This is a genomic window from Cobetia sp. cqz5-12 (genome assembly GCF_016495405.1).
Lineage (GTDB): Bacteria > Pseudomonadota > Gammaproteobacteria > Pseudomonadales > Halomonadaceae > Cobetia.
The window spans coordinates 572,769-803,454 of the sequence record NZ_CP044522.1 but is presented as its reverse complement, the minus strand read 5'-3'; the positions used below and the strand labels follow the sequence as shown (position 1 = coordinate 803,454).

Genomic DNA, 230,686 nt, shown 5'->3' with positions numbered 1-230,686 from the left:
CAGGCGCTGGAAGATATTGGCTACTATGCCATCGACAATCTGCCCGGCATGCTGCTGGCACCACTGGTCGATCAGCTCGAAAAGGACAGCCCGGCGCGCCGGCGCATCGCGGTCTCCATCGATGCCCGCAACCTGCCGGAAGCCTTGACCCGCTTCCCCGAATTGCTCGACAGCGTCCGCCAGAGCGGCATGGACGTCCAGGTCGTCTACCTGACCACCGATTCACGAGTGCTGCTGGAACGCTACTCGGCGACCCGTCGTCGTCACCCTCTGACGCGCGACAACGACCACACCCTGGCCGAGGCCATCGAGATCGAGCAGAAGACGCTCGCTCCCATTCGCCAGAAGGCCGATCTGGTCATTGACTCGACCAACCTGAGCGTGCACGACCTGCGCTCGCGTATCACCGAACAGGTCGCCCAGCACAGCTCCCGCCACCTGACGCTGACCTTTGAATCCTTCGGCTTCAAGCATGGCGTACCGACCGACGCCGACATGGTGTTCGATGCCCGCTGCCTGCCCAACCCGTACTGGGACATCAACCTGCGCGGCGATACCGGTCGCGATGACAGCGTGGCGGAATTCCTGCAGCGCTACCCCACCGTCCAGGCGATGCATGACGATATCGCCGGCTGGCTGGAACGCTGGTTGCCCGCCTATCAGGACAGCAATCGCAGCTACCTGACGGTATCCGTGGGTTGTACCGGCGGCCAGCATCGCAGCGTCTACCTGTGCGAACAGCTGGCGAGCTATTTTGCCGAGCGCCTGCCTGAGGTGCGTCTGCGTCACCGCGAGCTGGGCATTCATACCGCGCTGAGCAACGCGGGTGAGGCAAGTGACGGCGAGACGGCCGAGCCAAGCCATGTATCTGCCAGCGCACAGGACAGTCAGAAGAGCGATCAACAAAAGCGTCAGCAGGAGCACCGCGATGGCCTCTCGTGAGCTGATATTGACCAACCGTCGCGGTCTGCATGCCCGCGCAGCCACCAAGCTGGTCAATTGCTGTGCGCCCTATTCCGCGACGGTGATGGTCAGCCATGGCGAGCGACGCGCCAATGCGGCCAATGTGATGGCATTGCTGATGCTGGCCGCGCCCTGCGGCACCACGCTGCTGATCGATATCGAGGGCGAACAGGCCGATGAGGCGATGCTGGCCATCGAAGCGCTGTTCGAGGCGCGCTTCGAGGAAGACGAGTAACCGCCACTGACAGGGCTGTGCATTGTGATCAGCTCCTCGGGCTCTCGCCTCTTTCGCTCTTTGCACTCCACCTTCCTTTCGGTCAGCCCCCCCCCTTTGGCATCCCCCTGGGCGACAGCCATCACTGCTTGCACGGGCTTCTCGCGACTATTCTTGTATCCGTCCTCACACCTATCCCTGCACCGATCCTTGCGCCTGACAGCCAGACAACGCTGCTTTTGCGCCAGTGACGGGACGTGAATTGTCCTTTTGATAAGAAACACTGTTTTCTTTTGTCGACGCGCCCCCCTGGGCCAATGGTAGAATCAGTGCTGACCTTCATGTCGACAGGGGAAGCCGACAGATGAGCAAGACGTCTCGTAAACTCAAGCCAAGACTTGATCGCCTGTCACAGGCGCTGGAAAGCGGCGAGCTGGAACAGGCAAGACGCATGCTCAATCGCGGCCTCGCGCCAGTGGACGTGGCGCACTTGCTGGAATCCTCGCCCCCCAAGGAACGTAATCTGCTCTGGGAGCTGGTCGATGCCGAGCTGCAGGGCGATGTCCTTCAATACCTTGGCGAAGACATCCAGACCGACTTCCTCAAGGACATGGACGCCGTTGACGTTCTCGCCGCCACCGAGAATCTGGAACCGGATGATGTCGCCGACATTCTGCAGCGCCTGCCGAATGCAGTGATCCTCGAAGTCCTCGACTCCATGGAGACGCAGGAACGCCTGCGCGTCGAAACGGTACTGTCCTTCCCGGAGGACACCGCCGGCGGCCTGATGAACACGGACACCATCACCATTCGTCCGGACATCACCCTGGATGTGGTGCTGCGCTACATTCGCCGTCACGAGCGCCTGCCCGACTCCACCGATACCCTGCTGGTCGTCTCACGTCGCGACGAATTCATCGGTGCCCTGCCCATCAATCGCCTGCTGGTCTCGGACCCCGGCGTCACGGTGCGCGAAGTGATGGACACTGACAGCGTGGTGATTCCGGCGCTGATGCCGGAAACCGAAGTCGCCTCGCTGTTCGAGAAGCACGATCTGATCTCGGCGCCCGTGGTCGGCGGCGATGGCAACCTGCTGGGCCGTATCACCATCGATGACGTGGTTGACGTCATCCGTGGCGACGCCGAGCACCAGGTGATGTCGATGGCGGGGATGGATGAGGACGAAGACACCTTCTCTCCCGTGATGCGAACCTCATGGCGCCGCGCCGTCTGGCTCGGAATCAACCTGCTGACCGCCTTCATGGCCTCCGCCGTGATCGGCATGTTCGAAGGCACCATCCAGAAGATCACCGCACTGGCCGTGCTGATGCCTATCGTCGCCAGCATGGGCGGCATCGCAGGCTCTCAGGCACTCACTGTCCTGATTCGTGGTATCGCGCTGGGGCACGTCAAGAGTGGCAACGTGCGCTGGCTACTCAAGCGCGAAGTCATCGTCGCGGGACTCAACGGCCTGTTATGGGCCGTGGTGGTGGCAGGCATCGCCATCGTGTGGTTCGGGGATGTCCAGCTGGGGGCCATCATCGGCGCCGCGATCATGATCAACCTGTTGATCGCGGCCGTGACAGGCACGCTGCTGCCGGTGCTGCTCAAGAAACTCAATATCGACCCTGCCCTCTCCGGCAGCGTGATATTGACCACCGTGACCGACGTGATCGGCTTCATGGCCTTCCTGGGGCTGGCGACCTGGCTCTATCTGTAATACGCCCGACGGGTTCCAATGAATGCTCCAGACACAACACGGCCGCCCCCAAGGGAGCGGCCGTGTCGTTTCTCGCCTGTTGCGTGATCAGAGAAGCGTCAGCGATCAGCCTTCCAGCTCATCATCTTCGCCTTCGGACATGCCGGCGACGGTCATGCCATCGATCAGCCAGCTACCGCTGTGGATGCTGCCACGCGTATCGACATCATCACCGACCGCCAGCAGATTGGCCGCCATGTCGCGCAGATTGCCGGCAATGGTGAACTCCTCGACCGCATGCTGGATCTCGCCGTTCTCGACCCAGAAACCGGAGGCGCCGCGTGAGTAGTCACCGGTGACGCCGTTGACGCCCTGGCCCATCAGCTCGGTCACCAGTACGCCGGTGCCCATCTGCTTGAGCATTTCATCGAGGGAGGTCAGCGGCGCGGTGATCCGCACGTTGCGCGCGCCGCCGGCGTTGCCGGTAGTCTGCATGTTCAGGCGCCGGGCACTGTAGGCGCTCAGCATATAGCTCTGCACCTTGCCGTCGGCAAAGTAGACATTGTCACGCGTCGCGACACCATCATTGTCGAAGGCGGCGCTGGACATGCCACCGACTTCCCGCGGCTTCTCGCCCAGCGTGAACCAGTCAGGGAACAGCGGCTGACCCAGGCTATCGCACAGGAAGCTGGACTCACGGTAGAGCGAGCCACCGGCGATGGCAGACAGATAATGGCCGACCAGCCCCGCCGACATCTGCGGATCGAACAGCACCGGCATGCGACCCGTCGCCACCTTGCGCGCATTCAAACGCGCCAACGTGCGGCGCGCGGCTTCACGACCCACCGACTCGGGGGAGCGCAGGTCTGCCGGATTGCGCACACTGGTGTAGTCATAGTCACGCTGCATGCCCTGTGCATCCTTGGCGATCAGCATGCACGACATCGAGTGGCGGCTGCCGCACTGGCTGGCCAGGAACCCATGGCTGTTGCCATAGACCTGTACGCCTTCACCACTGGAGAAGCTGGCACCTTCGGACTGCGCGATACCTTCCACTTCCAGCCCGGCACGCTCACAGGCCAGCGCCAGATCAGTCGCTTCATCGACGCTGATCGCCCAGGGGTGGTGCGCCTTGAGGTCAGGGAAGTCAGTGGCCATCAGCTCGGCAGGCGCCAGACCGGCAAAGCTGTCTTCGCCGGTGTAGTGCGCAATGGAGACCGCCTTCTCGACCGCGGCACGAATCGAATCGCTGCCGGCATCGGAAGAGGTCGCGCTGCCCTTGCGGTTGCCGAGGTAGACAGTCACGCCGATACCCTGATCACGCGACAGCTCGACCGTCTCGACTTCGCCGTCACGTACCGAGATGCTGACGCCCTGATCGACGCTGGCACCGACCTCACAGGCGTCGGCCCCCAGGCTGCGGGCAAGCTCGAGAGCTTCGCTGACGCGACGCTCGAGCAGTTGTTGCTGAGCAACGGCATCAAAGGCCTGGCTCATGTTGTTCTCCTTCTGAGGAGACGGGGGCCCGGCAGTGCTATACTGCCGCAAATTTCCCCGACTCATTGGAATTGGCATGCGTAAAGAAAGACCCGAGGAGCTCGTCGAGCGCCCCAGCAAGTCCCAGTTGAAGCGCGAGATGATCGAGCTGCAGGCGCTGGGCAAGAAGATCATCGATCTGCCGGAAGGCCAGCGCGCCAAGTTCCCGCTCTCTGACGACATGCTGGCCGCCATCGAGGAGACCCATCGCATTCGTAGTCACGAAGGCCTGCGTCGCCACATGCAGTACGTCGGCAAGCTGATGCGCAAGGAAGACCTGGACGCCGTGCGTGCCGTCTTCGAAGCCATGGAGCAGCAGAACGTGCGTCGCGATGCGTCCTTCCAGCGTCTCGAACGCTGGCGCGATCGCCTGCTGGACGACGATAACGCCTTCGTGATCTTCGTCGAGGATTATCCTCACGTGGACCGTCAGGCCCTGCGTCAGCTGATCCGCAATGCGCGTGCCGAACGTGACGCCGGCAAACAGCCCAACAGCGCCAAGAAGCTCTTCAAGCTGCTGCGTGCCGAGCTCGATCTGTAATCCTGTTACTTCCCGCTTCACCGACGCCGCCGCGGCCCAGCCACGGCGGCGTCGTCATGTCTGTTCTCTGCTGATCAGTCCCACCGGCTCACGACTGGGTGCCGCCGACCGTCAGCTCATCGAGCTTCAACGTCGGCTGACCGACACCGACGGGCACGGACTGGCCGTCCTTGCCACACACGCCGACACCTGTGTCGAGCTCCAGGTCATTGCCGATCATCGAGACGCGGCCCATGGCTTCCGGCCCGTTGCCGATCAGGGTCGCGCCCTTGACTGGCGTGGTCACCTTGCCGTCTTCGATCAGATAGGCCTCGCTTGCGGAGAACACGAAGCGCCCGGAGGTGATGTCGACCTGGCCACCGCCGAAGCTGACCGCGTAGAGGCCACGCTTGACGCTCTTGATGATCTCCTGCGGATCGCGATCGCCACCCAGCATGTAGGTATTGGTCATGCGCGGCATCGGCAGGTGTGCGAAGGACTCACGACGCGCATTGCCCGTCGGCGCCATGCCCATCAGGCGGGCATTGAGCTTGTCCTGCATGTAGCCGGTGAGGATGCCGTCCTCGATCAACGGCGTGTACTGCCCCGGGGTGCCTTCGTCATCGACGGACAGCGAGCCACGGCGATCGGCCAGGGTCGCATCATCGACCACGGTGACGCCGCGCGCCGCGACCTGCTCACCCATGCGGCCCGAGAAGGCAGAACTGCCCTTGCGGTTGAAGTCACCTTCCAGACCATGACCGACTGCCTCGTGCAGCAGCACACCCGGCCAGCCATTGCCCAGCACCACCGGCATCTGACCGGCCGGCGCATCGATGGCCTCGAGATTGACCAGCGCCTGACGCACGGCTTCACGCGCGTAACGCTCGGCGACATTCTCATCGCGCAGACGGGTCAGCGGGAAACGACCACCGCCACCGGCACTGCCACGCTCGCGTCGGCCATTGCGCACCGCGATGACGCTGATGTTGAAACGCACCAGCGGACGCAGGTCTGCAGCGAGGGTGCCGTCACTGGCACGCACCATCACCACCTCGTAGAGCGCCGACAGCGAGGCCGATACCTGACTGATGGACGGGTCAAGGCTGCGCGCGATGCGATCCGCTTCCTTGAGCATCGCGACCTTGTCCTCAGCGCTCAGGCCATTCAGCGGGTCGATGCCCGCGTAGAAGGACGGGGCCTCGGTGATGATCGAGCGCGCGACCGTACCGCTACTGCCGCTGCGCGAGATACCCGCCGCAGTACGGCCGGTGTCGGCAAGCGCGGCGGCATCGATCTGATTGGAGTACGCGAAGCCGGTCTTCTCGCCCGCCAGTGAGCGTACGCCCACGCCACCGTCGATGTTGTAGCTGGCGTCCTTGACTACGCCGTCTTCCAGCACCCAGCTCTCCTGCCAGATACGCTGGAAGTAGAGATCGGCATAGTCGGTGCCCGGGCCCATGGCATGTGCCAGGCCAGCATCCAGATCATCCAGGCTGAGCCCGCCCGGGGTCAGCAACAGGGCCGCGGCATCGTCGAGCACGCGACCGGAACTCGCATTTTGCGTCATTCGGCACTTTCCAGAGTAATGTTCGGGTCGCCCCAGGGGCCTGACACCCGATAGTGAATTTGCGTCACCTTGTCGATGAAGCGGCCGAAGATCTTGTCGGCCACGAACAGCGCCCCGCCCACGGCGGGCGCGCCTGCCAGCACGGCGGCCAGCGGAAGGTTCTGGCTGACCGGCACCGTGATGGCCATGCGTTGATCAAGGGTACCGCGAAGCAGATCGACCTGCCCGTTGAGTGTCACGGTGGTGGACGGCGCCTCGATACGCAAGGGGCCATCGCTTTCCAGCCGTCCATCGAAGAGGGTCGCTGCACCGCGCACCTTGTCGAAGGCCGTCCCCTTGTCGGTGACGTCAGAGAAGTCCAGCGACAGGCGGCGCAGCAGATTATCCACATTGACCAGCCCCAGCAGACGGGCAGAGGTCGAGCCCAGATTCAGGAAGCGTCCGTCGTCCAGCTTGACCTCGACACGACCATTGGAGCGCGACAGGGCAAAGTCCTGCGGCGCGCCGGGCCAGGCCAGCTTGACCTCGGCCCGGGCGCGGTCCGCCTCGATGCCGCGCGGCTGGGAGAGACGCTCGAGCAACCCGCCCAGGTCACTGCCATCGGCGGACAGACGAGCGCGCGTCAGACTGTTGGCGCCGGCGTCCTCCCAGGTGATGCTGCCTACCGCGGTGATCTTGCCCAGCGTGATGGAGAGCGGCAATACCACCAGCTGCTGACTATCGGCGGTCCAGTCCGCACTGATCGGCCCCAGCTGCTGATCGCGCCAGATGAGATGTGCCAGACGCAGACTGCCCGCGGGCAAGTCGGCCAGCTCGGCGGGATACGGCGTCGGCTCGATACCGACATCGATAGCCTCGGTAAAGTTGCTTGGCGCACTGGCGGTCTGCGTCTCCTGCTCGGCATCCGCGGGCCACAGGGCATCGAGATTCAGGGTATCCAGGTCCAGAATCAGCGGCCGCGCGGCACCTGACTGCCACACCAGCTCGCCACTGGCGAGCTGACCATCCAGCGTCGCGGCCAGACCCAGCCCTTGCTGCTGCGAGCTCTGCCGCGGCGCGGCCTCGAGCGTCATCGGCCCCGTACACCGGGACTGGATCATCAGGCAATCGGTAGCAACGCGCAGGCGTGACAAGGCACGCAGGGGATCGCTCTGCTCAGCATCGCCGCCCTCATCACTCGCGCCACCTTCACCGGAGAGCGCTCCCGCCCACGGCTTCCAGAGTTCGGGGGCGAGGGTCGGCGTGCGCCAGGCGATGTCCCAGCCCGTCTGGGTGGGCCACTGCGGGTCGCTCGGCCAACGCTCCAGCCACAACTGCCCCGTCATCGGCACCGTGCTGCCATCGTCGCGCGTATTGCCGCCTTTCCAGCGGGCGCGGGCGCGATTGTCGAGGCGAACATCACCACCCCCCTGCGCGAGCCCGATATCCACCGCCAGTGGAGCCGCCTGATCGCGCGTCTTGCCAAAGGGCGCCGGCAGATTGATGGCGACGCCCTTGAGGTCACTCGAGAGCGCCAGGCTGGCGCCGTCATCCGGCAGCATCAGGCGCGCCTGGTAGTTGAACTCGCCGCCCAGCGCGCGCGGGGTCTCGCCGTCCTGCAAGGCGGCGCGGGTGTTCTCGGCGGCATCGCCGATCAGGTGTTCGGGCGCACCCAGCCAGCCCAGCACCGGCGCCAATGGCGCCTTGCCGTCGAAGGTGATCGCGCCCTTGCTGTTTGAGTCTGCCTGCCCGATGTTGAGCGCCGCCTTGACCGCACCGCCGAACAGCTTGCCGGAGAGATTGCCGGTCAGCTGCTCACGGCGCCCCTCGGGACGAGAGGGGTCATGCACGAATTCGAGCGGCCCGCGAATGTCATCAACGTCGATGCCCGGCCCCGGGAAGGCCAGCGTCGCCGCCTGGCGCTCGCCGACCTTGCCCGCCGCCGTGATGCGTGTCTGCTCGGCGTCCTCCAGGGGCACGTGGATGTCCATTGTCGCATCCACCGAGCCCTTGCCCTGCCATTCGGCGATCAGCGCTGCGGTGTCCTCGAGCGGCGCATGCGAGAGCAGATCGAACAACGCCTCGACGCTACCGGTCACGTCACCTTGAATCTTCAAGGTATTGTCCTGCATGTCGACATCGGCCTGACGCACCGACAGAGGTGCTGCATTGCCCAGCGCCGTGGCCGGCTGAGAGTGCGCTGCCGCGACCGTGGCACTCAGCGTATTGTCGTGCAGCGCGAGGTTGCCCTTCACGCCCTCCAGCGCAGGCCAGCCCTCAGCGTAACCGAGTCGCCCATCCTCGATGGTCAGCTCAAGGTCCATCGAATCGCCGGGGCCATAGCCATCCTCGCCATTGTCGTCATCCCACACCTGGGTGAGGTGCAGGCTGCCCTCGGGGACCTGCCCCGCGACATCACGCGTCAACCACTCGCTCAGCGCCGGGTCCAGCACCTTCATCGGCAACCAGGAGGCCAGCGGAATGCTGCGAGCATTCACGTCGCGCATCTCGAGATCCAGCTGGAAGCGATCATGATCCTGAGCGGGAATCTGCAGGCCGAAGCCGCCCGTCACATCGGCACCAGCGCGCTGGATATGCAGGTCATGCCCCGAGACACTGCTGCCACTGTCATCGACCTTGACCTCGACCACTCCGTCGGCGGCCTCGAGCTGCCAGCCGTCGCCGAAGACGTCGGGGAAGTGAAAGCGCATGCCCGGGTCACCACGAAACGCGATCCGGCTCGTGATACCGCCCTCATCAAGACTCTGCGCGGTGACCCAGGCGGCCAGGGGGCCGAGACCCGGAGCGCCCTGCCAGGGTTCCACCTCGGCGCCGGTCAGGCCGAGCGCCAGTTTCATGCTCAGCGGGGCCTCGAGTCCGATACCGGCCAGCGACAGGGAAAGTCCGGTGGCCGTGCCACGCGGATCGAGAGACTCGAGCACATCCCCAAGCTCGCCGAGCGCCAGCACATTGCGCCAGCGCGCCACCTTCTCCAGATCGAAACTACTGGTGACCAGCGACACGCTGCCATCGGCGAGGTCCCCCGACAGCGAAATACGCTCGGGCAGGCTGGCGAGCGCCGCGGAGACTTCTGACGATGGCGCCGCTTGTGGCGCCTGGACGTCACTATCTGCCACCGAAGCGTCGGTCGCCGGGGTGCCGGCCACCGGAGTGCCGGCCACCGGATCGCCGGCCGCCGGGGCGTCATCGAGTTGCGAGGCGCCAACCGATATCTGATTGAGCCAGGCCTGCCAGCGATCACTGCCCGCCAGGTCGCGCAGCCACTGGCCACGCGCATGAATGTCCTTGAGCGCCAGCTGGGCGCCATGGTGATCCAGCGTCAGGCGATTGAGGTCGAGACGCAGACGAGCATCTTCCAGTCGCGCTTCACGCCAACGCGCCCACAAGGTCGCGTTGCCATCGGCGTCGCGCAGCATCAGGCTGTCGCGCTCGCCCATCAGACGCCCGACACTCGCCAACGCACCGGCGTCCAGCTCCACCTGCAGCTGGGCCGAGTAGTCGGCGAGGCCGTCGTCTCCCGGCAGCACCTCCAGCACGGCGCTGACACCGGCCTGGGGCGATTCTCCGACACGCAACTGGCCCTCCAGATGCGCGCGGTCTCCTTCTCCCGACAGCAACAGCTCGGCGGCATTCAGGTTGAGGGTATCGTTGCGACCATGCAGCACCAGACGCACGTCCTCGAGTCGCACACGCTGGCGCGCCAGCAGCGCCAGCCCTTGCTCCATCTGCGCAAGACTCATCTGCCCTTCGGGTTCGAGCGCTTCGGGAGGACGCGGCGGCCCCGGCCAGCCCCAGCTGCCATCCTCGCGCTGGTACAGGTGCACGATGACGCCGGTGGCGGTGGCGCGATCGAAGACAGGCGCCAGATGGCGCAGGGAGGAAAGCACATCGAGACGGGTTTCCAGATGGGACACGCTCAATAGCGGAGCCGCCTGCATCTCGTTGGGACGAAAGAGGTTCAGACCGGACAGCTTGATGGCCGGATCAAGGTGATCCATGCGGCCCTCAAGCGATGTCATTCCCACGTTGGAATGGGTCTGGGTGGCAATGAAGTCACTGATGGACTCACTGCGCGACTCCAGCGTGGTCAACCACCAGCGCAGGCCCCCGATCAGGATGGCCAGCAACGCCAGCAGCACCGCGAGCACCATCAGCAGCCCGCGCCCCCACCGCCGTCCACGCGAGGGTGGCGGTGGGGACGAAGCTGACGAAGACGGGGCGTCATCGACGCCCTCCTGCACCACCTCTTGCGAGGTAGAACGTGCCGCCTCTTGTGAGGTAGAACGGGTCACTGATGGTTCTCCGAACAGGACAGTCTCACGATGTGGATAACGCGACTCCCGGCATCATCGCAGGCGCGGCAGCTGACAGATCACATGAGCACAATATCGTATTGCTCCTGGGTGTAATGCGCCTCGACCTGGAAGCGGATGGTCTTGCCGATGAAGCTCTCGAGGTCCGCCACGGCCGCGGATTCCTCGTCCAGCAGGCGATCGACCACGTTCTGTGAGGCCAGCACCATGTAGGTGTCCGGGCTGTAGGCGCGCTCTTCGCGCATGATCTCGCGGAAGATCTCGTAGCAGACCGTCTCCGGCGTCTTGAGGGTGCCGCGCCCCTGACAGGTCGGGCAGGCCTCGCACAGTACCTGCTCCAGACTTTCGCGCGTGCGCTTGCGCGTCAGCTGCACCAGGCCCAGCTCGGTCACGCCGGTCATCTTGTTCTTGGCGTGATCACGCTCCAGCGACTTCTCGAGCACCCTGAGCACCTGGCGCTGGTGCTCGGTCTCTTCCATGTCGATGAAGTCGATGATGATGATGCCGCCGAGATTGCGCAGCCGCAGCTGGCGCGCGATGGCGGTCGCCGCCTCGAGATTGGTCTTGAAGATGGTCTCTTCGAGGTTGCGATGACCGACGAACCCCCCGGTGTTGACGTCGATGGTGGTCATCGCCTCGGTCTGGTCGATCACCAGATAGCCGCCACTCTTGAGCTGCACCTTGCGGCCCATCGCCTTGTGCAGCTCATCCTCGACACTGAACAGATCGAAGATCGGTCGCTCGCCGGGGTAATACTCGATGCGCCCTTCCATGTCGGGCATGAACTCGCTGGCGAATTCCTTGAGCCGGATGAAGTTCTCGCGCGAGTCGATGCGCACGCGCTCGATCTCGTCACGCATCACGTCGCGCAGCGTGCGCATGAACAGTGGCAGATCATCATAGATCACGCTGGGCACGGCGGCGGTCAGGCGACGCTCGCTGACCTTGCGCCACAGCCGCAGCAGGAAGTGCATGTCCTGCTTGAGCTCGGCCTCGCTGATGCCTTCGGCCGCCGTGCGCAGAATGAAGCCACCGGGCGCTTGTGGATCCAGCGCCGTCAGGCACTGCTCGGTGAGCTCCTTGAGGCGGTCACGCTCGGCATCGCTCTCGATGCGCTGCGACACGCCGGTATGCGGCGAGTCCGGCATGTAGACCAGATAGCGTGACGGCACCGACAGATGCGTGGTCAGCCGGGCGCCCTTGGTGCCGATGGGATCCTTGGTGACCTGCACCACCAGTGGCTGGCCTTCGCTGAGCAGCTCGCGGATGGAGAGCTGCTCATCATGCGGCGTGTGCGCCGGCATGACTTCCTGGGCATGGATGAAGGCCGCCCGTTCGAGACCGATATCGATGAAGGCCGCCTGCATGCCGGGCAACACTCTCACCACCTTGCCACGGTAGATGTTGCCGACGATGCCGCGTCGCCCGCTGCGTTCGATGAAGGCTTCCTGCAGGACACCGTTCTCGACCACCGCCACGCGGGTCTCCATCGGTGTCAGGTTGATCAATACCTCGCCGCTCATAGCGCAAGTCCTTGTAAAGTCGTTGCTTGCGATTATGACATAGCAAGGGAGCCCCCGGCTGTGATCTATCGACTAAGGATTTCCTGCAACGGGTATTTTGTGCCACGCACATGAGCGATCGTCTTTCGCGAGGACGCTGGAGCGCTGATTCGATACCCGACTGACGCAGTGAAGATCATCTCCATCAGAGCGATTGCCACGGCTGAACGCCCGCCTTGCTCAAGAGCTGTGCGGTCTCATGCAGCGGCAGCCCGACGACGGCGCTGTAACTGCCTTCGAGATGGCTGACGAAGACGGCGCCGAGCCCCTGGATGGCGTAGCCACCCGCCTTGTCGGCAGGCTCACCGGTCGCCCAGTAGCGTGCGGCCTCCTCCGGGGTGATGGTGCAAAAGGTCACGCGGCTCTCGACCAGCTCGCTCTCGCAGCGCATGTCGCGCCCGGCCTCACCATGGCACAGCGCCACGCCACTGAGCACCTGATGGCTACGCCCCGAGAGGCTGAGCAGCATCTCGCGCGCGTCCAACTCGTCACGCGGCTTGCCGAGAATGCGTCCATCCAGTGCCAGCGCGGTATCCGCGCCGAGCACTCGCCGCCCCGTTGTCTGGACTGCCGTCCGCTGCGCCAGAGCCGCGAACCCGGCCTGCGCCTTCTCCCGCGCCAGACGCAGCACGTAATGCTCCGGCGACTCATTGGCCTGCGGCGTCTCATCGATATCCACCGGTGCCACCTCACAGTGGATGCCGATACTGGCCAGCAGGTCGCGTCGACGCGGCGACCCCGAGGCCAGAATCAATTCCGCATGAGCTACGTCCTGTTGATCTGAGCCCTGTTCATCAAAGCCTTGGGATATCACTTTGCGCTGCGTCGCGGCGTCAGAGTGCGCAAAGAGTGAGGAAGTGGTGCTTTCGGTGTCAGGTGTGGATGGCCTGGAAGCGGATGACCTTGAACTGGATGACATGGAAGACCTCACGGAGAAACATGGCTGACAGATATTGATGGCTGACAAGTACCAGAAAGCCGCCCGTAGGCGGCTTTTGGAAGCTCACAAGAAGTGCTAGCGATGTGCGAGTGGCACTCAGGCTGCGACCCGCCGACGCAGCATCTGCAGCAGGGTATAGAGCCACGGCCACAGCGCGCCGCCGATGACCGCCGAGAGCAGGAACGACAGGCTGACAGGGCCGGCACCGAACAGACTGCGCAGCCATTGATCCAGCAACTGTGCGATGCCCAGCACCACGATCACCAGCAATGCCTGCTGCAGCAGTGAATAGGCGCGAATGCGCTGATAGAGCAGCACGCCCATGAAGGCCGTCAACGACAGCACCAGGGCGTTATGCCCCAGCGGTGCGCCCTGCAGGACATCCAGCGCCAGCCCGAACAAGAAGCCGTGGAAGACACCGACACTCTGTGGCGAGACGATGCACCAGTAGACCAGCATCAGGCCCAGCCACTGGGGCCGCCAGATCAGCCACACATCCGGCAATGGCATGACCTGCAGGCACAGCGCCAGCAGCAGCGAGAACCAGCACAGCAAGGTGGTCTGGGGACGAAAGGCCATCAGTTGTTCTCCCCGGCAGCATCGGTGGGTGCCTGGGCATCAGACGCACCCTCGGCGGAGCCTTGTGCGGCGTCGTCACCCTCGGGCCTGGGCGCCGCCAGGTTGTCACGCGGCAACTCATCGAGGCTGTCATCGACATACAGGTTGTCGGTGTCCACCGGCGGCGGCATCTGGATCAGGAAGTTGCGCGAGCGCTCCAGCTGCGCGATGGGCTCGGCACTGACACGGGCAAACGGCTTGCCGGGATCATGATAGACCTCGGTGACACGTGCCACCGGCAGGCCGCGCGGAAAGCGCAGCGCCAGTCCGGAAGTCACCAGCAGATCACCCACGCGAATGTCGGCAGTGTCCGGCACATGCAGCACATCGACCTGATCGATCTTGCCACTGCCCTGGGCGATGAAACGCAGGCCATTGCGATTGATCTCCACCGGCACGGCGTGGCTGGCATCACTGATCATCAGCACGCGACTGTTGTAGGCCGAGGTGGAGATGACCTGCCCGACGAGGCCATAGGCATCGAGCACCGGCAAGCCGATGCGCACGCCATCCTGCTCGCCGCGGTCCACCACCATGCGGTGGGAGAACGGGTCAGCATCGAGGGTCAGCAACTGGGAGGTGATATAGGGGATGTCGCTACGCTGCCCGGCATTGAGCAATTCGCGCAGACGCGTATTCTCGGAAGTCAGGCTCGCCATGCGTTGCACACGGCTGGACAGATTGAGCAGCTGTTCGCGCAGCGCGCGATTCTCGTCGGCCAGCTCCTGCTGGTCGGCAAACACCAGTGCCCCCCAGCTGATGCCTTCCGTCGGCAAGCTGACGACCCACTGCACGGGCGATACCAGCGTCGCCATGCTGGCGCGCACATCGACCATCCAGCTGAAGCGATCTTCGGCAAACATCAGCGCGAGTGACAGCACCGCGCACAACAGCATGCGGTAACCGGGCACGGGGCCACGCGTGAACAGGGGTTTGATAGCACTTCCTCCGACAGGCCGGGACCAGCCGTACAGCACACAGCATGCCCGGCCCCGGACGAGGTCAATCGCTCGACAGCAGCTCGAAGGTGTGCTGATCGATCATTTCCAGCGCCTTGCCACCACCACGCGCCACGCAGGTCAGCGGGTCTTCGGCGATGATCACCGGCAGGCCCGTCTCTTCCGCGATCAGCTTGTCGATGTCACGCAGCAGCGCACCACCACCGGTCAGCACCAGGCCGCGCTCGGCGATGTCGGAGGCCAGCTCCGGCGGAGACTGCTCGAGCGCGCTCTTGACCACCGAGACGATGGCCGCCAGCGGCTCCTGCAGCGCATCGAGGATCTCGTGGGAGTTGAGCGTGAAGGAACGCGGAATGCCTTCTGCCAGGTTGCGGCCGCGCACGTCGATCTCGCGCAGCTCGCCGCCCGGATAGGCACAACCAATCTCTTCCTTGATGCGCTCGGCCGTCGCCTCACCGATCAGGCTGCCGTAGTGGCGACGCACATAGGAGGTGATGGCTTCGTCGAAGCGGTCACCGCCGATACGCACGGATTCGGAATAGACCACGCCATTGAGCGAGATGATGGCGATTTCAGTGGTACCACCACCGATATCGACCACCATGGAGCCCATCGCTTCTTCCACCGGCAGGCCCGCACCGATCGCGGCAGCCATCGGCTCCTCGATCAGGTAGACCTCACGCGCGCCGGCCCCTTCGGCCGATTCCTTGATGGCGCGACGCTCGACCTGGGTCGACATGCACGGCACACACACCAGCACACGGGGGCTGGGTGTCAGGAAGGTGCTCTGATGCACCTTGCGGATGAAATGCTGGAGCATCTGTTCGGTAACGGTGAAGTCGGCGATGACGCCGTCCTTCATCGGACGGATGGCCGTGATATTGCCGGGGGTACGCCCCAGCATGCGCTTGGCATCGGCACCGACGGCCGCCACACTGCGGGCATTCCCGGACTGGCGAATGGCCACGACTGAGGGCTCGTCGAGCACGATACCGCGACCGCGCACATAAATAAGCGTGTTGGCAGTACCCAGATCGATCGACAGATCGCTCGAGAACAGCCCACGTAAACGTTTAAACATGGAAGTTGATCACCTAGTCCAGACCGGAACCCTGTGCAGACGCGAACGGTACCATTGCCACCCCATGGCGGCAAGCTGACACGCCTGCCAGAGCGACGCAGATGTGGTACATTTCACGCCGAATCACACTGTAACGGCGCATTCGGCGACAGATTGCTCCATCGCTGCAAAGCGCGCTGTTTTACAGGGTAACGGGCATCGGGTTTGCCGGGACACCACAATTTTCGAATTCGGCTTTTCGCGCACGTCGCGCCAGCCCAGTTCCGCGTGGCCGTCTCCGACTCCTGCCGTCACCTCAAGCCTCTCGAAGCCAAGACAGGGAAACTTCAATGGCCCTTGAACATTCAGATGTGCTGCGTGCCGCTCACCTCGCACGCCTGGGTCTTGCCTCGCAGGATGCCGAAGCCTACGTCGAGGATCTCAACCGGATTCTCGCCATGGTCGACCAGCTGCAACAGGTCGATACCGACGGCGTCGCACCGCTGGCGCACCCGCTGGAAGCCACGCAACGCCTGCGCGCGGACGAAGTCACCGAATCGAATCAGCGCGAGCGTTTTCAGCAGGTGGCCCCGGCCACAGAGCAGGGTCTGTATCTGGTTCCGCGCGTCGTCGAGTGATCTCGCCTGGCGGGTCGCTCACGCATCGTGATCGGCTGCCATCGGATACCACGTCACGCGGCACGCCCCGTCCGCCCCGGAATTTCTGCGGACGATGCCCGGCGCATCGTCTGCACTGATGGAATCGAACATGTCATCGTCCATTGCACTACATGACAAGACGCTCAGTGAGCTGGCGCAAGGCCTGGAGGCCGGCGAATACACCAGCCGCGAGCTGACGGAAGCCTTCCTGGCCCGTATCGAACGCCTCGACGGCGAGCTCAACAGCTACATCACCCTGTGCCGCGAAGACGCGCTGCGTGATGCGGATGCCGCCGATGCACGCCGTGCCGCTGGCAATGCCGCCACGCTGACCGGCGTGCCGATGGCCATCAAGGACATCTTCTGCACCGAAGGTGTGCGCACCAGCTGCGGCTCGAAGATGCTCGACAACTTCGTCTCGCCCTACGACGCCACCGTGATCGAGAAGCTCAAGGCCGAAGGCGTGGTGATACTCGGCAAGACCAACCTCGATGAGTTCGCGATGGGCTCCTCGAACGAGAACAGCCACTACGGTGCCGTCAAGAACCCGTGGGACCTGTCCGCCGTCCCGGGCGGCAGCTCCGGCGGCAGTGCCGCCGCCGTCGCGGCAGGCCTTGCGCCGGCCGCACTCGGCACCGACACCGGCGGTTCCATCCGCCAGCCGGCCGCCTTCTGTGGCATCACCGGCCTCAAGCCGACCTATGGTCGCGTCTCGCGCTACGGCATGATCGCCTATGCCTCCAGTCTCGATCAGGGCGGCCCGATGGCTCGCTCCGCCGAGGACTGCGCGCGCCTGATGAACGTGATCGCCGGCGCCGATCCGCGCGACTCCACCAGCGTGGTGCGCGGCGTGCCGGATTACGTCGAAGGACTGGACTACAACCTCAAGGGCCTGAAGATCGGCCTGCCGAAGGAATACTTCGGCGAAGGCCTGTCCGAGGAAGTCGAAGCTTCCGTACGTGCCGCGATCAAGGTCTTCGAGGATGCCGGTGCCAGCGTGCAGGAAATCTCGCTGCCGCATACCCACCTGGCCATCCCGACCTACTACGTGATCGCGCCGGCCGAGGCCTCCTCCAACCTGTCACGTTACGACGGCGTGCGCTTCGGCCATCGCTGCAAGGACCCGCAGGACCTGGAAGACCTCTACAAGCGCACGCGGGAAGAAGGCTTCGGCGATGAGGTGAAGCGTCGCATCATCATCGGCACGCACACCCTGTCCGAAGGCTTCTTCGATGCCTACTACATCAAGGCCCAGAAGGTGCGTCGCCTGATCCGCCAGGACTTCCTCGATGCCTTCGACCAGGTCGATGTGTTGATGGGCCCGGCGGCACCGACTCCGGCGTTCGATCTCGGCGCGCACAAGGACCCGCTGTCCATGTACCTGCAGGATCTCTACACCATCGCCATCAACCTGGCGGGCATTCCGGGCATCAGCGTGCCGGCCGGCCTGGCAGGCAAGCGCCCGGTGGGTCTGCAGATCCTCGGCCCGCACTTCGGTGAGCAGACCCTGCTGGGCGTCGCGCACCAGTTCCAGCAACTCACCGACTGGCACCGCCAGCGCCCGGAATTCGGACAGGAGCAAGCCTGATGCAATGGGAAGTCGTAATCGGGCTTGAGGTTCACGCTCAGCTCGCCACCCAGTCAAAGATCTTCTCCGGCTCGTCCACCACCTACGGTGCCGAGCCCAACACCCAGGCCAGCGCGGTCGATCTCGGCCTGCCGGGCACCCTGCCGGTGCTCAACGAGCAGGCCGTGGCCATGGCCGTGCGCTTCGGTCTCGCCGTCAATGCCGCCGTGGCCGGCCGTTCGGTGTTCGAGCGCAAGAACTACTTCTATCCGGACCTGCCCAAGGGCTACCAGACCAGCCAGATGGACCAGCCCATCGTCGGCCCGGGGGAACTCGAGATCCTGCTCGAGGATGGCACGCGCAAGTCGATCCGCATCCACCATGCCCACCTCGAGGAAGACGCCGGCAAGTCGCTGCACGAAGACTTCCAGGGCATGACCGGTATCGACCTCAACCGCGCCGGCACGCCGCTGCTGGAAATCGTCTCCGAGCCGGACATGCGCTCCGCCAAGGAAGCGGTGGCCTACGTCAAGGCGATCCACGCCATCGTGACGTATCTCGGCATCTCCGACGGCAACATGGCCGAAGGCTCGCTGCGTTGCGACGTCAACGTCTCGGTACGCCCCAAGGGCCAGGAAGCCTTCGGCACCCGCGCCGAGATCAAGAACGTCAACTCCTTCCGCTTCATCGAGCGCGCCATCCACTTCGAGGTGGAGCGTCAGATCGAGCTGATCGAGGACGGCGGCAAGGTGGTACAGGAAACCCGCCTGTACGACCCGGACGCCGACGAGACGCGCAGCATGCGCACCAAGGAAGAAGCCAACGACTACCGCTACTTCCCGTGCCCGGACCTGCTGCCGGTGGAAGTCGACGAGGCTTACATCGAACACCTGCGCCAGACCCTGCCGGAACTGCCGGCCGAGAAGCGCGCCCGTTTCGAGAGCGAACTGGGCCTGTCCGCCTATGATGCCAGCGTGCTGTCCGCCAGCCGCGAGATGGCCGACTTCTTCGAGGAAGTGAAGGATGTCTGCGGCGATGCCAAGCAGGCTGCCAACTGGGTGCAGGGCGAGCTGACCGGCCGTCTCAACAAGGAAAACCTCGACATCAACGTCAGCCCGGTTTCCGCGGCCCAGCTGGGTGGCCTGATCAAGCGCATCGTCGATGAGACCATCAACGGCAAGGCCGCCAAGCAGGTGTTCGCCGCACTGTGGGATGGCGAAGGCGAGAGCGCCGACGAGATCATCGAATCACGCGGCCTCAAGCAGGTCACTGACAGCGGCGCCATCGAAGCCGTGGTCGATCAGGTGATCGCCGACAACCCGGCTCAGGTGACCCAGTATCAGGAAGCCGAGCCGGACAAGCGCGGCAAGATGATCGGCTTCTTCGTCGGTCAGGTGATGAAGGCCTCACGCGGCACCGCCAACCCGCAACAGGTCAACAAGGTGCTGAAGGACAAGCTGGACAGCCTCAGCTGAGCCAGTCGTTCCCGAGCCATCCTGTCGCTGCATGCAACGGCCAGTCACGGAGACCCCGGGACTGGCCGTTGTCGGTCAACGACGGCAGCCAACTCCAGTCAATCGTCGCTTCGCAAAGGAAGTTCTGATGGCAGATGATGTCGGTGCACGCCTGCGGGCGCTGCGAACCCTGCGTGGTATCTCGCAACGCGAGCTGGCCAAGCGCTGTGGTGTGACCCACTCCAGCCTGTCGCTGATCGAACAGGGCAAGGTCAGCCCGTCGGTGAGCTCACTGTCGAAGATTCTCGCCGCCATTCCCATGAGCGTCGGCGACTTCTTCACCATGGAGCTCGAGAACACCGGCAAGGTCTTCTACGACGCGGATGAACTCACCAATGTCGGTAGCGGTGAGGTGATCTTCAAGCTGGTGGGCGCCAAGCGTCGTGACCGCGCCCTGTCCTTCATGATCGAGACCTACCCGCCGATCAGTGATACCGGCCGCGAGATGATCACTCACCAGGGTGAAGAGGCCGGAGTGATCATCGAGGGCGAGATCGAGATCACCATCGGCGGCGACACGCGAGTATTGAAGGCAGGCGAAGCCTACTACTTCGATACCAACGTGCCGCATCGCTTCCGCAACATCGGTGATGTCGAGTGTCGTCTGGTCAGCTGCGCGACGCCTGCCCGCATGTTCTAGTTCATGCGACAGACAGAAACAAAGAGGCCACGCGATCGCGTGGCCTCTTTGTCTTTCAGGAGCTTCATCACGAGTGATGAATCAGCTCAGCTCGATCCAGACACTCTTGAGCTGGGTATATTCCGCCAGCGAGTGATGCGACTTGTCGCGCCCGTTGCCGGACTGCTTCACTCCGCCGAAGGGCATGGTCTGGTCGCCCCCCGCCCAGTTGTTGACGAAGACCTGACCGGATTCGAGTCGACGCGTCACGCGCATGATGCGGTCGATGTCCCGACTCCACACCCCTGCCGCCAGTCCGAAATCACTGTCATTGGCCAACTCAAGCGCCTCGTCTTCGGTCTCGAAGCCGAACACGGACAGCACCGGCCCGAAGATTTCCTCACAGCCGATCGCCATCTCGGGCGTGACGCCATCGAAGACCACCGGACGGATGAAGAGCCCGGGGCCGTCGACTTCCTCACCGCCGACGCGCAATGCCGCGCCCTCCTCGACGCCCTGACGGATATAGCCCATCACGCGCTCGTACTGGATTCTGTCGACCATTGCGCCCATGAAGCTTGCCGGGTCCAGCGGGTCGCCGGGCTGCATGCGTTCGGCGGCGGCCACCACCCTGGCCACGAAGGCATCGCGGATCGAGTTCTCCACCAGCAGACGGGAGCCCGCGATACAGACCTCGCCCTGGTTGTAGAAGATGGCGGCCGCGGCGCTCTCGGCGACGCGATCCAGATTGGCGCAATCGGCGAAGACGATGTTGGGACTCTTGCCGCCACACTCCAGAAAGACCCGCTTCAGATTCGACTGCCCGGCATACTGCATCAGCTGCTTGCCGACGGCGGTGGAGCCGGTGAAGGCCAGGCATTCGACGTCCATCGACAGCGCTAGCGCACGTCCGACGGTATGCCCGAAGCCCGGCAGCACCTGGAAGACTCCCTTCGGAATGCCGGCCTCGCGAGCCAGCGCCGCCAGACGCAGCGCCGACAGCGGTGATTTCTCCGACGGTTTGAGGATGACGCTGTTGCCCGCTGCCAGCGCCGGGGCGATCTTCCACGCCGTCATCATCAGCGGAAAGTTCCATGGCACGATGGAGGCCACCACGCCCAGCGGTTCGCGCAGCACCATGCCCAGCGCCTGCTCGCCTGTCGGGGCCACTTCACCGTACAGCTTGTCGATGGATTCGGCCTGATGGCGGATCGAGCCGATCGCCCCGGCCATGTCATTCAGCGCGCTGGTGACCGGCTTGCCCATGTCGAGGCTATCCAGCAATGCCAGCTCATCCTGATGGGCTTCCATCAGCGCGGCCAGCCTGAGCATCACGCCCTTGCGCTCGACAGGTGCCATGCGCGACCAGACTCCGCGCTTGAAGGCGGCACGCGCATGGCGAATGGCGATCTCGGCATCGGCGCTGTCACAGCTGGCGACCATCGCCAGCCGCTCTCCGGTGGCAGGATTGAGGCTCTCGAAGGTCTCACCACTGACCGCCGGCACGAATTCGTCATTGATGAAGGCATTGCCTTCCAGCTGTGCGGTCACACGGGCGGCTAGTGCCTGCCAATCGGACAATGTCTGGGGACGGCTCATTTTCAGGATTCCGAAGTCAGGGAAGAAGAGTGCTGCGACAGAAGAGAGGAGGAGGTTGCTGAAGGAGCAGCACCATGACCGCCAGTCGCCAGCTGACGCGCCGTTTCATCCAGTGCCGCGCGTGCCAGACTGACCAGTGCATCAATCTGTTCATGCGTGATCACCAGCGGTGGCGAGATGATCATGGTGTCGCCCACCGAACGCATCACCAGGCCGGTCTCGAAGCAGATATCGCGACACAGGTTGCCGACCGCCAGGGATGCCTCGAAACGCTCGCCACTGACCTTGTCCGCCACCAGCTCCAGCGCCCCCATCAGGCCCAGAGAACGCGCCTCGCCGACCAGCGGGTGGTCCGCAAGCGTTGCCCAGCGGCTGGCCAGATACGGCCCCAGGTCATCACGCACGCGGGTGACAATATCCTCGCGCTGCATGATCTCGAGGGTCTTGAGCGCCACGGCGGCACACACGGGATGACCGGAGTAGGTGAAGCCGTGGAAGAATTCGCCGCCCTCCTCGATCAAGGTCTCGGCGACGCGGTCCCCCACCAGTACGCCACCGATCGGCAGGTAGCCGGACGACAGGCCCTTGGCGATGGGCATCAGATCAGGCTTCAGGTCGTAATGCTGACTGCCGAACCATTCCCCGAGACGACCGAAGCCACAGATGACCTCATCCACCACCAGCAGGATGTCATATTTCGCCAGCACCGCCTTGATCGCTGGCCAGTAGCTGTCCGGCGGCATGATGGCACCACCGGCGCCCTGCACGGGCTCCGCCAGGAAGGCGGCCACGTTGTCTGGGCCCAGTTCCTGAATACGTGTATCCAGCGCTTCGGCACACAGTCGCCCGAAATCGTCTCGGCTGCGTGTTTCAAGTTCCGGGGTTTCACGGCCTTCCGCGAACCAGTAAGGCTGGCGGATATGCGTGATGCCGGGCACGCAGGGGCCACCCTGGGCATGCATCGGCGCCATGCCACCCAGGCTCATGCCCGCGACGGTCGAGCCGTGATAGCCATTCTCGCGTGCGATGATCCACTGCTTTTCCGGCTGGCCCTTGAGCGCCCAGAACCGCCTGACCATGCGCAGCATGCTGTCATTGGCCTCAGAGCCGGAACCGGTGAAGAAGACGTGGTTGATGTGCTCCGGCGCGAGACGACACAGCTCGGCTGCCAATTCGATCGCCGGCGGATGAGCGGTCTTGAAGAAGGTGTTGTAGTACGGCAGTTGCGTCATCTGCTGGCTGGCCGCTGCGACCAGCTCTGGTTGATCATAACCGAGGTTCACGCACCACAGTCCTGCCATGCCATCCAGAATCCGCTGACCATCGGCGTCCTCGATATAGACACCGCTGCCACCGGTGATGATACGACTGCCCTGTTCACCCAGCTGCTTGAAGTCGGTGAAGGGATGCAGATGGTGTCGCGTATCCAGCGCCTGGAGGCGTGCGCCATTCTCATTGGCCGACATCTTCACGCCTCCTCGCGACAGGTGGGGCGAACCCTCGACACGCTGCTTTCAGCCTTCTCGCGACAGGCCGAGGCAAAGCCCTCCAGCAGCGCCTCATAGAGCGGATGCTCACGGGGCTTCCACTCGGGGTGCCACTGCACGGCCAGCGTGAAGGCCCGAGCTTCGCTGCTCGAGATCGCCTCGACCAGGCCATCCGGTGCAACGGCTTCGACCCGCAGGCCATCGCCGAGACGTGCGATACCCTGCTGATGCAGCGAATTGACCTGCGCCCCGGAGTCGGGATACAGCGCTGCCAGCACGCCATCCGGTGCAATGCTGATCGGATGGCAAGGAGCATACTGTGTGTCCTGGTCGCCACTGGGCTCGCGATGGTCCATCAGGCTCGGCACCGTCTGGACGGCCTGATGCAGACTGCCGCCGAAGACCACGTTCAACTCCTGGAAACCGCGACAGATCCCCAGCAACGGCAGCTGCAACTCGAGAGCCAATGGCACCCAGGACATCACCGCCGCATCACGCGCCAGATCCTCGTAGGTATTCTCCGGCGCGACGGCCTCACCGTAGCGAGAGGGATGCATGTTGGAGTAGCTGCCGGTCAGCAGCAGTCCATCCATCCGTGCCAGCAAGGCTCGGGCCGACGCCTCCTCGATATCCTCCCACACCGGGATGATCACCGGTTCGAGACCGAATTCACGCAGGGCACTGACGTACTTGTCCGTCACCATGTGCGCCGGATGACCTTCAATCGTGCGACGACAGGCGATGACGCCAACCAGAGGGCGGGGTGTCATGGAGTCTCCTTTCCGACAGGTGGCATGAGCAAAAGAAGTGGCAAGGTTTTCTCAACATAGACTGAACGTCATTTCTTGCCAACCGGACAAAAAGCGACAACACCCACCATTCAATCAACCTACTGTTTTTCATGGCATTAAAAACACATTTCACGAGAAGCCTGCTCACGCCATCTGGACAATATTGTAAATTATTTGACAACACGTGTAGCCGTGACGATATATGAAGGACAACAACCCAGTTTCACAGGTGACCTCCATGTACACCCACCCCGTCGATGAGGCCAGAGAGTTTCTGGATCGCCATCCGGAAATCGAGAACATCGACCTGCTGATCAGCGATATCAGTGGCATCCAGCGCGGCAAGCGCATCCCGCGCGAGAATCTGGAAAAGGCCTACGAGAATGGCATCAACCTGCCGGGCTCCGTGTTCGCCATCGATATCGCCGGCAATACCATTGAAGAGACGGGGCTGGGGCTGGAGTCGGGCGATGGGGATCAGGTCTGCCGCCCCATCCCCGGCACCTTGATGCCGGCTCCCTGGCTGCGCAACGGCAAGCAGGGCCAGCTGTTGATGAATATGCGCGATGACAAGGACGGCCCCTTCTTCGCCGACCCGCGCAACCAGCTGCAGAAACAGGTCGACCTGCTGGCCGACATGGGACTCAAGGCGGTGGTGGCACTGGAACTTGAATTCTATCTCGTGGATCGTGAACGCGATGATCTGGGCATGGTCCAGCCGCCGTGCTCTCCGACGACCGGTGAACGCGCCACGGAGAGCCAGCTCTACTCCATCGGCGAGCTGGACGAATACGCCGATTTCCTCGAGGAGATCCAGGACGCGGCGCGCGTGCAGCAGTTGCCGCTGGATACCGCGCTCAAGGAGTGTGCGCCGGGTCAGTTCGAGATCAACCTGATCCATCTCGATGACGCCATGAAGGCCTGCGACAGTGCCGTGCTGCTCAAGCGCCTCATCAAGGGGGTCGCCCTGCGGCATGGCTTCGATGCCACCTTCATGGCCAAGCCGTATGGCGACGAGGCCGGCAATGGCATGCATGTCCACATGAGCCTGGTGGACCCGCATGGCCACAATGTCTTCGCGGCCCCGGACGAGGACCCGCTGGGCACCGAGACGCTGCGTCACGCCATCGGTGGACTGCTGGAACTGATGCCCGCTTCCATGGCGCTGTTCGCACCCAACCTGAATTCCTATCGTCGCTTCCAGCAGGGTCTGTACGTGCCGATGGCGCCGACCTGGGGCTTCGACAACCGCTCGGTGGCCATCCGCATCCCCTCCGGCCCCAATGACGCCCGCCGGATCGAGCATCGTGTCGCCGGCGCTGACGTCAATCCCTACCTGCTGGTCGCTACCCTGCTGGCGTCCGTCATTCACGGCATCCAGCACCGGATCTCGCCGGGCGAGCCCGTCATCGGCAATGCCTATGACCAGTTCGAGCCCAGCCTGACCAACAGCTGGCCCGAAGCCCTGACCCTGCTCGAGGAAAGCGCGCCCCTGACGGAAGCCTTCAGCGAACGCTTCCTGAACGTGTTCATCGCCGGGCGTCGCGCGGAGCGTGAAGCGGCCATGCAGATCATCAGCCGTCTGGAATACGACTGGTATCTGCGCAACATCTAGTCATCTCCATTGCCACGAGACCAGGGCTCAGGACATGACAATCATGAAAACCGTCGCTGTCCGCGCCATTCTTGATCAGCGCCTGCACGGCCACCTCGGTAAGGTGCGGACAGAAATCAGATCGCCCCTGCCCAGCGACACCCGCCTGCGCCCCGCCTTCTGGTCGGGGCGCAGTGCGTTGCGTACCGGGCCAGCGTCACGGCTCTGCCTCATGTAAAAGCCGCCGTCCCACAAGGAAGGCGGCTTCGGGCGTTCTGGAGAACAGACTGATCAGATACCGAGCTTGTCGCGGGTCTGGTAGTACCAGGCACCCACGGCAGACAGCGGCACCCGCAGCATGCGCCCCCCGGGGAATGGCAGGTGCGGCAGGCCGGCGAAGGCATCGAAGCGCCCATCACGGCCGGTCATCACCTCACTGATCAAGCGGCCTGCCAGATGGCTGCAGGTCACGCCGTGGCCGGAATAGCCCTGGGCGTAATAGACATTGTCATTGAGCACGCCGAACTGCGGCAGACGGTTGAGCGTCATCAGGAAGGTGCCGCTCCAGGCGTAGTCGATCCTGACGCTGGCCAGTTGCGGGAAGACCTTGAGCATCTTGGGACGAATCAGGGCTTCGATGTTGCGGGGGTCTTCTCCGCCATAATTGACGCCACCCCCGAAGATGAGTCGGTTGTCACGCGTCAGGCGGTAGTAATCGAGCAGGTAATTGCAGTCTTCCACCGCCATGTCGTTGGGCAGCAGACCTCGCGCCACGTCATCCGCCAGCGGCTCGGTAGTGATGATCTGGGTGCCGCAGGGCATCGACTTGCTCTCGAGCTCCGGCAGCACGCCATTGAGGTAGGCGTTGCCCGCCATCACCACACGGTCGGCCCGCAGGGTGCCGCCAGCCGTCTTGAGCACGACGGGGCTGCCATGCTCGAGACTCACCAGCGGGCTGTGCTCGAAGATCACACCGCCCAGTGATTCGAAGGCTGCGGCTTCGCCCAACACCAGATTGAGCGGATGGATATGGCCACCGGAGTGATCGACCAGCGCACCCGTATAGCCTTCGGCACTCACTTCGCGCTTGTAGGCATCCCCCTCGAGCAACTCTAGGCTGGTGTTGCCATAGCGCTCCCACAGCGCCTTGTGCTCCTTGAGCCCCTTGAGCTGACGGGCATTGCAGGCCGCGAACAGATTGCCGTCCCGCAGATCACAATCGATGCCATGACCGGCGATACGCTCTCGAATGATGCGGTTGCCCTCGAAGGCCATGTCGCCCAACGCGCGTGCCGTCTGGGCACCAAAACGCGCCTCGATCACATCCATGTCGCGACTGTAGCTGTTGACGATCTGCCCGCCATTGCGACCGGAGGCGCCGTATCCCACACGGGCGGCTTCCAGCACCATCACCTTGAGGCCCTGCTCGGCCAGATGCAGCGCTGCCGAGATGCCGGTGAAGCCGGCACCGACGACGCAGACATCACAGCTGACATCCCCCGCAAGCGGAGGACGTTCGGGCACGGCATTGGCGGAGGCTGCATACCAGGAGGCAGCATGCTCCAGAGGCGAAGTGGCACTCATGACCCTTTCCTTGTGGTTATTTTAATCAACATCAATGCACGATATCACGGATAAAAGCCGGAAAAACACCACTATTGACATGCAATAATCGCCAAAAAACAACCACTCCAGGGCAGATTGCAGCCCACTGCAACCCCCGGAACGCCGAGAGGCCGTGACAGGGGTCACGGCCTCTCGGCATCACGCCTCGTCCCTCTGAAGGGTCAGATTGCCGCTACCAGTGACATCGCGTCAGACACGCAACAGCAGGTGTTCGCGCTCCCAGGAGCTGATGACCTGGAAGTACTCGCGATGCTCGGCACGCTTGACGGCCAGGTAGCTCTTCACGAAGCGCTCGCCGAGAATGTCCGCCAATGGCTTGCAGGAGTGCAGCGCATTCAGGGCAGGCCCGATATCGTCCGGCAGGCTGTTGCCGCCCTCCCAGGCAGACCCCACGGCCGGCGGACGCGGTTCGATCTGCGCCATCATGCCCAGATAGCCGCAGGCCAGCGAGGCAGCCATCACCAGGTAGGGATTGGCATCAGCACCGGCCAGGCGGTTCTCGACTCGCGTCCCCTCGGCATCTGACACCGGCACTCGCAATCCGACGGTGCGGTTGTCAAAGCCCCACTCGACGTTGATCGGCGCGGAGCCACTGGTCTCGCTGCGCATCAGGCGGCGATAGGAATTGACGTTGGGCGCGAAGAACGGCATCGCGGACGGCATGTAGGTCTGCAAGCCGCCGATGAAGTGGCGAAACAGGGGGCTGGCACGCCCCTCATCATCCGCGAACAGGTTCCTGCCGGTCGCGACATCCACCAGGCTCTGATGGATATGCATCGAGCTGCCCGGCTGATAGGCCATCGGCTTGGCCATGAAGGTGCCGTACATGCCATGGCGCAATGCCGTCTCGCGCAGCGTACGCTTGAACATCACGACCTGGTCGGCCAGCGCCAGCGGGTCGCCATGCTCGAAATTGACCTCCATCTGCCCGGCCCCCTCTTCATGGATCAGGGTGTCGAGATCCAGCCCCATGGCCTCGCAGTAGTCATACATCTCCTCGAAGAGCGGATCGAATTCATTGACCGCATCGATGGAATAGGACTGACGACTGCTCTCCTGACGACCGCTGCGCCCGATGGGCGGCTCCAGCGGGTAGTCGGAATCCTTGTTGGTCTTGACCAGATAGAACTCGGCTTCAGGAGCCACCACCGGCTTCCAGCCACGTGCGGCATACAGCGCCAGCACTCGCTTGAGCACATAGCGCGGCGACAGCTCCACCGGATCGCCATTGAGGTAATAGCAGTCATGGATGATCTGCGCGGTGGGGTCTTCCGCCCAGGGCACCAGATAGACGGCACTGGTATCCGGGATCAGCTGCATGTCCTGCTCGGCCGGATTCCAGAAGCGACTGTCTTCATCATCCGGATACCCGCCGGTGACGGTCTGGATGAAGATGGAGTCCGGCAGACGCGGCCGACCGCCATTGAGGTACTTGCGCGCCGGCATGATCTTGCCCTTGAGAATGCCGGTCAGGTCGGTGACCAGACATTCCACCTCGGTGATGCCATGTGCCGTAAACCATTCCTGCAGCACGGCTTCGTCGCCTTCGCGACCAGTGGATTCGTACTTCATGACACCTTCCTTGAACGCTACAGGGCAGGCCATGCACTCGACAGCCTGCTTCGATAGACCCTAATGCCAGCGCTCAGCGTGCCTGCACCTCGGACCACAACTGCTGGAAGATCTGCAGCTGCTCGCCGGAGAGACTCGGAGAGAAACGCAGTCGCGCCATGTCCTCTTCGGAGGGCTGAATCGGTGGACGAGTCAGTACCTCATCCAGATACGGTACCGCGGCGGCATTGGGGCTGGCGTAGTAGTTGTAGTTGGAGAGCTGTGCGCCGACCCTGGCATCGAGAATGAAATTGATGAAGGCATTCGCCAGCTCCGGGTGTGGCGCCCTGGCCGGAATCATCATCGAATCCACCCACTTCTCGGTGCCCTCCTCGGGGATGACGAACTTGATGTCAGCGAAGGACTCCGGGTTTTCCTCACGATAGAACAGATAATCGCCATTGAAGGAGAGCCCGGCATGCGTGACCTTGCGCGCCAGCTGCTGCAATGCGGGAGTGCCATCGGAGAAGCCACTGAAGTTGCCACGATGCTTGGTCTCGATCAGCAGCCTGGCCGCCTCGCGCCAGTCATCGAGATCGGTACAGTCATAGCCGTGGCCAAGATAGGCACAGGCGATGCCCATGCTGACTTGTCCGCCGGTCATCATGCCGAAGGGGTAAGCATCATTGACGGCAGAATCAAACAATATGGACCAACTCTTCGGGGCCTCCTTGAAGGTACTGGCGTTGTAGACCAGCCCCGTGACACCCCATTGATAGGGCGCGGCATAATCCAGTCCTTCGCCCAGCACCGGATCACGGAACTGCTCGGCGAGATTGGCCAGATTCGGCACCTTGTCCTTGTCGATCTTCTGCACCAGCCCCATCTCGATCAGCCGCGGTACGTAGTAACTGGAGGGCACGATGATGTCGTACTGGGAGACGCCCCCGGCGTTCAGCTTGGCGACCATTTCCGGCTGCGAGTTGTAGTAGTTCTCGACCACCTCAACGCCGAACTTCTCCTCGAAGGCGGTGATGATGTCCGGGTCCATGTACTGGGTCCAGTTGAAGAGATACAGCTTCCTGTCTTCGGCCTGGACGACGCCAGCCATCAGCAGACCACTGATGACCACGGCGAAGCGCAGTGTGTTGTCTGTCATCACGATGCTCCATGCGTGGATGCACATCTGGCGAAATCACGTCAGGTACCCGGTCCGGCAAGCCCTCTGCAGCGCTTCGCACGGATCTCGAGATCACGCCTGTCATGCCACTGACAGGCGTGACGCGTCACCTCAGCGGGACTGCACTTCCGACCACAGCTGCTGGAAGACCTGCAACTGCTGACCGGAGAGACTCGGCGAGAAGCGCAGTCGCTTCATGTCCTCTTCGGAGGGCTGGATCGGTGGCTGGGTCAGCACCTCATCCAGATACGGGGACGCCGCGGCATTGGGGCTGGCGTAATAGTTGTAGTTGGAAAGCTGTGCACCGACCTTGGCATCGAGAATGAAGTTGATGAAGGCATTCGCCAGCTCAGGATGCGGTGCCTTGGCCGGGATCATCATCGAATCGACCCACTTCTCGGCCCCTTCGTCGGGGATGACGAACTTGATGTCAGCGAAGGATTCCGGGTTCTCATCCAGATAGAAGAGGTAATCGCCGTTGTAGGACAGCGCGCCGTGCGTGACCTTGCGCGCCAGCTGCTGAAGTGCCGGCGTGCCATCGGAGAAGCCGCTGAAGTTGTCGCGATGCTTGGTCTCGATCAGCAGCTTGGCCGCCTCGCGCCAGTCGTCGAGATCCGTACAGTCATAGCCGTGTCCCAGATAGGCACAGGCGGTGCCCATGCTGACCTGACCATCTCCCATCAAGCTGAACGGCCAGGCACCATTGACCTCAGGATCGAACAGTACCGACCAGCTCTTGGGCGCATCCTTGAAGGTACTGGCGTTGTAGACCAGCCCTGTCACGCCCCACTGGTAGGGAGCGGTATATTCGGCTCCGGGATCGAAGCTCGGGTCACTGAACTGTTCGGCAACATTGGCCAGATTCGGCACCTTGGCCTTGTCGATCTTCTGCACCAGGCCAGTCTCGATGAGACGTGGCACATAGTAATTTGACGGCACGATGATGTCGTACTGGGAGACGCCGCCCGCGTTGAGCTTGGCCAGCATTTCCGGCAGCGAGTTATAGTAATTCTCGACCACCTCCACCCCGTACTTCTCCTCGAAGGCGGTGATGATGTCCGGGTCCATGTACTGGGTCCAGTTGAAGAGATACAGCTTCTTGTCTTCGGCCTGGACGGCACCTGCCAACAGCAGACTGCCGATGGCAACAGCGAAACGCAGCGTGTTGTTTGTCATTTTGATGCTCCGCTCAACGTGCTTGAGAAATGATGGGTGATGGGTGCGCCGACCCGACGCCGGCAAGGACAGCAGTGTCAGACCGCCTGTGGATATTGCGTATGCTCACGACGCCGCGCGCCGTCGCGTCAGTACCAGACTCATGAGCGCCGCCAGGGCGACCGCCGCCATCATCAGTGTGGCGATGGCATTGATTTCCGGTGTCACGCCCTTGCGTATCGCGCTCCAGATGTAGATGGGCAAGGTGGCGCTCTCCGGTCCGGCGGTAAAGAAACTGATCACGAAATCGTCCAGCGACAGCGTGAAGGACAGCAGGAAGCCCGAGATCAATGCTGGCTTGAGTGTCGGCAACATGAAGAACTGCACGCGCTGCCGCGGTGTCGCGTAGAGGTCCTTGGCCGCCTCGAACAGCGTCGGGTCCAGCCCGACGAAGCGCGAGTAGACGATCAACGCCACGAACGGCACCTGGAAGGTGACGTGTGCGATGGTCATGGTGGTCAGCCCCGGCGACAGCAGGCCGGTCAACTCATTGATCTTGACGAAGAAGGTCATTTCCGAGATCCCGAACACGATATCCGGCAGCACGATGGGCAGATAGATCAGCACGATCAGCCAGCCCAGCTTGCGGTGACGGTGGCGATACATGCCATACCCGATCAGCGTGCCGATCATCAGCGCCAGCAATGACGACACCACTGCAAGCAGCAGCGAATTGCCCAGCGCCGACAGAATCGCGTCATTGCCCAGCAGACGCCGATACCAGCGCAGCGACACGCCCGTGAAGCTGGCAGCACTGTTGGAGGCATTGAAGGAGAACAGCATCACCACGATCAGCGGCAGATACAGAAAACCGAGCGTCAGCCACCAGAAGCCCCGCAATCCCTTGTGAAAGCGCCCGCGCTTCATATCACCACCTCTTCACCGCCGCCCAGCCGCTTGCCGATGCGGCGCATGGCGTAGAGGCCGATGAAGGTCGCGATCAGCATCAGGATCGCTCCCGCCGCTCCCAGTGGCCAATTGGCGCTGCCAGCGAACTGATTGGCGACCAAGTTGCCCAGCATCATGCCCTTGCCGCCGCCCAGCAGCTCCGGAATCACGTACATGCCGAAGGCTGGAATCGCCACCAGCACGACACCCGCCAACAGCCCCGGCAGCGTCTGGGGAAAGACGGCGTGCCAGAAGGCCTTGAGCGGCGAGGCGTAGAGGTCCTGCGCCGCCTCCACCAGCGAGAGGTTCAACTTCTCGAAGGCGGCGTACAGCGGCAGCACCATGAACGGCAGGAAGTTGTAGACCAGCCCCAGGGTGACCGCGAAATTGGACGGATAGAGCCCCATGTTGGGCGCGATCATGCCCATGGCTTCCGCCAGCTCCGCCAGTGGCGTGCCCGGTGCCAGCAGATTCATCCAGCCGAAGGTGCGAATGACCTGATTGGTCCAGGACGGCACGACTACCGCGAGCAGCATGATCGGCCGCCAGCGCTGGTCTGACTGCGAGATGTAATAGGCGATCGGGTAGGCCACCAGCACCACCAGCAGGGTGGAAAGCACGGTCTGCCACAGCGAGCGCCCCAGCGTCATCAGGTTGCCCGGACTCCAGCCGAGAAAGCCCTGCCCGGCCAGCTGCGTGAACGAGGTCAATGACAACGGCATTTCCGGCAGTCCATAGGGGCCGTTGGTCATGAAGGCCACGCTCATCAGATAGAGACTGGGCAGCACCAGAAAGACGATGATCCACAGTGCACCGGGCGCGACCGTCAGCAACAGGTGGCGTGACTCGGCGACCACCGCGCGGCTACGCGCAGTGGCCAGGGTTGCGTGATAGGCCATTGTCATTCTCCCAGCGTGATCAGATCTTGCGCGGCGACCACCACATCGACCTGGTCACCGACGTCCGGCAGCTGCCCCCCCCGGTTGTTGACCACCACCTGCACGCTGACACCCGCCACCTCGACGCGATATTCGGCGTGGCTGCCGCGGTAGAGTCGCTCCTGCACTCGGCCCGGCAAGTGATTCTCCAGTACGTCGTGACGCTCGAACTCGCTGGCGGGACGCCGGCGCAGGTCCAGCGTCTCGGGGCGCAGCAGCAGCAGACTGCCAGTGCCCGGTGCCTGTGCGGTCAGTACGCCCAGCGGCGTGGTCAGTCGGATGGCATCACTGCGGCTGTCATCGCGAGCCGTGACGTCGAACAGATTGGCATGCCCCATGAAACGCGCCACGAAGGCATTGGCCGGACGCTCGTAGATCTCACGCGGCGAGCCCACCTGCTGGAGGCTGCCGCTGTCGAGCACCGCAATGCGGTCCGACATCACCATCGCTTCCTGCTGATCATGGGTGACGAAGACGAAGGTCATGCCGAGGCGCTTCTGCAGACGCAGCAGCTCGATCTGGATCTGGCTGCGCAGGCCGGCATCCAGTGCCGACAGCGGCTCATCCAGCAGCAGCACATCCGGCTCGCAGACCAGCGCCCGCGCCAGCGCGATACGCTGACGCTGACCACCGGAGAGCTGGTCGACACGACGATCGATCAGGCTGCCCAGCTTGATGAACTCCGCCATCTCGGCAACCCTGGCCTCGCGCTCCCCGGCAGCGACGCCACGCATCTTCAGGCCGAACGCCAGGTTGTCGCGCACCGAGAGATGCGGGAACAGCGCATAGGACTGGAAGACAGTGTTGACGCTACGCTGATGCGGCGGTACCTCGGTGACGTCCCGTCCGCCGATCACCACCTGACCTTCATCCAGCGCCTCGAGACCGGCCAGAATCCGCAACAGTGTCGTCTTGCCACAGCCCGAAGGGCCCAGCAGCGTAAAGAACTCGCCGGGTTGGATGCTCAGATCCACGCCGTCCAGAGCCGCCACCTCATTGCCGAAGCGTTTGTGCAGCCCCTTGAGCTGAATGGAGGACGCCGCGCGTCGCGTCAGCGCGGGATGATCCGCATTCGCGCCGTGGCTCTCACCGCCATGCTCACTGACGTTCTCGCTGGCGTGCGTACCGCCAGGCGCCCGCACAGCGACAGGCTTTGCCGCCGCAAGCTGCTCAGGTGTACCAGCGTCCTTGCCATCCACCGCGCTCATCGCGCCTCCCTTGCGATTATTCACCAGTCGTTTCCAGCACTTGGGCTGTCGGGGGGTTCAACAGTGTCAAATGTGCAGCACCTTCATCATGGCCTCGGCCTAGAGCCGATCACGTAACGTGTAAAAGCTGGTCGCCAGGACCAGCAGAGGGGTTCGCAGCCAGCGCCCACCCACGAAGGGGCGATGCGGCATGGCGGCAAAGATATCGAAACGTTCCGCCTGGCCGGCGATCGTCTCGGCGACCAGCTTGCCCGCCAGTCCTGCAAGCGACATGCCATGTCCCGAGTAGCCCTGGGCGTAATAGACATTCGGCGCGAGACGCCCGAAGTCGGGTGCGCGATTCATGGTGATGGCCACGTCACCGCCCCAGCGGTAATCGATCGCCACGCCATCGAGCACCGGAAACAGGCGACGAATCTTGCTGTCCATGCGCGCCTTGAGGCCATGCGGCTCCTGACCGGTATAGCTCACCTCACCGCCATACAGCAGACGTCTGTCGGCAGAGAGACTGTAGTAGTCGAGCACGAAGTTGGCATCGGAAAGCGCGTCATCCTGGGGCAGGACCTGCGCAACCTGAGCCTCGCTGAGCGGTTCGGTGGCGACGATGTAATTGGCGACGCGCATGATGCGCTCTTCCAGCGAGGCGACGAGGCCATTGAGGTAGGCATTGGTGGCCACGACTACGAATTCGGCGCTCACGCAGCCATGCTCGGTATGGATACGGGCACGCCGTGACGTATCACCGACGGTATCGCCGCTCTGGCCGTGGTCGAGCTGACGCACCCGACTCTGCTCGCAGAGCGTGACGCCGGCCTGCTGGGCAGCTCGTGCCAGTCCGAGGGTGTAGTTGAGCGGATGTAGATGACCGCCCTCGCCATCATGCAGCGCGCCCGGATAGGCATCGGTGACGACCCGCTCGCGCAGCGCATCGCCCTGCAGCCACTGCAGCGCGTGATAGTCGTAATCGCGTGCCATGCGCGACTGGAATTCCTGCAGTTCGCGTACATGACGCGGCTTGACCGCGGCATGCAGGTAGCCCTGGGTGAAATCGCAGGGAATCCGATGCCTGGCGACCAGCTCGGCGGTCAGACGCACGGACTCGCGGCTCATCTCCCAGATGGCGCGTGCCTGCTCGCGTCCCAGCGCCTTCTCGACGGTCGCGATATCGGTGCCGAGCCCCGGCAGGATCTGCCCGCCACTGCGCCCGGAGGCTCCGAAACCGATGGACTGCGCTTCCAGCAGAATGACCGAGTAGCCACGCTCGGCCAGATGCAGCGCAGCGGAGCAGCCCGTGACACCGCCGCCGATCACGCAGACATCGGCACGCTGCTCACCTGCAAGAGGCGGGCATGGGGCAAGCGTCACACGCTGGCTGGCCTGGTAGTAGGAATACGAGCCAGTACTCTCGCTCTGCGTGCCTGATCTGAAGCCGCCCATGCACCCCCTCATCCGCTATTGTTGAGTTTATTCACCATCCACTGGAATATTTGCGATATTTACCACACGTTTCGCCGGAATGCTGCATATTGATTGCGCTGAATGGGAGAAATCTTCAACACCCCATGGTAATGGCGCACCCAGGTGGTGCGCACGCGCGGCATGCGCAGCGCCGACCGTCCCACCACGACATGCGACAAAAAAGCCCCGCCAGCCAGAAAGGCTGCGGGGCTTTTTAGAGACATGCTGTCCTGGAGACATACAGACTCGGGGACAGACTGACCTGGAGAGATACCGACGATTTGCCCGGCTACCTCATGGCGTCTGACTACACACCTGACAGCCGGGATCACGCTTGAGGCCCATGCGTCGCCATTCACCGCTCAGACCATCGAAGGTCGCCAGTCCGCGATGCACGCTGCCGGCCCCGCTGATCAGCTTGAGGGCCTCTAATGCCTGGAAGGCGCCGATGATGCCGACCAGCGGCGCGATGACACCGCTCTCGGCGCAGGTCAGCTCTTCATCGCCCAGCTCATCCGGCGGATACAGACAGCCATAACACGGCGCCTTTGGCTCACGGCGATCAAACACCGCCAGCTGGCCGGAAAAACGAATGGCAGCACCGGACACCAGCGGGGTGCCCGCTGCCACACAGGCGGCGTTGATCGGGAAGCGCGAGCTGAAGCGATCGGTGCAATCAAGCACCACATCTGCTGCCGCGACCTGCTCGGCCAGTGCCTCACCCTCGAGACGCTCCGACAACGCGATCACCTCGGTATCGGGGTTGATCGCCAACAGCGAGGAAGCAAGTGATTTCGCCTTGGGCTGATCGATGTCGGCGTCACCATGGGCGATCTGGCGCTGCAGATTGGACAGCTCTACGTGGTCATCATCGGCCACCACCAGGGTGCCGATGCCCGCGGCTGCCAGATAGAGCGCTGCCGGGCAGCCCAGACCACCTGCCCCGATCACCAGAACCCGCGCCGCCAACAGGCGCTGCTGCCCGGCGATGTCGACCTGAGGGAGCAGGATCTGGCGCGAGTAGCGCAGCAATTGCGAATCTTGCATGGGAGAGAAGCCGCCTATCGGTAAATGAAGTGAGAAGCCACGAGCCCTGTCTGGCAACAACAGGGCTTGCCACTACTTGGCATCCAGCTCCTCGATATCGGGCACATGCAGCGAGAACTGCTCCTTGACCTCTTCCATCACCACATAACTCTTGGATTCCTTGACACCGGGAAGCGTCAGCACCACATCGCCAAGCAGCTGACGATAGGCGGACATTTCCGGAATTCGGCACTTGAGGATGTAGTCGAACTGACCGGAGACCAGATGACATTCCTGGATCTGCGGCAGCTTGGAGACGGCGCGGCGGAATTCATCGAACACCGACGGCGACTGCGTCTCGAGACTGATCTCGACGAAGACCAGCAGATTGGCCTTGAGCGCCTTGGGGTCGAGCACCGCCTTGTAACCGCGGATGACGCCGGCACGCTCGAGGCGTTTGACGCGCTCCAGGCACGGCGTGGTGGAAAGGCCGACTTCCGAGGCGAGGTCGACATAGGAGATGCGGGCATTCTCTTGCAGGCAACGCAGAATCTTGAGGTCGATGCGGTCCAGAGAGCGTGATTTTGCTTTCATTGTAATAGTTTTCCCAGCAGGGTGACTTGCAGCAGGATCATCCGTGCTCCTGGCTTCCGTGCAGTCAGGCCGTCGGATAACAAGGGGGTTATCAGATGACCATGCCAATCATGCAGGTTCATTACTATCATACCCGGCCAACAGGGGATACGCCTTCACTGGCGGTACTGTGACGAGGATTCCACGCAGACTTCACTGAAAACGGTGGAATGCACTACGGGAGTGCCAAGCGCAGGTTATCAGCGTGGATCATGCACGGGCACCGCTAGATGAGCAGCGCTACACGGTGCCCGGCGAGCATCAGGCCAGCTTGCCCAGCGTGATGCGTTCGCGCCCGCCCAGGTCTTCCAGGGTCTCGACGTCGACGAAGCCGCCGGCACGCAGTGCCTCGCGGACTTCACTGCCCTGGGTAAGACCATGTTCAAGCATCAGATGACCGCCTGCGGCCAGATGCTGCGGTGCCGTCGCGATCAGGTGCAGGAAATCTGCCAGTCCAGACTTGTCCGCGACCAGCGCCGAGCGTGGTTCGAAGCGCACATCGCCAAGCGCGAGATGCGGGTCATCATCGGCCAGATAGGGAGGATTGGAAGTGATCAGCGCGAAGTCGGTCTCGGTGACGGCACTGAACCAGTCACTTTGGCGGAATTCGGCATTGGCGATCGCCAGGCGCTCGGCATTGCCACGCGCAAGCTGCACGGCTTCCTCGATGAGATCGACCCCCAGCACCTGCCACTGCGGGCGATGACGTGCAAAGGCCAGCGCGATGGCACCGGTGCCGGTGCCGAGATCCAGCAACTTGCCGCTGGTGGCCTCGGCCAGTTCCAGCGCGCACTCCACCATGACCTCGGTATCCGGGCGCGGAATCAACGTGGCCGGTGAACAGGCCAGCGTCAGGCCATAGAACTCACGCCGCCCGAGCAGGTGCGCCACGGGATGGCCCTCGGCCCGACGCGCCAGCAGCGCCTCGAAACGTGCCACGCCCTCGGCGCCGGCCTCGCTCTCGAGATCACGATCGCCCCAGGTGTAGAACCAGGTGCGCTCACGCCCCATTACCTCGCCCAGCAGCAACTCGGCATCCAGACGCGGGGAATCACTGCCCGCCTCGCTCAGGCGGGCAGTCGCGGCTGCCAGGGTGACATCGATTCTCACCTTATTGCTCCTGCAATGCGGTCAGCTGATCGGCCTGGTATTCCACCACCAGCGGCTCGATCACCTCGTCCAGCTGGCCGGCGATCACTTCATTGAGCTTGTAGAGCGTCAGGTTGATGCGGTGATCGGTCAGACGCCCCTGCGGGAAGTTGTAGGTCCGGATGCGCTCGGAGCGATCGCCCGAGCCGACCAGCTTGCGACGCGCATCGGAGGTGGCCTGTGCCTGGCTGTCCACCGCGGCCTGCTTGAGACGCGCCGCCAGCAGTGACATGGCGCGCGCGCGGTTCTTGTGCTGACTGCGCTCGTCCTGACACTCCACCACCACGCCGGTGGGCAGGTGGGTGATGCGAATCGCGGAATCCGTGGTGTTGACGTGCTGACCACCGGCGCCGGAGCTGCGATAGGTATCCACGCGCAGGTCGGCCGGATTGATGTCGACGTCACCGACTTCATCGGCCTCGGGCATCACCGCCACGGTGCAGGCCGAGGTATGGATACGCCCCTGGGATTCGGTAGCAGGCACGCGCTGCACACGGTGCGCGCCGGACTCGAACTTGAGGCGCGAGTAGACGCCTTCGCCCTTGACGCGGGCGATGACTTCCTTGAAGCCGCCGTGCTCGCCGTGACTGGCGCTGACGGTCTCGACCTTCCAGCCCTTGAGCTCGGCGTAGCGCGAGTACATCTTGAACAGGTCACCGGCGAACAGCGCCGCCTCGTCACCGCCCGTGCCGGCGCGCACCTCGAGGAAGACGTTGGCGCCATCATCCGGGTCACGCGGAATCAGCAGCTGGGTGATCTCGGCTTCCAGCACCTCAAGCGCGGCATCGGTATCGCGGACTTCCTCACGCGCCATGTCGCGCATCTCGGGGTCACTGTCCTCCGCCATCGCCAGCGCGGCGTCACGGTCTTCGTTCAGGCCGCGATGGCGGCGCCATGCCTCGATCAATGGCTCAAGCTCGGCATACTCCCGCGACAGGTCGCGGAACCTGGCCTGGTTCCCGATCACTTCGGGCTCCGACAACAGTGCGGAGATCTCCTCGAAGCGGTCATGGAAGGTGTCGAGCTTGGAGATGAGGCTGTCTTTCATGAAGGGTCCTGTGATGAATCAGCCGGCGCGAGCAGAAGCGTCTGGGCCGTCTGAAGAATATCCTGGCGATCGTCTCCCGAGGCCTGGCGCAGTGCCAGCGTCGGGTGATGCATGAAGCGATTGGCCAGCTGGCGAGCCAGCTGCGCGACCACTTCCTGGGGGTCGCGTCCCTGATCGAGCTCCGCCAGCGCCTGCGCCTCGCATTCGGCGCGCAGTTGCTCGCCATGGCTGCGGTAGCGCTTGATGACTTCGCCACCACTGCGCACCCGCTTGAGGTGCTGCCAGGCGTTGACACCCTGGCGAATCAGCTCTTCTGCCTGGGCAGCAGCCAGCTCGCGGTGGCGACGATTCTCGTCGATCACTTCCTGCAGGTCATCGACGGTATAGAGGAAGACGTCGTCGAGGTCACCGACCTGCGGCTCGATATCGCGCGGCACGGCGATGTCGACCATGAACACCGGCTTGTAGCGACGCTTCTTGAGCGCGCGCTCCACCATGCCCTTGCCGAGAATCGGCAGCTGGGAAGCGGTGGAGGCTATCACGATATCGGCATTCTCGAGGGCATGCGGGATGCCTTCCAGGCCGATGGCGCTCCCGCCCAGCTCATCAGCCAGACGCTCGGCGCGCGACACGGTGCGGTTGGCGATGCACAGGTTGGCGATGCCCGCTTCCTTGAGATGACGCGCGACGAGTTCGATGGTCTCGCCGGCACCGATCAACAAGGCATTGGCCCGCGAGAAGTCATCGAAGATGTGGCTGGCCATGCTGACGGCGGCGTAGGCTACCGAGACGGGGTTCTCGCCGATACCGGTCTCGGTGCGTACCTGCTTGGCGACCTGGAAGATATGCTGGAAGAGCTGCTCGAGCTCACCGCCCAGACCCACCGAGTTGCGCGCGAACTGATAGGCGTCCTTGAGCTGGCCCAGAATCTGCGGCTCGCCCAGCACCATCGAGTCCAGCCCCACCGCGACGCGGATCAGGTGGCGTACCGCCTCTTCTCCCAGGTGCTGATAGCTGCAGCGCGTCAGCTCCTCCACCGGCAGGCGGTGAAAGCGCCCCAGCCACTCGAGCACCGACTTGGCGCCATCGCTGGTCACGCAGTAGAGCTCGGTACGATTGCAGGTCGACAGCACCGCCGCTTCGGAGACCGCCGGCAGGCGCTTCAATTCGCCCAGCGCGGCATCGAGCTGCGCAGGCGTGAAAGCAACGCGCTCGCGCACGTCAACGGCGGCGGTGCGGTGATTGATGCCAAGGGCAAGAAGGGTCATGGAGTCAGTCGTCAGGGTCTGGCCGGCAGGAATCGGCGTCAATGTCAGGCGGCTCTCGGTGCTGGCCTGCCGCGAGGCAAGGGCCAGGACAGCAGGCAATCCGCGCAGGCTCGGCACCTTTGCACATGTCGACTCAATGGGGACAAAGGCGGCTGTCATAAAGGCACACGAGGCTGCCGAAGCGGCTGAGATCGTAATATTAGCGCGCTCATTCTACCACAGCGTCTGTACCGCGCGACCCCGCAGCACGTCGCAGCCGATGAGGATTTTCCATGATGCTGGCAGGCTATCGCTATCAGCCCGCGCGACGGATCTTTCGGCGTACGAGGCATCTGGTGGGGCATGCCACTTCCTCACGTCGGCAACGCTATCCCCGCTCGCCGCCAGCCGTTATGCTGCGAGACACGACGCCTTCGTCAGCGCCATGCTGCGCGCATGACCTGGTCTACGGCTCGACCGCCCCGTTCTCTCATCCTGCTCCCACTGACAAACGCGAGGTTGCATGCACGCTTCGACTGCCGCAGAACATAGCCCCCCGCACGCTCTCGCCTCTCTTGATGCCCCCCGTCGCCCGCGCGGCGGGTGGAAGTCCTGCATCGTAGGCGGGCTACTGCTGGGCATGACCGGCTGTCAGTCGATGAGCGACTCCGCGCCCCTGTCGGCACAGCCCGACCCTCTGGCCACGGCGCCGCCCATCCAGCAGGGCCTGGATGCCGACAGCCTCAACCAGCTGCTGGGCGCCGAACTCGCCGGACAGCGCGGTGACTATCCCCGCGCTGCCAATGGCTATCTGGCCGCCAGCCGTCACTTCGATGACCCGGAACTGGCGCGACGCGCCGTGCTAGCGGCCCGTTTCGCCGATAACCCGGCCCTGCTGGAGCGCGCCGCCGAACGCTGGCAGCAACTCGATGAGTCTGCCAGCGAGCCCGGCATCATCCGCGCCCGCCTGGCGGTCGAACGAGGCGACTGGCAGGCCGCGCTCGAGCAGCGCCTGATGCTCACCACCAGTGGCGGCAATGGCAATCTGGCGACCCTGGCCGAGCAGGCGATCGATGCCGGCGCCGAACTCGAACCCCTGCTGGCGATGCTGGAGACGCATATCGCCCAGCATCCCGAGCAGCCGATGCCCGGGATTGCCGCGGCACTGTTCGAGGCAGCGCTGGGCAATGAGACCCAGGCGCGTGCACGCCTGGTGCGTCTGGAGAGTGCTCACGCCACGTTGGCAGAGCTCTGGCTGGCGCGCAGCGAGATCGAACGCAGCGCGGGGCGTCTCGAGGCGGCGCGGCGCGCGGTGGCCCAGGGCCTGGAGATCGCTCCCGATGACAGCCGCCTGATCCTGAGCGCCGCGCAGACCGAACTGGCCAGCGGCGATCTGGACGCGGCACGCGAGCGCATCGACAGTCTCATCTCCCGCCATCCCAACGCGCCACGTCTGCGCCTGGCGCTGGCCAGTCTCTATCTTGATGCCGATTCGCCCGAGGACGCCCATCGCCTGCTGCTGCCACTGCTCGATGAAGACCCGGTGCCGGACGCCGCCTACGCCCTGCTGGGGCTGGCCGCCGAGTCCAGCGGCGATGTCGACAACGCCATCCTTTACTACCGTCAGGTGCCGGACGGCGAACGCTACATCTCCAGCCGCGCCCGCGCCGCCCAGCTGCTGGTCGAACATGAGCGCACGGACGAGGCCCGCCAGTTCCTGGCCGTGGAACGCCTGCGTCATCCGCGTCATGCCATGACGCTGCTCAGCTTCGAGATCGACCTGCTCGACTCCCAGGAGGCGCATGCCGAGGCCGATGCACTGCTGAGCAGCAGCATCACCACGCGTCGCAAGGCGCTTGCGCAGGCCAGCGCCGCCCAGCAGGCCGACACGCGCAACACCCTGGAGAGCGAGCTGGGCAGCCTGCTGTTCCTGCGCGGCATCCGCCGACTGGAAGATGATCAGCTGGGCGGCATGGAAGAGGACCTGCGGGAAGTCATCGCACTGGAACCCGACAACGCCAGCGCCTACAACGCGCTCGGCTACACCCTGCTGGTGGAGACGGACCGCCTCGAGGAAGCGCTGGCCTTGATCGAGCGCGCCCACGCGCTGTCGCCCGACGACGCGGCCATTCTGGACAGCCTCGGCTGGGGGCGCTATCTGACCGACGACCTCGACAATGCGCTGGCACCGCTGGAAGCCGCCTGGGCCCAGCAGCAGGATGCCGAGATCGGCGCTCATCTCATCGAGGTGCTATGGGCGCTGGGCCGCGAGGATGAAGCCCGCGGCCTGGCGATAGAGCTGAGCGAGCGCTTCGAAGAAGCCAGCGAGCTCGAAGCCCTGTTCCAGCACATCCCCGAACTGCGCCCGGTCGTCGACGCCCCCTGAAGGGCACTGCCAGGACATCCGGCACTTTCTGCCCACTGGCGAGTCCATTATCCTGACCCGTCAGTGAGTGGAGTCTCACTCACCGCCACTCATCTTCTCGCCATCCGGAAGGCTTTCGCGTCATGATCACTTCTCCCCTGCCACTCTCCCTGCCGAGCCAGGCACGCCGCCTGCTCGGGCCAGCCCTGCTGGCCATGACCCTGGTACTCAGCGGCTGCGCCAGCCAGATGGCCAGCGACAATGCCGGGGACCTGACGCGCAGCGATGGCGACTGGCAGCAACAGGACGCACAACTCGCCGCCCTGACCCACTGGCAGCTGGCGGGCAAGGTCGGCATTCGCACCCCCGAGGAAGGCCACAGCGCCAACCTCGACTGGCAGCAGGACGGCGATGACTACCACATGCTGATCACCGGCCCGCTGGGCGCGGGGCGCACGACCCTGATCCGCGACACCGATGGCGTGCGCCTCTCCTCCTCCGAGGGGGACTTCGAGGCCCCGGATGCCGAGAGCCTGATGCTGGCGCAACTGGGCTGGTCATTGCCTCTGGGCGCCCTAGACAACTGGGTACGCGGCGTACCGGCCGCTGGTGAGCATGACCTCGAGACAGATGAACTGGGCTTCCCGACCACCCTCTACCAGAACGGCTGGGAAGTGGACTATCAGGACTGGACCCGCGCCGAAGGCCTGTGGCTGCCGCGCAAGATGAAGCTCTACTACGGCGACCTCACCGCCACTCTGATCGTCAACCAGTGGCAGGCGCTGTGATCGTGACACCTTCTCCTTCTTCCATGACGACAGCTGCATCCGCATTCGCATCGACCATGACTCTCACCCTGCCGGCACCGGCCAAGCTCAACCGCATGCTGCATATCACGGGCCAGCGCGCCGATGGCTATCACGAGCTGCAGACGCTGTTCCAGTTTCTCGAGCACGGCGACAACCTCAGCTTCACGCTGCGCGACGATGAGGCCATCCGCCTCTCGCCGCCTATTGAAGGTGTGCCCGAAGAGGCCAACCTGATCGTGCGCGCCGCGCGCCTGTTGAGAGAAGCGGCAGTCGCCCGTGGCAAGGTGGCGAGTACAGGCGCCCTGCCGGGGGTCGATATCCGACTCGAGAAGGTGCTGCCGATGGGCGGCGGTCTGGGGGGCGGCAGCAGCGACGCCGCCACGACCCTGCTGGCACTGGACAGACTCTGGGGGCTCGAGCTTGGCGAAGATGCCCTTGCCGAGCTCGGCCTGTCGCTTGGCGCGGATGTGCCGGTCTTCGTGCGCGGCTTCGCCGCCTGGGCCGAAGGCATCGGTGAACGCCTGGTGCCGGCCCCGCTGGACACCCCATGGTTCGTGGTGATCCACCCCGGAATCGAGGTCGCGACACCCGCCGTGTTCGGCCACCCGCAATTGACACGTTCCAGCCTCGCGATTAGTATGGCGCGCGCACTGCAGGGGGGCCGCAACGACTGTGAAGTCGTAGTGCGCACTTTGTACCCGGCAGTCGCCGACGCCCTGGACTGGCTGGACCAGTTCGGCACCGCCAGACTGACGGGCACCGGCGCCTGTGTGTTCTGTGCGTTTGACGACGCACGACAGGCCAGCGAGGTGCTGGGTCGACTCGAACTCGAGCGCCCGATGTGGCACGCCTTCTCGGCACGCGGTTGCAATATCTCCCCTCTACATGCCGCTCTGGCTTCGGCCTGAGCACAGCAACTGGTTGAAGTGAACGTTGCTGGGGTATCGCCAAGTGGTAAGGCACCGGTTTCTGGTACCGACATTCCCAGGTTCGAATCCTGGTACCCCAGCCAATCCTGGCCGTTCCCGGTCAACCCGGAATTCTCCACTCCCGAGATCCCACAAGACTCCAAAGGTGGCTGCGCGTGTCAAAACTGATGGTATTCGCGGGGAATGCCAATCCCGCTCTCGCCCGCAAGGTAGCTGAAGCCCTCGATACCCGCCTGGGCCATGCAACCGTCGGTCAGTTCAGCGATGGCGAGATTGCGGTAGAAATCAACGAAAACGTCCGCGGCAAGGACGTCTTCATCATGCAGTCCACCTGCGCACCGACCAACGACAACCTGATGGAGCTGATCCTGATGGTGGACGCGTTGCGTCGTGCGTCTGCGGCGCGTATCACTGCGGTCGTTCCCTACTTCGGTTACGCCCGTCAGGACCGCCGCGTGCGCTCTGCTCGCGTGCCGATCTCGGCGAAGGTGGTCGCGGACATGATGGTCAAGGCTGGCGTCAATCGCGTCATGACCATGGACCTGCATGCCGATCAGATCCAGGGCTTCTTCGATGTGCCGGTGGACAACGTCTACGGCTCACCGATCCTGCTCGACGACATCGAACGTCAGAACTATGACAATCTGATCGTCGTCTCCCCGGATGTGGGCGGCGTGGTACGTGCCCGTGCCATCGCCAAGCAGCTCAACTGCGAGCTGGCCATCATCGACAAGCGTCGTCCCCAGGCCAACCAGGCCCAGGTGATGAACATCATCGGTGATATCAAGGACCGCACCTGTGTGCTGGTCGATGACATGATCGATACCGCCGGCACCCTGTGCAAGGCGGGCGAGGCACTCAAGGATCATGGCGCCAACCGCGTCGTGGCCTATGCGTCCCACGCGATCCTGTCCGGCCCGGCGGTCGACAACATCACCAACTCCGTCCTCGACGAAGTGGTGGTTGCCGACACCATCCCGCTGTCCGACGCCGCGCGTCGTTCCGGCAAGATCCGCCAGCTGACAGTCGCTGGCCTGATCGCCGAGGCGATCCGTCGCGTCAGCAATGAAGAATCCGTCAGCGCCATGTTCCACTGAGTCCTGTCGGCGGGCCCTGCTCGCCGCTGCTCGTGGAACAGGCACTGACAACGGCAGATGATCCGTCATCTGCCGACAAGCGGCCGGCCCGGAAATCTCCGGGCCGGCCTCATGGATCCGGTAGCGCTCTGGTCGCGGGGGCTGCCGGATTCTCATTAGACCCTTGAGGTATCTGCAAAATGAAACTGTTCAAACTGAATGCTGAAGTTCGTGAAGACCTGGGGAAAGGTGCGAGCCGCCGCCTGCGTCGTACGAACGACTTCGTGCCGGCCATCATCTACGGTGCCGACCAGGCCCCGACTCCGGTCATGATCGACAAGCCGAGCCTGTACAAGGCGGTTGACGATGAGGCGTTCTACTCCTCCATCATCACCCTGAATGTTGCGGGCAAGACCGAGAAAGTCGTCATCCGTGACCTGCAGCGTCACCCGTTCAAGCCGCTGCTGACTCACGTCGACTTCCTGCGCATCGATCCGACCCACAAACTGACCATGAACGTGCCGCTGCACATCACTGGTCAGGAAGCCTGTGTCGGTGTCAAGGACCAGGACGGCGTCCTGCACGTCCTGGCGACTGACGTCGAAATCAGCTGCCTGCCGGCCGCCCTGCCGGAATACCTGGAGCTGGACGTGTCCAAGCTGGAAGTTGGCCACACCCTGCACCTGTCCGACATCGCTCTGCCGGAAGGCGCCGAGTCCGTTGCCCTGTCCCACGGTGCCGATCACGACACCGCTGTGGTCAACGTCACTCGTCCGAACATCTCTGCTGACGCAGAAGATGCTGCTGAAGGCGAAGAAGCACCTGCTGCAGAATAACGCAGCCTGATCAAGGAGCCAGACAGCGCATGTCACGAGTGAAAGCGATCATCGGCCTCGGTAACCCGGGGAGCGAATACGAAGACACCCGTCACAATGCCGGCGTCTGGCTCCTTGACGCTCTTGCGCGCCACGGTCACACCACGTTGCGTCCGGAACGCAAGTTCCATGGCCAATACGCGAAGGTCCACTTCGCCGGTCAGGATCTGCATTTGCTGTTCCCATCGACGTTCATGAATCGCAGCGGTCAGGCCGTGGCCGCATTGTGCAACTTCTACAAGCTCGCCCCGGATGAACTGCTCGTCGCCCACGATGAGCTGGACATCGACCCCGGCACCGCCCGCTACAAGCAGGGTGGCGGCCATGGTGGTCACAACGGATTGCGCGACATCATCAGCGCACTGGGCAACGACAAATCGTTCCATCGTGCCCGCATCGGCATCGGCCACCCCGGCAATGCCAAGCTGGTGACCAACTTCGTGCTCGGACGTCCCGGCAAGGCTGAACGCCAGTCCATCGACGACGCCATCGACGAAGTGGTGATGACCCTCCCCGACGCCATCAGTGGCGAATGGGCGCGGGCCATGAATCGCCTGCATTCCTTCAAGAGCTGAACCTCTGCAACACCCGGCATCACCCCTCTCCGAATTTCGGTGATTCGCTCAGCGCATCACCTCGCTTGCGTGCGCGCGTCTCGCCACGCGATCAGCAGCAAAAGGCATCATTTGTCGCGCGACATGCGCCCAATGGATGACCTCGGCGGCATGAGGCCTTACACTTCCCGCCTGTCTTCATTCCGTGCCTGCCCACTCGTTTCCCCGCATGCCCAGTGCCCGTGCACTCAGAGCCTGCTGGTCGAGACGACTGCCAGCGCCACGCCCCATTCGATACGTCACACCAGGATCTAGCGCCATGGGTTTCAATTGCGGCATCGTCGGCCTGCCGAACGTCGGCAAGTCCACTCTCTTCAATGCACTGACCAAGTCTGGCATTGACGCCGAGAACTTCCCCTTCTGCACCATCGAGCCGAACACCGGCATCGTGCCGATGCCTGACCCTCGCCTGAACGCGCTGGCCGAGATCGTCAAGCCGGAGAAGGTGATCCCGACCACCATGGAATTCGTCGACATCGCGGGTCTGGTCGCGGGCGCTTCCAAGGGCGAAGGTCTGGGCAACAAGTTCCTGGCCAACATCCGCGAGACCGATGCCATCGCACACGTGGTGCGCTGCTTTGAGGATGACAATGTCATCCACGTCGCCAACCACGTCGATCCGGCCGCCGACATTGAAACCATCAACATCGAGCTGGCCCTGGCCGACCTCGACAGCGTCGAGCGCAGCATCCAGCGCCTGGCACGTGTCGCCAAGGGTGGCGACAAGGAAGCCATCGCCACCAAGGCCGTACTGGAGCGTATCCAGCCGCACCTGGCCGAAGGCCAGCCGCTGCGCAGCTTCGGCCTCAGCGATGACGACCTCAAGATCGTGCGTGGCTTCGGCTTCCTGACCCTCAAGCCGACCATGTACATCGCCAACGTCAGCGAGGAGGGCTTCGAGAACAATCCCTACCTCGATATCGTGCGTGGCATCGCTGCCAATGAAGGCGCCAGCGTCGTGCCGGTGTGCAACAAGATCGAAGCCGAGATCGCCGAGCTGGACGAGGAAGAGCGCGAGATGTTCCTCGACGAGCTGGGCATGGAAGAGCCGGGCCTGGATCGCGTCATCCGTGCCGGTTACGAGCTGCTGGGCCTGCAGACCTACTTCACCGCTGGCGTGAAGGAAGTGCGTGCCTGGACCGTCAAGATCGGCGCTACCGCACCGGAAGGCGCCGGCGTCATCCACACCGACTTCCAGAAAGGCTTCATTCGCGCCGAAGTCATCTCCTATGACGACTTCATCGCCTACAAGGGCGAGCAAGGTGCCAAGGATGCCGGGAAGTGGCGCCTGGAAGGCAAGGACTACATCCTCAAGGATGGCGACGTGGTGCACTATCGCTTCAATGTCTGAGGCCTCGGGCGCAGTCAGTGCCTGGTGAGCCAGCCTGAAAGCGTCTGATGCTGCATAAAACGCCCCTGATCTCCCACGAGGTCAGGGGCGTTCTGCGTTCTCATCATGCGAACACCATTCACCAGCCTTGTTCATGCTTCGAACACTGGCACTTCCAGCCATTGCGCGGCCTGTCTGGCGAGCTGGTCTGCCAGCGACTGCGCCAGCCGCGAGCGACCCGCCTCGCGTCGCCACACGGCGCTCAACTCCAGCTCACCCGCCTGGGGCAACTGACGCGCGCTCAAGCCACGCTCCCTGATGGCGGCATGCGCCGTGAGCGCATCGACCACCGCCAGCCCCTCCCCCGCCTGAACCAGCGCCGCCGCCAGTGGATAGGTCTGCACTCGTGTCACGATGCGCGGTGAAGATGGCAAAGCGCTTGAAGCTTCCTGCGCCACGCGCGCCAGCAAACCATCGAGTCGCCGCGCCAGCGGGTCGTGCGCCCCCAGCGCGATCAGGCGCTGACCGGCGAGTTCCGCCACCGTCATCGGCGCTTGCTGACAGTCCTGTGCCCAATACCCCTCAGGCGCGAGCACCAGGAGCGGCATGCGCACCAGCGGGCGCGTCATCAGCGCAGGATGCGTCGGCGCACTCAGCGTGAAGGCGATATCGACCTCATGCAGCAGCAGAGCATCGACGATCTCGCGGGTATGCTGGGTCGCCAGCTCACAGCTGACTCGCGGCTGACGCCGGCGCCACTGCCCCAGCGCCTGCGGCAGCAATTGCTGGGCGATGGCAGGCGTTGCCACCACCTTGAGCGTGCGTGCCTCGCCCTCACGCAAGCCATCGACCAGCCGCCTCACATCGTCCAGCTGCCCCAGCATTCCCTGGCTGGCCGCCTCCAGCTTGCGCGCCTCCTCGGTAGGATGAAGCTGCCCTGCACTGCGCGTGAACAGTGTAATGCCCCACTGCCGCTCGACCTGCTGCAACGCCTTGCTCGCCGCCGGCTGGGAGATATGCAGCAACCGCGCCGCACCGGTCACGCTGCCGGCCTGCAGGACGGCGTGAAAGATCTCCAGATCCCTGAGCCGCATGCGCTATCTCCCTGTCCGATTGTCTAGAAGGCTAACTTGAGAGCTTGCTTGAGGGTTCACTTGAGGGCGCACTTCAGCGCCCGCGCATCAGGTTACCCCATAACCTCGGGTTATGGGGCGGCACATCCTTTTCATTCGCCACTCACGCCAGCGACCGGCAAGCTCGAGCACAACGAAACACGACCTTCGCGACCCGGGAGCCCAGCATGCAACACCACGTGACCGTCATCGGAGGCGGCGTGATCGGCCTCGCCAGTGCCCATGCCCTGGTGCGCGCCGGCCACTGCGTGACTCTGATCGATGCCCATGCCGAGGTCGCCAGCGAGACCAGCCACGCCAATGGCGGCCAGCTGAGCTATCGCTATGTGGCGCCACTGGCCGATGACGGCGTGCCCCGTCAGGCCATCAAGTGGTTGCTGGCAGGCAATGAAGCACCACTGAAACTGCGCCCGCGGCTTTCCTCCGCACAATGGCGCTGGATGGCCCGCTTTCTGGCCGCCTGCAATCACCGTACCCATCAGGCCAGCGCAGCGCAGATGCTCTCACTGGCGCTGCACAGCCAGCAGGTGATGGCAGAGTGGCGCACACGGGATGTCCTCGATGACTTCGCCTGGCAGCAGCGCGGCAAGCTGGTGATCCATCGTGAACAGGCGACGCTCGACAAGGCAGCCGCGGCGCGCGTCGCCCCACAGGACCAACAGGTACTTGATGCACGTCAATGCATCGCGCTGGAGCCCTCACTGGCCCACCAGCAAGCCCATCTGTCCGGTGGCATCTTCAGCGCCTCGGATGAGACGGCGGATTGCCATGCCTTCTGCCAGGCGCTGGAGCGCAAGCTGCAGGCCTCCGGGCGCTACACGCGCCTCGCCAACACGCGCGTTGCCCCGCTGAGCGCACACAATGGACGCATCGCGCAGCTCGAGCTCAGACACCTTGATGGCCGCCGAGAATGCCTTGCCGTCGAAGAGGTCGTCATCGCGGCCGGCAATCACTCAAGTGAGCTGGTGAAGCCATTGGGCATCCGCCTCCCCCTGCAACCCCTCAAGGGCTATAGCCTCACCTTGGCGCTGGCAGCGGACATTCCACAAGCAGCCTCCCCGCGTATCAGCGTCACCGACTCGGCACGCAAGGTGGTCTATGCCGATCTGGAGTCGTCGGCATCGCGCCGGCTGCGCGTCGCGGCGATGGTGGATATCGGTCAGCGGGAACGCGACAGCTTCCACCCCGAACTGGATGCGCAACGCATTGCCGCCCTGCGCAAGCTGGCCAGCGACACCTTCCCCGAAGCCGGCGATTTCGCGCAGGCTACCCCCTGGGCCGGGCTGCGCCCCAGCACGCCCAAGGGGCCGCCTATCCTTGGCCGCCCTCGGCAAGCGGGCAGCCCGGACAATCTGTGGCTCAACGTCGGCCATGGCAGTCTTGGCTTCACGCTGGCCTGCGCCAGTGGCGACCTCATCGCACGCGCCATCTCGCGAGAGGCTCTGCCTGGCACTCTCACTGGCGAACTCACCGAGACCCTCGGCGATGCTCTCTGAGACGCTCTCCGCGATGGTCTCTGCAAAAACCTCTCTTATGCCCTCGCTGCGTGGCCTGAGCGCTAGCCTGATGAATTCTCTGCCACTTTTTCGCACTGATACATTGACAACATCACGGACAATCCGTAATATTCGCCTCCGTTGGACGGCTACATAGCTCAGCTGGTTAGAGCACATCACTCATAATGATGGGGTCCCCTGTTCAAATCAGGGTGTAGCCACCAACCGAGATTCGAAAGGCCTGACTGCTTGCAGTCAGGCCTTTTTCGTTGCGCGCGTTCTGCGCCGAAACCTTGATCGGACTCCACTCACACCTCGCGTATCCGACACCCTGCTCCGCAGCCCTCGAACCAGAACCCGAGCATCAAAAAGGGCGGCCCACAGGCCGCCCTTTTTGATGCTCGTCTTTATACGATATTACGATACGCGCCCGCTATCTCAGCACAATCCGGCTCGACTCAGTCCAGCTGCTCACGATTGCAGAATGCCACCAGCACCTTGATCAGCATGGCAACATCGGCACTGCCGGACGTCTCACGAATCGAGTGCATGCCCCATTGCGGCAGCCCGACATCCAGAGTCGGCACCCCCACCTCGCTGGCGGTGATCGGCCCGATGGTGCTGCCACAGCCCATGTCGGCGCGACTGACGAAAGTCTGCACCGGCACATCCTGCTCACGACACAGCTCACGGAACAGTCCGGCCGTGGTGCTGTTGGTGGCGTAACGCTGATTGGCATTGACCTTGATGACCGGGCCGGCATTCAACTTCGGCCCATGCCCCGCATCATGCTTGTCCGCAAAATTGGGGTGCACGGCGTGGGCATTATCGCAAGAAATCATCAAGGAGCGCTGTACGAGGCACTGATAGCCTTCTTCGCTGTCCAAGCCGACGTAGTGATTGATGCGCTTGAGCACATCGGCCAGGAAGGGGCCCTGGGCACCGCAGGCACTGGCACTGCCGACTTCCTCGTGATCAGTGGCAACGAACAGCGAGCCCTGGCTGCCATCGGCCTCCAGCAGCGCCTCGAGACCGACGAAGCAGGACAGCAGATTGTCGAGGCGCGCACTGGTGATCAACTCACCTTTCAGCCCCGACTGCGCCGCCGGCTGCAGATCATGCAACCCCAGCTCGAAGTCGACGATATCCGCGACCCGCACGCCGTGCTGCTCCTCGATCAGATCGGTCAACAGCGCATTGAAGACCTTTGCGGGCGTACCGGCCTCGTCCCCCAGCTGCATGACCACGGCAGACATCTGGGTCTGGGCATTGATGGCACGCCCGTTGTTGACGTCACGATCCAGATGGATCGCCAGGCTCGGCACACAGGCAAATGGGCGCATGACCGTCAGCAGCAGCGCCTCGCGACGACCGTCCGCATGCCGCACCTGGACACGGCCCGCAAGCCCCAGATCGCGATCGAACCAGGTGCTCAGCAGCACGCCGCCATAGGTCTCGACGCCCAGCGTCAACCAGCCCTGACTGGCCTGTGCCGGATTGGGCTTCAGGCGCAGACAGGGCGAATCGGTGTGCGCCCCGATCATCCGAAGCGAGCTCAGCGACGTATCACCTTTCGGGAGCTGAAAGGCGATCAATGAGGAATCATTGCGCGTGACATAGGCGCGCTCACCGGGCGCCAACTGCCAGGAAGACGTCTCGCTGAGGCGGCGATAGCCCGCCTGTTCAAGACGCTGCGCCATGGAAGCCGTCGCATGCCACGGCGTGGGAGAAGAAGACAGGAAGTCGAGCAGTGCAGGAACGCGGGAATCCGCAATCGCATGAGTCATGATGGCGTCTGGTCCTCGAAGATATATGCAAGGCACTGTATAAGAAGAAACATGATGGGGAAAACCTGTGACGCCCCTCCGACGGCACGATTGCCATCCAGTCACCGCTCAGCGGGGCGTCCAAAAGCGCGACATGCCAGCCAAAGCCCTGCGCTGACAGAGTTTTCACAACCCCAACGCATCAACGCCAGACAACTGTGTATGGTGCGTGAGACTGCTACAATGCCCGCTCGACCCCCTGCGGGGAGGTCGTTCAGGGAGCAGAGTGTACATGAATCGGGAGTGCTTCATTGATGAGCCTGTTCGCAAACGTCCGGCGCACGGCATTCGTTGCCCTGTGTCTTGCCATGGCCGGCCCTGCCAGTGCCGCGGTCACCCCTACTGACGCCGATGCACAGGCTGCTCGCGAAGTTGCCGAGTCTTTGCGCTATGGGCATTACGAAGATGTGACCCTGGATGACCACTGGGCCAACCGCGCCTTTACGCAATACCTCAAGACTCTCGACCCCCAGAAAGCCTATCTGCTGGATGCGGACATCAGCGAGTTCAGCGACCTGCGTCACGATTTCGACGACGCCATGGTCGATGGTGATCTCGAACGCATCTATGGCCTCTACGAGCGCTATCAGCAGCGCCTTACCGCACGCCTCACCTGGCTGGTGAAGACGCTGGACGCCAAGCCGAGCTTCGATTTCGACAAGGATGATCGCCTGGCGCTGGACCGCAAGGACAGCCCGTGGGCCGACAGCGAGCAGGAGCTCGACGAGCTGTGGCGCAAGCGCCTCAAGAACGCCTGGCTGTCGATGTCGCTGTCCGACAAGAGCGATGACGAGATCGCCAAGACGCTCAGCGAGCGCTATTCCAACCAGCTCAAGCGCATCAAGCAGACCAACGATGAGGATATCCTGACGCTGGTGATGCATGCCGTGACCGGCAGCATCGACCCGCACAGCGAATACTTCTCGCCGCGCCAGGGCGAATCCTTCGATATCCAGATGAAGCTGTCACTGGACGGCATCGGCGCCCTGCTGCAATCCGAAGGCGAATACGTCAAGGTCTCGAGCCTCGTACCCGGCGGCCCTGCCGAGAAGGATGGCGAGCTCAAGCCGGCCGATCGCATCGTGGCCGTCGGCCAGGGTCAGGGCGACAGCGAGTGGACCAACGTGGTCGGCATGCGCCTGGATGACGTCGTGGACCTGATCCGCGGCCCGAAGGGCTCCGTCGTGCGCCTGGAAGTGATTCCGGCCCAGTCGCTGGATGTCACCAAGACGCGTGAACTGGATATCACCCGCGACACCGTCAAGCTTGAGGACCAGGCCGCCAATGCCAAGGTCATCGACGTCAAGCGCGATGACGGCGTCCACAGGATCGGTGTCATTCACGTGCCCGCCTTCTATGTCGACTTCGATGCCTGGCAGGCCGGTGAAGACGACTATCGCAGCACCACCCGCGACGTGGCGCGCCTGATCGACGAACTGAAGGCCAAGCAGGTGGAAGGCATCATTCTCGATCTGCGCAACAACGGTGGCGGTGCCCTGCAGGAAGCCAACTCGATGATCGGCCTGTTCATCGATCGCGGCCCCACCGTGCAGGTGCGCGACGCACGCGGCCGTATCAGCCTCTACGGCGATACCGATGCCGGCACCCACTATGACGGCCCGCTGACCGTGCTGGTCAACCGCCTCTCGGCCTCGGCATCCGAAATCTTCGCCGGCGCGATCCAGGACTACGGCCGCGGCCCGATTCTCGGCAGCCAGACCTTCGGCAAGGGGACGGTGCAGACCATCTCCTCGCTGAGCGAAGGCGAGATCAAGCTGACCCGCGCCAAGTTCTATCGCATCTCCGGCGACTCGACCCAGAACAAGGGCGTCAAGCCGGACATCGCCTTCCCAAGCGTCATCGACCCGCAGGAGATCGGCGAATCCAGCCTCGACTACGCACTGCCCTGGGATCAGGTACGCCCGGTGAAGTATCGCCGCTACGGTGATCCGGCACGCTATCTAGCCGCATTGCGCGCCCGCCATCAGAGCCGCGTCGAGCAAGAGCCCAACTTCAGCTATCTGAAGAGCGAAGTCGCGCTGTCAAAGGCACTGCGCGCGCAGCAGACCAGCATCAGCCTCAATCGTGAGCAGCGCAAACGCGAGATGGATGCCCAGGAAGCCGAGCAGCTGGCACTGGAAAACAAGCGCCGTCGCGCACTCAATCTCGAGCCACTGGCAAGCTTTGCCGAACTCGATGCTGCCAGCGACCATATCTCTTCTCCAGAGAGCGACCTGGAGCAGGAAGCCGATCTCGAAGAAGGCAGCAGCGACAAGGAAGCCAAGGACCCGATCGATCAGGCCCAGCTTCAGGAAAGTGCCGAGATCCTGCTCGACTACGCCCACCTCACCGGGGATCGCTAGACTCTCGTGACTCACACCACGACCGCCGCCTGATGGATACGGTCGACCGCCAAGGCCCCTGCTCTCACGCAACACCGAGCGCAGGGGCTTTTTCATGCCACCAAGAGAGCCTGTAGCACGCAGCATCACGGCCGCGCGAGGCAGCAACGCGTGCATAACAACACACAGGCAGCAACGCATACGCAGCAACGACAAGACAGAAAACGTAGCAGCAGAAACGAAATGGCATGTATCGCAGCGCCAGGCAGCTGCCGCGCAGAGGATGACAGCAGAATGCTGGCGACGCGGGAACACGCTCTCGAGACAGAACGCACGAAATGCCGAAGCAGGATACGTAGCAGGAGCAGACTGGCGAGCAGGGCTGGCGAACGGAACCAACAGGCAATGCTCAGACAGCGGTGGTGCGACCAACGGAGAACACGAGGGGAAGCAGGGAAGTGATATTGGCTCCTCGAACAGGACTCGAACCTGTGACCCAATGATTAACAGTCATTTGCTCTACCAACTGAGCTATCGAGGAACAACAAAAATATCGATCGATATCAGGGCGATATCGAAGCTGACGACGAGAAATTCATCTATCAGCGTCATTTCCGGCATTGGCAGGAAGCCTTGGATTGGCTCCTCGAACAGGACTCGAACCTGTGACCCAATGATTAACAGTCATTTGCTCTACCAACTGAGCTATCGAGGAACGACCGGAAATCCATCTGTCAGTGACATCATCATGGATGCTATCAGGCCGACATTTCAAGCATGCTGCATGTGCTATTGGCTCCTCGAACAGGACTCGAACCTGTGACCCAATGATTAACAGTCATTTGCTCTACCAACTGAGCTATCGAGGAACAACCTTGAACACGCGACGAATTATACGGAAATACTCAATGGCGTCAACCACCTTCGGCCATTCAGACCACCGCAGAACTCGCTCGATTCCTCCTGCCGGATCCACCTCCGAAAGCGCACGAAGCGACATCCAGATGTGACAAGGCCCGCACGGATGCAGGCCTTGGAATCACTGGTGGCTACACCCTGATTTGAACAGGGGACCCCATCATTATGAGTGATGTGCTCTAACCAGCTGAGCTATGTAGCCACACGACGAGGCGTATATTGCAGGTCAGGCTGCTGAATTGCAAGCACTTTTTATCAAAAGCCCAACAGGCGAGCCCGACGGGCCGATCAGATACCCAGCGAGGTCTTCACCGCGGCAAGGCCAGGCTCGCCCTCCACGGTCTCGACTCCCTTGAGCCAGGCCTCCAGCACCTGCGGGTTCTGCTTGAGCCAACTGGCCGCCGCGTCATCCGGATCTTCGCCGCCATCCATGATGTCGCCCATCAGCTGGTTTTCCATCTCCAGGGTGAACTCGAGATTGGAAAGCAGGGCCCCGACGTTGGTGCATGCCTCGCTGTAGCCCGCGCGGGTATTGGTATATACCGTCGCCCCCCCCAGATTCGGCCCGAAGTAATCATCGGCCCCTTCCAGATAGCCCATCTCGAAGCGGGTATTCATCGGGTGCGGTTCCCAGCCGAGAAACACGACCCACTCCTTGGCGGCAATCTTCGACTTCACTTCCGCCAGCATGCCGGCTTCCGAGGAGTCGATCATCTCGAACTCGCCCATGCCGAAGGCATCGTCATCAATCATGTCGGCAATGATCATGTTGCCGTCGTTGCCCGCCTCTATTCCGTAGATGCGACCATCGAACTTCTCGAGGTTGTCGGCAAGGTCCGCCACCGAGGTCACGCCGGCATCCAGTACATACTGCGGCACCGCCAGGGTGTATTTCGCGCCCTGGAGATTGGCGCGCGGGCGATCGACCTGCCCCTTGTCGATGTAAGGGTCACTGATGGAGGCCATCGACGGCATCCAGTTGCCCAGGAAGACATCGAAATCATCATTCTTCATGCCGGCATAGGCGATCGGCACCGAGATGGTGTCAGAGGTCGTTTCATAGCCCAGCCCCTCCAGCACGGCACGCGTCAGGGCGGTGGTGGCCGTGATGTCCGTCCAGCCGACTTCGGCGAAACGTACCGTGCGACATTCCTCCGACACGGCGGCCTGGGCCTGATTCACCATGACCGGCACGGCGATGACGCCCAGTGCCAACAGCACCTTACCAGGTGATCGTTTCATGCTAACCCCTTGTTTTATTGTTCGTTGTCATTCAACTCTCGAGCGTCGGTGCAACGTTCAACCTACGTTGAGATCGACATGCTGCCCCTCCTTGTTCTACCGCACTGTAACGCTTTTACCAACCGGCCCCGTCAACCCACTGACTTTCACGCCCGCCTGTCGCTACCCGCTACCTGCCCTCGATGACTCGCCCGTCTGTCCTTTTGATTCTCCTGTGACTGCCTCCTGCCTGCCCCGCCTTGCCTCAACTTGACGCATCGAGAATCAGCCTCTACACTTTTTGTTAATTGAACGTTCAATAAAAACTTTTCACACGACAGCATGGTGCAGCGCTCGCGGCAAACCGGTGATGATCCAGTACCATGGCCACACCCAGTGTCACACCGACCCGATAAACGAAAAGGACTCCGTTGATGCCCAAAGTGGGAATGGAACCTATCCGCCGCCGCCAGTTGATCCAGGCCACCATGCAAGCCATCGATGAGGCAGGACTCGCCGACGCGACCGTGGCCCGCATTGCCCGTCACGCAGGCGTGTCCACCGGTATCATCAGCCACTATTTCGGCGGCAAGGATGGCTTGATGGAAGCCACCATGCGCCAGATTCTCACTGACCTGCGCAGCGCCGTCAGTGAGCGTCGCGCCGCACTGGCCGACGACGACGTCCGCAGCCATCTGCGCGCGGTGATCGACGGCAACTTTGACCGCAGCCAGGTCAGTCAGAGCGTGTCCAAGACCTGGCTGGCCTTCTGGGCCTCCAGCATGCACCGCATTCCGCTGGAACGCCTGCAGCGGGTCAACGACAGGCGCCTGATCTCCAATCTGTGTGCGCTCTTCCGCCGCTGCATGCCGCTGAACGAGGCACGTGATGCCGCGGCAGGACTGGCCGCATTGATCGACGGCCTGTGGTTGCGCGGTACGCTGGACCCGACCGGCCTCGATGTCGAGCGCGCACGCCGCCTCGCCTACGAATACGCTGACTACCAGCTGACACGTCACATGGCAGTATCCCTGAACGCGACAGACTCCCCCACTTCCCCTGAACCCAGTAAGGAGCGCACGCATGGCTAACGGCAACGCAAGCTTCCCGACCCAGACCCTCTACATCGGTGGCCGTCGGGTCGAGGCTACCTCCGGCGAGACCTTCGAGACCGTCAACCCGGCCACCGGCGAAGTCATCGCCGAGATCCAGCAGGCCAGCGGTGCCGACGTCGATACCGCCGTCGAAAGCGCCCTGCAGGGGCAGAAGGTGTGGGCCGCGATGACCGGCATGGAGCGTTCACGCATCCTGCGTCGCGCCGTGGACCTGCTGCGCGAGCGCAACGACGAACTGGCGCTGCTCGAGACTCTCGACACCGGCAAGCCGCTGTCCGAGACCGAAGCGGTCGACATCGTCACCGGTGCCGATGCACTCGAGTACTACGCGGGCCTCGCGCCGGCCATCGAAGGCAGCCAGATGCCGCTGCGTCAGGAAGCCTTCGTCTATACCCGCAAGGAGCCGCTGGGCGTCATCGGTGCCATCGGTGCCTGGAACTACCCGATCCAGATCGCCTGCTGGAAGTCTGCCCCGGCCCTCGCTGCCGGCAACGCCATGGTCTTCAAGCCCAGCGAAGTCACGCCGCTGAGCGCACTGAAGCTGGCCGAGATCTTCACCGAAGCCGGCCTGCCGGACGGCGTGTTCAACGTCGTGCAGGGCGATGCCCGCGTCGGCGTGATGCTCACCGAGCACCCGGATATCGCCAAGATCTCCTTCACCGGGGAAGCCGGTACCGGCAAGAAGGTCATGTCCGCGTCCGCCTCTTCCAGCCTCAAGGAAGTCACCATGGAGCTGGGTGGCAAGTCCCCGCTGCTGGTGTTCGCGGATTCCGACCTCGACCGTGCCGCCGACGGCGCCATGATGGCCAACTTCTACAGCTCCGGTCAGGTGTGCACCAACGGTACCCGCGTGTTCGTCGAAGCCAGCGTCAAGGCTGAATTCGAGGCGAAGATCGTCGAGCGCGTCGCGCGCATCAAGGCCGGCGACCCGCAGGACCGCGCCACTACCTTCGGTCCGCTGGTCAGCTTCGAGCACCTGGACAAGGTCGTCTCCTATCTGGAGATCGCCAAGCAGGACGGCGCACGTCTGCTGGTCGGCGGCGAGCGCATGAACGAAGGCGACTTCGCCAAGGGCGCCTGGGTCGCGCCGACCGTCTACACCGACTGCAGCGATGACATGCGCATCGTGCAGGAAGAGATCTTCGGTCCGGTGATGTCCATCCTGTCCTTCGACAGCGAAGAGGAAGTCATCCGTCGTGCCAACGACACCACCTATGGCCTGGCGGCTGGCCTGTTCACCGAAAGCCTGAACCGCGCGCATCGCGTGATCCACCAGCTCGAAGCCGGTATCTGCTGGGTCAACACCTGGGGCGAGTCGCCGTCCGAAATGCCGGTCGGCGGCTACAAGCAGTCCGGTATCGGTCGCGAGAACGGTGTCGAGACGCTGTCTCACTACACCCAGACCAAGTCCGTGCTGATCGAGATGGGCCCGTTCGAGTCCGCCTTCTGAGCCATCACTGGTCACAAGGCCTGATGACAGCAGTACCCTCTGGCGCCAGAGGCTGAAGTACCGGAACTCAAGACCGGGCTTCAAGACCGGGTTTCAAGGCCGGGTTTCAAGACCAAACCCCAAGCACCGGACCTCAAGTACGACAACGCGCCAGATGCCCCACCTGCCGGCATGTCGAACACTCGCCATGCCGGCTGCACGCCGCGTCGCTCGCCAGAGCCGCGCGCAGTGCCCGAATTCCGATGAGTCGTTGAGCTTCCGATGGCAGCTTGCTGTCATGCGGTGCCCCGACGACTCTTCACAGACACATCACCGTATCCATCCGCCCGGCAGTGGCCACCCCTCGTCGTCGACGGGGCGTCCTGCGCCCGCATGTGGCATCTGATACGAAAGGAGATTTCATGAGCCAATTCGAGCGTGAATACGACTACGTCATCATCGGTGCCGGCAGTGCCGGCAACGTGCTGGCCACCCGCCTGAGCGAAGATTCCGACGTCAGCGTGCTGTTGCTGGAAGCCGGTGGCCGCGACCACCGCTTCGACTTCCGTACCCAGATGCCCGCCGCCCTGGCCTACCCGCTGCAGGGACAGCGCTACAACTGGGACTTCAAGACCGATCCCGAGCCACACATGAACAACCGTCGCATGGAATGTGGCCGCGGCAAGGGTCTGGGTGGCTCCTCGTTGATCAACGGCATGTGCTACATCCGCGGCAACGCGCTGGATTACGACAACTGGGCCAAGGACCCCATCCTGGCCGACTGGAACTATCGTGAGTGCCTGCCCTACTTCCGCAAGTGCGAGACGCGCGATATCGGCCCGAATGACTACCATGGCGGCGACGGCCCGGTGTCGGTCACCACGCCCAAGCAGGACAACAACGAGCTCTATCACGCCTTCATCGCGGCAGGCATCGAGGCGGGCTATCCGGCCACCGAAGACGTCAACGGCTACCAGCAGGAAGGCTTCGGCCCGATGGACCGCTTCGTGACAAAGGAAGGCCGTCGCGCCTCCACCGCGCGCGGCTATCTGGATACCGCCAAGAAGCGCTCCAACGTGACCATCGAGACACGTGCCACTACCGACGTCATCCTGTTCGAGGGCAAGACGGCGGTCGGCGTGAAGTATGAGCGCAAGGGTCAGGACCACCGCGTGCGTGCGCGCAAGGAAGTGCTGCTGTGCGCTGGCGCCATCGCCTCGCCGCAGATCCTGCAGCGCTCCGGCGTCGGCAATCGTGAGCACCTCGAGCCGCTGGGCGTGAAGATGGTCCACCACCTGCCGGGCGTGGGCGAGAACCTGCAGGATCACCTCGAGCTCTACATCCAATACGAGTGCACCAAGCCGATCTCGCTCTACCCGTCCCTCAAGTGGTACAACCAACCGCCCATCGGCCTGGAGTGGATGCTCAAGGGGACTGGAGTGGGTGCCAGCAACCAGTTCGAGGCTGCCGGTTTCATTCGCAGCGATGCCAGCGAGGCCTGGCCGAACCTGCAGTATCACTTCCTGCCGATCGCGATCAGCTACAACGGCAAGAGTGCGGTGCAGGGCCACGGCTTCCAGGCACACGTCGGCTCCATGCGCTCCCAGAGCAAGGGCCGCGTTCGCCTGACCTCACTCGATCCCAAGGCCGCGCCGTCGATCTTCTTCAACTACATGGCCGAGGAGCGTGACTGGGAAGAGTTCCGCGCCGCCATTCGCCTGACTCGCGAGATCATCGCTCAGCCGGCACTGGACGATTACCGTGGCCGCGAACTGGCACCGGGCGCTGACGTCCAGACGGATGAGCAGCTTGATGAATACGTGCGCAATCACGCCGAGACGGCCTACCACCCATGCGGTAGCTGCCGCATGGGCAGTGACGAGACTTCGGTGGTCGATGGTGCCGGTCGCGTGCATGGTCTCGACAACCTGCGCGTCGTCGATGCCTCGCTGTTCCCGGTCATCCCCACCGGCAACCTGAACGCGCCGACGATCATGCTGGCGGAGAAGATGGCTGACAAGATTCGCGGCCGCGCGCCGTTGCCGCCGTCCGACGCCGACTACTTCGTGGTCGAGCCGGGCACACCGGCCAAGCAGCCCGCCAAGCGCAAGATCGACTCTGCTCCGATAAATGGTTGAGCTCCGATCAATGGCTGAGCACTGATCAATGACTGAGCACTGATCAACGCCAGAGCCAGTGCGAGTCAACGCCTGAGACAGGTAGTCTGACCTCACGCACGCAAGCGTTATCGATCGTCCAAGGCCCCGCATTGCGGGGCCTTTTTCATGCCTGTCAGACAGCTTTCACTCACTCCAGTCTGGCGCTCGCCGACTGCCTCCCCCGGGCGACTGCCCTTTTCGAGAATGAATCCGCACACCTTAGACCTTGGACGTACTGCAGGGTCGGGCAACATGGGATACGCTGAAGAGAATTCAAACAACTGTTCTAAACGCATAGCTGCTACGCTGTAGAAACGCCATGCAAAGACACCATCCCTCGCCACCCGGAGATCCTGCCATGACGCAGCTCATCCTCATCCTTGTCGCCGTTGCCGGTCTGTTGGCCGTCATGGCACGCGAAGCCGGGGCCCTCGCGGCCATCGGTGTACTCGCCATCATCGGTATCGTAGGCCTGGCGGTCGACGCGCCGGTGCTGGGCTGCCTGCTGCTGATCGGCGCGGCACTGGTCGCGGTGTGTGGCCTGCCGGCCCTGCGCAGCAAGTGGCTCAGCCCGCGCCTGTTCGCGATGTTCAAGAAGGTCTCCCCCAAGGTCTCGGACACCGAGAAGGTGGCGCTGGAAGCCGGCACCGTGTTCTGGGATGCCGAGCTCTTTTCCGGCAAGCCGCAGTGGGACACCCTGACCGCTCAGCGCAATGACGGTATCACCAGCGAAGAGCAGGCCTTCATCGACCAGCAGTGCTCAACGGCCTGCGGCATGACCAACAGCTGGGAGATCGCCCGCGAGCGTGCCGATCTGCCCGAGGAACTGTGGGAATTTCTCAAGCGCGAGAAGTTCTTCGGCATGATCATTCCCAAGGAATATGGTGGCTTGGGCTTCTCGGCCAAGGCCCAGTCACTGGTGCTGCAGAAACTCTCGGTCAACGAGACACTGATGGTCACCGTCGGTGTGCCCAACTCCCTCGGCCCGGGCGAGCTGCTGCTCAAGTACGGCAGCGAAGAACAGAAGAACTATTACCTGCCGCGTCTGGCTGATGGCCGCGAGATTCCGTGTTTCGGCCTGACCGGCCCGCGTGCCGGCAGTGACGCGACCTCCATTCCGGACACCGGCATCGTATGTCGCGGCATGCATGAGGGCGAGGAAGTCGTCGGTATCCGCCTGAACTTCGAGAAGCGCTGGATCACCCTGGCGCCGGTCGCCACCGTGGTCGGCCTGGCCTTCCGCATGTTCGACCCCGAACACCTGCTGGGCGACGTGGAAGACATCGGCATCACCTGCGCCCTGATTCCGCGTGATACCGACGGCATGGACATCGGCCGTCGTCACCACCCGATCGGCGCGCCGTTCATGAATGGCCCGATCTTCGGCAAGGACGTCTTCATTCCGCTCAGCTACCTGATCGGTGGCGAGCAGATGGCCGGCCAGGGCTGGAAGATGCTGGTCGAATGTCTGTCGGTGGGCCGCTGCATCACGCTGCCGTCCGGCTCCGCGGGTATCTCGCGCTACGCATTGGGCTGGAGCGCCGGCTTTGCGCGCATCCGTCGTCAGTTCAATCTGCCGGTGGCCGAGATGGAAGGCGTGCAGGAGCCGCTGGCACGCATGGCCGCGATGAACTACATCAGCCAGGCGTCGGTGCTGCACACCGCCAACATGATCGACAATGGCCACAAGCCGGCGGTGCCCTCCGCCATCCTCAAGAGCCAGCTGACCGAAATGGCCCGCTCGCTGCTGGCCGATGGCATGGACATCCACGGCGGACGCGGCGTGACGCTTGGCCCGCGCAACTACATCGGCGTGGCCTATGCCGGCACCCCGGTCTCGATCACGGTGGAAGGCGCCAACATCATGACCCGCAACCTGATGATCTTCGGTCAGGGCGCGATCCGCTGCCATCCTTACGTGCTGGAAGAACTGGCCGCCAAGGACGCCGATGACCTGAACGCCTTCGACCAGGCCTTCTTCCGCCATGCAGGCCTGATCTTCGGCAACGCGGCTCGCGCCTTCACCCAGAGCTTCGGTATCGGCGGCAAGGCCACAGGCTTCGATGCCGTCGCCACGCCCTACGCCAGCCACATCAACCGCTTCAGCGCCGCCTTCTCGCTGTCCGCCGATGCGGCCATGGCAAGTCTCGGCTCCAGCCTCAAGGCGCGCGAGATGCTGTCGGCACGCCTGGGCGACGTGCTCTCCAACCTCTATCTGGCGTCATTGACGCTCAAGCAGTGGCACGAATCCGAGGCCTGCGAACACGAAGAGGCGCTGTTCCACTACAGCATGCAGTGGCTGCTGCACCGCGCGGAAAAGGCACTGGATGAGCTGTTCGCCAACCTGCCCAACCGTGCACTCGGCACTGCCCTGCGCGTGATCGCCCTGCCGCGTGGTCGTCAGTTCGCCATGCCCAGGGATAGCCTGACGCGCGAGATCGCCCGTGCCGTCTCCACCGACACTGCACTGCGTGCCAAACTGACCGACAATACCTGGGACGCGCAGGACGAAGGCCAGAAGGACAATGCCCTCGCCCGCTACAACGCGCTGCTCAAGGACTACCCGCGCGCCGAGCCGATCTACAAGGCGCTGGCCAAGGCCTACCACAAGGGCGAGATTCCGGCCGACGCACTGTCTCCGGAAGCGCGTATCGAAGCGGCGGTCGAGGCAGGCATTCTGTCCGCCGAGGATGGCGACTTCATGCGTGTCTTCGAAGCCGAGGTACTCGACATGCTGACCGTCGACCATTTCGATTTCGATGCCTTCGTGCGCAAGCCGATGGCGAGTGACGGCACCGCCTCCAACCCGCAGCAGGACGCCGCCTGATCACTGGCCGACGCCCACGTGATCGACGCACGAACTGATCGCTGACCGCCGATCGCAGAACCACAAAGGCCCCGCTCATTGAGCGGGGCCTTTGTCTTGGTGGAGCATGTCATTCGCTTACGTCATCTCATCCTCAGATATGACGCGCGAAGTGCTCCAGGTCACGCACGAAGGCGCTCTTGTAGGTCTCGAAGTCCTTCGGGCGCGCCTTGAAGGAGCGCTTGATGCGCTCGCGGTCCAGACGCAGCGGCGCGTCCAGGGCCGCCAGGTTGCCGACACGCGCCGCCGGATTCATGCCGACCAGCTCGCGCGGCTGATCGCCTTCGGCCTCGGCCTCAAGCCAGTCGTTGATGCCGGCGCGACGCAGCACGCTGACCAGTGAGCTGTCGGTGATGCGCACCTGAAGGCGGCCATGATCTGACAGCTGGGAGACCAGCGCGATGCCGTGGTCGTGACCGCGATGCACCGTCGGCGTCGCCCACAGCGCCAGATTCAGGCCACGTGCGTTCTCGTCGAGTACCAGCAGCGCAGCGGAGTGGATGCGCTCGGCATCGTCGACCAGCGCGAACAGACGCGCCATCTCATTCTCGAACCACACCCCACGCACGCCGGCGTAACTTACCAGCGCATCCAGACCCCCTTCGCGGCCATGGACTTCGGCGCACAGCATCGCCAGACAGGCATCACGTCGGGCACCGGCACTCACTTCAACCACTTTCATCGCGTTCTCCGCCACAGGCATTTTCAGCGCGCAAGACTAGCACACTCGCTCGCCGGCCGCTTATTCCGGCCTTGAGTTGCCCCCGGCGCCTCACCTGCCAGCCGGAGATGACCTGAGAGCAGCCCACACCCGCTGCTCAGTCACAAGATCGACCCAGGTTCAGTCCTGACGTCAGCCTGGCTCGAATGAACATCTCACTGTCACAAAGTTGTAAGGCGGGCGCTATAGAGTCGTCTACGCTTTTCGGACGATCATCAAAAGAACAAGAAAATGTTCACTTGATCGTCGCCATCGATCGTCAGCGGCCAGCGTCCTTCTTCTTTGTTGCGGAAGCTGGCCAGGGGAACCTCTCAGGAGTTTGACCATGCGCCGCCCGACTCATCATGCAAGTACCCGCACGACCGCCACCGCGACTCGTCGCCTTGCCAGCCTCGCGCTGGCCATCGGTTTCGCCTCCGCCTCCGCCAGTGCCCTCGCCGCCACCGAAGTCGAGTGGTGGCATGCCATGGGTGGCGGGCTCGGCAAGAAGGTCGACGAGATCGCGGCCGACTTCAACGCAAGTCAGGACGACTACATCGTCAAGCCGGTCTTCAAGGGCAACTACTCCGAGACCATGACTTCCGCCATCGCCGCCTTCCGCGCTGGCAAGGGCCCTGACATCGTGCAGATCTTCGAGGTCGGCACCGCCACCATGATGAGCGCCAAGGGCGCGATCGTCCCGGTGCATCAACTGATGGCAGACTTCGCGCCGCAGGAAGGCACCGCCTTCGACCCGAACGCCTACCTGTCTGCCGTCACCGGCTACTACACCGATACCGACGGCAAGATGCTGTCGATGCCGTTCAACTCCTCCACGCCGGTGACCTATTACAACAAGGACGTGCTGGCCAAGGCGGGCGTCGAGTCCCTCCCGCAGACCTGGCAGGAAATGGGCGCTGCGCTCAAGAAGGTCGTCGATTCCGGTGCCGCCAGCTGTGGCCTGACCACTACCTGGCCGTCCTGGGTGATGCTGGAGAACTTCTCGGCACGCAATGACGTGCCCTTCGCCAGCCAGGCCAACGGCTTCGCCGGTACCGATACCCGTCTTGAATTCAACAAGACTGCCGTGGTCGACCACATCCAGCGTCTCGATGACTGGCAGGCCGACAAGCGCTTCGTGTTCGGCGGCCGCTTCGATGACGCGGCGCCCAAGTTCTACTCCGGCGAGTGCGCGATGATGATGGGCTCTTCCGCCAGCTATGCCGGCGTCAAGGAAAGCGCCAAGGGCTTCGAGTTCGGCGTGGCACCACTGCCCTATGACAGCGATGTGATCGAGACGCCGCAGAACTCCATCATCGGCGGCGCGTCGCTTTGGGTATTGTCCGGGCACAGCGATGAGGAATACCAGGGCGTCGCCAAGTTCTTCCAGTACCTCTCCAAGCCCGAAGTGCAGGCCGACTGGCACCAGTTCACCGGCTATCTGCCGATCACCACTGCCGCGGCAGAGCTGACGCGCGAGCAAGGCTTCTACGCCGAGAACCCGGGTACCGACGTCGCCATCACCCAGATGACCTCCGCGACGCCAACCGAGAACTCCAAGGGGCTGCGCCTGGGCAACATGGTGCAGATCCGCGACGTGATCAATGAAGAGCTGGAGAAGATCTTCTCCGGCAAGGAAAGCGTGCAGGACGGCCTCGACAACGCCGTCAAGCGTGGCGACTCATTGCTCGAGAAGTTCGAACGCGCCAACGGCTGATCATCGCCATACCGGGGGCGGGCCCATGCAGGGCTCGCCCTCCCACCATTCTCCATCGCCAGAGAGCGGAAAGCGCACCCTCACGAGTGCCCTTTCCCTTCTCTCACGGCCTGAGACCATCATTTCGATCACGCCAGGCGCCACTCACGAACACGGCCGACGTGATCCGTCCTTCATCCCTTGCGAGACCTCTGCTGCATGGCTCATTTCAATCGACACCCCTTCACGCCATGGATCCTGCTGGCGCCCCAGCTGATCATCGTTGGCGTGTTCTTCTTCTGGCCGGCCTACCAGGCCATCGAGCAGGCCTTCTATGTCGAGGATGCCTTCGGGCTCTCGCGGGAATTCACCGGCCTGAGCAACTTCGTCAACGTGCTGAGCGAGCCGGAGTATCTCGAGACACTGTGGACGACCACCTATTTCTCCTTTGCCGTGGCCTTCGGTGCCATGGCACTGGCGCTGGGATTGGCCGTATTGGCGGACCGCGTGCTGCGCGGGGCCAATACCTACAAGACCTTCCTCATCTGGCCCTACGCCGTCGCACCTGCCGTCGCCGGAGTACTGTGGCTGTTCCTGTTCGACCCGACGCTGGGCATTCTGCCGGCACTGCTGTCCTCCATCGGCATCGACTGGAACCACAAGCTCAATGGCGACCAGGCCATGCTGCTGGTGGTGCTGGCCTCGATCTGGAAGCAGATGAGCTACAACTTCGTGTTCTTCCTCGCAGGACTCCAGGCCATTCCCAAGAGCCTGCTGGAAGCGGCCGCGATGGACCGCGCCGGCCCCTGGCGGCGTTTCTGGACCATCACCTTCCCGCTGCTCTCGCCGACCAGCTTCTTCCTGCTGGTGATGAACGTGGTCTACGCCTTCTTCGAGACCTTCGGCACCATCGATGCCACCACCCAGGGGGGCCCGGCCGGCTCGACCCGCACCCTGGTCTACAAGGTCTATGAAGATGGCTTCGTCGGGCAGGACCTGGGCTCGAGTGCTGCCCAGTCCGTGCTGTTGATGATCATCGTCGGTGTGCTGACGCTGATCCAGTTCAAGTATGTCGAGAAGAAGGTGCAGTACTGATGCGCTACAACCGCCCCGGGCTTGATATCGCAAGCCATGCTCTGCTGATCGTCGGCTGCGCGCTGTTCTTCCTGCCGGTCTGGATCGCCTTCAGCGCCAGTACCCACGAGATGGGGGACCTCTACTCCAACGTCGCCCCGGTCTGGATCGGCGAGGCAGGCCTGGACAACTATCGCCACCTGCTGGAGGACCCGGTCAGCAGTCTCGGCGCCGACGTGATGACCCTGCTGTTCAACTCGTTGCTGATGGCACTGGGTATCGCCATCGGCAAGATCATCATCTCGGTGATGGCGGCCTACGCGATCGTGTTCTTCGAGTTCCGCTTCCGCAAGCTGTGCTTCTGGCTGATCTTCATCACCCTGATGCTGCCGGTGGAGGTGCGCATCCTGCCGACCTTCAAGGTGGTGGCAGATCTCAACATGCTGGACAGCTACGCCGGCCTGATCCTGCCGCTGATCGCCAGCGCCACCGCGACCTTCCTGCTGCGCCAGTTCTACCTGACCATCCCGGCGGAACTGGTCGAGGCCGCGCGCATCGATGGCGCCGGGCCGTGGCGCTTTCTCAAGGACATCCTGCTGCCGCTGTCGAAGACCAACATCGCGGCACTGTTCGTGATCATGTTCATCTACGGCTGGAATCAGTATCTGTGGCCGCTGCTGATCACCACCGATGCCGACTACCTGACCATCGTCGTCAGCCTCAAGCGCATGCTGACCACCGGCGACGGCCTGGTGCCGTGGCAGGACGTCACCGCCACCACGCTGCTGGCCATGGGTCCGCCGGTCCTCGTCATCCTGTTCATGCAGCGCTACTTCATCAAGGGACTGGTCGACAGCGAGAAGTGATGCCTCGCACGTCAGCTTCCGACATCTCAAACGCAGCCCCCTGAATTCCGTTACGCCGTGATGGACTGACTTTTCCCTCACGGCACCGCTCTGGATACACATCTCATGGCAACACTGGCGCTCAAGCAGCTCAAGAAGCAGTACCCCAATGGCTACAAGGCCCTGCATGGCATCGATCTCGAGTTCGGCGAAGGCGAGCTGATCGTCATCGTCGGTCCTTCCGGCTGTGGCAAGTCGACCCTGCTGCGCACCCTGGCGGGGCTTGAAGACATCTCAGAGGGCGATCTGGAGATCAACGGCCAGCGCGTCAATGAGCTGGAACCCGCCGAGCGCGACATCGCGATGGTGTTCCAGAACTACGCGCTCTACCCGCACATGAGCGTGTTCGACAACATGGCCTACGGCCTCAGGAACCGGCGCACGCCCAAGGATGAGATCCAGCGCCGCGTCAGCGAGGCCGCCGAACTGCTGGGCCTGACCGAGCTTCTCGACCGCCGCCCCAGGCAGCTCTCCGGTGGCCAGCGTCAGCGTGTCGCCATGGGCCGTGCCATCGTGCGCAAGCCGCAGGTCTTCCTGTTCGATGAGCCGCTCTCCAATCTGGACGCCAAGCTGCGTGTCCAGATGCGCCTGGAGATCCGCCGCCTGCAGAAGCGCCTCAAGGTCACCTCCGTCTACGTGACCCATGATCAGACCGAGGCCATGACTCTGGCCGACCGTCTGGTGGTGATGAATGGCGGCCATGTCGAGCAGTTCGGCACGCCGATGGCGCTCTATGATCAGCCCGCCAGCCAGTTCGTCGCCGGTTTCATCGGCTCACCGGCGATGAACTTCCTGAGCGTCACCCAGGCACAGGCCAGCCTGTCGCTACCCTGTGGCGCAAGGCTTGCATTGAATGGCGAAGGCTTGGCGACCGGCGACGATGCAACGCTTGGCATTCGCCCCGAGCACCTGCAGGTGATGGGCAAGGATGAGGATCTGCCGACAGGAGCCGCGGAGCTGGAGGCGCGCATCGAGCTGGTCGAGCCGTTGGGCGCGGACACCCTCGCGTACTGCCGACTGCAAGGCCAGAGCGAGCCGCTGGTGGTCAGGCTGGATGGCGAACACGCGGTCGAGGAAGAACAGACACTGCGCCTGGCCGTGCTCCCGGCCCGCGCGCACCTGTTCGGTACCGACGGCAAGCGTCTGGCAACCCGTGAGCAGGAGACAACGGTCATCGAATGACCGCTTTCATTCCATCGCGGGACGACTGAACCTCTTGCCCTGATAACGTCATCATTGGATGGTAATGCTTGAGACCTGCCCTGATCAGTCTCGTGCCTGAGCATCAGTGATTCGCTTCTGCTGATCAGCGCCGCGGCTTCGTGGCGAGCAGCCATGCCATTCTTCTGTGAGGATTCACCATGATTTCATCGTCACATTCAACTGACAGCGCCCTGTCTCTGCCCCTGGCGATCGCACATCGCGGTCTGTCGGCCTATGCGCCGGAAAATACCCTGGCCGCCATTCAGGCGGCGCATGAGGCAGGCTTTCAATGGGTGGAGCTGGACGTGCAGTTGCTGGGCGACGGCACGCCGGTCATCTGGCACGATGCCGGCGTGAATCGCTGCTCGGATGGGCGTGGCAAGCTCAAGAATCTCGATTGGGACAGCGTGCAGACCTTCGATGTCGGCAGCTGGTTCAATGCGTCCTTTGCCGGTGAGCGCATGGCCTCACTCAAGCAGGCGCTGGAGCTGATCGCACGCCTGGACATGCGCCTGAATCTGGAGCTCAAGCTCAGTCCTGGCCACGATGCCCAGGCGCTGGTCGATGCCGCCATCCCGATGGCCACCGCCCACCTGCCCGCCTCACGCCTGATCATCTCGTCGTTTGACCCCCAGGCGCTGCGCCTGACACGACAACGCGACCCGCAGGTGCATATCGGCCTGCTCTACGATGACATCCCCGACGACTGGCAGAGCCTGGCCGATGAGCTGAACGCAAGCTCCGTGCATGCCGACTGGCGCGCCCTGACGCGGGTCGCGGCCAGTGCCGTCACCAGCCGTGGCCACAGGCTGCTCTGCTACACACCCAATGATGCGGCCGCCTTCGCGCCGCGCTGGGCCTGGGGTGTGGATGCCGTCATCAGCGATGACCCGGCCATCTTCAGCGAGGAAGACCGCCAGCCCACTCTGCCGAAAGACACCACCACGCAAGGGCTACCCCAGACATGACCCCGGGCATCGAGCGCGACAGTCGCAGCATCGAGCACGCAATCGATGATGCACTGACGCCGCGCCAGCAACAGATTCTCGAGCGGCTGGCCCGCGAGGGCCAGCTGGCGGTCGATCCGCTGGCCCACGCCTTCGACGTCACGCCCCAGACCATCCGGCGTGACCTGGGCGTACTGTGTGAGCGGGGGCTGGCGCGTCGTCGCCACGGCGGCATCGAGCGCCCACCGGGCGGCTACAACCTTGGACATTCCCAGCGCATCATGCTGGCGCGAACCGCCAAGCAGGCCATGGCCGCCAGCGTGGTCGCCGAGATTCCCGATGGCGCCACCCTGGCACTGGGCATCGGCACCAGCGTGGTGGCGGTCGCCGAAGCCTTGCTTGCCCGGCGCGGCCTGAGGGTGATCACCAACAATCTGCAGGTGGCGCAGGCGCTCTCGACCCATCCGGATGTCGCCGTCCAGTTGGCGGAAGGACAACTGCGCCCGCAGGATCTCGACGTGGTCGGCAGTGCCACCGTGGCCTTCTTCGCGCGTCATCAGGTCGATATCGCGGTCCTCGGCTGTGGCGGCCTCGATGCCGGTGGGCTGCTGGACTTCGACCCGGAAGAAGCCGCGGTCAGTCGTGCACTGGTCGGCCACGCCCAGCGCCGAATTCTGGTCGCCGACGCCAGCAAGTGGGGACGCGCCGCCATGTGCCGTATCGCCCCGCTCGAGGAGATCGATCTGCTGGTCACCGATGAGCTGCCCCACCAACCCGATTATCGCAGCGCGCTGGAGGCTGCCAGCCAGCAGAGTCTGTCGGTGCGCTTCACTGCCTGAACCAAGGCGCGTCATGCAAGCCGACACGCATCGACAATACTGAAGGGATACACGGCTGATGACAGCCGCGCCCCCATTTACCTTCTGAGGATTTCTGGAATCACCATGCAAGCCTTCGCCCACTGCCCTGCCAGCACCCTGTCGGGTATCCGGTATCTGTTGACCGATATCGATGACACCCTCACCCATGAAGGGCGTCTCGCGGCATCGACGCTGGCGGCGCTGGAGCGTCTGGATGCCGCCGGCATCAAGGTCATCCCCGTCACGGGCGGCTGTGCGGGCTGGTGCGATCACATCGCACGCGCCTGGCCAGTCGCCAGCGTGATCGGTGAGAACGGCGCCTTTGCCTTCCGCCGCCAGGGGCAGCGAATCCTCACCACCTGGTGGGAAGACGAGCAGCGCCTGCGCGCTCGCCAGCGCCACGTCATGACCGTCGCCCGTCAGCTGCTGCTCAACCATCCGCGCGCAGCACTGGCCCAGGACCAGCCCTTCCGCTTCGCCGATGTCGCGGTCGACCACTGTCAGGCGGTCGGCCCGCTGGCGCAGAGCGAGATTCGTGCCATCATCGCCGGCTTCACGGCTGCCGGTATTCAGGCGCGCGCCAGCTCCATCCACATCAATGCGTGGCAAGGCGAGTTCGACAAGGCGCGCATGTCAGTGCGAGTCCTCACCGAGACCTTCGGACTGGACCGCATGCAGTTGGAGCAGGAGGTGATGTACGTCGGTGATGCCCCCAATGATGCGCCGATGTTTGCCACCTTCCGCCATACCGTGGGCGTGGCCAACATCATTCAGCACCGCGCGGCACTCGGCTGGGAACCCAGCTGGGTAACACGCCACAGTCATGGCGCCGGGGTCGAGGAAATCGCCGAGGCTCTGCTCACGGCACGCAAGGGAGTCGAGAACGTCAAGACAGACGCCTGACCCTGTAACGGATGGCGGCCACAGGCCTTTCGACAGAAGACAGATATGAAAAAGCCCGCACGGCATCGCCATGCGGGCTTTTGTTATCCAGAAGATAAGCAATTGCGACAGTACCGGGCCATCAATCCTCGAAGAACAATCCCCGCAACCTCTCACCCGGATCATCAAAGCGCATGAAGGCTTCTCCCACCAGGAAGCCGTGAACGCCGCTGTCGCGCATCTTCGCCACATCGTCACGGGTATGAATGCCGGATTCGGTGACCACACGCACGCCTTGTGGCATGTCGGTCAACAGATCCAACGTCGTCTCCAGCGACGTCTCGAAGGTGCGCAGGTCACGGTTGTTGATGCCGACCAGCTCGATGCCCAGCGCCAGTGCACGCTTGAGCTCTTCGCCGTCATGCACCTCGACCAGCACATCCATGCCCAGCTCACGCGCCTGACGATACAGCGCGCTCAGACGTGCATCGTCCAGCGCCGCAACGATCAACAGGATGCAGTCGGCGCCGATGGCACGCGCTTCCAGCACCTGATATGGATGAATGATGAAGTCCTTGCGAATCACCGGAATCGAGACGGCGTCGCGCGCCTCGATCATGAAGTCCTCGTGCCCCTGGAAGAAGTCGGCATCGGTGAGCACCGACAGACAGGCGGCACCGGCCTTCTCGTAGGCCACGGCAATCTCGGCGGGCTCGAAGTCTTCACGAATCACGCCCTTGGAGGGTGACGCCTTCTTGACCTCGGCGATGATGGCCGGCTCGCCACGGTCAATGCGCGACGTCAACGCCGCGATGAAGCCGCGCGGCGCGCTCTGCTTCTCGATCAGGGCCTGCAGATCCGCCTCGCTCACCGCGGCACTGCGCTCGGCGATCTCTTCTTCCTTGCGCGCCAGAATCGTGGCCAGGATGGTCGGCAATGCCTTGTCAGTCATCTGCTCGGTGCTCATCAGCGGGTCGCTCCTTCATCATTGACCTGGGCGTAGACACGGGTGAAATCCGCCAATTCCTTCATCTTCTCGAATGGCAGCTTGCTGGCCTGCACATCCTCGGCAATGCTGACCCCCTCCTTGAGGCTGTCCGCGATGCCCGCCACATAGAGGGCCGCACCGGCATTGAGCGCCACGATGTCGCTGGCCGGGCCTTCATCACCGCGCAGCGCCTGCTGCACCAGCTTGAGACTGTCGGCAGACGTCTCGACGGCCAGCGAATCCAGCGACTGGCGCGCGATGCCGAAGTCTTCCGGCGCGATGCGATATTCGCGGATCTCGCCATCCTTGAGCTCATTGACCAGCGTCGGAGCCGCCAGCGAGATCTCGTCCAGACCATCATCGCTGTGCACCACCAGCACATGTTCGGCCCCGAGACGCTTGAGCGCTTCAGCCATCAGCGGCACCAGCGCCGCATCATAGACACCCAGCACCTGACGGGTGGCGCCGGCCGGATTGGTCAGCGGACCGAGGATGTTGAACATGGTACGCACGCCCATCTCGCGGCGCGGGCCGATCACGTGCTTCATGGCGGCGTGATGGTTGGGCGCGAACATGAAGCCGACCCCGATATCATCGATGCAGCGTGCGACCTGCTCGGCGTCCAGCGCCAGATTGATGCCGGCCGACTCGAGAAGATCCGCACTGCCGGAGGATGACGAGACACTGCGGTTGCCATGCTTGGCCACATGGCCACCGGCGGCCGCCACCACGAAACTTGCCGCCGTGGAGACATTGAACAGGTTGGCACCATCACCGCCGGTACCGACGATATCCACCGCATCGGTGGCGCGCACCGTGACGCGCGTCATCAGCTCACGCATCACCTGGGCAGCGGCGGCCAGCTCATCGACGGTCTCGCCCTTCATCGACAGGGCCATCAGCAAGGCCCCGATCTGCGCCTGGGTCGCCTCGCCGGTCATGATGGCCGTCATGACCGCATGAGTGTCGTCATAGCTCAGGTGCTGGCGGCGCATCACGGCGCCAATCGCCTCACGCATCTGCATGTTGTGTCTCCGCAGGCGCCAGCCTCGGCGGCTGACGCATGAAAAAATAGGATGTGACTCTTGCGATCAACGCCCGATCAGGCGGCTTTAGCAGCCTCACCGCGACGCAGGAAGTTAGCCAGAAGCTCATGACCCTGCAATGTCAGGATCGACTCAGGGTGGAACTGGACACCTTCGACATCCAGCTCGCGATGGCGCAGCCCCATGATCAACTGCGGCGTGACATCGTTGTCATCCGTCCAGCTGGTGACGATCAGACACTCGGGCAGACTCGCGCGATCGACCACCAGCGAATGATAACGCGTGACTTCCAGTGGCTCGGCCAGCGCGGCAAAGACACCGCTGTTGTCGTGACGCACGGCGGAGGTCTTGCCATGCATCACCTGGGGCGCACGTACCACCTTGCCACCGTAGACCTGACCGATGGCCTGGTGACCGAGACACACGCCCAGAATCGGCAGCTTGCCGGCGAAGTGGCGAATGGTTTCCAGCGTGATGCCGGCCTCGTTGGGCGTACACGGCCCCGGGCCCAGCACCAGGTGTGAAGCGCCGAGCGCCTCGATCTGCTCGAGCGTGATGACGTCATTGCGCACGGTCAGCACTTCCGCGCCCAGCTCACTCAGATACTGGACGATGTTGTAGGTGAAGCTGTCAAAGTTGTCGATCATCAGCACGCGTGGCGTGCTGGCGTCCTGCGAAGTGAATGTCTGCATGGTCAGTGTCCATTCTCGGGAGCGGATCATGCGCCGTGATTGACCGGCCTGCCCGCTCTTCTGTGGTGTCGTTCCCGCCGTCCAGCAACAAAAATGCCGCCCTGGTCGGCGGCATTTTTCTGGTCGTACGTCCTCGAACTTCAGACATGCGAAAGCCGCCCCCTTGTCAGGAGCGCCACCACTGCTGGTTGAGGTCGTGCGGGTTACGTAGCGTCATGGGTCAATAGTGCGTTGAGCTGTCAGGAGTGTCAATCACATGCGCCGTTGCAGGGAGTGACCCGCGAACACTGGCGAGTCACTCCTGAAATGTGCGGCGCGCCGATCAGTCCAGATTGTCCAGACCGCGTTCCGCCATCGCCACGGCACGGAACAGTGCGCGCCCCTTGTTGAGGGTCTCGTCCCACTCGGACTGCGGCACGGAATCGGCCACGATGCCGGCGCCGGCCTGGACGTGCAGCACCTTGTCCTTGAGTACCGCGGTGCGGATCGCGATGGCGGTATCCATGTTGCCGTGCCAGGAGAGATAGCCCACCGCGCCGGAATAGATGCCGCGCTTGACCGGCTCCACCTCGTCGATGATCTCCATGGCGCGAATCTTCGGCGCGCCGGACAGGGTGCCGGCCGGGAAGGTGGCCCGCAACACGTCCATCGGCCCCAGGCCTTCCTTCAGCTTGCCGGTGACGTTGGAGACGATGTGCATGACGTGGGAATAGCGCTCCACCACCATCTGGTCCGTTACCTTGACGCTACCGGTCTGGCTGATGCGACCGGCGTCGTTGCGGCCCAGGTCGATCAGCATCAGGTGTTCGGCGACCTCCTTCGGGTCTGACAGCAGGTCCTTCTCGAGTGCCAGATCTTCCTCTTCAGTGGCACCGCGCACGCGGGTGCCGGCAATAGGGCGCACCGCGACTTCACCATCCTCGAGACGCGAGAGAATCTCCGGCGATGAGCCGATGACATGGTGGTCATCCAGATTGAAGAAGAACATGTACGGCGAAGGATTCAGGCTGCGCAGTGCACGGTAGAGATCCAGCGGCGCGGCGCGGTAGGGAATCGACATGCGCTGCGACGGCACGCACTGCATGACATCACCGGCCAGCACGTATTCCTTGATCTTCTCCACTGCCCCCTTGAAGCCTTCCTCGGTGAAGCCGGAGGTGAAGTCGGTCTCCTTGACCGGCTCGCCGCCGGTGCCCGGGCTGACAGTGTTCAGCGTCGCGCTGCGCAGCTGGATCTCGAGGCGCTCGAGACGCTCGCAGGCAGCCTCGTAGGCGTTCGGCGTTGCCGGGTCGGCGTGGGTCAACAGCGTCAGACGCCCGGACAGGTTGTCGAAGATCACCAGCTCGTCGGCGACCATCAGCAGGATATCCGGCACACCCAGCGGGTCCGGCTTCTCGACGCCGCGCAGGCGCGGTTCGATGTAGCGCACGGTGTCATAGCCGAAGTAGCCGACCAGGCCACCATTGAAGCGCGGCGCACCTTCGATGACCGGTACGCGGAAGCGGGTCTGGAACTGCTCGATCCAGTCGAGGGGGTCCTCGACCTCGGTCATGCCGGTCTGCTCGCCATTGATCAGATGCGAGATCACCTGGCCACGCACCTCGATGCGCTCACGACACGGCAGGCCGATGATGGAATAACGCCCCCATTTCTCTCCACCCTGCACGGACTCCAGCAGGAAGGTCCACGGCATGTCGGCCAGCTTGAGATAGGTCGACAGTGGCGTGTCGAGATCCGCCAGCACGTCACGGGTGACGGGAATGCGGTTGTAACCGGCTTCAGCCAGTTCAGCGAAGTGTTGTGGGGTCATCATGACCAGCAATTCCTTCCACGGAGGGTGCGTTGCCGACACGAGGCCAGCTTGTCTGGGGCTCAGTCTATCATTGCGTGTCGCTGGCGGCAGCGCTGTCTGCCAGGCTCAGTCAGCCACGACCAGCTCGGCAAGCGAGTCGACGATGTGATCCGGATGACTGCGCGAGATCGGCTCACCATGGTTGTAGCCGTAAGGCACCGCCAGGGTGCGGAATCCGGCGGCGCGGCCTGCCGCGATATCATGGCGCGAGTCACCCACCATCAAGGCCTGGCGCGGCGGCACTCCCAGCCGCTCGGCGGCGAACAGCAGGGGCGCAGGGTCCGGCTTGCGCGTCGGCAGGCTGTCGCCGCCCAGCGCCAAGGCGAAATGCTCGCTCAGCGCGAAATGTGACAGCAGCGGTTCGATGAAGGCTTCCGGCTTGTTGGTGATCAGCACCAGCGGGATCCCGGCCTGGCGCAGGCCTTCCAGACACTCACGCGCACCGGGGTAGAGTCGCGTCCGTGAGCTGGGGTCGGCGGCGTAATGTGCCAGAAAGCTCTGATGCGCCTGCTCGACCCGCGACAGGTCATCGGTTGTCAGGCCATCGGTTGCCAGGTCATGTGCTGCCAGGGCGCGCTCCACCAGTACCCGCGATCCATTGCCGACAAAGTCGCGCACGCGGTCTTCCCCGAGTGCCGTCAAACCTTCATCGACCAGCATCCTGTCGATCGCGTGAGCGAGATCCGGCACCGAGTCGATCAAGGTACCATCCAGATCGAAGGCCACCATCTTGATGCCCCGCAATGCCGGATGCGCCAGCCCGTGATCGAGGCTCTGTACCTGCTCGGTTCGGGCCCCGAGAGCGTCCCCGCCACGCGCGGTATCGCAAGGCGTGGAAGTGGAATGAGGCGCGGTCTGGACAGGCGCCTCTTCGGAAGTCTGCATCACCGTCTTGTCGCTCACCTGGCCTCCTTGGATCACTCGTTGAATTCAGCTGTCACGGGACGAGAATCGTCCGCCATTCATCCACGCAACGCATAGTTTCATCTGTTTTGTTGGAAAAATCCGTAAAAAAATTACATTCCTTCACCTTGCCACTATTAGCACGCCAGTGGCCACGTTACCATAGCGCCATTCAGTCGACCGTCCCTCCGGGTGTGGCGCCAGTGACAACGAAAAATGCGCAACCCGACGCTCCGGCGACAGCCAGTTTCTGCTTGTCCTTTTCGACCTTGTCACTCTCAGGAGCACTCAATGGCCATTCCCCGCATCGTAGTCGTTGGCGGAGGCGCCGGCGGTCTGGAACTCGTCACCAAGCTGGGCCACAAGCTGGGCCGCAAGAAGAAGGCCGAGATCATTCTGATCGACCGCAATTCCACGCACATCTGGAAACCGCTGCTGCACGAAGTGGCCACCGGCGTGCTGGATTCCGGTCTTGATGAGGTCTCCTACCAGGGCCACTCCAAGACCCACGGCTACAAGTTCCAGCGCGGGACTCTCGAAAGCCTGGAACGCGAAGAGAAGCAGCTGACCCTGGCCGCCATCCACGATGCCAAGGGCAATGTGCTGCTGCCCGCCCGCCAGCTCAGCTACGACTACCTGGTACTGTCACTGGGCAGCGTGTCCAATGATTTCGGCACCGAAGGCGTCGCCGAGCATTGCCACTTCCTGGACAGCCCGCAGCAGGCCGAGAAATTCCGCCGCGATATGCTCGACACCTTCCTGCGCTTCAGCGCCAACGGTGAGGAATGTGAACGCCAACAGCTCAACGTCGCCATCATCGGCGCAGGCGCCACCGGGGTCGAGCTCTCCGCCGAGCTGTTCGATGCCTCCAAGATGCTGCACAGCTACGGTTTCTCTTCGCTGGAAGACCGTCAGGTCAAGGTTCACCTGATCGAGGCCGCACCGCGCATCCTGCCCGCCCTGCCGGAGCGTATCGGCAAGCCGGTTGCCAAGGAGCTGACCAGGCTGGGCGTCGATATCCACGTCGATACCCGTGTGACCTGCGCCGACTCACGCGGCATCACCACTGCCGATGGCACCCTGATCGAAGCCGACCTGAGCGTCTGGGCCGCCGGTATCCGTGCCCCCGCCTTCCTGTCCGAGCTGGGTCTGTCCACCGAGCGCAACAATCAGGTCAAGGTGCACCAGACCATGCAGAGCATCGATGATGAGTTCATCTTTGCCCTCGGTGACTGCGCCAGCTGCCCGCAGCCGGATGACAAGCGCGTCCCGCCGCGTGCCCAGGCCGCTCACCAGCAGGCCAGCCTGATGGTCAAGAACCTGCGCGCCGCGATGGACGACAAGCCGCTCAAGGACTTCGTGTTCAAGGATCACGGATCGCTGATCTCGCTGGCACACTTCGATGCCGTCGGCTCGCTGATGCGCGGTGCCTCGGCGCGTTCGCTGTTCATCGAAGGCCGTCTGGCCAAGTTCTTCTACGCCTCGCTGTATCGCATGCACCAGATGGCGATCCACGGCGTGGTCAAGACCGGCATGACGGTGGTGGTCGATGGCCTGAACCGCTACCTGCGCCCGAAGATGAAGCTGCACTGATCGCCCGCAGAACGAAGAACGCAAGACGCAAGACATAGCATGCAAGACGCAAGACGCCCCCAGCGGTCTCCGCTGGGGGCGTCTTCGTTTCACGCATTCAATCAAGCAGATCGTCAGGTCTCGCCGAGCAGACTGTCCAGTGTCATCACACCGGCGATCAACCGGCGCTTGGCCGCCACACTCAGCTGCTTGACGCGATACTCGAGCTTGAGTGCCCGCGAACGATCGCCGACCACCTGTTGATAACACAGCGTCAGCGGCGCCTTGCCGCGCAACGCTCGCGCACCGCGCTTGCCGCCCTCATGCTCGCTCAGGCGACGCGCCACATCGGTACTGATACCGGTATAGAGGCGCCCCTGGGCCGTCTCGAGCACATACAGCGACCACTCGCTGTCATCCGTCACGCGATCAGCCGCGCACGCTGGCAAGCTCGGCACGCAGCTTCGCCAACACGCTGTCGTAGCGGTTGGCATCGCTGTCACTGCGCGCATTGAAGATAGCGGAACCGGCCACGAAGGTATCGGCGCCGGCACGCGCGATCTCGGCGATGTTGTCGACCTTGACGCCCCCATCGATCTCGAGGCGGATGTTGTAGCCGGAGGCATCGATGCGACGGCGTGCTTCACGCAGCTTGTCGAGGGTGCCCGGAATGAACGACTGACCGCCGAAGCCCGGATTGACGCTCATCAGCAGGATCATGTCGACCTTGTCCATCACGTAGTCGAGATAGGACAGCGGCGTGGCCGGATTGAAGACCAGGCCAGACTTGCAGCCCGCATCACGAATCAGCTGCAGCGAGCGATCGACGTGGTCGGAGGCTTCCGGATGGAAGGTGATATAACTGGCACCGGCCTCGGCGAAATCACCGATCATGCGGTCGACCGGCGTGACCATCAGGTGGGCGTCGATCTCGGCGCTGATGCCGTAATCCCGCAGCGCCTTGCACACCATCGGCCCGATGGTCAGGTTGGGCACGTAATGATTGTCCATCACGTCGAAGTGGACGATATCAGCCCCGGAGGCCAGCACATCCTCGACCTCCTGCCCCAGGCGGGCGAAGTCAGCAGACAGGATCGACGGGGCAATCTTGAAGTCATTCGGCAGTAGTTCAGACATGTCATCAGGCGCCAGCGAGAAGTGGAAAGGGCATTTTACGCCACCCTCTCACAAAAGACAGGCGCTGTGTGAAGCGCCAGGCTGCCTCGGCCCCGGCGCTTGCGTTCCCCTCTGCGCGACGGACGCCGTCGTCATCGTGGTTGAAATTGGTGCATTAGCATCTGATAGTAAAACGGTTCGTCTGGGTAGCCACTCCCGATGCGACTCACGACAGCACATGGCACGCGTCACCGACGCCATGCAGCGACTCCAATAACGATAAAGGGACAACCACTCATGTTCGACACCCCTTGTGCAGCACGCAAGCGTCTGAAGACCTTCGCCGCGGCGGCGCTGCTGCCTCTGGCAGGTCTGCTGCCCACCGCGATACCCGCCGCCTTCGCTGATACCTCCGCGATTCTGGAAGGCGAGCGCTTCCACCCGGTGGAAGGCAAGCACGGCATGGTCGCCACCAGCCATTACCTGGCCTCCCAGGTCGCCCGTGACGTCCTGGCCGAGGGCGGCAACGCCGTCGACGCCGCCGTGGTGGCGGGCTTCGCACTGGCCGTGACCCAGCCGCGCTCCGGCAATATCGGGGGCGGCGGCTTCATGCTGGTGTCCGATGAAAAGACCGGCAAGGTCGTCGCCATCGATTACCGTGAGAAAGCCCCGGCTGCGGCCAGCGAGACAATGTTCCAGGACGAGAATGGCGAGGCGGTCTCCGAGTGGTCGCGCTTCACCCACCGTGCGGCAGGCGTGCCCGGCACCGTTGCCGGCCTGGCCAAGGCGCTGGAAGACTACGGCACCCTGTCGCTCGAGCAGGCGCTCGCCCCGGCCATCAAGCTGGCCGAGGACGGCTTCGTGATCCCGACCCGTTTCGCCAAGGGACTGAGCGATGCCAAGGACCGCCTGGCCAAGTGGGACAGCACCGCCAAGGTGTTCTACAAGCCTGACGGCAGCAATTACGAGGCGGGTGAGCTGTTCAAGCAGCCGGAGCTGGCCGCGACACTCAAGCGCATCGCCGCCGATGGCCCGCGGGAATTCTATGAAGGCGAGACCGCAAAGCTGATCGTCGCCGAGATGGACCGTCACGACGGCATCATGACGCTGGATGACCTCAAGAACTATCAGCCGGAAATTCGCGAGCCGGTCCACGGCACCTATCGTGGCTATGACATCTTCTCGATGAGCCCGCCCTCCTCCGGCGGCGCGCACATCGTCCAGATTCTCAACATGCTCGAGGGTGACGACATCCAGGCAATGGGCTTCAACTCCGCCGCCACCCTCCACGTGATGGCCGAGGCGATGCGCCGCGCCTACGCCGACCGCTCCGAGTATCTGGGCGACACCGACTTCGTTGACGTGCCGCTGGCCGGCATCATCTCCAAGGATTACGCCAAGGAGCTGCGTGCCCAGTTCGACATGAACAAGGCAACGCCCTCCAGTGAGGTCAAGCCCGGCAAGCCGCAGCCCTACGAGTCCAATCAGACCACCCACTTCTCGATCGCCGATGGCAATGGTCTGGCCGTCTCCAATACCTACACCATCAACTTCAGTTATGGCTCCGGCATCGTGGTCGATGGCGCAGGCTTCCTGCTCAACAACGAGATGGATGACTTCTCGGCCAAGCCGGGCGTGCCGAATGCCTATGGCCTGATCGGTGGCGTCGCCAACAAGATCGAGCCGAACAAGCGCATGCTGTCCTCCATGAGCCCGACCATCGTGATGAAGGATGGCAAGAACTTCCTCGTCACCGGTAGCCCCGGCGGCTCGCGCATCATCACCACCACCCTGCAGGTGATCATGAACGTGATCGACCACGGCATGAACATCCAGTCGGCGGTCAGCGCGCCGCGCATCCACCACCAGTGGCTACCGGACGAGATTCGCATCGAGGCGGGCATCAGCAAGGACACCATCCGCCTGCTGGAAGCGATGGGCCACAAGGTGGTGACCAAGGATGCCATGGGCGCCATCCAGTCCGTGATGATTCAGGACGGCACCTTCTATGGCGGTGCTGACCCACGCCGTTCCACTTCATCGGCGATGGGGCTTTGATCGACAGATTGCTCTGGCTGTCTCACGCGATTGCCTGTAGCAATTGTTAACAGACTAATTATATGCCATATGAGTCTTGACCCCATTGATGGGGCGGGCTATCTGTGACGGGCGACACTTCGGTGTCGCCCGTTCGCGTCTTGCTGCGCCATCACGCCATCTGCCCTACAAGGTGCCCTCGTGTCCTCAACCAAGTCACTCACGCCGCCCATCTCTGGCTGGCGACAATGGGCCAACCGCTATCCGGTCGCCTTGATCGCACTGGCACAGCTGTTCGGCACCAGCCTGTGGTTTACCCCCAATGCCGTACTCACGCCGATGCTGGCGAGCTGGGGCTTCGCCGGCGATAGCGCCGCGGCACTTGGCCAGCTGACCTCCTCGGTGCAGGGCGGCTTCATCGTCGGCACGCTTGTCCTCGGGCTGGCCGGGTTGGCCGATCGCTTCGCGGCGCGTCATCTATTCATGGCTTCCTGCGCACTGGGCGCTGTGACCAACCTGGCACTGCTGATCGCGCCGGGATTGCTCAGTGCTTCGGCGCTGCGCGTGCTGACGGGGCTGGCACTGGCTGGCATCTACCCCATCGGCTTGAAGCTGATGGTCCAGACCGCGCCGGACCGCGCCGGGGCCGCGCTCGCCTGGCTGGTCGGCATGCTGGTCCTTGGCACCGGGTTGCCACATGCGCTGGCCGCACTGCAGCAAGGCGAAGGCATCCAGCTGCCATGGGGCGCCGCCATCAGTACTGCCTCAATCCTGGCCATCGTCGGTGCCGGTCTGGTCGCCTTGCTGGCCGCGCCGGCGGCGAAAGCCACCTCGGCGCCCCGCCAGGCAACAGCAGCGAAAGACAGCCGTAACACCTTTCTCGCGCGTGCCACACGCGGACTGGCGGCCTGGCAATATCCCGGCTTCGTTCGTGGTGCATTGGGTTACTTCGGCCACATGTGGGAGCTATACACCCTGTGGGCGCTGACACCTCTGCTGCTGACCCAGATGGCCAGCGCGACAGGCGTGACGCTCTCTCCTGCCAGCCTGGCCTGGCATAGCTTCCTCGTCATCGCCATCGGCGCGCCCGGCTGCGTCATCGGAGGCTGGCTCTCGCGCAGTCGCGGCAGTCTGTGGGTCGCGCGCCTCGGGCTCGCCGGCTCGGTGACGCTGACGTTGATCTTCGTCGCCGCCACGCAGCTTGAGGCCGGTTACGGCACGCTGCTGGCACTGCTGGCGCTGTGGAGCCTTCTGGCCGTGATCGACTCGCCGCAGTTCTCGGCGCTCGCCGCAGGCGGTACCCCAGTGGAGTTGCAGGCCAGCGCCCTGGCGATGATGAATGCCTTCGGCTTCAGCCTGTCGCTGGTCTCGATCGCCTTGCTCACGCCGCTGATCGCCGGCCACGGCAGCCTGCTGTTGCTGGCCTTGCTGCCCGGCCCGCTGCTGGGCCTGCTGGCCTTGAGCAGGCGCGTCGACGGCGCATGAGCGATGGACCATGAGCTACGAGCCATGAACTACGAGCCATGAGCTACGGGCCATGAGTCTCGACAACTGTCGCTTGCAGAGGACAGGCATGAGCCTGAATTTCCACTACGCTCAGGCGCCATTCTGGCCCTATACTCGCGCCATTGTGCTCCGGCCATCCCGCGCTGCAGGCGAGATATTGGCAACGGATAGCCGAGATGACTCCCATGACAACCGGCCTCAGGCCCAGGAACCCCGATGATGATGCACAAGTTGCGCACCACCTGCATGAGCGTGGCATTGATCGCCACGGCGGCACTTCTCAGCGCTTGCGGCACCAGCCCGCAGCGCCTCTACGTCAATCCGCAGGTCGGCGAGATGGGCGTGGTCGGCCACGGCCAGCAGGTGGTGGTGGATGTGCTCGATGAGCGTCCGTCAGAGCGCATCGGTTCTCGCGATGGCGCCACCAACGCCTCGAGTTATCTGGTCGTGCCGACCGGCGACCTGACACCCAAGCTTGAAGCCCAGACCGTCAGCGCCCTGCGCCGCATGGGCTTCGTGCCGGTGTCCGCCGAACAGGCCAATCAGGGCGCAGCAGAGCTGACCATCTCGTTGACCGAGCTGGCCTATGGCGTGAAGCGCGGCGGCCTGATCACCGATACCGCGACACTCAATGGCGTGATCAAGGCCGTCGCCGTGTCCGGCAAGCAGCGCTATACCGGCAGCTATACCGCGACGCGTGACCAGGGCTATGCCCTCAAGCCGAGCCAGGAGAAGAACACCGAGATGGTCTCTGAGGTGATTGGCGATGCGCTGACTCGCGCCTTCCAGGACACCACGCTGATCCGCCAGCTCGACCAGTAGGCTCGATCAGCAAGCTCGATCAGTAAGTTCGACAGCTGCTCGCCACCAACAAAACGCCACCGCCGCCCATTGGGCGGCGGTGGCGTTTTTCATGAGGACTGAACCTTCAAGAGGACGGTACCTGACTGACAAGGTCATCCCCGAGGCGTCAGCGACGCGGCCCCTTGCGCACCAGACTCCATACCGTCTCACGCAAACCGCGCTCATCCGGGGCGCGACGCTCCAGCACCTCTAGCGTGAAGTTGGCACTCAGAAGCTGACGAATCTCGTCTTCGGCGACATGGAATGGCGGGCCCTGATGCTGCTCCGTCTGCCGCTCGAGACTGATCAACAGGCCACGCGCGCCCGGTGGCAGCAACTGCGCCAGATGGAAGGCGTAGCGCTGCCGGGTGGCCGGCGGCAAGGCGATCAGCGCGGCGCGATCATAGAAGGCGTCCAGATGATCGACATGGTCGATATGGAAGTGGAAGAAGTCTCCGCACCACAGCTCGACCATGCCCTGACGGAAGCATTCGAAGTGCTCCAGCCGATAACGCGAGACATCACCGACACCTTCGGTGACGAACTGTTCGCAGGCCTGGCGCGCAAGCTCGATACCCAGCACCGGATAGCCCTGCGCCGCCAGCCAGCGCATGTCCAGACTCTTGCCACACAACGGCACCAGCACCTTGGCGCCCGCCGCGATCTCAAGCCGCGGCCACCAGCGCTCCAGCGCCGAATGCGTGGCGGGAAGATGAAAGCCGATCCGCCCTTCCTGCCAACGCGCCAGCCAGGGGTCACTGGCCGGCGTCGCGTCCATCGTCGTGTCTTGTCCCGACATGAGCTGGCGCACTCCCTCTGCTATCGGTTACCGGAATGCCTTACAGGAAGCCGTGACGCTTCTTCTTGCGACGCGGCAGGTGCGGCACGATCAGGCCGACCAGCAGGCCGACACCCGCCACGCCACCGCCGTACATGAAGTAGCGCATCAGCAGGTCCTGCTTCTTGGTATCGAGCTTGGTTTCCATGTCCTGCATCTTGCTGCGCGCCTGGGCAAGCTCGGCTGACTGGCTGTTGCTGGCCTGCTCAAGCTCCTCGATGCGCGCCTGACGCGTCTCGAGGCCGGTCTTCATGTCCTCGACACGGCTTTCCCACTCTTCATTGATGCCATCGAGCTTGGCAGTCAACTCCTTGACCCTGGCGCTGAGCTCGGGCACCCGGGCATTGACGCTCTGGGTGTCCTGCAGGTCAGCGGAGGGGATCCACACCACGTCGCCGCTGGCGGTGCGGATCTTGCTGTAGTCATTCTGGACCTCGAGCAGCTCGACCGGCTGGCCGGCTTCCACCGTGCCCACGATGCGGTAGCCATCCGTCGGGCCACTGCGCACGAAGGTGGTGAGGTCATCGGCGACCCAGCGATCGGTGGCCGCATTGGCCAGCGGTGCGCCCAGCAGCAGGCTGCCGGCGACGCCAGCCCCCAGCACCACACGGCGCAGTGAGCGCGCAAGCGTCGAACACGGCGATCGGGGTGACAGGAGACCGAAAGATGAAGGGGTGCTGGTAATGGAGAATCGCGTCATATCGTGTTCTTCATGGCTGTCTAAGGGCGTAAGCCGACCGTGTCAGGCGTGTGGCACGAGGAGCAAGCGCGCTGAATCCTGCGTCCCCACAAGCCGAACATGATCGACCGCTTTTGGGCGAAGGAAGGCTCGCCCTGTCTGCCCATGCGGTGTCTGCCAGGTTGCGCAATGCAAGGCGTCCTGCCTGGCATCGCTGTCGCGCTTGGACGTACGGTAACGAAATTGCCGCGAGAAAAATCCGAGACTGTCATTTCAGTGTCTTCAGACATCCACACTTTCTGTGGATAAGTCTTGGGACAACCTCAAAGGGGCAGGTCTGCGCACGGCGAAATGCCTGCCCCGCCAACAAATCGATCAAATTTTAACCAGCTCAGGCAGCTGGGCTATCGGCATGAAAACCTCAACAAATCAAGCCATTGACAGCCTGATGTGCGTTGCGCAACACCTGCCTGATAACTATGAAACATGCCAAGCCCCTGTTGTAGCGTCAGGGCATGCGCGGGCTTTCTCGTGAGGATACCACAGCCACCATCAGGCTGAACCGGTGGTTGGCAGGCATCCTCCTCATTGCTGACAGCAATGCGACAGGGCTGGCCGCATGGCCGGCAGACTCCTATACTGTGCCGTCCCGATTTTGGCCTCGACCCGATCAGCGTGCCGCTTGGCACAGTATCGTCGCGCCCTCGATTCCCGGCCAGCCATCGGCGCCGGGGCTCATTCATTACAAGTCGTGCCCGCTTCTCCTGACCGCTGACGCTGCCCGCCGCCATCATGTGCCCGGGCGCGAGGCGCACGAAGCCCGGGCGCGCAGCTCAGAGCGTTCACACAAGGCAATGGCGAAGAAACTCTTCATCAAGACTCACGGCTGCCAGATGAACGAGTACGACTCCGCGCGCATGGCGGATCTGCTCGGCGAATCGCATCAGATGGAAGTCACCAGCGACGAATCCGAAGCAGACGTCATCCTGCTCAATACCTGCTCTATCCGCGAAAAGGCGCAGGAGAAGGTGTTCCACCAGCTGGGACGCTGGAAGAAGCTCAAGGAAAAGAACCCGGAACTGGTGATCGGCGTCGGCGGCTGCGTGGCCAGTCAGGAAGGCGACAACCTGCGCAAGCGGGCCCCGCATGTGGACATGGTGTTCGGCCCGCAGACCCTGCACCGCGTGCCGAAGATGCTCGACACCCGCCGCGACAGCCTCAAGCAGATTTCCGTGGTCGACGTGACCTTCCCCGAGATCGAGAAGTTCGACAACCTGCCCGCGCCCAAGAGCGACGGTGCCAGCGCCTTCGTCTCGGTGATGGAAGGCTGCTCCAAGTACTGCACCTTCTGTGTGGTGCCCTACACCCGCGGCGAGGAAGTCTCGCGTCCCTTCGAGAAGGTGATGGATGAAGTCATCCACCTGGCCGACCAGGGCGTGCGCGAGATCAACCTGCTGGGCCAGAACGTCAACGCCTACGCCGGTCTCAACCAGCTGGGTGAGGAGATCGACCTCGCCGAGCTGATCAGCTGCGTGGCGCAGGTCGAGGGCATCGACCGCATCCGCTTCACCACTTCGCATCCGCTGGAGTTCAAGGACTCGCTGATCGAGGCCTTCGGTGAGATCCCGGAGCTGGTCAGCCACCTGCACCTGCCGGTGCAGTCGGGCTCCAACCGCATTCTGGCAGCGATGAAGCGCGGCCACGAGCGTGACCTCTACATCGACAAGCTCGAGCGCATCCGCGCGCTGCGCCCGGACATCAGCTTCTCCTCCGACTTCATCGTCGGCTTCCCGGGCGAGTCCGATCAGGACTTCATGGACACCATGGACCTGATCGGCCAGATCGGCTTCGATCACTCCTTCAGCTTCATCTACTCCGCGCGTCCGGGCACCCCGGCGGCGAATCTGGAAGATGACACCCCGGAAGAGGTGAAGAAGGAGCGTCTGCTCATCCTGCAGGAACGCATCAACCAGCAGGCGATGCAGATCGGGCGCAAGATGGTCGGCACCACCCAGCGCATCCTGGTCTCCGGCTTCTCGCCGCGTGACCCGGGCCTGCTGTCAGGGCGCACCGAGAACAACCGTGTGGTCAACTTCCGCGCCGCCAATCCGACCGAGCTGATCGGCTACCTGGTGGATGTCGAGATCACCGAGGCCTACCCCAACTCGCTGCGCGGTGAGCTCAGCTCGCCCTACCGCTATTGATCGCTCCTCGCTGCCGGTATTGACGAGTCGCCATCAGCCCCCACTATCAAGCAGATAGCCACGCTGGCCGTACAGGACAATTGCCCTGTACGGCCATCGCGCATTAAGCTCTCTTGAGACTTCGGCAACGCGTCACCATTGACACTGAAATGGCGCCGTCATGCGCCGTGGCGGGCAGAGCGCCTCATGCATCACGCCATCGCGACTGCCCCTCATCGCCAACCATCATCGTCATTCATCACTATCAGGATATTCGACGCCTTGAGCCACCAGTCACAGCAAGCCAATCGCATTCTCAACATGACGCTTGAGCCGGCAGACCCGCAGCGTCTGGCCAGCCTGACCGGTCAGCGCGACGAGCATCTCAAGCTGATCGAATCCCGGCTCGGTGTCACCCTGCGCAATCGCGGCAACGACTTCCAGATCGCAGGCCCGGCGGCCGCGGTGAAGGCGACCGCCAACGTGCTGGAACATCTGTATCGCGAGACCGGCGCCGGCGAAGTCGATGCCGAGACCGTCCATCTGTTCCTGCAGGAATCCGGCGTCGAGGCGCTGGTCGAAGCCGCCGAGGACCAGGGCGCTACCTACGGTGATGTGGTGATCCGCACGCCCAAGGTGCTGGTGCGCCCGCGCGGCTTCAACCAGCAGGGCTATGTCACCGAGATGCGCAATCACGACATCAACTTCGGCATCGGCCCGGCCGGTACCGGCAAGACCTATCTTGCCGTCGCGGCCGCCGTGGAAGCGCTCAACAACAACGAAGTGCGACGCATTCTGCTGGTGCGTCCGGCGGTCGAGGCCGGCGAGAAGCTCGGCTTCCTGCCGGGGGACCTGGCCCAGAAGATCGACCCCTACCTGCGCCCGCTCTACGACGCCCTGTACGAGATGCTCGGCTTCGAGCACGTCAACAAGATGATCGAGCGCCAGATCATCGAGATCGCACCGCTGGCCTACATGCGAGGCCGGACGCTCAACAACGCCTACATCATTCTCGATGAGTCCCAGAACACCACGCGTGAGCAGATGAAGATGTTCCTGACGCGCATCGGTTTCGGCTCCACCGCTGTCATCACCGGTGACGTCTCGCAGGTCGATCTGCCGCGTGGCACCCAGTCAGGTCTCGCGCACGTGATGGAGGTCCTCAAGGACACCCCGGGGATCAGCATCACGCGTTTCCTGGCCAAGGACGTCGTGCGTCACCCGCTGGTGCAGCGCATCGTCGAGGCCTACGACACCTTCGAAGCCGCGGAAGAGCAGCAGGAAGGCGAGCGTCGCGAGCAGCGTCAGGCCGAGCGCGAAGCCCGCATGGCGGCGCTGAATGCCCAGAGCAACGTGCCGCCTGCCAGCACCCCGACGGGAGGTAGCCAGTGAGCGAAGCCCCTGCCGTCGTCGTGGACCTGCAACTGGCCATCGGCGAGAGTGAATTCGATGGCCAGCCGCTGCCGGCCAGCCACCAGCTGGAAGCCTGGGTGGCGGCTGCGCTGCTGGCCGCTGCGGAAGATGGCGCGCTGGAGCGCGCTGTCAGCGACGCCGCGGCGCCGTACGAGTTGACCGTGCGTCTGGTGGAAGAAGCCGAGAGCCAGGGGCTGAATCGCGATTATCGCGGCAAGGACTCCCCGACCAACGTGCTGTCCTTCCCGCATGAGCCGCTGGATCTTGACGACTTCGCCCTGCCACCGGAACTGGCCGCGCGCTTCGCCGAGGAAGGCGACGACGACAGCCTGCCGCTTGCGGGCATGCCGGGTAGCGGTCTGGACGCCGGTGAAGAAGAGGGACTTGATGGCCAAGGCAGTGACGATGTCATGCTGGAGTCAGACGTCGTGGGCGAAACTGAAGACACTGGCGTCTCCGGCATCACCGCCGACGCCTTGGGCGACAACGACGCAGCCGATGAGCAGACACTGAATGATGAGCAGCGCTTTCTGGGCGACCTGATCATCAGCGTGCATGTCGTCGCCCGCGAAGCGCGGGAACAGGGCAAGTCGCTGGAACATCATTTCGCCCACATGCTGGTTCATGGCACCTTGCACTTGCTCGGCTATGACCATATCGAGGACGATGAAGCCGAACGCATGGAAGCGCTCGAGCGTCATGTGCTGGCAGGGCTCGGCATCGCCGACCCCTACCGGGAAGAGAATCACTGATGCCGGTGCCCTTGCGCATCGGCAGCACCCGCCGTCGGGTGGCTCGGGGCTTGTCCCCGGGTCGCTCGGCTGCCCCGATACCACCACGACGATGGGGTATCGCCACCGAGGAAAAGAGAAACTAACGCATGAGCGAAGACCGATCGGGAAGCCAATCGAAAACCTGGCTCGATAAGCTGTTCGGCGCCTTCTCAAGCGACACCGACGAACCCAGCTCCCGTAGCGAGCTGCTCCAGTTTCTGGCTGAGGTAGGCCCACGCCTCAACCTCGATCAGGACGCCATCGCCATCATCGAAGGCGCGCTGGAAATCAGCGACCAGCAGGTGCGCGAGGTGATGATCCCCCGCTCCCAGGTGCAGGCCATTCAGGTCGATCAGCGCCCGGAGGAGTACCTGCCGCTGATTCTCGAATCGGCTCACTCCCGCTATCCCGTCATCGACGAGAACCTCGACGAGGTGCTCGGCATCCTGCTGGCCAAGGACCTGCTGCCGCTGATCCTGCAAAATGACAGCGAGCGCAAGCGCTTCGACCTGCGCGAAGCGATCCGTCCGGCGATGTTCATCCCCGAATCCAAGCGCCTCAACAGCCTGCTCAAGGAATTCCGCGAGACCCGCAATCACATGGCGGTGGTCATCGACGAGTACGGCGGCACGGCAGGCCTTGTCACCATCGAGGATATCCTCGAGCAGATCGTCGGGGATATCGAGGATGAGCACGACACCGATGAGGATGAGGACATCCGCGAGCTGGGCGATGGCCAATTCGCCGTCAGCGCGCTGACCACCATCGATGACTTCAATGAGCACTTCGATACCGACTTCTCCGATGAGGAGTTCGACACCATCGGCGGTCTGATGATCCAGCGCTTCGGTCACATGCCGCGCCGTCAGGAATCCACCGATTTCGCCGGTTGGCGCTTCACGGTGCTCAATGCGGACAATCGTCGCATTCGTCAGGTACAGGTATGCCGTCTGGAAGATGCCACCGGTGACGCGCCGCCCTCGGCCGAGCATCGTGCGCATATCAGCGGCGAATGATCCATGGCCTGATCACAGGCTGACCCGATAGAGGACAATGCCAGACACATCCGCCGATGTGTCTGGCATTTTACAAGGAGAGCGGCATGTCAGATTCCCCCCGCGCGAGGAGCTTCCCGGGCGCCTCGTTGCTGGCCAATGTACTGGCGATCATTGCCGGGGTACTGGTCACCCTGAGCTTTGCCCCCTTCGAGCAGTGGTGGCTGGGCCCGATCGGCGCAGGCCTGCTCTACGGGGCGCTGCGCATGGAAGGCGGTGGCTTCCTGCGTGCCTGGTGGTTCGGGGTCGGCCTGTTCGGCAGCGGAGCCAGCTGGGTCTACGTCTCGATCCATGATTATGGCTATACCGGCATGCCGCTGGCGGTGCTGCTGACGATGCTGTTCGTGGCCTGCATGGCGCTGTTCCCGATGCTGTGGATGGGCCTGTGGCAGCGCTTGTGCTCACGCAAGCTCGATGTGCTGTCATTTGCCGCGGTGTTCGTGCTCAGCGAGCTGTTCCGCACCTGGGCCTTCACCGGCTTCCCGTGGCTGCTGCTGGGCAACAGTGCCGTGGGCTCACCGCTGGCCAGCTGGGTGCCGGTGCTGGGTGTCTACGGTATCTCGCTGATCATCGCGCTGTCCGGGGCACTGATGTGGAATCTGGCGCTGCGTCGCCGCTGGTGGGCGGTCGCGCCGCTGATCGTGCTGTGGAGCACGGGTCTGCTGCTGCCGACCAGCTGGACACAGTCCGGCGGCCAGCCGGCACGCGTCGCCCTGCTGCAAGGCAACCTGCCGCAGTTGATCAAGTGGAGCGCCGAAGGTCAGCGTCGTGCGGCCAATACCTACGCCGCGATGACGCGCGCCGTGCAGGACGATGCCGACCTGATCGTGTGGCCGGAGACGGCACTGCCGATGCTGCGCGACCAGGCCGAGCCCTTCCTCGAGCGCATCCAGGCAACTCTGCCGCCCAAGACCGGTCTGATTACCGGGATCGTCGAGCGTGATGCCGACAATCGCTTCTACAACAGCGTGATTCCCATCGATGACCCGTCAGCCCAGTACCGCAAGGAACACCTGGTGCCCTTCGGCGAGTATGTGCCACTGGAAAGCTGGTTGCGTGGCATCATCGGTTTCCTGGACCTGCCGATGTCGAGCATGCAGTCGGGCGACAGCCAGCAGCCGCCGCTGATGGTCAGCGGTCTGCGCATCGGCGTGGCGATCTGCTACGAGATCGTCTATCCGGAGCTGGTCCGCCAGCGCGCCTTGAGCTCTACCGTGCTGCTGACCGTCTCCAACGACACCTGGTTCGGTCACTCCATCGGCCCGCTGCAGCACCTGCAGATGGCCCAGCTGCGCGCGCTGGAAAACGGCCGCTATCTGCTGCGAGCCACCAGCAATGGCGTCACGGCGATCATCTCGCCGCAGGGTGAGATCATCGCCCAGGCACCCCAGTTCGAGGAGGCTACCGTCACTGGCGATATCCGTCTGCAACTGGGCATGACGCCCTGGATGCACTACGGCCTGCTGCCGGTGTGGATACTGATCGCGCTGCTTCTGGCACCGGGCCTTGTGCTGGGCATCAGCGAATGCCTCAAGGCGCGCCGTCAACGCCCGCAGGACGCCTGAGGGCCAGAACGTGTGAGTCCCCAGGGCCTCAGACGCTTGAACGCTCAACCTAACCCGTTGCCGGGCCGATGCTCGGCACTGCCTCTGCACAAGCGAGACCACAATGGGCATCACCGAGTTACTCGGCATCATCAAGGACCTGGTATTGCCGCCCGGCGGGCCTCTCCTGCTGCTGTTTCTGGCCATGCTAGTTCTCAAGCGCTGGCCGGGGCTGGCGCGCGCCATGATGGTCGTGGCCATCCTGGGCATGTGGCTGCTGTCCTCGCCGGTCGTCTCCACGCGTCTTATGTCAGGGCTGGAGCGCATTCAGCCCAGTGAGCCGGCAGAGTGGATCCAGGCGCAGGCCGTGGTGGTGCTGTCCGGAGGACGTTATTACAACGCCCCGGAGCTGCAGGGCCGCGATCGCATCAATGGCGAGACGCTCAGCCGTCTGGACGAAGGCGTCCGCGTGGCCCGCAACGCGGAGCTGCCGATTCTGCTCACCGGTGGCAAGGTATCGTCCTCCGATGACGGCACCCTCGCCGAGCTGATGCAGCGCTCGCTGATCGATGAATTCGACTACCCGGCCCGCTGGCTGGAGAATCGCAGCGAGAACACCCAGCAGAATGCACTCTTCACGCGTGAGATGCTCGAGCAGGACGACATCAACAAGATCGTGCTGGTGACCAGCGCCTGGCACATGCCGCGCGCGATGCGCAATTTCCAGAATCAGGGCTTCCGCACCATCATCCCGGCGCCGGTGGGCTACACCACGGTGTCCGGGCTGGGCATCGATGCCTGGATCCCCAACAGCTCCGCGCTGACCCAGTCACGCTGGGCACTGCATGAATGGATCGGCTGGCTGGTGGGTCGCTAGGCCCGACAGCGTTGTAGGCAAGACAAGCGAAGGACTGCTGGCAAGACACACGAAGGGCTGCCCCTGGGCAGCCCTTCGTGTGTCCATATCACTCGCTCATCGAAAGCTTATCTGGGGATTGTGCTCATTCGCTGTCACGCATCCAGCTGGCCTCCTTGAGCCATGGCCCCAGCTGGCGGAGCTGGAAGGCGCGATCGCGCGTCCACTCGTCACTGCCGACATGCGCCGTGCCGCTTGGCGCTTCTCCCAGCACGTCGTCCGGAAACTTCAGGCTGTCGCGACCCTTGATCTGCAGCGAGTAACATCGGTCGTGGCTGATCAGACTTTCCCGCAGGTAACGCCACACGCATTCCTTCATGAACCACTGATCGATGTTCGGGGTTTCCACCTGTCGAGGACTCCAGTCCGCCAGCAAGCCGCCCACCGGGGGCAGTACCCCGGCCACCCCGCCCCACAGTCCCGCCAGCACCAGATCGGTATGACTCCACCAGTCGCGCATGACGTGGAAGAAGCGCCCGGACGTCAGCCACATCTGCACCGCGCGCACTTCGCGCAGGCTGATGACACTGTCGCAGTCGCGAACCACGAAGTAACCCACCGTCGGGTCATCGGCGACCGCGAAGCGCCAGCACAGCCGTTGCCTCAGGGTGTCACTGGAGGGGCGCTCGATCAGCTCGGCATCCAGTTGCCGCGCCAGGGCCAGAAAGTCATCGGGCACGCTGTCATCGTGATAGAGCCGAACGCGCCACCCTGGATACAGCACCGGCGCCAACAGCAGGTTATGCAGCATGCCGTTCAGATAACGCGGCCCCTTGCCCCAGAGGCCGAAGGACAGCATGCGCGCCTTGCCGGCGGCAACTGCCGAAGGGGATTCAGCCGGCAGCCGCCAACCATTCGCCAACGGCAGGCCCCCATGCTGCTCATCCTTGAGGGTCAGGGCGCGGCTGCCATGCTTGCGTGCCTCGTCATGACGCTTGAGCCTGGCCGCACTGCTGGCCAGAGAGTCGAACAGCACCGGATTGAGACAGCCCCGTGCGGCCAACGCCTCGCCGGCCGCCAGCGAGCCGGCGGCATCATTGGCGCGCGACAGACACACCACCTGATTGAGCGCGATCTCTTCATCGGCCGGACACTCCACATGCCCCTGAGCCAGAATCTGGCTGGCCGAGCGATAATCCGCGAGCAGAAACAGGTAATAGGAGATCTGCTTGAAAAGGCCCGCATCACGTGGACGCGGGCGCTGGTTGAAGTGCTCGATCAGCTGTTGCAACGCCTTGTGGCGCTGCCCGGCGCTCCAGGTGGCATGCGCCGGGGCGAACCAGTCTGACGGTGTCGCCATCAGCCCTGATCACTCTCATCGGCCGCGGGAGGCTGACGAGTGACGGGCGGCGCGCCACGCGAGAAGAAACAATGTCCACAGGCATGGCAGGGTTCCAGCACGCTGGGCCGCGTGAGCGTGGTGGTCGACTCACAGTGCACGCAATGCAATAGCCCCGGCGCGATGACCTCACCGCTGGTGTAGTCGGCGCGCGCGGCCTCGAGGTCTTCCTCGAAGTGGGCGCGGTCCACCACGGTGCGGTCCGCGATCGACATCAGCGCGGAACTGACACTGCGCGACAGCACCGAGAGATCGATCCCCAGCCAGCTGGCGATCCCTTCTCCACCGGTCGCCAGGTGGCGGCGGAATTCGCGCATGTCACGCTCGACCCAGGCACGCAGCAGCGCCAGCTCGTCGAGCGTGAATTCCTCGACCTCGGCCTCGAACTTGACCGCCTCATCCAGCTCGGCCTTGAGGCCATCCCACGACAGCTCACCGCTGCTGTCTTCCAGTCGCGTCAGGATTCGCCCGTAGGCATCGCCGAGACGCCCTTCACCTTCACCCTGCGGCTGGCTGGAGGCTGAGCGTGAGGGCATCGGCGTATCTTCAAAGCCACTGTCGTGCGAGGACGTGGCAGCCGTATCACGATCCGTGGCGCTGATCGGCTCATGGGGGGCGCGGGGTTCACGTGGTTGGCTCATGGACTCTCCTTGTGTCTTCACCTTCTCCCGTACTGCGGGAGGGCATGGCGCTCTACCTTCAGCATGGTGGCGTTGGCGTTGCGACACAAGCCACACTCTTCCACTCCCTGACGCGCATCAAGCGCCTGGCACTGGCAACATGAAGCGCATGCGCCTGGCGCCACGGCGCTCGCCTCCCCTACCTGAGTCCTGGCGTCTGGGGTAGACTTGACCCCATCGCAGACAGTGGCGGCCCATCCCGATGTGACCGCCCACCTCTTCACGCCCTGCCTGTCCCTGGTGACGGGTAGCGGCCAATGCCAAGGTAGTGACGGACCCGATGGATTCACAGGACACTTCTCAACAGTACGCTCCCGATCAGATCGAACAGGCTGCCCAGCAGTACTGGGAGAAAAATCAGTGTTTCAAGGCGGTGGAAGATGCCAACCGCGAGAAGTTCTACTGCCTGTCGATGTTCCCCTACCCCAGCGGCAAGCTGCACATGGGTCACGTGCGCAACTACACCATCGGCGACGTGATCTCGCGCTTCCAGCGCATGCAGGGCAAGAACGTCATGCAGCCGATGGGCTGGGACGCCTTCGGCCTGCCGGCGGAAAACGCCGCGATGAAGAACAACGTCGCGCCGGGCAAGTGGACCCACGAGAACATCGCCTACATGCGCGATCAGCTCAAGGCGCTGGGCTTCGCCTACGACTGGAGCCGTGAGTTCGCCACCTGCGACCTGGAATACTATCGCTGGGAGCAGTGGTTCTTCGCCAAGCTGGTCGAGAAGGGTGTCGTCTACAAGAAGAGCTCCATCGTCAACTGGGACCCGGCGGACCAGACCGTGCTCGCCAATGAGCAGGTCATCGACGGCCGTGGCTGGCGTTCCGGCGCGCTGATCGAGCGCAAGGAAATCCCGCAGTGGTTCCTGCGCATCACCGATTATGCCGAAGAGCTGCTGGCCGATCTCGACAAGGTCGAGTGGCCGGAGCAGGTCAAGACCATGCAGCGCAACTGGATCGGCAAGTCGCGCGGTGTCGAGCTGAGCTTCGGTCTCGATGCCAAGGCAAGCCAGGTGCAGGAATCCCTGACCGTCTTCACCACCCGTCCGGACACCCTGATGGGCGTGACCTACGTCGGTGTCGCCGCCGCTCACCCGCTGGCCAAGGCCGCGGCGGAGCACAACGCGGAGCTTGCCGAGTTCAACGCCGAATGCGCGCGTGGCGGCACCAGCGAAGCCGACATGGCAACCATGGAAAAACGCGGCATGGATACCGGCTTCAAGGCCATCCACCCGCTGACCGGCCGTGAAGTGCCGGTCTTCGTCGCCAACTTCGTGCTGATGGAATACGGCACCGGTGCCGTGATGGCCGTACCGGCCCACGACGAGCGTGACCATGAATTCGCCACCAAGTACGACCTGCCGATCGAAGCCGTGATCGCCGATGCCGACGGCAATGCGCCTGATGTCAGCGACGCCGCCTTCACCGAGCACGGCGTGCTGATCAACTCCGGTGACTTCAATGGCCTCGACTTCGAGAGCGCCTTCGATGCCATCGCCACGCGCCTGGTCGAGCAGGGCCGTGGTGAGGTCAAGACCAACTTCCGCCTGCGTGACTGGGGCGTCTCGCGTCAGCGCTACTGGGGTGCGCCGATTCCGGTCAAGAATGGCCCGAACGGTGAATCCATCCCGCTGACCGACGACGAGCTGCCGGTCGAGCTGCCACTGGAAGTCGAATTCGACGCTTCCGGCGGTTCGCCGATCAAGAAGATGCCGTCCTTCAGTGACCTGGGCGATGGCTGGCAGCGCGAGACCGATACCTTCGACACCTTCATGGAGTCCTCCTGGTACTACGCGCGTTTCTGCTGCGCGGACAACGCCGATGCCATGCTGGACGAGCGCGCCAACTACTGGCTGCCGGTCGATTACTACATCGGTGGCATCGAACACGCCATCCTGCACCTGCTCTACTCGCGCTTCTTCCACAAGCTGATGCGTGACTTCGGCCTGGTCGACAGCGATGAGCCTTTCAAGCAGCTGCTGACCCAGGGCATGGTGGTCGCGGATACCTACTACCGCATCAACGAGAAAGGCGGCCGTGACTGGTTCAACCCGCTGGACGTGGACGTCGAGACCGATGACAAGGGCCGCGCCATCAAGGCCGTACTGAAGTCCGATGGTCTGCCGGTGGAAATCGGTGGCACCGAGAAGATGTCCAAGTCCAAGAACAACGGCGTCGACCCGCAGTCGATGATCGACCGCTTCGGTGCCGACACCGTGCGCCTGTTCATGATGTTCGCCGCGCCGCCCGAGCAGTCGCTGGAATGGTCCGATTCCGGTGTCGAGGGCGCGCATCGCTTCGTCAAGCGCGTCTGGCGTCTGGTTCACGAGCACGTCGCTGTCGGCACCCCGGCCGCGTTGGACGTGACGGCCCTGAACGATGATCAGAAGGCACTGCGTCGCAAGACACACGAGACCATCGCCAAGTGCAGCGATGACATCGGCCGCCGCACCACCTTCAACACCGCCATCGCGGCCGTGATGGAGCTGGTCAACGCCATCAGCCGCTTCGAGGACACCTCCGAGCAGGGCCTGGCCGTCAGCCGTGAAGCCGTCGAGGCCTGCGTGCTGCTGCTGTCGCCGATCATCCCGCATGCCAGCCACTCGCTGTGGGCGACACTGGGCCACGACGAAGCCGTGATCGACGCCAGCTGGCCGGTCGCTGATGCCGACGCGATGAAGAAGGACAGCATCGAGCTGGTCGTACAGGTCAACGGCAAGCTGCGGGCGCGTCTGTCCTTCGCCGCCGATGCCGATCGCGATGCCATCGAGGCCGCGGCGCTGGCAGATGCCAATGTCACCAAGCACACCGATGGCAAGACGGTACGCAAGGTGATCGTGGTGCCGGGCAAGCTGGTCAATATCGTCGCCAACTGATAGCGACCCGACCAGGCAGTGCAAGATACCGGCGACCCGAGTCGCCGGTCCCGTCAGAGACCGACAGGCAAGTAGAGGATGTCGGTCTCTGACGGCCATATTCCGTGCGCTGCGTGATGCTGATACCCCAGGCACCACGCAGCGCTCTCGCAAGATAATCATGACACTCGTTCATGACAGGAGGTCACGGTGACGCAAGCGAAGTCTTACAGTGTTTCAGCAGACACATCAGAGCGTGCATCCCGCGGCCTCGGCCGCCGTCGTGTGCTGGCCGCCCTTGGCGTCGGCCTGGCGCTGACACTGAGCGGCTGCGGCTTTCAGCTGCGCGGCGTGGATGATGCGCCGATGGCCATCACCGAGCTGGACGTCCAGGCACCGATCACCAAGACCCATGACGCCCTGCGCGACGCTCTCGAGCGTGCCGACATCCAATTGAGCGACAGCGCCCCGCTGACCCTCAACCTGGGCAAGGTCCGTGAGAACGTGCAGCAGATCACCTACGGCGATGCCGGCAGCATCAAGCGTGAACTGACTTACCGCCTGACCTACTCGCTTCAGCGCAAGTCCGATGGGGCCTATCTGGCCAATCAGCAGGAGCTGCAGGCCAGCAGCCTCTACTACACCAACGATGACGACCTGCTCAACACCGATGACCTGCGTGAGCGTGCGGCCAGGGAAGTCAATCGTGACCTGAGCCGTCAGTTGCTGGAGCGCCTGCGCGCGATCAAGCCCTGATTTTCACGCTCTCGCACTGAGGCGTCCCGTTCGTGAGTCATGAGTCGTGGGTCGTGATCCATGAGTGCTGAAAGGCCAGACGATTGACGACAAGGCGATTGACGACAGGCAAGCCGGGAGAAGTGGAAGACAACTGGCAGCAGTTGGTAGAGATTGGAAGTCGCAACGTTCGCCAGGCACGGCTCCACGATATCGGGCAACCGATCATCATGGGGCCGTGCCTGTTCAGGGCCACCATCACGCCGAGGCTATCGCCACGCGGGTGAATGATCGCCCGAGCCCTAGGCGCACTTGCCCACCAGACCCGCGCAGTATCGAAGGACATTCATGAAGGTCTATCCCGACAAGCTCGACGAGCAGCTCAACAAGCGCCTCTCTCCCGTCTATATCGTGGCCGGTGATGAGCCGCTGATTCACCAGGAAAGCTGCGACGCCATCCGCCGTGCAGCACGCGCTGCCGGTGTCGAGGAGCGCGAGGTTCTGCATGTCGAGAACGGCTTTCAGTGGGGCCGCCTGACCGAGTCTGCCGCCAGCATGTCACTGTTTGCCTCGCGCAAGCTGATCGAGCTGCGCATGGGCACCCAGAGTGCCGGTCAGGAGGGCAGCAAGGTCCTCAAGGCCTATGCCGAGCGTATCGAGAAGGATGGCGACATCCTGCTGATCACCGCGGCGCGACTCGATCGCAAGGTGCAGCAGACGGCGTGGTTCAAGGCATTGGAGAAGGTCGGCGTCTTCATCGCGGTGTGGCCGGTGGACCATTCCCGCCTCGGCTTCTGGATTCGCGACCGCGCCCGTCGTCACGGCCTCGAGCTGAATCAGGACGCCGCCCGCCTGCTGGCCGAGCGCATCGAGGGCAACCTGCTGGCCGCGGATCAGGAACTGCAGAAGCTGGCGCTGCTGCACCCGCCGGGCGCGCGCCTGGATGGCAGTGCCATCGTCCAGGGCGTCGAGGACAATGCCCGCTATGATGTCTTCACGCTGGCCGATGCGTGTCTGAAGGGGGAAGTCGAGCGCAGTGGCCGCATCGTGCTCGGGCTCAGGGGAGAAGGCGTCGAACCGCCAGTGATCCTGTGGGCGCTGACCCGCGAGCTGCGCACCCTGCTCTCGCTGCGCCAGCACCTCGATCAAGGCCAGAGCTTCGAGCATGCCTGCAAGGCGCAGAAGCCGATGATCTTCGACAAGCGTCGCCCCTTCTATCAACAGGCACTCAATCGCTTGCCCCACAAACGTCTGCACAAGCTGCTGCTGTTCTCGCAGCGACTCGACATGGCGATCAAGGGCGGGATGACGCTACCCATCTGGGACGGGATGGTCGATCTCGCCCTGACGCTCGCCGGCGGACGCGGCCCACTGGCCGAACTGCCTCATGCCTACAAGGTGGTGTGATTCAGACACCCGGGAGAACGCATGCAGACTTCCTCCAGCACGCTTGACGAAGCCGTCGACGTCGAGACCCTGCGGCGGTGGCTCGCCGCAGGCAATACCCTGACAGTGGAAGTGCAGACGCTGGATCAGGGGCTTCATGTGGTCCGCCTGCATCACGCCGCTGGCATCAGTCGCCTGGTCGATGACAGCGGCCAGTCCCTGCGTTTCACCGGCACCCAGTGGATCAGCCGCCTGCTGTTGCCGCTGGGGCTGACCCACGGCGTGCAGACCTGGGCGGAAGTGCAGGATGAGATGATCGGCCTGCCCACGACGCCGACCGACAATGCCAGCCTGCTGGCCCATGGCACGCGCGTGGCCTTCCAGACCCGCTAGGCGCTGCGCGCCTCCTCGCCTGTCTTTCTCCTCGGCTTCCCTCGCCAATCATCAAGACGCCCCCACCAGCAGGCTGATGGGGGCGTCTTGTCATTCGACTCATGTGCCTTATGCGGCTGATACGAGTGACGCCGCGTCCCTCAATTGCGCCCTGCAAGCGGGCAACTCTTCGCTCAGTGCGCCGCATCCGCCTTGGACTTCACGAAGGCCTTGTAGCCATAAAGCTTGCGCGGATTGTCGCGGAAGATCCTCTCGCGCATCTCGCGCTCCGGCAACCAGCGCTGCATCAGCTCGGCCAGGGTGTCCTCTTCCGGCATCTCGACGCCGATATAGGGATGTGGCCAGTCACTGCCCCACACGACGCGCTCCGGATTGGCCGCCACCAGCGCCCGCACCAGCGCCGTGACATCGGAGTAAGGCAAGCGACCACGCGTGGTCAACCGGTAAGGCGCCGACAGCTTGACCCAGGTGCGCCCCTGCTTGAGCAATCGACACAGCGCGGCAAAGCCGGGACATTCAGGGCCACGCGTGGCTGCCAGATGGCCCATATGGTCGATCACCACCGGCACCGGCAAGCTGCCTAAGCGCGCTTCCATGTCACGGAAGGTCGAGACATCGATCAGGCATTCCAGATGCCACTTGAAGCGTGCCAGGCGATCCGCCAGCAGCACCACATCACGCCAGCGCAACCCGCCAGCGAAGATCAGGTTGAGGCGAACACCACAGACACCCAGCTCGGAGAGTCGCTCAAGCTCAGCATCACTGATGTCGGGCGTGACAACCGCCACGCCACGGTAATCCAGCCCACGCTCACGACAGCTCTGCAGGCTGTCGCATAGCAGGCGATTGTCATAGCCATAGACACTGGGCTGTATCAGCACGCCGTGGCTGGCGCCCAGTGCATGATGCATCTCGAGTGCTTCATTGAGCCCCACGGGGGCCGGATCATAGGTTCTGTCCGCCGCCAATGGGTAACGCACCGGGTCACCAAACAGGTGCAGGTGACAATCAATACTGCCTGCCGGCAATCGGAAGGTCAGGGGGTGTGGCAAGGGTCTGGGCGGCGTGGCGCACGGCAGATCCTGCTCGACATGATTCCAGTCCATCGATGCGACTCCCTCGCGTAACCTCAATCATCAAGCCCGGGGCGACGTCACGCTTGATCGCCCACTGCCACGATACTGCGCTGCCCTTCTCGTTTCCAGACAAAAGCCTGCCAACGAAAAAGCGGCATGTCCGAAGACATGCCGCTTGAGGTATCAGCGAGGTCTGATCGCTTATCGAAAACGCTGACCGAAGTCGCTGACGTTCAGTCGAGTCGCTCGAACACGGTCGCGACGCCCTGGCCCATGCCGATGCACATGGTCGCCAGACCGAGGCGCGTGTTCTGCTGCTTCATGACGTTGAGCAACGTGGTGCAGATACGCGAACCGGAGCAACCCAGCGGGTGGCCCAGCGCGATGGCGCCGCCGTTGAGATTGACCGCCGTATCGACGCGCTCCAGGAGGCCGAGGTCCTTGAGTACCGGAATCGACTGCGCCGCGAAGGCCTCGTTGAGTTCGACGGTCTGGATATCGTCGATGGTCAGGCCTGCCGCCTTGAGCGCCTGCTTGGAGGCCGGTACCGGCCCGTAACCCATGATGGAAGCATCACAGCCTGCCACGCCAGTGGACAGCACACGAGCGATGGGCTTGAGTCCCAGCGCTTCGGCGCGCTCGGCGCTCATCACTGCCATGCCCGAGGCGCCCACGGACAGCGCGGAAGAGGTGCCAGCGGTCACGGTACCGCCCTTGGGGTCGAAGACCGGCTTGAGATTGCCCATGGACTCCATGCTGGCATCGCCACGGATGACCTCATCGCGGGTCACCAGGACACGCCGACCCTCGGCATCATGCCCCTCGACACCGATGATCTCATTGTCGAAGCGACCTTCATCGGCGGCGGCCTGGGCACGCTGGTGGGAGCGCACGCCGAATTCATCCTGCTTGTCACGACTCACGCCATGCATCTTGCCGAGCAGTTCCGCGGTCAGGCCCATCATCATCGCCGCCTTGGCCGCGTGCTTGCTGGCCGCCGGGTTGACGTCGACGCCGTGTGCCATCGGCACGTGCTCCATGTGCTCGACCCCACCGATGATGTAGAAGTCACCCATGCCGGCCTTGATGTTGGCAGTCGCGATATGCAGGGCACTCATCGAAGAACCACACAGGCGGTTGACCGTCTGCGCCGGCACAGTGCGCGGTATGCCAGTCATGATGGCGGCGTTGCGCGCGATGTTCATGGCCTGTTCCAGGGTCTGGTTGACGCAGCCCCAGATGACGTCATCGACCTCTGCCGGCACCAGACCGGGGTTGCGATCGAACAGTGCCTGCATCACCGCGGCGGACAGATTCTCGGCGCGTACGTGGCGGAAGGCGCCATTCTTGGCCTTGGCCATGGCGGTACGCACGCCATCGACGATTACCACATCTCTCGGATTCAGATTCATTGTCTGGCTCCCTCATGGCCCCCGCTGTCGCGAGGGCCGAAAATTCTGGTCGGATAGTGCTGGCGGCCACTCGGGCGCTCAGCCATCAAAGGCTCAGGAGTAGAAGGCGTCGCCACGCTTGGCGCGCTCGCGCAGCGCCTCGGTCGGGCGATACAGCGGCCCCAGCTCATCGGCCAGGCTGTCGGCCAGCGCGACGAACTCGGCCACGCCCATGGCATCGACGTAGCGAAGCGCGCCACCACGGAACGGCGGGAAACCGATGCCGTAGATCAAGGCCATGTCGGCCTCGGCCGCCGTACCGACGATGCCGTCTTCCAGGCAGCGAATGGTTTCCATGCACAGCGGCACCATCATGCGCGCGATGATGTCTTCATCGGAGAACTCGCGCGTCTCGCTGACGACCTGGGCCACCAGCGCCTGAGCCTCATCGTCCGCCAGCTTCTTCGGCTTGCCCTTGCGGTCTTCCTCGTAGCGGTAGAAGCCCAGATCATTCTTCTGGCCGAGGCGCTTGTTGTCGTACATCACCTGGATGGCCGTCTTGCCTTCACGCGCCATGCGGTCCGGGAAACCTTCCGCCATCACGGCATTGGCGTGCACCGCGGTATCCATGCCGACCACATCCAGCAGGTAGGCCGGGCCCATCGGCCAGCCGAACTTCTCCATCACCTTGTCGACGCGCTGATAGTCGGCGCCCTTCTCGACCAGCAGGCTGAAACCACCGAAATAGGGGAACAGCACGCGGTTGACCAAAAAGCCCGGGCAGTCGTTGACGACGATCGGCGTCTTGCCCATCTGGCGGGCATAGGCGACGGTCGCGGCGATGGCCGCATCGCTGGACTTCTCGCCACGGATGACCTCGACCAGCGGCATGCGGTGCACCGGGTTGAAGAAGTGCATGCCACAGAAGTTCTCGGGGCGCTTGAGCGATTCGGCCAGCCGCGTGATGGAGATGGTCGAGGTGTTGGAGGTCAGGATGGCGTCCTCGGCGACGTTGTCCTCGAGTTCGGCCAGCACCGAGGCCTTGACCTTGGGATTCTCGACCACCGCCTCGACGACCAGGTCCACATTGCCGAAGTCACCGTAGGACAGCGTCGGGCGAATGTTGGACAGGCCCTGCGCCATCTTTTCAGTGGTCAGCTTGCCGCGCTCGACGCCTTTGCCGAACAGCTTGCGTGCTTCCTTCAGGCCCAGTTCGATGGCCTCGCCGTTGATGTCCTTCATCAGGATCGGCGTGCCCTTGCTGGCGCTCTGATAGGCGATACCGCCGCCCATGATACCGGCCCCCAGCACGGCGGCCTGCTTGATCTCGCTGGCCTGCTTCTCGTAACCCTTGGCTTTCTTCTTGACCACCTGATCGTTCATGAACAGGCCAACCAGATTGAAGGCCACGTCGGTCAGCGCCATCCTGGCGAAGGTCTTGGCCTCGATGGCCTGGGCACGCTCACGCGATTCCCCCGCGCCCTTCTGGATGACCTTGATGGCCTCCACCGGTGCCGGATAATGCGGGCCGGCCTTGCCGGCCACGAAGCCCTTGGCGGTCTCGAAGGCCATCATCTGCTCGATGGCATTGAGCTTGAGCGGCGAGGTCTTCTCGAGGCGACGCGCCTGATAGTCCAGCTCGCCGGCATTGGCACGCGCCAGAATGTCGAGTGCCGCAGCGTCCAACTCGGCCACCGGCAGGACGGCATCGACGGCGCCCACTGCCAGCGCCTTGTCGGCACGGTTCTCGGTACCGCCACAGATCCACTCGATGGCGTTGTCTGCCCCGATCAGGCGTGGCAGGCGTACACAACCCGCCCAGCCCGGGATGATGCCGAGCTTGGTTTCCGGCAGGCCGATCTTGGCGCTGTCGGCCATGACCCGGAAATCGGTGGTCAGGGTGATCTCGCAGCCGCCGCCCAGCGCCAGCCCATTGATGGCAGTGACGGTGGGGAACGGCAGGTCCTCGATGGCATTGAAGATGCCATGGATGTTCATGTTCATGTCGATGAGGAAGGCTTCATCCTTCTCGAACATCTGATGGAACTCGGTGATGTCGGCACCGACCACGAACGCCTCCTTGGCGGAGCGGATGACCAGCCCCTTGAGATCGGCCGTCGCCTGGATGGCCTCGACCGCCTCTCCCAGCTCCTTGAGCACATAGCTGGCCAGCTTGTTGACCGATTCGCCTTCAAGATCGAGGGTCAACAGGGCAATGGCGTCCTGGTTGGCCTCGACGGTTAGCGTTTTGCCTGAATAGATCATCCACGGATCTCCACAAGAGAAAGAGGTGAAGGGGCTGCCCGACGCTCGATGGTCACTGCCATTTGGGCGTTGGCCATGAGGGCGTTGGTCACCGGACTCGCCGGACTCGCCGGACTCGCCGGACTCGCCGCTTCCAGAGGCACCGCGCAAGAGTCATCTCTCATCACAGCGCTTCATACAAGCGTTTGAATACAGCCAGCTTGGGCCAGTGACGGACAAAGATCAAGCCTGCGGACATTAGCGAAAGGTCGGGGGTCACGGGGCGTCTGTATACTGGCCTGGGCTGACTGGCGCAGGCCATCGACAGCCGATGTAGGCAAAGATCGACGCTACACCGCGCAAGGCAGCCGCGTTACCCTGAACGCTTTCCCAACCCGCAGGCTGGCCGCGACACTCCCTCGCGCGCCAGCAGGCTTTCAAAGGCCTCATCGATATCATGCTTTCATGAGCAGCACTCTCACCGCCCTGTATCTGCGCCTGACCGGCCTTGTCGAACGCACCAAGCGCTGGCACTGGCTATGGCCGCCCATCGGCTTCGCCGCCGGCATCTGCAGTTTCTTCCTCGTCAATCGTCAGCAATGGCTGGGCGGCATGCTTGCGCTGGGCATGATGCTGGCCTGGTTGATCCTGATCGCCGAAGGCCTGTGGAGCCGTCTGCGCCGCCATCGCGGCCAGAACGCCCTACCCCGCAAGCTGGCGACCTTCGTGGCCCAGCTGATCCAGCAGGAGACACTGTGTTTCACGCTGCCGTTCTTCCTGGCGACCACCGACTGGGCCAGCGGCCAGGCAGGCTTCACGCTGCTGCTGTGCGGCGCGACCCTGCTGTCGATTCTCGATCCCTTCTACTACCGGCTGGCCGAGCGTCATCGCTGGCTGTATTTCGGCTTCCACGCCCTGTGCGTGTTCGTGGTGGTACTGGTCACCCTGCCCTTGCTGCTGGAACTGACCACGAGTGAGAGCCTGCTGGCCGCCTGTGCCGCCATGAGCCTGTTCGCACTGCCCAGCGTCGCCAACCTGCGCATCGCGCGTGGGGTGGTCGGCGGTCTGGCGATGATCGGCATCAGCGTGATGCTCGGGGTAGGCGCATGGGGGGCACGCGCCTGGATTCCGCCCGCCACGCTGTGGATCAATGCCAGCAGTCTGTCGCCGGACTTCGATACCGCGGCGCGCGCACCGCGTGGCGAGATGCAGCTGACGCCTGCGCAACTCTCCGCCCGCGGCCTCTATGCCTTCACGGCCATCCGCGCGCCGCGCGGCCTGTCAGAGAAGGTCTACCATGTCTGGCGTCATGACGGTGAAGTCGTCGATCGCATCGCCCTGAACATCAACGGCGGACGCAGTGAAGGCTACCGCGCCTGGACGCACAAGACGGCCTTCCCGCAGGGTAGCGAGGGCGAGTGGCGCATCGATGTCGAGACGATGAACGGACAGCGCATCGGCAGTCTGCGCTTCGTGGTCAGCGATGATCCGCAGCTGGCAACCCTGGCGGACAGCACCATCAGCCAGCCTCCCGGTATCCCCGGCTGGCGTATCACCAACCTGATTCCGGGTTTGTGACAGTCGCCATCATGAGTCACTCCGCAAGCGGGAACGCCAAGTTACTCGACGTTGGACGTAAAATTCGTTCGCAGGCTTGTAATTATCCAGACTGCCTAGCATGCTGATGTGAAAGGCGGCGCGCACAAGGAATCGGTCTCATTCAGGTTTGAGTGATGCTGAACGCGTGCCAATGACAAAAGCCCCTTCCCATTTGCACTCAGCGGACGACCTATCCATGCATGAAGATATCGGACTCAAGCTTTCCCGCCTGCCGCGCCTGTGGCGCGCCATTCTGGACCAGCGACTGTCCCCACTAGGGCTGACCCAGACTCGCTGGATGACGCTGGTACACCTGTGGCGCATGGGCGATGGTCAGCCCCAATGTGATCTGGCTCGCTCCATCGGTATCGAAGCCCCGTCGCTGGTTCGCACTCTGGACCAACTGACCGAACAGGGCCTGGTCGAGCGCCGTGCCTGTGAGGAAGACCGCCGCACCAAGCGCATCTTCCTGACCCGCAAGGCGCTGCCACTGATCGAGAAGATCGATGCCATCGCCGAGCAGACTCGCATCGAGATGCTCGAGGGCCTGAGCGAAGCGCAGGTCGATCAATTCTGTGAATGCCTGCGTGTCATGGAACGCAATGGCCTGGAAATCTCCGAGAAGGTGCCGGAGAGCGCCTGACTCGACATGCCGACCGGAAATGGCCAGCCGCGCCAGCAGGACATGAGCGCAAGCGAGACATGAAAAAGCCCCCATCGAGTGACTCGATGGGGGCTTTTTTCTGCAGGCGGGAGAGCGGCGCGTGATCAGGCGTCCGGCATCTTCGGCTCGGTGCCCACCAGCGGACGACGCTTGTGCGAGATAGGCGCCTTGTCGATCAACAGCGCATGCAAGGCCTCGAATTCGCGCCGCCAGTCGTGACAGCTTTCCACATCCAGACTCTCGCCCCACCACAGCGTCAGGCCGGAGAGCGATGACTCCAGCATCAGGGCATCCTCCGGCAGCGTGCGCGTGAAGCGCAGCAGCGCCGCGGCGACATCAGGGTCATCCGCCAGGCGACTCTCTTCGCGCCAGCGATAGCCCGGCACCGCTTCACGCAGCGCATCACTGGCCCATTCATCCTGCACCAGAATGAAGGGCGTGACATCGCGCTCGGTCGGCCAGGGGCGGCGGTAACCGACGATGCCCTTGGGCGCGTCAGAAAGCGCCGGCGCCTTGAGATCCACTCGCATGCCATCGGCGATCACCGCCTTGCGGACCAGTGAAGTGCGCGTCTCGCGTTTGCTGGGGCGTAGCCAGGTCAGCGGCGACAGCATCGCCAGCACGACAAAAATGATGATCAGCGCAGTCGTCATCGTCTATCCAACGGTTGTCTATTCAAGGGTTTCATCAAGCAGGACGTGGCGTGAAAGCGCAAGATAGGCTATGCAGCCCCGCAGTGTTGCGTACCACGCACTGCCATTACGTTGATGTAAGTCATTGTGTTCATGGGGGCGGCAAGCCTAGCATGGAAGCAGGTGCACGACGCCACTCGAATGGCCAACCTCTGCGGGAGGACCTCAGGATGAGCAACGAATACAAGCATGTACTGGTCGCTGTCGACCTGACCAAGGATTCCCATCTGGTGCTGGAGCGGGCACTGCCGATCGCCAAGCGCAACGGCGCCAAGATTTCCATCATCCATACGCTGGAACCGCTGGGCTTTGCCTATGGCGGTGATATCCCGATGGACCTGACCAGCATCCAGGACCAGCTGGATTCCCACGCCCGTGAACGGCTTGGCGAGATCGCCTCCCCTCATGATATCGCCGCAGAAGACCAGTACGTGGTGGTCGGCATGCCGGATAGCGAGATTCATCGCTTCGCGGCCGAACACGACGTGGATCTGATCGTGGTCGGCTCGCATGGTCGCCATGGCTTTGCGCTGCTGCTGGGCTCCACCTCCACGGGTGTCCTGCATGGCGCTCAGTGCGACGTGCTGGCGGTGCGCGTCGGCGCGGATGACAGCGAGGAATGATGGCGGCCGGCTAGACGACACCTCATGCCAGACGACACCTCACGTCAATGACAGGTGAGGAACGACAAGAAGGCTGCCCATGGGCAGCCCTCTTGTGCGTTTGCCTGACAGTCTTTCTGCACGGCACGGCCCTCAAGCATCGTCACTTGCGGCTTCAGCCTTCCTGCATGGCTTCAAGTTCCATCCAGCGTTCCATCGTCTCTTCCAGCACCTGCTGCTTGTGGCTGAGCTTCTCCAGCGTGTTCTTCACCGCCTTGGCATCCCCGGTGTAGAACTCCGGCGTCGCGATCTCGGCTTCCAGCGTCGCGATCTCCGCTTCCAGCTTCTCGATGGTCGCCGGAATCAGGTCCAGCTCGCGCTGGAACTTGTAGGGCAGCTTGACCTTCTTGTTGGCCTGCTGCGCCTGGGCGGCCTCCCGCTTGCGGCGCTCGTCTTCTGCCTGGGCATCACGACGGTGCTTCTCCTCGCGCTCACGCTCGACTTCCCACGGCGCCGGCGGCAGATGCCCGCCCTGACGTATCCAGTCGCTGTAGCCCCCGACATACGGCTTGACGACCCCGTCGCCCTCGAAGGCAAGGATGTTGGTGACCACGTTGTCCATGAAGGCACGGTCGTGGGAGACCAGCAGCACGGTGCCGTCGAAGTCGAGCAGCAGCTCTTCAAGCAGCTCCAGTGTCTCGACATCCAGGTCGTTGGTCGGCTCATCGAGCACCAGCACGTTGGCCGGCATGGTGAACAGACGCGCCAGCAGCAGGCGGTTGGACTCGCCCCCTGACAGGGAGCGTACCGGCTGACGCGCGCGGTCCGGCGTGAACAGGAAGTTCTGCAGGTAGCTCATCACGTGCATGTCACGCCCGCCGACCGTGACACGGTCGCTGCCACGCGCCACGTTGTCGTAGACGGTGGCTTCCATGTCCAGGCCCTTGCGCAGCTGATCGAAGTAGGCGATCTGCAGCTTGGTACCTTCGATGCGCTTGCCTTCGCTGGCTTCCAGCTGACCGAGCAGAATGTGCAGCAGCGTGGTCTTGCCCGCACCGTTGCGCCCCAGCAGGCCGACCTTGTCGCCGCGCTGGATCTCGACACTCAAGTCACGGATGACCCACTGCTCCTGCGCCTCGTCGTAGCGATAGCTGACGTTCTCCAGCTCCACGACCCGCTTGCCGCTACGCTCGGCGGAGTCGACGGCGATACGCGCACGGCCCTGCACTTCACGCCGCTGACCACGCTCGGCACGCATCTTCTCCAGCGCACGTACACGGCCTTCGTTACGGGTACGACGCGCCTTGACCCCCTGGCGGATCCAGGTCTCTTCCTGGGCCAGTTTCTTGTCGAACTCGGAGTTCTCCTTGGCCTCGACATCCATCTCGTGCTGCTTCTGGGCCTGGTAGGCGGCGTAGTCGCCCGGATAACGCCCGAGGCGACCACGGTCCAGCTCCAGAATCTGGGTTGCGAGGCGCTTCAGGAAGGCCCTGTCGTGGGTGATGAACAGCACGGCACCGGAGAAGGCCGCGACCTGCTCTTCCAGCCAGGCGATGGTATCGAGATCCAGATGGTTGGTCGGCTCATCGAGCAGCAGCAGGTCCGGGTCGGACACCAGAGCACGCGCCAGTGCGACACGACGACGCCAGCCGCCGGACAGGTCTTCCATCATGGTATCTTCCGGCAGGCCCAGGCGGGTCAGCACGGTATCGATACGCTGCTGGAACTGCCAGCCATCGACGCTTTCCAGCGCGACCTGCACGTGCTCGAGACGCTTGAGGTCCGGCTCGGGATCGCTGATCAGATGATGATATTCCGCCAGCAGCGCGCCCGCCTTCGGCAGGCCTTCAGCGACGATATCGAAGATGGTACGTCCTTCGGCGGCCGGCAGGTCCTGCGAGAGCACGCCGATCTTGAGACCCGGCGCCTTCCACAGCTCACCGGCATCGGCCTGGAATTCGCCGGTGATCAGCTTGAGCAGGGTCGACTTGCCGGTGCCGTTGCGGCCGACGAGCGCCAGACGCTCGCCGCGCTCGACGACAAGGTCCGCCCCGTTGAGCAAGACGTGATGGCCATAGGCCAGCTGAAGATTTTCCAGTCGTAACAATGCCATGTGGTGCAGCAACTCGTGACGGGTCCACGGCCGGGAAGGCCACGGAGGAAGTGGGAGTCAGGCGGACGACGCCGCCACCAGCGACACGCGCCGGAGAATGCCGCCATTCTACCCGAGGCGCGACGTGCAGGCGATGGAAGACGCCGCAAGGGCTGAAAGACGCCGGCGCCTTGGGTAGAATGGCCGACCGCTTGAAATCACGTCACGTGTCTTCTCCCTCCCCGCGATCCCAAGGGTGTCCGATGTCCGCGCTTCCTCCGCATGCCGATCCTGCCTCCCTGCCCTACTATGATAGCGAGCGACTGTCCGACGAGACGCTTGCCGTCTTGTGTGACGACCTTGAACTCGGCGAGGCCGATATCGCGGCCGCGCTGACGCTGCTGGCACCGGAGCTGCGTTTCGCAAGCCCCTCTGCGCTGGTCGACATCGGCGTCAACCTGACGCATGAGAGCTACGCGCGCGACATCGAGGGTACCTTGCTGCGAGCACGCGCGGCGGGCGTCAGCCAGCAGATCCTGACCGGCACCAGCCTGGATGGCTCGCGTGAGGCCCAGGCACTGGCGGCACGCTATCGTGGCCTTTCTGCCACCGCCGGCGTGCATCCCCATGATGCCAGCCAGTGGAACGACGGCGTCGAACGCGGCATCCGGGAATTACTGACGCAGCCAGAGGTGGTCGCGGTGGGGGAATGTGGCCTCGACTTCAATCGCAACTTCTCGACACCCGCCGAACAGGCCCGAGCGTTCGAAGCGCAGCTGACGCTGGCCGCCGAGACAGGCCTGCCGCTGTTTCTGCATGAACGTGACGCCGGTCGCCAGATGCTCGAGATGCTCAAGCACTGGCGCGACGATATCAGTCACGCCGTCGTGCACTGTTTCACCGGTGAGCGCGAGACGCTCTACGGCTATCTGGATCTCGACCTGCATATCGGCCTGACCGGCTGGTTGTGTGATGAGCGCCGAGGCGAACACCTGCGAAGCCTGTGCCGCGAGATTCCCCTCGAACGCCTGATGCTGGAAACCGATTGCCCCTATCTGGTACCGCGCAATCTGCCCACCAAGCTCAAGGGGCGGCGTCATGAACCCTCTCTGCTGGTGTGGATCATGGCGGAGGTCGCGGCGCTGCGTGGTATCGACATGGAAGAGCTCGCAGAGGCCACCACCGCCAACGCACAACGCTTCTTCCGCCTGTAATCGGCATCAACGACTTTCCCTGCACGCTTCCCTGCTCTGGACATCACCATGCACGAATATGAACCCGAAACAGGGGACTTCCCCGCTTTCATCGCCGTCGAGACCGGCGAGGACTCCAGTCTGCCGCTGGCCATCGCCTGGGCGCTGCCCGATGGCCAGATGAAGCATGTGCTGATCCAGCCGGATGACGAATGGCTGGACGGCGAGATGCTGGAGCTGGGCGACTACAGCCTGGATGACCTGCGCAGCTTCGGCGTCAGCCCCCTGGATGTGCTCAAGGAGCTGGAGCAGGACTACTACCAGACCACGCTCTATACCACCGGCGTCATGGATGACGAGCAGGCACTGGCCCGTCTGTTCGACGCCTACAACATGGACCCGTTCATCGAATTCGCACCGGCGGAAGGCCTCTACCCCGAGCTTGACCCGGGCGACTGGGCACGCGAGCGCAACAACATGCTGTTCGAACAGGGGCTGCAGCCGTTCCGCCCGGACAATGAGGTGCTGGTGATGCTGGCCATCCACACACGACTGCGCGGTGATGGCGTGCGTGGCGAGCAAGACATCCAGGGCACTGGCCCGGATTACGAGATCGACTGGGAAGAAGACGTCTGATCAGACGTTCCCGCTCCTGACACACAAACGCCCCGACAACCGCAAGGTTGTCGGGGCGTTTGTGTTCAAGCCTTGGCCTCTACGGCGCGGCTCAGCCGTTGGAGCGGCCACCACCGTTGCCACCGCTGGAGCGGTTGCGACCACCACGTGAGCGGCGACGCGGACGCTCATCATTGGTCGGCGCATTCGGCGCACGGTTGCCGTTCACTTCCGGCTGCGGCGCGACGCGATTGCCATCGACTTCACGCTGCACCGGTGCACGATTGCCGCGGTTGTCATCATCGACACGCGCGGTCTGCTGAGGTTGACCACCAGTGCGCGGGCCGTCAGAGCGCTGACCGCCCGAACGCGGGCCACCCGAGCGCTGGCCGCCATTGCCACGGCCTTCAGCAGCAGGCTTGCCGCCAGTACGCTGGCCACCCGAGCGCTGGCCGTCAGAGCGCTGGCCGTCAGAGCGCTGACCGCCCGATCGCGGTCCGCCATTGCCACGACCTTCACCGGCAGGCTTGCTGCCAGAGCGCTGGCCGCCCGAGCGCGGGCCGCCATTGCCACGGCCTTCAGCGGCAGGCTTGCTACCAGTACGTTGGCTGCCAGAGCGCTGGCCGCCAGAACGCTGGCCGCCACGCGGCTGACGCGGTTCACGTTCCGGCTCGACATCGACTTCCGGCACGAAACCTTCCACTTCGACGCGCTTGAGCTTGCCCTTGAGCAGACGCTCGATGCCGCCGAGCTCCTTGCGCTCATCACTGGAGACCAGCGAGATGGCACGCCCGCTGGCGCCGGCACGGCCGGTACGCCCGATACGGTGCACGTAGTCTTCCGGCACGTTGGGCAGTTCGTAGTTGACGACCTGCGGCAGCTGCTCGATATCCAGGCCACGTGCCGCGATGTCCGTCGCGACCAGCACTCGCACTTCGCCGTTCTTGAAGCCGGCCAGTGCCTTGGTACGCGCATTCTGGCTCTTGTTGCCGTGAATCGCCGCGGCACTGATGCCGGACTTCTCGAGCTTGGTCGCCAGACGGTTGGCACCGTGCTTGGTACGGGTGAAGACCAGCACCTGGTGCCAGTTTTCCTTGATGATCAGGTGCTTGAGCAGCGAAGGCTTGTGGCTCTTCTCCACGGTGTGGATATGCTGCTCGACCTTCTCGGCCGTGGTGTTGCGCGGGCTGGCTTCCACCGCCACCGGGTCATTCAGCAGCTTGTTGGCCATGCCACGAATCTCGTCAGAGAAGGTCGCGGAGAACAGCAGCGTCTGACGCTTGGTCGGCAGCAGCTTGAGCAGACGGCGGATGTCGTGGATGAAGCCCATGTCCAGCATGCGGTCGGCTTCATCCAGCACGAGTGTCTCGAGCTCGGAGAAGTCGATGGCCTTCTGGGAGTGCAGGTCCAGCAGGCGCCCCGGTGTGGCGGTCAGGATCTCGACGCCAGAGGACAGGCGGCTGATCTGCGGGTTGATCTTCACGCCACCGAATACCACGGCATTGCGCAGCTTCAGGTGACGGGAATAGGCGGTAACGTTCTCATCGATCTGCGCGGCCAGCTCACGCGTAGGCGTGACGATCAGGGCCTTGATCTTGCGGGCACCTGCGGGAGCGCTCTGTGAGAGGCGCTCGACCAGCGGCAGGGCAAAACCGGCGGTCTTGCCGGTACCGGTGCGCGCGGCAGCCATTACATCACGGCCTTCCAGCACGGCAGGAATTGCACCTGCCTGTACGGGAGACGGCGTGGAATAGCCCATCTCGGCGATCGCTTTCAGGACAGGAGCGGACAGCCCCAGGGAGGCAAACGCCGGGACGGAATTGGCAGTAGTCTCAGTCATCAATATCTCTTCGGCTGACCGGCCACGTGCTGGTCGATCATTAAGGAATGGCGCCTGGCCGGGCACGTGCCGGGAGAGGGAGCGAGGCGTATCAGGCGCAGGAAAGAAAGAGTCGGTCAGAGGGACCTTATCCGGCTGCAGCCAGTCGCTCGCGTCAGGCGATGGCCCAGTCTACCATCTTCCGCCGTCGCCTGCAGAAGCGCGCATTTGATGAGCTCAATGCCAGTGCAGCGGATAGCGGCGATGACGTGCCAGATTGTTGATCAATACCGCCAGCACCAGCATCGCCGCACAGCCAAGCCCCACCGGCAACAGAGCGTACCAGTAGCTCAGCTCGTGCAGCGGCTGACCGCCGATCACCGCGATCAAGGCCGTGGCGCCGCCCGGCGGGTGCAGGGTGTGCGTCAACTGCATGACCAGCAGTGCCACCGAGACCGCCATGGCCGCCGCCAGCCAGCCATCGCCCAGCCAGTGATAGCAGGCGACACCGACCAGCGCCGACAGCATGTTGCCGCCCAGCACATTGCGTGGCTGAGCCAGAGGACTGTGCGGCGCGCCGTAGAGCAGCACCGAGGTCGCGCCGAAGGACCCCACCAGCAACAGCGAGCTGACCGCCAGATAATGCGAGGACAGCCAGCCGATCAGCGCCATGCCCAGAAAGGCCCCGAGCCATGACCACAGGGCATCGGCAACATGTGGCCTGCCCCGCTTCAGGGGGCCACCACGCATCTTGGCTACGTAAGGCTTGAGCATCGTGCGAACCATCTCCGGCATTGTCCTGTCAGTGTCGAGCGCTGCACCCTAGGCGATCTCCACACGAGGAACAACTGCCATATGGCAATAAGCTGATACCGATGCTGTCGCCGTCATGACTCGCTGCGCGAGGCCACGATGGTGCGCGAGATCACGATCACCGGCAGGATGCCGACCACCACGATCACCAGTGCCGGCAGCGCCGCCTGCTCGAGCATTTCATCCGAGGCGTACTGATAGACGTGGGTGGCGAGCGTGTCGAAGTTGAAGGGTCGCAGCAGCAAGGTGGCCGGCAACTCCTTCATGGCATCGACGAAGACCACCAGCGCCGCGGTCAGCAAGCCGGGACGGATCAAGGGCAGGTGCACCCGGCGCAGTGTGGAGAATGTGTTCTCCCCCAGCGAGCGCGCCGCCATGTCCATCGAGGGCGTGACCTTGTCGAGACTTGATTCGATGGAGCCCGCGGCAATGGCGAGGAAACGCACCACATAGGCGATGATGATCGCGCCCATCGTCCCCGTCAGCAGCAGACCGCTTGAAAATCCGAAGTTGGCACGCAGGAAGCTGTCCAGCGCATTGTCGAAACCCGACAACGGCACCAGCACGCCCAGCCCCAGCACGGCTCCCGGCATGGCATAACCCAGGCTCGAGAGCTTGAGCGCCTGCTGTACGCTGGCGGTGCGATCCAGCCGCTTGGCGTAGGCCAGCAGCACCCCGATGATCAGCGTCAACACGGCAGCACTCACCGACAGCATCAGGCTGTTGAGCGCATAACCGGCGAAGTCCGGCGTCCACGACTCCTCGAAGTAGCGAATGGCATGCCGCGTCAGCAGCCCCACCGGCAACAGGAAGCCGAACAGCAGCGGCAGCAGGCAGGCCAGCGTCGCCAGTCCGGCGCGCCAGCCATGCAGGGTCGGACGACGATAGCGACGATAGCGATCGCCCTTGCCGAACTGGCGCTGCCGGCGCCGGGCATGTCGTTCCAGCCAGATCAGCGTGACCACGAAGATCATCAGGCACAGCGCGATCTGGGCCGCGCCCCGCAGACTGCCCATGTTGAGCCACACATCGAAGATGCCGGCGGTCAGCGAACGCACCGCGAAGTAATCGACGGTACCGAAGTCATTGAGCGCCTCCATCATCGCCAGCGCCAGACCGACGGCGATCGCCGGACGTGCACTGGGAAGCGCCACTCGCCAGAAGCTCTGCCAGCCATTGCAGCCCAGGGTGCGGCTGGCATCGCGCAGCGAGGGCGATTGATCGAGAAACGCCGAGCGCGCCAGCATGAAGACATAGGGAAACAGCACCAGCGACAGCATCAGGATGGCGCCGCCCAGACTGCGTATCTCGGGGAAGTAGTAATCCTGCGGCGAGTCCCAGCCGAACAGCGCACGCAGTGCGCCCTGGAAAGGCCCGGCATACTCGAAGACATCGGTGTAGATGTAGGCGATGACGTTGGCAGGAATCGCGAACGGCAGCAGCAACGACCACTCGAAGGTGCGCCGCAGCGGGAACTGATACATGGTGGTCAGCCATGCCGAGACCACGCCCATGCTGCCGCTGAGCACCGCCACGCCGGCCACCAGCGCCAGGCTCGTCATGACGTAGTCAGGCAGCACGGTGGAGACGAGGTGCGGCCAGATGCCGTCACCGGCCTGATCACTGCCATCATCGCCGAACAACGCCAGCCAGATGACGGCCAGCACCGGCATCACCACCAGTGCGGCGACCCCCCAGGCCGTCGCGAACCACCCCATGTGCGTGCCCAGGCGCCGCTGACGGCGTCTTATGGCCGCGTCTTCGGCAGCTGACGTGCTGCCAGCTGCGCGCTCCAGGGCGAGCTCCGTCGCGCTGGTTGCCACGCAGGCTTCCTCTCCAAGGCTCGCACCTCGCTTTGCCAACAGCCGCTTGCCTTGCGTCATCTGCTCTTCCTCACTGACCTGCCAACTGCAATTGCGTCTATTTTACATTGTTCACTCATACGAAGAGGGGCTGTCGCATCGCGACAGCCCCTCTCGTTCATGACATCCCATCCGATGGCTTACGCCAGCGGTGAGTGCCGTTACTGGTTGAAACCGACTTCATTGACCATCTGAGCAGCACGCTTGCGGTATTTGGCGACCTCGGTCAGTGAGAGGTCATCCTGCTTGAACTCGCCCCAGGACGTCAGCAATTCCGAGCTTTCGGCAGCCGGATTGGCCGGATACTCGAAATTGACCTCGGCATACATGTGCTGAGCGGTCTTCTCGGTCAAGAAGCGCATCAGCTTGAGCGCATTCTCTTCGTGCGGCGCGTACTTGGTCATCGCCATGCCGGAGATGTTCATGTGCGTGCCGACACCGTTCTGGTCCGGGAATTCGATACGTGCCTTCTCGGCCCACGGACGCTGCTCGTCGTTGTCGAGCATCTTGCCGTAGTAGTAGCTGTTGCCGATGGCCACGTCACAGACATTGTCACGAATCGCCTTGATCTGATCGCGGTCCCCGCCTTGCGGCTTGCGCGCCAGGTTGTCCTTGAAGCCTTCCAGCCATTCGCGGGTCGCTTCCTCGCCGTTGTGGGCGATACGCGAGGCGATCAATGCCACGTTGTAGGGGTGATCACCGGCACGCGAACAGACACGGCCCTTGAGGCTCGGATCCGCCAGGTCGTCATAGCTTGCGACCTGACCGGCCTCGAGACGCTCGACACTGGTGTAGAGCACGCGGGCACGGGTGGTGATACCGAACCACTGGTTGTCAGGGCCGTGATACTGCTCAGGCAAGTTGGCTTCGATGACGTCGTCGTTGACGCTCTTGACCAGCCCTTCGTCGACCAGCTCCTGCAGGCGACCGATATCCACCGTCAGCAGGACGTCAGCCGGCGTGTTGCGACCTTCACGCTTGAGGCGCTCGGCCAGACCCTGCTTGGCGAATACCACGTTGACCTTGACGCCGGTCTCCTCGGTGAACTCCTTGAGGAACGGCTCGATCAGATAGGCCTGACGATAGGAATAGACGTTCACCTCTTCCTGGGCTTGCGCCGGCATGGCCGTGACAGCCGTCACGCCGACCAGCGCACTCAACAACAGCTTGCGAGCGGAGGATGCAGAAATCATGGATACAGCAGTCATCGAATACCCCTGTTCAAGATGTTCTGTCCTGACGAGAGCTGCCATGAGCAGACCTGCAGGCCAGTAAAAGCGGAACCATTGTGTCAATGCGAATCATTCTAATCACAAAGCCCTGACACCTGCAACGTGAGTGCAACGCTGATTTGCAGATAATGCAATCCCGCTTCGGGAGGCGAGTTCCGAAAGGCAAGCCCGGCGAACCACGGCACTACCACCTGGCATGGGCAGAAAGGCATCACGCCAGTCGGCCGTCTTCTCCCACCGCAGGCAACAGGGACCGGGCATGGGCGATGGCCTGCTCAAGCGACATCCCTTGCTGCCAGACACCGGCGAGTGCATGGCGGAAGGCAGCGGCACGCGCGGGCAGGCCGCGCTGCTCGACATCGGCGGCGCGCTGCATCACACGTTGTGCGAAGGCGTCTCGATCCACCTCCAGCTCAAGATTGTCGACGCTGACATGAAACGGCTTGCCCACCGCCCGGTGGAAAAGCAGCTCCAGAGCTTGCGGCGCGACCTCGACACTCTCGAAGGCGCGCTGCTGCTGGGCGTCGCGGCCATCCGGTGCATACCAGTAGCCGTAATCTTCCTCGAGCCGCCGTCTGGCTCCTGCGATGCACCAATGGCTGATCTCATGCAGCGCGCTGGAAAAGAAGCCACGTGCCAGATAGATACGGTGATAGCCAAGCTCTGATTCATGGACATGCCTGCCTTCCCCTTGCATGCCGGCCGGAAGATACAGCGGCTCTTCAGGATCACAGCGCAGCACGGTGTTGAAGGTGTTGCCGAACAGGCCGTCGAACAATGCCATCAAGGTGGCGAGATCATGCGCACGACGGGGGCTCCCGCAGGCGGGATCAGAGGAATGGACGGCAGGTAGGGACTCATGGGACGACACGGCAATTCTCGGCAAGCGCTGGCAATGTGGGGGTATTCGATGGCGGCAGGAAAACCTGCTCTGCCGGATGGCTCATTGTACGTGGCAAGCGTATAGCGCGTCATTTCAGCTGACAGTGTCACTCACAGCCGTGATAATTCATCAGCTTGCGTTCATGAAACCTGCTTATCTGCTAGGATGGCGCGCCAAGCAAGAATGATTCTCGATTACTAGCAGGAGCCTGCCGTGCCCCCCGCCGATTCACCCACTCCCTCCATGCCTCAGACGCCCCCCGGTTCTCCGCCTCCGCCACTGATTCCCCGCGTCAGAGCGGAAACCTCACGCCTGCTGACCCTGGCGCTGCCGATCTGTGGCGCGCAGTTGGCTCAGGCAGGCATGAGTGCCGTGGACGTGTTGATGACGGGGCGCTCCTCGGCCACGGACCTGGCAGCCGTGTCAGTAGGCTCCAGCCTGTGGGTGCCCCTGCTGCTGCTGATGGCGGGCACCCTGATGGGTCTGACGCCTGTGGTCGCGCAATTGATGGGGGGCAAACGCAGCGATGAGGTGCGTGGCAACGTGCATCAATCGTTATGGATCTCGCTGGTGCTCGGCAGCCTGTCCGGGCTTGCGCTCTGGTATCTGGCCGCGCCGATCTTCACGCTGATGGAGGTGCCTGAGGCTGTGGCCGAGCAGGCGACCCTCTACCTGATGGCCATCGCCTGGGGCATGCCGGGCGCCGCCTTCTATCAGGTCCTGCGCGCCTACTCGGACGGCATGAACCACACTCGCCCGGCACTGATCATCAGCCTGATCGGCCTGATATCGAACATTCCGCTCAATTACGTGCTGATCTACGGTTCTGCGGGCGTGGATGACCTGCTGGGGATCACCCTGCCAGGGCTGTTGGGCGACATTCCGGCCATGGGCGCCGCCGGCTGTGGTATCGCCACTGGCCTTGCGATGTGGATCATGTGCCTGAGCATGTTCGCCTATACACGTTACAGCAGCGCGTATCGCGCCGTGGCGCTGTGGTGCCAGCCCAGCGCCCCCCATTTCAAGCAGATGGGCGAACTGCTCAAGGTCGGCCTGCCGATCGGAATCGCGATCTTCTTCGAGGTCACGCTGTTCACGGTCATTGCCCTGTTCGTGGCCAGCTTCGGCGAGATCAAGGTCGCGGCCCACCAGGTCGCGCTCAACTTCACCTCGCTGCTGTTCATGCTGCCGCTGTCGATGGCGATGGCCCTGACCGTGCGCGTCGGTCACACCATCGGCCGTGGCGACATGCGCGAAGCACGTTTCGTGGCCTGGAATGGTGTGGCCTTCTCGCTGGTGGTGGCGCTGGTGAATGACATCGTGATCTGGGTACTGGCCGAGCCGGCTGTAGCGCTCTACACCAGCAACCTCAAGGTCCAGGCCCTGGCCATGTCGCTGATCACCCTGGCGATGCTCTATCAGGTCTCGGACTCCCTGCAGGTCGCGATGGCAGGCGCACTGCGCGGCTTCAAGGACACGCGCATCATCATGCTGATCACCATGTTCGCCTACTGGGTGGTCGGGCTGGGAGGCGGACACCTGCTGGGCGTCGGCAGTGAAGCCTTCCCGATCTCGCCCTGGCCTATCGATCAGATGGGCGTCTATGGCTACTGGATCGGCATGGTGGCCGGCCTGACCGTGGCGGCGCTGCTGCTCGGCTGGCGCCTCTGGATCATCGCGCGCCGTGGCGTGCGTGACGAGGCATTGGCGAGCCAGTGATGCCTGGCGGATAGCGCCTGCATCTCAGCCTGCACCTCAGCATGAGTCTCGGCCGGAATGCTGGACTGACAGCTGCCTGAAACGCCTGGATGAGCAAGCCCCGCGACGCCCGACAAGGTGACGCGGGGCTTTTGCGTTTAAACACGAAAAAGCCGATGGACGGTCATTTCGTCCAAGGAGGGGTTACCGTCAGGGCTCTGGCTGTGCTAATGGTTATTCAAGGCAGTGCTCTCACGCTGACGACACACATGGCAGAAGCGAGAGAACGCACCAGCACACGCCGAGGACGATCGACAAGCTGCTGAGGAGGGTTCGTCATGGGCGTACCAGTATCTTCCCCCCGCTCCGCCAAGGTCATCGACCTGAGTGTCATGCGTGACAGGATGCGTGCACGACGTCGTATTCTCCGGCTGGCGCCGGAACACGATGGGTTGGAAATGCTCTATCAGCTCGACAGCGATCCGGACAGCTATTACAGCATTCCGGTACTGGCCTGGGGGCTGCGCGAGGATGGTGAAGTCGTCGGCATGGTGCCGTGGATGGAGGGGCTGATGCCCTGCCACGAGCTGGAAGACCCCCAGCAAGGACATTTCGTCGGCTATCGTGACCCGGAAACCGACGAAGTCTTCATGCTGGCGCCTGACCACAAGGTGTTCGAGCTCGAACATGCCGCGGCCTATTACGACTATGAAGTCTCGGACAAGACGACGCTGTTGCAGCAACTGCCGGACACGCTGGGTACCCATGCGCTGTGCATGACCAACGGCGAGACACAATGGCAGCTCAAGCAGGTCTTCGGCTGGCGCCTCTACAGCGATGGCAACATCGAGGCCTTGCTGGTCGATGAGGCTCGCGTCACCCAGACACCGGTGCTGGCAGGCGACGACTGCCTATACCCGGGGCGCAGCCGGCATGACGTGGTCTATTTCTTCCAGCGCGCCATCGCCAATCAGATTCGCGAGCAGGACCCGGCGACGCTGGAAGCTCTCGCGCTGATGATGACCGGCGAGAGCGACCAGGTCTGCGTCGAGGTCCATGACCGCGAAGCCTGAGAGCAAGCCATGGCCAGCGACTCGGCGGATGGGACTCAACTGATGCGGATGTAATACAGGAACTGTTCCGGCGTCTCGTGGCTCAGTTCCAGGGTGTGACCGAGAAAGGCGCAGAACTTGGGCACATCACGGGTGGTGGCAGGGTCGGTCGCCACTACCCGCAACAGGTCACCCGAGGCAAGCTCACGCACCTTGTTGTGCAGCATCATGATGGGTTCCGGGCAATACAGGCCACTGGTTTCCAGTTCGGCATCGGCCTCGGGCAATGTGATATCGGTCATCGAAGACTCCTGACAATCCTGCCGCCCTGGCTGGCGGCACGTACAAAAAAGGGGAGACAGGCATGATCAAGGTTCTGATCGAACGGCATATCATGCCGGGACTGGAACAGGATTACGAACAGGCCTCGCGTGAAGTCGTACGCGAGGCCACGCATGTCCCGGGCTTCATCTCGGGCGAGAATCTGATGGAAACCGGCCGCGCGGGCCACCGCATCCTGATCACTTCATGGCGCGATACGCGAGCGTGGAAGGAATGGTCAGTCAGCCCGGCCCGAGATCGCATGATGGCGCGCCTGGCGCCCATGCTATCCCAACCGGAGCGGATAATCCTGCTGGAGCATACCTGAGCGCGCCTCACCGGCGAGCGAAGGCATCAGACGCCCCATAAAAGACCCCCACGGCCTGAACAGGCCGTGGGGGTCTTTTATGGGCAAGTCGCCTGTGCGTGTCGATTGAGCCAACAGCCAATCAGTGCGTGATGCGCACGTGCACAGTGACCTCTTCACGGTCGTGATACAGATGGCGACAGCGAATCTCGGCACCGACGTTGGAGCGTTCGAGACTGGCAGCCAGATAGTCGAGGCAACGAGAGACTTCCTTCCAGCGCTGCTTCATCGGCAGCTTGAGATTGAAGACGGCCTCGTTGCACCAGCGCTTCTTCAGCCAGCGCTCGACCATCTCGGTCACACGGATCGGCTTGTCGACGATATCGCAGACCAGCCAATCCAGGCGCAGCGGTGGCTCCCAGGTGAAACCGTCTTCCTTGAGATGCTCGACCTGTCCTGTCGCCATCAGGTCCTTGTTCATCGGACCATTGTCGATCGCGAACACGAACATGCCCTTCTCGACCAGCTGGAAGGTCCAGCCACCCGGAGCGGCACCGAGGTCCGCTGCCTGCATGCCGGTGGCAATGCGATGCTCCCACTGATCGCGCGGTACGAATTCGTGCCACGCCTCCTCCAGCTTGAGCGTGGAGCGGCTGGGCGCACGGCTCGGCGAACGCAGGTGACGAATGCCATTGGCATACTCGCTGCGGTTGCCCGGGAAGCTCATGCCCAGCTGGACTTCATCGCCATCCGTCCAGAAGACATGCAGCGCCCGACCACCGGCCTTGCGGCGCAGGGCACCCCGCTTCTTGAGCGCAGATTCCAGCGGGCGACCAACGGCCTTGCCCAGCCCCGACAGCGCCTTGCCATCATTGGTATCCGGCATCTCGTGGCGGATCTCCTCGAAGCTCCAGCCGGCATCGACCACCTGCTGCAGAATCGGCGAGACGCGATTCTCCCGCGACATGCCGACCAGCGGCTCCAGCGCCACCAGGGTCTGACGAGCGAAGACCAACGCCTGTAGCGGCATGTCACGATGCAGGGCGTTGGCGGGCTCATCACCCGTCACCACATAACGCACGAAGCCACTGTCGCGTGCCGCAATCGGATAACCCGGCGTGCCGATATACGCCGCTTTCTCGCTGACTTCTGCGGCCAGGTCGGCCTCGAAGCCAGGGCGGCAATACAGCAACAGTTCTTGAGGTTGCATCATCATCTCCAATACAGAAGGCTGGGGAGTCTAGCCTCTCGCCGCTGCCTTCTACAAGCGTGCATGTACGTGATGGGGGGCTGTGACAACGCTCAGGCTGTCGTCATGGGCGCAGCAGGCGCCTCACGAAGCGCGTACGCCTCTTGCTTTGCTGTGCGCAACTTTTCTCACCACAAAGAGAACCGCCCCTGCAGCAAGGCTACAGGGGCGGTTCAGTATAAGTGCCTGACGATGACCTACTCTCACATGGAGAAACTCCACACTACCATCGGCGCTAAGCGGTTTCACTTCCGAGTTCGGCATGGGATCGGGTGGTTCACGCTCGCTATGGTCGTCAGGCGAAACGGTGGCACCTTGCGGTGCCTGAGTCCCGAGGCTTGAGGCCTCGCGACTCGCAATATGAATCATGCTGACCGATATGTCGTCGATCCTGTCGCAATCCCGGCGGTTTGCCTGGGCAAACCCCTTGGGTGTTATATGGTCAAGCCTCACGGGCAATTAGTACTGGTTAGCTCAACACATTGCTGTGCTTCCACACCCAGCCTATCAACCTTGTAGTCTTCAAGGGCCCTTCAGGAGGCGCAAGGCCTCAGGGAAGTCTCATCTTGAAGGGGGCTTCCCGCTTAGATGCTTTCAGCGGTTATCCCGTCCGAACGTAGCTACCGGGCAATGCCATTGGCATGACAACCCGAACACCAGAGGTTCGTCCACTCCGGTCCTCTCGTACTAGGAGCAGCTCTTCTCAAACTTCCGACGCCCACGGCAGATAGGGACCGAACTGTCTCACGACGTTCTAAACCCAGCTCGCGTACCACTTTAAATGGCGAACAGCCATACCCTTGGGACCGACTTCAGCCCCAGGATGTGATGAGCCGACATCGAGGTGCCAAACACCGCCGTCGATGTGAACTCTTGGGCGGTATCAGCCTGTTATCCCCGGAGTACCTTTTATCCGTTGAGCGATGGCCCTTCCATACAGAACCACCGGATCACTAGAACCTACTTTCGTACCTGCTCGACGTGTCTGTCTCGCAGTCAAGCACCCTTATGCTCTTGCACTCAATGCACGATTTCCAACCGTGCTGAGGGTACCTTCGTGCTCCTCCGTTACTCTTTAGGAGGAGACCGCCCCAGTCAAACTACCCACCATACACTGTCCTCGATCCGGATAACGGACCTGAGTTAGAACGCCAATGATGTCAGGCTGGTATTTCAAGGTTGGCTCCACCGCATCTGGCGACGCGGTTTCAAAGCCTCCCAGCTATCCTACACAGACAACATCAGCATCCAGTGTAAAGCTATAGTAAAGGTTCACGGGGTCTTTCCGTCTAGCCGCGGGTACACAGCATCTTCACTGCGATTTCAATTTCACTGAGTCTCGGGTGGAGACAGCGTGGCCATCATTACGCCATTCGTGCAGGTCGGAACTTACCCGACAAGGAATTTCGCTACCTTAGGACCGTTATAGTTACGGCCGCCGTTTACCGGGGCTTCGATCAAGAGCTTCGCGTGAGCTAACCCCATCAATTAACCTTCCGGCACCGGGCAGGCGTCACACCCTATACGTCCGCTTGCGCGTTTGCAGAGTGCTGTGTTTTTAATAAACAGTTGCAGCCACCTGGTATCTTCGACCGGTAGGAGCTTACGGAGCTAGTCCTTCACTCGAACCGGTGCACCTTCTCCCGAAGTTACGGTGCCATTTTGCCTAGTTCCTTCACCCGAGTTCTCTCAAGCGCCTTGGTATTCTCTACCTGACCACCTGTGTCGGTTTGGGGTACGGTCGCATGTGATCTGAAGCTTAGAGGCTTTTCCTGGAAGCGTGGCATCGATGACTTCCTGACCGTGGTCAGTTCGTCTCGCATCTCGACCTCAGAGGAACCGGATTTGCCTGATTCCTCGGCCTACATGCTTTCACCAGGACAACCAACGCCTGGCTCACCTAGCCTTCTTCGTCCCCCCATCGCAACCACATCCGGTACGGGAATATTAACCCGTTTCCCATCGACTACGCGTTTCCGCCTCGCCTTAGGGGCCGACTCACTCTGCTCCGATTAACGTAGAACAGAAAACCTTGGTCTTCCGGCGGGGGAGTTTTTCACTCCCCTTATCGTTACTCATGTCAGCATTCGCACTCGTGATACCTCCAGCAGACTTCTCAATCCACCTTCATTGGCTTACACGACGCTCCTCTACCGCTCATCCAGAGGATGAACCCGTAGCTTCGGTACCTGATTTAGCCCCGTTATATCTTCCGCGCAGGCCGACTCGACTAGTGAGCTATTACGCTTTCTTTAAAGGATGGCTGCTTCTAAGCCAACCTCCTAGCTGTCTGAGCCTTCCCACATCGTTTCCCACTTAATCAGGATTTTGGGACCTTAGCTGACGGTCTGGGTTGTTTCCCTTTTCACAACGGACGTTAGCACCCGCTGTGTGTCTCCCACGCTGCACTCACTGGTATTCGGAGTTTGCCTCGGGTTGGTAAGTCGGGATGACCCCCTAGCCGAAACAGTGCTCTACCCCCAGCGGTGATACGTGAGGCGCTACCTAAATAGCTTTCGAGGAGAACCAGCTATCTCCGGGCTTGATTAGCCTTTCACTCCGATCCACAGCTCATCCCAGCATTTTTCAACATACTTGGGTTCGGGCCTCCAATTGATGTTACTCAATCTTCACCCTGGCCATGGATAGATCGCCCGGTTTCGGGTCTATACCCTGCGACTGGTCGCCCAGTTAAGACTCGGTTTCCCTACGCCTCCCCTATACGGTTAAGCTCGCCACAGAATATAAGTCGCTGACCCATTATACAAAAGGTACGCGGTCACACCACGAAGGTGCTCCCACTGCTTGTACGCATACGGTTTCAGGATCTATTTCACTCCCCTCGCCGGGGTTCTTTTCGCCTTTCCCTCACGGTACTGGTTCACTATCGGTCAGCCAGGAGTATTTAGCCTTGGAGGATGGTCCCCCCATGTTCAGTCAAGGTTTCTCGTGCCCCGACCTACTCGATTTCACGTGACTCAGACTTCGACTACGGGACTATCACCCTGTATCGTCAGGCTTCCCAGCCTGTTCGTCTGTCAGTTGTCACGCTTAAGGGCTGGTCCCCGTTCGCTCGCCGCTACTTGGGGAATCTCGGTTGATTTCTTTTCCTCCGGGTACTTAGATGTTTCAGTTCCCCGGGTTTGCCTCTATAGGTTATGTATTGGCCTATAGATACTCACCTGATGGTGAGTGGGTTTCCCCATTCGGAAATCGTTGGGTCGCAGGGTATTTGCCACCTCGCCAACGCTTATCGCAGGCTATCACGTCCTTCATCGCCTCTGGCTGCCAAGGCATCCACCGTATGCGCTTAATCGCTTGACCATATAACCCCAAGGGGTCTGTCAAGGATTACGACTCTGTCGGACCTCTCCGACATATCGTTTTGATGGAGATGTGCTTGGCGCACATTCCATCGTCAGCATGATTCACATTGTTAAAGAGCGGCTGTTCAGAGAACAGTGAGAAGTCACACAACCTTCTCGAGGAAGGCGATATGCTTGTCACTGTGAACTGTCAGCGTTATCAGGCAGTAGAAGCTTGAACCGGAACTTGATGGTGGAGCCAAGCGGGATCGAACCGCTGACCTCCTGCGTGCAAGGCAGGCGCTCTCCCAGCTGAGCTATGGCCCCAAAGTCGGCAAAACCGTGTCGACAAAAGCACGAAGCTTTTGGTGGGTCTGGGCAGATTTGAACTGCCGACCTCACCCTTATCAGGGGTGCGCTCTAACCAACTGAGCTACAGACCCGACACTACTACTCGATAAACTAACTTGATCAGGTAATTCGTTGTGAGCACTTGCCGCGAGCAGTAGACAGTGTCGATAAGGAGGTGATCCAGCCCCAGGTTCCCCTAGGGCTACCTTGTTACGACTTCACCCCAGTCATGAACCACACCGTGGTGATCGCCCTCCCGAAGGTTAGGCTAACCACTTCTGGTGCAGTCCACTCCCATGGTGTGACGGGCGGTGTGTACAAGGCCCGGGAACGTATTCACCGTGGCATTCTGATCCACGATTACTAGCGATTCCGACTTCATGGAGTCGAGTTGCAGACTCCAATCCGGACTGAGGCAAGCTTTATGGGATTGGCTCCACTTCGCAGTATTGCAACCCTTTGTACTTGCCATTGTAGCACGTGTGTAGCCCTACCCGTAAGGGCCATGATGACTTGACGTCGTCCCCACCTTCCTCCGGTTTGTCACCGGCAGTCTCCTTAGAGTTCCCGACATTACTCGCTGGCAAATAAGGATAGGGGTTGCGCTCGTTACGGGACTTAACCCAACATTTCACAACACGAGCTGACGACAGCCATGCAGCACCTGTCTCAGAGTTCCCGAAGGCACCAATCCATCTCTGGAAAGTCCTCTGGATGTCAAGGGTAGGTAAGGTTCTTCGCGTTGCATCGAATTAAACCACATGCTCCACCGCTTGTGCGGGCCCCCGTCAATTCATTTGAGTTTTAACCTTGCGGCCGTACTCCCCAGGCGGTCAACTTATTGCGTTAGCTGCGCCACTAAGTCCTCAAGGGACCCAACGGCTAGTTGACATCGTTTACGGCGTGGACTACCAGGGTATCTAATCCTGTTTGCTACCCACGCTTTCGCACCTCAGTGTCAGTGTCAGTCCAGAAGGCCGCCTTCGCCACTGGTATTCCTCCCGATCTCTACGCATTTCACCGCTACACCGGGAATTCTACCTTCCTCTCCTGCACTCTAGCCAAGCAGTTCCAGATGCCGTTCCCAGGTTGAGCCCGGGGCTTTCACACCTGGCTGACTTAGCCACCTACGCGCGCTTTACGCCCAGTAATTCCGATTAACGCTTGCACCCTCCGTATTACCGCGGCTGCTGGCACGGAGTTAGCCGGTGCTTCTTCTGCGAGTGATGTCTTTCCTCGGGAGTATTAATCCCAAGGCGTTCTTCCTCGCTGAAAGTGCTTTACAACCCGAAGGCCTTCTTCACACACGCGGCATGGCTGGATCAGGCTTTCGCCCATTGTCCAATATTCCCCACTGCTGCCTCCCGTAGGAGTCTGGGCCGTGTCTCAGTCCCAGTGTGGCTGATCATCCTCTCAGACCAGCTACGGATCGTCGCCTTGGTGAGCCATTACCTCACCAACAAGCTAATCCGACATGGGCTCATCCGATAGCGCAAGGTCCGAAGATCCCCTGCTTTCTCCCGTAGGACGTATGCGGTATTAGCCTGAGTTTCCCCAGGTTGTCCCCCACTATCGGGCAGATTCCCATGCATTACTCACCCGTCCGCCGCTCGACGCCTTCTAGCAAGCTAGAATCGTTTCCGCTCGACTTGCATGTGTTAAGCCTGCCGCCAGCGTTCAATCTGAGCCATGATCAAACTCTTCAGTTGAAAGCTTGATAGTCTGTTAAGCAGACCAAACTTGGTTCAGAGTCAAACTTCTCGTGAGAGGCTTGCTCCGATATTTGGTGACCTTGTCACCACTCATCGGCAAGCGCTCACACGAATTACCTGATCAAATTTTTAAAGAGCGTCGCGGTTAAGCGAGGAGGCATATTCTACTTGGAACGCTTGAGAAGTCAAGCACTTGATGATGAGTCAGTCGACTGCCTCTAAGCATCATCAAGCGGTGAGGAGCGTTGCTCGATCACCTGTTCCGTAAGGAGTGCGGCGTATTCTAGCGAATCGCCCGGGATTGTCAATCGATGATTTGGAAGCGGACCTCAAAAACATCAAACAAAACAATCACCTGCAAACCTCTTTCACCGCTGGTAACGCCATGCGTCCCCGGCAGCGGATGCGTACTTTACGCAGGAATCGGCTTGATGGCAAGGGCTTTGACGCAGAAAACAGCCACTCCCCCTGCTCGGCACTCAGACCGCCTTGCCGTCCGCAGGTCGTGACACTGGGCGCGCCTGCCAGCCACCACGCGAATGCGACTGTGTCTCAAGCGCCGCTTCCAGGCGCGCCTCCGGCAACTGCATGACGCGCGCCAGCAGTGTCAGCAGGGCCACCTCTTCATCGGCCAGCGTCTGGTCGGCATGCACCACCTGGGCTAGCGCCGTGAACCAGCGTTGCTTGTCCATCGGGCGCAGGTGCGCCAGCTGCGTGAGATGGCGGCAGCGCAGTGCAGGGTTATCCCCTTCCGGCTGCGACTGCGAATACTCCAGCGCCAGGCCAAGTTCCGCACTGGCGTCCAGGAAGATATCCTCGCGTAGCGTTTCATCGTCGATAAGTCCGACCATCAGCATGAGCCAGTGCTGACAGGCCGGCTGGCATTGCTGCAGGGCCAGCGAGTCGCTCTTGCGATCGATCCGCGGATCCAGTGATTCCAACAACAGCTGCCATAGACACCAGATGAACATGTCCTGCGGAGGGGTCTGCGCCTTGAGCATGCGATGCGCGCGCTCATCCGCTTCCCGCCAGCGCGGTATCAACCGGTTCAGCAAGGGGATCCACTCGACCCGCGGCAAGGACTCGAGCTTGCGCCGTGCCTCGCGCACGCGCTTGCCATCCAGCCAGTCATGCTGACGCTCAAGCTCGGTGAGCCAGACCCCACGCCGGGTCAGCTCCGAGGGGGCGATCATCGCCACCACCAGCTGCGGGCAGAGAAAACGCGACAGCGTCAGGTTCTCGAGTTCTCCTCGTGAGCGCGAGAGCTCCTCCATGACCGCCGCTCCGGCGATACCCGCCATGACCCCGCCAAGCACTTCGGCCCCGATGGGCCCCTGCTGCTCGAAGGTATGCACCGGCTGTTGGCGCGCGCTCAGATATTGCCTGTCCCAACGGGGTTCCAGGCGCTTGATGCGTTCATCCAGCGGCGGATGCGAGTCGAACCAGCCCGTCAGCCAGGGCGGGCGCGCTTCGACGAAGAAGAGATGGTTGTAGGTCATAGCGCGCGGGTGCTGGATACGCCCCTGCCAGCCCATACCACCGATACGCTTGAGGGCCGAGGCGATGCCATCCGGGAAACGCGTCAGGCGCACCGCACTGGCATCGGCGAGATATTCGCGTGAGCGCGCGACCCCGCGTTGCAAGAGCCGCCCTCCCAGCCCGCCGAGGCTGCCGAGCAACCACAGCGCCACACCCACCAGCATCAGCTGTGGCATGCCGCCTTTCCTGTCGGAACCGGAGGAGCGCGCCCTGCCCAACACGAAGCCGATGCGCCCTGCCCCCATCAGGAAGCGCCCCGCCTCGGAGAGAAACACCAGGCCGTGGACCGCACTCGCCAGACGCAGGTTGAGGCGGATATCGCCATTGGCGATATGGGCGAACTCGTGAGCGACCACGCCCTGCAGCTCGTTGCGATCCAGCTGCTCCAACGCCCCGCGACTCAGCGCGATCACCGCATCCTGTGGCCGATAGCCCGCCGCGAAGGCATTGATCATCGCCTCATGCGGCAGCAGGAACAGCTGCGGCGTGGGCAGGTTGGCGGCAATCGCCATCTCTTCCACCACATTCAGTGCCCGTCGCTCGCTCGAGTCCTGCGTCTCGACATCCACCAGCTTGCCACCCAGGCGTGCGGCCACCATCGCACCGCCCTGCTGCAGACGCCGCAGCTCACGCGCGGCGACCAGTGCATTGCACAGGAAGATGATGCTCGCTACTGGCCAGACATATTCAAGCGTCGTGGCGGCCGGACGCCCCAGGAAACTGCTGATCGCGACATGCACCACGGCGCCGGCGGCAAGAGACACCACCAGCGACATGGCCGTGAAGGCCAGCAGCAATAGCCGCGTTCGACGACGCGCGCTGTCCTGCTCGTGATAGAAATTCATTCGCGCTCGCCATCTACCCAGTCAGGATCACGGCGCAAGACCGCTTCGAGAGAAGCATCCGTCGGTCGGCTCATGAGAAGCTGACATCAGGGGTCTGACGAATCTTCACGCTGTCATCGAAGGCCAGCAGGCCTGCATCACTGCGATGACCGAAGGTCGGTGCGAACATCACCTGCGGGAAGCTCTGGCGATAGACGTTGTAGTCGGTGACGGCATCGTTGTAGGCCTGACGCGCGAAGGCGACGCGGTTCTCGGTGGCGGTCAGCTCTTCCATCAGGTCGCTCATGGTCTGGTCGGCCTTGAGCTCCGGATAGGCCTCGACCACCACATCCAGCTTGCCCAGACTCGCCGCCAGTCCCTGCTCTGCGCCGGCCAGACTGGCCAGCTTGTCCATGCTGCCGGGGTGCGCCGCTGCGGCATTCAAGGCCGCCATCGCCTTGTTGCGGGCATTGATCACTTCTTCCAGGGTGCCACGCTCATGGCTCAGATAGCCCTTGGCCGTCTCGACCAGATTGGGAATCAGGTCGTAGCGCCGCTTGAGCTGAACCTCTATCTGCGCGAAGGCATTCTCGAAGCGCGCCTTCAGGCTGACCAACTTGTTGTAGATCGAGATCACGTAGATGACGATCAGCGCGATGGCGCCCAGCAGCAGAAATGTTTTCATGATGAGTCCCTTGTGATGATGCCTTTGCAATGAAGGCTCGGCAGGCGTTGTCTCGCTCTCCGGCGAGTCTTTGCAAGCGCCCCTGTCGATCGTTCTGTGCAATCCGCTTCCAGTTTACCCATACCGGATGACGGCACCAGTCAATTGGAGGACTGATTGCCAACGGGACATCATGCGGCTGGCAGCCTCACCGCACCCAATGCGCCATGAACTCGTGCACGGGCAGTGCGTCGAGTCGCTCGCGATCGCCCAGCAACGCCATCAGGGTGTCACACCGCGAGGGTGGGAAGCAGGTGACCAGATTGGCCCGACACTTGCCCTCGAGTGGGGCGAGCGACTCTTCACGCCGCCGGCGATGTCCCAGCGGGTATTCCACCGTCACCTGCTCGGTGGCACTGCCATCACGGAAGATTACCCGCAGGGCATTGGCGATCGAGCGCTTGTCGGCCTCCAGATACTCGCGGGTGAAGCGCACCTCTTCCTTGACGACCATCCTGTCACGCAGCCGGTCGATCTCCGGGTGAGCGGCATGGAAGCCATCTTCATAGTGGTCCGCGTTCAACTCGCCGAAGATCAGCGGCACCGCGACCATGTATTGCAGGCAGTGATCGCGGTCCGCCGCATTGGCGAGCGCGCCCTGCTTGGAGATGATGCGGATCGCCGATTCGTGGGTGGTGATCTCGATGCGCTCGATCTCCTCGAGCCGGTCGCGCACCTCGGGATGGAGCTGGACGGCCGCCTCGGCGGCGGTCTGGGCATGGAATTCGGCCGGGAAGGAGACCTTGAAGAGCACGTTCTCCATCACATAGCTACCCAGAGGGCGCGCCAGTGTCAGACGCCGTTCGTCTTCGGGCTTGAGGGCGAGATCGCTGTTGCCGTGACTGAAGGAGACATCATTGAAACCCCACTGCGGCGCACTGAGAGCACTTGGGACGCCCATCTCGCCACGCAGGGCGATATCCGCCAGCCGCACACCGCGTGAGGTGGCGTCCCCCGCCGCCCAGCTCTTGCGCGAGCCCGCATTGGGAGCATGGCGATAGGTGCGCAGACTCTGGCCATCGACGAAGGCGTGCGACAGCGCCGACAGCAACTGCTCGCGATTCGCCCCCATCAAGCGCGCCGTCACGGCGGTGGTCGCCACCTTGACCAGCATGACATGGTCAAGCCCGACACGGTTGAAGCTGTTGTCCAGCGCCAGCACGCCCTGGATCTCATGCGCCATCACCATGCTCTCCAGCACATCACGCATCACCAAGGGTGGCTTGCCCTGCGCGACACGCTGGCGCGAGAGGTGATCCGCCACCGCCAGAATGCCGCCAAGATTGTCCGAGGGATGCCCCCACTCCGCCGCCAGCCAGGTGTCGTTGTAATCCAGCCAGCGGATGGTGCAGCCGATATCCCACGCCGCCTTGACGGGATCGAGACTGAAGGCAGTGCCAGGCACCCGCGCACCATGCGGCACCACGGTCTCGGCCACCAGCGGCCCAAGATGCTTGGTGCATTCAGGGAAGCGCAGCGCCAGGATGCCACAGCCGAGGGTATCCATCAGACACAGACGAGCGGTGTCCATCGCCTCTGCCGAGGGACCTGAGCGCTCGCGCTTGCCGGCCAGACCGTCCACATCCGCATTCACATTCGCGACAAGGGGATCGTCGCAGTACCCCAGCACATAGTCGGCGATCTGCTGCAGCTCCGGGTCATAGTCCGGGCGCTGGTTGGCGCTGGCCTGATTGGTACTGGCCTGGTTAGTACTGACCTGAATGGCGCTGAGACGGCTTTCGCTCTTCTGATCAGAGGATGGCGTGCTCATACATGACCTCCTGTCGTGAATCGTCCTTGCCCGCATGCGACTCCCGTCACACCTGTGCTCCCCCCACTACCTGCACACATACCACTGAGACGCGAAAGCCGGCCCTCTGCACATGCATGCCAGGCCGGCTTTCATCTAGATTCCGCAGGAGGGGCTTTGACTGTCGAACATGACTGTCGAACATGACAATCGACCCTCACCTGCCCATGCCGGCGCTAGCGCATCAAGGTCTCCGCCGGCACCCGCACCCAGCCTTCCATCAGGATACGCGCGCTGCGACTCATCACGGCTTCAGTGACGGTCCACTCGCCCTCGCCTTGCTGGCCATCACTGACCTGGCCTGCCTCTGTCTGCCGATGAGCACTCGCGCCGACCCTGAGTGTGCCGGAGGGATGCCCGAAGCACACCGAGTCACGCGCCGCGTCAGTCTGCCCAGCCCCAGACTCAGCATCGGCTCCGCCAGCGGCGGCAAGATTGACCAGCGTGCCGGGTACCGCAGCCGCCGCGGCGATGGCCACCGCCGCGGTACCCATCATGGCGTGGTGCAGCTTGCCCATCGACACGGCGCGAATCAGCACATCGATCTCGTCGGCCTTGATCTCGCGACCGCTGGAGACGACGTGATCCACCGGCGGCGCCACGAAGGCGACCTTGGGGGTGTGTTGGCGCGTGGCCGCCTCAGCGAGATCATTGATCAGCCCCATGCGCAGTGCGCCGTGGGCGCGCAATGTCTCGAGGCGCGCGAGCGCCTCGCCGTCCGAGTTGATCGCCTCTTGCAGCTCGGTGCCCTGATAGCCGAGATCGCGGGCATTGACGAAGATGGTCGGGATGCCGGCGTTGATCAGGGTCGCCTGGATCCGCCCACCCGCGACCACCGATTCCGGTACCTCCAGCGCATCGACCACATTGCCGGTGGGGAACATGCTGCCCTCACCCGCGGCAGGGTCGCGGAAGGCGACCGCCACTTCGGCGGCCGGGAAGGTCACGCCATCGAGGGCGAAATCGCCGGATTCCTGGACACGCCCCTCGCACATCGGCACTCGCGCGATGATGGTCTTGGCGATGTTGGCCTGCCAGATGCGCACCTCGGCGATGCCGTCACGCGGCAGGCGTTCGGCCGGCACCAGGCCCTTCTCGATGGCGAAGGGCCCGACCGCCGCCGAGAGATTGCCGCAGTTGCCGCTCCAGTCGACGAAGGGCGAGTCGATGGAGACCTGGCCGAACAGATAGTCGACGTCGTGGTCCGGCTGCTCGCTGCGACTGATGATCACCGTCTTGCTGGTGCTGGAGGTCGCGCCCCCCATGCCGTCGATCTGCTTGGCGTAGGGGTCGGGGCTGCCGATCACGCGCAGCAGCAGGGCGTCGCGCACCGGGCCGGGTACCTGCGCCGCTTCCGGCAACTCATCGCGCAGGAAGAACACGCCCTTGCTGGTGCCGCCACGCAGATAGGTGGCGGGAATCCTGAGCTGTGCCTGCTGGCTCATGCCGATACCTCCGCCGCCATCTCATCCGGCGCCTGTGAGTTGAGGAAGTCCTCGGCGAAGCGTTGCAGCACACCGCCCGCGGAGTAGATGGAGACCTCCTCACGGGTATCGAGGCGACAGGTGACCGGCACGCGCTCGACCTGGCCTGCCTTGTCGCCGGCGGTGCGCTCGATCACCAGCGTGAGCGCTGCCCCCGGCGCCGGTTCGCCCTCGACGGCGTAGATCTCGCTGCCATCCAGTGCCAGCGTCTTGCGCGTGGTACCGGCGGCGAACTGCAGCGGCATCACGCCCATGCCGACCAGATTGGTGCGGTGGATACGCTCGAAACCTTCCGCGACGATGGCCTCGACCCCCGCCAGCCGCACGCCCTTGGCCGCCCAGTCACGCGACGAGCCCTGGCCGTAATCCGCACCCGCGATGATGATCAGCGGTTGCTTGCGCTGCATGTAGGTCTCGATGGCCTCCCACATGCGTACCACCTTGCCTTCCGGCTCCAGACGCGTGAGCGAGCCCTGCTTGACCTCGCGCTTGCCGTCCGCCCCTTCCACCACGGCCATCTCGTTGATCAGCTTGGGGTTGGCGAAGGTGGCCCGCTGCGCGGTGAGATGATCGCCACGGTGGGTGGCGTAGGAATTGAAATCCTCCTCCGGCAGGCCCATCGCGGCCAGATACTCGCCCGCCGCACTGCTGGCCATGATGGCATTGGAAGGCGACAGGTGGTCGGTGGTGATGTTGTCCCCCAGCACCGCCAGTGCCCGCATGCCGGTGAGCGTCGGCGCGCTGGCCAGGCCGCCTTCCCAGTACGGCGGACGACGGATGTAGGTGCTCATCTCGCGCCAGTCGTAGAGCGGGCTGGTCGTGTCGTCGCGATCCTGACGGGCCTCGAACATCGGGATGTAGACCTGACGGAAGTGGTCCGGCTTGACGCTGGAGCCAACGATGGCGTCGATCTCCTCGTCGCTCGGCCACAGGTCCTTGAGCATGATCGGCGAGCCGTCCGGCGCATGTCCCAGCACGTCCTTCTCGATATCGAAGCGGATGGTGCCGGCGATGGCGTAGGCGACCACCAGCGGCGGCGAGGCCAGGAAGGCCTGCTTGGCGTAGGGATGGATACGGCCATCGAAGTTGCGATTGCCGGACAGCACCGCGGTGGAATAGAGATCGCGCTCGATGATTTCCTGCTGGATCGCCGGGTCCAGGGCACCGCTCATGCCGTTGCAGGTGGTGCAGGCGAAGCCGACGATGCCGAAGCCGAGCTGCTCGAGTTCCGGCAGCAGTTCCGCTTCTTCCAGATACAGCTGCACCGCCTTGGAGCCCGGCGCCAGCGAGGTCTTGACCCACGGCTTGCGCGTCAGTCCCAGCGCATTGGCGCGCCGAGCCAGCAACCCTGCGGCGATGACGTTGCGCGGATTCGAAGTGTTGGTGCAGCTGGTGATGGCGGCGATGATCACCGCGCCATCCGGCATCAGATCACGCCCGTCCTCGTCCTGTTCATGCTCGACCACGCCGGAGATGCCGCGCGCAGCCAGCTCGCTGGTCGGCACGCGACTGTGCGGATTGGAGGGCCCCGCCAGGGTGCGCACCACCGAGGACAGATCGAAGGTCAGCTCGCGCTCATATTCCACCGCGCCCTCGATATGGCCGCTCTCATCTGCCCACAGGCCAGTCTCGCGTGCGTAACGCTCGACCAGCGCGATGTTCTCCGGCTCGCGTCCGGTCAGGGTCAGGTAATCCAGCGTCTGCTGGTCGATGGAGAACATCGCCGCCGTGGCGCCGTACTCCGGCGTCATGTTGGAGATGGTGGCGCGATCACCCAGCGTCAGGCTGGCCGCGCCTTCGCCGAAGAATTCCAGATAGGAGGAGACGACCTTCTCGGCGCGCAGGAATTCGGTCAGCGCCAGCACGATGTCGGTGGCGGTGATGCCCGGCTGCGGACGCCCGGTGAGGCGCACGCCGATGATGTCCGGCAGGCGCATGTAGGAGGCACGCCCCAGCATCACGCTCTCGGCCTCCAGCCCACCGACGCCGACGGCGATCACGCCCAGCGCATCGACATGCGGCGTGTGGCTGTCGGTGCCCACCAGGGTATCCGGGAAGGCGACCTGATGGCCCTTCTCATCGGCGCGCGACTCGATCACCGGCGACATCCGCTCCAGATTGATCTGGTGCATGATGCCGTTGCCCGGCGGAATCACGTCGATGTTCTCGAAGGCCTGACGCGTCCAGTCGATGAAGTGGAAGCGGTCCTCGTTGCGACGCTCCTCGATGGCGCGATTCTTGGCGAAGGCGTCCTTGTCGAAGCCGGCGTGCTCCACCGCCAGCGAGTGGTCGACGATCAACTGGGTCGGCACCACCGGATTGACCTTGGCCGGGTCTCCGCCGCGCTCGGCGATGGCATCGCGCAGACCGGCCAGATCCACCAGCGCGGTCTGACCGAGGATGTCATGACACACGACGCGCGCGGGGTACCACGGGAAATCGAGATCACGGCGGCGTTCGATCAATTGCACGAGACTGTCGCGCAACTGGTCCGGCGGGCAGCGACGCACCAGGTTCTCGGCCAGTACGCGTGAGGTATAGGGCAGACCGGCGTAGGCGCCGGGGGCGATGTCTTCCACGGCGGCACGCGCATCGAAGTAGTCGACCGGGGTACCCGGTGACGCCGTGCCAGGCAGGGGTTTGCGATACTCGGTATTCATGGGCATCCGGACTCATCAGGCGATCAGGAAAACGATCGGCCAGCACGCTGACTGGCCGAGAAAAGGGTCAGTCGCGCTGCTCGATGGGCAGCCAGTCGCAGTGCTCCGGGCCGGTGTAATCGGCGCTCGGGCGGATGATGCGGTTGTTGGCGCGCTGCTCGAAGACATGCGCGGCCCAGCCGGTCAGGCGTGAACAGACGAAGATCGGCGTGAACAGCTTGGTGGGAATGCCCATGAAGTGATAGGCGCTGGCGTGGAAGAAGTCGGCATTGCAGAACAGCTTCTTCTCGCGCCACATCACGGCTTCGACGCGCTCGGAGACGGCGTAGAGCTGCGTATCGCCCACATCCTCGGACAGCTTGCGAGACCACTCCTTGATGATGGCATTGCGCGGGTCACGCTCACGGTAGATGGCGTGGCCGAAGCCCATGATCTTCTCGCGGCGTTCCAGCATGCCGAGAATCTCGCGCTCGGCTTCCTCCGGTGAGCGCCAGTGCTCGATCATCGCCATCGCCGCCTCGTTGGCACCGCCATGCAGTGGCCCGCGCAGCGAGCCGATGGCCGCCGTCACGCAGGAGTGCAGATCAGAAAGCGTCGAGGCGCAGACACGTGCGGTGAAGGTCGAGGCATTGAATTCGTGCTCGGCATAGAGGATCAGCGAGGTATTCATCACCGCGGCATGCAGCTCGCTGGGGGCCTCGCCGTGCAAAAGGTGCAGGAAGTGCGCGCCGATGGAGTCATCATCGGTCTCGGTGTCGATGCGCACGCCATCATGGCTGAAGCGATACCAGTAATTGATGATCGACGGGAACACCGCCAGCATGCGGTCGGCCTGGTCGGACTGCTCATCGAAACTCTCTTCCGTCTCCAGATTGCCGAGCATCGAACAGCCGGTACGCATCACGTCCATCGGGTGAGCGCTGGCCGGAATCTGCTCAAGCACCGCCTTCAGGGCGTCCGGCAACCCCCGCAACCCCTTGAGGCGCGCAATGTAGGCATCCAGTTCAGAGCGATTCGGCAACTTGCCCTTGAGCAGCAGATAGGCGACTTCCTCGAAGGCTGCGTGACTGGCGAGGTCTTCCAGGTCGTAACCGCGATAGCGCAGGCCGGAGCCGGACTGGCCGACGGTACACAGCGCCGTCTCACCGGCACTCTGGCCGCGAAGACCACTGGGGGCGCTGGTGCTCGAAGTAGCGGTGCTCGGGTTGGCGATGGTATCTGACATGGCGCGATCTCCTTGGCAGTGACGTCATTGAGTTGTTCTTTTTCTTGTAGGGCATAAAGCGTCAGGCCCCTCGTCGGCCAGGCGTCTGCCAGCGAGGGAGAAACGGTCGGGCCGAGAGTGTCGGCCCGTGAAGCCGATGATTTTCTGATGCGAGACATGGCGTCCGTCTCGAGCGTCTGGCATCAATCCTTGCGGCTTTCGGCCTCGAACAGGGTGTCCAGCTTCTGCTCGAAGGTGTGGTAATCGAGGAAGTCGTAGAGCTCCATGCGGGTCTGCATGTCGTCGACGACATCCTTCTGATCACCCTTGTCATGGATGTTCTGGTAGACCCTGAGGGCGGCAGCGTTCATGGCGCGGAAGGCGGACAGCGGATAGAGCACCATCCGGCAGCCGACATCGCCCAGCTCGCGCTGGTTGAACAGCGGCGTGGCGCCGAATTCGGTGATGTTGGCCAGAATCGGCGCATCGACTCCCTCGCAGAAGGCACGGTAGTCCTCGAGGGTATGCACCGCCTCGGCGAAGATGGCATCGGCGCCTGCCTCGACACAGGCATTGGCACGCGCCACGGCAGCCTCGAGTCCTTCCTTCTGGAAGGCATCGGTGCGCGCGATCAGATAGAAGCTGTCATCACGACGCGCATCGGCAGCGGCCTTGATGCGATCCACCATCTCCTGACTGGAGACGATCGCCTTGTTGGGGCGGTGGCCGCAGCGCTTCTGGGCGACCTGATCTTCCAGGTGCACGGCAGCCACGCCGGCGCGCTCCATCTCCTGAATGGTGCGTGCGATGTTGAAGGCGCCGCCCCAGCCGGTGTCGATGTCCACCAGCAGCGGCAGCTCGCTGGCGGCGGTGATGCGACGCGCGTCTTCCAGCACGTCATTCATGCTGGTCATGCCCAGGTCCGGCAGACCGTAGGAGGCGTTGGCCACGCCGCCACCGGACAGGTAGATCGCCTGATGCCCGACGCGCTCGGCCATGATGGCGGTATAGGCATTGATGGTGCCGACGATGGGCAGCGGACGATTGGCCTCCAGCGCCGCGCGGAAGCGGGCACCGGGGCTTGGCAGGGCGGTGGAACTCAGATGGCGTGACATGACATCTCCCGGGCTGGGCCCATGACGGGGTTGGAATTGTTCGGTCGGTTCAAGTCGTGAGCGGTGCGTCAGCTCACTCTTCGCCCTGCTCCTGCTTGAGCGTGGCGGCATAGCGGCGGGCGACGTTCTCCCGCGAGGCGCTGACGTGGCGGCGCATCAGCAACTCCGCCAGTTCCTCATCGCCGGACTCGATGGCATCGACGATACGGTGGTGCTCGACGAAGGCCTTCTGCGGACGCGAGCCACTGGCGCTGAACTGGGTGCGATACATGCGCACCAGGTAATAGAGGTCATCACAGAGAATCGTCATCAGCATGTGGTTATGGCTGCCGAGAACGATCTGATAGTGGAAGTCCAGATCGCCTTCCTTCTGGAAGTAGGCGGTGCCGGTCTTGAGGTCCGACTGCTGTTCGTGGGTCTTGAGCACGCTGCGCAGCCGCGCGACCTCTTCCTGTGTCATGTGGCGTGCGGCCAGACGGGCGGCCATGCTTTCCAGTGCCTCACGCACATCGAACAGCTCCAGCAGCTCGGTCATCGAGAGCTTGACCACCCGCGCGCCGACGTGGGGCACGCGCTCGATCAGACGATGGACCTCGAGGCGGCGCATGGCCTCGCGCAGCGGTCCGCGCGAGATCCCGTAGGCCTGAGCCAGGCCGGGCTCGGTGATCTTGCTGCCCGGTGCCAGCTCGCCACGCACGATGGCGTCCTGCAGCTGGTGGAAGACACGCTCGGCCAGGGTACGCACCTCGGGGGTCGCTGCCGTCGCGGAAGCGGTGTGACCTGCCTGCTCGGCAGTCGCGCCGCGCGCAAGGCTTCGAGCGGTGGTGGCATTGTGAAAGGCATCGGTGGTCATGGCGGTCAGGCAATCCGGCTGGGCAAGGGGCTGAGGCAGGACAATGGCGATGAGGGACTTTCAGCACCATTGTCGACAATCATTCAATGACTGCCAGACTAGCCAGCGAGCCTGAGTGGGTCAAGATGCAATCCGCCAAATCCCCTACACCTTTGGCGTAAGAGCGTTGGCACGCGCTGGATAAACGGCTGTCATAACAAGAAGGAACTGCCTGAAAAGCCGCCATGACAGTCATCACACGATGACAGATCAGAGACATTCCAGTCGGTAGCGGCCGAGACGAAAGACGCCCCGACAGCACAGGCTGACGGGGCGTCTTGAGCATCAATGCCAGACCGTTCATCGGCCGGCTTGTCGACAATCATGCGATTTATGCGAAGCTGAGCTCCGCGCCGATGCGGCGGGGTTTCTGGAAAGGCAGCGAGTGATCGGTACCGGGGATTTCCAGCGATTGCCAGCCCGCATGACGCTCAGCCAGCAGGCTGTGATAGTCGCGCAGGGTCTGCGGACTCTTGCCGCCGACCAGGCTGCGCACCTCGCTGCCTGAGGCCAGCACGTCGGCCAGCAGCACCTCACGGTCGATCTCGCGCACGGCATGAGTGACACAGTCCAGCGCATTGGCGAAGCCCAGGTGGCGGTGTGCCAGTCGCGCCACCATCATGCGCTCGGCACGCGGGTTGCGCGTACGATGCGGCGAGATGAGGTCGAGGAAGGCGGTGATGCCGGCCTCGGGGCTCGGGGCTTCGCGCATGGCGCGCGCCGCCTCGGCGTAGCCGTCACGCACCTGGATCATGGTGGCGTGGCATTCGCGCTCCAGCAGCGCCGGCTCCAGCAGACTGATGTCACCGATCTTCACCTCCGGGCGCTCGGCGCGCAGTCGCTGGACGAGACGCATGGCGACCAGCCCGCCAAAGCTGTAGCCGATCAGGTCGAAATGCGTGATGCGCTGGGTCTCGATCAGCGCCATCACGTCCTCGACAACCTGCTCGAGAGTGAAAGGAGGCTCGCCGCCATCGGGTGACACCGTCTGCCCCATGCCGCGCAGGTCAGGAATGATTAACTCGTCATGGGCCGCAAGATGCCCGACCAGCGGCGCCCAGGTCAGCGTGCCGGCCACACCCGCGCCGTGCAGCATCAGCAGTCGACGCCCACCCTGGGCGCCATGCCGCTTGAGACGCTGCCAGAAGAGGGTCTGATCAGGGCGAGCCAGCAGATGCTGGCCATGTTCGAACTCGGGATGCATGCAGGGGCTCCGGTGGGTTGCCAAGGGCTGGGCAAGAGACTGGGCAAGCGGACTGGGAGAACGTCAGCACGTGCGTCAATGCAGTCATCGATGACAGCGCAGGGCGTTCAGAGGCAGGCACCTTAATCAGCGCACGGGAGAACGGCAAGCCAACAAGGACAGCCCCTCATCGGAATCCGCACGCATGGGCGGACAAAACGCGTCTGGATGCCTAGAATGCCCTGTCCGCCAACGGAAGCTGTCATGACCATCTCGCTCGAAATCACTGCCCTGCCCTATGCCCTCGCCGCCGAGGACGAGGCCTCCACACTGTCGCGCTTCGCACGCCTGCGTACGCGCCCCGACGCCGTGCTGCTCGACAGCGGCCAGCCTTCACTGGCCGGCGGTCGCTTCGACATCATCAGCAGCGACCCGCTGGCCGTGCTGGAACAAGGCGCGCATGGCGGCAAGCTCACCGGCCCACTGCCGGAGTCGATGCGTGACCTGAGCCAGTTCAGTGAAGCATTGGAGCGCCTCGCCCGCCTGCCGGTGATCGAGGCCCAGCGCCAGCTGTTGACCCTGCTGCCGCAGACGCTGGCAGGCGAAGAGCTCGCCCAGCATGATCTGAGCGCCGAGGACCTGCCGTTCATCGCTGGTCTGCTGGGTTACTGGAGCTATGACTTCGGCCGCGCGCTGGAGAATCTGCCTGTCCAGGCGCAGGATGATATCGCCCTGCCCTGGGCGCGGCTCGGTCTCTACGACTGGGCATTGATCAGTGATCATCAGCGCCAGCAGAGCTGGCTGATCGCCTCGCCCCAACGGCGCCGGCAGGTGCTTGAGTGGCTGGAGCAACCGGTGCCAAGCAGCGTCAACTTCGCCCTCGACACCCCCTTCGCGGCGCTGCTGGATCGCGAGGGCTACGGCGAACGCTTCCGTCAGGTGATGGAATACCTGCATGCCGGTGACTGCTACCAGATCAACCTGACGCAACGCTTCAGCGCGCAGTGCAGCGGCGACAGCTGGAATGCCTACAGGCGACTGCGTCAGGCTACGCCGACACCCTACGCCGGCTATCTGAGCTGGCAGGACGCCAAGGGCGACGAGATGGCCATCGTCTCCGTCTCGCCGGAACGCTTCGTCGAGGTCAATCACCGCGCCGTCGAAACCAAGCCGATCAAGGGCACCCGCTCACGTGGCGCGACGCCGGAAGAGGACGCGCGACTGGCCGCCGAGCTGCTGGAAAGCCCCAAGGACCGCGCCGAGAACGTGATGATCGTCGACCTGCTGCGCAATGACCTGGGCCGCGTCTCCGCGCCCGGCAGCGTCAGGGTGCCATCACTGTGCGCACTGGAAAGCTACGCCAACGTGCATCATTCCGTCAGCACCATCACCAGCACTCTGGAGGAAGGGCGCGATGCGCTGGACCTGCTCGGCGCAGCCTTCCCCGGCGGCTCCATCACCGGCGCGCCCAAGATTCGCGCCATGCAGATCATCGAGGAGCTGGAGCCGGTGCGCCGCAGCGCCTATTGCGGCAGCCTCGGCTATCTGGATATCCGCGGCCACATGGATACCTCCATCGCGATCCGCACGGCGGTGATCGCCGAGGGCCAGGTGCATCTGTGGGGCGGCGGCGGCCTGGTCGCCGACTCCGAGGAAGAAGCCGAATACCGCGAGAGCCTGGCCAAGATCCAGCGGCTGATGGAAGCGCTTGGCTGACAGACTGCGTTATAAGCCGTCACAAGCGCCATAACTCGATGGCATATAACGTTCGAACGAATTCGTATTGGGGAAGCAGTGCCTGCCTTTGATAGGGTAGGCGCATTCCTGCACGTCTCCTTGAGCGCTACTCGCCTCTGCTGATGACCTTTTCTGGCCATTGATCAGCCCTGCGCCCCGCTCCATCGGACGTGCCCTCGTTCTGGAGACTCCTCATGTCCGATACCTTCGATCTCGCCCGCATCAATACCGAATTCGGCAACGACCCGGAAGCCCTGACCCGCTGGGCTCTGTCGCTGGACAAGCACGCCATCTGCACCACCAACTTCCGTCCCTTCGAGGCGGTGATCCTGCACATGGTGACGCGCTTCCGTCCCGACATCCCGATCGTGTGGATGGACAACGGTTACAACACCGACGCCACCTATCGCTTCGCCGATGAGGTGACACGCAAGCTGAACCTGAATCGCATCATCTATCTGCCGCAGCGTACCCGCGCGCACCGTGAAGCCGTCGATGGCCCCACGCCGCATATCGACGACCCGCGCCACGAAGCCTTCACCCGCGAAGTGAAGCTCGAGCCCTTCGAGCGTGCCCTGCGTGAACTGAATCCAGAGATGTGGTTCACCGCCGTGCGCGCCAGTGACACCGCCTTCCGTGCCGGCATGCAGCCGGTCTCGCTGAACGGCGATGGCCTGATCAAGGTCGCACCGGTGCTCCACTGGTCGTCCAAGCAGATGCACGAGTATCTGGTCGCCCACGACCTGCCCAATGAGTTCGACTACGTCGACCCGACCAAGGCGGAAGACAACCGCGAGTGTGGCCTGCATCTGGCACACTGAGCCCTGTGGTTGACGCTGTGCGCTCGAGCTGCAGCCAGCAAAAAGCCCGCCTCTCAGGAGGCGGGCTTTTTCATCTGCACTACGAAAATCAGGCGAGCGACACTCAGTCCACCGGCACTCAGCGCACCGGCAGCTCGATGTCGTGGAAGATCTCGTGCTCATGACGCGGGCCGGCGGCCAGTGCCGCTTCGACGCGCTCACGCGTCAGGTGCGGCGCGAAGCGCTCGACGAATTCGAACATGTAGCTGCGCATGAAGGTACCGCGACGGATGCCGATCTTGGTCGTGGAGCTCTCGAACAGATGCGTGGCATCCAGCGCGACCAGGTCCTCATCGGCCACCTCGTCCACCGCCATGTGCGCGACGATGCCGATGCCCATGCCCAGGCGCACATAGGTCTTGATGACATCGGCATCCGAGGCGGTCAGCACCACGTTGGGCGCCAGGCCGTGGGACTTGAAGGCATCATCCAGCTGGCTGCGCCCGGTGAAGCCATAGGTGTAGGTGACCAGCGCATAACTGGCCAGCGACTCGAGGGTCAGTTCCTCGCCATTGGCCAGCGGGTGATCCTTGGGCACCAGTACGCAACGGTTCCAGCGATAGCACGGCAGCAGGATGAGGTCGTTGAACAGCTCCAGCGACTCGGTGCAGATGGCGAAGTCGGCCTGTCCCTCACTGACCATGTTGGCGATCTGCTTCGGCGTGCCCTGCTGCATGTGCAGCGCGACATCCGGGTACTTGCGCGTGAAGTCGGCGATCACCGGCGGCAAGGCATAACGCGCCTGGGTGTGCGTGGTGGCGATCGACAGGCTGCCGCGACGGTCGTCACTGTGCTCCTGGGCGACGTGCTTGATGTTCTCCACCGTGCGCAGCACCTGGCTTGCCAGCTCGACGATGGACTCGCCGGCCGGGGTCACCCGCGTCAGGTGCTTGCCACTGCGCGCGAAGATTTCGACGCCAAGCTCATCTTCCAGCAGACGAATCTGCTTGGAAATGCCCGGCTGGGAGGTGTACAGACTTTGCGCGGTGGCGGACACGTTCAGGTTGTGGCGGGTGACTTCCCAGATATAACGCAACTGCTGGAGTTTCATGCGGCTTCACTCTCCTGAGAAGCACCATCGACGCGAAGCGGCGTGACAGTGGCCCGGACATGGCCGGTCACCTTGCTAAGATGATCGGGCGATAAAATCATGAATAATGATTCCTTTCGGGAATATACGCTCAAGAGTAGATTGGCGACAGTAACCTGACAAGGGGGTAGGTAGGGATGGAAGTCACACAACTGCTGCTATACGTGCTGGCAGGCGCCGGAGTGGGTTTCGCGGTCGGTGTCACTGGCGTGGGCGGCGGCTCGCTGATGACGCCCCTGCTGCTGATGTTCGGCTTCCCGCCGCATATCGCCGTGGGCACCGACCTGCTCTATGCCTCCATTACCAAGGCGGGCGGTGCCTTCGCGCACCATCGCCAGGGCCATGTGGACTGGACCATCGCTCGGCGCCTGGCCATCGGCTCGCTGCCGGCGGCGCTGTTGACGATTGCGGTCCTGCATACCTTCTTCACTGACCCCACCGCCTACGCAGGCCTGATCAAGGGCATGCTGGGCGTGATGTTGATCCTCACCGCCGGCGTGCTGCTGTTCAAGAAGCGCCTGCTGGGGCTGATCAGCCCGGAAAGCTTCATCGTACGCCACGCGGCACCGCTGACAGTGCTGTCAGGCATCGTGCTCGGCGTATGCGTCACCCTGTCCTCCGTAGGTGCCGGCGCCTTCGGTGCTGCCGTGCTGATCATGCTGTTCCCGCTGCTGAGCACCGCACGCATCGTCGGCACCGATATCGCCCACGCCGTGCCACTGACACTGGTCGCCGGCCTTGGCCATCTGTGGCTGGGCAATGTCGACTTCCTGTTGCTCGGCGCATTGCTGGTCGGCTCACTGCCCGCCATCAGCCTGGGCGCACGCCTGACACGCCACATGCCTGGCGGCCTGCTGCAGGGCCTGCTGACGACACTGCTGCTGGGGCTGGGCATCCGTTACGCCTTCTTCTGAGCTCTCCTTGCTGCGGGATCCTTCGCACAGGCAATACCAAAGTCGGGGCAGGCAATCCACATTGCCTGCCCCGTTGCTATTCCCTCAAACCAATAAAACAGCTATAAAAACACTAGCGATCATAACCCCGTGCTATTGAGCCGATGGACAATGCCCATTTGTCAGTGATGCAAAGTGGCGCTACCATCGGACGCAGCCTGCATGTCCGGCAATGCCGCAGACAGCGAAACGAATCCCCTGGAGAAACAAGATGTCCAATCACGTCGATGTCACCGGCGCCAACTTCGAACAGGAAGTTCTCAACGCTGAAGCCCCGGTCCTGCTGAAGTTCTGGGCCCCGTGGTGTGGTCCGTGCAAGATGATGGCGCCGGTCGTCGAAGAAGTCGCCAACGAGAAAGGCGAAGGCCTGAAGATCGTCAACGTCAATGTCGATGACGCGCCGGAAATCGCTGCCGAGCAAGGCGTGCGTGGCGTGCCGACCGTGATCCTGTTCAAGTCCGGCGCCAAGGTCGCCTCTCTGGTCGGTGCCCAATCCAAGGGTCAGCTGAGCCAGTTCATCGAGCAGAACCTCTGAATCGACTTGCTGACAGGTGACTGCCCCGCCAGTCACTGCGCACTGATTCGATAACCAAAGGCCCCGTCACGCACAGCGTGACGGGGCCTTTGGTATTCAGGCAGCGGGTCATGCTCGCAGAGCTGGCTCGCGGATCATTCCTCCGCCATGCGTCGACGACGGCGGATCCGGCGCACGGAGGGGCCCAGCAGACGCGCCGCCCAGCGCGTGCCCGGGTGCGAGTCGAAGGCGATCTTGAGCGTCATGGTGATCGGCACCGACAACAGCATGCCCACCGGCCCGAACACCCAGCCCCACACTACCAGCGACAGGAAGGCGGCCAGCGTCGACAGCCCCAGGGTGCGCCCCATCACGCGCGGTTCGATCAAGTTGCCGAGAATGAAGTTGATCGCCAGATAACAGCCGCCCAGCATCAGCGCCTTGACCGCGCCACCCTCCGGCATCACCAGCGTCAGCAACACCGCAGGCACCGCGGCCAGCGCCGAGCCGATGTTGGGGATGTAGTTGAGGCAAAAGGCCAGCGTGGCCCACAGGAAGGCGAACTCCACATCGAGCACCAGACAGCTGATCGCGACCAGTCCCCCGGTCACGAGGCTGATCAAGGTCTTGACCGCCAGATAGCGGCGCAGCGTCAGCGAGAACAGCGTGAAGCGGCGCAGACTGACATGCGGGCTGCGCAGCGTGCTGACCAGCTTGTCGCGCAGTGACAATGCCTCATAGAGCAGGAAGGTGGCCGTCAGCACGATGATGACACTAGAGGACAAAAGCCCCCCCAGCCCGGTCAGCAGGTTCGGCACCCACTGGGTCAACGAGGCCGGGTCGACCAGCTCGCTGAAACGGGCCGGCGCGATGGATACACCACTGTCCGCCAGCCATTCCAGCATGCTCTGATACTGTTCGCGCAGGCTCTCCTCAAGCTTGGGCATCTCATCGCTGAAAAGGGTGAAGCGCGAGACCAGCAGCGCCGTCAGCGACGAGAACAGCACGCACACCGTCAGGATGACGATCGGCACCCCGAAGCGTTGCCCGATGCCATGACGTGCCAGCCAACGTACCGGCGCGTCGCAGACCGCAGCGACGAACACCGCCAGCAGCAGCGGGACCACCAGGTCCGCCGCCAGCTTGAGGCCGCCGATGATGATGACCACTGCGGCCATGCCGACCAGCAAGGGGTGAATCTCCAGCGCGCGACGCACGCGGGGCGCGTGGCGAGAACGTCCGGAGCGTTCGAGTGCCTCCTGCTGACGCTCGTCGCGTGGCACCTGCATGCGTGTCACGGCCTCCTCGATGGAAGTCCCCTCACTGACGCTGCGTGGCTCGCCAACGCTATCGTCAGGCACTTGCGCATCAGCCATCTGCGCTTCGGGCAGCGCTTCCTCGTGTCGCGATCTTTCCTCAGGCGTGTCGTTCGCGTGCATCCTGCGCCACCTATCCTGTCAGTGCTTGCCATCAGTACTTGCCATTAGTACATGCGCGTCGCTGCCCCGCGAATTCATCGGGACAGACTTCGATGCGCCTATCTTGGGCGCATGCCTGTCACAAGCCAAGACTGAAACGAGATTGATTGCTCGTGTCGGGGAAAACCCGCGCCTCCCTCAAGACGCACAAAAAATGGGGAGACCGAAGTCTCCCCAAGGGTACCGAGTCAGAGCGCACTGACTGGAGGCATAAGACACGACTGTTGCCGATACATCGAGCTGCTGAGTCTTCAAGTTGCTGTCAGGCTTGACGCCGTCATCAGATCTCGAAGCCGCTGCCGAAGCCTTCCACCGTCGGCGCCATCAGCGTCTCGCCACCGGCGCGAATCATCGCGGCGTGGCCTTGCGTGCGGGGCAGGATGCGCTGGAAGTAGAAGCGCGCGGTATCCAGCTTGGCCTGATAGAAGGCAGCATCCCCTTCGCCAGCCGCCAGCGCGGCCCTGGCCGTCTCACCGGCACGCGCCCACAGGTAGCCCAGCGTGACGTAACCGGCATACATCAGATAATCGACACTGGCCGCGCCGACGGCTTCGCGGTCCTGCATCGCGCCCATGCCCACCGCCATGGTCAGCTCACCCCATTCGCGGTTGAGCTCGGCGAGCGGATTGGCAAACTCACTGCCTTCGCTGGCCTGGCAGAACTTGTGGATCTCCTTGGTGAAGATCTTGAGCGATTCGCCCTGGCTCATCAGGATCTTGCGGCCCAGCAGATCCAGCGCCTGGATACCGGTGGTGCCTTCATAGAGCAGAGTGATACGCGCATCGCGCACGAACTGCTCCATGCCCCATTCCTGAATGAAGCCGTGACCGCCGTAGACCTGCACGCCGTGGTTGGTCGCCTCGAAGCCGGTCTCGGTCAGGAAGGCCTTGACGATGGGCGTCAGCAGGCCGAGCAAGGTATCGGCACGCGCCTTGTCTTCGCTGTCCGGAGCGTTCTCGACGATGTCATTGAACTGAGCGGCGTACATCACCAGCATGCGCCCGCCCTCGGCGATGGCCTTCTGGGTCAGCAGCATGCGGCGCACGTCCGGATGCACGATGATCGGGTCAGCCGCCTTCTCCGGTGCCTTGGCGCCAGACAGGGCACGCATCTGCAGACGGACACGCGCATAGCTCAGCGCATTCTGGAAGCTGACCTCGGCCAGCGCCACACCCTGGATGCCCACGCCGAGACGCGCGGCATTCATCATGGTGAACATGCAGGCCAGCCCCTTGTGCGGCGGGCCGACCAGGAAACCTGTGGCGGAGTCGAAGTTCATCACGCATGTCGCGTTACCGTGAATGCCCATCTTGTGCTCGATGGAGCCACAGCTGACGCCGTTGCGCTCACCGGCTTCGCCATTGGCGTCCGGCAGGAACTTGGGCACCACGAACAGCGAGATGCCACGCGAACCTTCCGGGGCATCCGGCAGCTTGGCCAGCACCAGGTGCACGATGTTCTCGGAAAGATCGTGCTCACCGGCCGAGATGAAGATCTTGGTGCCGCTGATGGCATATCCCTTGCTACCATCGCTGTCATCCAGCGGTACGGCGCGGGTCTTGATCAGCCCCAGATCCGTGCCGCAATGCGGCTCGGTCAGACACATGGTGCCGGTCCAGCTGCCTTCGACCAGCTTGGTCAGATAGGTCTGCTTGAGCACCTCGCTACCGTGATGCTCAAGCGCATTCATCGCGCCATGCGAGAGGCCCGGATACATGCCCCATGACAGGTTGGCGGAGGCGACCATTTCCGAGAGCACCATCGCCAGTGACGGCGGCAGCCCCTGGCCGCCATGTTCCGGTGAGGCAGCCAGACTCGGCCAGCCGCCCTCGACATACTGTTGATAGGCAGCCTTGAAACCGCTCGGCGCCTTGACCTCGCCGCCCTCGAAGGTACAGCCCTCGCGGTCGCCCGACTGGTTCAGCGGCGTCAGCACCTCGTGCGCGAAGCGTGCGCCCTCCTCCAGGATGGCGGTCACGATATCGTCGCTGGCCTCATCGCCACCCGGCAGGCTGGCATAGTGCGCGGGATAGTCGAGCAGCTCATTCATCACGAAGCGGATGTCGCGCAACGGCGCCTGATAGTCCGGCATGCTTTACTCCTTGAGCCGTCGCGACGCGGCGGCGCTGACCTTAACAATGACAGGTAGCGGCAAGACGCTTGTCAGGCGGCGCAACACTCACTCGAGCAATGAAGAAGCGAGTCGCTGGCGGCGAACAGGTCTGACGCAACACTATCAAACATGTGTTTGAAATTAACGCCTCCTTCGCCATACCGTCAAGCGGTCGTTTGATTTCTGGCCTGCGACATTGGTGGCAGGCGCGGTCTCATCAGTGGCAAGCCCTGCCCCGACAATGGCAAGCCCTGTATACATACCGCCCCGCGCGCATGGCAGAAACAAAAAAGGACACAAGAGACAGACACAAAAAAGCCCGACCGCAGCCGCGATCGAGCAATATCTCCCCCAGAGATAACCTGTCCTGCAAGATTCCTTGTGCACCGTGCTCCCTTGAAGAGAGCACGGTCCAGACGGCTAAGGCCTTGCCTGCCAGCCTCAGGCCATGCGGATGCTGCCATCGAGGCGGATCACCTCCCCGTTGAGCATGCTGTTGGTAATGATGTGCTCGGCCAGACGCGCGAACTCATCGGGCTTGCCCAGACGCTTGGGAAACGGCACCGCCTCGCACAGCGCTTCGCGAGCCGGCTCCGGGATGCCGGCCATCATCGGTGTCTCGAACACGCCGGGCGCAATCGCCATCACGCGAATGCCATGGCGCGCCAGCTCGCGCGCCATCGGCAGCGTCATGCCGGCGACCCCGGCCTTGGAGGCGCTATAGGCACATTGCCCCACCTGGCCATCGAAGGCCGCGACCGAGGCGGTATTGAGAATGATGCCCCGCTCACCGTCCTCGCCCTCGGCAGCATTACGCGCCATGCGTGCCGCCGTCAGGCGCGCCACGTTGAAGGTGCCGCTCAGATTGATCGCCAGCGTCTTATCGAATCCCTCCAGCGGAGCAGGCTCGCCGTCACGGTCCACCAGCTTGGCGACGCTCACCACGCCGGCACAGTGGATCACCCCATGAATGGCACCGAAGGTCTGCTCCGCGACATCCAGAGCGGCCTCGACACTGGCGCTGTCGGTGATGTCGCAATGACAGAAGCGTGCCGCCTCCCCCAGCGCATCGGCCTGTTCACGTGCGGCCTCGGCAAGGTCCGCCAGCACCACCTGGCCGCCGGCCGCGACGATACGTGAGGCCGTGGCGGCCCCGAGGCCGGATGCTGCGCCGGTGATCAGAAAGCAGTGGTCGGCGATCTTCATGAAACGAGTCTCCAGAAAGGTAGCGACAGGCCTTGCCTGCCGGATACGCAGCCTTACCTGCCAGCAGCGCGTGTGTCCTTGCGCTCAGCTCTCGCGCGCCTGTGCCCGCAGCAGGAAACGCTGGATCTTGCCCGATGGCGTCTTGGGCAGGCTGTCGACGAAGTCGATCTCGCGCGGATAGCTGTGCGCCGAGAGACGCTGGCGCACGCTGGCGCGAATTTCCTCCGCCAGCTCGTCACTGCCGACATGGCCATCGCGCAGCACTACATAGGCCTTGATGATCTCGCCGCGCAGCGCATCCGGCTTGCCGACCGCCGCCGATTCCGCCACCGCCGGATGTACCAGCACAGCGTTCTCGACATCCGCCGGGCCGACGCGATAGCCCGCAGTGGTGATGATGTCGTCGTCACGCCCGGCAAAGGTGAAGCGGCCATCGGGCTCTGCCACCACCACGTCTCCGGTCAGGTAATAGCCTTCGACGCAGGGCTGCTTCTCCTGCCAGGTGTAGCCGGCGAAGAAGTGTGCGGGAGAGCGGGCGATATCCACCGCCAGCACACCCGGCTCGCCCGGCGGCAGCTCACGATACTCGGCGTCGAGCACGGCCAGCCGATAGCCGGGCAGCGGGAAGCCGACACTGCCGACCACGACCTCATGGGCCAGCGCGTGATGATTGCAGCAGGTCATGCCGGTCTCGGTCTGGCCGTAATGGTCCATCACAGCACAGCCCAGCTCCCGTGCGACCCAGCCCACCACCTCGGTGTTGAGGGGCTCACCGGCGGAGCTTGCGACCCGCAGGTTCAGGCGCTCGAAGGCACCTTCACCGAGCCCGGAGGCCTTGAGCATGCGATAGGCCGTGGGCGCGGCCGCGAAATTGTCGATGCGGTGACGCTCCATGAACGCCAGCCCGCCTTCTGCACTGAACGGCGCCTGCATGAAGTAGGTGGTGGCACCCAGCAACAGCGGGCCGGTGATGGCGTAATAGAGCCCGTAGGCCCAGCCGGGGTCGGCCATGTTCCAGAAGCGCTCGCCGGGGCGCAGGTCCACCGCCAGGCGTTGATAGAGCCAGAAGGCGGGCAGCGCATTCAGCGCCACCGCCACGCCCTTGGGCTTGCCGACCGTGCCGGAAGTGAACATCTGCAGGAAAGGCGCCTCCGCTGGCAGCAGCACTGGCGGCTCGGTCAGTGGCTCGCTCTGCATCAATGTCTGCCAGTCGAGATCACCCGCCTCCAGTGCGTCTCCCTCACCGCGCACGCAGATGATCACGGGATGGCGGGCAAGCTCAGTGAACTTGCTGCGCTGGCTCGTCTCGGTGATCACGATCTGCGTCTCGGCGCGCGACAGGCGATAGTCGAGCGCATCGGTACCGAAGGCGGTGAACAGCGGCTGATAGACGGCGCCCAGCCGCCAGGTCGCGGCCAGCGCGATCAGAAGCTCCGGCGTACGCGACAGCATGCAGGCGACCCGCTGCCCCGCCATCACGCCCTGTGCCTTCAAGGCAGCCGCCATCCGCGCGCTCTGCTCGTCGAGCTGTGCGTAACTTAGCTCACGCACCCGGCCCTGTTCGTCTTCATGGACCAGCGCGATACGTTCGCCCTGCCCGACGCGCAGATGACGCCCGACACACGCCTCATAGGCATTGCCGAGCTCACCCTCGCCGCTAGCGTCGAGCGGCGTGGTGAACAATTCATCGCGCAGGGCCTGGATATCGAAGGCAGCCAGATAATCGCTCAACGTCTGACTGGCAGCAGGTTGCATGGGGTGTGAATTCGCAGGTTCGGCAGATGTAGCGACAGATGCAGCGGCAGATTCAGCAGAGGCGTCGCGTGACGTGCGGTTTGTTGTTGTATCGCTTGGCGTCATGGCGTGACTGGCTCCTGAGTGGTGCTCCGGGGCGATGTGAGATGACTGGGCGCTAACTATCTACAGTTAACGTAAACGTCAAGTTAGCGACAAGCCTGTCGGGCGGCAAGCACTGTGACGCTCGTCTGGCCAAAAGTTGCAGAGGCTGCGTAGCAAACGCCGTGTAACGGACGCCGTATAACCGACTCTCGCTCAGGGCAGACGACACAGGCTGTCGACCAGCGCTTCAGCCAGCTCATCGGGGGAGCGCTCTCCATCGGGACGATACCAGCGTACCGTCCAGTTGAGTGCGCCGAGCATGAACTGGCGCAGCAGCGCGGCATCGCCCTTGAGCAGCCCTGCAGCCACGGCGGAGGCGATAGCGTCACGCCACAGGTCTTCGTAGTCATCGCGCAGCTGGACGAGATGCTCGCGCGCCGGGCCCTCGAGCCGTCGCCACTCATAGAGCGCGACCACATGGGCATTGCGATCGGTGAGCAGCGTGTCCAGATGTGCACGCGCCAGGGCCAGCAGTCGCTCACGCGCCTGCTGCTGCGAGGCCGCCGAGGCGGTCACTTCGCTTGTCTGGCACGACTCGCAGCGCGCCAGATGCTCACGGGCGATGGCCAGCGCACTGAACATGCCCTCTTCGATCACGGCGCACAGAATTTCCTGCTTGTCGGCGAAGTGATGGAAGAGGCTGCCGGACTTGATGCCCATTTCCTGGGCCAGCATGCGGACGGTGGTGCGATCGAAACCCTCCTCGACGAACAGGCGGGCAGCGATACGGACCAGCTCCTTGCGACGGGGTGAGGCGGTGGCTACATTCATCGTATAACTAGCGCTTGCTTGGTTTATGGGATTGAATGGATCAAAGCATAGCCACGCAGTGATCACAACGCCGACTGCACGACTCGATCTTCCAATAACAAGACACAGGAGACCGTCATGACGATCGCTTCCCGCACTACGCCAGGCCCCGCCGTCAGCGCCGATGACATCGTGATTCTCGCCGGTGCCCGCACGCCGATGGGCGGCCTCAAGGGCTCACTCTCGACGCTGAGCGCGCCAGAACTCGCCGCGGTGGCCATCAAGGCGGCCATCGAACGCGCAGGCCTCACGCCTGCCGATGTCGACGAGGGCATCTTCGGCTGCGTGCTGCCCGCCGGCGTCAAGCAGGGCCCGGCGCGGCAGGCCATGCGGCAGGCCGGGGTGCCGGACAGCATCGGCGCCACCACCATCAACAAGCTGTGCGGTTCCGGCATGAAGGCCACCATGCTGGCGCATGATCTGATTCGCGCGGGCACCAACCGCATCATGCTGGCCGGCGGGATGGAATCGATGTCCAACGCCCCGCACCTGCTCACCCAGGCGCGTGGCGGTTATCGCCTCGGCCATGGCGAGCTGAAGGACCACATGTTCCTCGATGGGCTGGAAGACGCCGAGACCGGCAAGCTGATGGGCGTGTTCGCCCAGGAAGTGGCCGATGCCCGCGGCTATGATCGCCAGCGCATGGACGACTTCGCCATCGAATCGCTCAGGCGTGCCATGACGGCCACCGAATCGGGGGATATCGCACCGGAAATCGCCGCCGTCACGGTCAAGAGCCGCAAGGGCGAGAGCGTGGTCGAGCAGGACGAGCAGCCCTTCCAGGCCAACCTCGACAAGATTCCCACCCTGCGCCCGGCCTTCGCCAAGGACGGTACCATCACCGCCGCCAACGCCAGCTCCATCTCCGATGGCGCCTCGGCACTGGTGCTGACGCGCCGTGATGAAGCCGAACGACGCGGGCTGGCCGTCAAGGCGCGTATCCTCGGTCACAGCACCCACTCCCAGCATCCCAGCGAATTCACGTTGGCGCCCATCGGCGCCATCGACTCGCTGATGAAGCGCCTTGAATGGACGACAGAAGACGTCGACCTGTTCGAGATCAACGAGGCCTTCGCGGTGGTCACCCTGCTGGCGATGGACGCCCACGACATCCCGCATGACAAGGTCAATGTCTTCGGCGGTGCCTGCGCCCAGGGGCATCCGGTGGGTTCCACCGGCTCGCGCATCATCGTCACCCTGATCAACGCGCTGGAACGCCGCGGCAAGAAGCGCGGCATCGCGGCGCTGTGCATCGGCGGCGGCGAAGCTACCGCGATCGCCGTCGAGCTGGAAGGCTGATACAAGACAGGCGGCAGACAAAGCATTGCCCTGAAACGACACGAGGCCCGGATCACTGATCCGGGCCTCGTGTCGTCGTGCGGCCTGCGATGTTCTCGGGAAGCGATCAGGGGCTCAGCCATCCGGGCCCCGACGCTGGCACTGCTTAGCCATAGCGACCCGTGATGTAGTCCTCGGCCTTCTTGGTATTCGGGTTGGAGAACATGGTCTTGGTGTCGTTGTACTCCACCAGTTCCCCCATATGGAAGAAGGCGGTGTAATCGGCGACGCGCGCCGCCTGCTGCATGTTGTGCGTCACGGTGACGATGGAGAACTGGGTCTTCAGCTTGTCCATCAGGTCTTCGATGGTCGCGGTGGAGATCGGGTCGAGTGCCGAGGTCGGCTCATCCATCAGGATGACGTCCGGCTTGACCGCGATGGCACGCGCGATGCACAGGCGCTGCTGCTGACCACCGGACAGCGAGGTGCCCGGCTGGTCGAGAATGTCCTTCACCTCTTCCCACAGACCCGCATCACGCAGCGCGCTCTCGACCAGATCATCCTTGTCGGCGCGACGGCTGACCAGGTCGTGCATGGTCGGCGCGTAGGCGATGTTGTCATAGATGGACTTGGGGAACGGATTCGGCTTCTGGAACACCATGCCGACGCGACGACGCAGCGCCACTTCATCCATGTTGCGCGCATTGACGTCACGGCCATCCATCTCGACCAGACCTTCGATGCGCACGCTGCGGATCAGGTCATTCATGCGGTTCAGGCAGCGCAGGAAGGTCGACTTGCCACAGCCGGAAGGGCCGATCAGGGCGGTGACATTCTTCTGGAAGATATCGATGTTGATGTTCTTCAACGCCTGCTTCTCGCCGTACCACAGGTTGAGGTCTTCCACGCGAATGGCCAGCTCGTGATTGGCGTCTTCGTTGATGACGACCGGGCTACCGGGACGAGTGGCGGCGGCAGGCTTGGTGGGAGTGGCGACGGTGCTGTTCATGTCTCGTATTCCTTGATGAGTCGTGGGCCAGGGCTAGGGGTGAAAGGCGACCGGCCAATCGGCGGGCCGCCTCGCAGCTGCCTACCAGCGACGCTCGAATTTCTTGCGCAGCATCACGGCTGCGGCATTGAGTAGGATCAGCACTGACAGCAGCACCAGGATGCCCGCCGCAGTACGTTCAACATAGGCCTGCTCCGGCTCGCCCGCCCAGGTGAATATCTGGGCCGGCAGCACGGTGGCAGCCTGGGTGATGGCGGTCGGCGCATCCGGAATGAAGGCCACCATGCCGACGATGATCAACGGCGCGGTCTCGCCCATCGCCTGTGCCAGACCGATGATGGAACCGGTCAGGATTCCCGGCAGTGACAGCGGCAGCACGTGGTCACGCACCACCTGCCAGCGCGAGCAGCCGACGCCGAAGGCAGCCTGACGAATGGTGTCCGGTACGCTGCGCAGCGCCGAGCGCGTGGTGATGATGATCACCGGCAAGGTCATCAGACCCAGCGTCAGACCACCGACCAGCGGGGAGGAGCGCGGCATGCCGAAGAAGTTGATGAAGATCGCCAGACCCAGCAGACCGAACAGGATCGACGGCACCGCTGCCAGGTTGTTGATGTTGATCTCGATGGCCTGGGTGAAGCGGTTGTCCGGAGCGAACTCCTCCAGATAGACCGCCGTCAGCACGCCGACCGGGAAGGCGAAGGCCAGCGTGACCAGCAGTGTCAGGATCGTGCCCATCGCGGCCGACCAGATACCGGCGTATTCCGGCAGCTTCGAGTCACCGGTGGTGAAGAAGTTGATGTTGAACTTGAGCTCGGCCGTGCCGTTCTCGACCATGCGGTCCAGCACGGCGGTCTGCTTGGGCTTCAGGTGTGACTTGTGGCCTTTGAGATACTGGTCGACCTGGTCATCGGCGATCACCCAGCGGTCGATCGTCTGCCCCATAAGGCTGGCGTCAGCGGCCATGTCGCGCGGCAGCTGACGCAGCCAGCCGCGGCTGACCAGATCACGCACGTCTTCTTCCACCGCTGCCAGCGGAATTTCCTGCGACTGCTCGCTGTAGGTGACCGGCACGTGCAGTTCTGCCTGCTGGAAGGCCGGATAGCCGCGCATGACCATGTCGCCGATGAAGACCACCAGGAAGGTGGCGGCCAGGGCGAGTGCGCCCATGGACATGAATTTCAGGCGCTTGGTGCGGCGATGACGGCCCTTCAGCTGGGCCGAGATATCGTCGAATGAATGGCTCATGTCTAGTCTCGGCCTCAGAGGTTGTTGGCGCTGTACTTCTCACGGAAGCGGCGGATCAGGACCACCGAGACCATGTTCAGCAGCAGAGTGACAACGAACAGCACCAGACCCAGCGCGAAGGCCGACAATGTCTCGGCACTCGCGAATTCCTGGTCGCCGGTCAACGCGGCAACGATGCGCACCGTGACGGTGGTCATGTCTTCCAGCGGGTTGGCGGTCAGGTTCGGACGCATGCCCGCCGCCATCACCACGATCATCGTCTCGCCCAGCGCACGCGACATGGCCAGCAGAGACGCGGAGATGATGCCCGGCAGCGCGGCCGGCAGGATGACGTTGCGGATGGTCTCGCCGTGGGTCATGCCCAGCGCCAGAGAGCCCTGACGCATGGTGTCCGGCACGGAAGTGATGACGTCATCGGACAGTGAGGAGATGAACGGAATGATCATGATGCCCATGACCAGCCCCGGTGCCAGCGCGTTGTTGTAGGACGCCTCGATGCCCAGCGGCGAGAAGATGTCGACGATCAGCGGCGCGACGGTGATGGCGGCGAAGAAGCCATAGACCACGGTCGGGATACCGGCGAGCACTTCCAGCACCGGCTTGGCGACGGTACGCACGCTCTCGGGGGCGAACTCCGCCATGTAGACCGCGGCGAGCAGACCGATGGGAATGGCCACCAGCATCGCGATCAGGGTGATCATGAAGGTACCGGCGAACAGCGGTACGGCACCGAAGTTGGCGGTGCTCTCGACACCTTCACCACGGCCGGCGGCCATCTGGAAGCTGTTGCCCGGATCCCAGGTGGTGCCGGTGATGAAGGTCCAGAAGCTTTCCATCTGGAAGAAGCGGATGGCCTCGAAGATGATCGAGACCAGAATGCCGAACGTCGTGACGATGGAAATCATCGCCGCGCCGATCAACACATAACGAATGAGGGTCTCGATGGCATTGCGCGCATGGAAATCAGGCTTCACCAGGGCGAGGCCGATGACCAGGCCGACGGCTGCGACGACCAGACTGGCGATCAGCAGCTGCATGCCTTCGATATCGATATCTGCGGTGGCAATCGCAACGACGGCTGCCAGACCGACCAGCAGAGCAGGCCCTGCGCTGGAGATTGCCGTGAACCAGCCGTACTGATCCGGCTGGGCGTACATTTCAGCACCGCTGGCACGCACACGCTGTGCCTTGCTGCGGCCGCTGAAGAAGGCCACCAGGCCAGCCAGCGCCACGATGCCTATGAAGAAGAGAAAGATCTGCTGAGTCTGCATCTTTCGGGTCCCGGAGTCGCGTTGTTCACAGGGGGAAGGCTTCATGCCTTGCGAAACCCTGCGACCAGTCAAGCAAACGGGCCGGCTGCCAAGGGCAACCGGCCGCGTCAAGGGTCAGCTGCGTTGCTTACTTCTGGAGATCGGCCAGAGTCAGCTTGGTGCGCTCAGCGACCTGCTCGCGAAGCGTGGCGCGCTCTTCCTTCGGCAGCGGGATCAGACCGATGCCCTTCAGGTAGCCCAGCTCACCGATCATCTTCTCGCTCATGAACAGGTCGTTGTAGGCCTGCTGAGCCGGCACGTCATCCTTGTGCTGGTTCTTCACGTAGTAGAACAGGGAGCGGGAGACCGGGTACTCGCCAGAGGAGATGGCATCGGCTTCCGGCTGCACGCCATCGATGGAAGCACCGACGACCTTGTCAGCATTCTCTTCGAGGAAGGAGTAGCCGAAGATACCGAAGGCTTCGGTGTTCTCGACCAGCTTCTGGATGATCAGGTTGTCATTCTCGCCGGCAGCGATGTAGTGACCGTCCTGACGGATGTTGGTGTAACCCTCACCGCCGTAGCCTTCCATCTCTTCGGTGGAGACTTCCATCACCAGCTCTTCGAAGGCGTCACGGGTACCGGAAGTGGAAGGCGGCCCGTAGACGGTGATCTTGCGGTCCGGCAGGGAGGGGTCGATCTCGGACCACTTGGTGTAGGGGTTGTCGACCAGCTTGCCGTCGACCGGCACCTGAGCGGCGACCGCCAGGGTGATCTGCTCACGGGTCAGGTCGATGCTGCCATCACGGACAGACTGGGCGAAGGCGATACCGTCGAAGCCGATCATGGCTTCGGTGATATCGGTCACGCCGTTCTCTTCACAGCGCTCGAATTCAGACGTCTTCATGCGACGAGAGGCGTTGGTGATGTCCGGAGTGCTGTCACCGACACCTTCACAGAACAGCTTCATGCCGCCGCCGGAACCGGTGGATTCGATGACCGGCGTCGGGAAATCGCTGGTGGCACCCAGCTCTTCAGCGACGTAGCTGGAGAACGGATAGACCGTGGAAGACCCCACGATACGCAGCTGTTCACGGGCTTCTGCTGCACCCACTGATGCAGCGATGACAGCCACTGCGAGACCGGACTTGAGGAACGCCTTCATGCCTGAAACTCCTTGCGATAGGAATGAGCCAGTGAGGTGGCTTCTTGTCTACAGGGAGTACCTTGCCAAGCATTCATGACAACTGTGTGACAGTCGCCGGCTCAAGCCATTCTCAGTCGTGCGGCGTCTCATGGCGCGCCAGGGCACGGCGCCCTGCCAGCACCCGCAGCAGAATATTGCTGACCAGCGCCGTGCCCAGCATGCCGAGGATCATCGGCCACAGGCTATCCATCGCCAGGCCTGCGATCAGCATGCCGATCACGGCGCCACTGGCAAACTGCATGCTGCCGATCAGCGCATTGGCCGTGGCGCTGATGCGCGGGAAATACTCCAGCGCCGAGGAGATCGCGTTGGGTGCCACCATGCCGTTGGCCCCGACGAACACCATCAGCAGCGGCGCGATGACGTAGAGCAGGTCCAGCCCCAGTGCCAGCGCCGACACCAGCAGGATGGCGGCACACAGCTGGATACCGATGCCGATGCGCAGCAGACGCGGTGGCGACAGGCGTGACAGCAGACGCACGTTGAGTCGGTTGGCGGTGAACATGAACAGGATGTTGGCGCCGAACAGCACCGGATACCAGGCCGCTGTCACTCCGAAATGTTGCATATAGACGTAGGGCGACGCGGTGATGAAGGCAAACATGCCACCGAAGCCCATCGCCTGCGTCAGCGCATAGCCCATCGCCGGCCCGTGACGCAGCACGCTGGCATAGTCACGCGCGACCTGCAGGAGACTGGCCGGCGGCTCGTCCGCCTCGCGCTTGCGCCGGGTCTCGGGCAAGCGCAGCGGCAGCACCACCAGCAGGAAGGCAGCATAGGCGGCCAGGAAGGCGAAGATCAGCCACCAGCCCGCCATGCCCAGCAAAAGACTGCCGATGGCAGGCGCGATCAAGGGTGCCAGCATCATGATCACCGCGACGGTGGACAGCACCTTGGCCGCCTCGCGGCCACTGAAGCAATCGCGCACGATCGCCGAGGAATTGACCACCGAGGCGCCGCCGCCCAGCGCCTGCAGGAAGCGCAGCGCATAGAGCCCCTCGAGGCTCTCGACCTGGGTGATGGCCAGACTCGCCAGCAGGAAGACGAAGATGCCTGACAGCAGGACCGGCTTGCGCCCGATACGGTCTGACAGCGGGCCGAAGATCAGCTGCCCCAGCGAGAAGCCGAGCAGGAAGATCGACAGCGACAGCTCCGTATGGTGCACCGTGGTCGCCAGGTCTTCTGCCATGGCCGGCAGTGCCGGCAGATAGGCATCGATGGCCAATGGAGCCAGGGCAGTATTGGCCGCGACCAGCAAGGCCAGCTGACGGGTTTGACGCTTGTCCACATCCCCTCCTGCAATCGTTTTTCGATGGTATGCCCACGTGCCGAAAACGCCACGCTCTTGCCGTCAGGTGACGACAGTGGGCGCGCCGCCACACAATTGATACAGTTGACCTACACAGGTGACGAATGTCACATCACGCTGATGAAATCCCCGCGGATCATCCACTTGGGGCGATCGGCCCGAGATGTCTTCACAGCCGCCAGGCGTGGGTGCACACTCGGTGGCAGCGCTCGCTCCGGCGGCCCCTGCCCTTCACCTCTTGCCTTATTCATGAGGGCCACTCACCCCTTCGGGTGGCTCACGCTCAGTACAGGAAACTCTTGCATGGCACAGGACAAGCTCTCCCAACTCAAGGAAATGACCACCGTCGTCGCCGACACCGGTGACCTCGAGGCCATTCGTCGCTTCGCGCCCACTGATGCTACCACCAACCCGTCACTGATCCTGCAGGCCGCTCAGGACCCGTCACGTCGCGAGCGCCTGACCGAAGTCGCGCGCAAGGCCACCGACATCGATGATGCCGTTGACGCCGTGGCCGTGGACATCGGGACCGAGATCGCCGGCCTGGTGCCAGGCTATGTCTCCACCGAGGTCAGCGCCCGTCTGTCCTTCGATGCCGACGAGACCATCCGTCGCGCGCATCGCATCATCGAGCGCTACGCCGCCAATGGCGTCGGTCAGGAACGCATCCTGATCAAGACTGCCTCCACCTGGGAAGGCATTCGCGCCGCCGAGAAGCTCGAGCGCGAGGGCATCCGCACCAACCTGACGCTGCTGTTCAGCTTCGCCCAGGCCCAGGCCTGTGCCGATGCTGGCGTGACCCTGATCTCGCCCTTCGTCGGTCGTATCCTCGACTGGCACAAGGCCAATCAGCCGGACGCCGACTTCAGCGGCGACAACGACCCGGGCGTGAAGTCCGTCAAGGCCATCTACGAGCACTACAAGGGTCACGGCTACAAGACCATCGTGATGGGCGCCAGCTTCCGCAACACCGGCGAGATCGAAGCGCTGGCCGGCTGTGACCGCCTGACCATCTCGCCGGCACTGCTGGGTGAGCTGGCCGAGAGCACAGGCCCGCTTGAACGTCGCCTGCTGGCCGCCGATGCCGAGCAGAACGTGCCGGAAGTGCTGACCGAGTCCAACTTCCGCTGGGACATGAACGAAGACGCCATGGCCACCGAGAAGATGGGCGAAGGTATCCGCAAGTTCATGGCCGATCAGCGCAAGCTCGAGACTCTGCTGGCCGAACTGCGCAGCCACTGAGCCAACGGAGCATAGCGCCGATGATGAGCTCTTGTTAAGCAAGAGCTCATTGAATGGCCAAGGCAACAAAAAGCGCCTGCCGTGTTTCACGGCAGGCGCTTTCTTTATGCTTTTAGAAACGTGCTGTCTGATTCGCGCTGTCAGATTCGTGCTTTAAGCGACGTGCTGTCAGGCTCAACGTCCCAGCGCGCCTTCAGTGCGGCTGGCGATGCTCCTCGCTTTCCAGCAGCTCGATCAGCGGCTGGAACTCCAGGCGATTGTGACCATTCAGGCACATCAACAGCCGGTGAGCCTCGAGAATGCGCCCGCGCAGCTCCTGTTCCTGCTGGGGCGAGGCATCGGCGTCATCCTGAGACTCGTTCAGCGCTGGCGCGTTGCTGCAGGAGGCTCCGTCCAGATCGGCCTGGTCCGCCTCCGGCAGGCTGCCGGCATCCACGACACTGGCCACCTCGTCGAACCCCATCACCTTGAGCATGGTCAGCACGTCGGGATGGGCAGCCACCACCTGCGCCGGCATCACCAGCCGGTCGCGGACCGCCAGCGCCAGCTTGGCCAGAAAGCCCAGTGCGGTGGAATCGACATTGGTCGCTTCGCGCAGATCGATGATCACGCTTTCCAGTCCCTCAACCGCAGCCACGCGCTGTACCTGCTGATCCAGCGTGGCACACAGCGTCAGGCGTACATCACCGGATAGCTTGAGCACGAACAGGCCGTCTTCGAACACGGCCTGGATACGTCCTTCATCCATCATGGAATCCTGTCAGCGTCATCAAGGTAAGGTCATCCGGCAGCTCGCCATCCAGCGCCAGTCCACGACGCAATCCTTGCACATCCTCACTGCTCAGAATCCGTTGATGCAGTGCTCGAGTCCTGTCCTCCAGCGCCTCGCCCGGCAGGCATTCCAGTACACCATCACTGGCCAGCCACAGGCGGAAGCGCTCAGGAAGCGCCACACGATACGCTGGATAGCGGGTGTCTGGGAAGAGCCCCACCGGCCGACCGCTGCCTTCCAGCTCACGCAGTTCGCCGTCAGGCGTGACCAGTACCGGCATCGGCAGCTGGGCGCCCAGGGTGTAATGCAGCGTGCGCGTGTCACGGTCCATCACACCACACATCACCGTGGCATGCTTGCCGATACCACTGTCGATCAGTTCACGGTTGAGCAGTGCCAGCCACTCGGGGCCGAAGGTTTCCGGCGTATGTTCCTCCCAGTGGCGGATCGCGCGTGCGAACAACAGCTTGAGCAGCACGGTCACGAAGGCCGACGAGGCGCCATGACCGGAGACATCCGCAAAGTAAAACAGGCTGAAGCGTTCGTCGATCGCCTGATACTCGAGGAAGTCACCCGACAGATACAGCGACGGCGACAGGCAGTACTCATAACTGACGCCATTGATGTGCTGACCGCTCTGGGGCAGCAGACGCTGCTGGATCTGGCCACCGGCCTGCTGGTCCTGACGCAGCAGCGCCAGATGCGTCTCCAGGTGCTCGTTGAGCTCCTCGAGGCGCGCGCGTGCCTTGGCGTGCTCATGGGCCAGCTGGTGATGCTCCGCCGCCCGCTTGAGCAGACTGCGCAACACCGAGCCATGCTCGCGCGGCGAGATGAGGTAATCGACCAGCCCAGCCTCCACCGCTGGCAACAGGCACTCATCGCCACGGCTCTCGGCCACTACCACCGTCGGCAGACGCTCGGCCAGACGCGCCCACTCATGACTGGAAACGGCCTCGACATGCGCGACCACCACCGCCACCCTGCTGGGCAGTGCCGCGATGCCATCACAGGCCGCCACCGCACAGCGTTCATCCGTCAACAGGTTCGCCAGCGCATCACGCCGCGAGCCGGGAAGATCAATCAGACCGATCAACAGACGCTTGCCTTGCTCATCCGCCATGCCAACCCCTCATTCCCGTCCTTACTGCCATCCACTCGCAGTCTTGATGCTGCTTGCCCTCGCGACCGGTACCACTGACCCATCACGGTACCGGTCGCCTGCTGCGGGTGACGCGTTACTGGCTGTCGTCTTCCGGTGCGAAGGCACCGTCGAGATCGGCGTCATCGAAGCTGTCGCTGGCGAAGGGATCATCGCCCAGCTTGCCATCGTTGATCTCGAAGTTGCGGCGCTGCAGGTAGGCATCACGAATGAAGCTGTAGCGATCGCCCTGGATCAGCTTCTCCTGCTCGAGCAGACCGGCACGGGTATCGACCAGATCCAGCGCTTTCAAGCCGTAACGCACCTTGTCGTCTTCGACGTAATTGACGGGATCAGCGAAATAATCCACCGGCATGCCCGCGGCATCACGCACGGTACTCGGACCGAACAGCGGCAGCACGAGATACGGCCCCTGCCCTGCGCCCCAGACGGCGAGGGTCTGACCGAAGTCTTCCTCGTCCACTGTCCAGCCAAGCTCGCTGGCCGGGTCAAACAGGCCGCCGATGCCGACGGTGGAGTTGAGCAGCAGACGGCCGGTGGAGACCCCGGCATTGGCCCACTTCCACTGCAACACCGAGTTGAACATGGTGCGGACCTCTCCCAGATTGGAGAAGAAGTTGCCCACGCCATCCTGTACCAGCTCCGGCGTCACATAGTCATAGCCCTGCGCGACCGGCTTGAGGGCATAGCGGTCCAGGGTGTCATTGAAGGTATAGACGTTACGGTTGAAGCCCTCCCATGGGTCCTGAGGGTTCGGCTCGCTGTCTCCGGTGCTGGCGCAACCCGCCAGCAGAGACATGGCCAGCAGTGCCGGCAGGGAAGTCTTGATCGTGTGCATCTCGTCACCTGTAAGTCTATTGGATTCCTGCAGCGGTCCTTGCCACATCCCTGGCTGTCAGGTCCGGTCTTCTTTATACGTTCCGCGCCCGCCAAGAGCCAGCACAGGCCACGTGGGTTCGCGCAATGTCCTGCTTCAACCGCAGCGTTTCAGCAGCACGCTGCCGGCACTGTAGCCTGCCCCGAAAGAACACAATACCCCCAGGCTCCCCGGCGCCAGGTCAGCGTGATGGAGATGGAAGGCGATCACCGAGCCCGCGGAGCTGGTATTGGCGTAGCGATCGAGAATGATCGGCGCTTCCTCGCTCGACGGGTCACGTCCCAGCACACGCCGCGCGATCATGTCGTTCATGTGGCGGTTGGCCTGATGCAGCCACATGCGATCAAGATCACCGCCATCTGCCTCGATCTCGCCCAGATGGGTGGTGATCAGCTCGGCCACCATCGGGCAGACCTCGCGGAAGACGCGCCGACCTTCCTGGATGAACAGCTTGTCATCGGACTGTTCACGATGGCTTGCACTGTCGAGTGTCATCGCGGATGCCACATCGTCCTCAAGCACTGCCGTGCGATTGAGGAAGCCGAAATTGTTGCGTATCGCGTTGGAGAAACGCGTCACCAGTCGCGTGCCGAGCACTTCGAAGCCATCGGTGCGCGTGGCAACATCCGCCGCTTCCAGCACCACGGCCGTGCAAGCATCCCCGAAGATGAAGTGGCTGTCACGGTCGCGGAAGTTGAGATGCGCACTGCAGATCTCCGGATTGACCATCAGCACACGTCTGGCACTGCCGCTGCGAATCGCGTTGGCGGCGGTCTCGATGCCGAAGGTGGCGGAGCTGCACGCCACGTTCATGTCGAAGGCATAGCCACCGGCCTCGAGCGCGGCCTGCAGTTCCACCGCCACCGCCGGATAGGGGCGCTCGAGGTTGGAACAGGCCACGATGACCAGATCCAGGTCCGCGGCGTTGACGCCCGCCGCCACCAGCGCTTCACGCGCGGCCGCCACGCCCATCTCGCACTGCACCGAGGGCTGGTCATTGGCGCGCGCCGGCAGGCGTGGGCGCATGCGCTCCGGGTCGAGAATGCCCTCGGCATCCAGCACGTAGCGGCTGTGGATACCCGAGGCCTTGACGATGAATTCGGCGCTGGACTCGGTGCGCGCCTCACGCTCACCACGCGCGATGGCGTCGGCATTGGCGGCATTGTCCGCTGCCACCCAGGCATTGAAGGATGCCACCAATGCCTCGTTGCTGATGGCATTGGGCGGCGTGTAGAGCCCGCTACCGGTGATCAGTACGCGATGATTGCCGCTGGCACTCATGGACTGACCGGCGTTGGCGTATTGCGTATCGGCAGCGTGAACATTGTCATTGTTTGGCATGCATCCACTCCTGACAGTGCTATCCCGCGGGATATCACCAGAATTGAGCGGGGCACGACCCGGCGCCGCGTCGTCATGCCCCATGTTCAGTGTACGCTGTCTCGGCGATTCCAGACGCCCGAGTCAGCATTTGTCGGGCGATCACAGTGAATGCTTAAACAGCAATTCCTGTCTGCAGCTTGGGCCATCCCGCCTCGGCGCGCCTCCACGTACCGGTCACGCAAGCTCCTGATGACATACACAGCGCTCTGGAATGGCCCCAGACAAGGCAGAGCTTCAGCCAGGACTGAGCTTCAGCCATGACAGAGCCCGGCCTCAGGGCATCAGCGACGCGCCATCAGCTCCTGCCAGCGCTTCTCGAGGCGCTTGGCGGAGACGGTCTCCAGCGTGCCGAGCTGCTGGGCAAACAGCGAGACGCGCAGTTCCTGCAGCCACCAGCCGAACTCTTCCAGCTCCGCATCCGGCAACCCCTGCTCACGCGCCTTGCTCAGGCGGGCATCAAGGCGGGATTCGAAGCCCTTGACCTCCTCCATGTCACGCTGGTCGCGCATGCGCTCACGCGGCGCCTTGTCGAGACGGATCAGCATCGCCTCCACATAGCGCGGCAGCTGATGCAACCATTCACCGGAGGCCTGAATGAAGCCCGGCGTGATCAGGCGCGCCTGCTGGGCCTTGAGGTCAGCCACCACCAGCGCCATCGAGAAGTCGATCTTGCCCTTGAGGCGCTTGGAAAGCTCCAGATGCTGCTTGAGTGCGGTTTCCAGCGGCTTGAGCAGCGATTCGGCATGCGGCACCAGCTCGGCCCGCTTGTCATCGAGACGCGCCTGCAGTTCGCTGCGCGAACGCGGCAGCGGCTCGACGGCCATCACCTGCTCGAAGACGCTGTAGATGAAGTCATCCGCCAGCTGGCGACGCGTGCCGACCTTGGCGAACAGCAGCGCACAGCGCTCCAGCGCCTTGAGATCACGGTCCAGATAGCGCACCTGGTCCGGCAGGCGTGCCATCGCCAGGCGCGTGATGCCATCACGGTGCGCGGCGGCGGCCTTGGCCGGATGATCGAACAGCTCCACGCTCAGATTCTGCTCGACCTGAGCCGTCGCGCTGGCAGGCGCATGGCTGGACGGCGCGCTGTTCTTGCCGGTCTTGCGCGCCAGCTTGCGCTGCTTGGCACTCATGCCGTTGTCGGCAGGCGTCGCCGCCTTCACCACCAGCGCCGGGTAGGCCTCGACGCGGATGCCCGCCTGGGTGGTGCTATGCGAGGTGGCGATCGGCGTCTCGGGCAGATCTTCCAGCACTTCGCTGTCGGCTTCACGGCTGCGACTGGCCATCGCCCGCGCGGCGGCCGCGGCCGAGTCCTTGAAGCGTGCTTCCAACGCCTCGAGATCACGCCCTTCGCCCAGCACCTTGCCGTCCTGATCGACGATGCGCAGGTTCATCTTCAGGTGCGGTTCCAGCGTTTCGGGCGCCCAGGCATCCTGCGGCAGACGCAGGCCAGTCTTGACGCGCATGAACTCGGCCAGCGCATCGGTCAGCGGCACGTCGTCCGGGGTCAGCGCCTCGAGTGCGGCATCGACCCAGTTGGGAATCGGTACCACCTGCTTGCGGTACTGTTTGGGCAGCGACTTCATCAGCGCGATGGCCTTGTCACGCAGAAGCCCCGGCACCAGCCATTCGATGCGATAGCGCGGCAGCTGCGAGAGCATCGCCGCCGGCACGGTCATCGTCACGCCGTCATCCACCGCACCGGGCGCGAAGTGATAGCTCAGCGGGTAGGCGACGCCATTGTGGTGCAGCTGTTCGGGGTAGCGCGCGACGGTGACTTCCTCGGCATCGCGCGCCATCAGGTCGTCGAGATTCAGATGCAGGACATCGGGCTTGTCGCGCTCGGCTTCCTTGCGCCACTTGTCGAAGCTGCGACCGTTGTAGATGCCTTCCGGAATGCGCTCGGCATAGAAGGCGAACAGCGTCTCTTCGTCGACGAGGATGTCTCGCTTGCGCGCGCGGTCCTCAAGCTCACCGACCTCATCCATCAGGCCGCGATTGTGGGCGAAGAACGGCGCACGGGTCTGGAATTCGCCCTCGACCAGCGCGCGGCGAATGAACAGCTCGCGGGACTCTTCCGGCGCCAGCGGGCCGTAATGCACCTTGCGCGCGGTGACGATGGGCAGCCCGAACAGGGTCACCTGCTCACTGGCGACCACCTGGGCACGCTTCATCTCCCAGTGCGGCTCGCTGTAGCTGCGCTTGACCAGATGCTCGGCCAGCGGCTCGACCCACTCAGGCTTGATCGCCGCGACCTGACGCGCGTAGAGCTTGGTGGTCTCGACCATCTCGGCCGCCATCACCCACTTGGGCGACTTCTTGGCCACACCGGAGCCCGGGTGAACGAAGAAGCGTCGGTTGCGCGCGCCGAGATACTCGCGATTTTCCTGCTTGAGGCCGAGATTGGAGAGCAGCCCGGTCAGCAGCGCGCGATGCAGTGACTCGTGATCGATGGCCACCGACGGGCGGCGGCCCTGTCCCGGTGAGGCCAGTACCCGCGCGGTGACCTCGGCCTGCGCCTCGGCGTCGCGCTCGTGCTGGGCGCTGGTCATCTCCAGCCCCAGGTCGCGCGTCAGCTGCTTGAGCTGGCGGAAGGTGTCATGCCACTCGCGCAGGCGCAGATAGTTGAGGAAGCGCGCCTTGCACCAGCGGCGCAGCGGGTTGGCGCCCAGCGCATCCCGCGCCAGTTCGAAGCCTTCCCACAGATTCAGCCAGCTGACGAAGTCGGAATTGTCGTCATCCCACTCGTGGTGGATCTGATCGGCCTGCTGGCGCTTGTCGGCGGGACGCTCGCGCGGGTCCTGGATCGACAGCGCGCTGACGATGATCAGCACTTCACGCAGGCAGCCGCGCGAGGCGCCTTCCAGCACCATGCGCGCTAGACGCGGGTCGATGGGCAGACGCGCCAGGGTGCGGCCATCACGGCTCAGACGGTTGTGTTCATCCACCGCACCCAGTTCGCGCAGCAGGCGGAAGCCATCGGTGACGAAGCGCGAATCCGGCGCATCGACGAAGGGAAACTTCTCGATGTCGCCCAGCTTGAGCGACAGCATCGACAGGATCACCGAGGCCAGGTTGGTACGCTGAATTTCCGGCTCGGTGTATTCCGGGCGCGCGAGGAAGTCCTCCTCGCTGTAGAGGCGGATGCACAGGCCTTCGGCGATACGCCCGCAGCGGCCCTTGCGCTGGTTGGCGCTGGCCTGACTGATCGGTTCCACCGGCAGTCGCTGGATCTTGGAGCGATAGCTGTAACGACTGATGCGCACCAGCCCCGGGTCGATCACGTAGCGGATGCCCGGCACGGTCAGCGAGGTCTCGGCGACATTGGTGGCCAGCACGATGCGACGGCCACGATGCGGCTGGAAGACGCGGTTCTGCTCTTCGTTCGAGAGCCGCGCGTACAGCGGCAGCACCTCGGTATCACGCAGCTGGGCGCGACGCAGGGTGTCCGCGGTGGCGCGGATCTCGCGCTCGCCGGGCAGGAAGATCAACACGTCACGCGGGCCCTGCATCCAGCCCTTCTCACGCTCGATCAGCGACAGCTCTTCCACCGCGCGCAGGATGCCTTCCTGCAGGCTGAGGTCTTCCTCATCCTCGGCATCGCGCACCAGCGGCAGGTACTGGGTCTCGACCGGGAAGTTGCGCCCGCTGACCGAGACGATGGGCGCCGGCGTGCCATCCTGGGCCGCGAAGTGCTGGCTGAAGCGCTCCACGTCGATGGTCGCCGAGGTGATGATGATCTTGAGGTCCGGACGGCGCGCGGTGAGACGCTTGAGATAACCGAGCAGGAAGTCGATGTTCAGACTGCGCTCGTGGGCCTCATCGATGATGATTGCCTCGTAGCGGCTCAGGTCCGGGTCATGCTGGGTTTCCGCCAGGAGGATACCGTCGGTCATCAGCTTGATCAGCGTCGACGGGCCGGTAGTGTCGTTGAAGCGCACCTGATAGCCGACCGTGTCGCCGAGTGTCGTCTCGAGCTCCTCGGCCAGACGTGCCGCCACCGAACGTGCCGCCAGACGACGTGGCTGGGTGTGGCCGATCAGGCCGTTGCGCCCCAGCCCCATCTCCAGACACAGCTTGGGCAGCTGGGTGGTCTTGCCCGAACCGGTTTCGCCGGCCACCACCACGATCTGATGCTCGGCAAGCGCGGCAAGGATGTCCTCGCGACGTTCCACCACCGGCAGCTCCGGCGGATAGTTGAGCGCGGCGGGAGTCTGCCAGCGCGCCAGCGCCGTCTCGCGCGCAGTGCGCTGGGCGATGCTCGCCTCCAGGCGGCTCTCGATGTCGTTGATGGCACGATCGACCGGCTTGCCTTCCTTGAGACGCCGCCGCAGGCCAGCCAGGCGCTTGCCCAGCTCGCGCTGATCACGGCTCAGGGCGCGTTCAAGGCGAGCCGCGAGGGCTTCAAGACGCGCATGTTCGGACGGTGCGGTAGCGGTGTCGCTCAAGGACTGCCTCTTCTCAACCAGCGACCACACGCCAGGCGCGCAGCCGGAAACTCTCGGGAATTCAGCCTCACGCTCGCCTGCACTGGGCAGCAATCCATGAGGCCTGAATGACAAAACGGCCCGTCAGCAAGTGACGGGCCGTCCATTGTAGCCCTGCATGTAGCCGCGCCCAACCTTGGCGGCGCTTGTCCCCTGCCACGCCGCCGGCTCAGCGCTGCCCTCAGTGCTCGCGTACCGGCGTATTGCCAGCGCTCTCTTCGCTGTCGCGCAGCTCACGACGCAGCACCTTGCCGACATTGGTCTTGGGCAGTTCGTCGCGGAATTCGACGAAGCGCGGCACCTTGTAGCCGGTCAGCTGCTCCTTGCACCAGCTGCGCAGGCTGTCGCGATCCAGATCCGGGTTGCTGGACACGACGAACAGCTTGATCGCCTCGCCGCTCTGCTCGTCCGGCACGCCCACGGCTGCGGCCTCGACGATATCCGGATGCCCGCTGACCACGTCCTCGATCTCGTTGGGGAACACATTGAAGCCTGAGACGATGATCATGTCCTTCTTGCGATCGACGATGCGCACGAAATCGTCCTGCTGGATGACCGCGATATCGCCGGTGCGGATGAAGCCCTCATCATCCATCGCCTCACGCGTGGCATCGTCACGCTGCCAGTAGCCCTTCATCACCTGGGGGCCGCGCACGCACAACTCACCCGGCGCATCACGCCCCAGCGTCACGCCATCCGCGTCCACCACCTTGAGCTCGGTGCCCGGCACCGGCTTGCCGATGGTGCCCAGCTGCAGCTCGCGCGGCGGATTGAAGCTGACGATGGGCGAGGTCTCGGTCATGCCGTAGCCCTCGGCGATCGGGCAGCCAGTGACGGCTTCCCAGCGTTCAGCTGCGCTGCGCGTCAGGGCCATGCCGCCGGAGATGGTCAGCTTGAGGCTGGAGAAGTCCAGCGCCTTGAAGTCATCACGCTGACACAGCGCCGAGAACAGCGTGTTGAGGCCGACGAAGGCGGTGAACGGTGTCCTGGCCAGCGTCTTGATGAAACCATCGATGTCACGCGGATTGGTGATCAGCACGCTGTGGTTGCCACTCTCCATGCTGTAGAGACAATTCACCGTGAAGGTATAAATGTGGTAGACCGGCAGCGGCGCGATCAGCACCTCCTGGCCTTCATTGAGCACATCACTGATCACGCCGCGCGCCTGCAGCATGTTGGCGACCAGATTGCGGTGGGTCAGCATGGTGCCCTTGGCAACCCCGGTGGTGCCGCCGGTGTACTGCAACGCGGCGATGTCCTCGGGCTGACGCGTGACACGTGTGTGCGAGAGCCCCGCGCCGCGCTTGAGCACGCTGCGCAGCGAGTGGGCGTCAGGCAGGTGGTACTTCGGCACCATCTTCTTGACGTAGCGCACCGCCAGATTGATCAGCGGGCGCTTGGGAAAGTCATGCAGGTCACCGATCTCGGTGATGATGACCTCCTCGATGGACGTGCGCTTGAGCACCTTCTCGAGCTTGTCCGCCATGTTGGCCAGAATCACGATGGCGCGGGCGCCGGAGTCATGGAACTGGTGCTGCATCTCGCGCTCGGTATAGAGCGGGTTGGTGTTGACCACCACCAGACCGGCGCGCAGCGCGCCGAACACGGCCACCGGGAACTGCAGCAGATTCGGCAGCTGGATGGCGATGCGATCCCCGGGCTCAAGGCCGGCCTCGTGTTCCAGCCAGGCGGCGAAATTGCGCGACAGGCGGTCCACATCGGCGTAGCTGAGCGTCTTGTCCATGCAGCTGAAGGCCGGACGGCTGGCATAGTTGGCGCAGCTGGCCTCGAAGACCTCGAGAATCGAGGGGTAATCCTCGAGGCCGGACAACGGCTCACCACTGACGATCAGGCTGGCGTCCCCGGGCACGGGGCCAGCGTGATCAGACGCCTTGTCGGCTTCCGGGTCTGCCGAGGCGTTGGCAGGATTGGCATCATGCATGGCTTGGGCTCCATGACTGCATTCGTCTGCTGGATCGTGGCCGGGCGCGGAGTCTTTCACTGACAGCCACAGGCGAGAATTCAGCACTTGTTGTTATCAGGGCGTCACGCCCACATGTGAACAATGACATGAATGGCGGCGTGATGGGAAAAGGACGGCGCGACAAAGTGCGTGCAGGTGCTGCAATGCACCGACGACACCCCGGCAAGAACCTCCAGCGCCGCCGCGCTTCACCTTAACCAGTCAGGCCAACGATGTAAAACAACCGATTGAAACCATCGTTCACATCCTGAAAAGTCTCGTCAAATCAGATCACTACTCTTGTACGACCTTGGTCAGAGGCTGACCGCGACTGGCAACCTTGCCATGTCGTTATGCGCTTCAGGCCTTTGAGTCGCGCCAGGCTAGCCCTTAACCTTATGCTCATACAGTCGCGACAGCCGCTGCTGAGCGTCATCACTTCACTCAAGCAGCGGGCCTGCTCGCTGTCTAGCCGCCAGATATCCAGAGGACCTCGCATGGCCAAGATCTATCAGGACAACTCGCAAGCCATCGGCAATACACCGCTGGTCAAGATCAACCGCCTCAGCAGCCATCCACGCCTGTATGCCAAGGTGGAAGCCCGCAACCCGGCGTTCTCGGTCAAGTGCCGTATCGGTGCCAGCATGGTGTGGGACGCCGAAGAGCGCGGCGCACTCAAGCCGGGCATGGAGATCATCGAGCCGACCTCCGGCAACACCGGTATCGCACTGGCCTTCGTCGGCGCGGCGCGTGGCTACCCCGTCACCCTGACCATGCCTTCCTCGATGAGCATGGAGCGCCGCAAGGTGCTGAAGTCCCTCGGCGCCAACCTGGTGCTGACCGATCCGGCCAAGGGCATGCAGGGCGCCATCGACAAGGCCTGCGAGCTGCAGAAGGCCGAGCCGGAACGCTACTTCCTGCCGCAGCAGTTCTCCAACCCGGCCAACCCGCGCATCCACGAAGAGACCACCGGCCCGGAGCTGTGGGACGCGCTGGATGGCGAGATGGACGTGCTGGTCGCGGGCGTCGGTACCGGCGGCACCATCAGTGGCATCGCCCGCTACTTCAAGACGGTACGCGGCCAGTCACTCGAAGCCGTGGCGGTGGAGCCGGCGGAATCCGCCATCATCACCCAGCGCATGCAGGGCGAATCGATCACGCCAGCCCCGCACAAGATCCAGGGCATCGGCGCCAACTTCATTCCCGACAACCTGGACCTGACGCTGATTGACCGCGTCGAGCCCGTCGCCAGTGAAGACGCCATGGCCATGGCGCGTCGCATCATGCAGGAAGAAGGCATCATGTGCGGCATCTCCTGCGGTGCGGCGATGACCGCGGCACTGCGTCTGGCAGAAGACCCCGCCTACGCCGACAAGTCCATCGTCGTCATCCTGCCGGACAGCGGCGAGCGCTACCTGTCCTCGCCGATGTTCGCCGGCATGTTCGACGACGTCGAAGGTTGAGTCTCACACGCAGACCAGACAACAGCCTCAAACACGAAGGGCCGCAATCGCGGCCCTTCGTGTGTCTGGCATTCAAGCTCTTTCTCCGTCACTCAGCGTCAGCGACTCAGCCAAACGTCAGCAGCTCAAGTCAGAAGCCAGCCAATCCGGCTTGCGGCGCGAGGTGGAGGTGCGATCGACCGCCCCGCTCTCGGATTGCTCCTGCTCTTCCTGGCTCAGCGGCAACTCACCGCCAAGACTGGCGACCAGCTCACCTTCGCGGAACACGACCAACTGCCCCGGCAGCAGGCGCTGCCACTGCTCGTTGTCGGTCAGCGGATCAGTGGCGATCACCGAGACCACATCGGCATCGGTGGTGTGCTGCTGGAAGTCGACGCTCATCTCGAAGTCAGTCAGGCTCGCCTGCCCGAAAGGCGCGCGGCGCGTGATGTGCGCCAGCTTGGTGGAGCAGTAGGCGTAGAGATGCACGCCATCGGAGAGCAGCAGATTGAAGACGCCAAGCCCGCGCAGACGCTCGCACTGGGCGTGCAGATGCCGCCACAGGTCTTCACAACGAGAGGGCGGTTCCGGGAAGGCCCTCCGGATCTCACCGAGCAGGAAACAGGCGGCGTGCTCGCTGTCCGTGCTGCCGACCGGGCGATAGTACGGCAGGGGCAGTGCCTGCCAGTCCGCCAGCTGACCATTATGGGCATAGCACCACTGCCGGCCCCACAGCTCGCGCGTGAACGGGTGAGTATTGGCCAGTGTCACCTGGCCGACATTGGCCTGGCGAATATGGCTGATGACCATCTGCGACTTGATCGGATAGTCGAGAATCATGCGCGCGATGGGCGAATCCACCGACGGATGCGGGTCACGGAATTCGCGATAACCGCCCTCTTCATAGAAGGCGATTCCCCAGCCATCGCGGTGCGGACCAGTACCACCGCCTCGCTGCAGAAAACCGGCGAAGCTGAAGCAGATATCGGTCGGCACATTGGCACTCATGCCGAGCAGTTCACACATGGGGTTCCTCCCGCTGAGTCGGCTTGCGCGTCATGCGACGCACCAACATGATCACTACCAGCAGGCCGATCACACCGGCCACAACGTAAGCGATCATGCGGCTTTGCGGTGATTCTGCCTCACGTTGGGCAAAGTCCGAAGCCCCTTCGAACCACTGACTGATCAACGCAGGCACCTTGTCGATGGGCAGGCGACCCTTCATCAGCAGGTCATTGAGGTCTTCCTTCTCCTCCACCGCCTGATCCAGGCCCTGAATCTCACCGAATGACTCACCCTCGATGGGTGAGCGGTCCAGATTGGCGGCACGCCGCGCCGCATTCTCGTTGAGGGTATAGGGCGCCAGGTCGATCACCCGCGAACTCCCGCCCAGCGCGATGCGTGCACTGATCTGCACATCGGCACTGACGTCACGCTCCAGCGGCGGCAGTTCGATACGCCAGCGAGTCTCGCCCGCTTCCGCCACGCTCAACGGCTCGCCCTGCAGCGTCGCGTCCAGCTGGGTATTGGCGGTGTTGAGCAGAGGATGGCGCGCGCTGACCTCCAGCGCGCTCGGCGGCGTCGCATTCTGCGCATTGCCACCGATAGGCTCGACCAGCAGCGGGTCGACCACGCTGGTGCGCTGGCTCAACTGACGCGCAAAGGGCGCGCCGTCGCGCTGCCCCTTGATGGTCAGCGTCAGGCGAGCGCCACCCAGCTGCTGCGGCGGCGGCATGTTGACGCTGAACTCTGCGCCGTCACGCTCAAGGCCGCGCTGCTGGGCGGTGGTCACGACACCCGTGTCTGCTGCCATGCCGGCTGAACGTGCTGCGCTCTCTTCCTTGGCATCCGCGCCACCCTCGTTTTCCGGCACCAGACGTGCATTGCCGTCCAGCGTCGCCAGGAAATCCTGCTCGGCGACATCGCGTGCGCCGTCGACCAGCGAAGCCGCGAGAGAATAGCCAAAGCCGCGATACAGCGTGGCGGGCAGCGGGCGCGATACCAGCGCCAGGTCTGACACCACGGTGATACGGCTATCGACGCCCACCTGCCCTTCGATACGCCACTGCCCGGCCTCGGGATCGGTCACGGTGATCAGGTCATAGCGCGGTTGATGTTCCCAGCGCACACCCTCGGGCAACGAGGCCTTGTCGGCCAGCGAATAGCGCTGGCCATCCGGCGCGATCAACACCGGTGCGCTGTCATCGGGGCCGTGGAAGACCAGCGCCGTGAATTCCTCGACGCTGCCATCGATGGTGAAGCGCTTGTCCTCGAGCGGCACCAGCTCGCCGGGCACGATTCGGTCGAGCGCCCCGAGGAAGGCACGCAGCAGATCTTCCGGGGTCTCGGCGACCGTCGCCAGCCCACCGGTGCCATCGGCGACCTGCTGCAGCAGATCGATATCGGCATTGCGCGACAGCGCGACGGTATGCACCGTGATGTTGTGCGCAGCAAGCTGTGGCGTCAGTTCATCGGTGATGCGCTGACGTGAGGCGCTATCCGAGGCGGCCTTCTCGCTGCTCGGCTCACGCAGGTCGACCATGCCATCGGAGAGCAGAATGATCTGACGCGGCCCCTGGCCATCGATGCTCGCATCGGCGCCTTCGGCGGCGGCACGCAGACCCGCCTCGAGATCGGTGTACTGCTCGTAATCGTCAAGCCGCCCTTCCAGCCCGCGGGCCGCCTGCTTCCAGCCCGCATCGACCGCGCCCAGTGCCAGCAGGGGCTGTACCTGCTCACCGAAGCCCCACAGCCCCGCACGCGAGCGCTCCGGCAGCAAGGTGACCAGCAGGTCCAGCGCACTGGCGCGCAGATTGGTCGGGTCGTTGTGCTTCATGCTGCCGGAGACATCGATCGCCATGCGCAGGTCAGGCGCAATGTCGCGCGCCGAGCCACCCACGGCGACCGCGTCACTCGCGACATCCCGGGCCACAAACGGCATCTGCTCAGCCTGCTCGCTTGGCGACTCATCTACCGGCCCACTTACCGACCCACTCATCGGCTCGCTGGCCGAGGCGTTATCCGCTGACAATGCCTGCTCGGCGAAGGCCGAGGGCGACGCGAGACTGATGCCCGCCAGCATCAGAGCAGCCAACCAGCGCGCCCCCGCAACTTTCGATAGAGGGCCGGATGAAGAGCCGGACGCAAGCCCTGATGAACAGGCTGGCTCATGAGATGAAGTGACAGCTACATCACGGGGCATGACAGATCCTTAGTCCACGCTAGGACAATGCACAGCTGGCGCTGATCGAACGACGCTCGATCAGAGCGACGGTTCCTGACGGTCACGGCCTGCGCGGGTACGCGCCGACGCACGAGCCGGGGTGCCACGTTTCTCGCTACGCAAGCTGGCGCCAGCGGCGTGGCCTTCGCCCACTTCCTCATCCTCCTGCTCGTGGGCATGAGGCTGACGGCGCTGCTGGACGGCGCGACGACGCTGTTCACGCCCGCGCCCCAGCCACCAGATCACCAGGCCCAGCACCACGCCCGCCCCGATGCCCAGTACCAGCATGCCGAAGGCCGAGGCCATGCCACCGCCATCCTTCTGTACCACGCTGACGGCAAAGGCCACGATGGCTGGCGCAAGGCCGGTATAGGCATCTTCCGCGACGCTGGCCGTGACGTGAAAACTGGTCGGCACGGCGATCATGCCGGCGATGCCGCCGACGAGGATCCAGCGCAGAAAACGCGGCAGTATTCGCACCGCCATATAGCCGGTAAACAGCACTACCGCTGCCAGGCCAAAATAGATCAGCCACATCTGCGGCAGCGAATCGGAAATCATCATGCCCTTCACTCCTGTCATAACATCCTGTCGAGACTGACATTCTGAGGGTTGCCTGTTGGGTGCAGAAGCACCCAGCACCTCAGTTCAGCCATCGAGTCATCCCATCATCGGGGCCACACGTCTGTATGGCACCAGAGGCTGCGCATTCATCTCTCACGGCGGCGATGCCTCCCATGAGGCAAGGGCTTGCGCACGCTGTGGGACAGGCTCAATGTTACACTCCATGCCCGCCCGACACACTCGAGCACCCGACTTTCACGAGGTAGCCATGCCCGATAGCCCCGTCCAGCGCCATTATCGTGCCGATGACCCCGAATGGCACTGGCTTGAAGAACGCGACACGCCAGAGGTCACCACCTTTCTCACGGCGGCCAACGCCGAGAGCGATCGCTGGTTCGCGCCGCTCGCGCCGCTGAGCGATGCTCTCTATCACGGCCATCTTGCGCGCCGCGAACTGGCCGTCTCAAGCCTGGCCGAGGCGCTGGATCACTACATCTATTGGAGCGAGACCGCCGCTGACGCCGACTATCCGGTCTGGTGGCGCCATGCGATCGGTGCCGACCCCGCCGATACCCGCCAGCATGAATGCCTGCTGGACCTGCAGAGCCTGTCGCGCCATCACGACTTCGTCGAGCTGGGCGAGATGGCCATCTCCCCGGATGAACAGCAACTGGCATGGACTCTGGACACCAGCGGCGACGAGGTGTTCAGCCTGCGTCTTGCAACACTGAACGCGACGAATGGCGACTCACGCAACGCCGGTCACGATGACGAGTGTCTGCTGGAGGATATCGGGCCGGATCTGGTATGGGCCGAGGACGGTCAGCACCTGCTGTTCACGCGCTATGACAACACCCAGCGCCCCTTCGAGATCTGGTGTCTGAATGTCGCTAGCCGCGCCGAGACGCTGCTCTATCGCGAGGAAGACAGCGAATTCTGGGTCGGCATGGGCAAGACCCGCTCACGCGCCTGGCTGATTCTGGAGACCGCCTCCAAGGACACCAGCGAGACCTGGTTGCTCAAGGCCGACGCCCCGCTGGGTGAGAGGCGTCTGGTGCGCGCCCGCGAGACCGGCGTCGAGTACGGCGTCGACCACCGCCCCGGCCACTTCTATGTGCTGCACAACAGGCAAGCGCCGCATTTCCAGCTCGATATCGCCGCCGAGCATGCGCCCGGCGACTGGCAGCCGCTGATCGCTACCCGCGATGAAGTGACGCTGGAAGGCGTCGAGGCCTTCAGCTGGGGGCTGATGGTCGATGAACGCGATCACCGGCAGGCCCAGGCCTGGCTGCGCGTCGTGGAATTCGACGACAGCGGCGTCATCCAGCGTGACGAACGTCTCGCGCTGCCTGAACAGCCCCTGAGTCAGGGGTTGGGCGATTGCCCACATTTCAACGCTCGCCGCCTGCGCATCCGCGAGGAGAGCTTCACCACGCCGCCGAGCTGGATCGAGCTGGACCTCGACACGGGTGAGCGCCGCCTGCTCAAGCGTCAGACCGTGCATGGCGATCTCGCGCCCGAGCAGCTGATCAGCCGCCGCCTGTGGGCGACTTCCGACGATGGTGAGCAGGTGCCGGTCTCGGTGGTCATGCGGCGCGATCTATGTGACGACACAGGCCGCCCTCACGCCCCGCTGCCGGTATTGCTCTACGGCTATGGTGCCTACGGCGAGACGCTGGACCCCTGGTTCTCGATTGCCCGTCTTGAGCTTCTGACACGTGGGGTGGCTTTCGCGGTCGCCCACGTGCGTGGCGGCGGTGATCGCGGAGAGCCCTGGTATCTGGCCGGCAAGCTGGAGCACAAGGAAAACAGCTTCAACGACTTCCTTGCCGCGCGTGATGCGCTGGTCGAGCAAGGCGTCGGGGCCGCGGATCGCATCGCCGCCTACGGTGCCAGCGCCGGTGGTCTGCTGGTCGGTGCCAGCCTCAACAAGCGTCCCGAGGCCTTCTGCGCCGCGGTGCTCGATGTGCCCTTCGTCGATGTGCTGCGCACCATGGAAAACCCTGAGCTGCCGCTGACCACGGCGGAGTACACCGAGTGGGGCAACCCGCACGAGAACGAGGCACGCCGCCGCATCCGCGCCTATTCGCCGCTGGACAACCTGAGTGCCGCGCCCTATCCGCCGCTGTTCCTGCAGGGCAGCTGGCATGACACCCGCGTGCCCTACTGGGAACCGGCCAAGCTGTATGCGCGTCTGCGCCAGATGGACTGCACGCCGCATCCGGTGCTGTTGCGCACCGACATGAGCTCCGGACACGGCGGTGCCTCGGGTCGCTTCAAGGCATGGCGCGACAATGCGCGTCAGGATGCCTTCCTGCTGTGGGCGCTGGGGATGAGTGACACGGCGAACGCGCAAGACACCCTCCGCGACGACGGCTGAGGCGCGATCTGTTTTCCGCTTCACGCATACGACAAGGCCCCCGCCGGTTCACCGGCGGGGGCCTTGAGGTTTTCGTCAGTTCATGGAATCACTGCTGACCTGACGAAGGGTGCAGCATGACTGACTCAGCGCGGATCGAGCTTGGCCAGCTTGGTGGCGACACGCTCGCCATAGTCGGCATCCGCTTGGCGGAGATGCGCGATCATCTTGTCCTGGACCACGTGGCTGACGCCTACCATGGTGCCGGCGATGACGTCGGTGATGCGCGTCTTCTGGCCTTCGTCGAACAGGCGATAGAGGTTGCCGGCCTGGCTGTAGTTATCCTCATCGCTGTTGTCGTGATAGCCCATCCAGGCGTTCTGCTCCAGCGGCATCGCCGGCTCGGCGACGGTGGCATCCGGCACCGGAGCCCCCTGGTCTGCGCGCTCGTTCGGGTAGAAGTTGGTGCGTGAGTACTGGCCACCTTCCTTCGTTTCTCCCGGCACGCCCTGGCCGACCTGGCCGCCCAGCGGACCGCCACCGTGACCGGTGACCGGGCACATGCCCGCCATCACGCCATCACGCTGGTAGTGGTTGACCGGGCAGACCGGACGGTTGACCGGCAGCTGCTCGGCGTTGGCACCGACACGGTAGCGGTGTGCATCGGCGTAGGCCCACAGACGTGCCTGCAGCACGCGGTCCGGCGAGGCGCCGATACCCGGCACGAAGTTGGACGGCGAGAAGACGGACTGCTCGACTTCCGCGAAGTAGTTCTCCGGGTTGCGATTGAGTTCCATCTTGCCGACTTCCATCAGCGGGAAGTCACCGTGCGGCCACACCTTGGTCAGATCGAACGGGTTGATGTGGTAGTCGCGCGCCTGCTGCTCAGTCATCACCTGCAGGTTGACGGTCCAGCTCGGACGCTCGCCACGCTCGAGGCGGGTGAACATGTCGTGCTGGTGGAAGTCCGGTGCGACCTGTGCCGCTTCATCATCGGTCAGTGTCTCGTGGCCCTGGTCGGTCTTGAAGTGCCACTTGACCCAGACACGCTCGCCCTTGTCGTTCCACAGGCTCAGCGTATGCGAGCTGTAGCCGTTCATGGTGGTCAGCGACTTCGGGATACCGCGGTCGGACATCAGGATGGTGACCTGATGCAGCGCCTGCGGATGGTTGGCCCAGAATTCCCAGCGGTTCTGCCAGTCGACCATGTTGGTGCGCGGGTCTTTCTTCTGGGTGTGGATGAAGTCAGGGAACTTGGACGGCTCGCGGATGAAGAACACCGGCGTGTTGTTGCCGACCATGTCCCAATTGCCTTCTTCGGTGTAGAACTTCAGGGAGAAGCCGCGCACGTCACGAGTGTTGTCGCCGCTGTCCTGACCACCGGCCACGGTGGAGAAACGCGCCAGCAACGGGGTCTGCTTGCCGACACCCTGCAGGAAGCGGGCGATGGTCAGATCAGACAGGTCACGGGTCAGGGTGAAGGTGCCGTAGGCGGCGACGCCGCGGGCGTGGACGACACGCTCCGGAATGCGCTCACGGTTGAAGTGCGCCAGCTTCTCGAACAGACGCCAGTTGTCGAAGGTCAGTGAGCCATTCGGGCCCGCTGTCTGGCTGATGTCATCGTGAGGCACCGGGGCGCCGTTACCAGTGGTATAGCGTGGAGTCTGGGACATGTAGACGTTCTCCTGTCAGGTAGAAAAAAGCGCTATCAAACTCGACTGGCAAGGCCAGATGCTGCTGATGTCACATTTTCTTCATGCGCTGCTTGATGTGAAAGCCTGCAGCCCATTGTCGAATCGGATCGGGGCCGATGCCTGCCCGGCATGTGCTGGCTTGTGGCCCCTTGATGCCTGCTTACCTTACGCACCTGATGCATCCAGCGATAATCAATTACCAGCATGCCTTTGATAATCAGCCCCTATCACCGAGCCTATCAGCCCCTCTCAGCGGCGTGAACCGCGGGACGGCACTCAACCCGACGACATCACCAACCCTGTTTACACCTTATCACCGCCACCCCATCTTCACGTCCACAGATGACCGCATCATGACCATGAAAAAGCCCCCTGACCTTCGCAGGTCAGGGGGCTTGGTGAGTCACATCATACCTTGTGGGGCGTCAGCGCCTCATGCTGGCATCTGATTGGCACGCGCATCACGCGACCACACCCGGTGAGCCATCAGGGCATCACGCAGCGGCAGGCTGGCGGCGAGCACATCATCCACCAGGATGACGCCCTCCTCGACCGGCACGCGTGCGGCGGCCAGCAGCTCCTTGCCTTCGCAGATCGCCACGATGGGCTTCAGGTGCTTGTAGGCTTCCTGGACATAATAGAGTCCGAGGCCCGAGCCGCTCAGCGCCTCGACGCTACCCACACCGCCAGCGATGACGACGGCATCCACCGCCACGGACGGCAGGCCATTGAGCATCGCATCCGGCGACAGCATGGTGCCGTCTCCGGCCTTGATCGGTGCCATGCTCGGGGCGATCAACAACCCTTCGGCACCCTCGGCGGCCAGCTGCTCCTTGGTCGAGCGAACATCTTCCATGGCGACGCCATCGGCGGCCAGAATCGCGACCTTGCGGGTGGCGATCGAGTCCGGCAGGCGCGCCATCAGGCTGAGCGCCGGATCGCTGTCGACCTGGCTGGTGCCCAGTTCACCATCCGGCGCGGGCTTGCTGGTCGGTGTCTCGATACCGTGATTCTCACCGACGCGACGTGCCAGTTCCAGATCGATATTGGGCAGGATCTCGGTGATCACCCGATCACGGATCCACGGACGCTCGACCTTGGAAAGCTCGAAGGTGTAGGCCGCGATGATGTGTTCCTTCTCCACGTCAGTCTGACTGTTCCAGAACAGGGTGGCCTGGGAGTAGTGATCCCCGAAGGAGGCACTGCGCGCACGTACCTTGTGCGCCTCGATGCGCTCATGATACGGCTCGAAACCCCCATGGGCGTCGTTGGACGGCGGTGTCTCGGCCGGCCAGCCACCATCGATGGAGTTCGGCTCGTAGGACGCCTGACCCGTGTTGATGGTCTGACGATGCTGGGCATCGCGCTGGTTGTTGTGGAACGGGCACACCGGCTGGTTGATGGGAATCTCGTGGAAGTTCGGCCCACCAAGACGCAGCATCTGGGTATCCAGATAGGAGAATAGACGCCCCTGCAGCAGCGGGTCATTGGAGAAGTCGATGCCCGGCACGATGTTGGCCGGATTGAAGGCGACCTGCTCGGTCTCGGCGAAGTAGTTGTCCGGATTGCGGTCCAGCACCATCTTGCCGATCGGCACCACCGGTACCAGCGATTCGGGGATCAGCTTGGTCGGGTCGAGAATGTCGAAGTCGAAGCTGTGCTCATCCTTCTCCTCGACCACCTGGATGCCCAGCTCCCACTCCAGCGGTGCACCGTTCTTGATGTCATCCCACATCATGCGACGGTTGAAGTCCGGGTCACGTCCCCACAGCTTCTGGGCTTCATCCCAGATCAGCGAGCAGGTACCGGCCACCGGCTTCCAGTGGAACTTGACGAAGCGCGACACGCCTTCGCGGTCGATCAGACGGAAGGTATGCACACCGAAGCCTTCCATGTTGCGGTAATGGCGCGGGAAGGCGCGGTCCGACATGGTCCAAAGCACGGTGTGAGTGGTTTCCGGCATCAGTGACACGAAGTCCCAGAAGGTATCGTGCGCCGACTGTCCCTGGGGAATCTCGTTGTGCGGCTCCGGCTTCACGGCATGTACGAAGTCAGGGAACTTCATGGCGTCCTGGATGAAGAAGACCGGGATGTCATTGCCGACCAGGTCCCAGTTGCCGTCATCGGTATAGAACTTGGTCGCGAAGCCGCGCACGTCACGGACGGTATCGTTGGAGCCACGCGAGCCCTGCACCGTCGAGAAGCGCACGAACACCGGCGTCTTCCTGGACGGGTCGCTGAACACGCCAGCCTTGGAATATCTGGCGGCATTGTCGTAGGCCTGAAAATACCCGTGTGCGGCCGCGCCACGCGCGTGAACGATACGCTCAGGAATACGTTCATTGTCGAAGTGGTTCATCTTCTCGCGGAAGATGAAATCTTCCATCAGGGTCGGACCGCGTTCCCCCGCCTTCAGCGAGTTGTGATTGTCCGCGATGCGCAGCCCCTGGTTGGTACGCAAGTCGTGCCCTTCGGCGTCGGCGCGATAGGTCTCCAGCGCCTCGTCCTTGGCATGACCGTCACCGGCATTGGGCTTGGTGTCGTGCGGCCCATTGCGGTTGGGATGGGTATAGGGGTTCTCTCCCTCTGCCGAGCGGTTCTGCCCCTCGTGATAGGGGCACTTCGCGCTGTCGGCATTCGACTGGGAAGAAGGTGCTGAATCGTGTTCATTGCTCGCCATGCTCAAACGCTCCTGTTTTCGCTAGATCTGCAACACGTCATCCGGAATGACTGACGGATGATTCGGCCTCTTTGTCGCCCTGTCCGACTGCCTTGCCACGGTCATGTGAATCACGTGGGCGTCAGGGGCAACCGATGACGGGCGACCTTGATGGGCGAGTGTCCGAATGGCTCCCTCCAGACACCCGCAAGGAACTCCTGTCCCTTCTGCTGCATGCCAGGCATCGCTCGATGGAATGCCTCCGACCCTGGCTTGCCGGTAGCTCCATGACGCGCCGTCAGGCCTTGGACTTGACCTTCGAGACGATCCACAGCAACACCACCGCCCCCACGACCGAGACGACCAGCGAGCCGATGATGCCGGTGGAGGCCAGCCCCAGCAGCTTGAAGATGACGCTGCCCAGCAGGCCGCCGACGACACCGACGACGATGTTGCCAAGAATGCCGAAGCTGCCGCCGCGCATGATGTTGCCTGCGATCCAGCCGGCCAGACCACCGATGATCAACCCGAGAATGATACCCATCTGCTGTCTCCTTCCATGCTGATGTACAGGCGCTTGGCGCCGCTGTACAAGTCTTGGAGACGACGTCACACAATTAAAAGGGGGCGATCTTTCATTCGTCAGAATGAAGAGCCGGGCTGGCCCAGGAAGGCGATCTCTTCCGGCGTGGACTCACGACCGAGAATCGCGTTGCGATGCGGGTAGCGGCCGAATCTACGCACGATGTCCGCATGCAGATGCTCATAGCGCAGGGTGTCCTCGAGGCCGGGGCGTGCGAACAAGTGTTCGGCGTGTTCATGGATGCGCAACGATTCGCTGTGCATCCACGGCATGATCGCGAAGGGTTGCCAGGCCAGTGGAAGGCGGTCCAGATCGCCCAGCGCGACAGCCTGCTGGGAGAGCGCGAGTGCCAGACTGTCGCCACTGAAGGCGCGCGGGGTATCGCGATGGATGTTGCGCGCGAACTGGTCCAGCAGCAGGATTTCCGCCAGCCGCCCACCGGGAGTGGTGCGCCACTCCCACAGTTCACAGGCCTGCGCCTGCTCGAGCAGCTCCGCGAATCGTTCGCGCAGCTGAGCATCGAGGGTCTCGCTCTTGCGAAACCAGTCCTTGGGCGTCAGCTGAGTGAACCAATGATCGAGCACCTGCCGTGCCTGGGGATGGCTATCCGCGATCAGCCTGGCGGCATCAGGTTGCGGGGAATCCGAGGGGGTTGAGGGGGGCATGGAGGGTGTCCTGATGGGAGGTCGGAAGAAAGGCACGGAATGACTCTGCTGCACACACTCCATCGCGCAGCCGCGCCCGGCGACAGGCACCGATCGCCTCGGGGCGATCATGGTTCTGACACCTGATCGTCATCATGAGCGTGGAAAGTAGCCTCTCCCGTGAGCCCTGTCAGCCATCGCGGCACCTTTGCCGCCGCTGCCATCCTGATGCCAGACCGTAACAAGGAAGCCCTTCATGTCCCGCCGTCTGTCTGATCTGCTACCTTCCCGCTCCTCGCGCACGACACCTGCCTCGCCCACCTCGCAGGACGACGCGAACGCGAGCCCCGGTGACTCGCATGCCGCACGCGCCGGCGCACCTTCGCGAATGGACCGCCGACGTCTGCTGAGCCGTGGCCTGCAGGGTGCCGGCGTGGGCCTGCTGGCAAGCTCAGGCCTGCTGGGCGCACCGGCCATCGTAATGGCGGAAGGACGTCGTCCACGCATGCCTTCCGGCGTGATGAGTGGCGACGTGACCGCCAGCCGCGCCATGCTGTGGAGCCAGACCGACAAGCCGGCCCGCATGCTGATCGAGCTGGCCGACAACATCGAGATGCGCGGCGCCTTCCAGGTACGCGGCCCGGTGGCACTGCCGGCGGACGGCCTGACCAGCAAGCTGGACCTGACCCGCATCAACTCCCGAGCCAATGCCAAGGGCGAGGTCTTCTATCGGGTACGCTACGCGGCGCTGGACGATCATCGTGCCATCAGCGAGGCGACCGCCGGACGCCTGGTACTGCCGCCGAGCGCCCAGCGCCCGCGCGCCTTGCGCTTCGTATGGTCCGGCGACACCGTCGGCCAGGGCTGGGGAATCAATCCGGACTTCGGCGGCCTGCGCCTCTACGAGACCATGCGTCAGGTCCAGCCGGACTTCTTCCTCCACTCCGGTGACACCATCTACGCCGATGGCCCGATCGAGGAGAGCGTCACCCAGCATGACGGCAGCCTGTGGCGCAATATCGTCACGCCGGCCAAGTCCAAGGTCGCCGAGACCCTGGACGAGTATCGCGGTCAGTACGCCTACAACCTGATGGATGAGAACCTGCGCCGCTTCAATGCCGAAGTGCCGATGTTCGCCCAATGGGATGACCACGAGACCACCAACAACTGGTATCCGGGCGAGATTCTCGAGGATGACCGTTACACCGAGAAGAATCTCGACGTGCTGTCCGCCAATGCGCGTCGTGCCTTCCTCGAGAACATGCCACTGCGTACCGGCCCTGCCGCGCCGGAACGCATCCACCGCAACTTCAGCTTCGGCCCGGGACTCGAGATGTTCATGCTCGACATGCGCAGCTTCCGCGGCCCCAATTCCGCCAATCGCCAGTCCGGGCGTGGCCCCGAGACCGACTTCCTGGGGCGCGATCAGCTCACCTGGCTCAAGCAGTCGCTCAAGGCCAGCACCGCCACCTGGAAGATCATCGCCTCCGACATGCCCATCGGCCTGCTGGTGCGTGACGGTGACAATTTCGAGAATGGGGCCAATGGCGACGGTGAGGCGCTGGGGCGCGAGCAGGAGATTGCCGAACTGCTCAAGTTCGTGCGCGATCACGACATCCAGAATCTGGTCTGGCTGACCGCCGATGTGCACTACACCGCCGCGCACCACTACTCGCCCGAGCGAGCGGTCTTCAAGGACTTCACGCCGTTCTGGGAATTCGTCAGCGGGCCGATCCATGCCGGCACCTACGGCCCCGGTGAGCTGGACAACACCTTCGGGCCGAGACTCGAATTCGTGAAGGCACCGCCTGAGGGGCGGGCCAACATGTCGCCCAGTGAGGGCTTCCAGTTCTTCGGCCAGGTGGATCTCGATCCCGAGAGCGAAGCGCTGACCGTGACGCTGAAGGACATCCACGGCGCCTCGCTCTACCAGCAGGTGCTGACCCCCGCCGTCGCCAGCGCCTGACAGCGGTTGCTGTTTCTGACACCCGTTTCTGAAACTCGCTGCTGACTGGCGGCTTCCGATACCAGCTTCTGACAACGACAACGCCCCGCCTCCTGCTGTCGACCGACATGCAAGAGGCGGGGCGTTCTGGTCATGGCGACAGGTCGACAGCCGCTAGCGGGCTATGTCTGCACGAATCAGACAATTGCAGAAAAATGTCAGACAAATTATCAATGGTGAGGGTCAGGCATTTCTTTGACACTGATCGGCACGCTAGATGTCGGTCGCTGACAGCGTGTCTCGTGGTACCGCGCGCCAACGGTGAGGCATGTTCTGCAGACGATGGGCAGCTGAGCAGGCAGGCCTCCGAGCCCTGTTGTTCAACAAGGATAATGCCATGAACGCCCTCACCCTGAGCTCCTTCGTGTTCTTCACGGGGCTGGTCGCCGTGATCACCTGGTGGCTGACCCGTCGTGACGACCATCAACATTCCACCGGCTACTTTCTTGCCGGGCGCAGTCTGACCTTCCCGATCATCGCAGGCTCCCTGCTGATGACCAATCTTTCCACCGAGCAGATGGTGGGCCTCAACGGCGCCGCCTTCACCGACGGCCTCTCCGTGATGGCCTGGGAAGTGGTGGCCGTGGTCTCGCTGGTCGCGATGGCCATGTTCTTCCTGCCACGCTTCCTCAAGAGCGGTATCACCACCCTGCCGGAATTGCTGGCACTGCGTTTCGATCGCACCACCCAGCTGCTGGCCAACCTGATCTTCATGCTGGCCTACGCCATCATTCTGCTGCCCAGCATTCTCTACTCCGGCGCCCTCGGCCTGATGGGCGTGCTCGACCTGCGCGCCCTGACCGGCATCGACTCGCAGATGGTGCTGCTGACCGGCACCGTGATCGCCGTCGGCATCGCCGGTGCCATCTATGCCCTCTTCGGTGGCCTGCGCTCCATCGCCATCTCCGACACCCTGAACGGCATCGGCCTGCTGATCGGCGGCATGATCATCGTCTACTACGGGCTGGACCGTGTCGGTGACGGCAATGGCATTCTCGCCGGCTGGGAGACGCTCAAGGAGACCCACCCGGAGAAGCTCAATTCGCTGGGCGGCGATGACCAGTCAGTACCGGTCTCGACCCTGTTCACCGGGGTGCTGCTGCTCAACATGTTCTACTGGTGCACCAACCAGCAGATCATCCAGCGTACCTTCGCCGCCAAGACATTGGCCGAGGGCCAGAAGGGCGTACTGCTGACCGGTGCTCTCAAGCTGCTGGGGCCGCTGTATCTGGTGCTGCCGGGCATCATCGCCTTCCAGCTCTACGCCGGTGATGGCATCAAGGCCGACGCCGCCTATGGCCGGCTGGTCTTCGATGTGCTGCCCGCACCGCTGACCGGCTTCTTCGCCGCGGCGATGGTCGGCGCGATCCTGTCGTCCTTCAACTCGGCGCTCAACTCCACCGCCACCCTGTTCAGTCTCGATGTCTACAAGGCGCGCCTCAAGCCGCAAGCCAGCGATGAAGAGGTGGTCAAGGCGTCCAAGTGGGCCGGTTGGATCATGGCCGCCGCCGCGATGGCCATCGCGCCGCTGCTGGCGACCCAGGAAAGCCTGTTCGTCTACGTGCAGAAGGTGAACTCCATCTACTACATCCCGCTGCTGGCGGTGATCGTGGTGGGACTGATGTCCAAGCGCGTGCCGGCCATCGCCGCCAATCTGGCACTGGTGCTCGGCTGCGCGATCATCGGCCTGTTCTACTTCGTGCCGACGCTTTCCGAGCTGGTCGATCGGGTGCACAACTTCCACTTCATCGCCATCGTGCTGGTGCTGTTGATCGTCATGATGCTGGTGATCGGCAAGCTGTCACCGCGCGCCGAACCCTGGATCCAGCAGGACGTCGGTGCCATCGACATGACGCCCTGGGCCGGTACGCGTATCGCCAGCATCGTGCTGCTGGTGCTGGTGATGGCGATCTATCTGGCCTTCGCCGGCTGATCGCCCCACTCGCCCAGCGCGACTGCACGCCACTTGTCATCGTCATCGCCATGACCTTATGACATAAGCGCACGACATGAGCGCACGACATGAGCGTATGACACGAGCACGCCAGCGCCTCGTCATCCTTACCGATGGCGGGGCGCTGGCGTCTCTGATCGAGCATCAAGGATGACCCGCAACGTGCTGCAAAAGCCGCGACATGCGTCTTGTTACGACACTGCGATCAATACCTGATACCAGAGACTGAGAAGCAATGACCGCCTGTTCATTCTCAACGCTCAGTCGACGCCAGCTGCACCTCAAAACCAACGTATGTTCTACAAATGGCGGATAGCAGGAAATCGGGAGATACCTACACTATCGCCAGACTTGCCGCGAATGTTACCGGTGAGTCTCTTCACGGACGATGACACAGCTTGCTGTGTGCATTGCATCGCCACGGCTGGATCGGCGTCGAATCGCCACCCGGGTCACCTGCCCACCGCCTCATGATTCGCCGCCGCACGCCTAAAGGAATCCTCCCCCATGCATGCCCTGACCCTTGTTTCTTTCGTGTTCTTTACCGGCCTGGTCGCCGCCTTGACCTGGTGGTGGACACATCGCGATGACACCTCGCATTCCACCGGCTATTTCCTCGCCGGACGCAGTCTGACCTTTCCGCTGATCGCGGGCTCGCTGTTGATGACCAACCTGTCCACCGAACAGATGGTCGGCTTGAATGGAGCCGCCTTCACCGATGGTCTGTCGGTGATGGCCTGGGAGGTCATGGCGGTGCTGGCCATGGTGGTCATGGCGCTGTTCTTCCTGCCACGCTTCCTCAAGAGTGGCATCACCACCCTGCCCGAGCTGCTGGCCTTGCGCTATGGCCGCAGCACCGAGCTGATCACCAACCTGATCTTCCTGTTCGCCTACGCGGTGATCCTGCTGCCGATCATCCTCTACTCCGGTGCCATCGGCCTGCAGGGCATGCTGGATCTGCCTTCTCTGACCGGTATCAGCTCGCCCAATGCACTGCTGTGGATGACCATCTGGGTGGTCGGCATCATCGGTGCCATCTATGCCCTGTTCGGCGGCATGCGCTCCATCGCCATCTCCGACACCTTGAACGGCGTGGGCCTTCTGATCGGCGGCATGCTGATCGTCTGGTTCGGCCTCGATGCCGTCAGTGATGGCCAGGGCGTGATGGCCGGCTGGGATACGCTGACCGCCGCCAATCCGGAGAAATTCAACTCCATGGGCGGTGAAGACCAGTCGGTGCCCTTCTCGACCCTGTTCACCGGCGTGATGATCATCAACTTCTTCTACTGGTGTACCAACCAGCAAATCATCCAGCGCACCTTCGCCGCCAAGACCCTCGCCGAGGGCCAGAAAGGCGTGCTGCTGACCGGTGCCCTCAAGCTGCTGGGCCCGCTGTATCTGGTGATTCCCGGCATCATCGCCTATCACCTCTATGCCTCTTCCGGCGTCAAGGCCGACAGCGCCTACGGCCAGCTGGTCTTCGATGTGCTGCCTGCACCGCTGACCGGCTTCTTCGCCGCGGCGATGGTCGGCGCGATCCTGTCGTCCTTCAACTCGGCGCTGAACGCCACCACCACGCTGTTCTCCACCGGTATCTACAAGGCGCATCTGCGTCGTGATGCCAGCGACGCCGAGGTGGTCAAGGTTTCCAAGGGCTTCGGCTGGGTGCTGGCGATCGCCTCGATGACACTCGCGCCGCTGCTGGCGGGACAGGAGAGTCTGTTCGGTTACCTGCAGAAGATGAATGCCATCTACTTCATCCCGATCTTCGCCGTGGTGCTGATGGGGCTGCTGACGCGTCGCGTGCCGACCATCGCCGCCAACCTGGCACTGCTGATCGGTTGCAGCGTGATCGGGGTGGTCTACTTCGTGCCGGCCTTCTCCGGCGTGCTCGACGTGATCCACGAGTTCCACTTCGTCGGTCTGGTGTTCGTGCTGCTGATCGCGATGATGCTGATCATCGGCAAGCTGGCACCGCGTGACGAGCCGTGGATCCAGCAGGATGTCGGCGCCATCGACATGACGCCCTGGAAAGGTGCCAAGGTCTGCGCGCTGCTGCTGGTCGTGCTGGTGATCGCCATCTATCTGGCCTTCATCTGACCGACGCCGCTTGCTGACTCGCCCCTGCGAGCAGCACATCCGCCATGACACGAATGCCCCGCCCTGTCTCCCCGGACAGGCGGGGCATTCGTGCATTTGTGCATTTGCTGCACCGCTTTCAGGCATGCTGGACGAGTCGCTCATCACCGAGGTATTCCATGTCCCGCTACCGCCTTCGTAGCTGTCTTCCGCGCCTCAAGGCGCTGTCACTGTCGATCTCCCTGCTCGTCTCACTGATGTCGGCGCCGGTCAGTCAGGCCGCCGAGCGCTGGCAGCGGGCTGATGTACTGACGGACAGCTTCGTGGACGTGGCGCTCAAGCGGGAGTATCAGCCCGGCAGCAGCGCCTCGCTGGTGCGCTGGCAGGCACCGATCAAGGTGCGGGTCGATTCACAGCTGGGCAATTCGCGCATGCAGCGCCAGATGAGCGAGGTCCAGTTTCGTCATCTGGCCGCCATCACCGGCCAGCCGTTGAGTTTCGTGTCTTCCGCCAGAGAGGCCAACCTGCGCATCGCCTTCATCGCCCGGGACCACATGACGCGCGAGGCCACCGCCTACGTCGGCAAGCAGCAGGCCGCTACCCCGGGCATGCGCAAGGCACTGCGGGAAGGCGTTTGCCTGACACTGTTCAAGACCGGGGCCGACCAGGCCATCGCCAGTGGGCTGATCCTGATTCCGGTCGACTACGCCCGCCAGAAGGCGCGCCTGGTGGACTGCGTCGTCGAGGAGACCGCCCAGCTGATGGGGCTGCCCAATGATTCGGACAGGGTGTTTCCCTCCATCTTCAGCGACGTCACGGTGGATCATTGGCTGAGTCCACTGGATTACGTGCTGCTCAAGATGCTGTATGCCCCGGAACTTTCCCCCGGCATGTCAGCCGAGCAGGTGCGCGCTGCGCTACCTGCGGTCATCCAGCGACTTGCCGAGCAGGGCGAGCTGTCACACGCCATTCGCCGCGTGCGCCGGGACAGCCTGCGGGAATGGGCGGGAGAGTAGGCATCCAAGTCATCACGCGACCCGCCCCGGACTCCTCGACGCCTGACGGAGGATTGGAACGCCTGAGCGGAGCACAGGCATAATCAGGACAGGCGCACCGGGCGCCGCAATCCGTCGGAGCTGCGTCATCATGTCACCCTCATCCTCCACTGGCGGTCGGGCACGCCTGCCACTGGCCGTCACGCTGTTGTCGCTATGTCAGGCGTTGCTGGTCAGCGGCAACATCCTGTTGATCGCGGTCTCGCCGCTGATCGGTGCCCAGCTTGCCTCGAGCAGCTGGTCGACCGCGCCGGTCGCCACTCAATGGCTGGGCCTGATGTGCGCCACCATCCCTGCCTCGCTGATCACCGCACGCCTCGGACGACGCCGCGGCTTCGTGCTCGGCAATCTGTGCGGGCTGGCAGGCGCGGGGCTGGCCGTGCTGGCGCTGCATCTTCAGCATTTCGGGCTGTTCCTGTTCTCCACCTGGCTGGTGGGTATCGGGATCGGCTTCGGCCAGCTGTATCGTTTCGCCGCCATGGAAGCTGCGCCCCCGGAGCAGCGGGAGCGCGCCATCGGACTGGTGATGGGTGGCGGCGTGCTGGCGGCCTTCTTCGGGCCCTGGCTTGCCCGCACCAGTCATGCGCTGGCCGACACGCCCTTCCTGGGCAGCTTCATCGGGCTGGGGGCGCTCTATCTGGTGGCGCTTCTCTTGCTGGCTTTCATCCGCCTGCCCAGTGAAGGCAGCGGCCAGACCGTCGGCGATGATGCAGTGGCGCCGCCCCGTCCACTGGGCGTGATCCTGCGTCAGCCAATCTTTCTGCTGGCCGTGCTCAGCGCGATGGTCGGCTATGGAGTGATGAATCTGGCGATGACGGCCACGCCACTGGCCATGGCCCATGCCGGACACGGCTTCGATCACGTCGCCACCACCATCCAATGGCACGTGGTGGCGATGTTCCTGCCGTCCTTCTTCACCGGGCGGCTGGTCGCCCGCTTCGGGGCGGGCACCATGATCGTCACCGGCTGCGCCTTCCTGCTGGCAAGCCTTGCCACCGCGCAGCTGCTGGCCGCCGACTACCTGACGGGAACCCAGGGGTTCTTCCTCGGTCTCATCCTGCTCGGCATCGGCTGGAACTTCACCTTCCTGCCCGCCACCACGCTGCTGACCCACTGCCATCGCCCCAGCGAGAAGGCCCGCACCCAGGCCGCCAACGAGTTCCTCGTCTTCACCACCGGAGCGGTGACGGCGCTGCTGGCCGGCCCCCTGGTCAGTACGCTGGGCTGGGCACTGCTCAACCTGCTGCTGATCCCCGCCTGCCTGTTGCCCATCGCCCTGCTGGCGTGGCGTCAGCTTGCCTTGCGCGCCGATCGCCCGCAGATAGAGGGTTGATGGCGAGCCGTGCGGCGCACGCTGACAGGTCCCGACCATCACCCGGCTCATCATCAGCTGCCAGGACGCCATCACGTCGCGCCGCCGCCTCGCCCCCACTGACAGGGAATGCCTGATGTTCAACACCATGACCCGCAACGCCCGCCAGCTTGCCCGCGATGTGGGCCGCGAAGCCCATGATCTGCTGGAACGCGGTCTCGACCGCCAGCTGCGGCTCGCCGTCACGGGCCTCTCCGGTGCCGGCAAGACCGCCTTTCTCGTCTCGCTGATCGAGCAGCTGCGCCATGCCGGACTCGGCGCGCGCCTGGAACTGCTGCCTGCCGCCCGCGATGGCCGTCTGCTCGGCGCGGAACGCGTCAGCCAGCCGGACCTCTCCATCCCGCGCTTCCCGCTGGAAGCCGGCTTGCGCTCGCTGTCCGGCCAGCATTCGCCGTATGGCCCCGAATGGCCGACGCCGACCCGCAGCATCAGTGAGCTGCGCCTCAAGATCGGCTTTCGCCCCACCTCACGCGCCGCCCGCATGCTCGACAGCCAGCGCGCCACCCTGACACTGGACCTGATCGACTATCCCGGCGAATGGCTGCTGGACCTGCCGATGCTGGAACAGGACTTCACCACCTGGAGCAGCGAATGCGAGACACAGCTGGCTGACGGACGTGGCGACTGGGCCCATGACTGGATGGCGGCCATCGAGGGCCTGACACCAGACAGCGAAGTGGATGAAGACCGCCTCGCCGAGATCGCGAGCCTGTACACCGACTATCTGCACGCCGCACGCCGCAAGGGGGGCTTCGTCGACCTGACACCAGGCCGCTTCCTGCTGCCCGGCGAGCTGGACGAAGCGCCGGTGCTGCAGTTCTTCCCGCTGCCGGGGCTCGGCGAGTGGACAGCCGATGCGCTGGCCGCCCTGCCGGAAACCAGCCTGTACCGCACCCTGGCGCGGCGCTTCGATCACTACCGCCGCCGCGTGGTGCGCCCCTTCTACCACGATCACTTCCGGCGCTTTGACCGCCAGATCGTGCTGATCGACGTGCTGGGTGCGCTGAATGCCGGCCCGGCACCCTTCCGCGACCTGAGCCGCGCGCTGGACAAGCTGTTCGACAGCTTCGCCTATGGCCGCCGTCATCTGCTGGCGCGCCTGATGGACCGCCGCATCGACCGCCTGGCCATCGCCGCCACCAAGGCCGACCACGTCACGCCGGAGCAACATGGCGCGATGCGTGATCTGCTCGAGCAGCTGCTGGCGGACCCGCTCAAGCGCCTGCGCTATCGCGATGTGCCGCTCAAGGCCTTCACCATCGCTGCCATCCGCGCCAGCGAGGCGCGTGAAGTGGTCGAGAACGGTCAGCGTCATCCGGCACTGGCGGGACACTTGCTCGGCGAGCACGAAGGGACGAGCGACTCGGACACCCAAGCCGCTGGCCGCGAGTCCGTGCTGCTGTTCCCGGGCGAGGTGCCCTCACGACTGCCCGACCCGAATTTCTGGGCCGAAAGCCGCTTCGACTTCCCCCACTTCGCGCCGCCGCAGGTCGACGGCAAGGCACCACCTCACATTCGCATGGACGCCGTGCTCGACTGGCTGCTGGGAGACCACCTGAAATGACCACCGAATCCCGCCATCCGCGCCCGGGCAAACGCTTCACGAGCCCCGGGTCGGCGCAGGCCGACACCGCCTCGACAGCTTACGCCGAGCGCCCCATTGAAAGCGCGGCAGAGAGCACGGCTGAGTCCCTGCGCGGCGCGCGTCACTTCTCGCCGGAGATGGAAAGCCAGCCACTGGCGGCGGCCGAACCGGAACCCGCCACACCGGGACTCGATGCGACGCTCAGCGCCCGGCCACGTCATCGCGGCCTCAAATGGCTGCTGCTCGGCACCCTGACCCTCGGGGGTGTCGAGGCCGGTCATGCGCTCTATCAGGCGGCCATGGGCGGCGACCTGATCGCCGGCGCCTGGGGCCTGCTGGGTATTGGCGCCATCGGGCTCGGCGCCCGCGCGCTGGGCAAGGAGCTCTTCCGTCTGCGTCACCTGCGCAAGCACGTCGCGCTGCGCGCCGAGCTGGAAGAACATCAGCAAGATGACTTTGGTCCGGAGAGCTTTGGTCAAGGAGGCTTTGGCCAGCGCGGTGATGCGCTGGCCACGCCTGACGAGGACTCGGGCAAGGCAGGCGGCAAGGCCGACAGCCAGCAGGAAGACCTGCTCGAACAGCTGCGCCGTCAGATGAAGCTCGGCGATGATGATGCCGGCGTGCGCGCCTGGCGCGCCGCCTGCGAAGCGCATCACTCCCCGTCGGAGCGCCGCGAGCTGTTCGCCTTCCACGTGCTCGGGCCGCGGGACCGTGAGGCGCGGCGTCTGATCTCGCGCATGAGCGGCGAGACGGCGGTAATGGTGGCGGTCTCGCCGCTGACCTGGGTCGACATGAGCCTGGTGGCCTGGCGCGGGCTGCGCATGATGGAGCGCCTGTCGCGCCTCTACGGGCTGGAGCTGGGCTACGCCAGCCGTCTGCGGCTGTTCAAGGAGGTGCTGGCGTCGATGGCCTTCGCCGGTGCCAGCGAACTGGCCGCCGAGGCCAGCATGGATCTGCTGTCGATGAATCTGGCCGGCCGCCTCTCCACCAAGGCAGGCCAGGGGCTGGGCAGTGGCCTGATGAATGCACGTCTCGGCCTGCGCGCCATGCGCCTGCTGCGCCCCATCCCCTTCCATGCCGAGGAGGTACCGCGCATCGGTGAGCTGCGCGCGGAGCTGTTCTCGCGCATGCGCAAGGCCGACAAGGGCGAGGTAACCTGAGCAGGCCGCGACCTCCCCTGCCACTGCCTTGAAAACAAGACGCGCGCCTCTGATAGCTGGCCGTTCGGGCCTTCAGGGCGCGCGTCTTTCGTGAGTTATCTCACCTTCGATGGTTTCAGCCTTCGAGGATTTCAGCCTTCGCTGGCGATGCCGGCCTCCAGCCACTTCATCACGCGCAGCGCCTCGTGGGGCGGGGTCGGATTGTCACCCTGGCCGCGAATGCAGTCGCGCAACCCCGCATACCAGGCCGGATAGTCACCATCACGGCCCTGATGGGTGCCCCCTACCAGTACCTGCTCGCCTTCGGCGCCGTCCGGGTCGGTCTCCAGCACGGTCAGCATTCCGGGACGCGCATCCCGCCCCCACTGGCGCGCCTGGCGCTCCTGCGGGTCACGCGAGGGCCAGTCACCGGCCTTGAGGCAATCCTCCTGAGGGTCGAGCCCGAACACCACATAGCTGCCACGGGTGCCGTGCGCGGCGAAGCGTGCCGTCGGCGCCGCCGTCAGTGCGCTGGCGTGCAGCTCCACCACCAGGCCGGGGTGCCTTGGATGGTGGGCGTAATCGAGCACGGCGTGGAAGAAATCATCGGTCACCGCGCCCTCGCGCTGTACGCGACGCGTGAGCTGGATGGCGGCTGGTTCGCCGAACAGGCACAGCGCCTGATCCAGCAGGTGCGGGCCGAGGTCATACCACAGGCCGCTGCCAGGCAGTGCCTGCTCACGCCAGCGGTTCGGCACCGTCGGGCGGAAGCGGTCGAAGTGGGATTCCAGATGCGCGATGCGCCCCAGGGTGCCGTCGTTGATCAATTCCGCCAGCGTCAGGAAGTCGGCATCGAAGCGCCGATTGTGAAATACCGCCAGCACCCGTCCGGCCTGCTCGGCCTGGCGGGTCAGGGCCTCGCCTTCTTCAAACGTCACCGTGAAAGGCTTGTCGACGACCACATGCTTGCCTGCCGCGAGCGCCGCAGAGGCCAGCGGGGCGTGGGTCTCGTTGGGCGTCGCGATGATGATCAGATCGATGTCGTCACGCGCAAGCAAGGCCTCAGGAGTGGCCTCCACTTCCAGTTGCGGACGCTCGGCTCTGACGACCTCGGGCCGCGAGGTGGACAGCGCCACCAGCGCCAGCCCATCCGTGGCCTCGATCAAGGGTGCGTGAAAGGTGCGCACCGCCATGCCATAACCGATCAGCCCGACCCGAATCGCGCTCTCGGAGGGGAAGGCGGCGCCGTGCCATGCGGCGGTGTCGTCATGATCATCAGTGTCGGGGTGGGCTATGCGGCTCATCGGGCATCCTTGTCGTTGACGCAATCTTGAGGGAGTGGTGCCTGGCAGCGCCATCCTAGCAAGGCTCCCGAGCCACAGACAGAGATGACAGCCGCCTTTGATACTTGATCATCGCAGACTTCATCCCGCGAGCGAGTCGCCGCGTAATGCCCGCTATCGGCCAGCAGTCCCCTTGAAGTCTCGAGGCTCAGCCCGCAGACCTTGCTGTACCAGGAGAGGCGTGGCAGTGAGCGGGAATGTCATTCGCCAACCACCTCGCCATCAGACTCACGAAGGAGCAGACAGCATGCGCAAGACGCTCATCATCGGTGCCAACGGCAAGATCGGTCGTCAACTCTGCGAGAAGGCTCAGGCCGACGGCGAACCCGTCGTGGCGATGATCCGCTCGACCGAGCAGCAGAGCTGGTTCCATGAACGCGGAATCCCGACGGTTCTGGGCGATCTGGAAGGCGAGATGCGCCAGGCCTTCTATGGCTGCGATCAAGCGGTGTTCGTCGCGGGCTCCGGCCCGAATACCGGCCCGGACAAGACACTGACCATCGACCTGCACGGTGCGATGCGCACCGCGGAGCTGGCCGCCGAATTCGGGCTGTCGCGCGTGATCCAGGTCAGCTCGATCCGCTCCGAGACACCGCTGGCAGGACCAGAGGCGATGCGCCCCTACTTCGCGGCCAAGAAGGCAGCCGACCTGTGTCTCGCCGAGAGTGGCCTGCGCCACGTCATCGTCAAGCCCGGCCGTCTCACCAACGAGAGCGGCAGCGGCAAGCTGACCCAGAATGCCGATGATTCCGACGAGATGCAGGTCTCGCGCGCCAATGTCGCCGAGTTCCTGCTCGGCTTGATCAAGGCCCGCGAGATCGGTGGCCGTCATCGCAAGGCGCCCATCTTCACCCTGTTCGACGGTGATACGCCGGTATCGGGCCTGCTGAACGCCACGACGAACGCCGACTGAGCGCGCGCCCGAGCCTGTGGCGAAGTGCACTGGCAGGCCGCTTTCGCCAGGCTTGCCCACGCTTGACCTGCCGCTCATCCACGCCTGCGCGCAGCCCGCGCGGGCGTTGGGCCATCTGGTAGCTTTCCCCCCATGCTCCATGTCCGTATAGTGAGCCACTGACCCCGCCAACAGAACTTCCGAAATGCTGCAGAACAATTCGCTGCTGGCGCAGCTGAAAGATCAAATCCGCCAGGAAATTCCCCGTGTCACGGGGGTGATCAAAGGCACCGACAAGGGCTTCGGCTTCCTCGAGTGCGAGGACGGCGAGTCTTACTTCGTGCCGCCACCCGCCATGAAGCAGGTACTGCACGGCGATACCGTCGAAGCGACCGTCAAGGTGGAAGGTGAGAAGAAGTCCGTACAGCCGGAAGTGCTGATTGAGACGGGTGTCGATCGCTTCGTCGCTCGTGTCGGCAAGCGTGATGGCCGCCTGAACGTGATGCCGGATCATCCCTCCATCAACACGCGCATGAAAGCGCGCGTGAAGCGTGGCATCAATGAGGAAGCCCTCAATGATGGCGACTGGGTCGTGGCACGTCTGCTGCGTCACCCGATGCGCAAGGATGACCGCAGCTTCTTCGCCCAGATCGAGGAAGTCATCGCCACCGTGGACAATCCGCGTGTGCCGTGGCGCGTCACCCTGGCGCGTCACGCGTTGGAACAGGCCTCTCCGGAGGGCGGCAATGACTGGCCGCTGCTCGAGGAAGGCCTGACTCGCGAAGACATGACCCACGTGCCCTTCTTCACCATCGATGGTGAGAAGACGCGTGACATGGATGACGCCCTGCACATCGTCGAGCGCCCGGAAGGCGGCTGGACCCTGAGCATCGCCATCGCGGACCCGACCGCCTACGTGCCGGAAGGCAGCCGTGTCGACGAGGAGGCGCGCACGCGCTCCTTCACCGTCTACCTGCCGAGCCAGAACGTCACCATGCTGCCGGAAATCCTGGCCGATGATCTGTGCTCGCTGAAGGAAGGTGAAGACCGTCCGACGCTGATGTGCATCGTCGACATCGATACCGATGGCGTGATCGGCGAGCCGAAGTTCTTCGCGGCCACCATGCGCTCCCACCACCGCCTGACCTACGACAACGTCTCTGACTGGATCGAAGGCCAGGAAGGCAGCTGGAAGCCGGAAACCGAAGAGCTGGCCGAAGGTCTGCGTCAGCTGGAAGCCTTCACCCAGGCGCGCATCGCCTGGCGTGCACGCAATTCGCAGGTCTTCCGCGAGCGTCCGGACTTCGAGTTCGAGCTGGATGAGGAAGGCAACGTGCTCAACGTGCGTGCCGACCACCGCCGCATCAGCAATCGCATGATCGAAGAATCCATGATCACCGCGAACCTGAGCTGCGCACGTCTGCTCTCCAAGCACATCGGTCACGGTATCTTCAACGTGCACCAGGGCTTCGCACCGGAGAAGTACGACGACACCATCGAGTTCCTGGCTGGCCAGAACATCACCGCCACGCCGGAACAGCTGGGCAGCCTGGAAGGCTACCGCCTGATCCGTCAGGAGCTGGACAGCCGCGAAGATACCTGGCTGGACGTGCGCATGCGTCGCTTCCAGGGTTACACCGTGATGTCCGCTCAGCCGGGACCGCACTTCGGACTGGGTCTGGAAGCCTACGCGACCTGGACCTCGCCGATCCGCAAGTATGGCGACATGGTCAACCACCGCTTGATCAAGCGCGTGATTCTCGGCCAGGACGTGCCGGCGGAAGCCACCGAGCAGCTGACCGAGCACCTCAGCGAACGTCGTCGTCTCAACCGCATGGCGGAGCGCGATGTGAAGGACTGGCTCTACGTGCGCTACCTGACCAAGGCCGCCGAAGAACAGCAGGTCTTCACTGGCGAGATCATCGACATCCGTCGTGGCGGCATGCGTGTGCGTCTGGAAGAGAATGGCGCCAGCGTCTTCATTCCGGCACCGCTGATCCACAGCGATCGCAAGAAGGTCGCGATCGATGACAAGGAAGGCCGCGTGCGCATCGAAGACGAGCTGCGTTACTCACTGGGCGACATCATCAAGGTTTCCTTGACCGAAGCCCGTGAAGAGCGTCGTTCACTGGTGGGTCGTCCGGCCGAATAAGCCACGACCCACCACTGCCGTATGTAACTGCCTTGTCATCACGGGCAATTGCCACGGCCATCTACGCCCCGGAGCGCTCTGCGCCCGGGGTGTTTTTCGTTCTTGTGCATTGCGTATACGATGCGTGTACCAAGCGTGAGAAATTGTAATTTTGTGAAACAGAAGCTCACGCTATACTCCTCACATCGACACACGACATCTGCTTTCACTGCTGCAGCGTTACTGGATTGACCCAAGCGCGAATGACTGAAGCCTGTCCCTGATGAAGTTCGTCCATGCGAGGACCCGGAAATGAAAACTCATCGCTCCACTGCAGCTACCTCACTGCGTCACCTGGACGAGCATGCCGCCATCGTTCGTCACCCGGCCATGAGCTACGCCCGCATCGACGCTGGGGCAGACGGCAGCTCAGGCAGAAGCTCGGAAGGTAGCTCCACCTCTCCAGAGCGCCAGCGTGAGATTCAACGTGAAGCGATGGAACATGTCGCGATGCTGCTGGAACGTGATCGTCGCCGGACCCGCAATCGTCTGCTGCTGGCCGCCGGCCTGCTGCTGAGCCTTGTGCTGCTCGCCAGCCAGCGCCCGGCCGAGCCGGAAGCCGCCTTCTCGCAGGAGCTTGGCCAGGCCATGCCCAGCGCCCTGCACCTGTCCCAGCATGGACTGGCGTGATGACACCCGATCTCCCTCTATCAGGACAGATAGCGATGCCAGGACCCCATGCAGCACCAGGCACGGATGCCAGACATGACTAAGTCGATCTACAGCTAGACCCTGCAATGCCCGCCCCGGCGATCCTCCCTGTCGCCCCCTGTATTCCTGTAGTGCACGCACTTGCCCTGTCCGGTGGCTCCAGACAGGGTCTTTTTTTGCCTGTCTTTTGCCTGTCGCGGGCTTCTCTTGCGCGGCGCTGGGCAGAAGCCAGCTGCCGCACTCCCTGCTGGAGCACGCCAGCATGGCGAAACGCCTTTCTCCCCCTGGCAGAGAACCTGATGCCAGGAGCCTGATGACAGATATCCGAGAGCGGGAGCGCATCGCACCAACATTGTTCCCTGTTGTCACACAGACCAGTCATCTCCTGAGGTAACGTCATTGCCAGCCGCAGTGTGGAACATCGCCTGGCGAGACGTCTCGTCACGCGCGACACCGCATGTCATGCCGCGTGCCCTTGGTTTCACGTCGGGTTCCCCCCATGACTTGACCAGAGGCTCGTTCATCATTGCCACTGGCTTGCTGGAACCTGCGTGCTCGATCGCGTCTTTCCAAAGCACCCGGAAGCACGACAAGGCAGCCATGGCGGGCAGTGACGTCGGGATTCATCTTCATCGCGCACGACCGGTAAAGCGGTCTTGAGGAGTCCGTGTGCATATCGCTGACATGACCATGTTCCATGCCCCCTCCAGTGGCGGGGTCAGAACCTACCTGGAAGCCAAGCGACGACGTCTGCGGACGCGGCCCGATGTTCGTCACAGCCTGCTGGTCCCCGGTGAGACCACCAGCGTCAGTGATGACCTCTATAGCGTGCCGGCACCGCCCATTCCGTTCGGCAACGGCTATCGCTTCCCACTGCGCCGAGGCGGCTGGGTCAGCACGCTGCTGGCACTGCAGCCGGATGTCATCGAGGCCGGCGACCCCTACGTCACGGCGTGGGCGGCACTCGATGCCGGTCGCAAGCTCGATGTCCCGGTACTGGGCTTCTATCACTCGGACCTCCCACGCCTGATCACCAATCGCCTCGGCGAGTGGTCAGGGGCCAATGTCGACCGCTACGTCAAACGCCTCTATCGCCACTTTGATCGCGTGCTGGCCCCCAGCCAGGTGATGGCCGACCGGCTCGATCGGCTCGGCATCGACAACGTCCATATCCAGCCACTGGGCGTCGATCTCACCACCTTCCACCCTGACTGCCGCGATGAGGGTCTGCGCCGCGAGCTTGGCCTGGAAGACCACGTGCGCCTGCTGGCCTTCGCCGGGCGCGGCTCACGCGAGAAGAATCTGGATGAGCTGCTGGAAGCCGCCCGCCTGCTCGGCCCCGACTACCATCTGCTGTTGATCGGCTCGGGCATGCCACGGCATCTTCCTGACAATGTCAGCGTGACCGGACATTTCTGCAGCAGCACCGAAGTGGCGCGCCTGGTGGCCTCGGTGGATGTGCTGCTGCATGCCGGCACCCAGGAAACCTTCGGTCTGGTGGTGCTGGAGGCCATGGCCTGCGGCACGCCTGTGGTGGCGGCTCGTGCCGGCGCGCTGGCCGAGAATGTGCCACTGGGCTGTGGTCAGCTCTGCAACCCGCACTCGCCGCATGCCATGGCGCGTGCCGTGCAGGAAGTCTTCGCCAATGACCCCGCCGCCCTGGGTCGCCAGGCGCGTCGTCATGTCGAGAAGCATCATGCCTGGGACAGTGTCGTGGATGGCTTGCTCGGCCATTATCACGCGGTCACCGGGACTCGCATGCAACCGGTACTCGAAGAGGTGACCCATGGCTGAGTCGTCTGCTGCCAAGCAGCACTTCCTGCTGGTCCTCCATGATGTCGCGCCAGAGACCTGGCCCGACTACCGGGACTTCGTCGCCGAGGTGGACGCCCTCTGCCAGGCACGCCTGAATCATCCCTGTCCGATCACCTGGCTGGTGGTGCCTGACTTCCATCATCGCAGCACCCTGGAAGATGCTCCGGAATTCATCGCCCTCCTGGACTCCCGCCGTCAACAGGGAGACGAGCTTGCCCTGCATGGCTTCCATCACTGCGATGACGCGCCAGCCCCCCGCACCCCGCGTGATTACCTGATGCGCCGCGTGCTGACCTGGGAGGGGGAGTTCTATCCTCTCGATGAGGCCGAAGCCAGACGACGCCTGCTCAAGGGCGCCGCACTCTTCAAGCGTCTCGGCTGGCCGCTGGACGGCTTCGTGGCTCCCGCCTGGCTGATGAGTGACGGCACTCGTCAGGCCCTGAAGTCTCTCGACTTCCGCTACACCAGCGATCCCCAACATCTCTATCGGCTGCCTGACTTCAAGGTCATCGATGCGCCAGGGCTCGTGTGGAGCGCACGCTCCGCGCCACGCCGCCTGATGTCGCAGTGGTTGACGCAACGCAAGCTGAGCCGCGAGCAACAGGCGCCGGTGTTGCGTCTGGGCCTGCATCCGGTCGATATGCGTCATGAACGCTCACGCCAGTATTGGCTGACGCTGGTCGAGCGCCTGCTCGATGAGGGACGCCTGCCGATGACCAAGATCGGCTGGCTGACGCAGCAGGAACTGCTCACCCCCGCCACGCCTAATACGACGCAACTGAACTCGCACCAGGCGGCTCACAGTGCTGCCTGATACCCACCCACCGGATGAGTCCCGTCGTATGGGCCTTGTGACAACCCGCTGCGGGAATCTGCCATGAATCGTGCCCTCTGGTTACTGGGTGCTGGCCTTGTGATGGTCATCGCGATACCGCTGGTGCTGGGTGGCAGCGGACTGGGTGGCCAGTTGCGCCAGTTCCCCCTCGACACCTTCCTCTTGATGCTGGGCATGATCGTGATGTGCTGGAACCTGAACGCCGGCCGGTTGCGTCTACTACTGGCCGGCCGGGGCGGTCATCTGGGGCAGCGCCGCGCCGTCGGCATGGTGATGGCCACCGAATTCGCCATCAGCGCCACTCCTGGCGGAAGTGGCGGCCCGCTCACCCTGATGGGGCTGCTATCTCGCCAGGGGGTACGCCCGGCACAGGCCACGGCGGTATTCGCGGTCGATCAGATCACCGACATGCTGTTCTTCCTCTCGGCGCTGGCCAGCATCGGGCTCTACGCCCTCTCACATACCATCGACCTGCGCCTGGGGTGGATGCTGGCCGTGCCGGCGCTGTTGCTGATCATCGGCTTTGGCCTTTTGGCCGCACTGGGCAAGCATCATCGGCGCCTGCTCAAGACCAGCGGACGCCTGCTGCGCTGGCTCAAGGTGCGCCATCGCTCACGCGTCAAGCTGGCGCGGGGCCTGATCCACTTCCGCCATGCGCTGGTCGAGACACTCGCCCTGCCGCGCCTGACGCTGAGCCTGATCTTCCTGCTCTGCTGTGCCCATTGGCTGCTGCGCTACTCGATCCTCTATCTGGCCGTGTCCGGGCTGGGGCAGGACATCGACTGGAGCTGGACCTTCATCGTGCAGATGCTTTCGCTGGCGGCGGGCCAGCTGACGCTGTTACCCGGCGGTGCCGGAGGCGCGGAGCTGTCCTCCACTGCCCTGCTCAGCCCGATGATCGGCGCCGCCAGTGCCGCGGCGGCCGTGGTGATCTGGCGAGCGGTGACCTTCTATTTCTACCTGATCGCCGGCGCCCCGGTGTTCTTCGTGATGGCGGGACGCAGCATGCTGGGAAGCTTGCTCAAGCGTCGCTCGGCGACCACCTGACAGGACAACCGAGCAGCGCTGCAGACATCATCATGAAAAACACTTGACCATCGCCATATGAATAAGATTTTGTTATGTTGGCAGGCGGCTTTATTGAACGACCATACAATAACCACAGCTCAAGGTGATCTCACATGCCGCATCCTTCCCAGCGTCACCCGACTCCCGTCCGCATTCGCCGCCCGCTGGCCATGATGGGCGTGGTCGGCTCGCTGCTGGCCACCTCGACCTCAGCGGCACTCGCTGATGACAGCCCGCTGCGCAGCATCGACCCCGGCCATTGCACAGACAAGGTCGTGGTCGCCCACCGGGGGGCCTCAGGCTACCTGCCGGAGCACACACTCGCCGCCAAGGCGATGGCCTACGCCCAGGGCGCCGACTTCCTCGAGCAGGACGTGGTGATGAGCAAGGATGACCAGCTGGTGGTGCTGCACGACCGCTTCCTGGATCGCGTGACCAATGTCGCCGAGGTCTTCCCCGAGCGTGCGCGTGACGATGGCCGCTACTACGCCATCGACTTCACGCTGGACGAGCTGCGCAAGCTGTCGTTCAGCGAGGGCTTCACCGTCAAGGATGGCGAGCAGGTTGCTGACTACCCCGAGCGCTTCCCGCTGGGCAAGTCCCACTTCGGCCTGCACACCCTGAGTGAAGAGATCGAGATGATCCAGGGGCTGAATCACTCCACCGGGCGCGATGTCGGCCTGTATGTGGAGATCAAGGCGCCCTGGTTCCACCAGTCGGAAGGCAAGCAGGTCTCGCGCGCGGTCCTCGAGACCCTCAAGCAGTACGGCTACGTCGCGCATGATGACAACGCTGTCGTGCAGGTCTTCGATCCCAATGGCCTCAAGCGCATCCACGACACGCTGCAGCCCGAACTGGAGATGGACCTGCGTCTGGTGCAGCTGATGGGCGAGACCAGCTGGGACATGACCTTCCAGCCGGATGCGGATGGCAAGCTTGAACCCTATGACTATGACTGGATGTATCAGGAGGGCGGCATGCAGCGCATTGCCACCTACGCCGATGGCATCGGGCCGTGGAAGCCGATGGTGATCGAGGACAGCTCGACTCGGGACGACATCAAGGTCACGCCGCTGGTCGAGGAAGCCCATGCGCAGGGGCTGATCGTGATGCCATACACCTTCCGACTCGATGAAGGCCGCATCCCGGACTGGGCCAGCGATTACGACGACATGCTGCGCGCCTTCTTCGTCGACGCCAAGGTCGATGGTGTCTTCACGGACTACCCGGACCGCGCCGTGCAGTGGCTCAAGAACAATGGCGACGCCCTATAGGACATCCAGCAGCCAGCAGGGGGACATCAAAAAGCCGGACTCCGTGAGGAGTCCGGCTTTCTCGTCCTGATCGATCGTCAGCGCTCGCTGTCAGTGCACGATTTCAGCATCGACACGTGATGAGCGCTGCCTTCATTGACCCGCCGCTTCGGCGGCCAGCCCCTTGAGCAGCCCGGCGATCTTGTCCAGTGGCAGCTTGCAGTCGCCGAGATCATGACGATTGGCCATGTACTGGGGATCATTCCACTCGATCACGCTGCCGCCCTCCACGGCGCGAATCAGCATCTTCTGCGGCAGGTCCAGGGCGGCCGTCCCGTTGCACTGCATCAGCAAGGTGCCCACCTTGGGATTGCCGAAGATGACGGTATGCGTCGCGGGCAGCTCCATGCCCACCTTCTCTGCACCCGCCTCATGATCGATGACGGTGAACAGCGTCAGCCCCTTGGCCTCGAGCGCCGTCTCGAGACGCGCCTGGACGCTGGCGACGTCATCACGGCTGGTCACCGACTCGATGCCCTTGGCGGGCACCTGCATGCTCGCTGACGCTTCTGGGGCGGAGGCTGCCGCCGCGCCGGAATCTGCACTGGCAGACAGCGGTACACCAGCAGCCAACGGCAGGGAGAGCAGCGCCAGCAGGCGCGCGGAGCGCGTGAGGGCGGGGAATGACTTGAGCATGGAACATCCTTATCAGTGAGTCGTGTTGCGCCGTGGGGCATCTGCACGTGTCGCTTGGTCAGGTGCCAATGAACAACCATCAGATTAGCAACTGCTTGATATGAACGCACCTGTCGCGCCTGCACCTGTAAGACACCTCTCCCCTCGCCTGTACCACCGGCCGCAGGTAGTAAACCCGCCGACATGCACTCGGGAGCGACTGGCGGCGGCCAGAAACGAAAAAAGGGCAGGCCCTGTGGGCCTGCCCTTTCTGTGACATGCGATCCGCTTGGCGCCGATCGCTGTCAGGAGGTCAATGGCTTACCAGCCAGTGACTTCCTTGATGGCATCGCCGATCTGCGCGAGGGAACGCACAGTCTTGACGCCAGCCGCTTCCAGAGCCGCGAACTTCTCGTCGGCAGTACCCTTGCCGCCGGAGATGATGGCGCCTGCATGGCCCATGCGCTTGCCCGGAGGCGCAGTCACACCAGCGATGTAGGAGACGACCGGCTTGGTGACGTTCGCCTTGATGTAGGCAGCTGCTTCTTCTTCAGCAGAACCGCCGATCTCGCCGATCATGACGATGGCTTCGGTCTTCGGGTCCTTCTCGAACATCTCGAGGATGTCGATGAAGTTGGAGCCCGGGATCGGGTCGCCGCCGATACCGACACAGCTGGACTGACCGAAACCGTGGTCAGTGGTCTGCTTGACGGCTTCGTAGGTCAGGGTGCCGGAACGAGACACGATACCGACCTTGCCCGGCTGGTGGATGTGACCCGGCATGATACCGATCTTGCACTCACCCGGAGTAATGACACCCGGGCAGTTCGGACCGATGACGCGCGCGCCCAGCTCGTCGCACTTGACCTTGACTTCCAGCATGTCGAGAGTCGGCACGCCTTCGGTGATGCAGACGATCAGCTTGATGCCTGCATTGGCCGCTTCAAGGATGGAATCCTTGCAGAACGGTGCCGGCACGTAGATGACGGACGCTTCAGCGCCAGTCTCGGCAACGGCTTCGGCGACGGTGTTGAACACCGGCAGGCCCAGGTGAGTCTGACCACCCTTGCCCGGCGTCACGCCACCGACCATCTTGGTGCCGTAGGCGATGGCTTGTTCAGAGTGGAAGGTACCCTGGCCACCAGTGAAGCCCTGGCAGATCACCTTGGTGTTCTTGTCGATCAAAATGCTCATTACTTGCCCTCCGCAGCTTTGACAACCTGCTGCGCCGCGTCAGTCAGGCTGGTAGCAGCGATGATGTTCAGACCGCTTTCGGCCAGCTTCTTGGCGCCGAGTTCAGCGTTGTTACCTTCCAGACGCACCACGACCGGCACGTTGACACCGACCTGCTCGACGGCACCGATGATGCCTTCGGCGATCATGTCACAACGCACGATGCCGCCGAAGATGTTCACCAGAACAGCTTTGACGTTGTCGTCGGACAGGATGATCTTGAATGCTTCTGCAACGCGTTCCTTGGTAGCACCGCCACCCACGTCGAGGAAGTTGGCCGGCTTGCCGCCAGACAGGTTGACGATGTCCATGGTGCCCATCGCCAGGCCTGCGCCGTTGACCATGCAGCCGATGTTGCCGTCGAGGGCAACGTAGTTCAGTTCGAACTTGGCAGCATGCGCTTCACGCTCGTCTTCCTGAGACGGATCGTGCATCGCCTGCAGGTCCGGGTGACGGTAGACGGCGTTGGCGTCGATGTTGATCTTGCCGTCGAGGCAGTGGAGGTTGCCTTCGTCGGTGATGACCAGCGGGTTGATTTCCAGCAGCGCGAAATCCTTGTCGGCGAACATCTTCGCCAGACCCAGGAAGATCTTGGTGAACTGCTTGATCTGGGTCGGGTTCAGACCCAGCTTGAAGGCCAGTTCACGCGCCTGGTACGGCTGTGCGCCGACCAGCGGATCGATCTCGGCTTTCAGGATCTTTTCCGGCGTCTCTTCAGCAACCTTCTCGATTTCCACGCCGCCTTCAGTGGAAGCCATGAAGACGATGCGACGAGTGGTGCGGTCTACGACGGCGCCCAGGTACAGTTCTTCGGCGATGTCGGTGCAGTTCTCGACGAGAATCTTGGTGACCGGCTGACCGTTTTCGTCAGTCTGGTAGGTCACCAGGTTCTTGCCCAGCCACTGGGTCGCAAAGTCGGAAGCAGCCTGTGCGCTGTCGACCAGCTTGACGCCGCCAGCCTTGCCGCGGCCACCTGCGTGGACCTGTGCCTTGACGACCCACTTGTCGCCGCCAATCTTCTTGCACGCTTCAGCAGCGTCTTCCGGGGTGTCAACGGCAAAGCCCTTGGACACCGGCAGGCCATAATCGGCAAAAAGTTGTTTTGCCTGATATTCGTGAAGGTTCATCGTGTCATGCCATTGGTTGCATTAGACTCGAACGGCAGTCGCAAGATGCCACTGCCACCGTTCGCCCCGGCCTGGCCGGGGCGACGCGCCTCTTGTTCGGAAGGACGCTTACTTGCGCTTCTTGCGGTTTGCGATGTGAATCGCATGCCCGTCAACGGCCAGCGCGGCTTCGTGCACGGCTTCCGACAGCGTCGGGTGAGCCGTGCAGATCAGTGCGAGGTCTTCGGCGCTTGCGCCGAACTCGAGGGCAGTCACACCCTGTGCGATCAGCTCACCGGCATGCTGGCCGATGATGTGAACGCCCAGGACGCGATCAGTCTCAGCGTCGGCAATGATCTTGGCCAGACCTTCAGTGGCATTGTTGGCCATGGCACGACCGCTTGCCGCGAACGGGAAGCTGCCGGTCTTGACTTCGATGCCTTCGGACTTGGCTTGCTGTTCGGTCTTGCCGACCCACGCCACTTCCGGGAAGGTGTAGATGATGCTCGGGATGGCGTCGTAGTTCATCTCGGCCTTGTGGCCGGCGATGATGTCGGCAACCATCACGCCCTCTTCAGAGGCCTTGTGCGCCAGCATCGGGCCACGCACCACGTCGCCGATGGCGTAGACGCCCGGCACGCTGGTCGCGCACTGGTCATCGACGTGGATGAAGCCACGCTCGTCCAGATTGATGCCGACATCGCTGTCGAGCAGGCTCTGGGTGTACGGACGACGGCCGACCGCGACGATGATCTTGTCGAAGGTCTGTTCCTGTTCGCCGTTGGCGTCGGTGTACTTGACGACGACTTCGCTGTCCTTGATGTCGGAACCGGTCACACGGGCGCCGAGCTTGATGTCCAGCCCTTGCTTCTTGAGCAGCTTCTGGGCTTCCTTGGCGACGGCCGCATCGACCATCGGCAGGAAGCTGTCGACCGCTTCCAGCACGGTGACTTCAGAACCGCAACGGCTCCACACGCTACCGAGCTCGAGGCCGATGACACCGGCACCGATGACACCCAGACGCTTCGGCGCTTCGTCGAACTCGAGCGCGCCGGTGGAATCGACGATCAGACCTTCGGTCAGCGGCGTCGGCGGAATCTCGACCGGCACGGAACCGGACGCGATGACGATGTTCTCGGCTTCGTAGGTCGTCTTGCCACCGTCGTGATCGGTCACTTCGACCTGCTTGTTGGGCAGCACCTTGCCGGTACCTTCCAGCGCGGTGACACCGTTGGCCTTGAACAGACCGGAGATACCGCCGGTCAGGTTCTTCACGATCTGCGCCTTGCGCTCGATCATCTTGGCCACGTCGATCTCGACGCCGTCAGCCTTGATGCCCAGTTCGGCGAACTCATCACGCGCTTCGACGTACTTGTGCGAGGTTTCCAGCAATGCCTTGGACGGAATGCAGCCGACGTTCAGGCAGGTACCGCCGTGAACGACCTTGCCTTCCTTGTTGACCCACTTCTCGACGCAGGCGGTCTTCAGACCCAGCTGAGCAGCGCGGATAGCGGCAACATAGCCACCAGGGCCAGCGCCAATGACGATCACATCAAATTTATCGGCCATGTCTCTTCCTGTTGGTGCAGTTCGATTCGGGTTGGCAACCCGGCGAGTGTCAGTGCCACCCGCCGGGGCCGCTCACGCCCTCGAGATCCTCAAGGACGTGAGACATTGCGGTCTCAGACGTCGAGCAGGAAACGAGCCGGATCTTCCAGCAGGTCCTTGATGGCGACGAGGAACTGGACTGCATCCTTGCCATCGATCATGCGGTGATCGTAGGACAGTGCCAGATACATCATCGGACGGATGACGACCTGACCGTTCACGGCCATCGGACGCTCCTGGATCTTGTGCATGCCTAGGATGGCGGTCTGCGGCGGATTCAGGATCGGGGTGGACATCAGAGAACCGAAGATGCCGCCGTTGGTGATCGTGAAGGTACCGCCCTGCATCTCATCGATGCCCAGCTTGCCGGCGCGAGCACGCTGACCGAAGTCGACGATGGTCTTTTCGACATCGGCAAGCTTCATGCTGTCGGTATCACGCAGCACCGGCACGACCAGACCGCGGTCGGAAGACACGGCAACACCGATGTCCTGGTAACCGTGGTAGACGATGTCGGTGCCGTCGATGGAGGCATTGACGTCCGGGAAGCGCTTGAGCGCTTCGGTGGCCGCCTTGACGAAGAAGCCCATGAAGCCGAGCTTGGTGTCGTGCACCTTCTGGAAGGTGTCCTTGTACTGCTTGCGCAGTTCCATCACCGCGCTCATGTCCACTTCGTTGTAAGTGGTAAGCATGGCAGCGGTCTGCTGGGCATTGACCAGACGCTTGGCGATGGTCTGACGCATGCGGCTCATCGGCACGCGCTTCTCGGGACGCTCGCCCTCGAAGGCCGGAGCGGCCTTCGGAGCAGCAGCCGGCTTGGCTGCGGCAGGCTTGGCAGCGGACTTGCCCGCAGTGCCTTCCTTGACGGCCTTGGCCACGTCTTCCTTCAGCACGCGACCGCCCTTGCCGGTACCGACCAGCTTGCTGACGTCCAGATCGTGCTCGGCGACCATCTTGCGGGCTGCCGGGGCGAGGATCTTGTCGCCGACCTTCTCGTCCTGACCTTCATCAGACCCGGACTTGTCGTCGCTTGCCTCAGCGGCCGGAGCAGCGCCACCGGAAGCACCAGCGCTGAACAGCGCCAGCACGGCTTCGGTCTCGCAGGTATCGCCTTCCTGCACCTTGATCTCGCTCAGGGCGCCATCGGCCGGAGCCACGACTTCCAGCACGACCTTGTCGGTCTCGATCTCGACGATCAGTTCGTCGCGCTCGCAGGCTTCACCGACCTTCTTGTGCCAGGTGGCGACGGTGCCTTCAGCGACGGATTCCGGGAAGCTCGGCGCCTTGACTTCCAGCGTCTTGCCTTCGCCACCGGCGGCCGGCTTGCTTTCGGCCTTAGCGTCATCCTTGCTTTCGGACTTGCTCTCAGCGGCGGAGTCGTCCTTGGCGTCAGAAGACGCAGCGGCGTCTGCATCACCGATGGAGCCCAGCACTTGCTCGGACTCGCAGGTGTCGCCTTCCTGAACCTTGATCTCGCCCAGGGTGCCGTCCTGCGGTGCGACGACTTCCAGCACGACCTTGTCGGTCTCGATCTCGACGATCAGCTCGTCACGCTCGACGCTGTCGCCGGGCTGCTTGTGCCAGGTCGCCACAGTGCCTTCGGCGACGGATTCCGGAAAAGACGGCGCTTTGATATCGATAGCCATTGGAGTTCCTTAACTCAATTCTCTCTCGGTGCCCTTGCGGGTCGCGAGCCTTTACTTGTTGAAGGCGTCGTCGACCAGCTGGCGCTGCTGCTCGTTATGAACGGACATGTAGCCCGCGGCAGGTGCCGCAGAGGCCGGGCGTCCGGCGAAGTCCAGGCTCATGCCAAGCCCCTGACGGTGCTGCTCAGCGACCTGACGCATATGGTGCTGACTCTGGTACCAGGCACCCTGGTTGAGCGGCTCTTCCTGACACCACATCACCTGCTCGAGATTCTCGTAGTCGGCGATGGCGGCCTGGAGCTCTTCCTTCGGGAAGGGATAGAGCTGCTCGACACGGATGATGGCAACATCTTCACGGCCCTGCTCGGCGCGATAGGCGGCCAGGTCGTAGTAGACCTTGCCTGCACACAGCACGACACGCTTGACCTTGGAAGCTTCCAGGTTGCCCTTGTCGGACAGCACCATCTCGAAGCGGCCATCGGCCAGCTCGTCGAGGGTGGAAGTCGCTTCCTTGTGACGCAGCAGAGACTTGGGTGACAGCACGACCAGCGGCTTGCGCAGCGAGCGGATGACCTGACGACGCAGCAGATGGTAGATCTGCGCCGGCGTGGTCGGCATGCACACCTGCATGTTGTGCTCGGCACACAGCTGAAGGTAACGCTCGAGACGCGCAGAGCTGTGCTCCGGGCCCTGGCCCTCATAGCCGTGCGGCAGCAGCATGGTCAGACCACACAGGCGGCCCCACTTGCTCTCGCCGGAGGAGATGAACTGGTCCATCACCACCTGGGCGCCGTTGGCGAAGTCACCGAACTGGGCTTCCCACACGACCAATGCCTTGGGCATGGTGGTGGCATAGCCATATTCAAAGGCCAGCACCGCTTCCTCGGAGAGGTAGGAGTCATGGATGGTGAAGGTCGCCTGACCATCCTTGATGTGCTGCAGCGGCACGTAGGTGTCGCCATCCTTCTGGTTGTGCACCACCGCGTGACGGTGGGAGAAGGTGCCACGACCCACGTCCTGACCGGTGATACGCACCGGATGGTCGGCATCGACCAGAGTGGCGTAGGCCAGTGTCTCGGCGAAGCCCCAGTTCAGCGGCATGCCACCAGCGGCCATCTTGCGACGATCTTCGTAGATCTTGTTGACCTGACGCTGGACCGAGATGCCGTCCGGCACTTCGCACATCTTGTTGGCGAGCGCCTGCAACTGCTTCATGTCCATCGAGGTATCGGCAACGCCGGTCCACTCGTGGCCCAGATACGGCGTCCAATCGACGAACAGACCGGTATTGGGCTGCTTCACCAGCGCATTGGCAACGTGGTTGCCGGCATCCAGGTCGGCACGGTACTGATCGACCAGGTGCTTGGTCTCTTCCGCGCTGAGCACGCCTTCCTCGACCAGACGGTCCGCATACTTCTCGCGGGCAGTCTTCTGGGACTTGATCTTGGCGTACATCAGCGGCTGGGTACCGGACGGCTCGTCGGCTTCGTTGTGACCGCGCTTGCGGTAACACACGAGGTCGATCACGACGTCACGCTTGAACTGCTGACGGTAGTCGATGGCGACCTGAGCGGCGTGCAGCACGGCGTCCGGATCATCTCCGTTGACGTGGATGATCGGCGCCTGAACCATCTTGGCGATGTCGGTGCAGTATTCGGTCGAGCGAGCGTCATCGGCACGCGAGGTGGTGAAGCCCACCTGGTTGTTGATGACGACATGCACGGTACCGCCCGTCTTGTAGGCACGGGTCTGCGACATCTGGAAGGTTTCCATGACCACGCCCTGACCGGCGAATGCCGCGTCACCGTGGATGGAGATCGGCAGTACGCTGTCGCCTTCGCTGTCTTCGCGACGGTCCTGACGGGCACGCACGGAGCCTTCCACCACCGGAGAGACGATTTCCAGGTGCGACGGGTTGAACGCCAGCGCCAGGTGCACTTCGCCGCCCGGGGTCATGACATTCGAGCTGAAGCCCTGGTGGTACTTCACGTCGCCGGAACCCTTGGCAATCTGCTTCTTGCCATCGAATTCCTCGATCAGCTCTGACGGGCTCTTGCCCAGCAGGTTGACCAGCAGGTTTAGACGGCCACGGTGGGCCATGCCGATCACGACTTCCTTGGTACCGTACTTGCCGCTGCGCTGGATCAGCTCATCCATCATCGGAATGAAGGATTCGCCGCCTTCCAGACCAAAGCGCTTGGTGCCCGGGTACTTGCTGGCGAGATAGCTCTCGAGGCCTTCGGCGGCGGTCAGACGTTCCAGCACGTGATGACGGACATCGCGTGAGAAGTTCGGCTTGGAACGTACGGACTCGAAACGCTGCTGCAGCCAGCGCTTCTCTTCCGTGTTGACGATGTGCATGAACTCGGCGCCGATGCTGCGGCAGTAGGTCTGCTCCAGCGCGGCGTGGATTTCCTTGAGCGGTGCAACATCCTTGCCGAGGAACAGCGAGCCGGTCTGGAACTCGACGTCCATGTCAGCGGCGGACAGCTGATGGAAGGACAGTTCGAGGTCCGGAACCGGTGCCGGCTTGCGCAGACCGAGGGGATCGATATCCGCCTTCTGGTGGCCACGGAAGCGGTAGGCATTGATCAGCTGGAGAACACGAACCTGCTTCTTGTTCTCGCTGCTTTCGCCCGCAGAGACAGCCACCGGGCGGCGACTGTTGCGACCCATCTCATAGAACTGATCACGGATCGGCGCTAGCGGAACATCCTGGGAGGGGCTGCCGTCATGACGCGGCAGAGTATCAAAGTAGTTGCGCCACTCGTCGGGAACCTCATTCGGGTCGACAAGATAACGCTCGTAGAGATCTTCTACGTAGTGGACATTCCCCCCGCTCATATGGGAAGTGCGCCACATCAACTCCATTGTGCCTTCTTGCATCTCTCGGTCACCCTGACTGATGGGGTGGGGTAGGCGCCTGACAAGCGCTGTCGGCGTCACTCGATTATGCCCTGTATGGCGAAACCATGGAGGCCTTCACCATCTGAGTCTTCTTTTATCGTCAAAAGCCGGTGCACAAGGCACCGGCTTCAGCAAGCTGTGCGCTGCGGCAAGGTGTGACACCCTGCCGCAGCTGACGTGCATCATAGCAAGCTAAGGCGCGGCTTTTAAGTGGCGTTTGCCAGCAAAAGCTCACGAATCTTGCCGATGGCACGTGTCGGGTTCAGACCCTTGGGGCAAACCGCGACACAATTCATGATTCCGCGACAACGGAATACGGCAAACGGGTCATCCAGCTCGCTCAGACGCTCCTTGGTGGCGGTGTCACGCGAGTCCGCCAGGAAGCGATAGGCCTGCAGCAGACCGCTCGGACCGACGAACTTGTCCGGGTTCCACCAGAAGGACGGGCAGGCAGTCGAGCAGCAGGCGCACAGGATGCACTCGTAGAGACCGTCGAGCTTGTCACGGTCTTCCGGCGACTGCAGACGCTCGATGGCCGGTGCCGGCGTGTCATTGAGCAGGTACGGCTGGATGCGCTCGTACTGCTTGTAGAAGATGCTCATGTCGACGACCAGGTCACGCACGACCGGCAGACCCGGCAGCGGACGCAGCACCAGCTTGTTGTCCTTGACGACTTCGGACAGAGCGGTGACACAGGTCAGGCCGTTCTTGCCGTTCATGTTCATGCCGTCCGAACCACAGACGCCTTCACGGCAGCTGCGACGATAGGCCAGCGAGCTGTCCTGTTCCTTGAGCATTTCCATCACGTTCAACACCATCAGGTCACGACCCTGGGTGTCGACCTGAAACTCCTGCATGTACGGCGCAGTATCGGTTTCAGGGTTGTAGCGGTATATGGATACCTGAAGCATGGTTTCCCCTCCGGGCAAACGGGTCAGGTGCATGCGGTGACCTGCATGCACCTCGATCACGGCGAACTCAAGCGAGCGTGAACTCGAGCGAGTGCGAACTTGGTCTGAAGGAAGACGCGGCGTCCCGAACGGGTCGGCACGTGCGCCTTCGGTTCAGACTCAGTAGGTACGAATCTTCGGCTCGAAACGCTCGACGGTCTTCGGCGCGAAGTTCACGTCACGCTTGCCGACACGCTTCTCGTTCGGGAAGAACAGAGAATGCTTGAGCCAGTTCTCGTCATCACGATCCGGGAAGTCGTAACGGGAGTGAGCACCACGGCTTTCCTTGCGGGTCAGGGCCGCAATGGCAGTGGCTTCCGCCACTTCCATCAGGTTGTCCAGCTCGAGGGCTTCGATACGCGCGGTATTGAAGACCTGCGACTTATCGGACAGACCCGCCTTGGCGATACGCTCGCGCAGCTCGGACAGCTGCTTGACGCCCTCTTCCATCTTGTCTTCCTGACGGAAGACACCGAAGGAGTTCTGCATGATCTGCTGCAGTTCGCGCTTGAGTTCCGGCACGGACTCGCCGCTCTCGGACTCGTTCCAACGGTTCAGGCGCACCAGGGCAGCATCGATGTCGCTCTGGGTCGGCTCGAGGTACTCGACACCTTCGTTGAGCGCGCTTTCGATGTACTTGCCCGCGGCGCGACCGAAGACGACCAGATCCAGCAGCGAGTTGCCGCCCAGACGGTTGGCACCGTGAACGGACACACAGGCCACTTCACCCACGGCATAGAGGCCGTTGACGATGCGGTCGCTGCCGTCTTCGTTCTGTGCGATGGCCTGACCGTGCACGTTGGTGGCGATGCCGCCCATCATGTAGTGGCAGGTCGGCACGACCGGGATCGGCGCGTTGGTCGGGTCGACGTGCGCGAAGGTCTTGGACAGCTCGGAGATACCCGGCAGGCGCTTGTTGAGCACTTCCTCGCCCAGGTGATCCAGCTTCAGGAAGACGTGGTCGCCATTCTCGCCACAGCCACGGCCTTCCAGGATCTCCATGACCATGGAGCGCGCGACGACGTCACGGCCCGCGAGGTCCTTGGCGTTCGGCGCATAACGCTCCATGAAGCGCTCGCCGTCCTTGTTGACCAGGTAGCCGCCTTCACCGCGGCAACCCTCGGTGACCAGAACGCCCGCACCGTGAATCCCGGTCGGGTGGAACTGCCACATTTCCATGTCCTGGACCGGCAGACCGGCACGCAGTGCCATGCCGATACCGTCGCCGGTGTTGATCAGGGCATTGGTGGTGGAGGCGTAGATACGGCCCGCACCGCCAGTGGCCAGAACGGTAGCCTTGGACTTCACGACCACGGTCTCGCCGGTCTCGATGCACAGGGCAATCACGCCGACGATATCGCCGTTGGCATTCTTGACCAGATCGATGGCATACCACTCGTCGAGGAAGACGGTGCCATTCTTCAGGTTGGCCTGATAGAGGGTGTGCAGCAGGGCGTGGCCGGTACGGTCAGCCGCGGCGCAGGTACGTGCCGCCTGGCCGCCCTTGCCGAAGTCCTTGGACTGGCCACCGAACGGACGCTGATAGATGCGGCCGTTGTCGAAACGGGAGAACGGCAGACCCATGTGCTCAAGCTCGAAGACCGCTTTCGGGCCTTCGGTACACATATATTCCGCAGCGTCCTGATCAGCGATGTAATCGCCACCCTTGACGGTGTCATACATGTGCCAGCGCCAATCATCATTCGGATCAGCAGAAGCGATGGCACAGGTGATACCGCCCTGGGCAGAGACAGTATGCGAGCGGGTCGGGAAGACCTTGGACAGCACGGCGGTCTTCTTGCCGGACTGGGACAGTTCGAGACCGGCACGCAGGCCAGCGCCGCCGCCGCCGATGATGATCGCGTCGAATGTCAGGCTACGCATGGTGGACATGTATCAGGCTCCCCACAGGACTTGAACGCCCCAGACCAAGAAGATGAACAACGCAAGGATGACGAAGACCTGGAAACCGAAGCGCAGTGCGGTCGGCTTCATGTAATCGGTCGCCACGGTCCACAGACCGATCCAGGCGTGTGCGGCAATCGAGATGAATGCCATCAGAGAGAAGATGCGCATTGCCGTGTTCTCGAACAGACCACTCCAGGTGGTGTAGTCGAGGTTCGGATGGAGCAGCAGGTAGCCGACCATGAACACGGAATAGACTGCCAGAATCACGGCAGAAACACGCTGCAGCACCCAGTCGGACAGACCGCTGCGGCTGAAATTGGTGATGTTGTTTACCATACCCAGACTCCCGCCAGGACCACGAGAACAGCACTGATCACGACAGTGACCTGCGCCTTGCGATTAGCACTTTCCAGTTCGACACCAATATCCATGTCCATCAGCAGGTGCTTGATACCAGCCACGAAGTGGAAACCGAGGGCAGACAGCAGGCCCCAGGCCACGATCTTGGCCAGGAAGTTGGTCGCCAGGGTATCACGCACCGCCTCGAACCCTTCCGGGGAGGACAGCGAGGCATCGAGTGCCCACAGCGCAAATACCAGGCCCACGAACAGAATCACGCCGGTAATACGGTGGGTGATTGAAGTCAGCGCAGGGAGAGGGAATTTTATCGTCGTCAGATCGAGATTTACGGGTCGTTTGCTATTCACGGCTCTTACACACTCTCTTGGCCCAACACGGACGCAAGCCCGCAGGGGCGGTGGTTTGAGGAAGGGTCTCGGGCGCAGGCCATCCACGGTACCGAGCCGAATTTCCCGCCAGTCGCGCGACGGAGGATTATAGGGGTTGGCCATTGGCATGACAAATGGCATGACGTCGCAGGGCCGCAACCACGGATTGCACAAAATGCAGTGAACAGGACGCGACCTGACGCCACGGGATACACAAACGTCGGAGAACTGACGCACAGCAGCATGGCGTGCGTCTCTACGCCGTGTGGCGAATTGACAATCCTTCGCGGGCTTCTATAGTGGGCGGGATTGATGCAAGCCCGGCATGGCAAGCAAGTCAAAGAGTTACGCGAATAATGAGGAGGTCGGCATGACTGACAAGAAAGCGACATTGACAGTAGACGGTATCGACAAGAGCATCGAGTTCCCGGTCTATTCCGGCACGCTCGGCCAGGACGTCATCGACGTTCGCGGCCTGACCGCCGAAGGCATGTTCACCTACGACCCGGGCTTCGTTTCCACTGCCGCCTGCGAATCATCCATCACCTTCATCGATGGCCAGAAAGGCGTACTGCTGCACCGCGGCTACCCCATCGACCAGCTGGCCAAGAGCTCCAACTACATCGAGCTGTGCTACCTGCTGCTGTTCGGCGAGCTGCCGAGCGACGAGGAATACGACAAGTTCGCCCAGCTGATCGGCAACCACACCATGGTGCACGAGCAGATCGTCAACTTTTTCAAGGGCTTCCGTCGCGACGCCCACCCGATGGCGATCCTGTGCGGTGTCGTCGGTGGCCTGGCCGCCTTCTACCACGACAACCTGAACATCAACAACGAGAAGGAACGCTACGTCAGTGCGGTGCGCCTGATCGCCAAGATGCCGACCCTTGCTGCCATGTGCCACAAGTACAACATCGGCCAGCCGTTCATGTACCCGCGCAATGACCTCTCCTACGGCGAGAACTTCCTGTACATGATGTTCGGCAACCCGTGTGAGGAGTACAAGATCAACCCGGTGTTCGCCAAGGCGATGGACACCATCTTCATGCTGCACGCCGACCACGAGCAGAACGCCTCGACCTCCACCGTGCGTCTGGCCGGCTCCACCGGTGCCAACCCGTTCGCCTGCATCAGCGCCGGCATCGCGGCACTCTGGGGCCCGGCACACGGCGGTGCCAACGAAGCCGTGCTCAACATGCTCGACGAGATCGGTGAAGAGTCCGAAGAGAATATCCAGCGCTTCATCGACAAGGCCAAGGACAAGGATGACCCGTTCAAGCTGATGGGCTTCGGTCACCGCGTCTATCGCAACTTCGATCCGCGCGCCAAGGTCATGAAGGAGACCTGTGACGAAGTGCTGGAGCAGCTGGGCATGGCCGACGATCCGCAGCTCAAGATCGCCAAGCGTCTGGAGCAGATCGCACTGGAAGATGAGTACTTCATCGAGCGCAAGCTGTACCCGAATGTCGACTTCTACTCCGGCATCATCCTCAAGGCGATCGGCATCCCGACCAACATGTTCACGGTCATCTTCGCCATGTCGCGCACCATCGGCTGGATCTCCCACTGGAACGAGATGATCGCCGGCGGTCACCGCATCGGCCGTCCGCGTCAGCTCTACACCGGCCACCCGCAGCGCGACTATCCGGCCAAGTAAGCCACGTCGCACCCCGGCAGCCGACCGAAACCGCCTCTCAGGAGGCGGTTTTTTTCGTTGCTGACCGCCGTCCCCACCTCTTCTCGCCCGCCTCACACCCCTGCCACCACTCCTGCACAAGCCATCCGTCATATACAGCCCCTCGTACCACGCCAGACGTGTTAGCGTAATGTCACGCGGTACCGACACCGCCGTCATGCCCAGCAAGACCGCCTTTCGCTGACAGATGACCAGGAGCCCCTAGCATGTCAGACACACACGCAACGCCACGTACCGCCGCCTTCATCGGACTCGGTGTCATGGGTCACCCCATGGCCGGCCATCTGAAACGCGCCGGCCTTCAGGTGCGGGTCTACAACCGCACAGGTGCACGCGCCGAGCAGTGGAGCGAGGAGTATGGCGGCAGCCATCACGCCACCCCGCGAGAAGCCGCCGAAGGCGCCGATATCGTGCTGATGTGCGTGGGCAATGATGATGACGTGCGCAGCGTCACCTACGGCGACGACGGCGTGCTGGCCGGCATGGCGAGCGGCAGCCTGCTGGTGGACCACACCACCGCCAGCGCCGACCTGGCCCGCGAGCTGGCCGCCGCCGCGGGCGAGGCCGGCATCGGCTTCGTCGACGCACCGGTGTCCGGCGGCCAGCAAGGCGCCGTGAATGGCGTGCTGACCATCATGTGTGGCGGCAGCGAGGCGGATTACGCGCGTGCCGCGCCGGTACTGACGCACTACGGTCGCACGGTGAAGCGCATCGGCGAGACCGGTGCCGGCCAGACCACCAAGATGGTCAACCAGATCTGCATTGCCGGGCTGGTGCAGGCGCTTTCCGAGGGCCTGCACTTCGCCGAGCAGGCAGGACTGGATCGCGAGGCGGTGATCGAGGTGATCTCCAAGGGTGCCGCCGGCTCCTGGCAGATGGAGAACCGGCACGCCACGATGATCAAGGACGAGTACGATCACGGCTTTGCCGTCGACTGGATGCGCAAGGACCTCGACATCTGTCTGGCGGAAGCACGCCGCATCGATGCCAGCCTGCCGGTGACGGCGCTGGTCGATCAGTTCTATGCCGACGTGCAGGCCATGGGCGGCAATCGCTGGGACACCTCCTCGCTGCTCAAGCGCCTCTCCAGATGAAGCGGGACTGAACACATGCGAGCGAGCTGAATCGCATCACACGGCCTCGCACTGAAAACGCCTCATTCCAACGCCCTATGGACGCGGGAATGAGGCGTTTTTTCTTGCCGCAGCGCAACATCCCACACAGCAGCGGCGCTCGGCAGGTTTTTCCACACTATCTGTGGATAACCTCGTTGATAACCCCTAGACAAGCGTGGCGAACCAGCATGACAGCGGGCTTACCAACAGATTGCACAAAATTTAACCAGCGTATAAACCATTGATATAAAAGAAATTTTTGGTAACACGACGTAAGCGCCAGCCGCAGGGGCCGCACTTTGGGATGAGATGCAGGGGGAGATGTGACAGCGCGCGAACAGTGGACAAGACACGGGGTCTGTCAAGGGCGACTTGGGGATAACATGCTTTTCTGCCGACACACAGGCTGTGCATAAGCCAGAATCAGGGACAAAAAAAACACACCCCGCAAGGTGTGCTTTTTTGTTGACTTCACGAGACCTGAAAGGTGACTCGAGATGTCTGAAGAGTGGCGTCCCATAGGGGGTTCGAACCCCTGTTACCGCCGTGAAAGGGCGGTGTCCTGGACCACTAGACGAATGGGACGCAGTCGCTTGAGAAACTTGGTGGAGCCTAGCGGGATCGAACCGCTGACCTCAACACTGCCAGTGTTGCGCTCTCCCAGCTGAGCTAAGGCCCCGTCTCTCAAGAACGAGGCGTATCTTACTGATAACCCTCGGGGTCGTCAACTTCTTTTTCACACAATTCTCATCGTGCTGCTGATCAGCACTGAAAGCGCTGTTCAGCGCCCTGCTGCAAGACATGGCCCCCATGACGACATACGTCACGGGGGCCATCATCTGCACATCGCAGATACCCATAAAGGTCGCGATATTCTTACAGGTCGCGATATTCCTTCTCGAAGCGCTTGGCGGCCTTCTTGGAGACGCCACCCAGCACGGCCACGGCGTGACGCAGACGCGCGCGCGTCATGTCGGAGCCCAGAATGACCATCGCGTCCATCACCGAGGTGGAGGTCGCCGAGCCGGTCACCGCCACGAATACCGGTGCCAGGAAGTCCTTCATCTTGAGCCCGAAGTGCTCGGAGAGCAGCTTCACTTCCGCCAGCAGGTGCTCCTTGTCCCAGCGGCTCACGGCTTCAAGCTTCCAGGTCAGGAACTGCATCTGACGCACCAGGTCTTCGCCTTCCAGCTTCGCCTTGGCGAAGTCGTCCGGCGTGATGGCCGGCAGACCGGAGAAGAAGTGGCCGGCCAGCGGAATCGCCTCGGACAGCGTCTCGATGCGCGGCTTCACTTCCGGCAGGATCTGCTTGACGTAGGACTCGTTGAAGGCCCACTGACGCAGCTCGCTCAGCAGCTCGTCCTCGGACAGATCACGGATGTAGAGACCGTTCAGCCAGCTGAGCTTCTCGACATCGAATACCGGACCACCCAGCGAGACACGCTGGATATCGAAGTGCTCCTGCATCTCGCTCAGGGTGAACTTCTCGCGCTCGTCCGGCATGGACCAGCCCAGACGACCGAGATAGTTGATCACCGCCGCCGGCAGGTAACCCATGCGACGGTAGTAGAGGATCGACGTCGGGTTCTTGCGCTTGGACAGCTTGGTCTTGTCCGGGTTGCGCAGCAGCGGCATGTGGCACAGTTCCGGCATCTGCCAGCCGAAGTACTCATACAGCAGCTGATGCTTGGGCGCCGAGTTGATCCACTCCTCGCCACGCATCACATGGGTGATCTCCATCAGGTGATCATCCACCACGTTGGCCAGGTGGTAGGTCGGCATGCCATCGGACTTGAGCAGGATCTGCGCATCGACCTGGGCCCACTCGACCTCGATCTCGCCGCGCAGCATGTCCTTGACCACACAGGTGCCGCTTTCCGGCACGTTCATGCGGATGACGAAGGGTGCGCCCGCCGCTTCACGACGTGCCACTTCTTCAGCCGGCAGCGCGAGATCGGACGGCTTGAGCGCCATGTGCAGACCTTCGGCCTTGCGCGACTCGCGCAGCTCGTCCAGCTCTTCACTGGTGCGATAGCACTTGAAGGCATGGCCGGCGTCGATCAGCTGCTGGCAGTGCCTGGCGTAGATGTCGCCACGCTCACTCTGACGGTACGGGCCGTGCGGACCGCCGACATCCGGGCCTTCGGCCCATTCGATGCCCAGCCAGCGCAGCGAGTCGAGGATCATCTGCTCGGATTCGCCGGTGGAACGCGTCTGATCGGTATCCTCGATGCGCAGAATGAACTCGCCACCGTGCTGACGAGCGAAGCACTGGTTGAACAGGGCGATGTAGGCGGTGCCGACGTGGGGATCACCAGTCGGCGACGGTGCGATGCGCGTACGAACGGTCATGTGGAGTCCAGTAGTTCGAGAAGAGAGGGCAACAAGCGTCTCGGCAATGACTGACTGCCGGGCCGTGAAATCACGCTGCTGTCTCAGCAGCAAGTGCTGGGGCATATTATACGCAAGGTGAAGATGTGCGACAGTGCGTCGCCGTGTACCAACGCTCTCTCGGCGGTAAGCTTGCGCCAGATGCGTCATCCTCTGCCCTGAGACGTGACGCCAGCGCCTCCCTGCAACTATCTCTGCCACGACCGGCAGGAGCATGAATGCCCCGAACTGCCGCTGCACCCGATGCTTCACCCTCCCCCACCGATGCCACTGCATCGGCAGAATTCGTGCCACGCCGCTGGCTGGAAACACTGGCACGTGCCGGCGGCCGCTGGCCCCAGCTCGCCATCCTGTGCGCCCTGCTCTCGACACTGGTCCTGCTCGCCCAGGCCTGGGCCATCGCCCGTCTGGCCCAGGGCGTCGCGATCGATCGCGAAGGCCTGGCGACACTTTGGCCGGCCATCGCGGTGCTCGCCGCCAGTCTCTCGCTGCGTGGCGCACTCACTGGCCTGCGTGGCTATGCCGGCACCCGCGCCAGCCAGCAGATCCGCCGTCGCCTGCGCGAGCGCCTGCTGCAGCGCTTCGCCGAACTCGGCCCGCTGTGGGTGCGTCGCCAGCATCGCGCAAGCCTGGCCAACCGCGTCTGGGACCAGGTCGAGTCACTGCACGGCTACTACGCCGACTTCCGCCCACAGACACGCCTCGCGGGGCTGATTCCGCTGATGCTGCTGTGCGTGGTGTTTCCGCTTAACTGGGCAGCCGGCCTGATTCTCGCCACCACCGCACCGCTGGTGCCGATCTTCATGATTCTGGTCGGCATCGCGGCGCGCAAGCGCTCGCAGGAGCAGTTTCGGGAGATGGACCGCATGGGCCGCCACTTCATGGACCTGCTCACCGGCCTCAAGACCCTCAAGCTCTTCGGCAGCGCCAGGCGCGGCCCCCAGGTCGAGGCGGTCAGCCATGCCTTTCGCAAGCGCACCATGCGCGTGCTGCGCCTGGCCTTCCTGTCCTCCACGGTGCTGGAGTTCTTCACCGCAGTATCCATCGCGCTGCTGGCGGTCTACCTCGGCTTCCACTTCCTCGGCCATCTGCAGTTCGGCACCTGGGGCGACTCACCGCTGACCCTGCAGACCGCGCTCTTCATTCTGGTGCTGGCGCCCGAGTTCTATCAGCCGCTGCGCGAGCTTGGCGTGC

General features: G+C 63.2%; 173 protein-coding genes, 10 tRNA genes and 3 rRNA genes (2 of these 186 only partly in view). 79 read left to right on the top strand and 107 right to left on the bottom strand.

The genetic code is table 11. The features are described 5' to 3' along the window. From rapZ to mgtE, 3 genes are all read left to right on the top strand, one after another. Positions 1-942 carry the 3' portion of an RNase adapter RapZ gene (gene rapZ / locus F8A90_RS03400; RefSeq protein ID WP_200018992.1) on the top strand. 54 nt of this gene lie to the left of the window's left edge, so the window shows 942 of its 996 coding nt (coding positions 55-996); its start codon lies off the left edge, out of view; the stop codon is at positions 940-942. Continuing rightward, on the top strand, positions 929-1,198 hold the full coding sequence (locus F8A90_RS03395) for an HPr family phosphocarrier protein (RefSeq protein ID WP_200018990.1): 270 nt from the start codon (positions 929-931) through the stop codon (positions 1,196-1,198). The genes rapZ and F8A90_RS03395 overlap by 14 nt, the downstream gene beginning before the upstream one ends. Positions 1,199-1,541: 343 nt before the next feature. Further along, positions 1,542-2,897 carry a magnesium transporter gene (gene mgtE / locus F8A90_RS03390; protein WP_166019166.1) on the top strand — a complete coding sequence of 452 codons (1,356 nt, stop codon included), beginning with the start codon at positions 1,542-1,544 and terminating at the stop codon, positions 2,895-2,897. A gap of 105 nt (positions 2,898-3,002) precedes the next feature. Here mgtE and pmbA read toward each other — a convergent pair whose 3' ends face one another. Beyond that, positions 3,003-4,373, bottom strand: coding sequence for a metalloprotease PmbA (gene pmbA / locus F8A90_RS03385; RefSeq protein ID WP_166019165.1), 1,371 nt, complete (start codon positions 4,371-4,373; stop codon positions 3,003-3,005). A 76-nt stretch (positions 4,374-4,449) separates the two neighbouring features. On the opposite strand from pmbA, the gene yjgA reads away from it, so the two are divergent. Then, positions 4,450-4,953, top strand: coding sequence for a ribosome biogenesis factor YjgA (yjgA, locus tag F8A90_RS03380; protein WP_200018988.1), 504 nt, complete (start codon positions 4,450-4,452; stop codon positions 4,951-4,953). Between the two features lie 88 nt (positions 4,954-5,041). Here the strand turns inward: yjgA and tldD are convergent, their stop codons facing one another. From tldD to F8A90_RS03345, 7 genes are all read right to left on the bottom strand, one after another. Continuing rightward, entirely contained in the window at positions 5,042-6,502 is a 1,461-nt protein-coding gene (tldD, locus tag F8A90_RS03375) for a metalloprotease TldD (protein WP_166019164.1), read from the bottom strand. After that, entirely contained in the window at positions 6,499-10,794 is a 4,296-nt protein-coding gene (locus F8A90_RS03370) for a YhdP family phospholipid transporter (protein WP_200018986.1), read from the bottom strand. Before F8A90_RS03370 ends, tldD begins: the two co-directional genes overlap by 4 nt. An 80-nt stretch (positions 10,795-10,874) precedes the next feature. Beyond that, positions 10,875-12,338 (bottom strand): ribonuclease G, encoded by a 1,464-nt coding sequence (gene rng / locus F8A90_RS03365; protein ID WP_200018984.1) that lies wholly within the window; start codon positions 12,336-12,338, stop codon positions 10,875-10,877. Between the two features lie 184 nt (positions 12,339-12,522). Further along, entirely contained in the window at positions 12,523-13,131 is a 609-nt protein-coding gene (locus F8A90_RS03360) for a Maf family protein (protein ID WP_233593427.1), read from the bottom strand. 282 nt (positions 13,132-13,413) lie between these two features. Then, complete coding sequence (mreD, locus tag F8A90_RS03355) at positions 13,414-13,896, bottom strand: rod shape-determining protein MreD (protein ID WP_043332574.1); 483 nt, start codon at positions 13,894-13,896, stop codon at positions 13,414-13,416. Next, complete coding sequence (gene mreC, locus F8A90_RS03350) at positions 13,896-14,873, bottom strand: rod shape-determining protein MreC (RefSeq protein ID WP_267906763.1); 978 nt, start codon at positions 14,871-14,873, stop codon at positions 13,896-13,898. Before mreC ends, mreD begins: the two co-directional genes overlap by 1 nt. 64 nt (positions 14,874-14,937) lie before the next feature. Beyond that, a complete protein-coding gene (locus F8A90_RS03345; RefSeq protein ID WP_043332576.1) occupies positions 14,938-15,975 on the bottom strand; it encodes a rod shape-determining protein in 1,038 nt (345 codons plus the stop codon). 329 nt (positions 15,976-16,304) lie between these two features. Between F8A90_RS03345 and gatC the strand changes: the two genes are divergently transcribed. The 4 genes from gatC to F8A90_RS03325 all read left to right on the top strand — a co-directional run bounded on the left by gatC (position 16,305) and on the right by F8A90_RS03325 (position 20,334). Then, on the top strand, positions 16,305-16,592 hold the full coding sequence (gatC, locus tag F8A90_RS03340; protein WP_166019161.1) for an Asp-tRNA(Asn)/Glu-tRNA(Gln) amidotransferase subunit GatC: 288 nt from the start codon (positions 16,305-16,307) through the stop codon (positions 16,590-16,592). A 130-nt stretch (positions 16,593-16,722) separates the two neighbouring features. Next, on the top strand, positions 16,723-18,201 hold the full coding sequence (gene gatA / locus F8A90_RS03335) for an Asp-tRNA(Asn)/Glu-tRNA(Gln) amidotransferase subunit GatA (RefSeq protein ID WP_200018980.1): 1,479 nt from the start codon (positions 16,723-16,725) through the stop codon (positions 18,199-18,201). Then, complete coding sequence (gene gatB / locus F8A90_RS03330; RefSeq protein WP_200018978.1) at positions 18,201-19,655, top strand: Asp-tRNA(Asn)/Glu-tRNA(Gln) amidotransferase subunit GatB; 1,455 nt, start codon at positions 18,201-18,203, stop codon at positions 19,653-19,655. Before gatA ends, gatB begins: the two co-directional genes overlap by 1 nt. 127 nt (positions 19,656-19,782) lie before the next feature. Then, positions 19,783-20,334 carry a cupin domain-containing protein gene (locus F8A90_RS03325; RefSeq protein ID WP_166019158.1) on the top strand — a complete coding sequence of 184 codons (552 nt, stop codon included), beginning with the start codon at positions 19,783-19,785 and terminating at the stop codon, positions 20,332-20,334. Between the two features lie 81 nt (positions 20,335-20,415). On the opposite strand, the gene F8A90_RS03320 is transcribed toward F8A90_RS03325, so the two are convergent. The 3 genes from F8A90_RS03320 to F8A90_RS03310 are packed head-to-tail and all read right to left on the bottom strand — an operon-like array spanning position 20,416 to position 24,169. After that, positions 20,416-21,912: an aldehyde dehydrogenase gene (locus tag F8A90_RS03320; RefSeq protein WP_200018976.1), complete on the bottom strand. Its 1,497-nt coding sequence runs from the start codon at positions 21,910-21,912 to the stop codon at positions 20,416-20,418. Between the two features lie 2 nt (positions 21,913-21,914). Next, positions 21,915-23,378 (bottom strand): aspartate aminotransferase family protein, encoded by a 1,464-nt coding sequence (locus tag F8A90_RS03315; RefSeq protein ID WP_200018974.1) that lies wholly within the window; start codon positions 23,376-23,378, stop codon positions 21,915-21,917. 2 nt (positions 23,379-23,380) lie between these two features. Then, positions 23,381-24,169, bottom strand: a complete 789-nt coding sequence (locus F8A90_RS03310; protein ID WP_200018971.1) for a gamma-glutamyl-gamma-aminobutyrate hydrolase family protein — start codon at positions 24,167-24,169, stop codon at positions 23,381-23,383. 259 nt (positions 24,170-24,428) lie between these two features. On the opposite strand from F8A90_RS03310, the gene F8A90_RS03305 reads away from it, so the two are divergent. After that, positions 24,429-25,805 carry a glutamine synthetase family protein gene (locus F8A90_RS03305; protein ID WP_200018969.1) on the top strand — a complete coding sequence of 459 codons (1,377 nt, stop codon included), beginning with the start codon at positions 24,429-24,431 and terminating at the stop codon, positions 25,803-25,805. 270 nt (positions 25,806-26,075) lie between these two features. Here F8A90_RS03305 and F8A90_RS03300 read toward each other — a convergent pair whose 3' ends face one another. The 13 genes from F8A90_RS03300 to hemA form a co-directional block, all read right to left on the bottom strand. Next, entirely contained in the window at positions 26,076-27,368 is a 1,293-nt protein-coding gene (locus tag F8A90_RS03300; protein WP_200018966.1) for an NAD(P)/FAD-dependent oxidoreductase, read from the bottom strand. A 231-nt stretch (positions 27,369-27,599) separates the two neighbouring features. Then, positions 27,600-28,982: a glutamine synthetase family protein gene (locus tag F8A90_RS03295; protein ID WP_200018964.1), complete on the bottom strand. Its 1,383-nt coding sequence runs from the start codon at positions 28,980-28,982 to the stop codon at positions 27,600-27,602. 73 nt (positions 28,983-29,055) lie between these two features. Further along, positions 29,056-30,120 (bottom strand): ABC transporter substrate-binding protein, encoded by a 1,065-nt coding sequence (locus F8A90_RS03290; RefSeq protein WP_200018961.1) that lies wholly within the window; start codon positions 30,118-30,120, stop codon positions 29,056-29,058. Between the two features lie 132 nt (positions 30,121-30,252). Continuing rightward, positions 30,253-31,317 (bottom strand): ABC transporter substrate-binding protein, encoded by a 1,065-nt coding sequence (locus tag F8A90_RS03285; protein ID WP_200018959.1) that lies wholly within the window; start codon positions 31,315-31,317, stop codon positions 30,253-30,255. A 105-nt stretch (positions 31,318-31,422) separates the two neighbouring features. Beyond that, on the bottom strand, positions 31,423-32,223 hold the full coding sequence (locus F8A90_RS03280; protein WP_200018957.1) for an ABC transporter permease: 801 nt from the start codon (positions 32,221-32,223) through the stop codon (positions 31,423-31,425). After that, positions 32,220-33,143 (bottom strand): ABC transporter permease, encoded by a 924-nt coding sequence (locus F8A90_RS03275; RefSeq protein WP_200018954.1) that lies wholly within the window; start codon positions 33,141-33,143, stop codon positions 32,220-32,222. Before F8A90_RS03275 ends, F8A90_RS03280 begins: the two co-directional genes overlap by 4 nt. A 2-nt stretch (positions 33,144-33,145) precedes the next feature. Beyond that, positions 33,146-34,414 carry an ABC transporter ATP-binding protein gene (locus F8A90_RS03270; protein WP_233593426.1) on the bottom strand — a complete coding sequence of 423 codons (1,269 nt, stop codon included), beginning with the start codon at positions 34,412-34,414 and terminating at the stop codon, positions 33,146-33,148. A 75-nt stretch (positions 34,415-34,489) separates the two neighbouring features. Next, the gene (locus F8A90_RS03265; RefSeq protein WP_200018952.1) at positions 34,490-35,827 is read right to left on the bottom strand and encodes an NAD(P)/FAD-dependent oxidoreductase; all 1,338 of its coding nucleotides are present in this window, start codon (positions 35,825-35,827) and stop codon (positions 34,490-34,492) included. Positions 35,828-36,142: 315 nt separating this feature from the next. Next, the gene (locus F8A90_RS03260; RefSeq protein WP_200018950.1) at positions 36,143-36,895 is read right to left on the bottom strand and encodes a HesA/MoeB/ThiF family protein; all 753 of its coding nucleotides are present in this window, start codon (positions 36,893-36,895) and stop codon (positions 36,143-36,145) included. A gap of 72 nt (positions 36,896-36,967) precedes the next feature. Then, the gene (locus tag F8A90_RS03255; RefSeq protein ID WP_043335877.1) at positions 36,968-37,468 is read right to left on the bottom strand and encodes an Lrp/AsnC ligand binding domain-containing protein; all 501 of its coding nucleotides are present in this window, start codon (positions 37,466-37,468) and stop codon (positions 36,968-36,970) included. Positions 37,469-37,768: 300 nt separating this feature from the next. Next, positions 37,769-38,617, bottom strand: coding sequence for a peptide chain release factor N(5)-glutamine methyltransferase (gene prmC, locus F8A90_RS03250; protein ID WP_166019145.1), 849 nt, complete (start codon positions 38,615-38,617; stop codon positions 37,769-37,771). 1 nt (position 38,618) lies between these two features. Beyond that, on the bottom strand, positions 38,619-39,704 hold the full coding sequence (gene prfA, locus F8A90_RS03245) for a peptide chain release factor 1 (RefSeq protein WP_200018948.1): 1,086 nt from the start codon (positions 39,702-39,704) through the stop codon (positions 38,619-38,621). Beyond that, positions 39,701-40,972, bottom strand: a complete 1,272-nt coding sequence (gene hemA / locus F8A90_RS03240; RefSeq protein ID WP_166019143.1) for a glutamyl-tRNA reductase — start codon at positions 40,970-40,972, stop codon at positions 39,701-39,703. Before hemA ends, prfA begins: the two co-directional genes overlap by 4 nt. Positions 40,973-41,609: 637 nt before the next feature. Here hemA and F8A90_RS03235 point away from each other — a divergent pair. The 8 genes from F8A90_RS03235 (at position 41,610) to ychF (ending at position 48,970) form a co-directional block, all read left to right on the top strand. Beyond that, positions 41,610-43,337: a DUF6584 family protein gene (locus F8A90_RS03235; RefSeq protein WP_200018946.1), complete on the top strand. Its 1,728-nt coding sequence runs from the start codon at positions 41,610-41,612 to the stop codon at positions 43,335-43,337. Positions 43,338-43,459: 122 nt separating this feature from the next. Next, positions 43,460-44,104 carry a lipoprotein insertase outer membrane protein LolB gene (lolB, locus tag F8A90_RS03230; RefSeq protein WP_200018944.1) on the top strand — a complete coding sequence of 215 codons (645 nt, stop codon included), beginning with the start codon at positions 43,460-43,462 and terminating at the stop codon, positions 44,102-44,104. A 56-nt stretch (positions 44,105-44,160) separates the two neighbouring features. Further along, positions 44,161-45,033 (top strand): 4-(cytidine 5'-diphospho)-2-C-methyl-D-erythritol kinase, encoded by an 873-nt coding sequence (gene ispE, locus F8A90_RS03225; RefSeq protein ID WP_200018942.1) that lies wholly within the window; start codon positions 44,161-44,163, stop codon positions 45,031-45,033. A 29-nt stretch (positions 45,034-45,062) separates the two neighbouring features. After that, positions 45,063-45,137 (top strand) — tRNA-Gln (locus tag F8A90_RS03220). 72 nt (positions 45,138-45,209) lie between these two features. Continuing rightward, positions 45,210-46,151, top strand: a complete 942-nt coding sequence (locus F8A90_RS03215) for a ribose-phosphate pyrophosphokinase (RefSeq protein WP_172978614.1) — start codon at positions 45,210-45,212, stop codon at positions 46,149-46,151. Between the two features lie 179 nt (positions 46,152-46,330). Next, the gene (locus tag F8A90_RS03210; protein WP_166019139.1) at positions 46,331-46,966 is read left to right on the top strand and encodes a 50S ribosomal protein L25/general stress protein Ctc; all 636 of its coding nucleotides are present in this window, start codon (positions 46,331-46,333) and stop codon (positions 46,964-46,966) included. 29 nt (positions 46,967-46,995) lie between these two features. Next, complete coding sequence (gene pth / locus F8A90_RS03205) at positions 46,996-47,580, top strand: aminoacyl-tRNA hydrolase (protein ID WP_200018940.1); 585 nt, start codon at positions 46,996-46,998, stop codon at positions 47,578-47,580. Between the two features lie 298 nt (positions 47,581-47,878). Next, complete coding sequence (ychF, locus tag F8A90_RS03200; protein WP_107335448.1) at positions 47,879-48,970, top strand: redox-regulated ATPase YchF; 1,092 nt, start codon at positions 47,879-47,881, stop codon at positions 48,968-48,970. Between the two features lie 131 nt (positions 48,971-49,101). Here the strand turns inward: ychF and F8A90_RS03195 are convergent, their stop codons facing one another. Next, positions 49,102-50,043 (bottom strand): LysR family transcriptional regulator, encoded by a 942-nt coding sequence (locus tag F8A90_RS03195; RefSeq protein WP_200018938.1) that lies wholly within the window; start codon positions 50,041-50,043, stop codon positions 49,102-49,104. A gap of 206 nt (positions 50,044-50,249) precedes the next feature. Here F8A90_RS03195 and F8A90_RS03190 point away from each other — a divergent pair, with 206 nt between their 5' ends. Together F8A90_RS03190 and F8A90_RS03185 are read left to right on the top strand one after the other, a co-directional pair. Continuing rightward, a complete protein-coding gene (locus F8A90_RS03190) occupies positions 50,250-51,578 on the top strand; it encodes a D-amino acid dehydrogenase (RefSeq protein WP_200018936.1) in 1,329 nt (442 codons plus the stop codon). Positions 51,579-51,725: 147 nt separating this feature from the next. Further along, a tRNA-Met gene (locus F8A90_RS03185) sits at positions 51,726-51,802 on the top strand. Between the two features lie 234 nt (positions 51,803-52,036). On the opposite strand, the gene F8A90_RS03180 is transcribed toward F8A90_RS03185, so the two are convergent. Beyond that, entirely contained in the window at positions 52,037-53,365 is a 1,329-nt protein-coding gene (locus F8A90_RS03180; protein WP_200018935.1) for a M18 family aminopeptidase, read from the bottom strand. 293 nt (positions 53,366-53,658) lie between these two features. Here F8A90_RS03180 and F8A90_RS03175 point away from each other — a divergent pair, with 293 nt between their 5' ends. After that, positions 53,659-55,767 (top strand): carboxy terminal-processing peptidase, encoded by a 2,109-nt coding sequence (locus F8A90_RS03175; RefSeq protein WP_200018932.1) that lies wholly within the window; start codon positions 53,659-53,661, stop codon positions 55,765-55,767. A 444-nt stretch (positions 55,768-56,211) separates the two neighbouring features. Here F8A90_RS03175 and F8A90_RS03170 read toward each other — a convergent pair. The 5 genes from F8A90_RS03170 to F8A90_RS03150 all read right to left on the bottom strand — a co-directional run bounded on the left by F8A90_RS03170 (position 56,212) and on the right by F8A90_RS03150 (position 57,906). Continuing rightward, a tRNA-Asn gene (locus tag F8A90_RS03170) sits at positions 56,212-56,287 on the bottom strand. Positions 56,288-56,385: 98 nt separating this feature from the next. After that, a tRNA-Asn gene (locus F8A90_RS03165) sits at positions 56,386-56,461 on the bottom strand. Between the two features lie 78 nt (positions 56,462-56,539). Continuing rightward, positions 56,540-56,615, bottom strand: a tRNA-Asn gene (locus tag F8A90_RS03160). 174 nt (positions 56,616-56,789) lie between these two features. After that, positions 56,790-56,866, bottom strand: a tRNA-Met gene (locus tag F8A90_RS03155). 86 nt (positions 56,867-56,952) lie between these two features. Next, the gene (locus tag F8A90_RS03150; RefSeq protein ID WP_442778884.1) at positions 56,953-57,906 is read right to left on the bottom strand and encodes a choline ABC transporter substrate-binding protein; all 954 of its coding nucleotides are present in this window, start codon (positions 57,904-57,906) and stop codon (positions 56,953-56,955) included. Between the two features lie 413 nt (positions 57,907-58,319). Here F8A90_RS03150 and betI point away from each other — a divergent pair, with 413 nt between their 5' ends. The 4 genes from betI (at position 58,320) to F8A90_RS03130 (ending at position 65,415) form a co-directional block, all read left to right on the top strand. After that, positions 58,320-58,976: a transcriptional regulator BetI gene (gene betI / locus F8A90_RS03145; protein WP_200018930.1), complete on the top strand. Its 657-nt coding sequence runs from the start codon at positions 58,320-58,322 to the stop codon at positions 58,974-58,976. Further along, a complete protein-coding gene (gene betB / locus F8A90_RS03140; protein ID WP_200018928.1) occupies positions 58,969-60,450 on the top strand; it encodes a betaine-aldehyde dehydrogenase in 1,482 nt (493 codons plus the stop codon). Before betI ends, betB begins: the two co-directional genes overlap by 8 nt. Before the next feature lie 401 nt (positions 60,451-60,851). Next, positions 60,852-62,567: a choline dehydrogenase gene (gene betA, locus F8A90_RS03135; protein WP_200018926.1), complete on the top strand. Its 1,716-nt coding sequence runs from the start codon at positions 60,852-60,854 to the stop codon at positions 62,565-62,567. Positions 62,568-62,946: 379 nt separating this feature from the next. Continuing rightward, positions 62,947-65,415: an acyl-CoA dehydrogenase gene (locus F8A90_RS03130; RefSeq protein ID WP_200018924.1), complete on the top strand. Its 2,469-nt coding sequence runs from the start codon at positions 62,947-62,949 to the stop codon at positions 65,413-65,415. A 133-nt stretch (positions 65,416-65,548) separates the two neighbouring features. Here F8A90_RS03130 and F8A90_RS03125 read toward each other — a convergent pair whose 3' ends face one another. Further along, a complete protein-coding gene (locus F8A90_RS03125; protein WP_166019128.1) occupies positions 65,549-66,136 on the bottom strand; it encodes a hypothetical protein in 588 nt (195 codons plus the stop codon). A 364-nt stretch (positions 66,137-66,500) separates the two neighbouring features. On the opposite strand from F8A90_RS03125, the gene ugpB reads away from it, so the two are divergent. The 7 genes from ugpB to F8A90_RS03090 all read left to right on the top strand — a co-directional run bounded on the left by ugpB (position 66,501) and on the right by F8A90_RS03090 (position 73,742). After that, positions 66,501-67,871 carry a sn-glycerol-3-phosphate ABC transporter substrate-binding protein UgpB gene (ugpB, locus tag F8A90_RS03120; protein WP_166019127.1) on the top strand — a complete coding sequence of 457 codons (1,371 nt, stop codon included), beginning with the start codon at positions 66,501-66,503 and terminating at the stop codon, positions 67,869-67,871. 198 nt (positions 67,872-68,069) lie between these two features. Continuing rightward, on the top strand, positions 68,070-68,945 hold the full coding sequence (ugpA, locus tag F8A90_RS03115) for a sn-glycerol-3-phosphate ABC transporter permease UgpA (protein WP_200018922.1): 876 nt from the start codon (positions 68,070-68,072) through the stop codon (positions 68,943-68,945). Then, positions 68,945-69,790, top strand: coding sequence for a sn-glycerol-3-phosphate ABC transporter permease UgpE (gene ugpE, locus F8A90_RS03110; RefSeq protein WP_166019125.1), 846 nt, complete (start codon positions 68,945-68,947; stop codon positions 69,788-69,790). The genes ugpA and ugpE overlap by 1 nt, the downstream gene beginning before the upstream one ends. 105 nt (positions 69,791-69,895) lie before the next feature. Then, on the top strand, positions 69,896-71,011 hold the full coding sequence (locus F8A90_RS03105) for a sn-glycerol-3-phosphate import ATP-binding protein UgpC (RefSeq protein WP_200018919.1): 1,116 nt from the start codon (positions 69,896-69,898) through the stop codon (positions 71,009-71,011). 179 nt (positions 71,012-71,190) lie between these two features. Then, positions 71,191-72,000 carry a glycerophosphoryl diester phosphodiesterase gene (locus F8A90_RS03100; protein ID WP_200018917.1) on the top strand — a complete coding sequence of 270 codons (810 nt, stop codon included), beginning with the start codon at positions 71,191-71,193 and terminating at the stop codon, positions 71,998-72,000. Beyond that, positions 71,997-72,818, top strand: a complete 822-nt coding sequence (locus tag F8A90_RS03095) for a DeoR/GlpR family DNA-binding transcription regulator (RefSeq protein WP_166019122.1) — start codon at positions 71,997-71,999, stop codon at positions 72,816-72,818. The genes F8A90_RS03100 and F8A90_RS03095 overlap by 4 nt, the downstream gene beginning before the upstream one ends. Positions 72,819-72,923: 105 nt before the next feature. Next, entirely contained in the window at positions 72,924-73,742 is an 819-nt protein-coding gene (locus tag F8A90_RS03090; protein WP_200018915.1) for an HAD-IIB family hydrolase, read from the top strand. Between the two features lie 121 nt (positions 73,743-73,863). On the opposite strand, the gene trpC is transcribed toward F8A90_RS03090, so the two are convergent. The 5 genes from trpC to F8A90_RS03065 all read right to left on the bottom strand — a co-directional run bounded on the left by trpC (position 73,864) and on the right by F8A90_RS03065 (position 79,202). Further along, positions 73,864-74,673 carry an indole-3-glycerol phosphate synthase TrpC gene (gene trpC / locus F8A90_RS03085; RefSeq protein WP_200019862.1) on the bottom strand — a complete coding sequence of 270 codons (810 nt, stop codon included), beginning with the start codon at positions 74,671-74,673 and terminating at the stop codon, positions 73,864-73,866. Between the two features lie 14 nt (positions 74,674-74,687). Beyond that, positions 74,688-75,734: an anthranilate phosphoribosyltransferase gene (gene trpD, locus F8A90_RS03080; protein ID WP_200018913.1), complete on the bottom strand. Its 1,047-nt coding sequence runs from the start codon at positions 75,732-75,734 to the stop codon at positions 74,688-74,690. A 77-nt stretch (positions 75,735-75,811) separates the two neighbouring features. Beyond that, on the bottom strand, positions 75,812-76,447 hold the full coding sequence (locus F8A90_RS03075; RefSeq protein WP_233593425.1) for an anthranilate synthase component II: 636 nt from the start codon (positions 76,445-76,447) through the stop codon (positions 75,812-75,814). 322 nt (positions 76,448-76,769) lie between these two features. Next, entirely contained in the window at positions 76,770-78,257 is a 1,488-nt protein-coding gene (trpE, locus tag F8A90_RS03070; RefSeq protein ID WP_200019860.1) for an anthranilate synthase component I, read from the bottom strand. 108 nt (positions 78,258-78,365) lie between these two features. Continuing rightward, the gene (locus tag F8A90_RS03065) at positions 78,366-79,202 is read right to left on the bottom strand and encodes a phosphoglycolate phosphatase (RefSeq protein ID WP_442778883.1); all 837 of its coding nucleotides are present in this window, start codon (positions 79,200-79,202) and stop codon (positions 78,366-78,368) included. Positions 79,203-79,493: 291 nt separating this feature from the next. On the opposite strand from F8A90_RS03065, the gene F8A90_RS03060 reads away from it, so the two are divergent. Beyond that, the gene (locus F8A90_RS03060; RefSeq protein ID WP_200018911.1) at positions 79,494-80,795 is read left to right on the top strand and encodes an NAD(P)/FAD-dependent oxidoreductase; all 1,302 of its coding nucleotides are present in this window, start codon (positions 79,494-79,496) and stop codon (positions 80,793-80,795) included. A 113-nt stretch (positions 80,796-80,908) separates the two neighbouring features. Here the strand turns inward: F8A90_RS03060 and F8A90_RS03055 are convergent, their stop codons facing one another. Together F8A90_RS03055 and rpe are read right to left on the bottom strand one after the other, a co-directional pair. After that, complete coding sequence (locus F8A90_RS03055) at positions 80,909-81,199, bottom strand: GIY-YIG nuclease family protein (protein WP_233593424.1); 291 nt, start codon at positions 81,197-81,199, stop codon at positions 80,909-80,911. Positions 81,200-81,203: 4 nt separating this feature from the next. Beyond that, entirely contained in the window at positions 81,204-81,911 is a 708-nt protein-coding gene (gene rpe, locus F8A90_RS03050; RefSeq protein WP_166019116.1) for a ribulose-phosphate 3-epimerase, read from the bottom strand. 276 nt (positions 81,912-82,187) lie between these two features. On the opposite strand from rpe, the gene ggt reads away from it, so the two are divergent. The 3 genes from ggt (at position 82,188) to F8A90_RS03035 (ending at position 86,255) form a co-directional block, all read left to right on the top strand. Next, positions 82,188-83,948 (top strand): gamma-glutamyltransferase, encoded by a 1,761-nt coding sequence (gene ggt / locus F8A90_RS03045; RefSeq protein ID WP_200018907.1) that lies wholly within the window; start codon positions 82,188-82,190, stop codon positions 83,946-83,948. Positions 83,949-84,128: 180 nt separating this feature from the next. Beyond that, entirely contained in the window at positions 84,129-85,412 is a 1,284-nt protein-coding gene (locus tag F8A90_RS03040; protein ID WP_233593423.1) for an MFS transporter, read from the top strand. A gap of 237 nt (positions 85,413-85,649) precedes the next feature. After that, a complete protein-coding gene (locus F8A90_RS03035) occupies positions 85,650-86,255 on the top strand; it encodes a YajG family lipoprotein (protein WP_052384762.1) in 606 nt (201 codons plus the stop codon). A 148-nt stretch (positions 86,256-86,403) separates the two neighbouring features. On the opposite strand, the gene tmpT is transcribed toward F8A90_RS03035, so the two are convergent. Together tmpT and F8A90_RS03025 are read right to left on the bottom strand one after the other, a co-directional pair. Then, positions 86,404-87,075 carry a thiopurine S-methyltransferase gene (tmpT, locus tag F8A90_RS03030; protein ID WP_233593422.1) on the bottom strand — a complete coding sequence of 224 codons (672 nt, stop codon included), beginning with the start codon at positions 87,073-87,075 and terminating at the stop codon, positions 86,404-86,406. Between the two features lie 40 nt (positions 87,076-87,115). Next, positions 87,116-87,814 (bottom strand): TIGR04211 family SH3 domain-containing protein, encoded by a 699-nt coding sequence (locus F8A90_RS03025; protein ID WP_166019114.1) that lies wholly within the window; start codon positions 87,812-87,814, stop codon positions 87,116-87,118. Positions 87,815-88,647: 833 nt separating this feature from the next. On the opposite strand from F8A90_RS03025, the gene miaB reads away from it, so the two are divergent. The 6 genes from miaB to F8A90_RS02995 all read left to right on the top strand — a co-directional run bounded on the left by miaB (position 88,648) and on the right by F8A90_RS02995 (position 95,638). Further along, complete coding sequence (gene miaB, locus F8A90_RS03020) at positions 88,648-89,997, top strand: tRNA (N6-isopentenyl adenosine(37)-C2)-methylthiotransferase MiaB (RefSeq protein ID WP_200018904.1); 1,350 nt, start codon at positions 88,648-88,650, stop codon at positions 89,995-89,997. Between the two features lie 261 nt (positions 89,998-90,258). Next, positions 90,259-91,368: a PhoH family protein gene (locus F8A90_RS03015; RefSeq protein ID WP_052384763.1), complete on the top strand. Its 1,110-nt coding sequence runs from the start codon at positions 90,259-90,261 to the stop codon at positions 91,366-91,368. Continuing rightward, the gene (gene ybeY, locus F8A90_RS03010) at positions 91,365-92,141 is read left to right on the top strand and encodes an rRNA maturation RNase YbeY (RefSeq protein ID WP_442778882.1); all 777 of its coding nucleotides are present in this window, start codon (positions 91,365-91,367) and stop codon (positions 92,139-92,141) included. The genes F8A90_RS03015 and ybeY overlap by 4 nt, the downstream gene beginning before the upstream one ends. A gap of 128 nt (positions 92,142-92,269) precedes the next feature. Next, on the top strand, positions 92,270-93,178 hold the full coding sequence (locus F8A90_RS03005) for an HlyC/CorC family transporter (protein ID WP_052384764.1): 909 nt from the start codon (positions 92,270-92,272) through the stop codon (positions 93,176-93,178). Between the two features lie 86 nt (positions 93,179-93,264). Further along, the gene (lnt, locus tag F8A90_RS03000) at positions 93,265-94,782 is read left to right on the top strand and encodes an apolipoprotein N-acyltransferase (protein WP_200018902.1); all 1,518 of its coding nucleotides are present in this window, start codon (positions 93,265-93,267) and stop codon (positions 94,780-94,782) included. 103 nt (positions 94,783-94,885) lie between these two features. Continuing rightward, positions 94,886-95,638 (top strand): YdcF family protein, encoded by a 753-nt coding sequence (locus tag F8A90_RS02995; RefSeq protein ID WP_166019111.1) that lies wholly within the window; start codon positions 94,886-94,888, stop codon positions 95,636-95,638. Positions 95,639-95,762: 124 nt separating this feature from the next. On the opposite strand, the gene F8A90_RS02990 is transcribed toward F8A90_RS02995, so the two are convergent. Beyond that, complete coding sequence (locus F8A90_RS02990; protein WP_200018900.1) at positions 95,763-96,977, bottom strand: tetratricopeptide repeat protein; 1,215 nt, start codon at positions 96,975-96,977, stop codon at positions 95,763-95,765. Then, complete coding sequence (locus F8A90_RS02985) at positions 96,977-97,657, bottom strand: zinc ribbon-containing protein (protein WP_325096937.1); 681 nt, start codon at positions 97,655-97,657, stop codon at positions 96,977-96,979. The genes F8A90_RS02990 and F8A90_RS02985 overlap by 1 nt, the downstream gene beginning before the upstream one ends. Before the next feature lie 11 nt (positions 97,658-97,668). On the opposite strand from F8A90_RS02985, the gene F8A90_RS17665 reads away from it, so the two are divergent. The 5 genes from F8A90_RS17665 to F8A90_RS02965 all read left to right on the top strand — a co-directional run bounded on the left by F8A90_RS17665 (position 97,669) and on the right by F8A90_RS02965 (position 103,070). Further along, positions 97,669-97,800, top strand: a complete 132-nt coding sequence (locus F8A90_RS17665) for a hypothetical protein (protein WP_267906752.1) — start codon at positions 97,669-97,671, stop codon at positions 97,798-97,800. A 176-nt stretch (positions 97,801-97,976) separates the two neighbouring features. After that, positions 97,977-100,577: a leucine--tRNA ligase gene (gene leuS / locus F8A90_RS02980; RefSeq protein ID WP_200018898.1), complete on the top strand. Its 2,601-nt coding sequence runs from the start codon at positions 97,977-97,979 to the stop codon at positions 100,575-100,577. A 189-nt stretch (positions 100,578-100,766) separates the two neighbouring features. After that, complete coding sequence (locus F8A90_RS02975) at positions 100,767-101,312, top strand: LPS-assembly lipoprotein LptE (RefSeq protein ID WP_200018896.1); 546 nt, start codon at positions 100,767-100,769, stop codon at positions 101,310-101,312. Between the two features lie 327 nt (positions 101,313-101,639). Beyond that, positions 101,640-102,698 carry a DNA polymerase III subunit delta gene (gene holA / locus F8A90_RS02970; protein WP_200018894.1) on the top strand — a complete coding sequence of 353 codons (1,059 nt, stop codon included), beginning with the start codon at positions 101,640-101,642 and terminating at the stop codon, positions 102,696-102,698. A gap of 21 nt (positions 102,699-102,719) precedes the next feature. Then, positions 102,720-103,070, top strand: a complete 351-nt coding sequence (locus F8A90_RS02965) for a DUF6482 family protein (protein WP_166019107.1) — start codon at positions 102,720-102,722, stop codon at positions 103,068-103,070. Between the two features lie 173 nt (positions 103,071-103,243). On the opposite strand, the gene F8A90_RS02960 is transcribed toward F8A90_RS02965, so the two are convergent. The 3 genes from F8A90_RS02960 to fadB all read right to left on the bottom strand — a co-directional run bounded on the left by F8A90_RS02960 (position 103,244) and on the right by fadB (position 107,802). Next, on the bottom strand, positions 103,244-104,176 hold the full coding sequence (locus tag F8A90_RS02960) for an amidohydrolase family protein (protein WP_166019106.1): 933 nt from the start codon (positions 104,174-104,176) through the stop codon (positions 103,244-103,246). 203 nt (positions 104,177-104,379) lie between these two features. Next, complete coding sequence (gene fadA, locus F8A90_RS02955; protein WP_166019105.1) at positions 104,380-105,558, bottom strand: acetyl-CoA C-acyltransferase FadA; 1,179 nt, start codon at positions 105,556-105,558, stop codon at positions 104,380-104,382. A gap of 93 nt (positions 105,559-105,651) precedes the next feature. Beyond that, positions 105,652-107,802: a fatty acid oxidation complex subunit alpha FadB gene (gene fadB, locus F8A90_RS02950; RefSeq protein ID WP_200018891.1), complete on the bottom strand. Its 2,151-nt coding sequence runs from the start codon at positions 107,800-107,802 to the stop codon at positions 105,652-105,654. A gap of 444 nt (positions 107,803-108,246) precedes the next feature. Between fadB and F8A90_RS02945 the strand changes: the two genes are divergently transcribed. Both F8A90_RS02945 and slyA read left to right on the top strand, forming a co-directional pair. Then, positions 108,247-109,359: a DUF5924 family protein gene (locus F8A90_RS02945; RefSeq protein ID WP_166019103.1), complete on the top strand. Its 1,113-nt coding sequence runs from the start codon at positions 108,247-108,249 to the stop codon at positions 109,357-109,359. A 217-nt stretch (positions 109,360-109,576) separates the two neighbouring features. Beyond that, positions 109,577-110,023, top strand: a complete 447-nt coding sequence (gene slyA / locus F8A90_RS02940; RefSeq protein WP_043335305.1) for a transcriptional regulator SlyA — start codon at positions 109,577-109,579, stop codon at positions 110,021-110,023. 125 nt (positions 110,024-110,148) lie between these two features. Here the strand turns inward: slyA and F8A90_RS02935 are convergent, their stop codons facing one another. Continuing rightward, positions 110,149-110,697: a hypothetical protein gene (locus tag F8A90_RS02935; RefSeq protein WP_054555152.1), complete on the bottom strand. Its 549-nt coding sequence runs from the start codon at positions 110,695-110,697 to the stop codon at positions 110,149-110,151. A gap of 209 nt (positions 110,698-110,906) precedes the next feature. Between F8A90_RS02935 and F8A90_RS02930 the strand changes: the two genes are divergently transcribed. Next, positions 110,907-111,359 carry a universal stress protein gene (locus tag F8A90_RS02930; RefSeq protein WP_043335309.1) on the top strand — a complete coding sequence of 151 codons (453 nt, stop codon included), beginning with the start codon at positions 110,907-110,909 and terminating at the stop codon, positions 111,357-111,359. Positions 111,360-111,513: 154 nt separating this feature from the next. Here F8A90_RS02930 and F8A90_RS02925 read toward each other — a convergent pair whose 3' ends face one another. Further along, entirely contained in the window at positions 111,514-113,451 is a 1,938-nt protein-coding gene (locus F8A90_RS02925; protein ID WP_166019101.1) for an ATP-binding cassette domain-containing protein, read from the bottom strand. Between the two features lie 242 nt (positions 113,452-113,693). On the opposite strand from F8A90_RS02925, the gene F8A90_RS02920 reads away from it, so the two are divergent. Next, positions 113,694-114,644, top strand: coding sequence for a TatD family hydrolase (locus tag F8A90_RS02920; RefSeq protein WP_200018888.1), 951 nt, complete (start codon positions 113,694-113,696; stop codon positions 114,642-114,644). Between the two features lie 48 nt (positions 114,645-114,692). Beyond that, positions 114,693-115,259 (top strand): hypothetical protein, encoded by a 567-nt coding sequence (locus tag F8A90_RS02915; protein WP_233593421.1) that lies wholly within the window; start codon positions 114,693-114,695, stop codon positions 115,257-115,259. Between the two features lie 91 nt (positions 115,260-115,350). Here F8A90_RS02915 and F8A90_RS02910 read toward each other — a convergent pair whose 3' ends face one another. From F8A90_RS02910 to F8A90_RS02890, 5 genes are all read right to left on the bottom strand, one after another. Then, the gene (locus tag F8A90_RS02910) at positions 115,351-117,078 is read right to left on the bottom strand and encodes a DEAD/DEAH box helicase (protein ID WP_200018886.1); all 1,728 of its coding nucleotides are present in this window, start codon (positions 117,076-117,078) and stop codon (positions 115,351-115,353) included. 216 nt (positions 117,079-117,294) lie between these two features. Further along, the gene (locus tag F8A90_RS02905) at positions 117,295-117,831 is read right to left on the bottom strand and encodes an HPP family protein (protein ID WP_200018883.1); all 537 of its coding nucleotides are present in this window, start codon (positions 117,829-117,831) and stop codon (positions 117,295-117,297) included. Positions 117,832-117,944: 113 nt separating this feature from the next. Continuing rightward, entirely contained in the window at positions 117,945-119,693 is a 1,749-nt protein-coding gene (locus tag F8A90_RS02900) for an ABC transporter permease (RefSeq protein WP_233593420.1), read from the bottom strand. Between the two features lie 200 nt (positions 119,694-119,893). Next, complete coding sequence (locus F8A90_RS02895) at positions 119,894-120,940, bottom strand: Fe(3+) ABC transporter substrate-binding protein (protein WP_233593419.1); 1,047 nt, start codon at positions 120,938-120,940, stop codon at positions 119,894-119,896. 235 nt (positions 120,941-121,175) lie between these two features. Beyond that, complete coding sequence (locus tag F8A90_RS02890) at positions 121,176-121,748, bottom strand: elongation factor P hydroxylase (RefSeq protein WP_166019097.1); 573 nt, start codon at positions 121,746-121,748, stop codon at positions 121,176-121,178. 342 nt (positions 121,749-122,090) lie between these two features. Here F8A90_RS02890 and F8A90_RS02885 point away from each other — a divergent pair, with 342 nt between their 5' ends. Next, entirely contained in the window at positions 122,091-123,566 is a 1,476-nt protein-coding gene (locus F8A90_RS02885; protein ID WP_200019853.1) for an MATE family efflux transporter, read from the top strand. 317 nt (positions 123,567-123,883) lie between these two features. Continuing rightward, on the top strand, positions 123,884-124,618 hold the full coding sequence (locus tag F8A90_RS02880) for a hypothetical protein (protein ID WP_052384769.1): 735 nt from the start codon (positions 123,884-123,886) through the stop codon (positions 124,616-124,618). A gap of 35 nt (positions 124,619-124,653) precedes the next feature. On the opposite strand, the gene tusA is transcribed toward F8A90_RS02880, so the two are convergent. After that, positions 124,654-124,899: a sulfurtransferase TusA gene (gene tusA / locus F8A90_RS02875; protein ID WP_054555155.1), complete on the bottom strand. Its 246-nt coding sequence runs from the start codon at positions 124,897-124,899 to the stop codon at positions 124,654-124,656. Positions 124,900-124,961: 62 nt separating this feature from the next. Between tusA and F8A90_RS02870 the strand changes: the two genes are divergently transcribed. Beyond that, a complete protein-coding gene (locus F8A90_RS02870) occupies positions 124,962-125,246 on the top strand; it encodes an antibiotic biosynthesis monooxygenase family protein (RefSeq protein ID WP_166019095.1) in 285 nt (94 codons plus the stop codon). A gap of 121 nt (positions 125,247-125,367) precedes the next feature. Here the strand turns inward: F8A90_RS02870 and rlmM are convergent, their stop codons facing one another. The 15 genes from rlmM to F8A90_RS02795 form a co-directional block, all read right to left on the bottom strand. Then, positions 125,368-126,441, bottom strand: coding sequence for a 23S rRNA (cytidine(2498)-2'-O)-methyltransferase RlmM (gene rlmM, locus F8A90_RS02865; protein WP_200018881.1), 1,074 nt, complete (start codon positions 126,439-126,441; stop codon positions 125,368-125,370). 217 nt (positions 126,442-126,658) lie between these two features. Continuing rightward, a 5S ribosomal RNA gene (gene rrf / locus F8A90_RS02860) occupies positions 126,659-126,774 on the bottom strand. A gap of 138 nt (positions 126,775-126,912) precedes the next feature. Continuing rightward, positions 126,913-129,798: ribosomal RNA gene (locus F8A90_RS02855) — 23S ribosomal RNA — on the bottom strand. Between the two features lie 232 nt (positions 129,799-130,030). Next, positions 130,031-130,106 (bottom strand) — tRNA-Ala (locus tag F8A90_RS02850). A 39-nt stretch (positions 130,107-130,145) separates the two neighbouring features. Further along, positions 130,146-130,222: transfer RNA gene (locus tag F8A90_RS02845), tRNA-Ile, on the bottom strand. A gap of 76 nt (positions 130,223-130,298) precedes the next feature. Then, positions 130,299-131,839: ribosomal RNA gene (locus F8A90_RS02840) — 16S ribosomal RNA — on the bottom strand. The 16S, 23S and 5S rRNA genes sit together here with 2 tRNA genes alongside, the layout of an rRNA operon. A 482-nt stretch (positions 131,840-132,321) precedes the next feature. Continuing rightward, positions 132,322-134,226 carry a M48 family metallopeptidase gene (locus F8A90_RS02835; protein WP_200018879.1) on the bottom strand — a complete coding sequence of 635 codons (1,905 nt, stop codon included), beginning with the start codon at positions 134,224-134,226 and terminating at the stop codon, positions 132,322-132,324. A gap of 70 nt (positions 134,227-134,296) precedes the next feature. Further along, the gene (locus F8A90_RS02830; RefSeq protein ID WP_200018877.1) at positions 134,297-134,890 is read right to left on the bottom strand and encodes a LemA family protein; all 594 of its coding nucleotides are present in this window, start codon (positions 134,888-134,890) and stop codon (positions 134,297-134,299) included. A gap of 187 nt (positions 134,891-135,077) precedes the next feature. Continuing rightward, on the bottom strand, positions 135,078-136,700 hold the full coding sequence (locus F8A90_RS02825) for a bifunctional 2-methylcitrate dehydratase/aconitate hydratase (protein ID WP_200018875.1): 1,623 nt from the start codon (positions 136,698-136,700) through the stop codon (positions 135,078-135,080). A 215-nt stretch (positions 136,701-136,915) separates the two neighbouring features. Continuing rightward, complete coding sequence (gene prpF, locus F8A90_RS02820) at positions 136,916-138,184, bottom strand: 2-methylaconitate cis-trans isomerase PrpF (RefSeq protein WP_200018873.1); 1,269 nt, start codon at positions 138,182-138,184, stop codon at positions 136,916-136,918. After that, positions 138,181-140,883, bottom strand: a complete 2,703-nt coding sequence (acnD, locus tag F8A90_RS02815) for a Fe/S-dependent 2-methylisocitrate dehydratase AcnD (protein WP_200019852.1) — start codon at positions 140,881-140,883, stop codon at positions 138,181-138,183. The genes prpF and acnD overlap by 4 nt, the downstream gene beginning before the upstream one ends. A 67-nt stretch (positions 140,884-140,950) precedes the next feature. Beyond that, positions 140,951-142,108, bottom strand: coding sequence for a bifunctional 2-methylcitrate synthase/citrate synthase (gene prpC / locus F8A90_RS02810; protein WP_200018871.1), 1,158 nt, complete (start codon positions 142,106-142,108; stop codon positions 140,951-140,953). Between the two features lie 182 nt (positions 142,109-142,290). Continuing rightward, entirely contained in the window at positions 142,291-143,202 is a 912-nt protein-coding gene (gene prpB / locus F8A90_RS02805; protein ID WP_200018869.1) for a methylisocitrate lyase, read from the bottom strand. Between the two features lie 73 nt (positions 143,203-143,275). Beyond that, entirely contained in the window at positions 143,276-144,055 is a 780-nt protein-coding gene (locus tag F8A90_RS02800; protein WP_084209281.1) for a GntR family transcriptional regulator, read from the bottom strand. Positions 144,056-144,425: 370 nt separating this feature from the next. After that, positions 144,426-145,298 (bottom strand): alpha/beta fold hydrolase, encoded by an 873-nt coding sequence (locus tag F8A90_RS02795; RefSeq protein ID WP_200018867.1) that lies wholly within the window; start codon positions 145,296-145,298, stop codon positions 144,426-144,428. Between the two features lie 243 nt (positions 145,299-145,541). Here F8A90_RS02795 and pabB point away from each other — a divergent pair, with 243 nt between their 5' ends. Next, positions 145,542-146,993 (top strand): aminodeoxychorismate synthase component I, encoded by a 1,452-nt coding sequence (pabB, locus tag F8A90_RS02790; RefSeq protein ID WP_200018865.1) that lies wholly within the window; start codon positions 145,542-145,544, stop codon positions 146,991-146,993. A 215-nt stretch (positions 146,994-147,208) separates the two neighbouring features. Further along, on the top strand, positions 147,209-147,835 hold the full coding sequence (locus tag F8A90_RS02785) for a phosphoadenosine phosphosulfate reductase domain-containing protein (protein WP_200018862.1): 627 nt from the start codon (positions 147,209-147,211) through the stop codon (positions 147,833-147,835). A gap of 118 nt (positions 147,836-147,953) precedes the next feature. Here F8A90_RS02785 and cysB read toward each other — a convergent pair whose 3' ends face one another. Further along, positions 147,954-148,925, bottom strand: coding sequence for an HTH-type transcriptional regulator CysB (gene cysB / locus F8A90_RS02780; RefSeq protein ID WP_043333969.1), 972 nt, complete (start codon positions 148,923-148,925; stop codon positions 147,954-147,956). Between the two features lie 176 nt (positions 148,926-149,101). Between cysB and F8A90_RS02775 the strand changes: the two genes are divergently transcribed. Continuing rightward, positions 149,102-149,878 (top strand): sulfite exporter TauE/SafE family protein, encoded by a 777-nt coding sequence (locus tag F8A90_RS02775; protein ID WP_166019868.1) that lies wholly within the window; start codon positions 149,102-149,104, stop codon positions 149,876-149,878. Positions 149,879-150,128: 250 nt separating this feature from the next. After that, complete coding sequence (trxA, locus tag F8A90_RS02770) at positions 150,129-150,452, top strand: thioredoxin (protein WP_043333971.1); 324 nt, start codon at positions 150,129-150,131, stop codon at positions 150,450-150,452. Between the two features lie 134 nt (positions 150,453-150,586). Here trxA and F8A90_RS02765 read toward each other — a convergent pair whose 3' ends face one another. The 5 genes from F8A90_RS02765 to F8A90_RS02745 all read right to left on the bottom strand — a co-directional run bounded on the left by F8A90_RS02765 (position 150,587) and on the right by F8A90_RS02745 (position 157,898). After that, positions 150,587-151,807, bottom strand: a complete 1,221-nt coding sequence (locus F8A90_RS02765; protein WP_233593418.1) for an AI-2E family transporter — start codon at positions 151,805-151,807, stop codon at positions 150,587-150,589. A gap of 382 nt (positions 151,808-152,189) precedes the next feature. Further along, positions 152,190-154,001, bottom strand: coding sequence for an acyl-CoA dehydrogenase C-terminal domain-containing protein (locus F8A90_RS02760; protein ID WP_200018860.1), 1,812 nt, complete (start codon positions 153,999-154,001; stop codon positions 152,190-152,192). A gap of 462 nt (positions 154,002-154,463) precedes the next feature. After that, the gene (locus F8A90_RS02755; RefSeq protein WP_200018858.1) at positions 154,464-155,228 is read right to left on the bottom strand and encodes an SDR family NAD(P)-dependent oxidoreductase; all 765 of its coding nucleotides are present in this window, start codon (positions 155,226-155,228) and stop codon (positions 154,464-154,466) included. 84 nt (positions 155,229-155,312) lie between these two features. Next, positions 155,313-156,983, bottom strand: coding sequence for an AMP-binding protein (locus F8A90_RS02750; protein ID WP_200018856.1), 1,671 nt, complete (start codon positions 156,981-156,983; stop codon positions 155,313-155,315). Positions 156,984-157,280: 297 nt separating this feature from the next. Next, on the bottom strand, positions 157,281-157,898 hold the full coding sequence (locus F8A90_RS02745) for a TetR/AcrR family transcriptional regulator (RefSeq protein ID WP_200018854.1): 618 nt from the start codon (positions 157,896-157,898) through the stop codon (positions 157,281-157,283). 117 nt (positions 157,899-158,015) lie between these two features. Between F8A90_RS02745 and F8A90_RS02740 the strand changes: the two genes are divergently transcribed. Further along, on the top strand, positions 158,016-159,236 hold the full coding sequence (locus F8A90_RS02740) for an acetyl-CoA C-acyltransferase (RefSeq protein ID WP_166019863.1): 1,221 nt from the start codon (positions 158,016-158,018) through the stop codon (positions 159,234-159,236). 145 nt (positions 159,237-159,381) lie between these two features. On the opposite strand, the gene pstB is transcribed toward F8A90_RS02740, so the two are convergent. The 5 genes from pstB to F8A90_RS02715 all read right to left on the bottom strand — a co-directional run bounded on the left by pstB (position 159,382) and on the right by F8A90_RS02715 (position 165,217). Next, positions 159,382-160,224 carry a phosphate ABC transporter ATP-binding protein PstB gene (pstB, locus tag F8A90_RS02735; RefSeq protein ID WP_200018852.1) on the bottom strand — a complete coding sequence of 281 codons (843 nt, stop codon included), beginning with the start codon at positions 160,222-160,224 and terminating at the stop codon, positions 159,382-159,384. An 81-nt stretch (positions 160,225-160,305) separates the two neighbouring features. Then, complete coding sequence (pstA, locus tag F8A90_RS02730) at positions 160,306-161,472, bottom strand: phosphate ABC transporter permease PstA (RefSeq protein ID WP_166019861.1); 1,167 nt, start codon at positions 161,470-161,472, stop codon at positions 160,306-160,308. Between the two features lie 14 nt (positions 161,473-161,486). Next, a complete protein-coding gene (pstC, locus tag F8A90_RS02725; RefSeq protein WP_043333977.1) occupies positions 161,487-162,743 on the bottom strand; it encodes a phosphate ABC transporter permease subunit PstC in 1,257 nt (418 codons plus the stop codon). Between the two features lie 127 nt (positions 162,744-162,870). After that, positions 162,871-163,887, bottom strand: a complete 1,017-nt coding sequence (locus F8A90_RS02720; protein ID WP_166019859.1) for a PstS family phosphate ABC transporter substrate-binding protein — start codon at positions 163,885-163,887, stop codon at positions 162,871-162,873. Positions 163,888-163,999: 112 nt separating this feature from the next. After that, positions 164,000-165,217 carry a Bcr/CflA family multidrug efflux MFS transporter gene (locus F8A90_RS02715; protein ID WP_200018850.1) on the bottom strand — a complete coding sequence of 406 codons (1,218 nt, stop codon included), beginning with the start codon at positions 165,215-165,217 and terminating at the stop codon, positions 164,000-164,002. Between the two features lie 324 nt (positions 165,218-165,541). Here F8A90_RS02715 and tal point away from each other — a divergent pair, with 324 nt between their 5' ends. Next, complete coding sequence (tal, locus tag F8A90_RS02710; RefSeq protein WP_043333980.1) at positions 165,542-166,480, top strand: transaldolase; 939 nt, start codon at positions 165,542-165,544, stop codon at positions 166,478-166,480. Positions 166,481-166,673: 193 nt separating this feature from the next. Here the strand turns inward: tal and F8A90_RS02705 are convergent, their stop codons facing one another. From F8A90_RS02705 to F8A90_RS02680, 6 genes are all read right to left on the bottom strand, one after another. Continuing rightward, complete coding sequence (locus F8A90_RS02705; RefSeq protein ID WP_200018849.1) at positions 166,674-167,228, bottom strand: STAS domain-containing protein; 555 nt, start codon at positions 167,226-167,228, stop codon at positions 166,674-166,676. Continuing rightward, positions 167,221-168,372: a PP2C family protein-serine/threonine phosphatase gene (locus tag F8A90_RS02700; protein WP_200018846.1), complete on the bottom strand. Its 1,152-nt coding sequence runs from the start codon at positions 168,370-168,372 to the stop codon at positions 167,221-167,223. Before F8A90_RS02700 ends, F8A90_RS02705 begins: the two co-directional genes overlap by 8 nt. 115 nt (positions 168,373-168,487) lie before the next feature. Beyond that, positions 168,488-169,249 (bottom strand): MlaA family lipoprotein, encoded by a 762-nt coding sequence (locus F8A90_RS02695; RefSeq protein WP_200018844.1) that lies wholly within the window; start codon positions 169,247-169,249, stop codon positions 168,488-168,490. 135 nt (positions 169,250-169,384) lie between these two features. Then, positions 169,385-170,569, bottom strand: a complete 1,185-nt coding sequence (locus tag F8A90_RS02690; RefSeq protein WP_200019850.1) for a beta-ketoacyl-ACP synthase III — start codon at positions 170,567-170,569, stop codon at positions 169,385-169,387. A gap of 383 nt (positions 170,570-170,952) precedes the next feature. Further along, on the bottom strand, positions 170,953-175,119 hold the full coding sequence (hrpA, locus tag F8A90_RS02685) for an ATP-dependent RNA helicase HrpA (RefSeq protein WP_200018842.1): 4,167 nt from the start codon (positions 175,117-175,119) through the stop codon (positions 170,953-170,955). Between the two features lie 220 nt (positions 175,120-175,339). Further along, positions 175,340-177,100, bottom strand: a complete 1,761-nt coding sequence (locus tag F8A90_RS02680; protein ID WP_200018840.1) for an AMP-binding protein — start codon at positions 177,098-177,100, stop codon at positions 175,340-175,342. A 518-nt stretch (positions 177,101-177,618) separates the two neighbouring features. On the opposite strand from F8A90_RS02680, the gene cysK reads away from it, so the two are divergent. Next, positions 177,619-178,584, top strand: coding sequence for a cysteine synthase A (gene cysK, locus F8A90_RS02675; RefSeq protein WP_200018838.1), 966 nt, complete (start codon positions 177,619-177,621; stop codon positions 178,582-178,584). Positions 178,585-178,701: 117 nt separating this feature from the next. Here the strand turns inward: cysK and F8A90_RS02670 are convergent, their stop codons facing one another. The 3 genes from F8A90_RS02670 to F8A90_RS02660 all read right to left on the bottom strand — a co-directional run bounded on the left by F8A90_RS02670 (position 178,702) and on the right by F8A90_RS02660 (position 182,353). Next, positions 178,702-179,589: a class II glutamine amidotransferase gene (locus tag F8A90_RS02670; RefSeq protein ID WP_200018836.1), complete on the bottom strand. Its 888-nt coding sequence runs from the start codon at positions 179,587-179,589 to the stop codon at positions 178,702-178,704. Further along, the gene (locus tag F8A90_RS02665; RefSeq protein WP_200018833.1) at positions 179,582-181,660 is read right to left on the bottom strand and encodes a VWA domain-containing protein; all 2,079 of its coding nucleotides are present in this window, start codon (positions 181,658-181,660) and stop codon (positions 179,582-179,584) included. Before F8A90_RS02665 ends, F8A90_RS02670 begins: the two co-directional genes overlap by 8 nt. 168 nt (positions 181,661-181,828) lie before the next feature. Continuing rightward, positions 181,829-182,353 (bottom strand): hypothetical protein, encoded by a 525-nt coding sequence (locus F8A90_RS02660; RefSeq protein ID WP_166019850.1) that lies wholly within the window; start codon positions 182,351-182,353, stop codon positions 181,829-181,831. Positions 182,354-182,621: 268 nt separating this feature from the next. On the opposite strand from F8A90_RS02660, the gene F8A90_RS02655 reads away from it, so the two are divergent. Continuing rightward, positions 182,622-184,733 carry a S9 family peptidase gene (locus tag F8A90_RS02655; protein ID WP_166019849.1) on the top strand — a complete coding sequence of 704 codons (2,112 nt, stop codon included), beginning with the start codon at positions 182,622-182,624 and terminating at the stop codon, positions 184,731-184,733. Positions 184,734-184,858: 125 nt separating this feature from the next. Here F8A90_RS02655 and F8A90_RS02650 read toward each other — a convergent pair whose 3' ends face one another. The 4 genes from F8A90_RS02650 to F8A90_RS02635 all read right to left on the bottom strand — a co-directional run bounded on the left by F8A90_RS02650 (position 184,859) and on the right by F8A90_RS02635 (position 190,313). Beyond that, positions 184,859-186,385, bottom strand: a complete 1,527-nt coding sequence (locus F8A90_RS02650; protein ID WP_166019848.1) for a catalase — start codon at positions 186,383-186,385, stop codon at positions 184,859-184,861. A 454-nt stretch (positions 186,386-186,839) separates the two neighbouring features. Beyond that, a complete protein-coding gene (gene katE, locus F8A90_RS02645; RefSeq protein ID WP_200018831.1) occupies positions 186,840-189,086 on the bottom strand; it encodes a catalase HPII in 2,247 nt (748 codons plus the stop codon). A 277-nt stretch (positions 189,087-189,363) separates the two neighbouring features. Beyond that, a complete protein-coding gene (locus tag F8A90_RS02640; protein ID WP_043333988.1) occupies positions 189,364-189,609 on the bottom strand; it encodes a GlsB/YeaQ/YmgE family stress response membrane protein in 246 nt (81 codons plus the stop codon). Between the two features lie 98 nt (positions 189,610-189,707). Further along, complete coding sequence (locus tag F8A90_RS02635) at positions 189,708-190,313, bottom strand: DUF924 family protein (RefSeq protein WP_200018829.1); 606 nt, start codon at positions 190,311-190,313, stop codon at positions 189,708-189,710. A gap of 235 nt (positions 190,314-190,548) precedes the next feature. On the opposite strand from F8A90_RS02635, the gene F8A90_RS02630 reads away from it, so the two are divergent. The 7 genes from F8A90_RS02630 to F8A90_RS02600 all read left to right on the top strand — a co-directional run bounded on the left by F8A90_RS02630 (position 190,549) and on the right by F8A90_RS02600 (position 201,502). Next, positions 190,549-192,258: an alkaline phosphatase D family protein gene (locus F8A90_RS02630; protein WP_233593417.1), complete on the top strand. Its 1,710-nt coding sequence runs from the start codon at positions 190,549-190,551 to the stop codon at positions 192,256-192,258. Between the two features lie 376 nt (positions 192,259-192,634). Next, positions 192,635-194,230 carry a solute:sodium symporter family transporter gene (locus F8A90_RS02625; RefSeq protein ID WP_200018827.1) on the top strand — a complete coding sequence of 532 codons (1,596 nt, stop codon included), beginning with the start codon at positions 192,635-192,637 and terminating at the stop codon, positions 194,228-194,230. A 528-nt stretch (positions 194,231-194,758) separates the two neighbouring features. After that, on the top strand, positions 194,759-196,351 hold the full coding sequence (locus F8A90_RS02620; protein WP_200018825.1) for a solute:sodium symporter family transporter: 1,593 nt from the start codon (positions 194,759-194,761) through the stop codon (positions 196,349-196,351). 158 nt (positions 196,352-196,509) lie between these two features. Next, positions 196,510-197,346 (top strand): DUF2927 domain-containing protein, encoded by an 837-nt coding sequence (locus F8A90_RS02615; protein ID WP_200018823.1) that lies wholly within the window; start codon positions 196,510-196,512, stop codon positions 197,344-197,346. Between the two features lie 166 nt (positions 197,347-197,512). Then, positions 197,513-198,718: an MFS transporter gene (locus tag F8A90_RS02610; protein ID WP_200019848.1), complete on the top strand. Its 1,206-nt coding sequence runs from the start codon at positions 197,513-197,515 to the stop codon at positions 198,716-198,718. Positions 198,719-198,833: 115 nt separating this feature from the next. Continuing rightward, positions 198,834-200,321 carry a YcjX family protein gene (locus tag F8A90_RS02605; protein WP_233593416.1) on the top strand — a complete coding sequence of 496 codons (1,488 nt, stop codon included), beginning with the start codon at positions 198,834-198,836 and terminating at the stop codon, positions 200,319-200,321. Continuing rightward, positions 200,318-201,502, top strand: a complete 1,185-nt coding sequence (locus F8A90_RS02600) for a TIGR01620 family protein (RefSeq protein ID WP_233593415.1) — start codon at positions 200,318-200,320, stop codon at positions 201,500-201,502. Before F8A90_RS02605 ends, F8A90_RS02600 begins: the two co-directional genes overlap by 4 nt. Before the next feature lie 131 nt (positions 201,503-201,633). Here F8A90_RS02600 and F8A90_RS02595 read toward each other — a convergent pair whose 3' ends face one another. Beyond that, complete coding sequence (locus tag F8A90_RS02595; protein ID WP_200018821.1) at positions 201,634-202,785, bottom strand: oxidoreductase; 1,152 nt, start codon at positions 202,783-202,785, stop codon at positions 201,634-201,636. A 286-nt stretch (positions 202,786-203,071) separates the two neighbouring features. On the opposite strand from F8A90_RS02595, the gene F8A90_RS02590 reads away from it, so the two are divergent. The 7 genes from F8A90_RS02590 (at position 203,072) to glpQ (ending at position 211,550) form a co-directional block, all read left to right on the top strand. Next, positions 203,072-203,737 carry an NAD(P)-binding oxidoreductase gene (locus tag F8A90_RS02590; RefSeq protein ID WP_200018819.1) on the top strand — a complete coding sequence of 222 codons (666 nt, stop codon included), beginning with the start codon at positions 203,072-203,074 and terminating at the stop codon, positions 203,735-203,737. Positions 203,738-203,921: 184 nt separating this feature from the next. Continuing rightward, a complete protein-coding gene (locus F8A90_RS02585; RefSeq protein ID WP_166019841.1) occupies positions 203,922-205,868 on the top strand; it encodes an exoribonuclease II in 1,947 nt (648 codons plus the stop codon). 291 nt (positions 205,869-206,159) lie between these two features. Then, positions 206,160-206,537, top strand: a complete 378-nt coding sequence (locus tag F8A90_RS02580; RefSeq protein WP_200018817.1) for a hypothetical protein — start codon at positions 206,160-206,162, stop codon at positions 206,535-206,537. Between the two features lie 690 nt (positions 206,538-207,227). Then, the gene (locus F8A90_RS02575; protein WP_200018815.1) at positions 207,228-208,352 is read left to right on the top strand and encodes a glycosyltransferase family 4 protein; all 1,125 of its coding nucleotides are present in this window, start codon (positions 207,228-207,230) and stop codon (positions 208,350-208,352) included. Continuing rightward, complete coding sequence (locus tag F8A90_RS02570; protein WP_200018813.1) at positions 208,345-209,187, top strand: DUF2334 domain-containing protein; 843 nt, start codon at positions 208,345-208,347, stop codon at positions 209,185-209,187. The genes F8A90_RS02575 and F8A90_RS02570 overlap by 8 nt, the downstream gene beginning before the upstream one ends. Before the next feature lie 63 nt (positions 209,188-209,250). Further along, positions 209,251-210,255 (top strand): lysylphosphatidylglycerol synthase transmembrane domain-containing protein, encoded by a 1,005-nt coding sequence (locus F8A90_RS02565; protein ID WP_043333997.1) that lies wholly within the window; start codon positions 209,251-209,253, stop codon positions 210,253-210,255. 134 nt (positions 210,256-210,389) lie between these two features. Further along, entirely contained in the window at positions 210,390-211,550 is a 1,161-nt protein-coding gene (glpQ, locus tag F8A90_RS02560; protein ID WP_200018811.1) for a glycerophosphodiester phosphodiesterase, read from the top strand. 132 nt (positions 211,551-211,682) lie between these two features. Here glpQ and F8A90_RS02555 read toward each other — a convergent pair whose 3' ends face one another. The 10 genes from F8A90_RS02555 to sdhC all read right to left on the bottom strand — a co-directional run bounded on the left by F8A90_RS02555 (position 211,683) and on the right by sdhC (position 224,269). After that, a complete protein-coding gene (locus tag F8A90_RS02555; RefSeq protein WP_200018809.1) occupies positions 211,683-212,225 on the bottom strand; it encodes a DUF302 domain-containing protein in 543 nt (180 codons plus the stop codon). 300 nt (positions 212,226-212,525) lie between these two features. Continuing rightward, positions 212,526-213,398: a succinate--CoA ligase subunit alpha gene (gene sucD, locus F8A90_RS02550; protein ID WP_043333998.1), complete on the bottom strand. Its 873-nt coding sequence runs from the start codon at positions 213,396-213,398 to the stop codon at positions 212,526-212,528. Next, the gene (gene sucC / locus F8A90_RS02545) at positions 213,398-214,564 is read right to left on the bottom strand and encodes an ADP-forming succinate--CoA ligase subunit beta (RefSeq protein ID WP_043333999.1); all 1,167 of its coding nucleotides are present in this window, start codon (positions 214,562-214,564) and stop codon (positions 213,398-213,400) included. Before sucC ends, sucD begins: the two co-directional genes overlap by 1 nt. A gap of 108 nt (positions 214,565-214,672) precedes the next feature. Next, positions 214,673-216,112 (bottom strand): dihydrolipoyl dehydrogenase, encoded by a 1,440-nt coding sequence (gene lpdA / locus F8A90_RS02540; RefSeq protein WP_166019835.1) that lies wholly within the window; start codon positions 216,110-216,112, stop codon positions 214,673-214,675. Positions 216,113-216,225: 113 nt separating this feature from the next. After that, the gene (gene odhB, locus F8A90_RS02535) at positions 216,226-217,797 is read right to left on the bottom strand and encodes a 2-oxoglutarate dehydrogenase complex dihydrolipoyllysine-residue succinyltransferase (RefSeq protein WP_200018807.1); all 1,572 of its coding nucleotides are present in this window, start codon (positions 217,795-217,797) and stop codon (positions 216,226-216,228) included. Positions 217,798-217,848: 51 nt separating this feature from the next. After that, complete coding sequence (locus tag F8A90_RS02530) at positions 217,849-220,683, bottom strand: 2-oxoglutarate dehydrogenase E1 component (RefSeq protein ID WP_200018805.1); 2,835 nt, start codon at positions 220,681-220,683, stop codon at positions 217,849-217,851. 227 nt (positions 220,684-220,910) lie between these two features. Then, positions 220,911-221,615, bottom strand: coding sequence for a succinate dehydrogenase iron-sulfur subunit (locus F8A90_RS02525; RefSeq protein WP_043333105.1), 705 nt, complete (start codon positions 221,613-221,615; stop codon positions 220,911-220,913). A gap of 159 nt (positions 221,616-221,774) precedes the next feature. Then, entirely contained in the window at positions 221,775-223,547 is a 1,773-nt protein-coding gene (gene sdhA / locus F8A90_RS02520; protein ID WP_166019832.1) for a succinate dehydrogenase flavoprotein subunit, read from the bottom strand. A gap of 3 nt (positions 223,548-223,550) precedes the next feature. After that, positions 223,551-223,898 (bottom strand): succinate dehydrogenase, hydrophobic membrane anchor protein, encoded by a 348-nt coding sequence (gene sdhD / locus F8A90_RS02515; RefSeq protein ID WP_043333107.1) that lies wholly within the window; start codon positions 223,896-223,898, stop codon positions 223,551-223,553. Continuing rightward, entirely contained in the window at positions 223,892-224,269 is a 378-nt protein-coding gene (sdhC, locus tag F8A90_RS02510; protein WP_043333108.1) for a succinate dehydrogenase, cytochrome b556 subunit, read from the bottom strand. Before sdhC ends, sdhD begins: the two co-directional genes overlap by 7 nt. A gap of 391 nt (positions 224,270-224,660) precedes the next feature. Between sdhC and gltA the strand changes: the two genes are divergently transcribed. Both gltA and F8A90_RS02500 read left to right on the top strand, forming a co-directional pair. Then, a complete protein-coding gene (gene gltA, locus F8A90_RS02505) occupies positions 224,661-225,947 on the top strand; it encodes a citrate synthase (RefSeq protein WP_166019831.1) in 1,287 nt (428 codons plus the stop codon). A gap of 245 nt (positions 225,948-226,192) precedes the next feature. Beyond that, a complete protein-coding gene (locus F8A90_RS02500; RefSeq protein ID WP_200018803.1) occupies positions 226,193-227,080 on the top strand; it encodes an NAD(P)-dependent oxidoreductase in 888 nt (295 codons plus the stop codon). 530 nt (positions 227,081-227,610) lie between these two features. Here the strand turns inward: F8A90_RS02500 and F8A90_RS02495 are convergent. The 3 genes from F8A90_RS02495 to gltX form a co-directional block, all read right to left on the bottom strand. After that, positions 227,611-227,686, bottom strand: a tRNA-Glu gene (locus F8A90_RS02495). 18 nt (positions 227,687-227,704) lie between these two features. After that, positions 227,705-227,780, bottom strand: a tRNA-Ala gene (locus F8A90_RS02490). Between the two features lie 197 nt (positions 227,781-227,977). Continuing rightward, positions 227,978-229,453, bottom strand: a complete 1,476-nt coding sequence (gltX, locus tag F8A90_RS02485) for a glutamate--tRNA ligase (RefSeq protein ID WP_166019829.1) — start codon at positions 229,451-229,453, stop codon at positions 227,978-227,980. 257 nt (positions 229,454-229,710) lie between these two features. Between gltX and cydD the strand changes: the two genes are divergently transcribed. Beyond that, positions 229,711-230,686, top strand: the 5' portion of a protein-coding gene (cydD, locus tag F8A90_RS02480; RefSeq protein WP_200018801.1) for a thiol reductant ABC exporter subunit CydD. Its footprint extends 869 nt past the window's final position; 976 of the gene's 1,845 nt are visible here — the first part of the coding sequence; the start codon lies at positions 229,711-229,713; its stop codon lies beyond the right edge, outside the window.

Bases quoted from the DNA above. Each gene is read 5' to 3' on its own strand.
- F8A90_RS03395 (WP_200018990.1), top strand. From the start codon at position 929: ATGGCCTCTCGTGAGCTGATATTGACCAACCGTCGCGGTCTGCATGCC.
- mgtE (WP_166019166.1), top strand. From the start codon at position 1,542: ATGAGCAAGACGTCTCGTAAACTCAAGCCAAGACTTGATCGCCTGTCA.
- pmbA (WP_166019165.1), bottom strand. From the start codon at position 4,373: ATGAGCCAGGCCTTTGATGCCGTTGCTCAGCAACAACTGCTCGAGCGT.
- yjgA (WP_200018988.1), top strand. From the start codon at position 4,450: ATGCGTAAAGAAAGACCCGAGGAGCTCGTCGAGCGCCCCAGCAAGTCC.
- tldD (WP_166019164.1), bottom strand. From the start codon at position 6,502: ATGACGCAAAATGCGAGTTCCGGTCGCGTGCTCGACGATGCCGCGGCC.
- rng (WP_200018984.1), bottom strand. From the start codon at position 12,338: ATGAGCGGCGAGGTATTGATCAACCTGACACCGATGGAGACCCGCGTG.
- mreD (WP_043332574.1), bottom strand. From the start codon at position 13,896: ATGGCCTTTCGTCCCCAGACCACCTTGCTGTGCTGGTTCTCGCTGCTG.
- F8A90_RS03345 (WP_043332576.1), bottom strand. From the start codon at position 15,975: ATGTTTAAACGTTTACGTGGGCTGTTCTCGAGCGATCTGTCGATCGAT.
- gatC (WP_166019161.1), top strand. From the start codon at position 16,305: ATGGCCCTTGAACATTCAGATGTGCTGCGTGCCGCTCACCTCGCACGC.
- gatA (WP_200018980.1), top strand. From the start codon at position 16,723: ATGTCATCGTCCATTGCACTACATGACAAGACGCTCAGTGAGCTGGCG.
- gatB (WP_200018978.1), top strand. From the start codon at position 18,201: ATGCAATGGGAAGTCGTAATCGGGCTTGAGGTTCACGCTCAGCTCGCC.
- F8A90_RS03325 (WP_166019158.1), top strand. From the start codon at position 19,783: ATGGCAGATGATGTCGGTGCACGCCTGCGGGCGCTGCGAACCCTGCGT.
- F8A90_RS03320 (WP_200018976.1), bottom strand. From the start codon at position 21,912: ATGAGCCGTCCCCAGACATTGTCCGATTGGCAGGCACTAGCCGCCCGT.
- F8A90_RS03315 (WP_200018974.1), bottom strand. From the start codon at position 23,378: ATGTCGGCCAATGAGAATGGCGCACGCCTCCAGGCGCTGGATACGCGA.
- F8A90_RS03310 (WP_200018971.1), bottom strand. From the start codon at position 24,169: ATGACACCCCGCCCTCTGGTTGGCGTCATCGCCTGTCGTCGCACGATT.
- F8A90_RS03305 (WP_200018969.1), top strand. From the start codon at position 24,429: ATGTACACCCACCCCGTCGATGAGGCCAGAGAGTTTCTGGATCGCCAT.
- F8A90_RS03300 (WP_200018966.1), bottom strand. From the start codon at position 27,368: ATGAGTGCCACTTCGCCTCTGGAGCATGCTGCCTCCTGGTATGCAGCC.
- F8A90_RS03295 (WP_200018964.1), bottom strand. From the start codon at position 28,982: ATGAAGTACGAATCCACTGGTCGCGAAGGCGACGAAGCCGTGCTGCAG.
- F8A90_RS03290 (WP_200018961.1), bottom strand. From the start codon at position 30,120: ATGACAGACAACACACTGCGCTTCGCCGTGGTCATCAGTGGTCTGCTG.
- F8A90_RS03285 (WP_200018959.1), bottom strand. From the start codon at position 31,317: ATGACAAACAACACGCTGCGTTTCGCTGTTGCCATCGGCAGTCTGCTG.
- F8A90_RS03280 (WP_200018957.1), bottom strand. From the start codon at position 32,223: ATGAAGCGCGGGCGCTTTCACAAGGGATTGCGGGGCTTCTGGTGGCTG.
- F8A90_RS03275 (WP_200018954.1), bottom strand. From the start codon at position 33,143: ATGGCCTATCACGCAACCCTGGCCACTGCGCGTAGCCGCGCGGTGGTC.
- F8A90_RS03265 (WP_200018952.1), bottom strand. From the start codon at position 35,827: ATGGGCGGCTTCAGATCAGGCACGCAGAGCGAGAGTACTGGCTCGTAT.
- F8A90_RS03260 (WP_200018950.1), bottom strand. From the start codon at position 36,895: ATGCAAGATTCGCAATTGCTGCGCTACTCGCGCCAGATCCTGCTCCCT.
- F8A90_RS03255 (WP_043335877.1), bottom strand. From the start codon at position 37,468: ATGAAAGCAAAATCACGCTCTCTGGACCGCATCGACCTCAAGATTCTG.
- prfA (WP_200018948.1), bottom strand. From the start codon at position 39,704: ATGAAAGACAGCCTCATCTCCAAGCTCGACACCTTCCATGACCGCTTC.
- hemA (WP_166019143.1), bottom strand. From the start codon at position 40,972: ATGACCCTTCTTGCCCTTGGCATCAATCACCGCACCGCCGCCGTTGAC.
- F8A90_RS03235 (WP_200018946.1), top strand. From the start codon at position 41,610: ATGAGCGACTCCGCGCCCCTGTCGGCACAGCCCGACCCTCTGGCCACG.
- lolB (WP_200018944.1), top strand. From the start codon at position 43,460: ATGATCACTTCTCCCCTGCCACTCTCCCTGCCGAGCCAGGCACGCCGC.
- ispE (WP_200018942.1), top strand. From the start codon at position 44,161: ATGACTCTCACCCTGCCGGCACCGGCCAAGCTCAACCGCATGCTGCAT.
- F8A90_RS03210 (WP_166019139.1), top strand. From the start codon at position 46,331: ATGAAACTGTTCAAACTGAATGCTGAAGTTCGTGAAGACCTGGGGAAA.
- pth (WP_200018940.1), top strand. From the start codon at position 46,996: ATGTCACGAGTGAAAGCGATCATCGGCCTCGGTAACCCGGGGAGCGAA.
- ychF (WP_107335448.1), top strand. From the start codon at position 47,879: ATGGGTTTCAATTGCGGCATCGTCGGCCTGCCGAACGTCGGCAAGTCC.
- F8A90_RS03195 (WP_200018938.1), bottom strand. From the start codon at position 50,043: ATGCGGCTCAGGGATCTGGAGATCTTTCACGCCGTCCTGCAGGCCGGC.
- F8A90_RS03190 (WP_200018936.1), top strand. From the start codon at position 50,250: ATGCAACACCACGTGACCGTCATCGGAGGCGGCGTGATCGGCCTCGCC.
- F8A90_RS03180 (WP_200018935.1), bottom strand. From the start codon at position 53,365: ATGACTCATGCGATTGCGGATTCCCGCGTTCCTGCACTGCTCGACTTC.
- F8A90_RS03175 (WP_200018932.1), top strand. From the start codon at position 53,659: ATGAGCCTGTTCGCAAACGTCCGGCGCACGGCATTCGTTGCCCTGTGT.
- F8A90_RS03150 (WP_442778884.1), bottom strand. From the start codon at position 57,906: ATGAAACGATCACCTGGTAAGGTGCTGTTGGCACTGGGCGTCATCGCC.
- betI (WP_200018930.1), top strand. From the start codon at position 58,320: ATGCCCAAAGTGGGAATGGAACCTATCCGCCGCCGCCAGTTGATCCAG.
- betB (WP_200018928.1), top strand. From the start codon at position 58,969: ATGGCTAACGGCAACGCAAGCTTCCCGACCCAGACCCTCTACATCGGT.
- betA (WP_200018926.1), top strand. From the start codon at position 60,852: ATGAGCCAATTCGAGCGTGAATACGACTACGTCATCATCGGTGCCGGC.
- F8A90_RS03130 (WP_200018924.1), top strand. From the start codon at position 62,947: ATGACGCAGCTCATCCTCATCCTTGTCGCCGTTGCCGGTCTGTTGGCC.
- F8A90_RS03125 (WP_166019128.1), bottom strand. From the start codon at position 66,136: ATGAAAGTGGTTGAAGTGAGTGCCGGTGCCCGACGTGATGCCTGTCTG.
- ugpB (WP_166019127.1), top strand. From the start codon at position 66,501: ATGCGCCGCCCGACTCATCATGCAAGTACCCGCACGACCGCCACCGCG.
- ugpA (WP_200018922.1), top strand. From the start codon at position 68,070: ATGGCTCATTTCAATCGACACCCCTTCACGCCATGGATCCTGCTGGCG.
- ugpE (WP_166019125.1), top strand. From the start codon at position 68,945: ATGCGCTACAACCGCCCCGGGCTTGATATCGCAAGCCATGCTCTGCTG.
- F8A90_RS03105 (WP_200018919.1), top strand. From the start codon at position 69,896: ATGGCAACACTGGCGCTCAAGCAGCTCAAGAAGCAGTACCCCAATGGC.
- F8A90_RS03100 (WP_200018917.1), top strand. From the start codon at position 71,191: ATGATTTCATCGTCACATTCAACTGACAGCGCCCTGTCTCTGCCCCTG.
- F8A90_RS03095 (WP_166019122.1), top strand. From the start codon at position 71,997: ATGACCCCGGGCATCGAGCGCGACAGTCGCAGCATCGAGCACGCAATC.
- F8A90_RS03090 (WP_200018915.1), top strand. From the start codon at position 72,924: ATGCAAGCCTTCGCCCACTGCCCTGCCAGCACCCTGTCGGGTATCCGG.
- trpC (WP_200019862.1), bottom strand. From the start codon at position 74,673: ATGACTGACAAGGCATTGCCGACCATCCTGGCCACGATTCTGGCGCGC.
- trpD (WP_200018913.1), bottom strand. From the start codon at position 75,734: ATGCAGATGCGTGAGGCGATTGGCGCCGTGATGCGCCGCCAGCACCTG.
- F8A90_RS03075 (WP_233593425.1), bottom strand. From the start codon at position 76,447: ATGCAGACATTCACTTCGCAGGACGCCAGCACGCCACGCGTGCTGATG.
- trpE (WP_200019860.1), bottom strand. From the start codon at position 78,257: ATGACCCCACAACACTTCGCTGAACTGGCTGAAGCCGGTTACAACCGC.
- F8A90_RS03060 (WP_200018911.1), top strand. From the start codon at position 79,494: ATGGCCATTCCCCGCATCGTAGTCGTTGGCGGAGGCGCCGGCGGTCTG.
- rpe (WP_166019116.1), bottom strand. From the start codon at position 81,911: ATGTCTGAACTACTGCCGAATGACTTCAAGATTGCCCCGTCGATCCTG.
- ggt (WP_200018907.1), top strand. From the start codon at position 82,188: ATGTTCGACACCCCTTGTGCAGCACGCAAGCGTCTGAAGACCTTCGCC.
- F8A90_RS03035 (WP_052384762.1), top strand. From the start codon at position 85,650: ATGATGATGCACAAGTTGCGCACCACCTGCATGAGCGTGGCATTGATC.
- tmpT (WP_233593422.1), bottom strand. From the start codon at position 87,075: ATGTCGGGACAAGACACGACGATGGACGCGACGCCGGCCAGTGACCCC.
- F8A90_RS03025 (WP_166019114.1), bottom strand. From the start codon at position 87,814: ATGACGCGATTCTCCATTACCAGCACCCCTTCATCTTTCGGTCTCCTG.
- miaB (WP_200018904.1), top strand. From the start codon at position 88,648: ATGGCGAAGAAACTCTTCATCAAGACTCACGGCTGCCAGATGAACGAG.
- F8A90_RS03005 (WP_052384764.1), top strand. From the start codon at position 92,270: ATGAGCGAAGACCGATCGGGAAGCCAATCGAAAACCTGGCTCGATAAG.
- lnt (WP_200018902.1), top strand. From the start codon at position 93,265: ATGTCAGATTCCCCCCGCGCGAGGAGCTTCCCGGGCGCCTCGTTGCTG.
- F8A90_RS02995 (WP_166019111.1), top strand. From the start codon at position 94,886: ATGGGCATCACCGAGTTACTCGGCATCATCAAGGACCTGGTATTGCCG.
- F8A90_RS02990 (WP_200018900.1), bottom strand. From the start codon at position 96,977: ATGGCGACACCGTCAGACTGGTTCGCCCCGGCGCATGCCACCTGGAGC.
- F8A90_RS02985 (WP_325096937.1), bottom strand. From the start codon at position 97,657: ATGAGCCAACCACGTGAACCCCGCGCCCCCCATGAGCCGATCAGCGCC.
- leuS (WP_200018898.1), top strand. From the start codon at position 97,977: ATGGATTCACAGGACACTTCTCAACAGTACGCTCCCGATCAGATCGAA.
- holA (WP_200018894.1), top strand. From the start codon at position 101,640: ATGAAGGTCTATCCCGACAAGCTCGACGAGCAGCTCAACAAGCGCCTC.
- F8A90_RS02965 (WP_166019107.1), top strand. From the start codon at position 102,720: ATGCAGACTTCCTCCAGCACGCTTGACGAAGCCGTCGACGTCGAGACC.
- F8A90_RS02960 (WP_166019106.1), bottom strand. From the start codon at position 104,176: ATGGACTGGAATCATGTCGAGCAGGATCTGCCGTGCGCCACGCCGCCC.
- fadA (WP_166019105.1), bottom strand. From the start codon at position 105,558: ATGAATCTGAATCCGAGAGATGTGGTAATCGTCGATGGCGTGCGTACC.
- fadB (WP_200018891.1), bottom strand. From the start codon at position 107,802: ATGATCTATTCAGGCAAAACGCTAACCGTCGAGGCCAACCAGGACGCC.
- F8A90_RS02945 (WP_166019103.1), top strand. From the start codon at position 108,247: ATGAGCAGCACTCTCACCGCCCTGTATCTGCGCCTGACCGGCCTTGTC.
- slyA (WP_043335305.1), top strand. From the start codon at position 109,577: ATGCATGAAGATATCGGACTCAAGCTTTCCCGCCTGCCGCGCCTGTGG.
- F8A90_RS02935 (WP_054555152.1), bottom strand. From the start codon at position 110,697: ATGACGACTGCGCTGATCATCATTTTTGTCGTGCTGGCGATGCTGTCG.
- F8A90_RS02930 (WP_043335309.1), top strand. From the start codon at position 110,907: ATGAGCAACGAATACAAGCATGTACTGGTCGCTGTCGACCTGACCAAG.
- F8A90_RS02925 (WP_166019101.1), bottom strand. From the start codon at position 113,451: ATGGCATTGTTACGACTGGAAAATCTTCAGCTGGCCTATGGCCATCAC.
- F8A90_RS02920 (WP_200018888.1), top strand. From the start codon at position 113,694: ATGTCCGCGCTTCCTCCGCATGCCGATCCTGCCTCCCTGCCCTACTAT.
- F8A90_RS02915 (WP_233593421.1), top strand. From the start codon at position 114,693: ATGCACGAATATGAACCCGAAACAGGGGACTTCCCCGCTTTCATCGCC.
- F8A90_RS02910 (WP_200018886.1), bottom strand. From the start codon at position 117,078: ATGACTGAGACTACTGCCAATTCCGTCCCGGCGTTTGCCTCCCTGGGG.
- F8A90_RS02905 (WP_200018883.1), bottom strand. From the start codon at position 117,831: ATGCTCAAGCCTTACGTAGCCAAGATGCGTGGTGGCCCCCTGAAGCGG.
- F8A90_RS02895 (WP_233593419.1), bottom strand. From the start codon at position 120,940: ATGACTGCTGTATCCATGATTTCTGCATCCTCCGCTCGCAAGCTGTTG.
- F8A90_RS02890 (WP_166019097.1), bottom strand. From the start codon at position 121,748: ATGGCATTGTTCGACGGCCTGTTCGGCAACACCTTCAACACCGTGCTG.
- F8A90_RS02885 (WP_200019853.1), top strand. From the start codon at position 122,091: ATGCCTCAGACGCCCCCCGGTTCTCCGCCTCCGCCACTGATTCCCCGC.
- F8A90_RS02880 (WP_052384769.1), top strand. From the start codon at position 123,884: ATGGGCGTACCAGTATCTTCCCCCCGCTCCGCCAAGGTCATCGACCTG.
- tusA (WP_054555155.1), bottom strand. From the start codon at position 124,899: ATGACCGATATCACATTGCCCGAGGCCGATGCCGAACTGGAAACCAGT.
- F8A90_RS02870 (WP_166019095.1), top strand. From the start codon at position 124,962: ATGATCAAGGTTCTGATCGAACGGCATATCATGCCGGGACTGGAACAG.
- rlmM (WP_200018881.1), bottom strand. From the start codon at position 126,441: ATGATGATGCAACCTCAAGAACTGTTGCTGTATTGCCGCCCTGGCTTC.
- F8A90_RS02835 (WP_200018879.1), bottom strand. From the start codon at position 134,226: ATGAATTTCTATCACGAGCAGGACAGCGCGCGTCGTCGAACGCGGCTA.
- F8A90_RS02830 (WP_200018877.1), bottom strand. From the start codon at position 134,890: ATGAAAACATTTCTGCTGCTGGGCGCCATCGCGCTGATCGTCATCTAC.
- F8A90_RS02825 (WP_200018875.1), bottom strand. From the start codon at position 136,700: ATGAGCACGCCATCCTCTGATCAGAAGAGCGAAAGCCGTCTCAGCGCC.
- prpF (WP_200018873.1), bottom strand. From the start codon at position 138,184: ATGAGCCAGCAGGCACAGCTCAGGATTCCCGCCACCTATCTGCGTGGC.
- acnD (WP_200019852.1), bottom strand. From the start codon at position 140,883: ATGAATACCGAGTATCGCAAACCCCTGCCTGGCACGGCGTCACCGGGT.
- prpC (WP_200018871.1), bottom strand. From the start codon at position 142,108: ATGTCAGATACCATCGCCAACCCGAGCACCGCTACTTCGAGCACCAGC.
- prpB (WP_200018869.1), bottom strand. From the start codon at position 143,202: ATGTCACGCCATCTGAGTTCCACCGCCCTGCCAAGCCCCGGTGCCCGC.
- F8A90_RS02800 (WP_084209281.1), bottom strand. From the start codon at position 144,055: ATGACCACCGATGCCTTTCACAATGCCACCACCGCTCGAAGCCTTGCG.
- F8A90_RS02795 (WP_200018867.1), bottom strand. From the start codon at position 145,298: ATGCATCCCGAGTTCGAACATGGCCAGCATCTGCTGGCTCGCCCTGAT.
- pabB (WP_200018865.1), top strand. From the start codon at position 145,542: ATGACCATCTCGCTCGAAATCACTGCCCTGCCCTATGCCCTCGCCGCC.
- F8A90_RS02785 (WP_200018862.1), top strand. From the start codon at position 147,209: ATGTCCGATACCTTCGATCTCGCCCGCATCAATACCGAATTCGGCAAC.
- cysB (WP_043333969.1), bottom strand. From the start codon at position 148,925: ATGAAACTCCAGCAGTTGCGTTATATCTGGGAAGTCACCCGCCACAAC.
- F8A90_RS02775 (WP_166019868.1), top strand. From the start codon at position 149,102: ATGGAAGTCACACAACTGCTGCTATACGTGCTGGCAGGCGCCGGAGTG.
- trxA (WP_043333971.1), top strand. From the start codon at position 150,129: ATGTCCAATCACGTCGATGTCACCGGCGCCAACTTCGAACAGGAAGTT.
- F8A90_RS02765 (WP_233593418.1), bottom strand. From the start codon at position 151,807: ATGGCTGATGCGCAAGTGCCTGACGATAGCGTTGGCGAGCCACGCAGC.
- F8A90_RS02760 (WP_200018860.1), bottom strand. From the start codon at position 154,001: ATGCCGGACTATCAGGCGCCGTTGCGCGACATCCGCTTCGTGATGAAT.
- F8A90_RS02755 (WP_200018858.1), bottom strand. From the start codon at position 155,228: ATGAAGATCGCCGACCACTGCTTTCTGATCACCGGCGCAGCATCCGGC.
- F8A90_RS02750 (WP_200018856.1), bottom strand. From the start codon at position 156,983: ATGCAACCTGCTGCCAGTCAGACGTTGAGCGATTATCTGGCTGCCTTC.
- F8A90_RS02745 (WP_200018854.1), bottom strand. From the start codon at position 157,898: ATGAATGTAGCCACCGCCTCACCCCGTCGCAAGGAGCTGGTCCGTATC.
- F8A90_RS02740 (WP_166019863.1), top strand. From the start codon at position 158,016: ATGACGATCGCTTCCCGCACTACGCCAGGCCCCGCCGTCAGCGCCGAT.
- pstB (WP_200018852.1), bottom strand. From the start codon at position 160,224: ATGAACAGCACCGTCGCCACTCCCACCAAGCCTGCCGCCGCCACTCGT.
- pstA (WP_166019861.1), bottom strand. From the start codon at position 161,472: ATGAGCCATTCATTCGACGATATCTCGGCCCAGCTGAAGGGCCGTCAT.
- pstC (WP_043333977.1), bottom strand. From the start codon at position 162,743: ATGCAGACTCAGCAGATCTTTCTCTTCTTCATAGGCATCGTGGCGCTG.
- F8A90_RS02720 (WP_166019859.1), bottom strand. From the start codon at position 163,887: ATGAAGGCGTTCCTCAAGTCCGGTCTCGCAGTGGCTGTCATCGCTGCA.
- tal (WP_043333980.1), top strand. From the start codon at position 165,542: ATGGCACAGGACAAGCTCTCCCAACTCAAGGAAATGACCACCGTCGTC.
- F8A90_RS02705 (WP_200018849.1), bottom strand. From the start codon at position 167,228: ATGGATGAAGGACGTATCCAGGCCGTGTTCGAAGACGGCCTGTTCGTG.
- F8A90_RS02700 (WP_200018846.1), bottom strand. From the start codon at position 168,372: ATGGCGGATGAGCAAGGCAAGCGTCTGTTGATCGGTCTGATTGATCTT.
- F8A90_RS02695 (WP_200018844.1), bottom strand. From the start codon at position 169,249: ATGCACACGATCAAGACTTCCCTGCCGGCACTGCTGGCCATGTCTCTG.
- F8A90_RS02690 (WP_200019850.1), bottom strand. From the start codon at position 170,569: ATGAGTGCCAGCGGCAATCATCGCGTACTGATCACCGGTAGCGGGCTC.
- F8A90_RS02680 (WP_200018840.1), bottom strand. From the start codon at position 177,100: ATGCATGATGCCAATCCTGCCAACGCCTCGGCAGACCCGGAAGCCGAC.
- cysK (WP_200018838.1), top strand. From the start codon at position 177,619: ATGGCCAAGATCTATCAGGACAACTCGCAAGCCATCGGCAATACACCG.
- F8A90_RS02670 (WP_200018836.1), bottom strand. From the start codon at position 179,589: ATGTGTGAACTGCTCGGCATGAGTGCCAATGTGCCGACCGATATCTGC.
- F8A90_RS02660 (WP_166019850.1), bottom strand. From the start codon at position 182,353: ATGATGATTTCCGATTCGCTGCCGCAGATGTGGCTGATCTATTTTGGC.
- F8A90_RS02655 (WP_166019849.1), top strand. From the start codon at position 182,622: ATGCCCGATAGCCCCGTCCAGCGCCATTATCGTGCCGATGACCCCGAA.
- F8A90_RS02650 (WP_166019848.1), bottom strand. From the start codon at position 186,385: ATGTCCCAGACTCCACGCTATACCACTGGTAACGGCGCCCCGGTGCCT.
- katE (WP_200018831.1), bottom strand. From the start codon at position 189,086: ATGGCGAGCAATGAACACGATTCAGCACCTTCTTCCCAGTCGAATGCC.
- F8A90_RS02640 (WP_043333988.1), bottom strand. From the start codon at position 189,609: ATGGGTATCATTCTCGGGTTGATCATCGGTGGTCTGGCCGGCTGGATC.
- F8A90_RS02635 (WP_200018829.1), bottom strand. From the start codon at position 190,313: ATGCCCCCCTCAACCCCCTCGGATTCCCCGCAACCTGATGCCGCCAGG.
- F8A90_RS02630 (WP_233593417.1), top strand. From the start codon at position 190,549: ATGTCCCGCCGTCTGTCTGATCTGCTACCTTCCCGCTCCTCGCGCACG.
- F8A90_RS02625 (WP_200018827.1), top strand. From the start codon at position 192,635: ATGAACGCCCTCACCCTGAGCTCCTTCGTGTTCTTCACGGGGCTGGTC.
- F8A90_RS02620 (WP_200018825.1), top strand. From the start codon at position 194,759: ATGCATGCCCTGACCCTTGTTTCTTTCGTGTTCTTTACCGGCCTGGTC.
- F8A90_RS02615 (WP_200018823.1), top strand. From the start codon at position 196,510: ATGTCCCGCTACCGCCTTCGTAGCTGTCTTCCGCGCCTCAAGGCGCTG.
- F8A90_RS02605 (WP_233593416.1), top strand. From the start codon at position 198,834: ATGTTCAACACCATGACCCGCAACGCCCGCCAGCTTGCCCGCGATGTG.
- F8A90_RS02600 (WP_233593415.1), top strand. From the start codon at position 200,318: ATGACCACCGAATCCCGCCATCCGCGCCCGGGCAAACGCTTCACGAGC.
- F8A90_RS02595 (WP_200018821.1), bottom strand. From the start codon at position 202,785: ATGAGCCGCATAGCCCACCCCGACACTGATGATCATGACGACACCGCC.
- F8A90_RS02590 (WP_200018819.1), top strand. From the start codon at position 203,072: ATGCGCAAGACGCTCATCATCGGTGCCAACGGCAAGATCGGTCGTCAA.
- F8A90_RS02585 (WP_166019841.1), top strand. From the start codon at position 203,922: ATGCTGCAGAACAATTCGCTGCTGGCGCAGCTGAAAGATCAAATCCGC.
- F8A90_RS02580 (WP_200018817.1), top strand. From the start codon at position 206,160: ATGAAAACTCATCGCTCCACTGCAGCTACCTCACTGCGTCACCTGGAC.
- F8A90_RS02570 (WP_200018813.1), top strand. From the start codon at position 208,345: ATGGCTGAGTCGTCTGCTGCCAAGCAGCACTTCCTGCTGGTCCTCCAT.
- F8A90_RS02565 (WP_043333997.1), top strand. From the start codon at position 209,251: ATGAATCGTGCCCTCTGGTTACTGGGTGCTGGCCTTGTGATGGTCATC.
- glpQ (WP_200018811.1), top strand. From the start codon at position 210,390: ATGCCGCATCCTTCCCAGCGTCACCCGACTCCCGTCCGCATTCGCCGC.
- F8A90_RS02555 (WP_200018809.1), bottom strand. From the start codon at position 212,225: ATGCTCAAGTCATTCCCCGCCCTCACGCGCTCCGCGCGCCTGCTGGCG.
- sucD (WP_043333998.1), bottom strand. From the start codon at position 213,398: ATGAGCATTTTGATCGACAAGAACACCAAGGTGATCTGCCAGGGCTTC.
- sucC (WP_043333999.1), bottom strand. From the start codon at position 214,564: ATGAACCTTCACGAATATCAGGCAAAACAACTTTTTGCCGATTATGGC.
- lpdA (WP_166019835.1), bottom strand. From the start codon at position 216,112: ATGGCCGATAAATTTGATGTGATCGTCATTGGCGCTGGCCCTGGTGGC.
- odhB (WP_200018807.1), bottom strand. From the start codon at position 217,797: ATGGCTATCGATATCAAAGCGCCGTCTTTTCCGGAATCCGTCGCCGAA.
- F8A90_RS02530 (WP_200018805.1), bottom strand. From the start codon at position 220,683: ATGCAAGAAGGCACAATGGAGTTGATGTGGCGCACTTCCCATATGAGC.
- F8A90_RS02525 (WP_043333105.1), bottom strand. From the start codon at position 221,615: ATGCTTCAGGTATCCATATACCGCTACAACCCTGAAACCGATACTGCG.
- sdhA (WP_166019832.1), bottom strand. From the start codon at position 223,547: ATGTCCACCATGCGTAGCCTGACATTCGACGCGATCATCATCGGCGGC.
- sdhD (WP_043333107.1), bottom strand. From the start codon at position 223,898: ATGGTAAACAACATCACCAATTTCAGCCGCAGCGGTCTGTCCGACTGG.
- gltA (WP_166019831.1), top strand. From the start codon at position 224,661: ATGACTGACAAGAAAGCGACATTGACAGTAGACGGTATCGACAAGAGC.
- F8A90_RS02500 (WP_200018803.1), top strand. From the start codon at position 226,193: ATGTCAGACACACACGCAACGCCACGTACCGCCGCCTTCATCGGACTC.
- gltX (WP_166019829.1), bottom strand. From the start codon at position 229,453: ATGACCGTTCGTACGCGCATCGCACCGTCGCCGACTGGTGATCCCCAC.